This window comes from Kribbella sp. NPDC004138, from assembly GCF_053603655.1.
Map to the genome: position 1 here is coordinate 112120 of NZ_JBSGFZ010000001.1, position 226313 is coordinate 338432.

Annotated in this window: 204 protein-coding genes, 1 tRNA gene, 1 pseudogene and 2 riboswitches (2 of these 208 only partly in view); of the genes and pseudogenes, 98 read left to right on the top strand and 108 right to left on the bottom strand. The window is 69.0% G+C overall.

Features of this window, described 5'->3' with window-relative positions:
- From ACWEOO_RS00560 to ACWEOO_RS00570, 3 genes are all read right to left on the bottom strand, one after another.
- Positions 1–586: the 5' portion of an SDR family oxidoreductase gene (locus ACWEOO_RS00560; RefSeq protein WP_452141112.1), read on the bottom strand. It extends 161 nt beyond the left edge of the window; only the first 586 of its 747 coding nucleotides appear in the window; its start codon is at positions 584–586; the stop codon falls past the left edge of the window.
- Between the two features lie 43 nt (positions 587–629).
- On the bottom strand, positions 630–1631 hold the full coding sequence (locus ACWEOO_RS00565) for a hypothetical protein (RefSeq protein WP_452141113.1): 1002 nt from the start codon (positions 1629–1631) through the stop codon (positions 630–632).
- 80 nt (positions 1632–1711) lie between these two features.
- Complete coding sequence (locus ACWEOO_RS00570) at positions 1712–2455, bottom strand: SDR family oxidoreductase (RefSeq protein WP_452141114.1); 744 nt, start codon at positions 2453–2455, stop codon at positions 1712–1714.
- Between the two features lie 103 nt (positions 2456–2558).
- Here ACWEOO_RS00570 and ACWEOO_RS00575 point away from each other — a divergent pair, with 103 nt between their 5' ends.
- The 4 genes from ACWEOO_RS00575 to ACWEOO_RS00590 are packed head-to-tail and all read left to right on the top strand — an operon-like array spanning position 2559 to position 5975.
- Positions 2559–3437, top strand: coding sequence for a helix-turn-helix transcriptional regulator (locus tag ACWEOO_RS00575; RefSeq protein WP_452141115.1), 879 nt, complete (start codon positions 2559–2561; stop codon positions 3435–3437).
- A gap of 46 nt (positions 3438–3483) precedes the next feature.
- Complete coding sequence (mshA, locus tag ACWEOO_RS00580; protein ID WP_452141349.1) at positions 3484–4734, top strand: D-inositol-3-phosphate glycosyltransferase; 1251 nt, start codon at positions 3484–3486, stop codon at positions 4732–4734.
- Complete coding sequence (locus ACWEOO_RS00585; RefSeq protein WP_452141116.1) at positions 4731–5219, top strand: YbjN domain-containing protein; 489 nt, start codon at positions 4731–4733, stop codon at positions 5217–5219. Before mshA ends, ACWEOO_RS00585 begins: the two co-directional genes overlap by 4 nt.
- Before the next feature lie 9 nt (positions 5220–5228).
- Positions 5229–5975, top strand: coding sequence for a phosphoglyceromutase (locus ACWEOO_RS00590; RefSeq protein ID WP_452141117.1), 747 nt, complete (start codon positions 5229–5231; stop codon positions 5973–5975).
- Between the two features lies 1 nt (position 5976).
- Here ACWEOO_RS00590 and ACWEOO_RS00595 read toward each other — a convergent pair whose 3' ends face one another.
- Together ACWEOO_RS00595 and phoU are read right to left on the bottom strand one after the other, a co-directional pair.
- Positions 5977–6192, bottom strand: coding sequence for a hypothetical protein (locus ACWEOO_RS00595; protein WP_452141118.1), 216 nt, complete (start codon positions 6190–6192; stop codon positions 5977–5979).
- A 103-nt stretch (positions 6193–6295) separates the two neighbouring features.
- Positions 6296–7003, bottom strand: coding sequence for a phosphate signaling complex protein PhoU (phoU, locus tag ACWEOO_RS00600; protein WP_355695800.1), 708 nt, complete (start codon positions 7001–7003; stop codon positions 6296–6298).
- 196 nt (positions 7004–7199) lie between these two features.
- Between phoU and ACWEOO_RS00605 the strand changes: the two genes are divergently transcribed.
- From ACWEOO_RS00605 to ACWEOO_RS00615, 3 genes are all read left to right on the top strand, one after another.
- Positions 7200–8417 carry a sensor histidine kinase gene (locus ACWEOO_RS00605; RefSeq protein ID WP_452141119.1) on the top strand — a complete coding sequence of 406 codons (1218 nt, stop codon included), beginning with the start codon at positions 7200–7202 and terminating at the stop codon, positions 8415–8417.
- Positions 8414–9091 carry a response regulator transcription factor gene (locus ACWEOO_RS00610; RefSeq protein ID WP_133787236.1) on the top strand — a complete coding sequence of 226 codons (678 nt, stop codon included), beginning with the start codon at positions 8414–8416 and terminating at the stop codon, positions 9089–9091. The genes ACWEOO_RS00605 and ACWEOO_RS00610 overlap by 4 nt, the downstream gene beginning before the upstream one ends.
- A gap of 80 nt (positions 9092–9171) precedes the next feature.
- The gene (locus tag ACWEOO_RS00615; RefSeq protein WP_452141120.1) at positions 9172–10191 is read left to right on the top strand and encodes an iron-siderophore ABC transporter substrate-binding protein; all 1020 of its coding nucleotides are present in this window, start codon (positions 9172–9174) and stop codon (positions 10189–10191) included.
- Between the two features lie 64 nt (positions 10192–10255).
- Here ACWEOO_RS00615 and ACWEOO_RS00620 read toward each other — a convergent pair whose 3' ends face one another.
- Positions 10256–10882, bottom strand: coding sequence for a hypothetical protein (locus tag ACWEOO_RS00620; RefSeq protein WP_359934219.1), 627 nt, complete (start codon positions 10880–10882; stop codon positions 10256–10258).
- 309 nt (positions 10883–11191) lie between these two features.
- Between ACWEOO_RS00620 and ACWEOO_RS00625 the strand changes: the two genes are divergently transcribed.
- The 3 genes from ACWEOO_RS00625 to ispF are packed head-to-tail and all read left to right on the top strand — an operon-like array spanning position 11192 to position 12872.
- The gene (locus ACWEOO_RS00625; RefSeq protein WP_130446326.1) at positions 11192–11677 is read left to right on the top strand and encodes a CarD family transcriptional regulator; all 486 of its coding nucleotides are present in this window, start codon (positions 11192–11194) and stop codon (positions 11675–11677) included.
- Between the two features lie 29 nt (positions 11678–11706).
- Positions 11707–12405 carry a 2-C-methyl-D-erythritol 4-phosphate cytidylyltransferase gene (ispD, locus tag ACWEOO_RS00630; RefSeq protein WP_452141121.1) on the top strand — a complete coding sequence of 233 codons (699 nt, stop codon included), beginning with the start codon at positions 11707–11709 and terminating at the stop codon, positions 12403–12405.
- Positions 12402–12872, top strand: a complete 471-nt coding sequence (gene ispF / locus ACWEOO_RS00635) for a 2-C-methyl-D-erythritol 2,4-cyclodiphosphate synthase (RefSeq protein ID WP_452141122.1) — start codon at positions 12402–12404, stop codon at positions 12870–12872. The genes ispD and ispF overlap by 4 nt, the downstream gene beginning before the upstream one ends.
- A gap of 66 nt (positions 12873–12938) precedes the next feature.
- Here the strand turns inward: ispF and ACWEOO_RS00640 are convergent, their stop codons facing one another.
- Positions 12939–13928, bottom strand: coding sequence for a nitrilase family protein (locus ACWEOO_RS00640; protein ID WP_452141123.1), 990 nt, complete (start codon positions 13926–13928; stop codon positions 12939–12941).
- A gap of 70 nt (positions 13929–13998) precedes the next feature.
- On the opposite strand from ACWEOO_RS00640, the gene ACWEOO_RS00645 reads away from it, so the two are divergent.
- The gene (locus ACWEOO_RS00645; RefSeq protein ID WP_452141124.1) at positions 13999–14862 is read left to right on the top strand and encodes a LysR family transcriptional regulator; all 864 of its coding nucleotides are present in this window, start codon (positions 13999–14001) and stop codon (positions 14860–14862) included.
- Positions 14863–14874: 12 nt separating this feature from the next.
- On the opposite strand, the gene ACWEOO_RS00650 is transcribed toward ACWEOO_RS00645, so the two are convergent.
- The 3 genes from ACWEOO_RS00650 to ACWEOO_RS00660 all read right to left on the bottom strand — a co-directional run bounded on the left by ACWEOO_RS00650 (position 14875) and on the right by ACWEOO_RS00660 (position 21374).
- The gene (locus tag ACWEOO_RS00650) at positions 14875–16179 is read right to left on the bottom strand and encodes a M1 family metallopeptidase (protein ID WP_452141125.1); all 1305 of its coding nucleotides are present in this window, start codon (positions 16177–16179) and stop codon (positions 14875–14877) included.
- Positions 16179–20129, bottom strand: a complete 3951-nt coding sequence (locus tag ACWEOO_RS00655) for a Pls/PosA family non-ribosomal peptide synthetase (RefSeq protein ID WP_452141126.1) — start codon at positions 20127–20129, stop codon at positions 16179–16181. The genes ACWEOO_RS00650 and ACWEOO_RS00655 overlap by 1 nt, the downstream gene beginning before the upstream one ends.
- 99 nt (positions 20130–20228) lie before the next feature.
- Positions 20229–21374, bottom strand: coding sequence for a neutral zinc metallopeptidase (locus tag ACWEOO_RS00660; RefSeq protein WP_452141127.1), 1146 nt, complete (start codon positions 21372–21374; stop codon positions 20229–20231).
- A 68-nt stretch (positions 21375–21442) separates the two neighbouring features.
- On the opposite strand from ACWEOO_RS00660, the gene ACWEOO_RS00665 reads away from it, so the two are divergent.
- Entirely contained in the window at positions 21443–23143 is a 1701-nt protein-coding gene (locus ACWEOO_RS00665) for a DUF2207 domain-containing protein (protein ID WP_452141128.1), read from the top strand.
- 25 nt (positions 23144–23168) lie between these two features.
- On the opposite strand, the gene ACWEOO_RS00670 is transcribed toward ACWEOO_RS00665, so the two are convergent.
- From ACWEOO_RS00670 to ACWEOO_RS00680, 3 genes are all read right to left on the bottom strand, one after another.
- Positions 23169–24170, bottom strand: coding sequence for a neutral zinc metallopeptidase (locus ACWEOO_RS00670; protein WP_452141129.1), 1002 nt, complete (start codon positions 24168–24170; stop codon positions 23169–23171).
- Between the two features lie 1244 nt (positions 24171–25414).
- Positions 25415–26731, bottom strand: a complete 1317-nt coding sequence (locus ACWEOO_RS00675; protein WP_452141130.1) for a neutral zinc metallopeptidase — start codon at positions 26729–26731, stop codon at positions 25415–25417.
- A 26-nt stretch (positions 26732–26757) separates the two neighbouring features.
- Positions 26758–27894 carry a neutral zinc metallopeptidase gene (locus tag ACWEOO_RS00680; protein WP_452141131.1) on the bottom strand — a complete coding sequence of 379 codons (1137 nt, stop codon included), beginning with the start codon at positions 27892–27894 and terminating at the stop codon, positions 26758–26760.
- 60 nt (positions 27895–27954) lie between these two features.
- Here ACWEOO_RS00680 and ACWEOO_RS00685 point away from each other — a divergent pair, with 60 nt between their 5' ends.
- On the top strand, positions 27955–29658 hold the full coding sequence (locus tag ACWEOO_RS00685) for a DUF2207 domain-containing protein (RefSeq protein ID WP_452141132.1): 1704 nt from the start codon (positions 27955–27957) through the stop codon (positions 29656–29658).
- Between the two features lie 64 nt (positions 29659–29722).
- On the opposite strand, the gene ACWEOO_RS00690 is transcribed toward ACWEOO_RS00685, so the two are convergent.
- From ACWEOO_RS00690 to ACWEOO_RS00700, 3 genes are all read right to left on the bottom strand, one after another.
- Positions 29723–31015, bottom strand: coding sequence for a peptidase C39 family protein (locus ACWEOO_RS00690; RefSeq protein ID WP_452141133.1), 1293 nt, complete (start codon positions 31013–31015; stop codon positions 29723–29725).
- Positions 31016–31195: 180 nt separating this feature from the next.
- Complete coding sequence (locus ACWEOO_RS00695) at positions 31196–31753, bottom strand: GNAT family N-acetyltransferase (protein ID WP_363710096.1); 558 nt, start codon at positions 31751–31753, stop codon at positions 31196–31198.
- Between the two features lie 31 nt (positions 31754–31784).
- A complete protein-coding gene (locus ACWEOO_RS00700) occupies positions 31785–32618 on the bottom strand; it encodes a lysozyme (protein WP_452141134.1) in 834 nt (277 codons plus the stop codon).
- A 132-nt stretch (positions 32619–32750) separates the two neighbouring features.
- Here ACWEOO_RS00700 and cysS point away from each other — a divergent pair, with 132 nt between their 5' ends.
- On the top strand, positions 32751–34184 hold the full coding sequence (gene cysS, locus ACWEOO_RS00705; RefSeq protein ID WP_359934186.1) for a cysteine--tRNA ligase: 1434 nt from the start codon (positions 32751–32753) through the stop codon (positions 34182–34184).
- A 1-nt stretch (position 34185) separates the two neighbouring features.
- On the top strand, positions 34186–35151 hold the full coding sequence (gene rlmB / locus ACWEOO_RS00710; RefSeq protein WP_359934184.1) for a 23S rRNA (guanosine(2251)-2'-O)-methyltransferase RlmB: 966 nt from the start codon (positions 34186–34188) through the stop codon (positions 35149–35151).
- Between the two features lie 48 nt (positions 35152–35199).
- On the opposite strand, the gene ACWEOO_RS00715 is transcribed toward rlmB, so the two are convergent.
- The 3 genes from ACWEOO_RS00715 to ACWEOO_RS00725 form a co-directional block, all read right to left on the bottom strand.
- A complete protein-coding gene (locus ACWEOO_RS00715) occupies positions 35200–36084 on the bottom strand; it encodes a S1 family peptidase (protein WP_452141135.1) in 885 nt (294 codons plus the stop codon).
- A gap of 124 nt (positions 36085–36208) precedes the next feature.
- Positions 36209–37087, bottom strand: a complete 879-nt coding sequence (locus ACWEOO_RS00720) for a S1 family peptidase (protein WP_452141136.1) — start codon at positions 37085–37087, stop codon at positions 36209–36211.
- A gap of 83 nt (positions 37088–37170) precedes the next feature.
- Positions 37171–37755, bottom strand: coding sequence for a TetR/AcrR family transcriptional regulator (locus ACWEOO_RS00725; RefSeq protein ID WP_131460575.1), 585 nt, complete (start codon positions 37753–37755; stop codon positions 37171–37173).
- An 85-nt stretch (positions 37756–37840) separates the two neighbouring features.
- On the opposite strand from ACWEOO_RS00725, the gene ACWEOO_RS00730 reads away from it, so the two are divergent.
- The 4 genes from ACWEOO_RS00730 to ACWEOO_RS00745 all read left to right on the top strand — a co-directional run bounded on the left by ACWEOO_RS00730 (position 37841) and on the right by ACWEOO_RS00745 (position 40572).
- A complete protein-coding gene (locus ACWEOO_RS00730) occupies positions 37841–38989 on the top strand; it encodes an acyl-CoA dehydrogenase family protein (RefSeq protein ID WP_452141137.1) in 1149 nt (382 codons plus the stop codon).
- Positions 38989–39756 carry a 3-hydroxyacyl-CoA dehydrogenase gene (locus ACWEOO_RS00735; RefSeq protein ID WP_452141138.1) on the top strand — a complete coding sequence of 256 codons (768 nt, stop codon included), beginning with the start codon at positions 38989–38991 and terminating at the stop codon, positions 39754–39756. Before ACWEOO_RS00730 ends, ACWEOO_RS00735 begins: the two co-directional genes overlap by 1 nt.
- Positions 39756–40208, top strand: a complete 453-nt coding sequence (locus ACWEOO_RS00740) for an NUDIX domain-containing protein (RefSeq protein WP_452141139.1) — start codon at positions 39756–39758, stop codon at positions 40206–40208. Before ACWEOO_RS00735 ends, ACWEOO_RS00740 begins: the two co-directional genes overlap by 1 nt.
- A gap of 97 nt (positions 40209–40305) precedes the next feature.
- On the top strand, positions 40306–40572 hold the full coding sequence (locus ACWEOO_RS00745; RefSeq protein ID WP_452141140.1) for a hypothetical protein: 267 nt from the start codon (positions 40306–40308) through the stop codon (positions 40570–40572).
- Positions 40573–40576: 4 nt separating this feature from the next.
- On the opposite strand, the gene ACWEOO_RS00750 is transcribed toward ACWEOO_RS00745, so the two are convergent.
- The 3 genes from ACWEOO_RS00750 to ACWEOO_RS00760 are packed head-to-tail and all read right to left on the bottom strand — an operon-like array spanning position 40577 to position 44207.
- Positions 40577–41824 (bottom strand): alpha-galactosidase, encoded by a 1248-nt coding sequence (locus ACWEOO_RS00750; RefSeq protein WP_452141141.1) that lies wholly within the window; start codon positions 41822–41824, stop codon positions 40577–40579.
- A complete protein-coding gene (gene dgoD / locus ACWEOO_RS00755; RefSeq protein ID WP_452141142.1) occupies positions 41818–42963 on the bottom strand; it encodes a galactonate dehydratase in 1146 nt (381 codons plus the stop codon). Before dgoD ends, ACWEOO_RS00750 begins: the two co-directional genes overlap by 7 nt.
- Positions 42960–44207 (bottom strand): ROK family protein, encoded by a 1248-nt coding sequence (locus ACWEOO_RS00760; RefSeq protein ID WP_452141143.1) that lies wholly within the window; start codon positions 44205–44207, stop codon positions 42960–42962. Before ACWEOO_RS00760 ends, dgoD begins: the two co-directional genes overlap by 4 nt.
- Positions 44208–44351: 144 nt before the next feature.
- Between ACWEOO_RS00760 and ACWEOO_RS00765 the strand changes: the two genes are divergently transcribed.
- The 6 genes from ACWEOO_RS00765 to ACWEOO_RS00790 all read left to right on the top strand — a co-directional run bounded on the left by ACWEOO_RS00765 (position 44352) and on the right by ACWEOO_RS00790 (position 49168).
- Positions 44352–45131 carry an NAD-dependent epimerase/dehydratase family protein gene (locus ACWEOO_RS00765; RefSeq protein WP_359934163.1) on the top strand — a complete coding sequence of 260 codons (780 nt, stop codon included), beginning with the start codon at positions 44352–44354 and terminating at the stop codon, positions 45129–45131.
- A gap of 10 nt (positions 45132–45141) precedes the next feature.
- Positions 45142–46515 (top strand): extracellular solute-binding protein, encoded by a 1374-nt coding sequence (locus tag ACWEOO_RS00770; RefSeq protein ID WP_452141144.1) that lies wholly within the window; start codon positions 45142–45144, stop codon positions 46513–46515.
- Positions 46512–47492, top strand: coding sequence for a carbohydrate ABC transporter permease (locus ACWEOO_RS00775; RefSeq protein WP_363710110.1), 981 nt, complete (start codon positions 46512–46514; stop codon positions 47490–47492). The genes ACWEOO_RS00770 and ACWEOO_RS00775 overlap by 4 nt, the downstream gene beginning before the upstream one ends.
- The gene (locus ACWEOO_RS00780) at positions 47489–48310 is read left to right on the top strand and encodes a carbohydrate ABC transporter permease (protein ID WP_363710111.1); all 822 of its coding nucleotides are present in this window, start codon (positions 47489–47491) and stop codon (positions 48308–48310) included. The genes ACWEOO_RS00775 and ACWEOO_RS00780 overlap by 4 nt, the downstream gene beginning before the upstream one ends.
- 12 nt (positions 48311–48322) lie before the next feature.
- Positions 48323–48967, top strand: a complete 645-nt coding sequence (locus tag ACWEOO_RS00785; protein ID WP_452141145.1) for a glycoside hydrolase family 16 protein — start codon at positions 48323–48325, stop codon at positions 48965–48967.
- Between the two features lie 63 nt (positions 48968–49030).
- The gene (locus ACWEOO_RS00790; protein ID WP_452141146.1) at positions 49031–49168 is read left to right on the top strand and encodes a hypothetical protein; all 138 of its coding nucleotides are present in this window, start codon (positions 49031–49033) and stop codon (positions 49166–49168) included.
- Here the strand turns inward: ACWEOO_RS00790 and ACWEOO_RS00795 are convergent, their stop codons facing one another.
- The gene (locus tag ACWEOO_RS00795; RefSeq protein ID WP_452141350.1) at positions 49169–50416 is read right to left on the bottom strand and encodes a DUF4032 domain-containing protein; all 1248 of its coding nucleotides are present in this window, start codon (positions 50414–50416) and stop codon (positions 49169–49171) included.
- Between the two features lie 79 nt (positions 50417–50495).
- Here ACWEOO_RS00795 and ACWEOO_RS00800 point away from each other — a divergent pair, with 79 nt between their 5' ends.
- From ACWEOO_RS00800 to ACWEOO_RS00820, 5 genes are all read left to right on the top strand, one after another.
- Positions 50496–51488, top strand: a complete 993-nt coding sequence (locus tag ACWEOO_RS00800) for a LacI family DNA-binding transcriptional regulator (protein ID WP_452141147.1) — start codon at positions 50496–50498, stop codon at positions 51486–51488.
- Between the two features lie 172 nt (positions 51489–51660).
- Positions 51661–53028, top strand: coding sequence for an ABC transporter substrate-binding protein (locus ACWEOO_RS00805; RefSeq protein WP_452141148.1), 1368 nt, complete (start codon positions 51661–51663; stop codon positions 53026–53028).
- Positions 53028–53981, top strand: a complete 954-nt coding sequence (locus ACWEOO_RS00810) for a carbohydrate ABC transporter permease (RefSeq protein WP_452141149.1) — start codon at positions 53028–53030, stop codon at positions 53979–53981. The genes ACWEOO_RS00805 and ACWEOO_RS00810 overlap by 1 nt, the downstream gene beginning before the upstream one ends.
- Positions 53978–54847 carry a carbohydrate ABC transporter permease gene (locus ACWEOO_RS00815; protein ID WP_452141150.1) on the top strand — a complete coding sequence of 290 codons (870 nt, stop codon included), beginning with the start codon at positions 53978–53980 and terminating at the stop codon, positions 54845–54847. Before ACWEOO_RS00810 ends, ACWEOO_RS00815 begins: the two co-directional genes overlap by 4 nt.
- An 83-nt stretch (positions 54848–54930) precedes the next feature.
- Positions 54931–56472, top strand: coding sequence for a glycoside hydrolase family 13 protein (locus ACWEOO_RS00820; RefSeq protein ID WP_452141151.1), 1542 nt, complete (start codon positions 54931–54933; stop codon positions 56470–56472).
- Positions 56473–56528: 56 nt separating this feature from the next.
- On the opposite strand, the gene ACWEOO_RS00825 is transcribed toward ACWEOO_RS00820, so the two are convergent.
- From ACWEOO_RS00825 to ACWEOO_RS00840, 4 genes are read right to left on the bottom strand one after another with little or no spacing between them, the layout of a single operon-like run.
- A complete protein-coding gene (locus ACWEOO_RS00825) occupies positions 56529–58757 on the bottom strand; it encodes a heavy metal translocating P-type ATPase (protein ID WP_452141152.1) in 2229 nt (742 codons plus the stop codon).
- A gap of 16 nt (positions 58758–58773) precedes the next feature.
- Positions 58774–59766 carry a hypothetical protein gene (locus ACWEOO_RS00830; protein WP_452141153.1) on the bottom strand — a complete coding sequence of 331 codons (993 nt, stop codon included), beginning with the start codon at positions 59764–59766 and terminating at the stop codon, positions 58774–58776.
- The gene (locus ACWEOO_RS00835) at positions 59763–59984 is read right to left on the bottom strand and encodes a heavy-metal-associated domain-containing protein (protein ID WP_167203226.1); all 222 of its coding nucleotides are present in this window, start codon (positions 59982–59984) and stop codon (positions 59763–59765) included. Before ACWEOO_RS00835 ends, ACWEOO_RS00830 begins: the two co-directional genes overlap by 4 nt.
- Before the next feature lie 40 nt (positions 59985–60024).
- Positions 60025–60327, bottom strand: coding sequence for a metal-sensitive transcriptional regulator (locus ACWEOO_RS00840; protein WP_452141154.1), 303 nt, complete (start codon positions 60325–60327; stop codon positions 60025–60027).
- 1292 nt (positions 60328–61619) lie between these two features.
- On the opposite strand from ACWEOO_RS00840, the gene ACWEOO_RS00845 reads away from it, so the two are divergent.
- Positions 61620–62468, top strand: a complete 849-nt coding sequence (locus ACWEOO_RS00845; RefSeq protein WP_452141155.1) for an ABC transporter ATP-binding protein — start codon at positions 61620–61622, stop codon at positions 62466–62468.
- Positions 62465–63454, top strand: a complete 990-nt coding sequence (locus tag ACWEOO_RS00850; RefSeq protein WP_452141156.1) for an ABC transporter permease subunit — start codon at positions 62465–62467, stop codon at positions 63452–63454. The genes ACWEOO_RS00845 and ACWEOO_RS00850 overlap by 4 nt, the downstream gene beginning before the upstream one ends.
- Here ACWEOO_RS00850 and ACWEOO_RS00855 read toward each other — a convergent pair.
- Entirely contained in the window at positions 63447–65960 is a 2514-nt protein-coding gene (locus ACWEOO_RS00855; RefSeq protein ID WP_452141157.1) for a YfhO family protein, read from the bottom strand. The two genes, ACWEOO_RS00850 and ACWEOO_RS00855, sit on opposite strands and share 8 nt — an antisense overlap.
- A gap of 105 nt (positions 65961–66065) precedes the next feature.
- Between ACWEOO_RS00855 and ACWEOO_RS00860 the strand changes: the two genes are divergently transcribed.
- Positions 66066–67046, top strand: coding sequence for a glycosyltransferase family 2 protein (locus ACWEOO_RS00860; RefSeq protein WP_452141158.1), 981 nt, complete (start codon positions 66066–66068; stop codon positions 67044–67046).
- An 18-nt stretch (positions 67047–67064) separates the two neighbouring features.
- Here ACWEOO_RS00860 and ACWEOO_RS00865 read toward each other — a convergent pair whose 3' ends face one another.
- Positions 67065–68144, bottom strand: a complete 1080-nt coding sequence (locus tag ACWEOO_RS00865; protein ID WP_355695889.1) for an ABC transporter ATP-binding protein — start codon at positions 68142–68144, stop codon at positions 67065–67067.
- A gap of 222 nt (positions 68145–68366) precedes the next feature.
- Between ACWEOO_RS00865 and ACWEOO_RS00870 the strand changes: the two genes are divergently transcribed.
- On the top strand, positions 68367–69395 hold the full coding sequence (locus ACWEOO_RS00870) for a LacI family DNA-binding transcriptional regulator (protein WP_359934117.1): 1029 nt from the start codon (positions 68367–68369) through the stop codon (positions 69393–69395).
- Here ACWEOO_RS00870 and ACWEOO_RS00875 read toward each other — a convergent pair.
- The 4 genes from ACWEOO_RS00875 to ACWEOO_RS00890 all read right to left on the bottom strand — a co-directional run bounded on the left by ACWEOO_RS00875 (position 69379) and on the right by ACWEOO_RS00890 (position 73560).
- The gene (locus tag ACWEOO_RS00875; protein ID WP_452141159.1) at positions 69379–71157 is read right to left on the bottom strand and encodes a LamG-like jellyroll fold domain-containing protein; all 1779 of its coding nucleotides are present in this window, start codon (positions 71155–71157) and stop codon (positions 69379–69381) included. The genes ACWEOO_RS00870 and ACWEOO_RS00875 overlap by 17 nt on opposite strands.
- 76 nt (positions 71158–71233) lie before the next feature.
- On the bottom strand, positions 71234–71731 hold the full coding sequence (locus tag ACWEOO_RS00880; protein WP_452141160.1) for a hypothetical protein: 498 nt from the start codon (positions 71729–71731) through the stop codon (positions 71234–71236).
- Between the two features lie 70 nt (positions 71732–71801).
- Positions 71802–72503: a snapalysin gene (snpA, locus tag ACWEOO_RS00885; protein ID WP_452141161.1), complete on the bottom strand. Its 702-nt coding sequence runs from the start codon at positions 72501–72503 to the stop codon at positions 71802–71804.
- 163 nt (positions 72504–72666) lie between these two features.
- Positions 72667–73560 (bottom strand): alpha/beta fold hydrolase, encoded by an 894-nt coding sequence (locus ACWEOO_RS00890; RefSeq protein ID WP_452141162.1) that lies wholly within the window; start codon positions 73558–73560, stop codon positions 72667–72669.
- Positions 73561–73616: 56 nt separating this feature from the next.
- On the opposite strand from ACWEOO_RS00890, the gene ACWEOO_RS00895 reads away from it, so the two are divergent.
- Positions 73617–74201, top strand: a complete 585-nt coding sequence (locus ACWEOO_RS00895; protein WP_452141163.1) for a TetR/AcrR family transcriptional regulator — start codon at positions 73617–73619, stop codon at positions 74199–74201.
- Here the strand turns inward: ACWEOO_RS00895 and soxR are convergent.
- Complete coding sequence (gene soxR, locus ACWEOO_RS00900; RefSeq protein ID WP_355695902.1) at positions 74198–74674, bottom strand: redox-sensitive transcriptional activator SoxR; 477 nt, start codon at positions 74672–74674, stop codon at positions 74198–74200. The genes ACWEOO_RS00895 and soxR overlap by 4 nt on opposite strands.
- Positions 74675–75045: 371 nt before the next feature.
- Here soxR and ACWEOO_RS00905 point away from each other — a divergent pair, with 371 nt between their 5' ends.
- Positions 75046–77091 (top strand): DEAD/DEAH box helicase, encoded by a 2046-nt coding sequence (locus tag ACWEOO_RS00905; protein WP_452141164.1) that lies wholly within the window; start codon positions 75046–75048, stop codon positions 77089–77091.
- 72 nt (positions 77092–77163) lie between these two features.
- Here the strand turns inward: ACWEOO_RS00905 and ACWEOO_RS00910 are convergent, their stop codons facing one another.
- A complete protein-coding gene (locus ACWEOO_RS00910; protein WP_452141165.1) occupies positions 77164–78276 on the bottom strand; it encodes an aminotransferase class V-fold PLP-dependent enzyme in 1113 nt (370 codons plus the stop codon).
- A 93-nt stretch (positions 78277–78369) separates the two neighbouring features.
- On the opposite strand from ACWEOO_RS00910, the gene ACWEOO_RS00915 reads away from it, so the two are divergent.
- Genes ACWEOO_RS00915 through ACWEOO_RS00930 form a run of 4 tightly spaced genes read left to right on the top strand, consistent with a single transcriptional unit; the run spans position 78370 to position 84789 of the window.
- The gene (locus tag ACWEOO_RS00915; RefSeq protein WP_452141166.1) at positions 78370–81522 is read left to right on the top strand and encodes a penicillin acylase family protein; all 3153 of its coding nucleotides are present in this window, start codon (positions 78370–78372) and stop codon (positions 81520–81522) included.
- Between the two features lie 27 nt (positions 81523–81549).
- The gene (locus ACWEOO_RS00920) at positions 81550–82164 is read left to right on the top strand and encodes a YbjQ family protein (RefSeq protein WP_452141167.1); all 615 of its coding nucleotides are present in this window, start codon (positions 81550–81552) and stop codon (positions 82162–82164) included.
- Positions 82154–83548, top strand: coding sequence for a GH1 family beta-glucosidase (locus ACWEOO_RS00925; protein ID WP_452141168.1), 1395 nt, complete (start codon positions 82154–82156; stop codon positions 83546–83548). Before ACWEOO_RS00920 ends, ACWEOO_RS00925 begins: the two co-directional genes overlap by 11 nt.
- Positions 83545–84789 (top strand): MFS transporter, encoded by a 1245-nt coding sequence (locus ACWEOO_RS00930; protein ID WP_452141169.1) that lies wholly within the window; start codon positions 83545–83547, stop codon positions 84787–84789. Before ACWEOO_RS00925 ends, ACWEOO_RS00930 begins: the two co-directional genes overlap by 4 nt.
- Here ACWEOO_RS00930 and ACWEOO_RS00935 read toward each other — a convergent pair.
- Positions 84720–86051, bottom strand: a complete 1332-nt coding sequence (locus tag ACWEOO_RS00935) for a winged helix-turn-helix domain-containing protein (RefSeq protein ID WP_452141170.1) — start codon at positions 86049–86051, stop codon at positions 84720–84722. The two genes, ACWEOO_RS00930 and ACWEOO_RS00935, sit on opposite strands and share 70 nt — an antisense overlap.
- Before the next feature lie 166 nt (positions 86052–86217).
- Between ACWEOO_RS00935 and ACWEOO_RS00940 the strand changes: the two genes are divergently transcribed.
- Complete coding sequence (locus ACWEOO_RS00940; protein WP_452141171.1) at positions 86218–87228, top strand: phosphotransferase; 1011 nt, start codon at positions 86218–86220, stop codon at positions 87226–87228.
- Here the strand turns inward: ACWEOO_RS00940 and ACWEOO_RS00945 are convergent.
- Genes ACWEOO_RS00945 through ACWEOO_RS00965 form a run of 5 tightly spaced genes read right to left on the bottom strand, consistent with a single transcriptional unit; the run spans position 87197 to position 91980 of the window.
- Positions 87197–88498: an MFS transporter gene (locus tag ACWEOO_RS00945; RefSeq protein ID WP_452141172.1), complete on the bottom strand. Its 1302-nt coding sequence runs from the start codon at positions 88496–88498 to the stop codon at positions 87197–87199. The two genes, ACWEOO_RS00940 and ACWEOO_RS00945, sit on opposite strands and share 32 nt — an antisense overlap.
- A gap of 21 nt (positions 88499–88519) precedes the next feature.
- The gene (locus ACWEOO_RS00950; protein WP_452141173.1) at positions 88520–88954 is read right to left on the bottom strand and encodes an EVE domain-containing protein; all 435 of its coding nucleotides are present in this window, start codon (positions 88952–88954) and stop codon (positions 88520–88522) included.
- Between the two features lie 4 nt (positions 88955–88958).
- Positions 88959–90473, bottom strand: coding sequence for a tripartite tricarboxylate transporter permease (locus ACWEOO_RS00955; protein ID WP_452141174.1), 1515 nt, complete (start codon positions 90471–90473; stop codon positions 88959–88961).
- Positions 90473–90976 (bottom strand): tripartite tricarboxylate transporter TctB family protein, encoded by a 504-nt coding sequence (locus tag ACWEOO_RS00960; protein ID WP_452141175.1) that lies wholly within the window; start codon positions 90974–90976, stop codon positions 90473–90475. Before ACWEOO_RS00960 ends, ACWEOO_RS00955 begins: the two co-directional genes overlap by 1 nt.
- On the bottom strand, positions 90973–91980 hold the full coding sequence (locus ACWEOO_RS00965) for a Bug family tripartite tricarboxylate transporter substrate binding protein (protein ID WP_359934080.1): 1008 nt from the start codon (positions 91978–91980) through the stop codon (positions 90973–90975). The genes ACWEOO_RS00960 and ACWEOO_RS00965 overlap by 4 nt, the downstream gene beginning before the upstream one ends.
- Positions 91981–92166: 186 nt before the next feature.
- Here ACWEOO_RS00965 and ACWEOO_RS00970 point away from each other — a divergent pair, with 186 nt between their 5' ends.
- Positions 92167–93810 (top strand): ATP-binding protein, encoded by a 1644-nt coding sequence (locus ACWEOO_RS00970; RefSeq protein ID WP_452141176.1) that lies wholly within the window; start codon positions 92167–92169, stop codon positions 93808–93810.
- Positions 93807–94472, top strand: a complete 666-nt coding sequence (locus tag ACWEOO_RS00975; protein WP_452141177.1) for a response regulator — start codon at positions 93807–93809, stop codon at positions 94470–94472. Before ACWEOO_RS00970 ends, ACWEOO_RS00975 begins: the two co-directional genes overlap by 4 nt.
- 593 nt (positions 94473–95065) lie before the next feature.
- Here ACWEOO_RS00975 and ACWEOO_RS00980 read toward each other — a convergent pair.
- Positions 95066–95359: a transposase gene (locus tag ACWEOO_RS00980; RefSeq protein WP_452141178.1), complete on the bottom strand. Its 294-nt coding sequence runs from the start codon at positions 95357–95359 to the stop codon at positions 95066–95068.
- Between the two features lie 392 nt (positions 95360–95751).
- Here ACWEOO_RS00980 and ACWEOO_RS00985 point away from each other — a divergent pair, with 392 nt between their 5' ends.
- The gene (locus ACWEOO_RS00985) at positions 95752–97854 is read left to right on the top strand and encodes a hypothetical protein (protein ID WP_452141179.1); all 2103 of its coding nucleotides are present in this window, start codon (positions 95752–95754) and stop codon (positions 97852–97854) included.
- A gap of 321 nt (positions 97855–98175) precedes the next feature.
- Here the strand turns inward: ACWEOO_RS00985 and ACWEOO_RS00990 are convergent, their stop codons facing one another.
- The 3 genes from ACWEOO_RS00990 to ACWEOO_RS01000 form a co-directional block, all read right to left on the bottom strand.
- Positions 98176–98739, bottom strand: a complete 564-nt coding sequence (locus ACWEOO_RS00990; RefSeq protein ID WP_452141180.1) for a DinB family protein — start codon at positions 98737–98739, stop codon at positions 98176–98178.
- A 699-nt stretch (positions 98740–99438) separates the two neighbouring features.
- A complete protein-coding gene (locus ACWEOO_RS00995) occupies positions 99439–99963 on the bottom strand; it encodes a gamma carbonic anhydrase family protein (protein WP_452141181.1) in 525 nt (174 codons plus the stop codon).
- Positions 99964–100025: 62 nt separating this feature from the next.
- Positions 100026–100487, bottom strand: coding sequence for a T6SS immunity protein Tdi1 domain-containing protein (locus ACWEOO_RS01000; protein WP_452141182.1), 462 nt, complete (start codon positions 100485–100487; stop codon positions 100026–100028).
- Between the two features lie 34 nt (positions 100488–100521).
- Here ACWEOO_RS01000 and ACWEOO_RS01005 point away from each other — a divergent pair, with 34 nt between their 5' ends.
- The gene (locus ACWEOO_RS01005; RefSeq protein ID WP_452141183.1) at positions 100522–101685 is read left to right on the top strand and encodes an MFS transporter; all 1164 of its coding nucleotides are present in this window, start codon (positions 100522–100524) and stop codon (positions 101683–101685) included.
- A 23-nt stretch (positions 101686–101708) separates the two neighbouring features.
- Positions 101709–102071: a cupin domain-containing protein gene (locus ACWEOO_RS01010; protein WP_359934064.1), complete on the top strand. Its 363-nt coding sequence runs from the start codon at positions 101709–101711 to the stop codon at positions 102069–102071.
- Here the strand turns inward: ACWEOO_RS01010 and ACWEOO_RS01015 are convergent, their stop codons facing one another.
- Entirely contained in the window at positions 102072–102644 is a 573-nt protein-coding gene (locus tag ACWEOO_RS01015; RefSeq protein ID WP_452141184.1) for a TetR/AcrR family transcriptional regulator, read from the bottom strand.
- 116 nt (positions 102645–102760) lie between these two features.
- On the opposite strand from ACWEOO_RS01015, the gene ACWEOO_RS01020 reads away from it, so the two are divergent.
- Positions 102761–104140, top strand: a complete 1380-nt coding sequence (locus ACWEOO_RS01020; protein WP_452141185.1) for an MFS transporter — start codon at positions 102761–102763, stop codon at positions 104138–104140.
- Positions 104130–104597 (top strand): N-acetyltransferase family protein, encoded by a 468-nt coding sequence (locus ACWEOO_RS01025; protein ID WP_452141186.1) that lies wholly within the window; start codon positions 104130–104132, stop codon positions 104595–104597. The genes ACWEOO_RS01020 and ACWEOO_RS01025 overlap by 11 nt, the downstream gene beginning before the upstream one ends.
- Here ACWEOO_RS01025 and ACWEOO_RS01030 read toward each other — a convergent pair.
- Positions 104582–105199: pseudogene (locus ACWEOO_RS01030) on the bottom strand (endonuclease/exonuclease/phosphatase family protein); the annotation flags it as partial. The gene ACWEOO_RS01025 and the pseudogene ACWEOO_RS01030 overlap by 16 nt on opposite strands.
- Before the next feature lie 148 nt (positions 105200–105347).
- Between ACWEOO_RS01030 and ACWEOO_RS01035 the strand changes: the two are divergent.
- Complete coding sequence (locus ACWEOO_RS01035; protein ID WP_452141187.1) at positions 105348–106187, top strand: EamA family transporter; 840 nt, start codon at positions 105348–105350, stop codon at positions 106185–106187.
- On the opposite strand, the gene ACWEOO_RS01040 is transcribed toward ACWEOO_RS01035, so the two are convergent.
- Entirely contained in the window at positions 106180–107508 is a 1329-nt protein-coding gene (locus ACWEOO_RS01040) for an FAD-binding oxidoreductase (protein WP_452141188.1), read from the bottom strand. The two genes, ACWEOO_RS01035 and ACWEOO_RS01040, sit on opposite strands and share 8 nt — an antisense overlap.
- 174 nt (positions 107509–107682) lie before the next feature.
- On the opposite strand from ACWEOO_RS01040, the gene ACWEOO_RS01045 reads away from it, so the two are divergent.
- Both ACWEOO_RS01045 and ACWEOO_RS01050 read left to right on the top strand, forming a co-directional pair.
- Positions 107683–108330: a DUF998 domain-containing protein gene (locus ACWEOO_RS01045; protein WP_452141189.1), complete on the top strand. Its 648-nt coding sequence runs from the start codon at positions 107683–107685 to the stop codon at positions 108328–108330.
- Positions 108331–108477: 147 nt separating this feature from the next.
- Complete coding sequence (locus ACWEOO_RS01050) at positions 108478–109335, top strand: MBL fold metallo-hydrolase (protein ID WP_452141190.1); 858 nt, start codon at positions 108478–108480, stop codon at positions 109333–109335.
- Here ACWEOO_RS01050 and ACWEOO_RS01055 read toward each other — a convergent pair.
- Complete coding sequence (locus tag ACWEOO_RS01055; protein WP_452141191.1) at positions 109332–110459, bottom strand: serine hydrolase domain-containing protein; 1128 nt, start codon at positions 110457–110459, stop codon at positions 109332–109334. The genes ACWEOO_RS01050 and ACWEOO_RS01055 overlap by 4 nt on opposite strands.
- Before the next feature lie 42 nt (positions 110460–110501).
- Positions 110502–113519, bottom strand: coding sequence for a PQQ-dependent sugar dehydrogenase (locus tag ACWEOO_RS01060; protein ID WP_452141192.1), 3018 nt, complete (start codon positions 113517–113519; stop codon positions 110502–110504).
- 169 nt (positions 113520–113688) lie between these two features.
- On the opposite strand from ACWEOO_RS01060, the gene ACWEOO_RS01065 reads away from it, so the two are divergent.
- The gene (locus tag ACWEOO_RS01065; protein WP_452141193.1) at positions 113689–114582 is read left to right on the top strand and encodes a GIY-YIG nuclease family protein; all 894 of its coding nucleotides are present in this window, start codon (positions 113689–113691) and stop codon (positions 114580–114582) included.
- 121 nt (positions 114583–114703) lie between these two features.
- Positions 114704–115243: a SecDF P1 head subdomain-containing protein gene (locus ACWEOO_RS01070; RefSeq protein WP_452141194.1), complete on the top strand. Its 540-nt coding sequence runs from the start codon at positions 114704–114706 to the stop codon at positions 115241–115243.
- Between the two features lie 70 nt (positions 115244–115313).
- On the opposite strand, the gene ACWEOO_RS01075 is transcribed toward ACWEOO_RS01070, so the two are convergent.
- From ACWEOO_RS01075 to ACWEOO_RS01085, 3 genes are all read right to left on the bottom strand, one after another.
- A complete protein-coding gene (locus tag ACWEOO_RS01075; protein WP_359934039.1) occupies positions 115314–116054 on the bottom strand; it encodes a TrmH family RNA methyltransferase in 741 nt (246 codons plus the stop codon).
- A gap of 4 nt (positions 116055–116058) precedes the next feature.
- Positions 116059–116355: a DUF4287 domain-containing protein gene (locus ACWEOO_RS01080; protein ID WP_452141195.1), complete on the bottom strand. Its 297-nt coding sequence runs from the start codon at positions 116353–116355 to the stop codon at positions 116059–116061.
- An 80-nt stretch (positions 116356–116435) separates the two neighbouring features.
- A complete protein-coding gene (locus ACWEOO_RS01085) occupies positions 116436–117809 on the bottom strand; it encodes a pyridoxal phosphate-dependent decarboxylase family protein (protein ID WP_452141196.1) in 1374 nt (457 codons plus the stop codon).
- 22 nt (positions 117810–117831) lie between these two features.
- Between ACWEOO_RS01085 and ACWEOO_RS01090 the strand changes: the two genes are divergently transcribed.
- Positions 117832–119145 (top strand): MFS transporter, encoded by a 1314-nt coding sequence (locus tag ACWEOO_RS01090; RefSeq protein ID WP_452141197.1) that lies wholly within the window; start codon positions 117832–117834, stop codon positions 119143–119145.
- Here ACWEOO_RS01090 and ACWEOO_RS01095 read toward each other — a convergent pair.
- Complete coding sequence (locus ACWEOO_RS01095; RefSeq protein ID WP_452141198.1) at positions 119075–120280, bottom strand: MFS transporter; 1206 nt, start codon at positions 120278–120280, stop codon at positions 119075–119077. The two genes, ACWEOO_RS01090 and ACWEOO_RS01095, sit on opposite strands and share 71 nt — an antisense overlap.
- A 26-nt stretch (positions 120281–120306) precedes the next feature.
- On the opposite strand from ACWEOO_RS01095, the gene ACWEOO_RS01100 reads away from it, so the two are divergent.
- Positions 120307–120379 (top strand) — tRNA-Thr (locus ACWEOO_RS01100).
- A gap of 444 nt (positions 120380–120823) precedes the next feature.
- Positions 120824–121016, top strand: a riboswitch (cyclic di-AMP (ydaO/yuaA leader).
- A 253-nt stretch (positions 121017–121269) separates the two neighbouring features.
- Complete coding sequence (locus ACWEOO_RS01105; RefSeq protein ID WP_452141199.1) at positions 121270–121983, top strand: hypothetical protein; 714 nt, start codon at positions 121270–121272, stop codon at positions 121981–121983.
- An 89-nt stretch (positions 121984–122072) separates the two neighbouring features.
- Here the strand turns inward: ACWEOO_RS01105 and ACWEOO_RS01110 are convergent, their stop codons facing one another.
- The 3 genes from ACWEOO_RS01110 to ACWEOO_RS01120 all read right to left on the bottom strand — a co-directional run bounded on the left by ACWEOO_RS01110 (position 122073) and on the right by ACWEOO_RS01120 (position 126072).
- Entirely contained in the window at positions 122073–123026 is a 954-nt protein-coding gene (locus ACWEOO_RS01110) for a DUF6011 domain-containing protein (protein WP_452141351.1), read from the bottom strand.
- Positions 123026–123676, bottom strand: coding sequence for a recombinase family protein (locus ACWEOO_RS01115; protein ID WP_452141200.1), 651 nt, complete (start codon positions 123674–123676; stop codon positions 123026–123028). The genes ACWEOO_RS01110 and ACWEOO_RS01115 overlap by 1 nt, the downstream gene beginning before the upstream one ends.
- 431 nt (positions 123677–124107) lie before the next feature.
- Positions 124108–126072 carry a heparinase II/III domain-containing protein gene (locus tag ACWEOO_RS01120; RefSeq protein ID WP_452141201.1) on the bottom strand — a complete coding sequence of 655 codons (1965 nt, stop codon included), beginning with the start codon at positions 126070–126072 and terminating at the stop codon, positions 124108–124110.
- 477 nt (positions 126073–126549) lie between these two features.
- Here ACWEOO_RS01120 and ACWEOO_RS01125 point away from each other — a divergent pair, with 477 nt between their 5' ends.
- Positions 126550–133095, top strand: coding sequence for an RHS repeat-associated core domain-containing protein (locus tag ACWEOO_RS01125; protein WP_452141202.1), 6546 nt, complete (start codon positions 126550–126552; stop codon positions 133093–133095).
- A gap of 837 nt (positions 133096–133932) precedes the next feature.
- On the opposite strand, the gene ACWEOO_RS01130 is transcribed toward ACWEOO_RS01125, so the two are convergent.
- Complete coding sequence (locus ACWEOO_RS01130; protein WP_452141203.1) at positions 133933–134595, bottom strand: Mu transposase C-terminal domain-containing protein; 663 nt, start codon at positions 134593–134595, stop codon at positions 133933–133935.
- Between the two features lie 65 nt (positions 134596–134660).
- A complete protein-coding gene (locus ACWEOO_RS01135; RefSeq protein ID WP_452141204.1) occupies positions 134661–135167 on the bottom strand; it encodes a carbonic anhydrase in 507 nt (168 codons plus the stop codon).
- 355 nt (positions 135168–135522) lie between these two features.
- On the opposite strand from ACWEOO_RS01135, the gene ACWEOO_RS01140 reads away from it, so the two are divergent.
- Entirely contained in the window at positions 135523–135642 is a 120-nt protein-coding gene (locus ACWEOO_RS01140) for a TraR/DksA family transcriptional regulator (protein WP_452141205.1), read from the top strand.
- Here ACWEOO_RS01140 and ACWEOO_RS01145 read toward each other — a convergent pair.
- From ACWEOO_RS01145 to ACWEOO_RS01195, 11 genes are all read right to left on the bottom strand, one after another.
- Positions 135629–136243, bottom strand: coding sequence for an SIMPL domain-containing protein (locus tag ACWEOO_RS01145; protein ID WP_452141206.1), 615 nt, complete (start codon positions 136241–136243; stop codon positions 135629–135631). The genes ACWEOO_RS01140 and ACWEOO_RS01145 overlap by 14 nt on opposite strands.
- A gap of 138 nt (positions 136244–136381) precedes the next feature.
- Positions 136382–136849, bottom strand: a complete 468-nt coding sequence (locus tag ACWEOO_RS01150) for an SRPBCC family protein (protein WP_452141207.1) — start codon at positions 136847–136849, stop codon at positions 136382–136384.
- Entirely contained in the window at positions 136842–137183 is a 342-nt protein-coding gene (locus tag ACWEOO_RS01155) for an ArsR/SmtB family transcription factor (RefSeq protein ID WP_452141208.1), read from the bottom strand. Before ACWEOO_RS01155 ends, ACWEOO_RS01150 begins: the two co-directional genes overlap by 8 nt.
- A 6-nt stretch (positions 137184–137189) precedes the next feature.
- A complete protein-coding gene (locus ACWEOO_RS01160) occupies positions 137190–137543 on the bottom strand; it encodes a VOC family protein (RefSeq protein ID WP_452141209.1) in 354 nt (117 codons plus the stop codon).
- Positions 137544–137715: 172 nt separating this feature from the next.
- On the bottom strand, positions 137716–140589 hold the full coding sequence (locus ACWEOO_RS01165; RefSeq protein ID WP_452141210.1) for an NACHT domain-containing protein: 2874 nt from the start codon (positions 140587–140589) through the stop codon (positions 137716–137718).
- 144 nt (positions 140590–140733) lie between these two features.
- Positions 140734–141480, bottom strand: coding sequence for an SDR family NAD(P)-dependent oxidoreductase (locus ACWEOO_RS01170; protein ID WP_452141211.1), 747 nt, complete (start codon positions 141478–141480; stop codon positions 140734–140736).
- Complete coding sequence (locus ACWEOO_RS01175; protein WP_452141212.1) at positions 141477–142913, bottom strand: ABC transporter substrate-binding protein; 1437 nt, start codon at positions 142911–142913, stop codon at positions 141477–141479. The genes ACWEOO_RS01170 and ACWEOO_RS01175 overlap by 4 nt, the downstream gene beginning before the upstream one ends.
- Before the next feature lie 27 nt (positions 142914–142940).
- Entirely contained in the window at positions 142941–143807 is an 867-nt protein-coding gene (locus ACWEOO_RS01180) for a carbohydrate ABC transporter permease (protein ID WP_452141213.1), read from the bottom strand.
- Entirely contained in the window at positions 143804–144766 is a 963-nt protein-coding gene (locus ACWEOO_RS01185; RefSeq protein ID WP_452141214.1) for a carbohydrate ABC transporter permease, read from the bottom strand. Before ACWEOO_RS01185 ends, ACWEOO_RS01180 begins: the two co-directional genes overlap by 4 nt.
- Positions 144767–144773: 7 nt before the next feature.
- Positions 144774–145598, bottom strand: a complete 825-nt coding sequence (locus ACWEOO_RS01190; protein WP_452141215.1) for an aldo/keto reductase — start codon at positions 145596–145598, stop codon at positions 144774–144776.
- A complete protein-coding gene (locus tag ACWEOO_RS01195) occupies positions 145595–147313 on the bottom strand; it encodes a GH39 family glycosyl hydrolase (protein ID WP_452141216.1) in 1719 nt (572 codons plus the stop codon). Before ACWEOO_RS01195 ends, ACWEOO_RS01190 begins: the two co-directional genes overlap by 4 nt.
- A 196-nt stretch (positions 147314–147509) precedes the next feature.
- Between ACWEOO_RS01195 and ACWEOO_RS01200 the strand changes: the two genes are divergently transcribed.
- The 5 genes from ACWEOO_RS01200 to ACWEOO_RS01220 all read left to right on the top strand — a co-directional run bounded on the left by ACWEOO_RS01200 (position 147510) and on the right by ACWEOO_RS01220 (position 152299).
- Positions 147510–148205 carry a GntR family transcriptional regulator gene (locus ACWEOO_RS01200; protein WP_452141217.1) on the top strand — a complete coding sequence of 232 codons (696 nt, stop codon included), beginning with the start codon at positions 147510–147512 and terminating at the stop codon, positions 148203–148205.
- A 114-nt stretch (positions 148206–148319) separates the two neighbouring features.
- Positions 148320–148670 carry a hypothetical protein gene (locus ACWEOO_RS01205; RefSeq protein ID WP_452141218.1) on the top strand — a complete coding sequence of 117 codons (351 nt, stop codon included), beginning with the start codon at positions 148320–148322 and terminating at the stop codon, positions 148668–148670.
- Positions 148671–148672: 2 nt separating this feature from the next.
- On the top strand, positions 148673–151579 hold the full coding sequence (locus ACWEOO_RS01210) for a tetratricopeptide repeat protein (RefSeq protein ID WP_452141219.1): 2907 nt from the start codon (positions 148673–148675) through the stop codon (positions 151577–151579).
- Between the two features lie 51 nt (positions 151580–151630).
- Positions 151631–151894: a hypothetical protein gene (locus ACWEOO_RS01215; protein WP_359938294.1), complete on the top strand. Its 264-nt coding sequence runs from the start codon at positions 151631–151633 to the stop codon at positions 151892–151894.
- A gap of 75 nt (positions 151895–151969) precedes the next feature.
- Positions 151970–152299 (top strand): cupin domain-containing protein, encoded by a 330-nt coding sequence (locus ACWEOO_RS01220; protein ID WP_355696001.1) that lies wholly within the window; start codon positions 151970–151972, stop codon positions 152297–152299.
- Between the two features lie 5 nt (positions 152300–152304).
- On the opposite strand, the gene ACWEOO_RS01225 is transcribed toward ACWEOO_RS01220, so the two are convergent.
- Positions 152305–152529, bottom strand: coding sequence for an ElyC/SanA/YdcF family protein (locus ACWEOO_RS01225; protein ID WP_452141220.1), 225 nt, complete (start codon positions 152527–152529; stop codon positions 152305–152307).
- 9 nt (positions 152530–152538) lie between these two features.
- Positions 152539–152991: a hypothetical protein gene (locus tag ACWEOO_RS01230; RefSeq protein WP_359938300.1), complete on the bottom strand. Its 453-nt coding sequence runs from the start codon at positions 152989–152991 to the stop codon at positions 152539–152541.
- A 103-nt stretch (positions 152992–153094) separates the two neighbouring features.
- Here ACWEOO_RS01230 and ACWEOO_RS01235 point away from each other — a divergent pair, with 103 nt between their 5' ends.
- From ACWEOO_RS01235 to ACWEOO_RS01245, 3 genes are all read left to right on the top strand, one after another.
- On the top strand, positions 153095–154063 hold the full coding sequence (locus tag ACWEOO_RS01235) for a hypothetical protein (RefSeq protein ID WP_452141221.1): 969 nt from the start codon (positions 153095–153097) through the stop codon (positions 154061–154063).
- 110 nt (positions 154064–154173) lie between these two features.
- Positions 154174–156369, top strand: coding sequence for a carbohydrate-binding protein (locus tag ACWEOO_RS01240; protein WP_452141222.1), 2196 nt, complete (start codon positions 154174–154176; stop codon positions 156367–156369).
- A 127-nt stretch (positions 156370–156496) separates the two neighbouring features.
- On the top strand, positions 156497–157135 hold the full coding sequence (locus ACWEOO_RS01245) for an aspartate/glutamate racemase family protein (RefSeq protein WP_452141223.1): 639 nt from the start codon (positions 156497–156499) through the stop codon (positions 157133–157135).
- On the opposite strand, the gene ACWEOO_RS01250 is transcribed toward ACWEOO_RS01245, so the two are convergent.
- Positions 157136–157345 carry a hypothetical protein gene (locus tag ACWEOO_RS01250; RefSeq protein WP_452141224.1) on the bottom strand — a complete coding sequence of 70 codons (210 nt, stop codon included), beginning with the start codon at positions 157343–157345 and terminating at the stop codon, positions 157136–157138.
- 112 nt (positions 157346–157457) lie between these two features.
- On the opposite strand from ACWEOO_RS01250, the gene ACWEOO_RS01255 reads away from it, so the two are divergent.
- The 14 genes from ACWEOO_RS01255 to ACWEOO_RS01320 all read left to right on the top strand — a co-directional run bounded on the left by ACWEOO_RS01255 (position 157458) and on the right by ACWEOO_RS01320 (position 173847).
- On the top strand, positions 157458–158933 hold the full coding sequence (locus ACWEOO_RS01255) for a sulfatase-like hydrolase/transferase (protein WP_452141225.1): 1476 nt from the start codon (positions 157458–157460) through the stop codon (positions 158931–158933).
- Positions 158920–160179, top strand: a complete 1260-nt coding sequence (locus tag ACWEOO_RS01260; protein WP_452141226.1) for an ABC transporter substrate-binding protein — start codon at positions 158920–158922, stop codon at positions 160177–160179. Before ACWEOO_RS01255 ends, ACWEOO_RS01260 begins: the two co-directional genes overlap by 14 nt.
- Complete coding sequence (locus ACWEOO_RS01265; protein WP_452141227.1) at positions 160176–161072, top strand: carbohydrate ABC transporter permease; 897 nt, start codon at positions 160176–160178, stop codon at positions 161070–161072. The genes ACWEOO_RS01260 and ACWEOO_RS01265 overlap by 4 nt, the downstream gene beginning before the upstream one ends.
- On the top strand, positions 161069–161887 hold the full coding sequence (locus tag ACWEOO_RS01270) for a carbohydrate ABC transporter permease (RefSeq protein ID WP_452141228.1): 819 nt from the start codon (positions 161069–161071) through the stop codon (positions 161885–161887). The genes ACWEOO_RS01265 and ACWEOO_RS01270 overlap by 4 nt, the downstream gene beginning before the upstream one ends.
- Before the next feature lie 13 nt (positions 161888–161900).
- Positions 161901–162899: a LacI family DNA-binding transcriptional regulator gene (locus tag ACWEOO_RS01275; protein WP_452141229.1), complete on the top strand. Its 999-nt coding sequence runs from the start codon at positions 161901–161903 to the stop codon at positions 162897–162899.
- Between the two features lie 38 nt (positions 162900–162937).
- Positions 162938–165478, top strand: coding sequence for an ATP-binding protein (locus ACWEOO_RS01280; protein WP_452141230.1), 2541 nt, complete (start codon positions 162938–162940; stop codon positions 165476–165478).
- Positions 165479–165635: 157 nt separating this feature from the next.
- Positions 165636–166475 carry a hypothetical protein gene (locus tag ACWEOO_RS01285; protein WP_452141231.1) on the top strand — a complete coding sequence of 280 codons (840 nt, stop codon included), beginning with the start codon at positions 165636–165638 and terminating at the stop codon, positions 166473–166475.
- Between the two features lie 168 nt (positions 166476–166643).
- Positions 166644–168266: a sugar ABC transporter substrate-binding protein gene (locus tag ACWEOO_RS01290; protein WP_452141232.1), complete on the top strand. Its 1623-nt coding sequence runs from the start codon at positions 166644–166646 to the stop codon at positions 168264–168266.
- 3 nt (positions 168267–168269) lie between these two features.
- Positions 168270–169229 carry an ABC transporter permease gene (locus tag ACWEOO_RS01295; protein ID WP_359938337.1) on the top strand — a complete coding sequence of 320 codons (960 nt, stop codon included), beginning with the start codon at positions 168270–168272 and terminating at the stop codon, positions 169227–169229.
- Positions 169226–170101 (top strand): carbohydrate ABC transporter permease, encoded by an 876-nt coding sequence (locus ACWEOO_RS01300; protein WP_355474079.1) that lies wholly within the window; start codon positions 169226–169228, stop codon positions 170099–170101. Before ACWEOO_RS01295 ends, ACWEOO_RS01300 begins: the two co-directional genes overlap by 4 nt.
- A gap of 17 nt (positions 170102–170118) precedes the next feature.
- Entirely contained in the window at positions 170119–171111 is a 993-nt protein-coding gene (locus ACWEOO_RS01305; protein WP_452141233.1) for a LacI family DNA-binding transcriptional regulator, read from the top strand.
- Positions 171108–172577 (top strand): arylsulfatase, encoded by a 1470-nt coding sequence (locus ACWEOO_RS01310; RefSeq protein ID WP_452141234.1) that lies wholly within the window; start codon positions 171108–171110, stop codon positions 172575–172577. The genes ACWEOO_RS01305 and ACWEOO_RS01310 overlap by 4 nt, the downstream gene beginning before the upstream one ends.
- Positions 172558–173307 (top strand): phosphotransferase, encoded by a 750-nt coding sequence (locus tag ACWEOO_RS01315; RefSeq protein WP_452141235.1) that lies wholly within the window; start codon positions 172558–172560, stop codon positions 173305–173307. The genes ACWEOO_RS01310 and ACWEOO_RS01315 overlap by 20 nt, the downstream gene beginning before the upstream one ends.
- Before the next feature lie 3 nt (positions 173308–173310).
- Entirely contained in the window at positions 173311–173847 is a 537-nt protein-coding gene (locus tag ACWEOO_RS01320; protein WP_452141236.1) for an MOSC domain-containing protein, read from the top strand.
- 164 nt (positions 173848–174011) lie between these two features.
- On the opposite strand, the gene ACWEOO_RS01325 is transcribed toward ACWEOO_RS01320, so the two are convergent.
- Complete coding sequence (locus tag ACWEOO_RS01325; protein ID WP_452141237.1) at positions 174012–174278, bottom strand: hypothetical protein; 267 nt, start codon at positions 174276–174278, stop codon at positions 174012–174014.
- Between ACWEOO_RS01325 and ACWEOO_RS01330 the strand changes: the two genes are divergently transcribed.
- Complete coding sequence (locus ACWEOO_RS01330; protein ID WP_452141238.1) at positions 174262–174753, top strand: class E sortase; 492 nt, start codon at positions 174262–174264, stop codon at positions 174751–174753. The genes ACWEOO_RS01325 and ACWEOO_RS01330 overlap by 17 nt on opposite strands.
- Positions 174754–174762: 9 nt before the next feature.
- Here ACWEOO_RS01330 and ACWEOO_RS01335 read toward each other — a convergent pair whose 3' ends face one another.
- Positions 174763–175185, bottom strand: a complete 423-nt coding sequence (locus tag ACWEOO_RS01335; protein WP_355696031.1) for a hypothetical protein — start codon at positions 175183–175185, stop codon at positions 174763–174765.
- A 21-nt stretch (positions 175186–175206) separates the two neighbouring features.
- Positions 175207–175935 (bottom strand): SAM-dependent methyltransferase, encoded by a 729-nt coding sequence (locus tag ACWEOO_RS01340; protein WP_452141239.1) that lies wholly within the window; start codon positions 175933–175935, stop codon positions 175207–175209.
- Positions 175936–175998: 63 nt separating this feature from the next.
- Here ACWEOO_RS01340 and ACWEOO_RS01345 point away from each other — a divergent pair, with 63 nt between their 5' ends.
- From ACWEOO_RS01345 to ACWEOO_RS01360, 4 genes are all read left to right on the top strand, one after another.
- Positions 175999–176790, top strand: coding sequence for a class I SAM-dependent methyltransferase (locus ACWEOO_RS01345; protein WP_452141240.1), 792 nt, complete (start codon positions 175999–176001; stop codon positions 176788–176790).
- A gap of 171 nt (positions 176791–176961) precedes the next feature.
- Positions 176962–178149: a neutral zinc metallopeptidase gene (locus ACWEOO_RS01350; RefSeq protein ID WP_452141241.1), complete on the top strand. Its 1188-nt coding sequence runs from the start codon at positions 176962–176964 to the stop codon at positions 178147–178149.
- Between the two features lie 17 nt (positions 178150–178166).
- Positions 178167–179438 (top strand): neutral zinc metallopeptidase, encoded by a 1272-nt coding sequence (locus ACWEOO_RS01355; protein WP_452141242.1) that lies wholly within the window; start codon positions 178167–178169, stop codon positions 179436–179438.
- Positions 179438–180358, top strand: coding sequence for a neutral zinc metallopeptidase (locus ACWEOO_RS01360; protein WP_452141243.1), 921 nt, complete (start codon positions 179438–179440; stop codon positions 180356–180358). The genes ACWEOO_RS01355 and ACWEOO_RS01360 overlap by 1 nt, the downstream gene beginning before the upstream one ends.
- Here ACWEOO_RS01360 and ACWEOO_RS01365 read toward each other — a convergent pair.
- Positions 180351–180806: an N-acetyltransferase family protein gene (locus ACWEOO_RS01365; RefSeq protein WP_452141244.1), complete on the bottom strand. Its 456-nt coding sequence runs from the start codon at positions 180804–180806 to the stop codon at positions 180351–180353. The two genes, ACWEOO_RS01360 and ACWEOO_RS01365, sit on opposite strands and share 8 nt — an antisense overlap.
- Before the next feature lie 233 nt (positions 180807–181039).
- On the opposite strand from ACWEOO_RS01365, the gene ACWEOO_RS01370 reads away from it, so the two are divergent.
- Positions 181040–181930 carry a membrane protein gene (locus tag ACWEOO_RS01370; RefSeq protein WP_452141245.1) on the top strand — a complete coding sequence of 297 codons (891 nt, stop codon included), beginning with the start codon at positions 181040–181042 and terminating at the stop codon, positions 181928–181930.
- Between the two features lie 86 nt (positions 181931–182016).
- On the opposite strand, the gene ACWEOO_RS01375 is transcribed toward ACWEOO_RS01370, so the two are convergent.
- From ACWEOO_RS01375 to ACWEOO_RS01450, 16 genes are all read right to left on the bottom strand, one after another.
- On the bottom strand, positions 182017–182541 hold the full coding sequence (locus ACWEOO_RS01375) for a hypothetical protein (RefSeq protein WP_452141246.1): 525 nt from the start codon (positions 182539–182541) through the stop codon (positions 182017–182019).
- Between the two features lie 39 nt (positions 182542–182580).
- Positions 182581–183285, bottom strand: a complete 705-nt coding sequence (locus ACWEOO_RS01380; protein WP_452141247.1) for a hypothetical protein — start codon at positions 183283–183285, stop codon at positions 182581–182583.
- A 90-nt stretch (positions 183286–183375) separates the two neighbouring features.
- Positions 183376–184380 carry an N-acetylglucosamine kinase gene (locus ACWEOO_RS01385; protein ID WP_452141248.1) on the bottom strand — a complete coding sequence of 335 codons (1005 nt, stop codon included), beginning with the start codon at positions 184378–184380 and terminating at the stop codon, positions 183376–183378.
- Positions 184368–185624, bottom strand: coding sequence for a 6-phospho-beta-glucosidase (locus ACWEOO_RS01390; protein ID WP_452141249.1), 1257 nt, complete (start codon positions 185622–185624; stop codon positions 184368–184370). The genes ACWEOO_RS01385 and ACWEOO_RS01390 overlap by 13 nt, the downstream gene beginning before the upstream one ends.
- Positions 185621–186505 (bottom strand): carbohydrate ABC transporter permease, encoded by an 885-nt coding sequence (locus ACWEOO_RS01395; protein WP_359938392.1) that lies wholly within the window; start codon positions 186503–186505, stop codon positions 185621–185623. The genes ACWEOO_RS01390 and ACWEOO_RS01395 overlap by 4 nt, the downstream gene beginning before the upstream one ends.
- Positions 186502–187431 carry a carbohydrate ABC transporter permease gene (locus ACWEOO_RS01400; RefSeq protein WP_452141250.1) on the bottom strand — a complete coding sequence of 310 codons (930 nt, stop codon included), beginning with the start codon at positions 187429–187431 and terminating at the stop codon, positions 186502–186504. Before ACWEOO_RS01400 ends, ACWEOO_RS01395 begins: the two co-directional genes overlap by 4 nt.
- Positions 187428–188750: an ABC transporter substrate-binding protein gene (locus tag ACWEOO_RS01405; RefSeq protein ID WP_452141251.1), complete on the bottom strand. Its 1323-nt coding sequence runs from the start codon at positions 188748–188750 to the stop codon at positions 187428–187430. Before ACWEOO_RS01405 ends, ACWEOO_RS01400 begins: the two co-directional genes overlap by 4 nt.
- 11 nt (positions 188751–188761) lie before the next feature.
- Positions 188762–189949, bottom strand: a complete 1188-nt coding sequence (locus tag ACWEOO_RS01410) for an ROK family protein (RefSeq protein ID WP_452141252.1) — start codon at positions 189947–189949, stop codon at positions 188762–188764.
- 173 nt (positions 189950–190122) lie between these two features.
- Positions 190123–191088: a DUF2891 family protein gene (locus ACWEOO_RS01415; RefSeq protein WP_452141253.1), complete on the bottom strand. Its 966-nt coding sequence runs from the start codon at positions 191086–191088 to the stop codon at positions 190123–190125.
- 9 nt (positions 191089–191097) lie between these two features.
- Positions 191098–192105: a DUF979 domain-containing protein gene (locus ACWEOO_RS01420; RefSeq protein ID WP_452141254.1), complete on the bottom strand. Its 1008-nt coding sequence runs from the start codon at positions 192103–192105 to the stop codon at positions 191098–191100.
- Entirely contained in the window at positions 192102–192806 is a 705-nt protein-coding gene (locus ACWEOO_RS01425; protein ID WP_452141255.1) for a DUF969 domain-containing protein, read from the bottom strand. The genes ACWEOO_RS01420 and ACWEOO_RS01425 overlap by 4 nt, the downstream gene beginning before the upstream one ends.
- Before the next feature lie 150 nt (positions 192807–192956).
- Positions 192957–193634 carry a uracil-DNA glycosylase gene (locus ACWEOO_RS01430; protein ID WP_359938413.1) on the bottom strand — a complete coding sequence of 226 codons (678 nt, stop codon included), beginning with the start codon at positions 193632–193634 and terminating at the stop codon, positions 192957–192959.
- A 140-nt stretch (positions 193635–193774) separates the two neighbouring features.
- Positions 193775–194326 (bottom strand): DUF1990 family protein, encoded by a 552-nt coding sequence (locus tag ACWEOO_RS01435; RefSeq protein WP_452141256.1) that lies wholly within the window; start codon positions 194324–194326, stop codon positions 193775–193777.
- Positions 194323–195102 carry a YndJ family protein gene (locus ACWEOO_RS01440; protein ID WP_452141257.1) on the bottom strand — a complete coding sequence of 260 codons (780 nt, stop codon included), beginning with the start codon at positions 195100–195102 and terminating at the stop codon, positions 194323–194325. The genes ACWEOO_RS01435 and ACWEOO_RS01440 overlap by 4 nt, the downstream gene beginning before the upstream one ends.
- Complete coding sequence (locus ACWEOO_RS01445) at positions 195099–196115, bottom strand: LCP family protein (protein WP_359938419.1); 1017 nt, start codon at positions 196113–196115, stop codon at positions 195099–195101. The genes ACWEOO_RS01440 and ACWEOO_RS01445 overlap by 4 nt, the downstream gene beginning before the upstream one ends.
- 84 nt (positions 196116–196199) lie before the next feature.
- Positions 196200–197003: a helix-turn-helix domain-containing protein gene (locus ACWEOO_RS01450; protein WP_452141258.1), complete on the bottom strand. Its 804-nt coding sequence runs from the start codon at positions 197001–197003 to the stop codon at positions 196200–196202.
- Between the two features lie 111 nt (positions 197004–197114).
- On the opposite strand from ACWEOO_RS01450, the gene ACWEOO_RS01455 reads away from it, so the two are divergent.
- Positions 197115–197861, top strand: a complete 747-nt coding sequence (locus ACWEOO_RS01455) for a phytanoyl-CoA dioxygenase family protein (protein ID WP_452141259.1) — start codon at positions 197115–197117, stop codon at positions 197859–197861.
- A gap of 38 nt (positions 197862–197899) precedes the next feature.
- Here the strand turns inward: ACWEOO_RS01455 and ACWEOO_RS01460 are convergent, their stop codons facing one another.
- Positions 197900–198928, bottom strand: a complete 1029-nt coding sequence (locus ACWEOO_RS01460) for an SMP-30/gluconolactonase/LRE family protein (RefSeq protein ID WP_452141260.1) — start codon at positions 198926–198928, stop codon at positions 197900–197902.
- Between the two features lie 206 nt (positions 198929–199134).
- Between ACWEOO_RS01460 and ACWEOO_RS01465 the strand changes: the two genes are divergently transcribed.
- Positions 199135–201069, top strand: coding sequence for a M13 family metallopeptidase (locus ACWEOO_RS01465; protein ID WP_452141261.1), 1935 nt, complete (start codon positions 199135–199137; stop codon positions 201067–201069).
- Positions 201070–201138: 69 nt separating this feature from the next.
- Here ACWEOO_RS01465 and ACWEOO_RS01470 read toward each other — a convergent pair whose 3' ends face one another.
- From ACWEOO_RS01470 to ACWEOO_RS01515, 10 genes are all read right to left on the bottom strand, one after another.
- Positions 201139–201561 (bottom strand): GNAT family N-acetyltransferase, encoded by a 423-nt coding sequence (locus ACWEOO_RS01470; RefSeq protein WP_452141262.1) that lies wholly within the window; start codon positions 201559–201561, stop codon positions 201139–201141.
- 23 nt (positions 201562–201584) lie between these two features.
- Entirely contained in the window at positions 201585–203024 is a 1440-nt protein-coding gene (locus ACWEOO_RS01475) for an aminopeptidase P family protein (protein ID WP_452141263.1), read from the bottom strand.
- Positions 203025–203058: 34 nt separating this feature from the next.
- Complete coding sequence (gene panD, locus ACWEOO_RS01480; RefSeq protein ID WP_363710231.1) at positions 203059–203475, bottom strand: aspartate 1-decarboxylase; 417 nt, start codon at positions 203473–203475, stop codon at positions 203059–203061.
- Between the two features lie 58 nt (positions 203476–203533).
- Complete coding sequence (locus tag ACWEOO_RS01485; protein ID WP_452141264.1) at positions 203534–205717, bottom strand: MMPL family transporter; 2184 nt, start codon at positions 205715–205717, stop codon at positions 203534–203536.
- 81 nt (positions 205718–205798) lie between these two features.
- A complete protein-coding gene (locus ACWEOO_RS01490) occupies positions 205799–206479 on the bottom strand; it encodes a response regulator transcription factor (RefSeq protein WP_363710233.1) in 681 nt (226 codons plus the stop codon).
- Positions 206382–207659, bottom strand: a complete 1278-nt coding sequence (locus ACWEOO_RS01495) for a sensor histidine kinase (RefSeq protein ID WP_452141265.1) — start codon at positions 207657–207659, stop codon at positions 206382–206384. Before ACWEOO_RS01495 ends, ACWEOO_RS01490 begins: the two co-directional genes overlap by 98 nt.
- Before the next feature lie 181 nt (positions 207660–207840).
- Positions 207841–209262 (bottom strand): FGGY family carbohydrate kinase, encoded by a 1422-nt coding sequence (locus ACWEOO_RS01500; RefSeq protein WP_452141266.1) that lies wholly within the window; start codon positions 209260–209262, stop codon positions 207841–207843.
- Positions 209249–210646 (bottom strand): alpha,alpha-trehalose-phosphate synthase (UDP-forming), encoded by a 1398-nt coding sequence (locus ACWEOO_RS01505; protein ID WP_359938745.1) that lies wholly within the window; start codon positions 210644–210646, stop codon positions 209249–209251. The genes ACWEOO_RS01500 and ACWEOO_RS01505 overlap by 14 nt, the downstream gene beginning before the upstream one ends.
- 8 nt (positions 210647–210654) lie before the next feature.
- The gene (locus tag ACWEOO_RS01510) at positions 210655–211656 is read right to left on the bottom strand and encodes a Gfo/Idh/MocA family protein (protein ID WP_452141267.1); all 1002 of its coding nucleotides are present in this window, start codon (positions 211654–211656) and stop codon (positions 210655–210657) included.
- Positions 211647–213131, bottom strand: coding sequence for an amidase (locus ACWEOO_RS01515; protein ID WP_452141268.1), 1485 nt, complete (start codon positions 213129–213131; stop codon positions 211647–211649). The genes ACWEOO_RS01510 and ACWEOO_RS01515 overlap by 10 nt, the downstream gene beginning before the upstream one ends.
- A gap of 68 nt (positions 213132–213199) precedes the next feature.
- On the opposite strand from ACWEOO_RS01515, the gene ACWEOO_RS01520 reads away from it, so the two are divergent.
- Genes ACWEOO_RS01520 through otsB form a run of 3 tightly spaced genes read left to right on the top strand, consistent with a single transcriptional unit; the run spans position 213200 to position 215018 of the window.
- Entirely contained in the window at positions 213200–213508 is a 309-nt protein-coding gene (locus tag ACWEOO_RS01520; protein WP_452141269.1) for a DUF3263 domain-containing protein, read from the top strand.
- A 2-nt stretch (positions 213509–213510) separates the two neighbouring features.
- Entirely contained in the window at positions 213511–214188 is a 678-nt protein-coding gene (locus ACWEOO_RS01525) for a LytR C-terminal domain-containing protein (RefSeq protein ID WP_452141270.1), read from the top strand.
- Positions 214185–215018 (top strand): trehalose-phosphatase, encoded by an 834-nt coding sequence (gene otsB, locus ACWEOO_RS01530; RefSeq protein WP_452141271.1) that lies wholly within the window; start codon positions 214185–214187, stop codon positions 215016–215018. The genes ACWEOO_RS01525 and otsB overlap by 4 nt, the downstream gene beginning before the upstream one ends.
- Here otsB and ACWEOO_RS01535 read toward each other — a convergent pair.
- Positions 214984–215451, bottom strand: a complete 468-nt coding sequence (locus ACWEOO_RS01535) for a hypothetical protein (protein ID WP_452141272.1) — start codon at positions 215449–215451, stop codon at positions 214984–214986. The two genes, otsB and ACWEOO_RS01535, sit on opposite strands and share 35 nt — an antisense overlap.
- Positions 215452–215605: 154 nt before the next feature.
- Here ACWEOO_RS01535 and ACWEOO_RS01540 point away from each other — a divergent pair, with 154 nt between their 5' ends.
- The 5 genes from ACWEOO_RS01540 (at position 215606) to ACWEOO_RS01560 (ending at position 220687) form a co-directional block, all read left to right on the top strand.
- On the top strand, positions 215606–216550 hold the full coding sequence (locus tag ACWEOO_RS01540) for a DNA-3-methyladenine glycosylase family protein (RefSeq protein ID WP_452141273.1): 945 nt from the start codon (positions 215606–215608) through the stop codon (positions 216548–216550).
- Positions 216551–216572: 22 nt separating this feature from the next.
- Entirely contained in the window at positions 216573–217799 is a 1227-nt protein-coding gene (locus tag ACWEOO_RS01545) for a cation:proton antiporter (RefSeq protein ID WP_452141274.1), read from the top strand.
- 65 nt (positions 217800–217864) lie between these two features.
- A riboswitch (SAM riboswitch) is annotated at positions 217865–218005 on the top strand.
- A 13-nt stretch (positions 218006–218018) separates the two neighbouring features.
- A complete protein-coding gene (gene thrC, locus ACWEOO_RS01550; RefSeq protein WP_363710243.1) occupies positions 218019–219278 on the top strand; it encodes a threonine synthase in 1260 nt (419 codons plus the stop codon).
- Positions 219275–219550 (top strand): ubiquitin-like small modifier protein 1, encoded by a 276-nt coding sequence (locus ACWEOO_RS01555; RefSeq protein WP_355473980.1) that lies wholly within the window; start codon positions 219275–219277, stop codon positions 219548–219550. The genes thrC and ACWEOO_RS01555 overlap by 4 nt, the downstream gene beginning before the upstream one ends.
- A gap of 120 nt (positions 219551–219670) precedes the next feature.
- Positions 219671–220687 carry a zinc-dependent alcohol dehydrogenase family protein gene (locus ACWEOO_RS01560; RefSeq protein WP_452141275.1) on the top strand — a complete coding sequence of 339 codons (1017 nt, stop codon included), beginning with the start codon at positions 219671–219673 and terminating at the stop codon, positions 220685–220687.
- On the opposite strand, the gene ACWEOO_RS01565 is transcribed toward ACWEOO_RS01560, so the two are convergent.
- The 3 genes from ACWEOO_RS01565 to ACWEOO_RS01575 form a co-directional block, all read right to left on the bottom strand.
- On the bottom strand, positions 220688–221911 hold the full coding sequence (locus ACWEOO_RS01565) for a hypothetical protein (protein WP_452141276.1): 1224 nt from the start codon (positions 221909–221911) through the stop codon (positions 220688–220690).
- A 225-nt stretch (positions 221912–222136) separates the two neighbouring features.
- A complete protein-coding gene (locus ACWEOO_RS01570; protein WP_452141277.1) occupies positions 222137–223084 on the bottom strand; it encodes a dihydrodipicolinate synthase family protein in 948 nt (315 codons plus the stop codon).
- Positions 223085–223093: 9 nt separating this feature from the next.
- Positions 223094–224206 (bottom strand): mandelate racemase/muconate lactonizing enzyme family protein, encoded by a 1113-nt coding sequence (locus ACWEOO_RS01575; protein ID WP_452141278.1) that lies wholly within the window; start codon positions 224204–224206, stop codon positions 223094–223096.
- Positions 224207–224301: 95 nt separating this feature from the next.
- On the opposite strand from ACWEOO_RS01575, the gene ACWEOO_RS01580 reads away from it, so the two are divergent.
- Together ACWEOO_RS01580 and ACWEOO_RS01585 are read left to right on the top strand one after the other, a co-directional pair.
- On the top strand, positions 224302–225276 hold the full coding sequence (locus tag ACWEOO_RS01580; protein WP_452141279.1) for an LLM class flavin-dependent oxidoreductase: 975 nt from the start codon (positions 224302–224304) through the stop codon (positions 225274–225276).
- A 97-nt stretch (positions 225277–225373) separates the two neighbouring features.
- Positions 225374–226313 carry the 5' portion of a hypothetical protein gene (locus ACWEOO_RS01585; protein WP_359938491.1) on the top strand. 143 nt of this gene lie beyond the right edge of the window, so the window shows 940 of its 1083 coding nt (coding positions 1–940); the start codon lies at positions 225374–225376; its stop codon lies beyond the right edge, outside the window.

The window sequence follows — 226313 nt, forward strand, 5'->3', positions numbered from 1 at the left end:
CCCTGGACTGGTCGCCGTCGAAGCGGGTCAGTGCGAAGCCCTCGCTGCGGACCATGCCGGGCGCGATCTCGCTGACCCGGACCGGCTGGTCGTACAGCTCGAGGCGGAGCGTGTCGACGACGGCCTTCGCGCCGTGTTTCGCGGCGACGTACCCGCCGCCGCCCTCGTAGGCGACCTGGCCGGCCGTCGAGCCCATCACGATGATCGTGCCGCGCCCGGCGATCAGTGCCGGGAGCAACGACTTGGTGACGGCCGCGACCGCGATCACGTTCACCTCGTACATCCGCCGCCAGGCATCCAGGTCGGCCTCGGCCACCGGCTCGAAGCCGAACGCGCCGCCGGCGTTGTTCACCAGCACCTGCAGCTCGTCACCGACAGCCGCGGTCAGCGCGGCGACGTCGTCGGCCGACGTCACATCGCACTGCACCGCACGGCCGTCGATCTCCTTGGCCAGCGCCTCGATCCGATCCAGCCGCCGCGCGGCGCAGATCACCTCGAAACCTTCGCGGGCGAGGTAGCGCGCCGACGCCGCCCCGATCCCACTGCTAGCACCGGTCACCACGGCCAGAGGACGCTCGGAAGTCATAGCCCGAGTCTCTCAAACCCGCTGGCCGCGGAAGCCGGGTGTCTCAGGACCGGCCGGCTCCGACAGGCTGCCGCGACGCCGCGTGCGCGGGTACGGCGGGACGCCGGCGGGCGGATGCGATGACACCCGCGAGTGCCACGGCACTGACGGCCAGGAATCCGCCCAGCATGGCCAGCGTCTGCCCGTCCGGGTGGATGAGCGCCTGCCCCCGGAAGGCCTGGACGGTCACGGTGAGCATCACGCCGGTGTAGCCGAAGGCCGCGACGCCGATGAGCCGGTTGCGGACCCGCTCCGGCCGCAGCCACTCGATGCGGGCGGCGAGCAGGCTCAGCGCCAGGACCGCGAGCAGCAGGAAGTGGATCGCGTGCAGTCCGACGAAGTGCGGGATCCGCAGGTCGCCGCCGACCGTGCTCCAATTCGTCAACGGCATCCCCGGACCGCCCGCCTCGACGCCGATGCCGTGGCTGCCGGCCAGCGTGACCGGGTGCCCGTACGCGTCCGTGACCTCCTGCCGCTGACCCTGCGAACCGACCAGGTAGAACGCGAGCGCCATCCCGGCCACAGCCAGCCCCAGGCCGACCCGGATCGCCCGATTCAGTGGCCGGTCACCGATCCGCTGGAACAGCAGCATGATCGCGACCACGAGGCTCGCGCCGAACAGACCCAGGACACCGGACATGAAGACCTTCTGGCCGACCTGGTTGAACGTGTCGGAGTTGTCGTTGAAGTGGCTGAACGTGCCGCGCGCGGCCTGGACGGCGATGAACCCGACATCGACGATCCCGGTCACCGCGAACACCGTCCCGGTCCACCAGCCGAAGCGTTTCGCCTTGCGCAGCTTGGAAAGCAGCCAGGCGAGCGTCCCGCCGTACAGCACGAACGACAGGCCGAACTTGAACGGCTTCAGCCACACGGACTCGTTGAGGATCTCGCGGCCGTCGACCAGCAGACCGATCCCGGACACCGCGACGAGACCGGACATGACGAGCACCATCAGCACCAACGGACGATGCCAGGACCTGACTTCTTCGAGGACTGTACGCATGTCCTCAATGCTTTCGGCGCGGCGCCCGGGAAGCAGTGGTGCGAGTCCGCCAGTGGGGGTGGACGTAGCCCCACCAAAGGTCAGGCCTGGCGGGTCGGCAGCGCGATGATCTGGCGCAGGTTCAGCTCCCGGCGCCGGCTCACCGCGAACGTCACCACGTCGGCGATGTCGTCGGCGTGCAGCGGGCCGATCTGCTCGTTCATCGACGCGATCAGGTCCTGGCCCGGGGCGTCGAGGTGCGTCGCCAGTTCGGTGTCGGTCAGCCCGGGCTCGATGTTCGTCACACGGACGTCGTACGGCGCGAGGTCGGCGCGCAGCGAAGCGGACAGATGGGTCAGCGCCGCCTTGGTCGCGCCGTACACGGCGTACCCCGGGAACACCACGTGCGCCCCGATCGACGAGATGTTCACCAGGTCCGCGGTCCGGCCCGCGCCGGCTGCCGCGATCAGGTCCGGCGTGAAGGCCCGCACCAGGCGCAGTACGCCGGTCAGGTTCGTGTCGATCATCCGGGTCCAGTCGTCGAGCCGCCCGTCGGCGACCGGCGCGGCCAGCATCACGCCGGCCGCGTTCACCACCAGGTCGACGGTCTCCAGCCGCTCGTGGATCCGCGCCAAACCGCCGTCCACGGACTCCTGCGACGTGACGTCCAGCCCGACGCCGAACGTCCGCGGTCCCAGCTTGCCGGCCAGGTCGTCGAGGCGGTCCTGCCGCCGCGCGACGAGCGCGACCGACGCGCCGGCATCGGCCAGTTGGGTGGCGATCGCGGCGCCGATTCCGCTGGCGGCACCGGTCACTACAGCGTTGCGAATGCTCAAGTTGGTCATGGCACCGATCCTGGAGCGGCCGCCGAGGCTTACCCAGGTGTCTGCTGAGCCTGGTTCTGGCAGGACCAGGTTGGGGGCCCGGGGGATCTGGATACTGGAAGGCATGGATCGCCGTGCGGAGCTGACCGAATTCCTGAAGTCGCGCCGGGCACGCGTGCAACCGGAGGAGCTCGGCATCAAGGTGTACGGCGGGCGGCGCCGCGTACCCGGTCTGCGCCGCGAGGAACTCGCCCAGGCCGCCGGAGTCAGCGCCGACTATTACGTCCGCCTCGAACAGGGCCGCACCGACAATGTCTCGCAGGAGATCCTGGACGCGGTCGCCGACGTCCTGAAGCTGACCGAGGACGAGCGCAAGCACCTCGCACTGCTCGCGAAACCGGTCCGCCGCCCTCCGCGGCGCCGCCCGCAGCAGCGCCTGCGCGCGGGAATGCAGCGGCTGCTCGACTCGATGCCGGACGTGCCCGCGTTCGTCCTCGGCCGCCGCATGGACGTCCTGGGCTGGAACCGGCTGGCCGCGGCGCTGATCGCCGACTTCGGCAGCCTGGACCGCAAGGACCGCAACATTCCGCGGCTGGTCTTCCTCGATCCGGCGTCGCGCGACTTCTATCCGGACTGGGACGCGGTCGCGGAGGAGACCGTCGGCTACCTGCGGATGTACGCGGGCCGCTACCCGGACGATCCGGAGCTGACCGAGCTGATCGGCGAACTCTCGATCCGCAGCCCGGAGTTCCGGGAGCACTGGGCCCGGCACGACGTGAAGGACAAGACGTTCGGCACGAAGACGCAGCACCACGCGCTGGTCGGCGACATCACCGTCCAGTACGAGACGCTCCAGCCGCCGGGTGAACCGGACCAGCTGCTGGTGACGTACACCGTCGAGCCGGGCTCCACCTCCGAGCAGAACCTCCGGCTGCTCGCGAGCTGGACCGCCGCGGATAGGGAGAAGTCCCGATACCCCGCCGAGACCCCGGAGTTACCCTGACCAGGTGACCGACTTCTCCGCCGACCGTCCACTCCGGCGGGTCGCGATGATCAGCCTCCACACGTCACCGCTCGACCAGCCCGGAACCGGCGACGCCGGCGGCATGAACGTGTACGTCGTCGAGCTGTCCAAACAGCTGGCCGGACTGGGCATCGAGGTCGACGTGTTCACCCGGGCGACCGCGTCCGCGCTGCCGGCCCGCGTCGAGCTGCTGCCCGGCGTGGTGGTCCGCAACGTTGCCGCCGGCCCGTACGAGGGCCTGACGAAGAACGAGCTCCCGGCGCAGCTGTGCACGTTCGCCCGGGCCGTCCTGCGCGCCGAAGCGATCCACGAGCCCGGCTGGTACGACGTCATCCACTCGCACTACTGGCTGTCCGGGCAGGTCGGCTTGCTCGCCCGCGATCGTTGGGCGGTCCCACTGGTCCACACCATGCACACGATGGCCAAGGTGAAGAACGCCAGCCTCGCGGACGACGACGTACCCGAACCGCCCGCGCGGCTGCTCGGTGAGGAGCAGGTCGTCGAGGCCGCGGACCGGCTGCTCGCCAACACCGACGACGAGGCCCGCGAGCTGATCGACCTGTACGGCGCCGCGCCGGCGAAGGTCGGCGTGGTGAATCCCGGTGTGGACCTGGAGCTGTTCAGTCCGGGCTCGCAGGAGGCCGCGCGGCAGGAAGTGGGCTTGCCGGCCGATGCCGTCGTCCTCGCGTTCGTCGGCCGGATCCAGCCGTTGAAGGCGCCCGACCTGCTGATCCGGGCCGCGGCGCGGATGCTCGAGCGGGACCCGTCGCTGCGGTCCCGGCTGGTGGTCGCGATCATCGGCGGGCCGTCGGGCAACGGGATGGAGCACCCCGAGTCGCACGCCGAGCTGGCCAGGGCGCTGGGGATCTCCGACGTCACGCGCTTCGTGAAGCCGATGGAGCGGGCGCGGCTGGCCTCGTGGTACCGCGCGGCGTCGGTCGTGTGCGTCCCGTCGTACTCGGAGTCGTTCGGGCTGGTCGCGCTGGAGGCGCAGGCCTGCGGTACGCCGGTGGTCGCGGCGGCCGTCGGCGGCCTGAGTACGGCGGTGCTGCACGGGCGGACCGGGTTCCTCGTCCGTGGGCACGGCGTGGACGACTTCGCCGACGCGCTGTCGAGGATCGCGACGGATCCGGCGACCCGCGAGAGCATGAGCCACGCGGCGGTCGAGCACGCCCGGGGATTCGGCTGGGAGCTGACCGCCCGCAAGACGCTGGCGGCGTACCGGACCGCCACGCAGACGATGGCGGCGGAGATCGCGGCGGAGGTAGCTGGGTGAGAGTTTCGGCGGCGGACGTGATCCGCCAGGTGCTGACCGAGAACGAGCTCGACTTCACCGAGAGTGAACCGGGCGCGTTCGTCGTGGACCTGCCGGGGGAGCGGAAGCTGAAGACCACGGTCTCGCTGACCGTCGGCCCGCAGGCGGTTCAGGTGCACGCGTTCGTCGCGCGGCACCCGGACGAGAACCACGCGGCCGTGTACCGCTGGCTGCTGGAGCGGAACCTGAAGATGTACGGCGTCGCGTTCGCCGTCGACCACCTGGGCGACATCCACCTCGACGGCCGGGTCCCGCTGCACGCGATCACCCCGACCGAGGTGGACCGGCTGCTCGGCGCGGTGCTCGAGTACGCCGACTCGTCGTTCAACACGATCCTCGAGATGGGGTTCGCGTCATCGATCCGGCGCGAATACGAGTGGCGGGTGGCGCGTGGCGAGTCGACTCGAAACCTGGACGCGTTCAAGGGCTGGCTGGAGCCTCGATAACATGCAGGTATGACCTATCGCCTGATCCTGCTCCGCCACGGCCACAGCGACTGGAACGCCAAGAATCTGTTCACCGGCTGGGTCGACGTCGACCTGAATGCGCAGGGCGTCGAGGAGGCGCACCGCGGCGGTCAGCTGCTGCTCGAGCGCGGGCTGCTGCCCGACGTGCTGCACACGTCCGTGCTCCGGCGCGCCATCCGGACCGCGAACATCGCGCTCGAAGAGGCCGGGCGCCAGTGGATCGACGTACGGCGGTCCTGGCGGCTGAACGAGCGGCACTACGGTGGCCTGCAGGGCAAGGACAAGAAGCAGACGCTGGAGGAGCTCGGCGAGGAGCAGTTCATGCTGTTCCGCCGGTCGTACGACACCCCGCCGCCGGCGATCGAGCGCGGCTCCGAGTACGACCAGGCCGGCGACCCGCGGTACGCCGGACTCCCGCCGGAGATCCTGCCCGCGACCGAATGCCTGAAGGACGTCGTCGAGCGGATGCTCCCGTACTGGTACGACGCGATCGTGCCCGACCTGAACGCCGGCAAGACCGTCCTGGTCACCGCCCACGGCAACTCACTCCGCGCCCTCGTCAAGCACCTCGACAACCTCGACGAGAAGACCGTGGTCGGCCTGAACATCCCGACCGGAATCCCGCTCTACTACGAACTCGACGACAACTTCAAGCCCGTCACCCCCGGCGGCGAATACCTGGACCCGGCCGCAGCCCAAGCCGCCATCGAAGCGGTGAAGAACCAGGGCCGCTGACCTACCGGAGCTCCGCCGCGCGGAGATAGTCGAGCCGCGCCTGGAGTTCGGGGCGGTCGGCGACGATCTCGGGACTGCCTTCCAGGAGCTCGAGCTCGGTCTTCATAAGCTCCCTCATCCGCTGCTCGACCGCGTCGAGATGCTCCAGCATCTCGGCGCCGGTCAGCGCGGACAGATCGGTGTTGATCAAGCGGTCGGTCTCGGACGCGTCAGACATACCGACGAATCTATCCGCGCCCGCCTCCGTCATCCAACGGGCGGGGGGCGTGCACGCAAAGGCACCCCCGGCAACTTGCCGGGGGCGCCTGTTGGGGGTTGGGTCAGTTGCCGTTGGGGTTGGGAGTGGAGGCGCCGGCGCCGGAGCCGGCGGCGGTGCCGCCGACGGCGACGGGGAGTTCGCCGGTGACGAGGTAGACGACGCGGCGGGCCATCGCGACCGCGTGGTCGGAGATGCGCTCGTAGTAGCGGCTGAGCAGGGCCATGTCGACGGCGACCTCGACGCCGTGCGGCCAGTGGTCGTCCATCATCAGCCGGAACTGGTTGGAGCGGAGCTTGTCCATCTCGTCGTCGCTGGCCTCGAGCCGGCCGGCGGCCTCGACGTCGCGGGAGGCGATCACGTCGCCGGCGGCGTCGACCATCTTGCCGGCGACCGAGCCCATCGACTCGATCACGTCGTGCAGCTCGGCCGGGATCGCGGGCGCCGGGTAGCGCAGCCGGGCGATCTTGGACACGTGCGCGGCCAGGTCGCCCATCCGCTCGAGGTCGGCGACCATCCGCAGCGCGGCGACGAGCATCCGCAGCTCGTTGGCGACCGGGGACTGGCGGGCCATCAGCTCGAAGACCTTCTCCTCGACGCCTTCACCGGCGGCGTCGAGCTGGATGTCGGCCGCGATGACTTCCTCGGCCTTGCGGATGTCCGCCTCGAGCAGGGCCGACGTCGACCGGCGGACGGCGGTGGACACTGTCCGCGTCATCCGCTCCAGCTCGGCGAGGATGTCGTCGAGCTGCTCGTGGTACGTGTCACGCATGGTGTTCGAATCCGATCTGTGGTGTCCGGTGCCGCGGCGGGACCGGGTACGCTGCCCCGCCCAACGGTGACCGTACGGCGTCGAGGTTGCCGGACGGCGACTGGTGGTGAACGCCTGATGAACAGTTGAGTCGTGTCCCGGTCATCCGGTGCTCATTCGGTCTTTCCCTGCTGGTCGCCCGCGTAGCATCGTTGCCGTGGACCCCACGCTGGCGGCGGTGCTGGGCGGCGTCATCGGCGCGGCCCTGGCTCTGCTTTCGCTCGGCGCGATGATGCTGTCGGAACGCGCGCAGCGCAAGATCCCGGAGTCCCCGGAGCCGGCTGTGCCCTCGGGTGTCGCCACGGTGCTGTCGGTGCTGCGGTCCTCGGCGGTCGTGATGGGGCCCGAGGACCAGGTGCTCCAGGCCAGCGCCCCGGCCCACGTGCTCGGCATCGTCCGTGGCGAGCGGCTCGTGGTCGACGACATCCTGACGATGGTCCGCCAGGTCCGCCGCGACGGCGAGATCCGCCAGCAGGACCTGGAGATCGTCCGGGGCCGGCTCGGCGCCACGCAGTACGTCAGCGCCCGGGTGGCGCCGCTGGGCAGCCAGCTGGTGCTGGTGCTGGTCGAGGACCGCACCCGGGAGCGCCGCCTGGACGCGATCCGGCGGGACTTCACCGTCAACGTCAGCCATGAGCTGAAGACCCCGGTCGGCGCGCTGATCCTGCTGGCCGACGCGGTCTCGGAGGCCTCGGACGACCCGGAAGCGGTGCAGCGGTTCTCGGACCGGATGCGGGTCGAGGCGTCCCGGCTGAGCCGGCTGGTCAAGGAGATCATCGAGCTGTCCCGGCTGCAGGGCGACGACCCGCTGGAGAATCCCGGTCCGGTCGACGTCAACGCGGTCATCGAGGCGGCGGTGGACCGCTGCCGGATCGACGCCGAGGGCCGCGACATCAAGATCGTGGTGAAGACCGAGCCGGAGCTCGAGGTGCTGGGCAGCGAGGACCAGCTGGCGATGGCGATCGGCAACCTGGTCGAGAACGCCGTCAACTACAGCCCGGACGGCACCCGGGTCGCGGTCACCGCGCACCCGATCGGCGACCTGGTCGAGGTGACCGTGTCCGACCAGGGCGTGGGCATCCCGAGCGGCGACCTGGAGCGGATCTTCGAGCGGTTCTACCGCGTCGACCGGGCCCGCAGCCGGGAGACCGGCGGCACCGGCCTGGGCCTCTCGATCGTCAAGCACATCGCGTCGATCCACGGCGGTGACGTGCGGGTCTGGAGTGTCGAGGGCCAGGGCTCCACTTTCACCGTGAGACTTCCGTTGCGGCTCGACCCCGCTTCGGGACAAGCCGACTCCGCCGGCCAGGAGGAGGCGGCAACACACCTGACGCCTACCCCGTCAGGTCAGATCGCAAAGGAGACAGCTTCGTGACCCGAGTGCTGGTCGTCGAAGACGAAGAGAGCTACAGCGACGCGCTGTCGTACGTGCTGCGCAAGGAAGGGTTCGAGGTCGCCGTCGCGGAGACCGGACCGGACGCGCTGGACGAGTACGACCGCGCCGGTGCGGACATCGTCCTGCTCGACCTGATGCTGCCGGGTCTGTCCGGCACGGAGGTCTGCCGGGCGCTCCGCAGCCGGGGCAACGTCCCGGTGATCATCGTCAGTGCCAAGGACACCGAGGTCGACAAGGTCGTCGGGCTCGAGCTGGGCGCGGACGACTACGTGACCAAGCCGTACAGCCCGCGCGAGCTGCTCGCCCGCGTCCGCGCCGTACTGCGGCGTGGGCAGGACGTCGAACTGCTGCCGGACACGCTCGAGGCGGGCCCGGTCCGGATGGACGTCGAGCGGCACGTGGTGACGGTGTCCGGGACCGAGATCCGGCTCCCGCTGAAGGAGTTCGAGCTGCTCGAGATGCTGCTGCGGAACACCGGGCGCGTGCTCACCCGGGGGCAGCTGATCGACCGGATCTGGGGCGCCGACTACGTGGGCGACACCAAGACCCTCGACGTGCACGTCAAGCGGCTGCGCTCGAAGCTCGAGAAGGACCCGTCGAACCCGCAGCACCTGGTCACGGTGCGTGGTCTGGGCTACAAGTTCGAGTCCTGAGTCACACGCCCGCGGGTCGCGACGGCCCGCCGGGTTAGCTTAGGCTCTCCTTAGTTGAGGCAAGCTAAGGAGAGTCATCCATGTCCTGGTCCCGTAGCAAGGTCGTCAGTGCGGTCAGTGCCGTACTGCTCGCCACGACCACGCTGGCCGCCTGCGGCAACGACGGCGACAAGCAGGCCGAGTCGTCGGCCGGCGCGGCACAGTCCGGGTTCCCGGTCACGCTGAAGAACACGTTCGGCGAGACGACCATCACCACGAAGCCGGAGCGGATCGTCACGCTCGGCTGGAACGCCCAGGATGTGGTCTACGCGCTCGGCGAGACCCCGGTCGGGATGCCGAAGGTCACCTACGGCCCGACCCACGAGGGCGTCACGGCCTGGGACGCCGGCACGTTCGACAAGTCGAAGACGACACTGCTGGACACCGGCGACAAGTACCCGTTCGAGCAGATCGCGGCGCTGAAGCCGGACGTCATCCTGGCCCCGTACGAGGGCTTCGACGAGGCGACGTACAAGACCCTGAGCGGGATCGCGCCGACCGTCGCGTACCCGGGGGCGCCGTGGCAGACCACCTGGCAGGACCAGACGCTGCTGGTGGGTGAGGCGCTCGGCCGGAAGGCCGACGCGGAGAAGCTGATCACCGGGATCCAGGACAAGATCAAGCAGGTCGCGGCCGAGCACCCCGAGTTCAAGGACAAGACCATCACGGTCGGCTCGTTCGGCCCCGAGAACTACATCTACATGCCGGGCGACCCGCGCGTGCAGATCCTGAACGAGATGGGCTTCAAGAACGCGCCGGGCGTCGAGGCGCTGGAGAAGACCAATGCGAAGAAGGAGTTCTCGCTGGCGGTCAGCAAGGAGAAGGTCGCCGATGTCGACGCGGACGTGCTGATCGCGTACGTCGACGGGATCGGGACCCAGAAGTTCCTGGCCGACCCGGTCTACTCGTCGCTCGAGGCGGTCAAGACCGGTGGCGCGTACCCGCTGCAGGACCAGCAGGTGATCTCCGGGATGAGCGCGGTCAGCGTGCTGAGCGTCCCGTGGGTCCTCGACAAGGTCCTGCCGGGCCTCTCGAAGGCAGCCTCGGCCGGCAAGGGCTGAGCAGGAAACGGGCCGTCCCGCGCTGGGGCGGCCCGTTCTGCTGTTTCGTTCGGGGCGGGGAGAGTTACTCGGCCGGGGACGCGGACGGCGAGTAGTGGTCGTCGGTGAGGACCGGGATGTAGGTGGAGATCGGCGCCGCGGTGCCGAAGGTGATGGTCACGTTGACCATCTGGCCGGGCTTCGCGCCGGTCACGACGACCGTCGGCCCGCCGTCCTCGGCGCCCGGGGTCGGGGCCGACGGCGTCTCGGTCGGGGTGTCCGTCGGAGTGGCGGACGGGGTCGCGCTCGGGGTCTCGGCGCCGGTGCCCGGCAGCAGCAGCGCGGAGTGCGGCGCGAGGTCGACCGGCTCCTTGATGCCCTCGAACGTGACCTCGGTCGGCTGGTCGCCGCCGGCCTGGCCGTCGGAGGTCCCGGGCGGGGCCTGCTTGATGCTGACCAGGGTGTCCGCGGTGTCGCCGTCGTTGACGATCACGCTGTGCAACTCGCCCTTGCCCTCGGCATCGGCCAGCACCAGCATGTTGCGGATCTTCAGCTGGCCGGAGTCGACGTTGGTGCCCTCGGCGGCCTGGTACGGCTGCAGGGTCGGCGCGGAGAAGCTCGCGCTGCACGCCGCCAGCGCGATACTGAGAGTGGCGGCGGCACCCGCCAGCGCGGTACGCCGGGCGAACCGCGAGGACAACGTGATCGGCACTGGAATCCCTCTCGTGCAAGCTGTTTCGGGTCTGTCGCGGCACGGTGTGCGGCGACTGCGGACCGTCTGTGGATGCCGTCAGGCAGCGGCCTCCGGCGCACCACAGCGTAGCCCTCGGGGTCGGCGAGCCGGACGCCGGGATACCTCCGGAGGGGGTCCGCGGCGGTGTCCGGAGCAGCTGTGCGCGCGCGCACGAGGCATGCGACCGATCGTTTGTCAAGGCGAGATGTGGGCCCTGACCAGCGCAAACGCCCCAACCGGACCACCGACCGCGTGGTAGGATAGATCTTGGAAAGGGGCACTTCACACATGACTTTCACAGTCGGCGAGACGGTTGTTTACCCCAATCACGGAGCGGCCGTCATCGAGGACATCGAGACCCGTCAGATCAAAGGTGAGGACAAGACCTATCTGGTCTTGAGGATCGTCGCTCAGAACGACCTGGTCGTCCGGGTCCCCGCGTGCAACCTCGATCTCGTCGGCGTGCGTGACGTCGTGGATCAGGCCGGGCTGGAGCGCGTCTTCGACGTGCTGCGCGCACCGCACACGGAGGAGCCGACCAACTGGTCGCGACGTTACAAGGCGAACCTGGAGAAGCTGCACTCCGGTGACGTGCTGAAGGTGGCAGAGGTCGTTCGCGACCTGTGGCGCCGTGAGCGTGACCGCGGCCTGTCCGCCGGTGAGAAGCGGATGCTGGCGAAGGCTCGCCAGATCCTCGTCTCCGAGCTGGCCCTGGCCGAGCACACCAACGAGGACAAGGCCGAGGCCATCCTCGACGAGGTCCTCGCCTCCTAACAGCCGAACGCAGTCCGAAGCAGCTTTGTATGAGTAGCGCGGTCGTGATTCCCGCGGCCGGGCTGGGGCTGCGACTCGGTGGTGAGACCCCGAAAGCGTTTCGAGAGGTCGGTGGCGACTCGCTGCTGGTCCACGCGGTGCGTGGGCTGAAGGCAGCGGCCGCCGCCGACCTTGTCTGTTTCGTGGTCGCGGTGCCGGCCGGCTCCGAGGAGACGGTCGCCAAGGAGCTCACGCCGTACGTCGGGGACGCCCAGCTGCTCGTGGTGGCCGGCGGCGGTGAACGGGCCGACTCCGTGCGGGCGGCGCTGGACGTGGTGCCGGTCGACGGGATCGACTGCATCCTGGTCCACGACGCGGCGCGGGCCTTCGTACCGGTCGAGGCGATCGAGCGGGTGGTCGCGGCGGTGCGAGGCGGCGCCGAGGCCGTCGTACCGGTGGTGCCCGTCACGGACACGATCAAGCGGGTCGGTCCGGCGGGTGAGGTGGTCGACACGCCCGACAGGTCGAGCCTGGTCGCGGTGCAGACGCCGCAGGGCTTCGCACCCGACGTGCTGCGACGTGCGCATGCCGCCGGTGCGGACGCAGGCGTGACCGACGACGCGATGATGTGCGAGAGGCTCGGGGTGACGGTGCGGACGGTCGAGGGCTCGCCGGATGCGTTCAAGGTGACCCGGCCGCAGGACCTGCTGCTGGCCGAGGCGCTGCTGACGGAGAGGCGGCTCGGGTGAAACTCCCGCGGGTCGGCAACGGGATCGACGTCCATCCGTTGGAGGAAGGCCGTCCGATGTGGCTGGCCGGCCTGCACTGGCCGGAGGAGACGTCCGGCCCGGCGGGTCATTCCGACGGTGACGTCGCGGCGCACGCGATCTGCGACGCGCTGCTCAGCGCGGCACGGCTGGGCGATCTCGGCTCCAACTTCGGGACTGCCGAGCCCGAGTGGGCCGGAGCGTCCGGCGCGGCGCTGCTGGCGGAGGCGGCCCGGCGGGTCCGCGCGGCCGGCTTCGAGATCGGCAACGTCACGGTCCAGGTGATCGCCAACCGCCCCCGCTTCGCTGCCCGCCGCGAGGAGGCCGAGAAGGCCCTGAGCGCCGCCTGCGACGCCGAGGTGTCGGTCAGCGCCACCACCACCGACGGCCTGGGCCTCACCGGCCGAGGCGAAGGCGTCGCCGCCCTCGCCACCGCCCTCATCTACTGACCCTCGCCTCCACCCCGCACCGCGCGTCTCGTCTTTGGGCGCGCACCAACCATTTCTCGGTCCGGTTCATGGTTGGTGCGGACCCAAGGACGGCAAGTCGACGGGGTCGGGGGAGAAGCGGGCGGCGCGGGGGGCGAGTTCGTTGCCGAACCGCTGGGTGAGTGGCGTGTAGAGCTCGGGGCGGCGGCCGCGGAGCCAGCGGCGGCCGGTTGCCAGCGGCACCAGATCGAGGTCGAGGTCGGCGGTGACGACGGCCTCGTCGGGAACCGGCGTCTCGGCGACGATCCGGCCGTACGGGTCGAGAATCATGCTGTTGCCGGTGCGGACCTCGTCGTCGTCCCGGCCGACGCCGTTGCTGAACAGCACGAACAAGCCGTTGTCGTGGGCCCGCGCCGGCAACCACCGCATCAGCCAGCCGCGCCCGCTCGGCCCGTCGAACGCTTCCGCCACAGCCGCAGGATCCGCAGCCCGGTTCTCCCACACGGACAACGGGATCGGCTTCATCCCGTACGGACTGCGGGAGTCGGTCCCGCCGGTCTGATGCGGCGCGAGCAGAACGGTTGCACCGAGCAACGCGGTGATCCGGACGTTCTCGACCAGGTTGTTGTCCCAGCAGATCAGCACGCCGGCCCGGAACCCCCACGGCGTGTCGAACACCGTGTACGTCGACCCGCTCGCGATCTCTTCGTGCTCGAACGCGTGCAGCTTGCGATGCACCTCGACCCGCCCGTCCGGCAGGCACACGGCGTACGCGTTGAACAACGTGCCGTCGGCATCTTCCAGGAACCCGACGCCGATCCCGGCCCCGAGTTCCTTGGCCAGAGCAAGCACCCGGCCGACCAGCGGCCCGTCGGCGGGCTCCGCGAGTTCCCGTAGCCGTGACGGCGAATGGCGCCGGAGATGCCAGTAGCCGAGCAGGCACATCTCCGGGAACACGACCAGCCGGGCGCCGTCGCCGACCGCATCGCGGGTCAGTCGCTCGACGGTGGCGAGATTGGCGGCGGGATCGTCGGGGGTCGGCTCGAACTGGACAACGGCTGCGCGGAAGGACGTCATGTCCCTATCGAAACGCGCAGGCATCTATGACGTCCAATAGTCGTTCGGACCGATTCCATATCCTGAGGTTATGGATCTTCGTCTGCTCCGGGCGTTCGTCACGGTGGCCAGGCTGCGGAACTTCGGCGCCGCGGCCGCGGAACTGTCGACCAGCCAGCCGGCGCTGACCAAGCAGATCCAGGTGCTGGAGCGCCGGGTCGGCGCGGTCCTGTTCGACCGTGGCCGTCACGGTGCCCGGCTGACCCCGGCGGGTGAGCTGCTGCTTGCTGACGCTCTGGAGTTGCTGGACCGCTCGGAGGCCTTCGAACGACGGGCCGCGCAGGTCGCCTCCGGCGCCGAGGGATCGTTGGCGATCGGGTTCGGGCTGTCCGGGATCGAGCTGGCCCCGCGGGCAGTGGCACTGTTCCGGAGCCGGTGGCCGGGAGTGACGATCTCGCTCGAGGACATGTCGTCGGCGAGGCAGTGCGAGCGGTTGCTCGCGGGCAGCCTGCACATCGGGTTCGTCCGGCTGCCGGTGCCCGCGGGGCTCGAGCACCTTCGGTTGCGACGGGACCGGCTCGCCCTCGCCGTACCCGCCGATCAGGAGTTGCCGCGCGATCTCGTCGGCTGGATCGACGCGCGGCCGCTCGTCCGCCTGACGCCGAGCCGCGGGCCGGGGCTGACGGCGCAGATCAACACGCTGTACGCCGAGCTTGGTTGCCACCCGCAAATACTTCAGGAAGCCGGTGACCTGCAGACCGTCCTGGCTCTGACCGCGGCCGGCGTCGGGCCTGCCGTCGTACCGCAGACCGCGGAGCGGATCGCCCCGCCCGAGATCCGCCTGGTCCCACTTCCCGGCCGTGCCGCGACCTGGTGGACAGGCGCCGCCTGGGCAACCAGGACCCCGCTGACGGAACGCTTCGTGAAAGCCGCCGCCGAGGTCGCACGAACTTAGCCCAGACGAGACCTAGCGCCGACGCGGCAACGGCGGCAGCTCGTACGAGTCCAGCCAGGCGGCGAAGAGGTGCCGCAGGGCCTCCTCGTCCGGGCTGAACGTCGAGGCGAGCGCGATGAACTCCGCCGTGGTGACCGACCCGTGCCGGTGCGTCTTGGTCCAGGTGCGGAGCAGGTCGAAGAACGGGGCGTCACCGAGGTGGTTGCGCAGCACGTGCAGCGTGATCGCGCCGCGCTTGTACAGGCGGTCGTCGAACATCAGGTCCGGCCCCGGATCCGACAGCATCAGGTCCTGCGGCAGACCCTTCAACCGCGAGTACGCCTTGGCCACCTGCTGATCCGCGGTCAGCCCGCGCGACTCCTCCGACCACAGCCACTCGGCGTAGCAGGCGAAGCCCTCGTTCAGCCAGATGTGCTGCCAGTTCGCCGGCGTCAGGCTGTTGCCGAACCACTGGTGTGCCAACTCGTGCGCGACCAGCCGCTCCGAGCCGTTCCGCCCGTCGACGTGGTTGCTGCCGAACACCGAGATGCCCTGCGCCTCGAGCGGGATCTCCAGCGGGTCGTCGGTCACCACGACCGTGTACCCGCCGAACGGGTACGGCCCGAACTGCCGGCAGAACAGCTTCATCATGTCCTGCTGCCGCCCGAAGTCGTGCCGGAACTCGCGGATCCGGCCGGCCGGCAGCACGCCGCGGATCGTCACCGGCGACACCGCCAGGTCCACCTCGTCGTACCGGCCGATCTGCACGGTCGCGAGGTACGTCGCCATCGGCGCGGCCTGGTCGAACACCCACGTCGTACGGCTCGCCTTCACCCGGCGGGACACCAGCCGCCCGTTCGCGACCACCTGGTACGGCGAGTCGGTGGTGATCGAGATGCGGTAGTGCGCCTTGTCGCCGGGGTGGTCGTTGCACGGGAACCAGGTGGCCGCGCCGCTCGGCTGGCTGGCGACGATCACGCCCTCGGTGAGCTCCTCCCAGCCGAGCTCGCCCCACGGGCTGTCCTCGGGCCTCGGGTTGCCGCCGTACTGGACGTCGACCGAGAACTCGGCGCCGTCCGGGATCGGCGTCGCCGGGGTGATGTGCAGCTTGCCGCCGCGATGGGCGTACCGCTGCGGCCGGCGGCCGTTCACCGACACCTTCGAGACGCGGAGACCGGACAGGTCGAGGCTGAAGCGGGACAGCGACTGGGTGGCGTAGGCGGTGATCGTCGCCTTGCCGGTCAGGCGGTTGCTGTTGACCCGGTAGTCGAGCTCGAGCTCGTACGACTCCACCTTGTAGTCGGTACTTCCATGGCTCGGTACATAGCGGTCAACCATCAGCCCTGCCAGGGAGCGCTGTGCTGCCATGGCGCAATGGGGTTCCCGGCCCAGCGCGTACCCGCCGGCACACCTTCACCACGCATCACGAGCGACACCGGGCCGATGGTAGCGCCTGCTCCTACCGCGGCGGCCGGGAGGACGATGCCGTGCGGGCCGAGGGTCGCCCCGGGGCCGAAGGTGACTGTGTTCATGGAGAGAACTCGATCATGAAAAAGGTGCGTCTGCAGCACGCAACCGCGATTCACCGTGGCGCCGTCGCCCAGGGTGACCAGATCCGCCTCCGGCAACCAGTACGTCTCGCACCAGACGCCCTTGCCGATCTTCGCTCCGAGTGACCGCAGCCAGAGGTTGAGTACCGGTGTACCGGCGGCGGCGTTCGCGAACCAGGGCGCGGAGACGAGCTCGACGAAGCTGTCGACCACCTCGTTGCGCCAGACGAACGAGCTCCACAGCGGATACTCGACGGCTCGGGTCCGGCCCACGATCAGCCACTTGGCGACCGTCGCCATCCCGCCCGCGACGGCGCCGGCGGTGAGGATCACCGCGCCGGACAGCAGCATCGTCCACCACGGCCCGAGCCAGAGGTCCAGCGCCTGCAGCGCGAACAGCACGCCGAGCGCGATCAGCACCGTGCACATCATCGGGACGAACCGGCACAGCTCGACCAGGGCGCGCGCGACCTTGAGCTTGTACGGCGGGTTGAACGTCCGGCTCTGGTCACCCGCGACGGCCTGGCGGCGCAGCTTCACGGGCGGCGAGCCGAGCCACGACGTACCGGCCTTGGACTTCTTCGGCGCCGCGGACAGCACCGCGACCAGGCCGTTCTTCGGCACGCTGCGGCCGGGCGCGGTCATCCCGGAGTTTCCCAGGAAGGCGCGCTTGCCGACCTTCGCGCCGGCCACGTGCAGCCAGCCGCCGCCGAGCTCGTACGACGCGATCATCGTGTCGTCGGCGAGGAACGCGCCCTCGCCGACAGTCGTCATCTTCGGCAGCAGCAGGACAGTCGACGCCTCGACGTCGCGGCCGATCTTCGCGCCCAGCGTCCGCAGCCACCACGGCGTCAGCAGGCTCGCGTACAGCGGGAAGAGCAGCGTCCGCGCCGAGTCGAGCAGGCGCTCGGTCGCCCAGACCTGCCACCCGATCCGGCTACGGACCGGGTAGTGACCGGGCTTGATCCCGATACCGAGCAGCCGGACGCCGGCCAGCGTCAGAACCGCGATGGTGGCGAAACCGACCAGCGTCATCAGCGGCACCGCACCGAGGGCCTGCAGCGCCGCATCCTGCAGATCCTGAGTGCCGCGCACCGCGTTCCCCAGGACTGCGAACGCTGCGGCCGCACCCGCGACCGGGATCAACGACATCGCGGCCGACTGGGCACCGTACGCCGCCACCCACCACGGAGCGCGGGCGGGACGGTGGTCGGGCCACGGGTGCCGTGCGCGGCCGATCCGGGCCGCGGGGGAGCCGGACCAGCGTTCGTTCTCGGGGACCTTTCCGGACACGGCCGAGCCGGCCATGATCTCGGCGTTGCGGCCGATCTCCACGCCCGGGAGCAGCGTGCTGCGGGAGCCGACGACCGCCTCCGCGCCGACGGTGACCTGGCCGATGTGCAGCTGGTCGCCGTCGATCCAGTAGCCGGCCAGGTCGACCTCGGGCTCGATCGAGGCGCCGCGCCCCATGGTGAGCATGCCGGTCACCGGCGGCAGCGTGTGCAGGTCGACGCCGCGGCCGATCTTCGCGCCGAGCGCGCGGGCGTAGTACGCGATCCAGGGAGCGCCCGCGAGGTTGGCGGCGCCGGCGGCGTCGGCGAGGTTCTCCGCGGCCCAGAGCCGGACGTGGACGGTGCCGCCGCGCGGGTACGTCCCGGGTTTCACTCCCCGCAGCAGGATCCGGGCGCCGACGACCGCGATACCCATCCGGCCCGCGGGGCTGATCAGGATCAGCCAGCCGGCCAGGATCCACCACCAGGACACGGTCCGCGCCCACGGGAGCGGGTCGATCAGTGCGGCGAGGAGGTTGTTCAGCGTGAACAGGTAGACCAGCCAGCGGAGGCCGACCACGGTCTGCAGGATCAGCGTCAGCCCGGTCTGCAGGACCTGCGTGCCCTTCGGGGTCGGCCGGATCTCGCGGACCTCGACCGGCTCGAGCGCGACCGGCTGGACGTCGTCGAGCCGTTCGGCCAGGGCGCCGAGGCGCGGGTACTCGTAGATGTCGCCGACGGTGACTTCCGGGTACCGCTCACGCAGGGCGGACACGAGCTGCGCCGCGGCGAGGCTGCCGCCGCCGTGCAGGAAGAAGTCGTTGTCGGCACCGGTGACCGTGGCGCCGAGGACCTTCGTCCAGCGCTCGGCCAGCCAGCCCGCCGTACCGTCGAGATCCGCGGCCGGGCCTTCGCTGTCCATCCCGGCCAGCGGCCAGGGCAGCGCGTTGCGGTCGACCTTGCCGGAGGTCCTGGTCGGCAGGGTGTCGACGACGGCCAGCAACGGTACGAGCGCGGCAGGCAGCGCCTCGCGCAGCCGCTCGGTGGCCTTGGCGGTCTCGAACGCGTCCGGCTCGTCCGGTACGACGTACCCGACGAGGAGCTGATTGCCGGCGGCGCTGTTGCGTACGGCGGCTGCCGCGCCGGAGACGCCCGGGAGCGACTGCAGGGCCGCGTCGACCTCGCCGAGCTCGATCCGCCGGCCGCCGAGCTTGACCTGCTCGTCGGCCCGGCCCTGGAACAGCAGGCCCAGTGGGTCGGACCGGACCAGGTCGCCGCTGCGATAGGCGCGCTCCCAGCCGAGCGTCGGCATCGGGGCGAACTTCTCGGCGTCCTTGACCGGGTCCAGGTACCGGGCCAGGCCGACGCCGCCGATGATCAGCTCGCCGATCTCACCGTCCGCGACTTCGTTGCCTGCAGCATCTACTACGGCCAGATCCCAGCCATCCAGCGGCAGGCCGATCCGCACGGGTCCTTCGCCGGTGAGCTGGGCCGCGCACGCGACGACGGTGGCCTCGGTCGGGCCGTAGGTGTTCCAGACCTCGCGGCCGTCGACGGCGAGCCGCTCGGCCAGCTCCGGCGGACACGCCTCGCCGCCGAAGATCAGCAGCCGGACCTGGTCGAGGGCGTCCGGCGGCCAGAGCGCGGCGAGCGTCGGCACGGTCGAGACGATGGTGATGCCTTGGGCAACCAGCCAGGGACCGAGGTCCATACCGGTACGGACCAGTGAGCGGGGTGCGGGCACCAGGCAGGCGCCGTGCCGCCAGGCCAGCCACATCTCCTCGCAGGACGCGTCGAACGCGACGGACAGGCCGGCCAGGACCCGGTCGTCGGGCCCGAGCGGCTCGCTCTGCAGGAACAGCCGGGCCTCGGCGTCGATGAACGCGGCCGCCGAGCGGTGCGTGACCGCCACACCTTTCGGTACGCCGGTCGAGCCGGAGGTGAAGATGATCCAGGCGTCGTCGCTCGGCTCGGGGCCGGCTGTGCCGCGCGGGGCGTCGGTCGTGCTCGTGGCGTCCATGCGGGCGGAGTACGGGTAGTCGAAGGCGCCGTTGGCCGCGTCGTTGTCGGCGAGCGGCGGCTGGTACGGGCGGGTGAGGGTGAGCTCGAGCTCGTCACCGACAGTGGCCGCGACGGCTGCCTCCCCGAAGACCAGCTCGGCGCGCTCGTCCGGGTCGTCCGCGTCGACCGGGACGTACGCGGCGCCGGCCTGCAGGGTGCCGAGAATCGCGACGTACAGGTCGTTGTGCCCGGACGAGATCCGGATGCCGACCCGGTCTCCCGGTCCGATCCCCGCCGCGGTCAGCCGGGCGGCGAACTTGGTGGTCTGGGCCAGCAGTTCGCGATAGCTGAGGCTGACGCTGCCGTCGTCCAGCGCCGGCTCGTCGGCGTACTGGCCGGCCGTCTCCTCGAGCACCTCGACCAACGTCCGCGCCGCCGCTGCCAGCCTCCCGCGTCGCAACGTCACGGCCGAATATTACGCCGCTCGGTTACCACCCCGATAACCCGAAGCGAACAGTGGGTGCGTCCATCAACCGCTTGTTCACGACGCGGTGGAGCGGATCGGTTACTTCACCAGGTCCGCCGGTACCGCGAACGTGTCACACGCCTTGTTCTCGCCGATGTTGAAACCGTTCTGGATCCAGAAGCCCTGGCTGGTCGCCAGACCGTGCGTCCGCTCGTCCTCGGGTGTGCTCGGAGACTCGCCGAAGCTGTTGCTGGACTGCTCCTTGAACTCGTCCAGCCGGTCCGTCAGCGGGTACGACTTCGCGACCGCCTTGCTGAAGACGCCGCCGAAGCACGACGCCTGCAACTCGTTGCGCCGCGAGCTCTCCAGCTTCTCGTCCGGGTGGTCCTGCAGATAGGCCATGCGGGCGTAGAACAGCCCGGTGACGCCTTGGACGTGGTGACCGTACTCGTGCGCGATCGTCATCAGATAGGCCAGGTCCTGCTGCGGCCCGAACGCCTTGTTCATCTGCTTCACGTCGACGTACATCACCTGGTTGCCGTAGCAGTAGAACGCCAGCACCCGCCCGGACAGCGGCTGGAAGTTACCGCATGCGGTGGTCACCGGCTGGTCGAAGACGACCAGGCCCGGGTCCGGCTTGTCCTGGCCGAGTTCGTGGAAGGCCGGGCGCCACGCGTCGTTCAGGCACTTGAAGAGGCGCTGGTAGTAGACCTTCTGCGCCGCCAGGCCGGCGCTGCCGAGGTTGGCCGCGGGGCAGTTCTGCTCCGGCAGCGGACCGGTGCGGTAGACGTCGGCGTTCAGCAGGAAGTCCTCGGCGGTGCCCTTCTCCGGGGTCGTCGTGGGCGTCGGCACGATCGACGGGCCACCGCTCACCGTGGGCTCCGCCGTCGTGTCGGTGCCGCTGGAGCCCAGCAGTGCGGCCAGCACCGCCACGGACACGCCGATGAAGGTGAGGAGCACGAAGCCGAGCAGAACCAGGCGCAGCGGTCCGCCCCGCTTCCGCGGCGGCTGGAACCCGTTGAACTGACCCGGGCCCCCGTAGTACGGCTGCCACTGGGGCGGATACTGCTGGCCCGGGTACGGCATACCTTGCGGAGAGCCCTGCATCGGCCCAGGTGCGTACTGGCCCTGCTGCGGCGGCCACGGTGCGGACTGCGGTGGGGGCAGGACACCGGGCGGCGGGCCGACCGGCCTGCCTTGCGGTGCGCCCTGCGGCGGTCCGCCGTAGCCGTACGGGCTGCTCACGCTCTGGCCTCCATGTGGTCGGTCGGTCGAGTTCGCTGCGCGAACCGGCACGAGACTACTCTCGACCCATGTCACCGAAGCGCCGCCTCCTCACGGCTGCCCTGCTGATGCCTCTGACCGCCCCACTGGTCGTTGCCCTCGGCATGCTGCCTGCCCAGGCCGGGATCCTGGCCGACGACCAGATCACGGCGTACTCCGCGGAGGCGACGCTGACCAAGGACGGTGAGCTGCAGGTCAAGGAGACCGTCGACCTGACCGCCGGCGGTACGACGTTCAGCCGCACGCTGGCCGACCGGGTCCGGTCCGACGCCGAGCGCGACCGGACGTACGAGCTGAAGGACGTCTCCGCGACCGTGAACGGGCAGCCCGCCCAGGGCTTCCAGAACGAGAGCACCGACGACGGCCGCAAGCTGACGCTGAACGTGTCCGGCGAGTCGAAGATCGTCTACAGCTACACCGTCGGCAACGTGGTCGCCGACTCGATCGACGGCCGCCAGGTGAGCTGGCCGATCGTGCAGGGCTTCGGTACCTCGATCCCGAAGGCCGAGCTGAGCGTCGGCGTCCCGTTCGCGACCTGGGTGACCTGTTTCGCCGGCCGCGCCGGGTCGAGCATGCCGTGTACGTCGTCGCAGCTGGGCGAGTCGGCGGCGCTGGAGATCGAGCAGAACGGCGTACCCGCCGGTGGCCGGGTGACGTTCCTGACCGGGCTGAGCGACCAGGCGAGCGTGCAGCCCAACGCGCAGTACTCCACCCGCTGGTCGCTCGGGCGGGCGTTCACCGTGGACACGACCACCGGCGGCCTCGCGGTGCTGGTGTTCGGGCTCGGGCTCCTCGGTGCGGTCGGCCTGTGGTTCTTCCGCGGCCGGGACGCAGCGAAGGTCGGTGACGGCGCGCCGGAGCGTCCGGTGCTCGACGGCGCCAACGGCCCGCAGTTCGCCGCGCCGGACGGCATCCGGCCGGGCCAGGTCGGCACCGTGGTGGACGAGACGGCCGACGTCGTCGACATCACCGCGACCCTGCTGGACCTTGCTGTGCGCAACTACCTGACGATCGTCGAGCAGCCGCGCGAGTCGCACTTCGGCAAGCTGGACTGGGAGCTGCAGCGGCTGCACCCAGGCGGCCCCGAGCTGCTGGCGTACGAGAAGGCCCTGCTGGATGCGGTGTTCGCCGACGGCGACTCGGTCCTCGTCTCCGCACTCGGCCCGTCGCTGCGGCCGCGCCTCAACCTGGTCCGCGAGCAGCTGTACGCCGATGTCGTCACGCAGGGCTGGTTCAACAACCGTCCGGACGCGGTCCGGAACCGGTGGACCACCGCCGGCGTGGTGCTGCTCGGTGCGGGCGTCGTGCTGACCATCGTGCTCGCGATCGTCAGCAAGTTCGCGTTGGTCGGCCTTGCGGTCATGGCGGCCGGTCTGGTGCTCGCGCTCGTCGGACAGGCCGCACCGGCCCGCACCGCGCGCGGTGCCGCCGTACTGGGCCGGGTGGCCGGTCTGCAGCACTACCTGGCCAACGAGTCGTCGGCCGACCTCCCGGACAGCCACCGGCTCGAGTTCGCGTCCCGCTGCCTGCCGTACGCCGCGGTCCTCGGGCTGACCGAGAAGTGGGCGCTGGAGATCGCCGCGACCGATGACGACGACGACCCCGACGCGGGCATCGGCTGGTACTCCGGTCCGGAGAACTGGCACCTGTCCGACATCGGGGAATCGCTCAGCAACTTCGTGACGTCGTTCGGCGGCTCGCTGACCACCGCCCGCCGGCTGTTCGGCTGACGGGCGGCGGTCGCCGTACCGCGGTCTAGTTCACCCGGACGTCGGCCGCGGTGAAGGTGTTGCAGGAGTCCGGCTTCTTGGTGTTGTAGCCGGCGAGCGACCACTGGTAGTTGCTGACCCGGTTGCCGTGGTCGTGCACCCGCGGCCGGGCGTAGTCGTCACCCGAGTGCGAGATCAGGAACTTCCAGTTGTTCAGCAGCACGCCGTTCATCGGGACGTACGCCGCGTTCGCGCCGAGGTAGACCGCGCCGAGACAGGTCGCCTGCAGCTCGCGCCGGCGGCTCTCGGTCAGCTTCTGGTTCGGCGTCATGCTCTGCTGCCGCGACATCGACGCGGCGAGGATCCCGCTCAGCTTCTGGACGTGATGGCCGTACTCGTGGACGAAGTTGTTCAGCATGATCGCCCGGGTGTAGGCCGGGTTGCTCTTGTAGTACGCGTTGTCGCGGCTGAACGGCAGGTAGATGGTCTCGTTCGCGGTGCAGTACGCCGCCCGCGCGCTGCGCTGGATGCCGCACGGCGAGGGGACCTTGCCGACGTACACGACGGCCTTCGGGTTGCGGAACGGCAGGTTCGCCTTCTTCATCGCGAGCCACCAGGTGCGGTTCAGGCAGGGCAGCAGACGGTTGTAGTACTGCTGTGCCGCCGCGACGGTGACCGGTGCGAACGGCGGCTCCGCGCACTTCGACGCGGCGACCGGGCCGATCGAGTACAGCCGGCTGCCCTTGACGACCTCGTCGACCGTCGGGCCGCGCGGCGTCGACGGGGACGGGCTCTCCGAGGGCGTCTGGGACGGGGTCTCCGAGGACGGGGCCGTCGTCGGAGTCTGCTTCGCCTCGGGTTCGCCGCCGCTGAGGCCGCGGACGAGGAGCGTGACGCCGCCGCCGACGACCAGGACCGCGAGTACGACCAGGCCGATCAGCAGCACGCGGGACATCTTCTTCTTACGCCGCCGCCGGCCGCCCGGCGGCTGCGGGATCGGGATCGGCGGGTACTGCCAGTTCGGGGACTGCTGGACCGGCTGGCCCATCGGACCGAGCTGGTTGCCTCCCTGCGGGGCGGCGTGGCGCGGGCCGGACTGCTGCTGCGGCGGGAGGGCGTTGCTCCACGGGGAGGCCGGCTGCTGGCTCTGTCCACCTTGCGGGCCCCAGAGATAGGAGCCCTCTGAGTGCGGCCCGCTCTGCTGCGGCCGTGCCGGCTGCTGCGAAGGCGAAGCCTGCCAAGCACTCGACTCCGACTGCCCCGTAGCCGACCACCCCGGCCCACCCGGCCCGCCGGACTGTGGCGAGTCGCCTTGGGTGCTGCCGGTCTGCAGCGTCCACGACTGGGTTCCCCAGGAAGCTCCCGCGGCCTGCGAGGCCTGGTTCGGTGCGGGCTGGCCGGGCCGGCCCTGGTTCGGCTGGGAGAGACCGGACTGCGAGGGACCGGACTGCGAGGGACCGGGCTGGGCAGCCGACTGCTGCGGGCTCGACTGCCACGGGCTGGTTGCAGGCGGCCCCGACGGGCTCGCCCCGGACTGCCAAGAACCAGACTGCCCAGGACCGGGCTGCGGTACCCCCGGCCGCCCAGACCCCGACCCACCAGAGCCACCCTGCGCCGAACCGGCCTGCCCAGACTGCCCGGGACCGCTCTGAGTCGGACTACCCCAGGACGGGCCCGCGCCGGACTGCGGCTGGCTGCCCCACGAAGGGCCGGGCTGACCCGGACCCGATTGACCTGAGGCGGACTGGCCCGGTCCGCCCTGCCTCGGGCCGCCGTGCGTCGGGCCGGGTTGGGATGGGCCGGCCCACGGGGAACCGGACTGCGGACGGGCGGACTGGCCTGGGGCGGGCTGGTCTGGGTGTTCTCGGCGGGTGGGGTCCCAGCCGCCGTCGAACCAGTTGTTGGCGGGTTGTTCGGACTGGCCCGGGTTGCCGAACTCCCGCTTGGCGTCGGTGTCGCCGGTCCACCAGGTGGCCGGCTGACCTTCCCCACGGCCCTGCTCACCGGGAACGTCCCCACGAGGTCCGCCCTCGTTGTCCCGGGAGCCGAACCACCCACGACCTTGGTCCTGACCGGGAACGGGCTCCTGCGGGCGGTCCGGCTGATCGTCAGCCGGGTCGCTCCCCGGGGGCTGGTTCCTGTTGTCCGACATCGATGCTCCTCACGACCTTGCTTCCGACAGCTCGTTGGTGGGGCGCCGAAGCCGCCTCCCCCCGGACATACTTTGCGCGATCCGGATCCACCAGGCTAGCTATCTCGGCCGGTCGCCCCGAACTGGACCGCTCCAGCCCCTCACTGCACCTTGGCGGCAGGTGCGACGAAGGTGTTGCAGGCGCTCGGGTTGCGGGCGTTCCACCCGCGGGTCGCCCAGTACTGGTGGTTGTTCGCGTCGCCGTGGTCGTTCGCGTCGTCGGTCACGTGCCCGATCAGCCAGCGCCACTGGAACAGCGACTGCCCGGTGATCGGGTAGCTGCGCCGGTTCGCGCCGATGAAGATGTCGGAGAAGCAGGACGCCTGGAGTTCGAGCCGCCGGCTGTCCTGCAGTTCCATCGCGTACGTCGGCCGCTCGTACCGGATCCGCGCGTACGCCTGCAGGATCCCCATGTTGTTCTGGACGTGGTGCCCGTACTCGTGGGCGAACTGGTGCAGCATCCACATCCGCGCCCACACCTTCTGGTAGCTCTGCGGGTAGCGGTTGTAGTTGCCGATGTCCTCGGTGAGGTTCATGTAGATGGTGTCGGTGGTGCCGCAGAAGAACGGCGGCCCGGAGTCGCTGTGGGTCCCGCACGGCGTCGTGATCGTACCGCTGAAGATCTGCACGGCCGGCGCCCGGAACCGCCCGCCGGCCTTGGTCACCAGCGGCGCCCATGCCTTGTTCAGACAGCCCACCAGGTTCTTGTAGTTGGCCCGCGCACCGGCGACCGTGCTCTGCCGTGCCCTGGACTCCTTGCAGCCCACCGAGGCCATCGCGCCGGCCTTGTACAGCCTGTTCCGCAGCACCAGATCGCTGTCGGTCGGCCCCGGGTTCGTCGTCGGCTTGCTGGTCGCGGTCGTGGTCGACCGGGACGTGGTCGGCCGCGGCGCCTGCGTGGTCGGCCGGGTGGTGGTCGGCTCGGCGCTGGTCGGGCTGGCGGACGGCTTCTGCGTCGGCTCGTTCGTCGGGCTGTACGACGTCGTGGTGGTCGGTTCCGCGTACGACGGGTCGCCGTTGTGCTTGAGCACCGACGACACGATCCTGAGCCCGATCACACCGACCACGAGCACACCGAGCAGCACGAACACGGCGATCAGCCCGCCGCGTCCCTTCTTCGGCGGCTTCGGTCCGCCAGGCGGAGCGCCCCAGCCGAACTGCGGCTGCCCAGGCCCCGGGAGCGGCTGCCCCTGGTACGACTGTCCGTGGAACGGCTGCCCGGGAAACGGCGGCCCCTGGTAGGGCGGGCCTTGCGGCGGCCCCTGGTACGGCGGGCCCTGGGGTGGTCCTTGTGGTGGGCCAGGCGGTCGACCAGGAGGCGGTGTACCGCCGTACCCCGGCCCTTGCTGCCAGGGCGGAGGCGGCTGCTGCGGCGGGTACTGCTGCCCGGGCGGTGGGCCCCATTGGTTGCCTGACACACCCGGGACGCTACCGGAGCCAGGGCTCAACTTACTCGGGCAGGCGACGCGGACCAGGTGTTGCAGCTGGCCGGGTTACGGCTCTGGAAGGCCGCTCGGCTCCAGGCTCCGTGGTTGGTCGTGCTGCCGTGGTCCCGCGGGTACGGCGGCCGGTCGCCGCTGTTGTTCACGTCGTACAGCCACATCTGGTACGCGTACCCGGTGATCCCGTAGCTGCCGCGGTTGGCGCCCAGGAATACGTTGCCGAGACAGGAGGCCTGCAGTTCGAGCCGTCGGCTCAGCTGCAACGTTCCGGCGGCGGACGCGTCGTACCGGAGCTTCTCGTAGGCCACGCCGAGCCCGGTCATCCACTGCACCGCGTGCGCGTACTCGTGCGCCATGGTGAAGGTGCCGACCATCCGGCCGAACGTCGGGTTCTGTTTGTAGAAGGTGACGATCGACGGCGACTCCATATAAATGGTGTGTGTGGTCGGGCAGTAGAACGAGCGGCCGACGCCACTGCCGCACGGTGTAGTAACAGAGCCGCCCCAGACGATCAGTCCGGGTGACCGGTAGCGGCCGCCGGACGCGGCGACCTGCTTGGGCCAGGCACGGTCGAGGCAGGTCTTGATCGCTTTGAAGTAGGCCAGCGACTGTGAGCCGTTGCCGAGCCCGGTCCGGGCCTGCTTGCAGTTCACCGTCCGCATCGCACCGGTCTTGTACAGCCGGTGCGTCGCGTTGAACGTCGCCGGGCTGACGGTCTGCACCGGCTTCGGCGGGGTGACCTTCGTCGTCGTGGTGGTCGTTGCCCGAGGCGGAGGTGCGACGGTCTTCGACGGCACGGTGGTGGCCGGGACAGATGTTGTTGCCGGCTCAGGCGTTGCGGACTCCGTGGCGACTGGCACGGTCGCGGCCGGTCCGTCGCCGCCCTGTGTGAGTTTCACAACCAGGAACACGCCGCCGGCCGCGACCACCGCGAGGAGTGCGACGACGAGCAGCGCGGTACCCCCAGACTTCTTCCGGGGCGGCGGCAACGGTCCCCATCCGTACTGCGGGCCGGGCGGCGGCGGAGGCGCGTAGTACTGCGGGGGCACGGAGTACTGCGGCGGAGGACCACCCTGGTAGCCCTGCTGCGGCGGCGGGCCGAATTGGCCGGGTCCCGGTCCCCATTGGTTGCCTGACACTCCCCAGACGCTATCGTGCCCGGTGTCAACCTGACCCTCTCTCTACGGTGTGATTGGGCGATGCGTCTACGTCTCCTCGGGCTATCCCTGTGTGCCCTCGGCCTGCTCGGCCTGTCCACTGTCCCAGCCGGTGCGAGCAGCGCCGCAGCCGCGGACGCAACCAGCGCCGCCGCCGATCCGGTGGTGACCAACTACGACGGCCAGGTCCGGGTCGAGCGCGACGGCCTGCTCCGGGTCTCCGAGACCTGGAAGCTCAGCAATGTGAACGGGACCTTCACCCGGTTCATCGTCACGCGGGACCACCTGCCCGACGACATCGACCACGTCCAGGAGATCGGCGACCTGACGGTCAAGGCCGGCGGCCAGGACAAGAAGGCCGAGCTGAAGACCGAGGGCGACGTCACGTCGATCGCCGTCCCGGACGTCAGCAGCGGTACGACGCAGCTCGACTTCACGTACACCGTGAAGGGCGCGGTGGCGAAGACCCTGGACGGCACCGAGGTGCGGTTCGCGCCGCTGACCGGGATCAGCCTCCCGATCCAGACCGCGAACGTGGTCTTCAGCGTCCCCGAGGTCTCGCACGTCTCCTGCTTCGCGGGCCCGATCGACAGCAACATCCCGTGCTCGCTGGCGCAGATCGGCGAGACGTCCGGCCCGACCTTCCAGCAGACCGCGCTGCCGCCGGGCAACACGGTCCGGATGGCCGTCGGCTTCCCGAAGGGCCAGATCGCCGACAACTCGATCATCGAGTACCGGCACACCTTCAAGCGCGCCTTCTCCACCGACACAGCCCAGCTGATCACCGCGCTGGTGGTGCTGCTGCTCGGCGCGATCGCGCTGTTCGCGCTGTACCGGCTGCGCGGCCGGGACCAGGTCGACCCGCGGCGCGTCGTCCCGGCGTCGCTGTTCAGCCTCGGCACCGACGCGCGGATCGACTTCACGCCGCCGTCCGACCTGCGCCCCGGTGAGGTCGGCACGCTGATCGACGAGCGGATCGACCCGGTCGACGTGACCGCGACGATCATCGACCTGGCCGTCCGCGGTCACCTGACGATCACCGAGCTCGAGCACAGCACCGAGTTCGCGCGGCCGGACTGGGAGCTGCGCCGGGTGTCGAGCGCGCCCGCCGAGGAGCTGCAGCGGTACGAGAACGTCCTGATCCGCGCGATCTTCGGCGACGCCGACTCGGTGCTCGTGTCGGAGCTGGGCAAGCAGGTCCGCGCGAACCTGGCGCAGGTCCAGGACGCCCTGTACGACGGTGTGGTCAAGCGCGGCTGGTTCACCGAGCGCCCGGACCGCACTCGGTCGCTGTGGGCAACGATCGGTATCGCGACCACGGTCGTCGGTGTCGTCGCCACCGTCCTGCTGGCCCTGCTGACGACCTGGGGCCTGCTCGGCCTGGCCATCACGCTGGTCGGTGTCGGCCTGCTCGTGGTCGGCCGCTACATGCCGGCCAAGGCCCCGGCCGCCGGTCGCGTCCTCGGCCAGGTCGCGGCGATCCGCGGCGAGCTGCTGGAGATGGACGTCAGCGAGCTGCCGACCGATCAGCACGCAGAGCTCTGCTCACGCGCCCTGCCGTACGCCGTCGTGCTCGGCGGCTCGGAGCGCTGGATCGACGCACTCGTCGCGACCGACACCACGCCGGACGAAGCGGACGAGGGCTTCACCTGGTACCGCGGTCCGAGCGGCTGGCACCTGCACTACCTGCCGGACTCGCTGCGCAACCTCACCACGAACCTGACGGGCGCACTCTTCGCCCGCTGAGGTCTTCATGAACAGTGCCCGCCACGCCGCCCCGGCGTGGCGGGCACTGTCGTTTCTGGTGGCCCTACCAGTTGTGCTGCGGATCTGTTGGCGCCGGCAACGGTGTGCCCTCGGGGTGGAGCACGTAGACCAGCCCGCCCGAGTGCGGAACCCAGGCGTTCTCGAACGCCTCCCGGTCGTACGTCGTCCGCACCTGGTCGTTGCTGGCGATCAGATGCGACGCCGGATCGTTGACGACCACGTGGCCGGCCTGGTCGAAGCCGACGATGACCATCAGGTGCCCGTTGGTCCCGTAGCCCGCGCCGGGCAGGTCGCCCTTCTTGAACGACAGCGACGCGATCAGCGGGATCCCCGCCTTGATGAACTGCTCCGCCTCGGTCAGCGAACGCAGCCGGGTGACGAAGGCGTCCACGCCGCGCGAGCCGGCGTACGCCGTGTTGAACGGCCAGTTGCCCGCACCGTCGTACGCGTAGTCGAAGACGGACCGTGCCGAATGGTCCACCTGTGGATCGGGATCGGTTGGATCGACCCATGCTGTTTCGGCCGCGGTCGGACCGGCGCCCCAGTAGTCGAGGACCATCGCCGTCGAGGTCGCCGAGCACCAGGCCTCGCCACCGCCGTCCCACTGCGGGTAGTGGCCGATGTGCGTCTCCTGCGAGTACGTCGGTACGTCGAGAACGATGCCCTCCGCGCCGCCGAGGGGGCTGACGGCAACTTTTTTGTCCGACGGCAGCCGGGATGCCATCGCCCCGACGGAGCGGACCACCGGGGACTGCGTCGTACCGCTCAGCCGGTACAGGGTGACCTTCAGCTGCCAGCGGTCCAGCCACTTGCCGGTCGCGGCCTGGAAGGTGTCGACGGCAACGGAACCGTCGGCGTCGCCCTGGCTCGGCACCGACGTCCGGTGGATGTCGCCGGCCACGGTGTCGTCGCCGCCGGACCAGCGGCCGAGCACGTACCACTTCGTGGTGGTGCCGAGATTCGTCGTACCGGCCAACGAGACCTCGACCCAGGTCCCGGGCGGCGTGGTCGCGTTCCAGGAGGCGACCAGCTCGGTCAGCCCGAAGCCGGTGCTGACCTGCGGCGAGACCCAGCTGGTCCGGTCGTAGGATTTGGCGGTGCCGTCGCCGAACGGGTCGACGTACGACGTGGTGCCGGTCGACGTACCGAAGGCGAGGGCCCCGTCGGCGACCGTGGTGCCGAACTGCTGGCCGGACTGGAAGTCGGCGCTCGAGGTCCAGGTCCGATAGGCGACCTGCCGGGCCGGTGCGACCTTGACGGCTTCGCTCGGCAAGGTGCCGGCGCTGAGCACGACCACCCCGAGCATCAGGGCGGTGACGGAACGGGCGCTGGTCATGGGGCCTCCCGGCCTGGACTGAGGAGCGGAGGGAGCGCAGCGACCGGAGCGACGAGGGAAGGCCGGGAGTTACAGCCCCATGACCCGCCGCGCCGGAGGCGTGGCATCAGCACAGTCATGTTCCGACGGTAGACCGGTCGGCAGTTGCTGTCATCAAGACGGCGCGCCGTCGGCAGAAACTTACGAACGCTTGTCCCACTCGCTGTAGAGCATCGCGAACACCAGCTCGTCGGTCCACTCGCCCTTGAGGTACTCGTTCTGCACGAAATGCGCCTCCTGCCGCAGGCCGAGCCGCTCGAGCAGCTTGACCGACCCGGTGTTGCGCGCGTCCAGGCGGGCGATGATCCGGTGCAGGCCGAGCTCCTCGAAGCCGAGCCGCAGCAGCTCGGCCGACGCTTCCGCGGCGTACCCATGGCCGTGCGACTCCGGGTGGAAGACGTACCCGATCTCGCCGGTGCGCTGCTCGACGTTGTTCATGAACAGCGTGACCTCACCCAGGTGCCGGCCGGTGTCCCGCAGGACGACCGCGACGGTGAGCGCTTGACCGTCGGTGTCCATCGGGACATCGGCCAACCGGCCCGTGAGGGCCTCCTTGACCTGCTCCGGCGTCCGTACGTCGTACAGCAGATAACGGGTGACGTCGGGGTTGGACTGCAGCTTCAGCAGGTCGTCGTAGTCGTTCTCGACGTAGCGTCGAAGGGTCAGGCGGTCAGTCTCGATCGGCAGCGAGTAGCTCACCGATCGAGACTATGCGACCCCCGCAACCCGTTTAGCCGTTGGCGAGTGCCTGCAGCCGGTCGTACGCGCCGTTGAAGTGGCTCTGGTCGATCGGCGACGAGGTGAACTGCCAGAACGTGTAGAAGGGCCAGCCGCCCGGCAGCGTCCCCACCGTGGAGGAGTAGCGCGCCACCCACAGCGGGTTGGTCGAGTTGAAGGCGGTGGTGTTACCGGTGCACCGGCTCCACCAGTCGTAGTTCGTGTAGATCACCGCGTCGCGTCCGGTGCGGGACTTGTAGGTGTTGAGGAAGTCGCGGATCCAGCTGACCATCGCCGACGCGCTCAGCCCGTAGCAGGTCGCGCCGTACGGGTTGTACTCGATGTCGAGCGCACCCGGCAGCGTCTTGCCGTCACGGGACCAGCCGCCGCCGCTGCTGGCGAAGTAGTTGGCCTGCGTCGCGCCGCTGGAGCTGTTCGGCAGGGCGAAGTGGTACGCGCCGCGGATCATGCCGACGTTGTAGGACCCGTTGTACTGCTGGGCGAAGTACGGGTTCTTGTACGACGTGCCTTCGGTCGCCTTCACGTACGCGAACCGCTTGCCTTGACCCCACCAGTAGGCCCAGTCGACGTTGCCCTGGTGACTGGACACGTCGATGCCTTCGACGGTGGCCGCGGTACCCATGTCCGCGGGCGCGGCAGCACTGCTGCTGGTGGTGGTGTTCTGCGTCCAGCCCATGTAGGCGTCGCCGGCCTTGCTGATGCCGTGCTGGCGGGCCTGAGCGGTGGGCTGCGGGGTGGGGCTTGCTGTGCTGGCTTGGGCGGAGCCGGTCGAGGCCAGGATCAGGCCAAGAGCGACGGCGGCACCCGTGAAAAGGGCGGACTTCACGGTTTCCTCCAGAGCGATGAGGGGCGGACAGAGCGCTCGGCGATGGTCTTACCCGCATTCGGCAACAACCAACCCTGGAGACGGTTTGTTCGGTGATTATTTACCGGCGTCACCTCCCGTTACCCTTGACCGGTGACACTTCGCTTGTACGACACCGCAACAGCAGCAGTGCGAGATTTCGAGCCGGTCCACCCGGGCAAGGTCGGGATCTACCACTGTGGGCTGACGGTGCAGGGTGCCCCGCATGTCGGGCACATCTACAAGGAAGTGGTCTTCGACGTCCTGCGGCGCTGGCTGGAGCGGTCCGGCTACGAGGTCACCGTGATCGCCAACGTGACCGACATCGAGGACAAGATCCTCGCCAAGTCCGCCGAGCGCGGCATCCCGTGGTGGGCGCACGCCTACGAGTTCGAGCGCGAGCTGCACTGGGCGTACGACGTGCTCGGCTGCCGCCCGCCGACGTACGAGCCGCGCGCCACCGGGCACATCCCGGAGATGCTCGAGATGATCGAGCAGCTGATCGACCGCGGGCACGCGTACGTCGCGCCCGACGGATCGGGTGACGTCTACTTCGACGTCCGCTCCTGGCCGCAGTACGGCGCGCTGTCGCACCAGCGGATCGACGACATGGAGGCCGCCGAGGACGCGGACCCGCGCGGCAAGCGGGACCCGCGCGACTTCGCGCTCTGGAAGGGGTACGTCGAGGGGACGCCGCGGACCGCCTCGTGGCCGACGCCGTGGGGCCGCGGCCGCCCGGGGTGGCACCTGGAGTGCTCGGCGATGGCCGGCAAGTACCTCGGCGACGAGTTCGACATCCACGGCGGCGGGCTGGACCTGCGGTTCCCGCACCACGAGAACGAGTTGGCCCAGTCGACCGCGGTCGGGCAGAAGTTCGCCCGGTTCTGGATGCACAACGCGCTCGTCACGACGGCCGGCGAGAAGATGTCGAAGTCGATGGGCAACAGCGCGATCGTGCGGAACGTGGTCGAGCGGGTCCGCCCGATCGAGCTGCGGTACTACCTGGTCCAGTCGCACTACCGCTCGGTCGTCGAGTTCTCGTTCGAGGCGCTCGACGAGGCGGCGAAGAGCTTCCAGCGGCTCGAGGGCTTCGTGCACCGGGCCGCCGAGGTGACCGGCGGGGCCGAGCCTGCGGCCGAGCTGCCCGGCGACTTCGTGGCCGCGATGGACGACGACCTGGGGACGCCGGCGGCGATGGCCGTGCTGCACAACACCGTTCGCGACGGGAACAAGCTGGTCGCCGACGGCGACTCGGAGGCGCTGCGCGAGGTGCTGGCGGCGGTGCGCGGGATGCTCGGCGTGCTCGGCCTGGACCCGCTGGCCGAGCCGTGGGTGTCGCGCGCCGGCGGCAGCGACGCGCTCACCGAGGTCGTCGACGGGCTGGTGAAGGCTCTGCTCGAGCAGCGGCAGGCGGCCCGGGCACGCAAGGACTACGCCGCCGCGGACGACGTCCGCGACCGGTTGAAGGCGCTCGGCGTCGTCGTCGAGGACACACCGCAGGGACCGCGTTGGTCTCTCGCGACAACTACCACCGACGAAGGAAACTGACGTGCCAGGCAGCAGCCAGCGCAAGGGTGCCATCCGGAAGAAGCCGCGGGGCAACCCGACAGCCGGTTCCGGTGGCCGGGTCCGCCGCGGACTCGAGGGCAAGGGTCCGACGCCGAAGGCGGTGGACCGGGTCAAGCACCCGGCCCACAAGCGGGCGAAGGCGGCCGAGCGGGCCAAGGAGCGGGAGCAGCGTTCCCGGCGCCCGTCACGCAAGGACGGCGACTCCACGGTCGAGTGGGTGTACGGGCGGAACCCGGTGGTCGAGGCGCTGCGGGCCGGCGTACCGGCCGCGGCGCTGCACGTTGCCGAAGGCACCGAACGCGATGCCCGGCTGCGCGAGGCGCTGCTGGTCGCGGTCGAGACCGGTGTGTCGGTGCTCGAGGTGCCGCGCACGGAGCTCGACCGGGTCACCGCGGGCGGCGCCCACCAGGGCGTCGCGCTGCAGATCCCGCCGTACGAGTACGCGCATCCCGACGACCTGCTGGACCGGGCGTACGAGGCGCAGGAGGTGCCGCTGATCGTGGCGCTCGACGGTGTCACGGACCCGCGCAACCTCGGCGCGATCACCCGCTCCGCGGCCGCGTTCGGCGCGCACGGCGTCGTCGTACCGGAGCGCCGGACGGCGTCGATGTCGGCCTCGGCCTGGAAGACCTCGGCAGGCGCCGCGGCCCGCATCCCGGTCGCCCGCGCCGGCAACCTGAACCGGGCCCTCAAGTCCTACAAAGAAGCCGGCCTGCTGGTCATCGGCCTGGACATGAACGGCGCCGTCGACCTCCCGTCCTTCGAGGCCGCGACCGAGCCGCTCGTCCTCGTCATCGGCTCCGAAGGCAAGGGCCTGGCCCGCCTGGTCCGGGAGAACTGCGACCTGATCGTCTCGATCCCGATGACGTCCGCCACCGAGTCGCTGAACGCCGGTATCGCGGCCGGCGTCACCCTCTACGAGATCTCCCGCCGCCGCGCGAGCTGACCACGACTGCGCCCCGGACCAGGATGGTCCGGGGCGCAGCTGTGTGGATCAGTAGACGCTCACGCCGTAGCGGGAGAGTACTTCGGTGACGGGCTGGAAGTAGGTGGTGCCGCCGGAGGAGCAGTTGCCGGAGCCGCCGGAGGTGAGGCCGAGGGCCACCGAGCCGGCGAACAGCGCGCCGCCGGAGTCGCCGCCTTCCGCGCACACCGTGGTGCGGATCAGGCCGGTGACGGTGCCTTCGGCGTAGTTCACCGTGGCGTTGGTCGCGGTGACCGAGCCGCTGTGCACACCGGTCGTGCTACCACTGCGCTTGACCGCCTGCCCCACCGAGGCGTTGCCGGCGGACGTGATGTCCTGGGACGAGCCGTTGTAGAGGTCCACCGTTCCGGGGTGGTTCGTGTACGACGTGCTGTACTTCACGATCGCGTAGTCGTTGCCCGGGAAGCTCGACCCGTACGTGGTGCCGAGCAGGGTGGTCTTGCTGGAGTTGGCGTACCAGCTGGACGCGATGTTGCCGCAGTGACCAGCGGTCAGGAAGTAGTACGTGCTGCCGCTGCGGACGTTGAAGCCGAGTGAGCAGCGGTACTGCCCGCCGTAGATGGCGTCGCCGCCGGCGATGTACTTCGTCAGCTTGCCGGACATCTTCTCGAGCTTGATCCGGTCGCCGAACTGCTTGGTCACACCGGTCAGCTGCGAGAACTTCGCGCCGGTGACGGTCTCGTCGTACGACACGATGATGCGGCCGTTCGGGTCGGTCTGCCACGCCGTACCGGGGATCGTCGCGTTCTCGCTCAGGGCGGACGTGATCGCGGCGGCCGACAGGCTGGACGGGTTGACCGGTGCGGCCGAGGCCTGCGTTGCCAGAAGTCCGGTGGCAGCAAGCCCGGCCGCGGCCAGAACAGCGAGGGTACGGCGGAAGGGGGACATGTTCATGGTTGATGCCTCCTCACGATGAGGACGCCTTCGGGGCGGGGCGTCCTTGACTCAACCGTGACGAGTCCTACCCACTATCTCCCTGAGTATTCAGACAATCTCGGAGAGTAGGGGAAACCTGCGCTCAGTAGATGTAGACCCCGTACGCGTTCAGCGCCTGCACGACCGGCTGGAAGTACGTCACGCCGCCCGAGGTGCAGTCGCCGGAGCCGCCCGAGGTGAGGCCGAAGGCGTACTGCCGGTAGAACAGCGGTCCGCCCGAGTCGCCGGGCTCGGCGCAGACGTTGGTCCGGATCAGGCCCACCACGCGCCCGTCGCCGTAGTTGACCGTCGAGTTCAGCCCGGTCACCCGCCCGCTGTGCAGACCACTGGTCGCGCCCGAGCGGTACACCAGCTGGTTGAGGCCGGGGTTCATCGCCCGGGTGATGTCCTGCGAGCGTCCGTTGTAGAGGTACACGCTGCCGCCCGGCACCTTCAGCGGGATGTCGGTCCGATACACGACCAGCGAGTAGTCGTGGTACGGGTACGCGGCGTGGTGGACCGCGCCGGTGAAGACCTTGTGGGCCGGATCCTGGTACCAGCGGGCCGCGTCGACACCGCAGTGACCGGCCGTGAGGAAGTAGTACTTACCGCGCCGCTGCACGTTGAAGCCGACGCTGCACTTGTACTCGCCGCCGTACGTCGCCATGCCGCCGCTGATGTACTTCTGCAGCTTGCCGGGCAGCTTCTCGAGCTTGACGTTCGCGCCGAGCTGCTTGGTCAGGCCAGTCAGCTTGTTCAGCTTCGTGCCCGTGACCGTCGGGTCGTACGACACCAGGACGGTCCCGTCCGGCCGCGTCATCCACGCCGTACCGGGAGTGTGGATCTGGTCGTTCAGCGTCGCGGTGATCGCCTTGGCGGACAGGCGGGGCGGTTTCACCGGGTCAGCCCCCGCCGGCGCGGCGGCGGTCAGGGCCAGGGCGGTGGCCGCCACCAGGGCCGCTGTTCGTCGGAGAGTTCTCATATCGTCAGCCTTCCGGGGCGTACGGCTCTGATGCGCGGTATGGCAGCAAGAGGACGGTCCCCAACCCTAATGGGGCCGACGGTTCAGTCGAGCCGCAGAGAGTGCAGCACGAACGAGGCCAGCTCGCGGTACGCCTCGGCGTCGTTCAGGCCGGTCCGCCGGGCGATGTCGCCGCGCTGGATCGCCTGCATGGTGTGCGCGATCATCTCGGCCGCGAACGCGATGTCGACCTGCCGGAAGGTCTTGTGGTTGATGCCGTCCTCGATCAGCTGCCGGACCCGCTCGGCGGCGATCCGGGTGTTCCGCTCGTACACCGAGCGGGCCGGCGCGAAGGTGGCCACGTCGTCCAGGAAGGTCCTGCTCGCCGGCCGCAGGGCGTCGGCGACCGCGTTCAGGTACGCCGCGATCCGCCGGTCGTGCCGGGTCTGCCGCGCGACCGCGGACTCCACCTGCGCGGTGGCGTTCTTGAAGTAGTGCTTCACCACCTCGACGGCCAGCTGCTCCTTGCTCGGCGCCAGCGCGTAGAGCGTCGTCTTGCTGCAGCGCAGCTCGGCGGCCAGGTCGTCCAGGGTGAACCGGCTGAACCCCTGCTCGAGGAACAGGGACAGGAGCCGGTCGAGCAGCTCGGACTGCCGGCGGGTGCGCCGCCCCGGAACGACTGTTGTCATATCGAGACAGCATAGAACGATACTGGACTAGGTGCTCCAGTATCGTTCCGAGTATCATTCCGGGAGTTGTTGAGAGGGGGCTCTGATGGCTGTCGACCGACTCCTGCCCACTGACGAATCCATCGATCTGCTCGCCCTGGTGCGAGACCTGTGCGAGCACGAGCTCGCTCCGCACGCCGCGCACGCGGAGGAGAGCGAGACCTTCCCGCGGTCCGCGTTCCGGACGCTGGGGAAGGCGGGCCTGCTCGGCCTGCCCTATCCGGAGCAGTACGGCGGCGCCGAGCAGCCGTACGAGGTGTATCTGCAGATGCTCGAGGAGATCGCGTCCGCCTGGATGTCGGTCGGCGTCGGCGTCTCGGTGCACACGATGACCAGCTACGGACTGGCGCACTTCGGCTCCGACGAGCAGCGCGAGCGGCTGCTGCCGGACATGATCGGCGGCGAACTGCTCGGCGCGTACGCGCTGTCCGAGCCGCAGGCCGGCTCCGACATCACCGGGATGACGACGCGGGCCGTGCGGGACGGGGACTCGTACGTCCTGAACGGGACCAAGGCGTGGATCAGCCACGGTTCGCACGCGGACTTCTACACCACGTTCGCGCGCACCTCCGACGACCGCACGCGCGGGATCTCGGCCTTCCACGTGCCGGCCGGCACCGACGGCCTCAGCTTCGGGGCCCCGGAGCGCAAGATGGGCCTGACCGGATCCACGACCACGCTGGTCAACTACGACGACGTCCGGGTCCCGGTCGGCAACCTGATCGGCGCGGAGGGCGACGGGATGCGGATCGCACTGTCCGCGCTCGATTCCGGCCGGCTCGGGATCGCGGCCTGCGCGGTCGGTCTGGCCCAAGCGGCGCTCGACGTCGCCACGTCGTACGCGAAACAGCGGCAGCAGTTCGGGCAGTCGATCGCGGACTTCCAGGGTGTGCAGTTCCTGCTCGCCGACATGGCCGCGGCGGTCGAGTCCGGGCGGGCGACGTACCTGCACGCCGCGCGGCGCCGCGACCTAGGCCGGACGTTCACCCGGGAGGCCGCGATCGCCAAGCTGGTCTGCACGGACGCGGCGATGAAGGTCACGACCGATGCTGTCCAGGTGCTCGGTGGGTACGGTTACACCCGGGAGTTCCCGGCCGAGCGGTACATGCGCGAGGCCAAGGTGACCCAGATCTTCGAAGGTACGAACCAGATCCAGCGGCTGGTGATCAGCCGCGACCTGTTGAGGAGCATGTGATGGAGTTCAGCCCGTCCGACGTCGCCCTGGTCACCGGTGGTGGTTCCGGGCTCGGAGAGGCGACGGTACGACGCCTGGCGGCGGACTGGCTCGGGGTGGTGATCGTCGACCTGCCCTCGTCCGCGGGCAAGGCCGTCGCCGACGAGCTGGGTGACCGGGTGGTGTTCGCGCCGACCGATGTCACCGACGAGACCGCGGTGAGCGCGGCGCTCGACGCGGCCGAGGCGCTCGGCACGCTGCGCGTGGTCGTGAACTGCGCCGGCGTCGCGACGCCCGGCCGGGTCGTCGGCCGCAAGGGTCCGTTGCCGCTCGCAACGTTCCGGCAGGTGATCGAGATCAACCTGATCGGCACCTTCAACGTGCTCCGGCTGGCCGCCGAGCGGATGATCGCCTCCGAGCCCGGCGCCGACGGTGACCGCGGCGTCGTGGTGATGACGGCGTCGATCGCGGCGTACGACGGGCAGGTCGGGCAGGCGGCGTACGCGTCGAGCAAGGGCGGGATCGTCGCGCTCACGCTGACCGCCGCACGGGACCTCGCCGACAAGGGCATCCGGGTCGTCACGATCGCGCCGGGCACGATGGAGACGCCGATGCTCGCCGGGCTTCCCGAGGAGACCCGCACGGTACTCGAGCAGCAGGTCCCGCACCCGTCCCGCCTGGGCAAGCCGTCGGAGTACGCCGCGCTGGTCCGGCACATCCTCGACAACCAGCTCCTGAACGGCGAGGTCATCCGCCTCGACGGCGCCCTCCGCATGCCACCACGCTGATGCGCGTCCGCGCGGCCCTGCTGCGCGCAGGCTCGCCCTTCCTCCAACTCTGGTGGCGAATCCGCCGCCCGACCACCTTCGGCGTCAAAGCCCTGCTACGCCTGGAGGACGGCCGCTTCCTCGTGGTCCGCCACTCCTACACCGACACCCGCCGCTGGGCCATCCCCGGCGGCGGCTACAACCCCGACCGCGAAACCCCCGCGCAGGCAGCGGCTCGGGAGGTGTACGAGGAACTGGGCCTGACCGTACCCGCCTCCGCCTTCAGACTCGTGGACACCGCCGTCACCACACTCCAGGGCAAACACGATACTCTCACGATCCTCACCGCGTTCACCTCCGACGACGCGCTGCACCTGTCCGCGGAGATCGCCGAGGCCCGATGGGTGAAGAACCTTCAGGAACTAGGGGATGCGCCGCTGTCGAAGTGGTTGCTCAGGGCACTCGTCGAGTAGTTGCGCACCCCTTTCGGCAGCACCCGAAACGGGGTGCGTCGCCGTGGTTCGACCGGCACTCTCGAAGTGTCAGACCCAACCACGAAAGGCACGGATCATGAACATTCGCAGGGTTTTCTACGGTGTCCTGGCCGGTGGAGCGATCGCGGCGGGCAGCCTCGCCGTACCGGCCGCCCAGGCGGCCGACGCGCCGGCGTCCCCGAGTGTTGTTGCTGCCGACAACTGGGAGTACGTCGGTGACTTCTTCTGGCAGTCCGACTGCCACGCCGCCGGTGCGGCCGGCACCAAGTGGACGAAGTACAAGTGCGTCAACGGCTCGGCGTTCCCCGGCGACGACTACGAGCTCTGGGTCGTCTACAAGTAGCTCCTCACAGCGCCGAGCTGAGCCGAAGCCAGCAGACGCCATGCGCCGGAACGGCGTACGTGCGCTCGGTCGTCGGCGCGCCGGTCCACAGGTCGTGGGTCGGCGTAGGCAGCTCGGCAGGAAGCGACATCTCCCGGGGTGAGGCACCGGTCCAGAACAACGCCGCGTAAGAGCAGTCGTCGCCCTGCGCGGTCCAGACGATCAGCTCGCCGTCATCCATCGGCTCGCGGACGATCTCGCGGCCGTCGAACGACGATCGGAGCAGCTCGGCGAGCGCCGGATTCGCCAGCAACGCAAGGGTTTCCGGGGAGCTGGTGGGCAGGTCGCCGCCCATCATCAGGGGTGAGCGGCCCATGACCCACAGGGTGAGCAGCGTCTTCTGCTCGTCGACGGTGAGGCGGCTGTCCCGGTCGGCGCCGCGCTCGGCGCGGATGCCGATGTGGCCGAGCGGCAGCATGTCTGCGTCCGCCCAACCGCCGGCCTGCTGGAACGGCGCCCAGCGCGCGAGCCGCGCGAACTGCGCGTGCACGTCCTCCCACCGATCCCACAGGTCGTCGGAGATCCGCCACAGCTGCGCGTTGGCCCGCAGATGCTCAACGTGGTGCGTCGACAGCTGGGTGCCGGGCGACAACGACAGCACGATGTCCCGCCCGCTCCGCTCGATCGCCCGCGCATACGCAGCGATCTCCCGATCGTGGTACGGCGCGAGCATGTCGTCCGCCTTCACGAAGTCCACGCCCCAGGCGGCGAACTGCGCGACCTGCGCGTCGTAGTACGCCTGCGCGCCGGGGTGGTCGTGGTTCAGCCCGAGGTTGTCCGGGTTCCACGGGCACACGTGATCGGGATCCGCGATCTGCCGCGCCGTCCACTCCGTCCCGCACACCGGGAGGTCGAGCTCGACCGCCCGCCGCGGAATGCCGCGCATGATGTGCAGGCCGAACCTCAGCCCGAGCGCGTGCACCTTCGCGGCGAGCGGCGCGAAGCCGGCGCCGCCCGCGGCTGAGGGGAACCGCAGCGGCGCCGGCAGCTGGCGGCCGTGGTCGTCCAGGACGACCGGCGCATTCTCGTTGTAGCCGTGCGAGCGGGCGGTCGGGTCGTACCAGGCGATGTCGACGACGACCGTGTCCCACCCGAACGGCAGCAACCGGTCGTGCATGACCTGTGCGTTCGCGAGGACTTCGGCCTCGGTGACCGTCGTCCCGAAACAGTCCCAGCTGTTCCACCCCATCGGCGGGGTCGGCGCGCTCACCATTCGGCGAACGAACCGTCGTCGTGGCGCAGCACGGGCGACCGCCAGCGGTGCGGCTCCGCGGCCGCGGCCCGGACGGCGTCCTCGTCGACCTCGATGCCCAGACCGGGACCGGCGGGGCGTTGCACATGCCCGTCGGTGAAGGCGAAGACGCCCGGGTCCACCAGGTAGTCGAGCAGCGCGTTGCCGCCGCCGTACTCGATGCCGAGGCTCTGCTCCTGGATCAGGAAGTTCGGGACGGCGAAGTCGAGCTGCAGGCTCGCGGCCAGGGTGATCGGCCCGAGCGGGCAGTGCGGCGCGACGCTTACGTCGTACGCCTCCGCCATCGCGGCGATCCGGCGCACCTCGGAGATGCCGCCGGCGTGCGAGATGTCCGGCTGGGCGACCGCGATCCCGGTGGGCAGCACGTCGCGGAAGTCCCAGCGGGAGAACAACCGCTCGCCGGTGGCGATCGGGATGCTGGTCGACTCGGTGATCCGGCGCAGGTCGCGGGCGAACTCGGGCAGCACCGGCTCCTCGACGAACATCGGCAGCAGCGGCTCGAGCAGCGGCAGGATCTGCCGCGTGGCGGCCGTGCTGAACCGGCCGTGGAAGTCGAGCGCGATGTCGATGCCGTCGCCGAGCGCGTCGCGGAGCGCCTCGACCCGGCTCACCGAGGCCCGGAGCTGGGCGGCCGACGGGATCGGGGGCAGCGCCTCGGACAGGTTGAGCTTGACGGCCGTGAAGCCCTTCTCCACCTTGGCTTTCGCCTCGTCGACGAGCTGTGCGTTGTCGCGGCCGTGGACCCAGGTGTAGACGCGCACCCGGTCCCGGACCGGCCCGCCGAGCAGCTCGTGCACAGGGACGTCGTGGAAGCGCCCCTTGATGTCCCACAACGCCTGGTCGATCCCCGCCAGCGCGCTCGACAGCACCGGGCCGCCGCGGTAGAAGCCGCCCTTGGCCATCACCTGCCAGTGCTCTTCGATCCGCAGCGGATCGGTGCCGACCAGGTACTCCATCAGGGCCGCGACCGCGCCCTGGACCGCCTCGGCACGTCCCTCGACAATGGGCTCACCCCAGCCGCTGATCCCCTCGTCGGTGTCGATCCGCAGGAACTGCCACCGCGGCGCCACCAGGAACGTTTCGTATCCGACGATCTTCACGAGGCCTCATTCGGTTGCCGGTCGGGAGCGGAGAGCAGGGCGGCGACCAGCTGGTCGGTCTGGCGGAGCACCAGGGCGGCGGCGCCGGACCCACCGGCGCGGGCGCCGAGGTCGAGCTCGGCAGCGACGACGTCGGCGTCGCGGGTCAGCGTCATCGCCGTCCGGCGCAGGGTGGCGCGGATCGGGTCCAGGATCAGGTCGCCCGCGCGGGCAAGCTCACCGCCGACGATGATCCGCTCCGGGTTGAGCAGGTTGCAGATGTTCGCGAGCACCCGGCCGGTCAGCTCACCGGCTTCACGGAGCACCCGTAAGGTTTCCGGCTGTCCGTCTGCCGCGGACGCGAGCAGCTCGTCGAGGCCGGCATCCTCGCCGAGCACCGGCGCCAGCGCCGCGAGCACGGCCTGCACCGACGCATACTGCACCAGGCAGCCGCGATTCCCGCACGGGCACGGCGCGCCGGACGAGTCGGCCGACAGGTGGCCGATCTCGCCGCCGCCACCGCGGGCGCCGCCGTGGTGAAGGTTGCCGTCGACCAGCAGTCCGGAACCGATCCCGGTGGACAGCCCGAGATAGAGCACGTCGCGGACATCCCGGCCCGCGCCCCAGGTGAACTCGGCCACCGCTTCCAGCCGGGTGTTGTTCTCCACCAGCACGGGCACCGCGAGATGCCGGCCGAACTCCGCCGCCACGTTCACCCCGGCCCAGGCCTGTCCCGGGAGCGACGGACCGACGACACCCGTCTGCAGGTCGAGCGGTCCGGGCACGCCGATCGCGACTCCGACCAGGTTGTCGCGCTGGCGCCCGGTGCTCTCGAGCAGCTCGTCGAGCAGCGCGATGCCGGCCGTGAGTCGCTCCTGCCATGGCGTGTCCCGCGCCGTGCGAACCCCGTCGCTGGCCAGCGTCTCGCCGGACAGGTCGGTGAGGTGGCACCAGACGCGCTCGAGGGTGAAGTCGAGGCCGGCGGCGGCACCGGCGGCCGGGTTCGCCCTGAGGAAGCCGCGGGCCCGGCCGTCGACCTCGGACGCGTCGATCCCGGCCCGGGCGACCTGGTCGCCGACCACCTCGACGACGACCCCGCCGGTGATCAGGTCGGCCACGATCGTCGACACCGTCGTCCGCGAGACGCCGCAGATCCGCGCGAGCTCCGCGCGGTGCAGCGCGCCGTGCTCCATCAGCGCGGACAGCATGCGCTCGGAGTTGGTGCGTCGCAACGCTCGCAGGGATCCGGTGTCCTTCGCAGTCACGACGACGAGTATCGGCGAACCAGCGGTGTGGAGTCAATTTCCCTGACAGTCTGTGTACGAAGACTTGACACAAACGCCGAAGTACTCGAACAATTTCGGCCACAGTCCCGGGGATCACCCGGGCCCGGCGACCGGACGACCGACATGGACGCTGAGCTGAGCAAGGCACCGCTGGTGGTGGTGACCGGCGGACTGGGGCGTGTCGCCACGGTGGTTCTGCCGTGGCTGCGCAAGCACTTCCGGGTCCGGCTGGTCGACAGCGCCGCGGCGGCGCGACGGGTCGAAGGGCTGGTGCAGGCCGACATCGGTGATCCCGACGAGGCCCGCCAGGTCCTGGCCGGCGCGGACGCTGTGCTCCACCTTGCTGGCAACAGCAGCCCATGGCAGACCTGGGACAGCGTGTACGCCGCCAACGTGTGGACGACCCAGGTCACCCTCGAGGCCGCCGCGGCCAACGGCGTGCCGAAGGTGGTGCTGGCCAGTTCCCTCCACGCCGCGGGGGAGTACAACCGCCCGCAGTACCGGCCTGTTGATCCACGGCTCGACCCGCGCCCCTGCTGTCCGTACGGGTTGGGCAAGGTCGTGCTGGAGGCGCTCGGCCGGATGCACGCCGAGCGCACTGGCGCGTCGGTTACCTGTCTGCGTCTCGGCCTCACCGGCTGGCCACCCGCAGAGCGCCGCTACCTCGGGCAGTGGCTGTCCGACGACGACGCAGGGCGGCTGATGCTCGCCGCCCTGGGAGCGCGGGAGCGGTTCGGCGTGCACTTCGGCGTCTCCGCGAACACCCGCAACCACTGGGACATCACCTCCGCCCGGCACGAGCTGGGCTACCGCCCCGAAGACGACAGCGAAGCCCTCGCGGACCGGGCCGGGCCCTCCTCCGGCCCGGTCTGCCGGCTCTTCGACCCAGAGACATCCGAATGAGAGGTTGGCCATGACCACAACGAACCCGGGGTTCTCCCGCCGCAGGTTCCTCGCGCTCGGCGGCGCCGTCGCCGGCAGTGCGGCGAGCGGAGCGCTCGCGGTGGGCTGCTCGCCCGCCTCGTCCACGAACACCCCGGCCGCCGCCGGCACCGGATCGTCCGCCAAGGGCGTGGTGACGGTGATGTCGCAGTCGGGCGAGTTCGGTCCGAAGGAGGCCAAGGCCGCGTCACAGGCCCTCGGCCTGACCGTGAAGACGGTCGAGTACGACCTCACCAAGCTGACCGCGATGCTTGCCAGCGGCAACCCGCCGGACGTGGTCCGCGGCATGGGCGCCACCGAGACGCCGTACCTGGTCGCCCGGCAGGTCGCGGAGAACCTCGATCCCTACTTCGCGAAGAGCACGCTGATCAAGGCCGACGACATCGACCCGGTCAACGACGTCTGGCGGTACGACGGTGAGAAGCAGGGCAGCGGGCCGCGCTACGGGTTCGCGAAGGACTACTCGCAGGACTGCACCATCTGGTACAACGGTGCGCTCTTCGATGCGGCGAAGGTGACCAGGCCGAGCGCGACGACGCCTCTGCTGCTGGACGAGCTGCTCGACGAGGGCAGGCGCCTGGTGAAGCGGCAGGGCGCGAAGGTCAGCGTCTACGGCCTCAACCCGAACGGGCTCGGCCTGTTCGGGCAGCTGACCTGGATGACCGACCTGGCGGGCGGGAAGCTGACCGCCGACGATCTCGCCTCGGTCGACTTCAGCACCCCGGAGGCGCAGCGGGCGCTCACCTGGTACCTGGAGTATGCGAAGGCCGGCATCGGCCCGACGGTCCTGAATCCGGATCCGAACGGCTGGGACGGTCCGACGTTCCAGGCCGGCCGGATGGCGACCACGCTGAGCGGCTACTGGCTGGGCGGGATGTTCGCCGGTGATCCCAAGTCGGCGAAGGTCGCCGGCTTCGCGCCCGCACCCCAGTTCGACACCGGCCGCCGGGTCAGCCCGTGCTTCGGCGCCACCGGCTTGTGGATGCCCAAGGCCGGCAAGAACAAGGACGCGGCCTGGGCGGTGATGGAGTGGTATCTGGCCGGCGATCCTGCCAAGGCACGGGCGAGCGGCGGCTGGGGTATCCCGCCGCTCAAGTCGCTGCAGAAGCTGATGCCGCAGAAGCTGCCGTACCAGAAGCAGGCCTACGACGTGCAGATGGCGGAGAAGGAGCACTTCTCGGTCACGTCCTACACCCCGTACGTGCGGCAGGACGCGATCAACGCGGTGATCACCCGCGAGCTGCCGAAGGCGATCAAGGGCAGCACTTCGGTCGGCCAGTTCGCCGACACGCTGACCACCCAGATCAACGCGCAACTCGCCGACGGAAAGAAGCGGTTGCGGTGACATCGGCGCTGACCGAGGTACGCCGTCGCGCGGCGCCCGCCGAGGCGCCGGCCGCGGACCGGAGGAAGAAGCCGCCGAGCCTGCGCAAGGCGCGCACGTTCTACCTGTTCGTCGCGCCATGGATCATCGGCTTCGTCGCGCTGACCGTGTTCCCGCTGGGGTACGCGTTCTGGCTGAGCCTGACCGACTCCGACGGGCTGTCGCCGCGGACACACTTCGTCGGCTTCGACAACTACGTGGAGATCTTCAAGGACCCGCTGACGCTGAGCTCACTCGGCAAGACCGGGCTGTTCGCGCTCGTCACCGTCCCGCTGTCGATCCTCGCCGGCCTCTTGCTGGCGGTGATGCTCAATCAGCCGATCAAGGGACGTGGTCTGCTCCGCGGCCTGATCTATCTGCCGGCGGTCGTCCCGCCGGTGGGGGCCGCGCTCACGTTCCGGCTGATCTTCGACCGCGACGCCGGCGCCGCGAACGGCGTCCTGAGTGGTCTCGGGGCGAATCCGATCACCTGGCTGGTCGATCCGAACGTGCGCTACGTGCTGTATGCGTTGGTGCTGTGGGGCTGCGGCGGATCGATGATCATCTCGCTGGCCGGGTTGCAGGACATTCCTCGTGAGCTGCTCGAGGCGGCGCAGGTCGACGGCGCGTCGTACTGGCAGTCGTTCACGCGGATCACCGTGCCGCTGCTGTCGCCGGTGATCCTGTTCCAGGTCATCACGGGGGTGATCGGGTCGCTGCAGTCGTTCGCGCCGCTGCTGCTCTCGTCGGGCTCGCTGAGCGGAGCAGGCACAGTGCCGCAGGGCAACTACCTCTACATGATCCACGTGTTCGCGCAGTACTTCAGCGCCTCGCGCTTCGGGTACGCGTCGGCGATGTTGTGGATGCTGTTCGCGGTGATCCTCCTGGTGACGCTGGTGATCATCAAGGTCAGCGCCCGGACCGTGTTCTACACCGTCGAGCCGGGAGGCCAGAAATGACCCGGACCTCCAAGTGGGCGCTCTCCATCGTGCTGCTGGCCGTCGTACTGGTGATGCTGAGTCCGATCCTCTGGCTGGTGTCGACGTCGCTGAAGTCACCCGCCGAGATGGCGTCGTTCCCGCCGAGTTGGTGGCCGTCGGCGCCGCGGTTCGCGAACTACACCGACGCGATCCGGCAGGTGAACTTCGTCGGCGCGACGCAGAACTCGCTGACCATCGCGTTCATCAGCACCACGCTGACGACGCTGAGCTCGGCCTGGGTCGGCTTCGGGTTCGCCCGGTTGACGGCACCGGGCAAGAAACAGCTGTTCGTCGTGCTGCTCGCGACCATGATGCTGCCGGGGATCGTCACGCTCGTTCCGACGTACCTGATCTTCGCGAAGGTGCACATGGTCAACACGTACTGGCCGTGGGTGGCGTGGGGGCTCGGCGGCAGTGCGTTCCTGATTTTCCTGTTCCGGCAGTTCTTCGCCGGGATCCCGCGGGAGATGGAGGAGGCCGCGATCATCGACGGCTGCGGGTACGTCGGGATCTTCTGGCGGATCTTCCTGCCGCAGTCCTGGCCGGTGATCGCGGCCAGCGTGATCCTGTCGTTCACGCACGCGTGGGGCGACTTCGTCGGGCCCGCGATGTTCCTCAGTCAGGACAGCACGACCCTCGCCGTCGCGATGGCCACCGGCTACGTGAACGACAAGGGCCTGCCGATGAACAACCTGGTCGCCGCGGGCGCCGTCATGTACGTGTTGCCCGTCCTGGTCCTCTTCCTGTTCATGCAACGCCGCTTCGTCAGCGGCTTCTCCACCTCAGGAATCAAGTGAAGGAGGTCTCGGATGACTGCACGACGCCGCGCACTGGCGCTGGGTGCGGCCGGGCTGGCTCTGCTCGCCGCATCCCTCACCAGCACCGCCCAGGCGGCAAATTTGCCTCAGGCAACTGAGCGGACCTGCACCGGCGGCGCGCCGCCGTCGGGGATGCGGCTCAGCTGGTCCGACGAGTTCGCCGGGCGCGCCCTCGACCGCCGCCGGTGGAACACGGTGATGGACTTCCCCGGCCGCGCGGGCGGGCACTACCACAACACGTCGTACGGCAGCTATGCCGTCGACGAGAACGTCGTGCTGTCCGGCGGGACGTTGCGGCTGGTGACCGACGACAAACCCGTGGTCGGCACGGATCCGGCTGGGACATACCAGTACACGGAAGGCTTCATCTCCTCGCACGACAAGTTCTCCCAGACCTACGGTTACTGGGAGATCTGCGCGAAGTTCCCGGCCGGCAAAGGCCTGTGGCCGGCGTTCTGGCTGATCCCGCAGGACCGCAGCTGGCCGCCGGAGATCGACGTCGCCGAGTGGTTCGGCAGCATCGAGAGCATGCACAGCGGTCTGGCGTCGGGCACCTGGCCGGACGTCCGCTGGGACAGCCACTGGGCAACCGGCCTCGCACCGACCAGGGGCTGGCACCGCTACGGCGTCGTCTAGACCGCCGACCGCATCACGTTCACGGTCGACGACGTACCCACTTCAACAATCACCGGCGACCAAGTGCCCGACAAACCGATGTACGTCGTCCTCAACAGCGGCACCTGGGCCAACGCCGACCGCGGCGGCCCGCCGGACGCGACAACGCCGTTCCCCAACTCGTTCGACGTCGACTACGTCCGGGTGTATTCGTCGCGGTGATCAGTCGGATTCGGGCAGCGCCGGTGTCGGGAGCGACAGTTTCTCGTCCGGCTTGGCGGCCAGTACGTCGTTCACGTACGAGCGGGCCGCCTCCATCGTGTCGACCTCGTGGCCGGCCTGCTCGGACAGGAACCAGCGGTGCTCGAGCACCTCGTGGAAGACCTCGGCCGGCTCGAGCTTGCGGCGCAGGTTGCGCGGGACCGACTGCACGACCGGCTCGAACACGTCGGTCAGCCACTGGTGGGCGACGATCTCCTCGTCCTCGTTCTGCTGGTCGGTGGCGGCCGCGAACGAGTCGAGGTCGTTGAGCAGCCGCCGGGCCTGGTTCTCCTCGACGTCCAGACCGGTGAGCCGGAGCAGCCGCCGGGAGTGGTGGCCGGCGTCCACGACCTTCGGCTGGATCCGGACCTGGCTGCCGTCCCAGTCGGTGATGATGTCGATCTCGGCGACGTCGAAGCCGAGTTCGTTCAGCCGCCGGATCCGCGAGTCGAGCCGGTGCATCTCGTCGGTGGCGAACTCCTCCGGCGCGGTCAGCTCGGCCCAGAGCGCCTCGTACCGCTTCTGGATCGACTCGACGGTCTCCTGCGGGTCGATCGACTCGTCGAGCAGACCCCCCTCCTGCAGGTCGAGGAACTCGCCGAAGAGGTTGATCTCCGCGGTGTAGAGGTCGTGCGCGCGCTGCCCGTCGGAGATGTCCTGGTGCAGCTCGCCGGTCTCGGCATCCACCAGGTACGCCGCGAACGCGCCGGCGTCCCGGCGGAACAGGGTGTTCGACAGCGAGCAGTCGCCCCAGAAGAAGCCGAGCAGGTGCAGCCGAACGATCAACGCCACCAAAGCGTCGATCAGGCGGTTGACCGTGTCGGGACGCAGCGTGCTGGAGAACAGGGCCCGGTACGGCAGGGAGAACTGCAGGTGCCGGGTGATCAGGATCGAGTCGATCGGCTCGCCGTTGCGGTCCACGCGATCGGTGATGACGCCGACCGGCTCGACCGACGGGGCCTCCAGGCGCTCGAGGTCGCGGAGCAGGCGGTACTCGTGCATCGCCAGGTGCTCGAGGACCTCCTTGATCGCGTACACGCTGCCGTTGACCCGGACGAAGCGGACCACGTGCCGCGAGATACCGCGGGGCAGCGCGACCAGTTGGTCTTCGGGCCAGTCCTCCAGCGGGACGTCCCACGGGAGCGACAGCAGACCGGTGTCCGGGCGGGTGGCGACGAATCGAGGCACGGCCACCAGTGTGTCAGGAATCCCGGGAGAGTGTCTGAGTGTTCAGCGACGTACGCAAGTGGTTGCAAGTTCTTGCGTGATGAGGCGTAGAGTTTGCGTCATGACACGACGACTTGCAGAGGTGGCCAAGAAGGTCGGCGTCAGTGAAGCCACCGTCAGCCGCGTGCTGAACGGGAAGCCCGGCGTGTCCGAGGCGACCCGCGAAGCCGTGCTCACCGCACTGGACGTGCTCGGGTACGAGCGGCCGACTCAGCTCAGAGGCGATCGGGCCCGGCTGGTCGGGCTCGTGCTGCCGGAGCTGCAGAACCCGATCTTCCCCGCGTTCGCCGAGGTCGTCGGTGGGGCGCTCGCGCAGCAGGGCTTCACGTCCCTGCTCTGCACCCGGACGGTCGGCGGCGTGTCCGAGGCCGACTACGTGGACCTGCTCCTCCAGCAGCAGGTGTCCGGGGTCGTCTTCGCCGGCGGGTTCTACGCCCAGGCGGACGCGCCGCACCAGCACTACGAGCTCATCCAGGAGCGCAAGCTGCCGACCGTGCTGGTCAACGCGGCCGTCGACCACCTCGGGTTCCCGCAGGTCTCGTCGGACGACTATGTCGCCGCCGAGATGGCGATCGGGCACCTGCGCGCGCTCGGACACCGCCGGATCGGGATGGTCCTCGGCCCGCGTGACCACATCCCGTCGCGGCGGAAGCTGGAAGCGTTCCTGGCTGCGGAGGAGACGGATCCGGACCTGGTCGAGCACACCATGTTCTCGCTCGAGGGCGGTCACGCGGCCGCGTCCAAACTGGTCACCAACGGCGTGACCGGCATCGTCTGTGCCAGCGACATTCTCGCGCTCGGAGCCATCCGCGCCGTCCGCCGGGCGGGCCTGAGTGTCCCCGACGAGGTCTCGGTGATCGGGTACGACGACTCGGCGATGATGAACTGCACCGACCCGCCGCTGACCACCGTCCGGCAGCCGATCGACGCGATGGGCCGCGCCGCCGTCGACATGCTGGTCGCGCTGATCGAGCGCGCCGCCGTACCTGCCGACGAGCTCCTGTTCGAACCCGAGCTCGTCGTCCGCGCCTCCACCGCCCGGGCCCGGATCTAGCACCGCACACCACCAGGCAGCCGCTGACCCATCGGGTCGGCGGCTGCTGTCGTTTGCCCTGCGCCAGGCAATCTCCCATGGAAAGTCACGTTTTTGCAATCTCAAATCGAAGTATTGCGCTCATGCGTCCAGTTCCCTACGGTTGCCCCACGATCCGAGGGAGAGGGTGGACATGACGACAACGCGCCGCGGGCTCAGCCTGCTGCTGGTTGCGGGACTCGGGCTGGTGGCCGCGTCCTGCGGCTCGGGGGAAGACAAGACGCCGGCCGCCGACGGCCCGGTCACGATCACGGTCGGCTGTGAGCCGCCGAAGAGCAACCCGAAGGAGCGTGCGGCCTGGGAGGAGGACGTCGCCGCGTTCCAGAAGGCGCACCCGAACATCACGGTCGAGGGCAAGGACGCGTTCCCCTGCATCAACCCCGACACGTTCCAGGCGAAGCTGGCCGGCGGGACCCAGGAGGACCTCTTCTACGTCTACTACACCGACGTCCGGAAGATCATCGACAAGAAGCAGGCCGCGGACATCAGCCAGTACGTCGGCAGTGTCGGCAAGCTCAAGGACCTGCGCCAGGACGTGATGAGCGTCTTCAAGGCCAATGACAATACGGACAAGACGTACGGCCTGCCGCGCAACAACTACAACATGGGCCTGGTCTACAACCGCAAGCTCTTCGCCCAGGCCGGTCTCGACCCGGCCAACCCGCCGAAGACCTGGGACGAGGTCCGGGAGGCCGCGAAGAAGATCGCCGCGCTCGGTCCGGGGTACGTCGGGTTCGGTGAGTACTCGGCCGGCAACACCGGCGGCTGGCACTTCGCCGCGTCGCTGTACGCGCGCGGCGGCTCGATGGTCAGCGACGACGGCAAGACCGCGGCGTTCAACAACGACGAGGGCAAGGCGGTCCTGGAGAACCTGAAGAGGATGCGCTGGGACGACAACTCCATGGGCAGCAAGCAGTTGCTGCAGTGGGAGGACCTGATGCGCATGATGGGCGGCGGCAAGCTCGGCATGATGATCGGCGCGCCGGACGTCGTGCAGTCGGTGAACAACGACTTCAAGGGCAAGTTCGAGGACTACGGCGTGACGGCCGTGCCGGAGTCGGACGGAAAGTTCTCGCTCAGCGGCGGCGACGGGTACATGTTCAACCCGAAGGCGTCGCCGGAGAAGATCAAGGCCGGCCTGCTGTGGCTGGAGTTCCACGAGCTGACGCCGGGACAGGGCCAGTTCAACTACGCGCGGTCGAAGGAGCAGGGCCGTCCGGTCGGGCTGCCGATCCCCGACCTGTACGGGAACAGTGCCCCGGGCAACGAGATCAACACGCTGCGGAAGCAGTACGCCACCGTCCCGGTCGACAACTTCACGCCGTACGTCAGTGCCCAGGGCAACATCACCAACAAGCTCGAGCCGCCGAAGGCGCAGGAGCTGTACGCCGTGCTCGACGTCGCGATGTCCGCCGTCCTGACCCGCAAGGACGCCGACATCGACAAGCTGCTGAGTGACGCCGAGGGCAAGGCCAACAAGATCCTCGCGAAGAACACGTAATGACCGTGACACAAGAGCGTGTCCGTCGTCCCCAGGCGCTGGGGGCGGCGGACCCGCGATCACCCGACGACCACGGCGCGCTGCGGCGGGCGGTGGGGCGGAACCTCACGGCGTACGGGTTCTTGTGCGCCGCCCTGATCTGTTTCGCGTTGTTCTCCTGGTATCCGATGATCCGGGAGATCGTGCTGAGCTTCCAGCAGAACAACTTCGTCGATCCGGGAGAGTGGGTCGGATTCGACAACTTCCGGACCGTGGTGGCGGACCCGGCGTTCCGGTCCGCGTGGCTGAACACCGCGGCGTTCAGTGGTCTCGCCCTGGTGATCGGGTACGCCGTACCGTTCGTGCTGGCCGTCGTGCTGAACGAGCTGAAGCACGCGAAGGCGTACCTGCGCTTCGTGGTCTACCTGCCGGTGATGCTCCCGCCGGCGGTTGCGGTCCTGCTGTTCAAGTGGTTCTACGACCCCGGATCCGGTCTCTTCAACCAGGCGCTCGACGCGGTGCACCTCCCGCCGCTCAGCTGGCTGGACTCCACGAGTACGGCACTCATCAGCCTGGTCATCGTGTCGACCTGGATGAATCTCGGCACCGGCACGCTGATCTACCTCGCCGCGCTGCAGAGCATCCCGGGTGACCTGTACGAATCGGCGGAGCTGGACGGTGCGGGCCTCCTGAAGCGGGTGTGGCACGTGACGATCCCGCAGACCAAGCTGATCCTGCTGGTGATGCTGCTGCTGCAGGTCGTCGCGACCATGCAGGTCTTCATCGAGCCGTACCTGCTCACCGGCGGCGGCCCGGAGAACGCGACTGTCACCGTCGCGTACCTGATGTACCAGTACGCCTTCAACTTCGGCGACTTCGGCGGCGGCTCCGCGCTCGGCCTGATGCTGATGGTCGTCCTGCTGGTGTTCTCCACGATCTATCTGCGGGTGTCGCGTGAGGAGGCGGAGCGATGAGAACCCTCGTGTCACCTTTGGCGCTGCGGACGCCGCGCGGCCGGATCATCTACTGGACGGTCCTCACCGTCACGGTCGTCGGCTTCACCGGGGCGTTCGTGTTCCCGTTCTACTGGATGGTCAGCGGCGCCCTCAAGTCGCCCGACGAGCTGGCGCAGATCCCACCCAGCTTCTTCCCGAAGTCGGCCGATTTCAGCGTCTACAAAGAGGCGTGGGACCAGCTTCAGCTGGGCGTCTTCCTCAAGAACACCGCGCTGTACGCCGGTGGCGCCTGGCTGTTCACGCTGGCGGTCGACGTCACCGCGGCGTACGCGTTGTCCAAATTGCGGCCGGTGCTCGGGAAGCTCGTGCTCGGCGCGATGCTGGCGACGTTGATGATCCCGCCGATGGTCCTGCTGCTGCCGACGTACCTGGTGGCGAAGGATCTGCCGGTCCTGCACCTGGACCTGCTGAACACACCGTGGGCGATCTGGTTGCCGGCGGCGGCGAACGGGTTCTTCGTGTTCCTGCTCAAGCGGTTCTTCGACTCGATCCCTCGCGAGCTGCTGGAGGCCGCGGAAATCGACGGCGCGTCGCCCGGCAGGATCCTCTGGTCGATCGTGCTGCCGGTGTCGCGGCCGATCATCGGCGTGGTGTCGATCCTGTCCGTGGTGACGGTCTGGAAGGACTTCGTCTGGCCGCTGCTGGTGCTGCCGGAGACGGACAAGATGTCGATCAGCGTCGGCATCGCGTCGCTGTCGGCGCAGATGCCGCAGAACGTCCTGATCGCCTCCCTGGTCATCGCCAGCCTGCCGACCATCCTCGTGTTCTTCATTTTCCAAAGAAGCATCATGGCCGGCCTGACGGCTGGAAGTCTCAAGGGATGAAATGCACCCGCCCTCGCTGCGCTCGGACGGGGATGGAGAGCGGCCGGTCTGACGGCCGGAAGCCTGAAAGGTTAGGAGATTCGATGGCCGACGAATGGTGGCGCGGCGCTGCGATCTACCAGGTCTACCTGCGGAGTTTCGCGGACGGCAACGACGACGGGATCGGCGATCTCGCCGGCCTGCGGCAGAAGCTGCCGTACCTGGCCGAGCTCGGGATCGACGCGATCTGGCTGAACCCGTGGTACCCGTCGCCGATGGCCGACGGCGGGTACGACGTCGCCGACTACCGCGCGATCGACCCGGCGTTCGGCACCCTCGCGGAGGCAGAGGCGTACATCGCCGAGGCGCACGCGCTGAACATCCGCACGATCATCGACATCGTCCCGAACCACGGCTCGGACCAGCAGGACTGGTTCGTCGAGGCGCTCCGGGCCGGCCCGGGCTCACCCGAACGCGAACGCTTCCTGTTCCGCCCGGGCCGCGGCGACGGACCACCCAACGACTGGCAGTCGATCTTCAACGGGCCCGCCTGGACCCAGGTCGCGGACGGCGAGTGGTACCTGCACCTGTTCGCGCCGGAGCAGCCCGACTTCAACTGGCGCAACCCCGAGGTCGTCGAGGAGTTCCACGACATCCTCCGGTTCTGGCTGGACCGCGGCGTCGACGGCATCCGGATCGACAGCGCCGCCGTCCTGTTCAAGGACCTGGACAGCGTCGAGGAGTCGTACACCGACCACGACGAGGTGCACGAGGTGTACCGCGGCTGGCGGCGGGTCTCCGACGCCTACGCCGACCGGTTCTTCGTCGGCGAGATGTGGATGCCCGACCAGGAGCGGTTCGCGCTGTACCTGCGGCCGGACGAGATGCAGACCGCGTTCAACTTCGACTTCCTGTCCCGCCCGTGGGAGGCCGGCGAGCTGCGCGCGTCGATCGACCTGACGCTGTCGACGCACGTCCCGATCGGCGCACCGCCGACGTGGGTGCTGTCGAACCACGACGTGACGCGGCCGGTGACGAAGTACGGCCGTGCCGACACGTCGTTCTCGCATCAGGACCGCAAGCACGGGATGCGTACCGACCTGGTCCTGGGTGAGCGTCGCGCCCGCGCGGCCGCTCTGCTCGCGATGGCGCTGCCGGGTGGACTGTACGTCTACCAAGGCGAGGAGCTGGGGTTGCCGGAGGTCGAGGACCTGCCCGACGACGTACTGCAGGACCCGATCTTCGCGCGGTCGGGAGGTACGGACCGCGGCCGTGACGGTTGCCGGGTGCCCCTGCCGTGGTCGGGCAAGGAGCCGCCGTTCGGCTTCGGGTCCGGTACGCCGTGGTTGCCGCAGCCGGCGGACTGGAAGAACCTGACGGTCGAGTCCCAGCTCCACGACCAGAACTCGATGCTTTCTCTGTACCGCAGCGGTTTGAAGCTCCGCCGCGCACTGCTCGGCGACGGGGCGCTGACGTGGCTGGACTCGCCCGCCGACGTACTCACGTTCCGCCGGGAGAACCTGACCTGCATCGTCAACCTGAGCGCCGACCCGATCGACCTGCCGCCGTACGACGAGCTGCTGATCTCCAGTGTCCCGCTGGACGCCGGCCGCCTCCCGTCCGACGCCACCGCCTGGGTTCGCTGAACACCTGCCGGGGTCAGGGAACAAGGTATTGCTTGTCCACTGACCCCGGCGCTTGTTCAGGCCAGCGGACGGAACCGCCTGAGCCGCAGGCTGTTCGAGACCACGAAGACCGAGCTGAAGGCCATCGCGGCGCCGGCCAGCATCGGGTTGAGCAGGCCCGCCGCGGCCAGGGGGAGGGCGGCTACGTTGTAGGCGAAGGCCCAGAACAGGTTGCCCTTGATCGTGCGCAGTGTGCTGCGGGACAGCCGGATGGCGTCCGCGGCCGCGCGCAGGTCGCCCCGCACCAGCGTCAGGTCGCTCGCCTCGATCGCCACGTCCGTACCGGTCCCCATGCTCAGGCCGAGGTCGGCCTGGGCGAGGGCGGCCGCGTCGTTGACGCCGTCGCCGACCATCGCGACCACGCGACCCTCGTCCTGCAGCTTCTTCACCGCGTCGACCTTGCCGGCCGGCAGCACCTCGGCGATTACCTCGTCGATGCCGACTTCGCCGGCCACCTTCGTCGCCACCGCTTCGTTGTCGCCGGTCAGCAACACCGGGCGCAGCCCGAGCGCCTTCAGGTCCCGGATCGCCTGGACAGACGTGGGCTTCACGGTGTCCGCGACGACCAGCACAGCTCGTGCCTGCCCGTCCCAGCCGACCGCCACCGCCGTACTGCCTTCGGCCTCGGCGTGCTCCTTGGCGTGCGCGAGCTCCTCCGGCAGGTGCTGGCTCCACTCCTCCAACAACCGCGTGCGTCCGACGAGGACCGCGTGTCCGTCGACAATCCCCTGCACACCGAGGCCCTCGACATTGCCGAAGTCCTCGACGTCCGGGAGCTTGCCCTCGGCGGCCGCGGCCCGCGCGACGGCCTGCGCGATCGGGTGCTCACTCGAGTGCTCGAGCGCCCCCGCCAACCGCAGTACCTCGGCGCGGTCCTGCTCCGGAGCCAGCAGTACGTCGACCAGCTCCATGCGGCCCGTGGTGACGGTGCCTGTCTTGTCCAGTACGACGGTGTCGACCCGCCGCGTGGACTCCAGGACCTCCGGCCCCTTGATCAGGATGCCCAGCTGGGCGCCCCGGCCGGTCCCGACCATCAGCGCGGTCGGTGTGGCCAGGCCCAGCGCACACGGGCAGGCGATGATCAGTACGGCGACCGCGGCGGTGAACGCGACCTCCAGCGGCGAACCGTTGCCGAGCCAGAAGCCAAGCGTCGCGAGCGCCAGCCCGATCACGATCGGTACGAAGATCCCGGACACCCTGTCGGCCAGCCGCTGGACCGCGGCCTTCCCGTTCTGGGCGTCCTCGACCAGCCGGGCCATCTGCGCCAGCTGCGTGTCCGCACCGACCCGGGTCGCCCGCACCACCAGCCGGCCGCCTGCGTTGACGGTCGCACCGACCACAGCATCGCCTTCGCCGACCTCGACCGGCACGGACTCACCGGTCAGCATCGACGCGTCGACCGCGCTGCTGCCGGTCACGACCACACCGTCGGTCGCGATCTTCTCGCCCGGCCGGACGACGAACTCGTCACCCACGACGAGCTGGTCGGCCGGGATCCGGGTCTCGGTCCCGTTCCGCAGGACGGCGACGTCCTTCGCGCCGAGCTCGAGCAGGGCCCGCAGCGCGGCGCCCGAGCGGCGCTTGGCCCGCGCCTCGAAGTACCGGCCGGCCAGGATGAACGTGGTCACCCCGGCCGCGACCTCGAGGTAGATCTCTTCGGCGCCGCTGCCCCGCGAGGGGATCAGCGTGAACGGCATCTTCATGCCGGGCTCGCCGGCGGAGCCGAAGAACAACGCGTACAGCGACCAGAGGAACGCGCTCACCACGCCCAGCGAGATCAGCGTGTCCATCGTGGCGGCGCCGTGCCGCAGGTTGGTCCAGGCCGCCTTGTGGAACGGCCAGGCCGCCCACGTCACCACCGGGAACGCCAGCGTCAGCGACGCCCACTGCCACGAGTCGAACTGCAGCGCCGGGATCATCCCGAACGCGATCACCGGGACGGCGAGCACGATGCTCGCGATCAGCCGCTCCCGCAGCGGTTTCAGCTCGTCCGGCTCGTCGTCCGTCGGCTCGACCGCCGGTGTCGGGAGGCTCGCGGTGTAGCCGGTCTTCTCGACGGTGGCGACCAGGTCGTCGGTCGAGATGCCGTCCGCGTACGTCACCTTCGCCTTCTCGGTGGCGTAGTTGACGGTCGCGGTGACGCCCTCCATCCGGTTCAGTTTCTTCTCCACCCGGGCGGCGCACGAGGCGCACGTCATACCACCGATGATGAGTTCGACGGACTGACCGGGCTCGGTGCTGGTCATGATGAAGTGCCTCCTCTCAGTGGCCGTGCGGCGTCTCGGCGTGCGCCGGGGTCTTGGATGCTGCGCTGGGTACTGCCTTCGGCGGGACGATCGTCGTACCCGTGGCGCCCACCTTCACCGTGAACTCCGCGGTGTGCACCTTGCCCCCGTGCTGGAAGTCCAGGAACAGGCTGTACGTCGCCGCGGTCGGGAACGTCGTACCGAAGGTGATCGACGGTCCGCCCTTCATCCCCGGCTCGGCGTGCTCCGCCGGGTGGTTGTGCAGGTAGGCCAGGTCGCCGCCGCGCAGCGAGACCAGGTGCCCGAAGGCGCCCAGGTACGGCTGCAGGTCGGTGACGGGCTTTCCGCCACGGCTCACCGTGAACGTCAGCTCCGACTCCTTGCCGGCGACCGGAGTGCCCTGCAGCGTCACGTCGTACCCGTCGAAGCTGTAGATGCTCGCCGGTTCGGCGACCGGTACCGGGACATACATGCCGACGACGTTCACGTCCGTGCCGAGGGTGATCGTGCTGTCGTGGCCGGCCGGCTGGAAGTCGGCGTACAGCCGCCAGGTGCCGCCGGCGGTGAACGTGAACGGGATGCTCCACGTCCCGTCCGCCGCCATCGTCGGGTGCACGTGGTGGAACCCGGACAGGTCCCGCCGCACCACGATCAGGTGCAGGTCCTTCTCGTGCGTCTTGGTGTACTGCGTGACCGGTTTGCCGTCCGGTCCTTGGATCGTGAAGCGCAGCTCGGACTTCTCGCCGGACGTGAAGGACGTCTTCGCCGGCGCGAACGTGTAGCCGGCGTCGGACACCGCCAGCCCGGGCAACTGCCCGCCGCCGTCGTGTCCACCGTGTCCCGAGGTCTGCTCCATACCACCCATCTCCTCTCCGTGGGCCGGTGCCGCGGAGGTGTCGTCGGCCGCCGCGATCGGGTCGATCGCGGAACCGATGCCGAACGCCGCCCCGAAGGCGAGCGCCACCGCACCGGCGAACGCGCCGAGCCGGAGCGCGGCGGCCCGGCTCACGACGCCGCCAGTTCGTAGCCCGCCTCGTCGACGGCGTCGCGCACGGCGGCCTCGTCGAGAGCGGACTCACTCGTCACGTGCACCGCGGAGGTGCCGCCCGCGACGAGGTCGATCTTCACGTCCTGGACACCGACGAGCTTGCTGATCTCCTCGGTGACGGCCGAAGTGCAGTGGCCGCAGGTCATGCCGGTGACGGAGTAGGTCGTCGTGGTGCTCATATCGATGCTCCTTGCTCGAAACGGGTGTGATGGGAGATCGTCAGCTGCGGACCAGACGGGCGATCGCGTCGGAGGCTTCCCGAACCTTCTCGTCGGCCTCCGGGCCGCCCCGCTGCGCGGCCTCGACCACGCAGTGCGACAGGTGCTCGTCGAGCAACTCCAGCGAGAAGGACTGCAACGCCTTCGTGGCCGCCGACACCTGGGTCAGGATGTCGATGCAGTACTTGTCCTCCTCGACCATCCGCTGCAGACCACGAACCTGCCCCTCGATCCGCCGCAGCCGCTTCAGATGACTGCTCTTCTCGGCGGTGTATCCGTGCACATGCGTCTGCTCGGTGCTCATCTCGCAACCCTCTTCCTGGCCCTCAGCTACCCCTCCGGGGTATCTCCACGCCCAAGAAGTTACCCCCTCCGGGTATCGAATGCAACCCCTGCGGCAATACCGGTTGGGGGTATGTGTCGCACGCGGGTCCGGGGTGGGGAATCTGGTGAGGGAGTTGAGGTGGCGAGGAGATGCGATGAGGACTGGGGGTGGGAATGTGGTGGCGGACGGTGGTCAGCCCCACGCGTGCTCCACCGGCGCTTACCTCGTCGCTACGCTCCTCACCGCACCCGCTCCGCGCGCTTCCACCCACCCACCGGCTCCCGCCGGGAGTGGTCGGCTGCCTCCGGGGGTGCCCGGCTGGCGCCGGGGTGGCGAGCTGGCGCTCGCGATGACTACTGGCGGGTCGGCCGCGTGGAGCCGGTTGTGGGGAGCGGCGCCCGCGCCACCGTTCACAAGCTCCGCTGCGACGTCGGTACGACGGCGGCCGCGCTTCGCTGCCAGAGGTGAGGCTGTAGCCCGAAAGTGGAGTCTGCACAGAGGACTTCGGACATAGACACGAGCGTCGGCCGGCGCGGCAGATGGTTGCCCCGGCCTCCAACCTGTCGTGTTTGGCGGACGGCGAGACCGCTGCCTCGTTGAGCACCAGCGCGAGACCGCGGAAGAGATCGCTTCGCGCGTGTCAACCACCTGCACCACCCACAACGCCCAGCGCCACCCACGACGCCGAGCGGCACCCCCACGCCGAGCGCCACCCCACGACGCCGAGCGGTACCCCACGACGCCCTGCGGCACCCCACGACGCCCTGCGCCATCCCCCACGCCGAGCGGCACCCCCACGCCGAGCGGCACCCCCACGCCGAGCGGCACCCCCACGCCGAGCGGCACCCCCCACGCCCAGCGCCAGGTAGTACTTCCACCTAGTAGTCGGTGCGAGCGCCAGGCAGTACGTCCAGCTAGTAGTCGTCGCGAGCGCTAGCTCGCCACCCCGGCGGCAGCCGGGCGCTGCCGGCGGTAGCCGGCGGGTGGGTGGGAGCGCGCGGAGCAGGTGCGGTGAGGAGCGCAGCGACGAAGCAAGCGCCTGCGTAGCACGCGTGGGACTGACTATCCACCTCCGCCTTCACCACTCCGCCTCACCACTCCGCCTCACCACTCCGCCTCCGGCTCCCCACCCCCAACCACGTCTGCTGAACAAACCTGGGACGCTGTGCGTCTGCTGAACGACGAGAGGGGTGTGGATGTCCGACGTGGCCGTCAGTACGCGTGGGTTGCGTAAGACGTATCGGACCCGGCGGGGGCGCAGGGTGGTGGCGGTGCAGGGGCTGGATCTTGAGGTGCCGGCTGGGGGTGTGCACGGGTTTCTCGGGCCTAACGGGTCGGGGAAGACGACCTCGATCCGGATGTTGCTGGGGCTGGTGCGGGCCGATGCGGGGACGATGACGGTGTTCGGCGAGCCGGTGCCGGCGCGGTTGCCGGAGGTGGTCGGGCGGGTGGGGGCGATTGTCGAGTCGCCGAAGTTCTTCCCGGCGTTCACGGGGGAGAAGAACCTGGAGCTGCTCGCGGAGGCGATCGGCGCGCCGCGCGCGAGGGTCGGTGAGGTGCTCGAGCAGACGTCGCTCGGTGAGCGGGGCGGGGATCGCTTCCGGTCGTACTCGCTGGGGATGAAGCAGCGCCTGGCGATCGCGGCCACGTTGCTCAAGGAGCCGGACCTGCTGATCTTCGACGAGCCGACGAACGGTCTGGATCCGGCCGGCATCCGGGAGATCCGCGAGACCATGCGCGGTCTCGGTGAGCAGGGGAAGACGGTGCTGGTCAGCAGCCACATTCTGGCCGAGGTGGAGCAGGTCGCCGACACCGTGTCGATCATCGGCCACGGCCGGCTGCTCGCGTCCGGCACGGTCGCCGACGTGATCGGCGGCGGTACGGCGGCGGCCGTGAAGGTTGCTGTGGACAACCACGAGGCCGCGAGCCGGATCCTGACCGCGTCCGGTATGACGGTGCGCGCCGACGGCAGGTACCTGCTCGTCGAGGGCGCGCCCGACCCGGCCGACGTGACGCGGCGCCTGGCCCATCAGGAGTTGTACGTGTCCGAGCTGGTCCCGGTCCGCGCCGATCTCGAGTCGGTGTTCCTGGAGCTGACCGAAGGTGAGGGGCTGCGATGATCCGCCTGACCAAGGTCGAGCTCCGGCGGCTGACCGCGCGGCGGTTGATGGTGATCGGTCTCGCCGGCCTGTTCCTGATCACGATCCTGCTGCTGGTGGCCACCTGGTTCGACGCGCGGCCGCTGTCGGCCGCCGAGCAGCAGCGGGCCCAACAGCAGTTCGAGATCGCGCACCACGAGTGGGTCGAGCACGCCGACGAGACGCGCAAGCAGTGCGAGGCGGACTGGAAGACGCAGCCCGACCCGAAGCCGAAGCTCGACGACATGTGCGCGTATCCGGAGCCCAGGCTGGAGGATTTCGGCAAGCCGAAGACCGTGTTCAGCCAGATCACGCCGGAGCTGCTGCAGGGCTCGTCGTACTTCCTCGCCTTCGCGGCATTCCTGATCGGGGCCAGTTTCCTCGGCGCGGAGTTCAGCTCCGGTGCCATCGGCAACTGGTTGACGTTCGAGCCGCGCCGGCTGCGGGTGTACGGCAGCAAGCTGCTCGCCGCCGCGACCGGGTTCGTACCGGTGGCCGCGGTCGTTCTGGGGGTCGTGCTGTTCGGAACGTTCCTGATCGTCGACAAGCTGGGCGACACGGCGGGTACGACGGGGAAGGTCTGGGGTGACCTGGCCGCGATCGGGGGCCGTGCCGTGGTGACCACCGCGCTGGCGGCTGCGCTCGGCTGTGTGGTCGGCCTGCTGCTCCGGCACACCGCCGCCGCGATCGGTGTCGTGATGGCGTACCTGGTGCTCGCCGAGGGCGTGTTCGCCGCGTTCCTGGAGAAGGCCCAGCCGTGGCTGGTGAAGCTCAACTTCGACGCCTTCGTGCGGCATGACACGCGGTACTACGTGACGGAATGCAAAGCCGGCGGCGACGGCAGCTACGCCTGCGACTACGTGCAGAAAACGCTGTCCTTCGAGCATGGCGCGTGGTACCTCGCGGCCCTCACCGCGGTCGTGGTCCTGCTCGGCGCCTGGGTCTTCAACCGCCGCGACGTCAACTAGCCGTCCGCCGCCGCCGTCGTCGTACCGCGCCGATCAGCACGATCCCGAGCGTGGCCACGGCGGCGGCCGCGCCGATCGCGAGCCCGCGGCGGAGCCCTGGCGGCACGAACGTGCAGTCGACCCGGTCCGCCGCACCGGTCAACGGAACGGCCATCAGGCCGCCGAAGTTCCGCGGGGTTTGCGGCTTGCCGCCGGCGACCCGGCAGGTCCAGCCGCTGATCTTCGGTACGCCGATGACGGCCCAGCCCTTGCTGTCCGCGGGCAAGGTCGCGTGCAGCGAGTGGCCGCTCGCCTTCACGTCGGTCGCCCCGGTCGCCCGCAACGACTTCACTGCTTTGCGGAGCGCCGCCGGGCTGAGGCAACCGATCGCGTTGCGCGGCGGGATGCCCTGCGGGGCGTCGCCGAAGTTGACCTCGATGAGCACGATGCCGTTGGCCGGCACGGTGCCGAGTCCGACCATCGCGCTGCTGGTGTTGATGCCTGGCCGGCGCGTCGAGCTCAGCTCCCACCAGCGGCCTTCGGCGAGCCGGGCGCGGCCGCCGACCCGCGGCATGAACAGGTACGCCGAACTGCCCGGCGCGCATTTCGCGACCAGCTTGACGTCACCGCTGGCGAACCGCGTGCCCTTGTACTCCGGGACCTCGTACACCTTGCTGCCGAGCAACCGCTCCTGCGCGGCGTACGCGTTCGGGGCGTTGTTGTCGAGCGGCACCGCGGCGTCGAGCCGGCGCCGTACGGTGACCAGCGGCGGCACCGTCGCCCGGCCGATCTCCGGGGCGCCGTCGCCGATCAACCGCATCCGCGCGCCGACCGAGAAGATCGCGTCCGTCGCCGGGTTGTCGAGCGTGTGGGCCGCGCGGCCGTACCCGGACCAGCCGAAGCCGAGCTCGGTCATCATCTGGTTGACCGAGTGCGGCAGCAGGCTGCTGTACAGCCCGGCGCCCTGCCCGCCGAGCAGGATCGGATCGTTCGGCGTGATCGACGTCCCCGGCTCGGTCCGGTACGCCGGCCACCCGCCGGCGTCGCGCAGCGCGTCGTACCGCGCGGTCTGCTTCTCGTCCCACGGCGCGGCCGACGTGCTGAGCACCTTCGAGCGCTGCACGTCGGTGATCACCGCGGTCCAGGTGGTCTCCACCGCGACGACCGCCAGCAGTACGCCGAACGCTGCCGCGACGGGCCACTTGGTACGGCGGGTTCCCGGGATCCGGCGCAACGTCCAGATGATGCCGAACGCAACCACGGTCAGCGCTGCGGAGGCGATCAGCACGATCAGCCAGTGCTCGGTCAGCAGCGGGCTCCCCTCGGACAGGACGGCGATCAGCGCCAGCAGCGCCGCCCCGCCCAGCAGGGCGATCGGCCCAGGTAGCTTGTGCGCGACCGAGATCCACGCGACCGCGACGAGCAGGCCGCAGAGCACGAACGCCTCGCGGTACTGGCTGCCGTTCGGGGTGTCGAACGCGTGCCAGAACTCCTGCGTCGGCGCCCAGCGGAACGACCAGCCGACAGCGACGATCGTGACGACCCAGACCGCCTTTTCCCGCCACGGGACGAACTTGTTGAACGGCATCGTCAGCGCGAGCAGCAGCGCGATCGTGCCGACGTACAGGCTGGCGGTGCGGCCGACGCCCTCGGACAGCGGCAGCAGCCGGGACAAGAACAGGTCGATCGCCGACGCGTGGAAGATCCCGGACGGGGACGGCGTCGCGGCCCGGTTCGTGGTGACGATCGGGAGCAGGACGGGCGCGACCAGCGCCATGCCGAGCGCGAACGAGACGCCGTGCCGCACGACCGACCGGAGGCGCAGCGACCAGCTCAGGTCGCTGCTGAGCAGCCGGGCGAGCAGGTAGATCCCACCCGCGATTGTTGCCATGTAGGCGGTGTAGAAGTTGGACAGCCAGAAGACGGCCACCACCAGCACACTCAGCAGCCGGTTGGTACGGCGCAGTGACCACTCGGCGACCAGGAAGAACATCGGCAGGGCAATCAGGCCGTCGAGCCACATCGGCACGTAGGATCCGTCGTCGAGTGCCCAGCCGCACGCGCCGTACGAAACACCCAGGATCGCCGCAACCCAGCGGGGTCCTGGGCGCATCGAGAGAAGTACAGCGGCCATCGCGGCCGCGGCGAGACTCAGCTTGAGGGTGGTGACGACGTAGACGGCGAGATCGATCTGGTCCCGGGGGAACAGACCCACGAGCAGTGACAATGGGCTGCCGAGATCGACTCCGACGTCCGCGAGGAAGCCGACGCCGAAGGCGCTCTGCCAGTTGAACAGCAGATCGCCCTGGGCCCGGCCGTGCAGGACGTCCCAGAGGTGGGCGAAGAAAGGGATGTACTGCGTGCCAAGATCGTTGGTACTGCGGGACAGCGAACCGAAGGGAAAGGTACCGCGGATGATTCCGGAGGCGGCGAACACCGCCGCCACCACGACAGCTGCGACGGCGGCCGGCAGGAACGCCGATCGCCGCCGGACAGTCCCTCCCTCAGCACTGTCCTCGGAAACCATTGGCCGCCCCTTCGTTCCGCTCGCTCGGTCGCCAAAGCTAGCGGGTAGTTCCGGTATGGACAAGAATCGCATCACGGTCGGCGTGCGGGGCGGATGGAGACAACGATGCGGTTGAGTCTGGTGGTGCCGTGTTACAACGAGGTCGAGGTGATCTCGCGGTTCCATCAGGCGCTCAGCCACGAGCTCGCGGGGACCGGGCGGCCGTACGAGATCGTGTATGTCGACGACGGTAGTTCTGATGGGACGCTCGACGCACTCGTCGGGTTGGCAGCGAGCGACGAATCGGTGCGGTACCTGTCGTTCAGCAGGAACTTCGGCAAGGAGGCCGCGATGCTGGCCGGCCTGCGGTACGCGACCGGCGACGCCGTGGTGATCATGGATGCCGACCTGCAGCACCCGCCGGAGCTGATCGGCCGGATGCTGGAGGAGTACGAGCGCGGCTTCGACCAGGTGATCGCGCGCCGCAACCGGACCGGCGACCCGGCGAGCCGGACGCTGTTCGCGCGCGCGTACTACTGGCTGATCAACAAATGGGCCGACGTCGAGCTTGTCGACGGCGTCGGCGACTTCCGGCTGCTGTCCCGGCGCGCGGTCGACGGACTGCTCGAGCTGAACGAGTACAACCGGTTCTCGAAGGGGCTGTTCGCCTGGATCGGGTTCGAGTCGATCCTGTTCGAGTACGACAACGTGAAGGCACCGCCGGACCGCAAGAGCCGGTGGACCTTCCGGCGCCTACTGGAGTACGGGTTCGACGGGCTGCTGTCGTTCAACAGCAAGCCGCTGCGGATGGCGATCTACGTCGGCCTGCTGCTGACCGCGGTCGCCGCCGTGTACGCCGTCTGGGTGCTCGTGGCCGCGATCGTGCGCGGCGTGGACATGCCGGGCTACGTCACGCTGATCGCCGCGATCGTCGGCCTCGGCGGCCTGCAGATGGTGATGCTCGGCGTGATCGGCGAGTACATCGGCCGGATCTACTACGAAACCAAGAAGCGCCCGCACTACCTGCTCAAGCAGACCAACATGAACCCCGCGGACCGGCTGGATAAGCCGCCGGCCCCGGGCGGTGGAACCACCCGGGGCCGGTAGGACAGCTACTGCTGAGGATCAGGCGGTGAGCCGCTCCTCGGTGGAGGTCGAGAACAGGTGCAGCTTGTCCGGCACCGCCGCCAGGCGGACCGTCGAGCCCTTCTCGACCGGCATCCGGGCGTCGATCCGCGCCACGATCTGCTGGTGCTCGTTGTTGTGCTCCGCGGTGCCGTAGAGGTACGCGTCGGCGCCGAGCTCCTCGACGACGGCGACCTTCACCGGCAGGCCCTCGTCGGCGACCTTGAAGGCCTCCGGGCGAACGCCGACGGTCAGGGTCTTGTCGCTGCCGGCCTTGGCCAGGATGTCGCGGCCGATCGGGATGATGTAGTCCCCGACCTTGGCGCCACCGTCGGCGATGTCGGCGGTGATCAGGTTCATCGCCGGCGAACCGATGAAGCCCGCGACGAACTTGTTCTTCGGGTTGTCGTACAGGTTCAGCGGGGTGTCGACCTGCTGGAGCAGACCGTCCTTGAGCACCGCGACCCGGTCGCCCATCGTCATGGCCTCGACCTGGTCGTGGGTGACGTAGACGGTGGTGACGCCGAGACGCTGCTGCAGCTCGGCGATCTGGGTACGGGTCTGGACACGCAGCTTGGCGTCGAGGTTCGACAGCGGCTCGTCCATCAGGAAGACCTGCGGGTTACGGACGATCGCGCGACCCATCGCGACACGCTGGCGCTGACCACCGGACAGGGCCTTCGGCTTGCGGTCGAGGTACTCCTCCAAGCCGAGCAGCTTGGCGGCCTCGCCGACCCGCTTCGCCCGGTCCTCCTTGGAGACACCCTGCATCTTCAGCGCGAAGCCCATGTTGTCCGCGACCGACATGTGCGGGTAGAGCGCGTAGTTCTGGAACACCATCGCGATGTCCCGCTCCTTCGGCGGACGGTGCGTGACGTCGCGGTCGCCGATGTAGATGGAACCCTCGTTGACCTCTTCGAGGCCGGCGAGCATCCGGAGCGAGGTGGACTTGCCGCAACCCGACGGGCCGACGAGCACCATGAACTCGCCGTCCTCGATCTCGAGGTTGAGCTTGTCGACGGCGGGGGTGTCACCACCGGGGTAGATCCGGGTTGCCGCCTTGAACGACACAGTAGCCATGACTGTTCTTTCCCTTCACCGGCAGGAACGTGCCGGACGATCCGAGTAAAGGTTCCCCCGGGCGGGGGAGTCCGCCTATCCTCGCCCGGCCCGGCTCGTCCTGACAAGGTGTACGGCGTGTGACGTGTCCGTTCTGTTCACCCTGTGGACACTCGTGTGCAGCCTGCAAGTTCTTGCAGGATCTTGCTGAAAAGTCAGAGGCGGCTGGGTACAGTGCCGGGCGTGAGCAGCAGAGCACGGCTGGCGGACATCGCGGCCAAGGCGGGGGTCAGTGAGGCGACGGTCTCGCGAGTGCTGAACGGGAAGCCGGGGGTGGCCGACGACACCAAGCAGTCGGTCCTGACCGCGCTCGACGTCCTCGGGTTCGAGCGGCCGTCGCGGTTGCGGCGCCGCTCGGCGGGGCTGATCGGGCTGGTGATGCCGGAGTTGATCAACCCGATCTTCCCGGCGTTCGCGCAGGTCATCGAGTCGGCGTTGTCGCAGCGCGGGTACACCCCGGTGCTGTGCACGCAGTCGCCGTCCGGGGCGACCGAGGAGGAGTACGTCGAGATGCTGCTCGAGCGCGGCGTCTCCGGGATCATCTTCGTGTCCGGCCTGCACGCGGACACCGGCGCGGACCACGAGCGGTACCAGTTGCTGGTCGAGCGCCACTTGCCGGTGGTGTTCGTGAACGGCTGGCTGCCGTCGGTCGAGGCGCCGTTCGTGTCCTCGGACGAGTACGCCGCGATGGAGCTGGCGGTCTCGCACCTGGTGGCCCTCGGGCACCGTCGGATCGGGTTCGCGTCCGGTCCGGAGCGATTCATCGTCGTCCAGCGGAAGCTGGCCGGGTACCGGACGTCGATGAAGGCCCAGCTGGGCCTGCCGGACGAGGACCTGGATCCGATGGTCGCGCTGAGCATGTTCGGTGTCGAGGGCGGCGAGGCGGCCGGCCGGCAGCTGCTGGACGCCGGGGTGACCGCGGTCGTGTGCGGCTCGGACATGATGGCGCTCGGCGTCATCCGCGCCGCCCGGCAGCGCGGTCTGACCGTGCCCGGGGACGTCTCGGTGGTCGGGTACGACGACGCGCCGATGATGGAGTTCACCGACCCGCCGATGACCACGATCCGCCAGCCTGTGCATGCGATGGGCCTGGCCGCGGTCCAGTCCCTGCTGGAAGAGGTCCGCGGCCACACCACACCCCATACAGAGTTCCTGTTCCGCCCGGAACTCGTCGTCCGTGGTTCGACCGGCCCGGTCAGAACGGGTATCTGAGCCGTAAGCCAGGGGCTGTCGTCGCGTTGCTGGTGTAGATCCCGGAGATCTCTGTCGGCGTCAACGCGCGTGTGTAGAGCCGGAAGTCGTCGAGCGCGCCCTGGAGGTTCTGCAGGCCGTCAAGGCGCTGCCCCAGGTGGATCTGGAACGGACGCTTAGGGCTGACCGATCCGATGCTGCCCGTAGCGCTGGCTGCTGCCACGCCGTCGACGTACAGGGTGAAGGCGCTGCCTTGGCGGCTCAGCGCGAAGTGGTGCCAGGCCTGGTCGTTGTAGGGCTTGCTGGTTTGCAGGGTGATTGCGGTCTCGCCACTCTGGGCGAGAGCTCGCAGCCGGTTCTTGGACGGTTCCGCGCGGAGCCAGAGCTGGGAGTAGACGTCGCCCTGGTTGTAGGCCCAGAGCAGCGGCTGGTCGGCGGTGCTGGCGCCGTACTTGAACCAGCCGGTCCAGGTGAAGTCGCCGCTGCTCACTGCGAGCTGCTCCGCGAACGGGAGCTGCACGTAGTCGTCGGCGCCGTCGAGCGAGACCGCCGTACCGAACTTGCCGGCCACCGGCGCCGGTCCGCGCAGGTAGCCGTCGAGGTTGTTGCCGGAGGCATCAGGTGTGGTGGGTACGCCGGCGGTGTTGCCGTCGGGCAGACCGAGGTCGGACTCGGTGAAGGTCGTGAACCAGATGTACCCGTGCGACCAGTTGGCGGCGCGTTCGTAGACGAGACCGACGGTGCTGTCGCTGATCCGGGTCATGTCGGTGTACGCCGCCATGCCGCTGTAGATGACCGTGCCGCCGCCGGGGTCGACCCACTCCGTGCCGCCCTTGAAGGTGGAGCGGATCGTGAGGTTTTCCCGGGTCGTCCCTTGACGGGTCTCCGTGGCGAGCAGCACGCGGTTGTAGCGGTCGCCGCGATCGGTCGCCCTGAGCTCGAGCGTCGACGCCTGCACGGTCGGTACGGCGAGGCTCTGCTCGGCGGCGTCGGCGTGGAAGCCGGTGGAGAAGGTCTGTCCGGCGTCGCTCGAGACGGCCGACGCGACCGTGGACGGGTTGGTGCCGCCCTCGTCGCGGGCGAGGGCGAACAGGGAGCCGTCGGGGCGCTCGAAGACGGACAACTCCTGGACGCGGAGGGCCGGATCCGCGGAGTTGTCGTGGGCTCCGAGGTGCCACGTCGTACCGCTGTCGTCGCTGTAGACGAGGGCGCCGCCTTTGTGGTCGCCGTCAGTGGTGGAGTAGTGCGTGCCGACGACCAACCGGCCGGCGTGCGGTCCGCGTCGCAGTTGGATGCCGTGCGATGGGCCGGTCGCGTAGCTAGTCCACTCCGGCAGCTTCACGCTGCTGGTGATCTCGCGCGGTGCGGTCCAGGTTGCCCAGTTGTCGTCGCTGTACTGCGCCCACACCGTGTTGTAGTCGCGCGTGGTGAGCAACGTGATCCGGCCGGTGTCGGCGTCGACGATCGGGGCCGGGTTGTGCGCGGTCGAGTTCACGCCCGCATGCACGGCCTGCGGCGCGCTCCAGGTCGCGCCACCGTCCGTCGATCGCACCATCACGACGTCGTGCGTGCCGAGGTCACCGCAGGTCGGCTTCCGGCCCTCGGCGAACAACACGAGCGTGCCGTCGTTCCCGCGCACCAGGGCCGGGATCCGGAAACAGTTGTACCCCGCGGTTCCGGGCGACAGGATCGCCTTTCCCTCCAGACCTGCGCCGTACGCCGGAGACGTCAGACAGGCCGTAACCATCACGAGAAGCGCAAGCACCGCTCGGCGGAATCTCATGCGCACCAGTCTTCGCGAGAACCGGCGCTAATCGACGGGTTCCCGGCGTGTCGTAGTACGTCCTATGTCCTCACCGTCAGTGCTCGCAGGTCTTCGTCCGGAAGTCGGTCAGCGACTCGATGTGCCGCTCGTTGTCGGTGCCGACCCACACCGTGCCGGGTTCGAGCCGCGCGAGGTCCTGCTCGGCGAACTCCACGTGGCTCGCCGACCAGCTGTTGTCATGCGTCCACCCGTAGATCGTGTACCGCGTTGCCGGATCACGGCGCTCGAGAGTTCCGATGAGGCGCCACCCGTTCTCGCCGGCGGTCAGCGTGAACTGCGAGAACCCGGCTACGGCCGGCGTGACCTCCCAGCGGCCCATGGCCTTGTCCTGGGGCGTCTCCGGCTCGGGACGTGGATCCCGCAGATACATGCTCGCTCCGTCGATGTGGCCCTCGCACATCTGGACGACGATCAACGGCTGACCTTGGGCGTCGACTGCCACACCGACGATCCCGCCCGGAGGCACGCCGCAGCCGGTCAGTGCCGACGTACCGATGACTGCCGCGGCCGCGGCCCCAGCCCATCTCCGCATGGTTCAGAGTAAAAGCTCCGGCCCGGTGCCGTCCCCTGCCGGGCGGCTCCGGGCCGGAGGCTTCGGGGGACTACTTGGCGGTGTGGAAGGCCGAGGTGCCGGCGGCGGCGAAGCCGTTGGCCCAGAGCTGGTTCACCTTCGAGCGCTCGGTCGAGTCCGGGTAGGGGTTGGTGCAGGACGGGCCGGGCCCGCCGCCCGACATCAGCTCGGAGCACGGGCCGGAGTAGTGGTCCGGCAGGCCGAGCACGTGGCCGGTCTCGTGGGCGACGATGCGGGTCTTGTCGTACTGCTGGGACTGCGCGTAGTCGATGAAGATGTATCCGCCGCCGTGGCCGTCGGTGGACGCGTACGAACCGCGGGGGTCGTTGCCCTCGGTGTAGTAGAAGTCGTAGTTGCTGCCCTCGACGAGCTTCACGTTGCTCACCGACGAGTTCCAGATCTGCGTGCTGGAGGAGATCTGCGACGCGAACGTCGGCGCGTCGACGGCGTACGTGACGGTCACCGCGGTGACCTTGCGGCCTGACTTCGCCTGCTGTGCCATCTTGGCCCGCGCGGACTTCATGACGGCGTCGTAGAACGCCTTGGTGGCGGCTTCGTCCTGCGGCGAGCCGACGTAGGCCGCCCGGGTGGCAGCGGTGGAGACAGTGGAGACGGTGGCGACGGTGTGGTCGGTGGCCGGCGCGGCAGTCGAGGGGGACGCTGCCAACGCGGGCACGGCCAGCGCGGCGGCGGCGAGCCCCGCGAAGCTGGTCAGGATACGGCGATGCGACATGGAGGGCCTCACTCCGAATCGGTGGCGGATAGCGACGGGCGGATCACCGATCGCTACCAACGGATGCTGCCAAGACTCACCGGATTTCGCATCGGATCGCGGAAAACCCTCGGGTTAACCCGCGAACCGGGCCGATCGTTCTATGCCGCCCATAGTTTTGTGGTTATGGGGTGTCGTGCGTGTCCAGGAGGCTCCGCAGGTCGCCCGCGATCCGGTCCGGGTACTCGCCGTTGACCGCGTGCGACGCGTCCGGATAGAACGCGACGGTCTTCGTACGCAATGCGCGCTCGGCGGTACTGCGGGCCTTCGCCGGGTCATGCATCACCGAACGCCCGGCGATGATCGCGAGCACCGGCATCGGCAGGTCCGCCAACTGCTCCTCGGTGATCCGGTGCGGCTGCGGCTGGCGGATCGTGTAGTTCTTCATGCCGGACTCGATCATGTCGGCCACCGGCACGTGCTCGACCGGCTTGCCGCCGGCCGTGTAGGAGTTGAAGCTGTCCCGCCACGAGCGCGGCAACCACTTCACCGTGGCCGGCAGTGAGCGGATCACGACCTCGAGCGGCAGTCCGTCGTACACGAAGACAGCGTCCAGGGTGGTGACCGTCGCGATCCGCTCCGGGTGCCGGACGGCGAGGTTCATCGCGGTCCAGCCGCCGATGGACAGGCCGAGGAGGTTGAAGCGCTTCTCCGGCAGGGCCGCCAGCGTCTGGTCCAGCCAGGCGGCTTTGTCGGCGTCGGAGGTGATCGGCTTGCTCTGGATGCTCATCCCGGGCTCGCCGAGCAGGTCGATCGCGTAGACGTCGGTGATCGCGAGCAGCGATTTCAGGTTGTCGGCCCACACGGGCGTGCCCGACGAGGTGCCCGGCAGCAGGACCAGCGGATGGCGGTTTCCCTTGGCGCCTGCGAACCCATACACGCGGACCAGGCCGAACTCGGTGCGAATGTCGTGCACCGCCGCCGGCGCCGGGACGTCGCGCATCGCCGCGTCGTACTTCGAGCGGTAGTCGTCGTACCCGGAAGCGCTGTTCCAGTGACCGACCGGATTCTTGGGCATCGAAGGTCTCTCCTAACCACTTGGTAAGTAATCTCGCCATACGGTAAGTTGAGGCCATGCCTTCAGCGCGCGGCCGGAACCTGACGTTCACCGAGGAAGCCCGCCGCGCGCAGCTGGTCGACGTCACGATCGAGCTGGTCGCGGATCGCGGGTACGCCGCGGCGTCGCTCGGGCGGATCGCGGAGAGCGCCGGGATCACGAAGGCCGGCGTGCTGTACCACTTCCCGTCCAGACAGGCCCTCGTCGAGGCCGCCTATCAGCACGTGCTGGCGGCGGTGGTGGCGACCGTCGGCGCGGCAGTCGGGGCCGTGGGTCCGGCGGACGGCGTGTCGGCGTACGTCCGGTCGATGGTCGGACATCTGCGGGAGCGGCCGCGGCATGTGCGGATGCTCATCGAGGCGATGACGTCGGTGGCCCCGTTGACCGACTCGAAGGCGCGCTGGTCCGCGGTCGCGGACCTGCTGGCCGCGGCCCGTGCTGCCCGCGGGGTGACGGAGTCGGTCGATCTGCGGTCCGCCGCGCTGCTGATCGGCGGCGGAATCGACGCGATCGTGGCCGAGTCGCTCGCCGATCCGGCGTACGACGCTGCGGCCGCCGCCGAACTGCTGGTCGACGTGGTGGAGCGTGGGTTCCTGAGTTAGGCCTCGCCGGGGATGCCGACGTTGAGCAGGCGGGCGCCGGGACCGCGGGTGGAGAGGCGGTCCTCCTTGTTGTAGAGGTTGCAGCGCTGGAGGCTGAGGCAGCCGCACCCGATGCAGGAGTCGAGGTCGTCACGGAGCCGTTCGAGCTCGGAGATCCGCTCGTCCAGGCGGCTGCGCCACGACTTCGAGAGCTTGCTCCAGTCGGCGCGGGTCGGTGTCCGGTCCTCGGGGAGCGAATCCAGCGCCTGTTTGATCTCGGCGAGCGCGAGACCGACCCGCTGCGCCGCCTGCACGAACGCGATCCGCCGCAGCGTGCTGCGCTGGTACTGCCGCTGGTTGCCGGCCGTCCGCCGGGACGCGATCAGTCCCTGATCCTCGTAGAACCGTAACGCCGACGCCGCCACCCCGGACCGCTGCGCGATCTCCCCGATCGAGAGCCAATGCTCCTTGCTGGGGACGTTCTCCTCTCCCATACCGCCACCCTAGGACGGCATTCCAAAAACTCAACAACGCTTGAACTGTGTGGCGACGGGTACCGAGAGCACCAGTTGGCCGGGTGGTCTGGTCCGCGGCGGGTGGTCGGGGCGGTCGTCACGATCGGTTATACTTTTCTGGTGTCGGTGCGCGCGTCGCGTCACCAGAGATGTTCCCAGGCGCTCCGACCCGTCGGTTTCAGCATCCGGCTGAAGATCCCGGCGACATGGGTGCAACGCGATAGCACCCGCAGGTCGATGCCCGTCTCCTGCTGAAGTACGTAGCTTTGTCCGGTCATGTTTTCGTGACCGGCGCTCACGTGCGGCTGCGATCCGGCGCCAATCGTCCGTGAATCCGAGAGAGAGTTTGCGTGACCCAGCACCACCAGCACGACCCCGAGTCCGCCGACGGGCGGACCAAGAAGCCCCGGCACAAGAAGCACCAGAACCAGTCGTACGGCGAGCGGATGGCCGCGGACGCGACGTACGACGCACCGCGCGCGGACCGTGCGCCGGTGAAGGGCTACCGCTCCGAACAGCCCCGCCCCGACCGCGGCCAGCGCAACCGCGACGACCGCCCGTACAACCGGGACGACCGTCCGCAGTACAACCGCGACGACCGTTCGTCGTACAACCGTGACGAGCGGCCGCGCTTCAACCGTGACGACCGTCCGCAGTACAACCGCGATGAGCGGCCGCGCTTCAACCGTGACGACCGTCCGCAGTACAACCGTGACGAGCGGCCGCGCTTCAACCGCGATGACCGTCCGCAGTACAACCGTGACGAGCGGCCGCGCTTCAACCGCGACGACCGTCCGCAGTACAACCGCGACGACCGTTCGTCGTACCGGCGGGACGACCGTTCGCAGGGTGAGCGGACCGACCGGCCGCGGTTCAACCGGGATGAGCGTCCGCGCTTCAACCGCGACGACCGTCCGCAGTACAACCGGGACAACCGGTCGCAGTACAGCCGGGAGGACCGGCCCCGTTTCGAGCGGGACGACAAGAGCTATCGGAGGGACGAGCGAGTGCAGCGGGACGACCGGCGGAACGAGCAGGCGGAGCAGCCGGTGGACCTCGGTACTGTTGCTGAGGACAACCAGTTTGCCGCGCTCGGCCTCGCGCCGCGGCTCGTGCAGCGGCTGGCCCGGGACGGGATCACCACGCCGTTCCCGATCCAGGCCGCGACCATCCCGGACGCGCTGGCCGGCAAGGACGTGCTCGGCCGCGGCCAGACCGGCTCCGGCAAGACGCTCGGCTTCGGTCTCCCGACGCTGATGCGGCTGGCCGGCGGCCGGACCGAGTCGCGCCGTCCGCGCGGCATGATCCTGGTGCCGACCCGTGAGCTCGCGATGCAGGTGCACGACGCGCTCGAGCCGCTCGCGCACGTGATGAACGTGTCGCTGAAGCTGATCGCCGGCGGCCTGCCGTACCCGAAGCAGATCGAGTCGCTGCGCCGCGGCGTCGACCTGCTGATCGCCACCCCGGGCCGCCTGATCGACCTGTGCGAGCAGGGCGCGGCGGATCTGGGCGCGGTGGAGATCTCGGTCCTCGACGAGGCCGACCACATGTGCGACATGGGCTTCATGCCGGCCGTCACCACGCTGCTCGACATGACGCCCGCCGAGGGTCAGCGGCTGCTGTTCTCCGCGACCCTCGACAACGACGTCGACAAGATCGTGCGGACCTACCTGAAGGACCCGGTGCAGCACTCGACCGAGTCCGGGCAGGCGACGGTGAGCACGATGGAGCATCACCTGCTGGTGATCGAGCCGGCGCACAAGCAGTCCCTGACCGCGGAGCTGGCCAGTCGTGACGGCCGGACCATCGTCTTCGTCCGTACCAAGCTGGGCGCCGACCGGATCGCGACACAGCTGCGCGACCGCGGCGTGATGGCCGCGGCCCTGCACGGCGGCCTGGCCCAGGGCGCACGGAACCGGACGCTGGAGCAGTTCAAGGACGGTTCCGTTCCGGTGCTCGTGGCAACGGATGTCGCGGCCCGGGGCATCCATGTCGACGACGTCGGGCTGGTCGTCCAGGCCGACCCGCCGGCCGAGCACAAGGACTACCTGCACCGCGCCGGCCGTACGGCGCGTGCGGGCGGCAAGGGCGCCGTCGTCACGCTCGTTCTGCCGCACCAGCGGCGCGGGATGATGCGGATGGCCGAGTCGGCCGGCGTGAAGGCCGAGCCGGTCCGGGCGCGTCCGGGCGACGAGCTCGTGACGGAGCTGACCGGCGGCAACAAGCCGTCCGGGTACCCGGTGAAGCTGCCGGCCCCGAAGCCGCGCGGCAACAGGGGCGGTCGCCGCTTCGGCAGCACCCGCCCGGGAGGCGGCCAGTACAGCCGCGGTGGCAATGGCCCGCGCCGCAGCGGCAACGGCCCCCGCCGTACCGACGGGAAGTCGTACCAGCACTGAGCCGCGAAGGCTTGAACAACGAACGGTGGGCTTGGACAGGGCATTTCCTGGTCAAGCCCACCGTTTCTTGTGTCAGGTCAGGACGGCCCAGAGGCGGGCGAGGACGGTGGCGATCTCGTCCGCGTCGAGTGGGACGAGCTCCAGCATGAGTTCGTCCTCGGCCGTGCGGTCGGTCATCACGTAGATCGGTGGTGTGCCGGCCTCCAGTTCGGTGGCGACGCGTTTCGCGTCCGGGACCGTCAGCCGGACCCGGGACACCTGCAGGCCGGTGGGATCCTGTACCGCCACGGCAGTGATGCCGGGGATCCGCGAGGCCGCGTCGACGAACGCGTCCACCTTGGCGAGCTCGTCGGCCTCCCACTTCACCCGGTCGAACGCCTGCCACTCCTCGAGGGCCGCGAGAACGCCGACGATCGCTTCCTTCGTCGGCTTCATCACCCGCCCGATGCCCTTCTCCTGGGCCCGCAGCGCCTGCACCAGGCTCCAGCTCCCGGCCGCCAGTCCGGCGGTCGGCGAGCCGAGGTACTTCTGCCCGCTCACCAGCACCAGGTCCGCACCCGTCGCGAGCAGGTCCGCGATCCGCGGGAACTGCGCGGCGCCGTCGATGATCGCCGGTACGCCGCGGCGGTGCGCGGCCCGGATCGCGGCGACCAGGTCGATCGGCTCGCCGCGCGCCAACCGCGACGACACCAGCATCAGGCAGGCGACGTCCGGGCCGTCGAGCTCGGCCTCCAGATCGTCGATCGTGCAACCGTCCTCGTCGCCGGCCAGGTCGACCTGCGCGCCGGCCAGCCTGATGCCCTGCAGGTTGGAGTGCCCGTAGTCGATGACGTGGCAGGCCGGCAGCACGACGCGGTTGTGCATCTCCGTTGCGTCCGGCAACGCCGCCGTACGCCGGGGGTCGCCGCCGGTCATCGTGGCCGCGGCGGCGAGCGTGATACCGGCGGCGGTGCAGTGCACGACGGCGCCGGCCTGGGCGCCGGTCACCTGCGCGATGGCCTCACTGGCCCGGTCGCCGAGCTCGTCCATGTCGAAGAACTCGGGCAACGCCTGTGCGACCGCCGCCGCCACCCCGTCGGAGCTCCTCGACACCCCCAGCGGGGTGTACGTCCCCTTGGCGTTGATCACCACACTCAACCGATAACGATCGTGGATGCTCATGGTGTTGCCGAGCGTAGTGGTCACGGACAGCAATTGGCGAGAGTCCGAGAGCAGTCAAGATCTTGACCCGAAGCTACTCGTGAGTCATTCTCACTTTTACCGACCTGAGGAGGGACCGTGCCCCGCCCCGCACTCCGAACCCGCCTTCGTACGACGATCGCCGTGGCCGCCGTCACCGCTGTCCTGGCGGCTCTGCCGGCGCCGACCCAGGCAGCGCCCCAGGCTGTTGCCGCGAGTCCCACCGACTATTGCCTGGAGCAATGTCGTGACATCCTGCCGCCCGGGCAGAACGGCAACGCAACCTTCACGGATCTCCTTGCTTTCAAGGCGTTGGGAGTCCGTCCGGCGCACTTCAGCGACACGGTGAAGCCGTACCAGGACCTGGTCTGGAACTCGCAGGGCATCACGGACGCGGGTCTCGCGCCGTACTTCGACGACTCGTCGTTCGGAGTCAAACCGGACGACGTGGCAAGCACCGTCCAGCCGCGCAGCGACGTGACGATCGTCCGCGACAAGTCGCGCGGCATCCCGCACATCACCGGGACCACGCGGCTGGGCACGATGTTCGGTGCGGGGTACGCCGGCGCGCAGGACCGGCTGTTCGTGATGGACGTGTTCCGGCACCTCGGCCGCGGCCAGCTGACGCCGTTCGCGGGCGGCGCGGCGGCGAACCGGGAGTTCGAGCAGGAGTTCTGGCGGACCGCGCCGTACACCGAGGCCGATCTGCAGCGGCAGTTCGACGACGCGGACGAGTTGTACGGCGCCGACGGCGTGAAGATGCAGCAGGACATCCAGGCCTGGGTGGACGGCGTCAACCACTACATCGACACGGTCGGCATCGCGTACCCCGGCGAGTACGTCGCCCTCGGCCTGCAGTGGCCGACGCCGCACTGGAAGGTGACCGACGTGGTCGCCACCGCGGCCGTGGTCGCGGGCATCTTCGGCACCGGCGGCGGGTCCGAGGTGACGTCGGCGCTGGCGCTGCTCGAGGCACAGGCGAAGTACGGCGTTGCCCAGGGCACCAAGGTCTGGGAGTCGTTCCGTTCCCAGAACGACCCGGAAGCCAGTACGACGGTGCACAACGGCGCGACCTTCCCGTACGGGACGACCGAGCCGAATCCGGCCGGCCGCGCGCTGCCGGATCGCGGCTCGGTCACGCCGGAGCCCGAGGTGATCGACCAGACGGCCGGCAAGACGGCCGCCGCCGTACCGGCCCCGGACAACGCGGAAAGCCTGCGCGGAATCTTCGACAGCGGACTCTTTCCGGAAGGTTTCGGAAAGAAGGGCCTGTCGAACGCCCTCCTGGTTTCCGGCGCGCACACCCAGTCGGGCCACCCGATCGCGGTCTACGGCCCGCAGACCGGCTACTTCGCCCCGCAACTGCTGCTCCGCCAGGAACTGCAGGGGCCCGGCGTCAGCTCGCGCGGTATCGCGTTCGCCGGCCTGAACTTCTACACGCTGATCGGCCGTGGCCCCGACTACTCGTGGAGCGCCACGTCCGCGGGCCAGGACATCACCGACACGTTCGCCGTGCCGCTGTGCGAGCCGAACGGCGGAACGCCGACGAAAACGTCGCAGTACTACGTTTTCCGCGGCCAGTGCGTGCCGATCGAGCGGCTCGAGCGGCACAACGCGTGGTACTCCAGCCTCGGCTCGTCGGAGCCCGCCGGGTCGTACACACTGGTTGCCCTGCGCACCAAGTACGGCATCGTCACGCATCGCGGCACGGTCGGCGGAACGCCGGTGCTGTTCGCCAGGAACCGCTCGACGTACGGCAACGAGGCGGGGTCGGCGCTCGGGTTCATGCAGTTCAACGACCCGGACAAGGTCAAGTCCGCCGCCGACTTCCAGAAGGCGGCCGCGAACATCGGGTACACCTTCAACTGGTTCTACACCGACAAGGACTCGATCGCGTACTTCAACTCCGGTGACAACCCGGTCCGCGCGGCCGGCGCCGACCCGAACCTGCCGACCTGGAGCTCGTACGAGTGGCAGGGCTGGAACCCGGTCACGAACCGCGCGACGTACACGCCGGCGGCGCAGCACCCGCAGGTGGTGAACCAGGACTACCTGACCAGCTGGAACAACAAGCAGGCGCCCGGGTACTCGGCGTCGGACGGTCAGTGGGGCTACAACGCGGTCTACCGGAGCCAGCCGCTCGACGACCGGATCAAGGCGGTCATCGGCAGCGGCCAGAAGTTCACCCGCGGCAAGCTGGTCGAGGCGATGGAGGACGCGGCCACGGTCGACCTCCGCGGCGATCAGGTCCTGCCCTACCTCCTGAGAGTGCTCAAGTCCGCACCGATCACGGACCCCGCGGTCGCCGACGCGGTCGCGAAACTGACCGCCTGGCAACAGGCCGGCGCCCATCGAAAGACCCCCAGCGCAGCATCCCGCACGTACGACAACGCCGATGCCATCCGCATCCTCGACGCATGGTGGCCCCTGCTCGTCCCTGCACAGTTCAAGGCCCTGGGACCCGACCTCTACGGCGCACTGACCGCCAACTTGAAGATCGACGAGCGCCCGAGTGCCCAGGGATCCGCCTTCCAGAGCGGTTGGTGGGGCTTCGTCCAGCGCGACCTCCGAAAGGTCCTCGGCGACCCGGTACAGGCGGACCAGCCAGTCACCTTCTGCGGCAGCGGGTCACTGGCCGCCTGCCGCACCACCCTCACCGAGACATTGCTGGCGGCGACCGAGGTCCCGGCGTCGACGACCTACCCGGCGACCGCGGACTGCGCGGCAGGCGACCAGTTCTGTGCCGACCAGATCGCGCACAACCCGATGGGCGGCATCACCCAGGACAGGATCGCGTGGGTCAACCGGCCGACGTACCAGCAGGTGGTCGAGTTCCCGGCGAAGCGCGGCGACGACGTCAGCAACCTGGCGGCCGGGAAGACGGCGACCGCGAGCAGCTACGAGAAGGGGTGGTACAACTCGCCGCCGGCCCAGGCAGTGGACGGGAAACTGAACACCCGGTGGGCCAGCGATTGGTCCGATCCGCAGTGGCTGAAGGTTGACCTCGGCAACGAGCAGCCGGTCAGCCGGGTGGTGCTGCACTGGGAGGCCGCGTATGCGCGGGCGTACAAGGTTGAGGTGTCCCGCGACGGGTCCACCTGGCAGCAGGTGTACGCGACGACAGCCGGTGACGGTGGCCAGGACGTGGTCCGCTTCGGCGCCGTACCGGCCCGGTTCGTGCGGGTGACGGGGACCCAGCGCGCGACGTCGTACGGGTATTCACTCTACGAGCTGCAAGTCTTCAGGTGGTGATACCCCGGCGCCTGTCACCATGGGCGCATGAACCAGAACTTTCCCCCGAACCAGCCGTATCCGCCGCAGCAGCCCGGTTACCAGCAGGGCCCGCCGCCCGGGTACCAAGGTCCGGCGCAGCAGGGGTACCAGCAGGGTCCTCAGCAGCAGGGGTATCAGCAGCAGGGGTATCAGCAGCAGGGGTATCAGCAGCAGAGCTACAGCCAGCCGGCCCAGCCCGCTCAGCCCGCAGCACCGCACGTCGCCCCTCAGGGGTCGCCGTACCCGGTGCTCGTCTCGACCATGAACGACCTGCCCGGCTACACCGCGGAGCAGGTGTTCGGGGAGGTCTTCGGGCTGACGGTGCGCAGCCGCAACATCGGGTCGAACTTCACCGCGAGCTTCCGGTCGCTCGGCGGTGGCGAGGTGCCGGAGTACACCCAGATGCTGGCCGAGTCGCGGCACGTCGCCGTGATGCGGATGTGCCAGATGGCGCAGCAGATGGGCGCGAACGCGATCCTCGCGATGCGGTTCGACTGCAACGAGATCGCGCAGACCATGAGCGAGGTGGCCGCCTACGGCACGGCGGTGGTCGTCCGGAAGATCGAGCCGCCGCGCGCCCAGGACACGACACCCGACGAGGACGATGCGAATGAGAGCTGAGCTGACCACGTCGAGCGCAGCGAGCGAGGAACTGATACTGCCGGCCGGTTTCCGGTGGGGGGTCTCGACGTCGGCGTACCAGATCGAGGGTGCCGTGGCCGAGGACGGCCGCGGTCCCTCCACCTGGGACACGTTCTGCGCCGAGCCCGGCCGGATCCTGAACGGCGACACCGGTGCGGTGGCGTGCGACCACTACCACCGGTACGCCGAGGACATCGCGCTGATGCGTGAGCTCGGCGTGGACACCTACCGGTTCTCGTTCGCCTGGCCGCGGATCCAGCCGTCGGGGAGCGGTCCGGGGAACGCGGCCGGCCTGGACTTCTACGACCGGCTGATCGACACGCTGCTCGGTGCCGGGATCCAGCCGGCGCCGACGCTGTACCACTGGGACACCCCGCAACCGCTCGAGGACGCCGGGGGCTGGCTGTCCCGCGACATCACCGGCCGGTTCGCGGAGTACGCCGCGATCCTGGGCGCGCGCTTCGCGGACCGGGTGCCGCTGTGGATCACGATCAACGAGCCGGTGGTGCTGACGTTGATGGGGTACTCGCTCGGCGCGCACGCGCCCGGCAAGGAGCTGCTGTTCGACGCGCTCCCGGTCGCGCACCACCAGCTGCTCGCCCACGGCCGCGCGGTGCAGGCGTTGCGGGCCGCCGGGGCCCGGACGATCGGCATCGCGTCGAACCACGCGCCGACCTGGCCCGCGACCGACAGCGCGGAGGACAAGGAGGCGGCGGCGCTCTACGACAACCTGGTCAACTGGTTGTTCGCCGATCCGATCCTGCTCGGCGAGTATCCGGCGGGCATGGGCGACGCGATGCCGGGGCCGGTCGCGGACGACCTCGCGGTGATCTCGACCCCGCTCGACTTCTTCGGTATCAACCACTACGCGCCGGTCTCCGTCGGCGTCGCCACCGGTCAGCCGGACACCGCGGCGACCGACGGCATTCAGCTGCCGCCCGGCTTGCCGTTCGAGCCCCGCCGGCTCGAGGGATACCCGACCACGGACTTCGGGTGGCCGGTCGTGCCGGAGGCGTTCGGCGAGATCCTGCGGACCTTCAAGGAGCGGTACGGCGACAAGCTGCCGCCGATCTACATCACCGAGAACGGGTGCGCGATCAACGACGGTCCTGTCGACGGGGTGGTGACCGATCAGCGCCGGATCGACTACCTGGACGGCTACCTGCGGTCGTTGAAAGGCGCGATCGACGCCGGGATCGATGTCCGCGGGTACTTTCAGTGGTCGCTGCTCGACAACTTCGAGTGGGCGGCCGGGTATTCGCAGCGGTTCGGTCTGGTGCACGTCGACTTCGAGACCCTCGAGCGCACGCCGAAAGCGTCGTACTTCTGGCTCCAGGCCCTGATCGCCCAGAACCGGCGATGATTCCCGAGCCCGGCGTGGTGCCGTCCGCCTTGGCAGAGCCGACCGTCCGGGTGCGGGGCGGGTGGACGGCGGCCGTGGTGCTGGCGAACGTCGGGGTGTTCGCCGCCTGGCTCGGGCCGATCCAGGTGCTGCTGGCGAAGCAGTCGGAGGCTGTTGCGCCGGGCAACAAGGAATACGTTTTCGGCCTCGTCACCGGCGTCGGTGCGGCAGTGTCCGTGGTGGCGAATCCGGCCTTCGGCGCGCTCTCGGACCGGACCACGTCCCGGCACGGCCGCCGCGTTCCGTGGGTGATGGCCGGCGCCGTTGGTGGCGCCATCGGTCTCGGGATCCTGTCCGGCGCACACCTGATCGCGCTGATGCTCGTCGGCTGGTGCCTGATGCAGCTGTTCGGCAACGCGCTGCTCGCCGCGGCCACTGCCGTCGTACCGGACCGCGTCCCGGTCGCCCAACGTGGAGTGGTCGGCGGCTGGGTCGCCATCTCCCAGGTCCTCGGCGCGCTGGTCGGGACGGCGCTCGCGGCCGCGTTCGAGAGCTTCACGCTCGGGTACCTCGCCTGCGCCGCGTTCCTGCTGCTGTCGGTTGTTCCGTACCTGTTCCGCAGCGACGACGTCCCGCTGACGGAGCGCCCGCCGTTCGTGCTCGGCGAGTTCCTGAAGGGCTTCTGGATCAGCCCGCGCCGCTACCCGGACTTCGGCTGGGCGTGGCTGACGCGGTTCCTGTTCAACGTGGGCAACGCGTTGGGCACGCTGTACCTCTTCTACTACCTGCAGGACGAGGTCGGCGTCGACGACCCGGACACCGGCGTCCTGATCCTGACCGCGATCTACAGCGTGTGCGTGCTGGTGACCGCGATCGGCTTCGGGCGATGGTCGGACCGGTCGGGCAGGCGGAAGGTGTTCGTCACCGCGTCCGGCTGGGTGATGGCGGCGGCCGGGGTCGTCCTCGCGGTGTGGCCGACCTGGCCGGGCGCGATTCTCGGGGCGATCATCCTCGGTGCCGGCTTCGGCGTGTACCTGTCGGTGGACTTCGCGCTGCTGACCGAGGTCCTGCCGAGCGCACGCGACCGCGGCAAGGATCTCGGCGTCATCAACATCGCGAACTCGTTGCCGCAGGTGCTGGCGCCGGTCATCGCCGCGCCGATCGTCAAACACCTGGGCGGCTACCCGGTGCTCTACTTCTCGGCGTCCGCGGTCACGCTTCTGGCCGGCGTCCTCGTGACCCGGATCCGCTCGGTCAGCTGAGCCGCCGTACGCCCATCGGCGGGGACGGCGATGTGCTCGAGGTCGAGCCAGTCCGCCATCAGGTGGAGCTCGGCCGCCAACTGCTCGACGAAATCGGGGGCGCCCGGCTCGGCGGTGAGGGTCGGCACGACCAGAGTCGAGTTCTGGCGGTCGGCCTTGAGGTCGACGCGGGCGACCAGCCGGTCGCCGAGGAGGAACGGAAGCACGTAGTACCCGTGGACGCGTTGCGGTGCGGGCGTGTAGATGCTGATCCGGTAGAAGAAGTCGAACAGGTGGTGCGTGCGGTCGCGGTTCCAGATCAGCGGATCGAACGGCGACAGCAGCGCCTGCGCCTCGACCGGTCGGTCCTCCGCTTCGTGCCACCGGTACGACTGCTGCTTGACGCCCTCGACCCGCACGGGCACCAGGTCGCCGGCGTCGACCAGATCGGCGATCACCTCGCGTCCGGTTGCAGCCGGCAACGGAAAGTGCGCCTGACCGCTGCCGCCGCAGAGCTCCTTCAGCGTCGCGATCCCCAGACCACGCGCCGCGATCCGGACCAGCTCACGCCGTGCCTCGTCGGCGGTTGGCACCGGGGCGTCGAGGACGCCGGCGGGTAGCACGCGCTCGGTCAGGTCGTAGATCCGCTCGAAATGCCGACGGCCCGCGATCGTCACCTGGCCCGTGCAGAACAGGTACTCGATCGCGATCTTCGCGTCCTGCCAGTTCCACATCGTGCCGGTGGACGGATCCGGGTGCGGATCGGTGCGCTTGCGGCGTACGCCGTCCGGGCTCGCCTCGCCCGCGGTCAGCGGCCCCTGTTCCGTCACGAGCCGGAGGACCTGGTCGACGTACCCGGGCCGCTCCGCCGTCAGCCGGCGCATCCCCGCGACGACCGACCACGGCGCGGTCACGTCCGGGCTCAGCTCGTCGTCCCACACCTGCCGCTCGGCGGCCAGCATCCGCCACCGCATCAACGGGAAAACGTCCAACGGGAGCAGAGCCGCCTTGTGGCCCCAGAAATACTCGAACAGCTCCCGATCCGCGCCCCAGCTCATCCGGTCCAGGCTCGCCCGCGAGTAGTTCCCCACCCGCGCAAACGCCGGCAGGTAGTGCGACCGGCACACCACGTTGACCGAGTCCAGCTGCAGTACGCCGGCCCGCCGGATCGCTTTCCGCACCCGTCGTACGTCCACCCGCCCGCGCGGACCGCCGAACCCCTGCGCCCGCAGGGCAATCCGCCGCGCGCTCTCCACCGAGACGTCATCACCAACGACCACCATGAACCGAACCTATAGCGCAACACTTGGCTCATGCAGTCCATCACGATCGGACCGGAACGCCCTGGCACCCCGTCGGCGGGCCGCATTTGAGAGGTTCACCTGCCAACTCGCCCCTTCCCCCACGGTGTGCAGGGGGTGAACGGACACTTTGAGAGGTGAACCTCTGATGATCTCTCGCCCCTCGACGTCGTCAGCGAACCTATGCTGCCGGGGGGACAGGAACCTGGGAGGAAAGCTGCTCACGTTCGGTGCGGAGGAGGTTGCGCGCGCGTTCGAGCTGGGTGTGCCGGTCGGCGGTCTCGTCCTGGTCAGGCGCGGTGACGCGGAGGCCTGGCGGCTCGACACCAGCACCGGAAGCTACTTCGTGAAGGGGTACTTCGAGGACCTGACCGGTCAGCTGGCGGCGGCGATGGAGTTCGAGCGGTTGGCGCTCGAGGCCGGGGTGGACATGCCGGAGCCGGTCGCGCCTGCCGATCCACTGCTGGGCTGGGTGACCCGGATCGATGAGCGGCTCTTCCGCGTCTACCGATGGGTCGAGCACCGCGACCCTGGGCTGGACGTCTCCAGCTGGTTCGGCCGCACGATGGCGGGGGTTCATCAGCTGCAGCCCCTCGGCTCGGGCGGCTTGCCTCAGTGGTGGCGGCAAGCGGTTCATTTGCCCGCGACGTGGGAGGACTGGTTGGCCGACGCACAGCAGCGCCAGGCGCCGTGGGTCGACAGTTTCGCGGAGACTCTTCCACGCATCCTCACAGCCGGCGCACGCATCGCGGAGCTCTGCGATGGCGTACCGGATCTCGTGACAACCCACGGCGACTTCAAGCCCCACAACATCGTCAACTCTCCCTCCGGGCCTGTCCTGGTGGACTGGGACGCCGTCCGCACCGACAGCGCAGCCCTCGAAGCAGGTCGGGCCGCCTATATCTTCGGAGCCGGCGATCCCCAGCGGATCAGGAGGATCCTGACCGCGTACACCGCTGCCGGCGGCGAACTCGGTTGGACCGGACCGGACCTCTTTCTCAGCGTGACCAGAAACCACCTCCAGGTGCTGAGCGAGCTCATCCAGGTATGGCTCGGGCAAGCCGACGCAGCCCGCTGGATGGGCGACCGCGCGACGATCGAGAGCGCGATCGCCGACAGCCTGCTCGCTATGCGGGCAGCGGCTCCGCCTGGTAGCTGAGGTTCAGCCGGCGGTAGGCCGCGCTCAGGAAGGCCAGGAGGACGACGATCAGCATCAACAGGCTCGCGGCGACGAACGCGAGGGCGATGCCGCGCGCCTGCCCGGCGCCGAGCAACCAGCCGAACGTACTGCGGCCGGACGCCGAGTCCATGTACGGGATGAGCAGGAACTGCGCCGCCGGGCCGACCGCGAACGCGGCGATCGGGGTCGACGCAGTCTCGATGCTCTGGGCGAACCCGAACACCCGGCCCTGCTTCTCGAACGGGACCATCCGCTGCAGGATCGTCTGCTCGGCCGCCTCGGCGATCGGGACCACCAGCATGAACCCGAACATCCCGAGCACCAGCAGCGACTGCCACTCGCGCACCGCCGTACCCATGCCGACGACCGCGATGCCGACGTTCGCCAGCAGCAGCAACCGCAGCGGCGAGCGGCCGAGCCCGAAGCGGGCCACCAGCGCACCGCCGGCGATGAAACCGATGCTGGTGATGCCGAGGACCACACCCCACGACTGGACCGAGAACAGGTTCAGCCCGTACGGGTCCATCAGCGCCATGAACACACCCATGATCAGGTTGTTGAACGTGCTGAACAGCACCAGCGGAAGCAGCCCCGGGACGGCGCGCATCGTCCGCCACGCGCCCCGGACGTCGATCCGGGCCCGCTCGTGGTGCTCCGGCCGCGGTTCGTCGAGGTGGATCGCGAGCAGTAGGTGGACGAGGACAGCGACGGTGAACACGACGGCGATCGCGACCGTGCCACCCATGCCGACGAACCCGACGGACAGGCCGCTCAGGACGCTGGTGATCAGGTGGGCAACGCCGTTGACCGTGCCGACCAGGCCGTTCGCCCTGTCGCGGCGGTCGGCCGGGACGAGCAGGGTCACGGCGGTGGACAGCGCGATGCTGCGGAGCTGACCGGCCGTGCTGCCGACCAGAACGAGCAGTGTGAACACCCAGAACCACGGCCCGTTGCAGTCGGTGAGGCGGCGGCCGGCCACGGCGTACAGGACGCCGGCGAGTGCGAAGGCGACGCCGGTGATCGAGGACGACAACGCCATCGCGGTCTTCTTGCGGTGCGCGTCGACGACCGCCCCGAAGATCGTCCCGGAGGCGGCCCCGATGAGCATCGAAACGCCGGAGACGAGCGACGCCGCGAGCACCGAGTGCGTCACCAGGTACACCCAGAACGCGAAGCCGAAGCTCAGGAACGTGGTCGTCACGTTCGCGACCAACGTGTTGATCAGCAAGCGCCGGAATGTCGTGTTCATACTCCTACGTCGAACGCGACCTCACGGAATTGACATGGCCTCCCGAAGGACCGCGAAATCGTCCGGATCGAGCGGGACGAGACCGCGGCGGAGCTGGTAACCCCAGTTCGCCTGGCGGGTGAGCTTCAGCTCGAAGTCACGCAGCGCGGCCCGGCGTACCGGCAGGAACTCGATCCGCCGCCGCCACGGCTCGATCGTCCCGCGTGCGCCCATACTCATCGGTTCGGCCTGGTACGGCGCGTCGTCGGCGACCACTCCGAGCGCGGTGAACGCGCGCAGCGGAGTTTTCTCGCCGTACCGCTCGGTCGGGGAGTAGATCGCGAAACCGTCGCCCTTGCGGAGCCGGGCGACGCCGTACCGCTTGCCGTGGTTGAGCTGGATGAAACCGCCGTCGACCGCCCGCTGGGTGTGGTCCGCGGAGACCACACCCAGCCAGGCCCTGTTCAGATCGTTCATGCACCTACTGTGAGGCCGAATATGCGACATCTTTCGTCATAATTCGGCGGCGGAGCTTGGCGAGCAGCGGCGCGGCGATCAGCACCACGATGACGGCGTAGATGACGTACGCGACGGGACCGCCCACCAGCCCTGAGACGTCGCCGTTCGACAGTTGCAGCGCCATCCGGGCCTGGCGCTCCGCGATCGGGCCGAGGATCACGCCGATGATGAGCGGCAGCACCGGCAGCCCGAACCGGCGCATCCCGAACCCGAGCAGGCCGAGCAGCAGGAGCAGCAGCAGGTCGAGCGGCTGCGCGTTCACGGCGTACGCGCCCATCGAGGCGAAGAAGATGATCCCGGCGTACAGGTACGGGCGGGGGATCTGCAGCAGCTTCGCCCAGGCCGGCGCGAGCGGCAGGTTGAGCAGCAGCAGGAACAGGTTGCCGATGAACAGGCTCGCGATCAGCGCCCACACCAGCTTCGGCTCGCGCTGGAACAGCAACGGTCCCGGCTGGATGCCGTACGACGTGAACGCGGCCAGCATCACGGCCGCGGTAGCGTTCGTGGGCAGGCCGAGCGCGAGCATCGGCACCAGCGTTCCGGCGGCCGACGCGTTGTTCGCGGCCTCCGGTCCCGCCACCCCCTCGATCGCGCCGTGCCCGAACTCCTCCGGGTGCTTGGACAGCTTCTTCTCGGTGGCGTACGACAGGAACGTCGGGATTTCCGCGCCGCCGGCCGGCAGCGCTCCGATCGGGAATCCGTACGCCGTCCCGCGCAGCCACGGCTTCCATGAGCGGCGCCAGTCGGACTTGCCCATCCACGGCCGGCCGACCGGGATCACCGTGCCAGGGTTCCGCCGCAGGTGCGCCGCGACCCAGAGCGCCTCGCCGACCGCGAAGATGCCGACGGCAACCACCACGACGTCGATACCGTCGGCGAGCTGCGGGATCCCGAGGGTCAGCCGCTGCTGGCCGGTCACCTTGTCGATCCCGACCAGCCCGATCACCAGGCCGAGCAGCAGCGCCGCGAACCCGCGGATCCGCGACGACCCGAGCACCGAGGTGGCGCCGGCGAACGCGAGCAGCATGATCGCCAGGTAGTCCGGCGCGCCCAGGCTGATCGCGAACTTCACCACCTGCGGCGCGACCAGCACCAGCAGGAGGGTGCCGATCGTCCCGGCCACGAACGACCCGATCGCGGCCGTCGCGAGCGCCTGCGCGGCCCGCCCGGCGCGGGCCATCTTGTTGCCCTCGATCGCCGTCACCACCGATGACGACTCGCCCGGTGTGTTGAGCAGGATCGACGTCGTCGAGCCGCCGTACATGCCGCCGTAGAAGATGCCGGCGAACATGATGAACGCCTGCACCGGCTCCAGCCCGTACGTGATCGGCAGCAGCAGCGCGACCGTCATCGCCGGCCCGATCCCGGGCAGCACGCCGACCGCTGTACCGACGGTGACTCCGAGCAGCGCCAGCAGCAGGTTCAGCGGCGTCAGCACGTCGCCGAACCCGTTCAGCAGGTTCATCAGGTTGTCCATCACAGAATCCCTTGCAGTACGCCGGCCGGCAGGTTGACGCCGAGCCCGATCGCGAACGCGTAGAACGTGATCAGCGCCAGCGCGACGGCGATCACCAGGTTGCGGATGTGGTGCCGGCTGCCGAGCGCGAACGCCGAGCCCCAGAACAGCACGGTCCCGCTGATCACCCAGCCCAGCGGTTCGATCAGCACCAGATTCACCACGAACGCGGCGATCAGCAGCAGCACGGTGCGCCAGTCGACGGGCGACGTGACGTCGACGTCCTCGCCCTCCTCGGCCGCGCCGGTGCCGCCGCGGGCGACGTCGACGGCGTACAGCGCGGCGACCACCAGGAGCAGGACGCCGAGCACGATCGGGACCGGCTTCGGGCCGATCGGATCGTTGCTGTTGGCAATGTGCTGGAGCCGGGCGGCGTCGACGATCACCAGGGCGCCGACGACCGCCAGGAACCCGCACACTCCGTACTGCGCACGATCCGGCCGCCGGGCAGCGGCCTCGCTCATGCCGCCAGACCCAGTTTCGTCAGGATGTCGGCGACCGCCTTGTCCTGGTCGGTGAGGAACTTCCCGAACGCGTCGCCGGTCACGAACGCGTCGGTCCAGCCGTGCTTGGTCAGCTCGGCCTTCCACTCCGCCGAATCGTGCATCTTGGTCAGCGCGTCGATCCAGACCTTCTTGTCCGCGTCGCTGATCTCCGGCGGCGCCACGATGCCGCGCCAGTTCGTGAACACCAGGTCGATCCCGGAGTCCTTCAGCGTCGGCACGTCCTTGAGCGCGTCGATCGGCTTCTCGCTGGTCACCGCGAGGACGCGGACCTGGCCGCTCTCGACCTGGTCGAGGAACTCGCCGAAACCGCTGGCCCCGAAGGCGATCTTGCTGCCGAGCAGCGCGGGCAGCAGCTCGCCGCCGCCGTCGTACGAGACGAAGTTGACGTCCTTCGGGTTGATCCCGACCGCCTGCGCGAGCTGCATCGGCAGCAGGTGGTCCGGGCCGCCCGGCGACGAGCCGCCGCCGACCGCCAGCCCCTTCGGGTTCGCCTTCCACGCGGTGACCAGGTCCTGGATGGTCTTGTACGGCGAGTTCTTCGGCACCACGATGGCGCCGGCCTCCTCGATCATCTTCGCGATCGGGGTGGTCTGGGTGAGCGTGGCCTTCGACTTCGACGTGTACGTCGCGCCGACCACGCCGAGCCCCATCTGCATGGCGAGCTTGCCGTTGCCCTTCTCGTTCACGATCCGCTGCAGGCCGACCGTGCCGCCGGCGCCCGGCAGGTTGAACACCTGCGTGCCGGTCGCGATCTTCGCGTCCTCCATCACCTTCGCGGCGGTCCGGGCGGTGGTGTCGTACCCGCCGCCGGCGGTGTTCGGCACCATCAGCCGCAGTCCGGTGGCCGGCTTCCCGCTGTCGTCGTTCGCGTCGCCGGACTTGTTCGCGGTCGCACCGCACGCGGTCGCGCTGACCAGGGCGAGCAGCGCCGTGGTGACCCAGAGCATCGGCCTAGACCTCATCGGCTGAGTCCTTTCCTAGAGGGGATCAGGTGGCGACGATCGTGGACCTCCGGTGGTACGGGCGTCTGCGTTGTGGCCGCAGCGGTGGTTGAGTTCATTGTGGTCACGGGCGGAACCTGGGTGAAGTGTGGCACTCGGGCTCCGGACCGGTGATCATGCGGTTCGGAAAGGGCGAGGAGGTGGACGATGGCGAGGCTGGGACGGCGGACGACGCTGGCCGGGCAGCTGCTCGTGTTGCAGCTGGCGATCGTGCTGGTAGTGCTCGTCGCCGTGGCTGCGGTCTCGCTCGCCCAGTCTGCCGCCACGTTCAACCGGGTGGAGGGCCGCCGGGTGACCCTGCTCGCGGAGCAGCTGTCGGCGAGTCCCGCGCTGCGCTTCAGCATCCGCAACCCGGCGCCCGCGGAGATGCTCGCTCCGACCCTGCAGACCAGCATCGCCCAGTCCGGCGTCACCTCGATCACGGTCGCCGACGCCAAGGGAAAGGTGATCGCGGCAACCAACGTGACGCTGATCGGCACCAAGCTCACGCTGGGTGATCCGGATGTCCGGAAGGGCTGGTCGGGGCAGCTGCGGGGCGACGACGGAATGGAGCTGGTCGCGCAGGTCCCGGTGCTGAGCGAGGGCAAGGACAAGCTCGGCAATCCGGACGGGACGCTCGGTGACCACATCGGCACCGTGATGGTCGGCGAGCGCTCTCCTTCGGTACTGCAGCGGTTGCGCGGCGCTTCGTCGTACCTGGCGATCTATCTCGGGATCGCCTGCGTGCTCGGGCTGCTCGGGTCGTGGCTGCTCGCGCGCCGGATCAAGCGACAGACGCTCGGGCTCGAACCGCGGGAGATCGCCGGTCTGGCCGAGCACCGCGAAGCCATGCTGTACGGGCTGGCCGAAGGAGTCGTTGCCCTGGACCCCCAGCTGCGCGTGACGCTGGTGAACGACGTCGGCCGACGGCTGCTGGACCTGCCCGCCGACGCGGTCGGGAAATCACTGCGGGACCTGGGGATCGAAGGGCGGCTGCGCGAGGTGCTCGCCGGCGACGACGAGGCGCGCGACGCGGTCGTCGTACGGCGGGGGCGGGTGCTCGTGATGAACCGGATGGAGGTGCTGAAGGACGGGCGGTCGCTCGGATCCGTGACCACGCTGCGCGACCGGACCGAGCTCGCGCAGCTCGAGCGCGAGCTGGGCTCGTTCCGCTCGTCCGCCGAGCTGCTGCGGGCGCAGACGCACGAGTTCGCGAACCAGTTGCACACGATCTCGGGGCTGATCCAGATCGGGGAGTACGACGAGGTGGTCACGTACGTCGGTGCGCTCAACCGGTACCGTGAATCGCTCGATCTGACCGTGACGCGGCGGGTCCACGACACCACGGTCGCGGCCCTGCTGATGGCGAAGTCGTCGCTCGCGGCCGAGCGCCGCGTCGAGCTTCGGGTGTCCGAGCGGACCACCCTGCTGCGCCTCGATCCGGCGCTTTCCGCCGACATCGCGACCGTCCTCGGGAACCTGGTCGACAACGCCGTCGACGCCGCGGCGCAGTCCGGCACACCGCTGTCACCCGCGTGGGTCGAGGTCGAGCTGCGGCAGGACGCGACCAGCGTCGAGATCGTGGTTCGCGACTCCGGACCCGGTGTCGCGCCCGAGCTGGCGCAGGAGGTGTTCGCGCACGGCTTCACCACCAAGGCCGCGGCCGAGGGTGAGCGGGGGATAGGCCTGGCGATGACGCGCCTGATCTGCCGGCGCCGCGGCGGCGAGGTGGCGGTCACCAACCTGTCCGAGGGCGGCGCCGCGTTCGTGGCGCGGATGTCCACCCAGCGGACCCCGGAAGGAGCCCGATGATCACCGTCCTGGTCGTCGACGACGACTTCATGGTCGCCCGCATCCACCGCGGGTTCGTCGACCGCGTCGACGGCTTCGAGGTCGTCGGCACCGCGAACTCGGGCGACCAGGCGGTGGCCGCGCTCGCCGACCTCGCTCCCGACCTGATCCTGCTCGACCTCTACCTGCCCGACGTGTTCGGTCTCGACCTGATCGCCCGGCTGCGCGCCGTCCGGCCCGATGTCGACATCCTCGTCATCACCGCCGCCCGCGAGGCCGACGCCGTACGCGGCGCTGTCCGGCAAGGGGTCGTGAACTACCTGCTGAAACCCTTCGGTTTCGAGGATCTGCGGACCCGGCTCCAGGAGTACGCCCGCCGCCGCGCCAGCGTCCCCGACCAAGTCACCTCCCAGGCCGACGTCGACCGCGTCCTCGCCCCCACCCGCCAACTCGTCAACCGGCTCCCGAAAGGCCTCAGCCAGGAAACCGCCGACCTCGTCGCCGCCGCTCTGCGAGCCACTCCCGACAGCCTCTCCGCCGCCGAATGCGCCGAGAAGATCGGCATCTCCCGCGTCAGCGCCCGCCGCTACCTCGAGTTCTACGCCGCCCAAGGCCGAACCGACGTAACCCTCCGCTACGGCACCACCGGCCGCCCCGAACGCCGCTACACCTGGCGAACCTAGAACTTCCAACCCACACGAGCTCCTCAGGCGCTCACCTAGTCGCTTCGATGTACCGGCGACGGCGGTTCTGGCGGCGGTGTGGGTGGGCCAGGGTGGCGGTGGTAGAGGCGCGGCAGTACCGGACGTCCTGACTCGAGGTGTACTGGCAGCCGCGGAGTGGAAGGTCGCGCCTGCAGCTGTCCAGCGCCATCTGGAGCGAGTCGACGACCAGACTGGTGCGGGTTACGGTCGGCCAGTTGACAGCCGACGACCATCCGGGTGGCCAGGTCGATCACGGTGGCCAGATACAGCCAGCCCTGACCGGTGCGCAGCTGTCCGGGCGAAGGCACGCTCCAGCAGGTCGGGTGAGTCGACCGGGCGGTCACCGGGCAGTGTGGTCCGCCGGTAGCCGCGTGACTGCACGGCCCGCAAACCAAGCTCACGCATCAAACCCTCGACCAGTCCCAACCTGCACGCACACCCCTCGCGGTTCAGCTGGGCCGGCACCCGTAGGTCTGCCGGGGCCGGTCGAACACCTGCCGGATCCGCGTACCCAAGACCCGCCGCCTGACACCGGCCGCAGCCTCGGCTCGGTGGCGCCAGGCAGCGGCTTTTCAAGAACTCGTTCTCCATCCGCAACCGGCGGATCTCGGCCTCCATCTCCTGCACCCGAACCTGATCCACCGGCTCCTGCGCACCGGCCTGCGAAACTCACTCACCCACTTTTTCAGCGTCTTCCGCTCCACACCGAGATCACCCGCCACCTCGGTGATCGTCCGCCCCGACCGCATCACCATCCGCACAGCCTCAGCCCGAAACTGCGCACTGAACCGCCAACGCCTCCCGGCTCGCTCCAGAGCACCTGTCCAACACCCTTGGCACACCTCACCCCGCTTAGCGCGGTGCATTGGTTGCGGCTACCAGGACCTGGGCGATGCTGGCGCGGCTGGTGTCCACGGCCGCGGCATGCCGAACGCCGGCCCGGGGTAGGGCGGCGGAAGCTGCGGGTTGCAGCCCGCGGAGCGACAGCGCCGGAGACTGTCCTGGTCTCGACCGACTGCGCTCGGCGGGCCGTGCGCACCGTCATCAGCCGCCCGCCCCTCTCGACGCATTCTGCGCCGCGGCCCTCGATCCGCCGCCACCGGACAGAACCCACGCACTCCAGCACGATCTTGCTGCAAAGCGCTCTCCCAAGACGTGCCGATTGCCCGGCCGCGAGACCGGTAATTCCCTTGCCTGCAAGGGATTCCGGCGTCTTGCCGATTTGGCTGTAATCAGATCGTGATCTACAATAGAACACATGTTCGACACTGATCTGGATGATCTCGACACCGCGGACCTGCTCGCCGCGGCCGCCGAGTGCGCCCAGATCGAGAACCGCGCCGCCACCCGCATCCTGGAAACCGCGCTCGCCTACGCCGACCGCAACGCCGTCGCCGAAGGCTACGAACCGCTCCCCGGCTACGAACGCGTCCTCGTCTACGGCGGCGACGGCTGCCCCGGCGTCGCCGAATTCGCCCCGATCGAGTTCGGCGCCGTCCTCGGCATCTCCAGCGGCGCCGCCAGCTCCCTCATCGGCGAGGCCCTCGCCCTGCGCCACCGCCTCCCCATCGTTTGGGCCGCCGTCCTGTCTGGCACCGCGATCGCCTGGCGCGCCCGCAAGATCGCCCACGCCTGCCTGACCCTGTCCCAAGAAGCCGCCGCGATCGTCGACCGCCGCGTCGCCGCGATCATCAACACCGTCACCCCCAGAAAGCTGGCCGCAATCACCACCGCCGCGATCTGGGAAGCCGACCCCGCCCAAGCCCAGGCCAACGCCGAAGCCACCGCCAAGACCCGGGGCGTGTTCGTCTCCCAATCCGACGACCACGGCACCAAGAGGATCTGGGTGCGTGCAGCGGCCGGCGACGTGATCCGCTTCGACGCCAAGATCGACGACCTTGCGCAAGCCCTCAAAGCCCTCGGCGACACGGACACCCTCGACCAACGCCGCGCCAAGGCCGTCGGCTGGATCTCCGACCCCGAATCCGCCCACCACCTCATCGAAGTAGCTCGCCACCTCGCCCGCATGCAACCCACCAACACCTGGACCGCGCGTACCGGCGACACCACCGCCGACACCACCGCCGACACCACCGGCGAGGCGACCGGCGAGGCGACCGGCGAGGCGACCGGCGAGGCGACCGGCGAGGCGACCGGCGAGGCGACCGGCGAGGCGACCGGCGAGGCGACCGGCGACACGACCGGCGAGACCACCGGCGACACGACCGGCGACACGACCGGCGAGACCACCGGCGAGACCACCGGCGACACGACCGGCGAGACCACCGGCGACGCGGCCGGCGGTGACGGTTGTCCGGTGACCTCGAACCTCAGCGACTTCGAGCAATCCCCGCCGGTCGATAAGCCCGCCGACGTCGACCACATGGCGAGCAAGGCTGCTGGTGCTGTGGCCGGTGAGCCGACTGGTGCTGAGGTGACCGACGGCATCATGACCGACTCGGTGGCTTACAGCACGGAGGCCGGTGGCGTGTCCGAGGGTGCGGACGGGTTCAGTCGCCAAGCGCTGGCCGGCACGCTGGCGGCCCGGTTCGCCGCGATCAAGCGCGACGCCTACAGCACAGGCCTCGGCGCGGTCGCCGGGCGGCGTAACCGCCACATCCTGTACGTGCACCTCACCGACAAGACCCTGGCGACCGGCGCCGGGGTGCTGCGGGTTGAGGAGCTCGGTCCGCTCTTCGCCAGCCAACTGACCGAACTGCTTGGCCACGACCAGGTGGTCGTCAAGCCAGTGATCGACCTGCACGACCAGGTCAGCGTCCACAGCTACGAGATCCCGGATCGAATCCGCGAACGCGTTCGTCTGCGTCACCCGGTCGACATGTTCCCGTACGGCGGCGGAGAGGCCACCACCCGGATGGACCAAGACCACATCAGGCCGTACAGCCACGCCGCGCGACCATCGCAGCATTCAGCACCGGCCAAGCCGTCAGCACCGGCCAAGCCGTCAGCACCGGCCAAGCCGCCGGGGCGATCGAGCGCGCCGGACCGTACCGCCCCGCCAGGCCGAGCCGCCTCAGCGGATCGCGCGTTTCCGCGCAGCCGAACCAGCTCAGCGGATCGCACCGGTCCGCCCGGTCAGACACGCCCGCCTGGCCGCACACGCCCGCCGGAACGCACCGGGCCGCCGGGGCAAACCAGCGTCGACAACCTCATACCGCAGAGCCGACTCCACCACCGCGCCAAAACCTTCGGCGGCTGGAGAAACCGACGTCTGCCTACCGGCGCCATTGAATGGACCAGCCCCCACGGCTTCCGCTTCCTCGTCGACCACAACGGCACCCACCAACTCCCACGACGACAAACCCGCAACCGCAAACCCGGGCCGCGCCCGGGCCCATGAGCACACCAACCGGCTCGGTAGCCCGTACCTGCCGTACGGAGCGGTCGGAAGCGGAGCGGCGCTGCAACAATGGCCCTCGGAGCCGGCGAGCCGAGAGTGTCGCCGACAGCTCGCGGAGACGATGCCGGGCGGCGTACGGCAACGCCCTGATCATCGCCTGAAGACAGGTCCGCACCCACCAGATTCCGGACCTGGGCGCTCGCCAACCCGCCCCCGGTGCTTCGTGCCTCGCGAATCAGCGTTTACCCGTGGTGTCGGCGGCCCACCGCGCGGAGCGCGTTGGCCTCGCAAACGCGCCGGTCCGGATCCGGCGGTAGCGGTTCAGCGGGACGGGTCTGCGGCTCGGGCGGCTTGTTCGATTCGGGTTCGGTGGGCGGTCCAGTCGACGTCGGGGTCGGTATTGGCGGTGTTGTCGAGTTGTTCGCGGAGGATGTCGGCGTGGCCGGCGTGGCGGTTCGATTCGGTGAGGACGTGGACCATCACGTTGAAGAGCATGACGTCGGGGCGCGGCCACCAGGGGACGGTGGCGCGGGCGTCGATCGGGAGTGCGGTGATGGTGGCGTCGGCGTGCTCGCAGGCGCGGCGGTAGTTGGTGAGGATCTGCGCGCGGGTTTCGTGTTCTCTGACCCAGAGGTGGTCGTGGTTCGCGTAGCCGGGATCGGTGAAGCTCGGGAGCGGGTCGGCGTACGGCCGATCGAAGATCTCGCCGAGGTAGCGCGCCTCGGTGATCGTCAGGTGCTTGATCAGGCCGAGCAGATTCGTGCCGGTGTGGGTGAGCGGCCGGCGTACGTCGTACTCGGACAACCCGTCGACTTTCGCCACGAGCCCTGCACGTACCCAACGGAGAGCGTCGTGCAGATAGGCCTTCGCGAAGTCGTCGATCACACCGCCAATACTCACCCGACGCGGGGTCGCGCCGGTCGGCATTCGCTCATCCACCCGCGCTGCACGCGGCGATCTCTACACCAGGGGGCCGTGATCAGCCCGGCGCTCCTCCGTGTGGCCGCCAAGGTCACCGACTCGGCAGGCGGGCCGCCGTGCCCGGTTCATGCCGGTCGCGTTCAGCCCGGCGGCGCAGGCAGCCTGCCGGGGCAGTTCCTGTGGGCGCCCGGCAGTTGCCTACACCCGGCGAGGCCGGGTGCGGGTCGCCGGTCTGGTGGTTGGGGGCGGGTGCCGGTTCGCAGCTTGTCGGTGGCGGCTGGCTGGGCCGGGTGGTAGCTGGCACTTGGGGCGTTGGCTGGAAGCCAGCGTGGCCCTGAGTGGGGTGGGTCGCCGGTCTGGTGGTTGGGGGCGGGTGCTGGTTCGCAGCTTGTCGGGGCGGCTGGCTGCGCCGGGCGGCAATTGGCAGCTCGGGCGTCGGCCGGGAGCAACCGTCCGGCGCTTAGTGGGGTGTGTGCGGGGCGCCGGCCTGCTGGTTGGAGGCGAGCGCCAGCTCGCAGCTGGTGGGCGGCAGCTGGCGACAGCCGGCGCGGGATCTCCCACGTCGGCAGGGACAAGTGTGCCGCGCTGAGCCATGGAGCTCAGGAGAGTGGGGAGATCGAGGAGCGGGGCGACGAGGAAGGGGCCTTCGGTTTGGGTTGGGGCTTAGTCCTCGACCAGTTCGATCGTGGCGGCGTGGCGTTCGGCCAGGGCGTGGTAGACGGTGGCGTTGTGGTCTACGAAGAGTTTGGCGGTGCCGTCGAGCGGGACGATTTTCTTGGCGGGGCTGCCCATGGCGACTGACTCGGGTGGGATGACGGCGCCGGGGGTGACAGTGGAGCCGGCGGCGATGAGGGAGCGGGGGCCGACTACGGCTCCGTCGAGGACGATGGCGCCGTTGCCGACCAAGGCTTGTTCGCCGATGGTGCAGTCGTGGACGAGGCACTGGTGTCCGACGGTTGCGTTCGGGCCGATCTCGCAGCCGTTGTGGCCGACGTGGATGACGGTGTTGTCCTGGATGTTCGCGCCGGCGCGGATCGTGATGGTGCCCAGGTCGGCCCGGATCACCGCGCCGTACCAGATCGACACCCCGGCCTCGACGACCACGTCGCCGACGAGAGTGGCGGTCGGCGCGATCCACGCGTCGGGGTGAACGGTCGGGCGCTTACCTTCGAACGAGTACAGCGGCATGCGCCACACCCTAGGCCCTGTCTGGCAATCCATCGCCTGCTGCGGGGCACTCGGCACAGGACCTAATCAGTGATCGTGATCCCGGAAATCGGCGTACCGGGCGGCAGGTCGCGGATCTGGCTGTGGATCTGGCCGAGAATGTTGAGCGACACCACGAAGTCCATCGCCTCGACGTTGTCGAGCGCGATCTCGCCGCCGAGCTGTGGCGGATGCGCGAACGAGTAGACCTGATCAGGCCCCGGTACGACGCCTTGGTCCGCGGCGCCAAACGCGAGACCGGCCAACAGGTACTGATCCTGACCGTCCTCCGTGTTCAACGAGTCCCGCAGCTCGTCCGCGCTCGCCCAGGGCCGCTCCAGCGTCCCCTCAAGCGTGTCCAGCCACCAGAACCCGTCCGCCGCCTGGAAGAACACATCCCCGAACGGCGACGTGAACACCGGCACCATCCCGTCGAGCTCGAGAAAGGTCCAGGATTCGAGGCCGCGCGCGTACTGCTCGTCCGTGAACGTCCGGGTCAGCTCCATGCCCGCGAGCCTAGCCTCCAACTAGGGTGAGCGGATGCTCAAACCAGTCGCCGGGTTCGCAGCGTTCGGTCTGTTCTGGGGTGCGTGGGGAGCGATCCTGCCCGCGATCCGCACCGGGGCCGGAGTGAGCGACGGCGAGCTCGGTGTGGCGCTGCTGATGATCGGCCTCGGGGCGCTGCTGTCGATGCGGCTGACCGGATACCTCATCGACCGGTACGGCGGCATGGTGCTGCCCGTCGTGATGGTGCTGTTCGCGCTCTGCGGCGTACTGCCGGCGCTGGCCGGTTCCGTGGTCTCGCTGAGCGCCGCACTGTTGTTGCTCGGAGCAACTTCTGGCGCGACGGACGTGGCGATCAACGCGGCCGGATCGCATGCCGAGGCAGGCACGGGACGCCCGGTGATGAACCTTGCCCACGGCATGTTCTCGGTCGCGGTCGTGGTGGCGAGCCTCGGTACGGCGGGACTCCGGGCCGCGGGTGTCGGCGCGCTGCCGGTGCTGGGCGGTGCGGCGGCGCTGATCGTGGTCACGGCCGTCGTCGTCCTAGCGCCCGGAGCAACCCGCACGGTTCGGACGACGCCCAACGAAGAACGCGCCCGGCTCCAGCCCGTATTGCTCGTGCTCGGCGCACTGTGCGCGCTCGCGTACCTGGTCGAGAACGCCTGGCAGAGCTGGAGCGCCGTCCATCTCGACACCTCGCTGGATGCCCCGGCTGGTCTGGCGTCGATCGCTCCGGCGGTCTTCGCCGCGGCGGCTGCCACCGGCCGCTTCGCCGGCAACGCGTTGCTGAAGCGCATCCAACCGGTGCCGCTCCTGGTCGCGGGCGGTGTGGTGGCCGCGATCGGAACGCTCGTCGCGGCCGCGGCGGGCAACCCGTGGACGGCGCTCGCCGGTATCGGAATCGCCGGTCTCGGTACGTCGGTGTGTGCGCCGACGATCATCGGCATGGCCGGGGCCTGGGCCGGGCCGGAGCGTCGCGCGGGAGCGATCGCGGTGGTGACCACGATCGCGTATCTCGGTTTCCTGGTCGGCCCGGCCGCCGTCGGTGCGCTCTCGTCCGCCTGGTCACTGCCGACTGCCCTGGCGAGCGTCGCCGTACTGGCGGTGGTCGTCGCCGCACTGGCCCCAGTGGCGGGACGGCTGGCGGCTTCGCCTCACGGTGAAAGGGATGTGAAAGAGCCCGGGACGAGGCTACGGTGACAGGATCGATCGAGGAGGGTGGCATGACGGAGATCGCGAAGTCGGGGGCCGCGGTGATCAGCCGGGCCGACGGACGGGACGACGGCGAGGAGTGGACCGAGAACTACACCGAACTTCCGGGTGGTGCCGGCGTCTCGCTGATTCTCGAGTCGACCACGCAGGAGGGCGTCGGCCCGCGGCTGCACCTGCATCCGTACGCCGAGACGTTCATCATCCGGCGCGGTTCGGCGACATTCACCGTCGACGGCGAGGAGATCGTCGGCAAGGCCGGCCAGATCCTGGTGGTCCCGGCCGAGACCCCGCACAAGTTCCGGACCGGTCCCGGCGGCTACGAAGCGGTGCACATCCACGCCAACCCGACTTTCGAAACCACCTGGCTGGAGTAGCTACTCAGGCGGAGTGAACGCGGCCAGCAGGGTCGCGGTGATGTACGGCGCTGCCTCGTCGGAGGTGATCCGGCCGGCCTGGATCTCGGTCGCAGCGCCGTGCATCACGTTGTGCATCACGCTCACCAGCCATGACGTCGGCAGGTCGGTCCGGAACACCCCTTCGCTGCGGCCGCGTTCGAGCAGCCGCTCCACGCGCGCCATCGGATCGGCGTGCAAGTCGCGCACGCGGCCGGGCGGCAGTGCGTCCTGAGCCGCGATCAGCAGCGCCCGGTACTGGTCGACCAGGTGCCAGCTCGACGCGATCAACCGGGTCAGCGCCTCCCGCGGGTCTCCGGTCAGGTCGACCTGCCCCAGCGTTTCCTCGCCGGTCGCGATCGCCTGCACGAACACCGCGTCGACCAGCTCGGCCCGGGACGGGAAGTGCCCATACAGGGTCACGCGCGCGACGCCGGCCGCCTTCGCGATCTCCGACGTACTCACCGCCGGATCACGGCTCAGGCACTCGGCCGCGGCGGTCAGGATCGCCGTGATGTTGCGCTGCGCGTCCGCGCGCCTGGTGGTGACAGCCATCCGGGACCTCCCTGATCTTGAACACCACTGTACGAATTCCTCTTGTCGAACACCAGTGTACGAGTTACCGTACCGAACATAACCCGTACATACCTGTTCAACTTAAGGACGAGATCATGACTCAACCCGACCCCCGGCGGTGGCGACTGCTGGGGCTGCTCGCCGTCGCGCAGTTCATGCTGATCCTCGACGTCACCGTGGTGGCGATCGCGCTGCCGAACATCGAGACCGACCTCCATCTCCAGCGCGAGACCCTGACCTGGGTGGTCAGTGCCTACACGCTGATGTTCGGCGGTCTGATGCTGCTCGGCGGTCGCGCCGCCGACCTGTTCGGCTCCCGCCGCGTCGTCCTGAGCGGTCTGCTGGTGTTCACGCTCGCGTCGCTCGTCACGGGACTGGCCAACGGGCCGGAGGTCCTGCTGGGCGGCCGGGTCGCGCAGGGGATCGGCGCCGCGATGCTCTCCCCGGCGGCGCTGGCCGTCGTCACGAAGACGTTCGACGCTGAGGAGCGCAACAAGGCGCTCGGCATCTGGTCGGCGATGGGCGGTGGCGGCGCCGCGATCGGCGTACTGCTCGGTGGTCTGCTCACCGCGGGCCCCGGCTGGCAGTGGGTGTTCTACATCAACCTGCCGATCGGCCTGGTCGTGTTCGCCCTGCTGGTCCGGATGCTGCCGGCCGACCGTCCGAGCGAGCAGCCGGGACGTCTCGACGTACCGGGTGCGCTGCTCGTCACCGCCGGCACGGGTACGGCGATCTACGCGCTGATCAACGCCGGCGATCACGGCTGGCTGTCGGCCGCGACGCTCGGCACACTTGCCGGAGCCCTTGTGCTGTACGGCGTGTTCGCCTGGGTCCAGCGCACCGTGCGGTCACCGCTGATGGACCTGCGGATCTTCAGCCGCCGTCCCGTCACCGCCGGTACGTTCATGATCCTGGTCGCGACGGCGCTGATGATCTCGATGTTCTTCCTCGGCTCGTTCTACCTGCAGCACTTCCAGGGGTACGGCGCCTTGCGCACCGGCCTGCTGTTCCTCCCGGTGGCGGTCGCCGCGATCGTCGGCGCTCAGCTGGCCGGGCACCTTGTCGGCCGGACCGGTGCTCGGCCGATCGCGATCACCGGGTTCCTGATCACCGCGGCCGGCGTGGCTGTCCCCGCGATCTGGGAGGGTACGGCCGTGATCGTGATCGGGATGACCGTCGCGACGATCGGGCTCGGCGCCGCGTTCGTGGCGGCGTCGACGACGACCTTCGCGCAGATCGACCACCGCGAGGCCGGGCTGGCGTCCGGGATCCTGAGCACGTTCCACGAGTTCGGCGCGTCGCTCGGCGTCGCCGTCGTGTCGAGTGTCGCGGCGGCAAGTCTCGCCGGGACGGTCTCGACCGGTTTCACCCGTGGGTTCACGTTCGCCGCTGTCACCGCCGCGGTCGCGGCAGTCCTCGCGCTGGTCGTCGTACCGTCGTTCAAGCCTGCGACCGGAGGGGTTCATGTCCATTGAGATTCGTCGTGCTGTCGTCGCGGATGCGGCAGCAGTGCACACGATGCTGGGGGAGCTGGCCGACTACCAGGATCAGGGCGCGTACCTGACCGCGAGTGTCGCGGACTGGCAAGGATTCCTTGGGCGCGAAGAGGTGGTCGTACTGATCGCGGAGGTCGGCGGCGCCGTCGCCGGGTACGTTTCGGCGCTGCGCCGGCCGTACCTGTGGGTCGGTGGTGATCAGTTGGCGTTGGACGATCTCTACGTCCGCGAGCAGTTCCGCGACGCCGGTGTGGGACGGCAGCTCATGCTGGCGCTGGCCCGGTTCGCGTTGCCGGACCGGCTGCCGATCAGTTGGGGGCTGCGTCTGGAGAACACCGCCGGATACCGCTTCTACGAACGCCTCGGTGCCAAGCTGGTCACGAAGACCGTGGCCGGCTGGAGCCCGGAGGCGTACGAGCGTCAGCTGAGCGAGTAGGTCGCCGCGACCGGAAGGTGGTCGGACGCGAAGCTCACCGGGACCGACACGGCGGTCGTCACCAGCTGCGAATTGTGCAGCTGGTAGTCGATCCGCTTGGTCGGCAACGGCGCGGGGCTGGTGAGTCCGAGCCCGAAGCCCTTCTCCGGCCAGGTGTCGGTCCAGTGCGTCGTCAGCGTCCGGACCTCGGTCGACGTCGGTACGGCGTTGAGGTCGCCGACCAGCAGCGTCGCCTCCGGGGCGTCCTTCAGCAGCGCGACGATCGCGTTCACCTGCTCCAGGCGCTCGCCGTCGTTGATCGTCGTCAGGTGCGTGTCGGCGAAGCGCAGCGGCGTACCGTTCACGTCGATCATGGCCTCGAGCAGACCGCGCTGCTCACTGCCCGCATGCAGCGGCAGCAGGGTGTTGCGGGAGTCGACGATCGGGTACTTCGACAGCACGAGCGTCCCGTACTGACGCCGCGGCTTGCCCGGCTCCGCGGGATCCCAGTCCAGGTTGGCGGCGAAGACGTAGTTCATCTGCAACCGCGCCGCCAGCCAGGCCGGCTGGTCCACCCAGTTGCTGCGCGCGTCGAAGAACTTGTCGACCTCCTGCAGACCGACGACCGCGGCCCCGACGCCTCGTCCCCGATCGACGCATGACGCACAGTATTTCCGGGCGCCGGGTCATTTCCGGTATGGAAAGCTCAGCGCCTTCCGGCTTACCGGAACGGCATGGCCGACCGGCGGGCCGCTTCCTAGCGTGAGTTCGGTGCGCAGAACCGTTCCGCCGCAGACCTACTTCGTCGTCAGCGCCGTGTTCCACTACCTCGGCCCCGCGCTGGCGGTGCTGCTGTTCGTCCGCATCGAACCGCTCGGCGTCGCGTGGCTGCGGATCGCCTCGGCCGGCCTGATCTTCGCTGTCTGGCGTCGTCCGTGGCGGGCGTGGCGAGTGCTGTCCGGCCCAGCCCGGCGGCTGGTCTTCGGGTGGGGCTTTGTCCTTGCGCTGATGAACTCCTGCTTCTATTTGGCGATCGAGCGCATCCCGCTCGGTACGGTCGCCGCGGCCGAGTTCGCGCCGGTGATTGTGCTCGCGGCGATCGCGGTGCGCAGCCTTCGGAACGTGCTCGCAGTGTTGCTTGCCGTGGCCGGCGTCTATCTGCTGACCGACATCCGCCTGTCCGGCGACTGGCTCGGGCTGGTCTTCACGGCGTCGAACGCGCTGCTGTTCGCGGCGTACGTCGTCCTCGGGCATCGCGTATCGAGGACGGACGGCCTGCGAAGGATCGACGGGCTCGCGCTGGCGATGGGTGCGGCGACCGTAGCCGCGCTACCTGTCGGCGTCTGGGCGGCGCTCCCGGCGTTCACCGACGTCAGGTTGCTGGCCGCTGCCGTCGGCGTCGGGGTGTGCTCGTCGGTGATCCCGTACGTCGCGGACCAGTTGGCGATGGCGCGGCTGAAGCGGTCGACGTTCGCGCTGATGCTGGCGTTGCTGCCCGCCACGGCGACGGTGATCGGTGCCGTCGTCCTGCGACAGATCCCGCAGGCCGCCGAACTCGTGGCGGTCGCGATCGTCGTCGCCGCGGTCGGGCTGCATCGCGAACCTAGCTAGGCCGCACGTTGTGGTTGCCGGCGAACACGTTTTCCGGATCGTACTCGCGCTTCACCGTCGCCAGCCGTTCGTACGTAGCGGCCGGGTAGACCGCGGCGACGTCGGCGTCCCCGGCGTCGGACAGGAAGTTGGCGTACGCACCGTTGACGTGCGGGCTCAGGCGATCCCACAGCTGCTGCCGGGCTGGACGCGTCGCCTCGATCACCGGCGGCGGGCCGATCGTGGTGGTGATGAACATCAGGTCAGCCTGGCGGTGCGCGTACGCCGTCGCGTCGTCAGCGACCTGCGCCACCGCGCCGCCCAGGCTGCGAACGGCGATGACCGGCGCGCCCTGTGCCGTGCCGGCCTCGGCGAGGATCCGCAGCACGTCCGGCACGGAATCCTTGTCGACAAAGGCATTCCGCGTAACGAGCCGGATCCCGGGTGGCGGCACCATGCCGTCCACCAGCACCTCGGCGTACGGCGTCAGCGCGACCTCGTCGGCGATCACCGTACCGAGCGCGCGGATCGGGTCGATCGCCTGCGCGGCGAGGTCCGCGTCGTCACCGTCGTACGCGACCTGGATCTCCAGCGGCGCTTCGGGGCCGCCGAGGAACGGGTTCGCGAACGACGCGATCGAGGTCAGTTCCGCGGGCGCGCTGCGCAGGTACTCCGCCCAGCGGGGCAGCACATCCGCGATCTCGGCGGCCGGGAAACTCACCTTGCCGAAGAAGATGTCCGTCGTCGGGTGCGCCGCGAAGTCGAACGCGGTCACGATCCCGAGGTTTCCGCCGCCGCCGCGAACCGCCCAGAACAGCTCGGGGTTCTCGTCCGCGGACGCCCGGACGACGTCGCCGCCGGCGGTCACGATCTCCACCGCGACGAGCGAGTCCAGGGCGAGCCCGTACTTGCGGACCTTCCACCCGATACCGCCGCTCAGCGTCAGCCCGCCGACACCGACGCTCTTGGTGTCACCCGACGAGATCGCCAGCCCGTGCGGCGCCAGCGCGGCCGCGACCTGACCCCAGGTGGCGCCGCCGCCGATCCGGACGACGTGCCGCTCCTTGTCGACGAGCTCGACGCCGGCCAGCACGCCGAGGTCGATCACCACCCCGCCGTCGTTCGTCCCGAATCCTGAGAACGCGTGTCCACCGCCGCGCACCGCGAGCGGCAGCCCGCTGTCCGCGGCGTACCTGACGGCCTTCCGGACGTCCTCGATGTTCGCGGGCCTGAGGACGTACGCCGGGGTGCCCCCGACCAGCACGGTCCGGCTCGCGGCGTCGTACCCCTCGTCCTGCGGTCCGACAATCTCTCCAGCGAATCCTTCGACTACAGCGCTCATGACGTTCCTTCGTGTTTGCCCTCATCGAACAAACACCTGACGCCCGCCGGGGCCCGGATGTGACGTGACCAACCAGACATCACAAAACCCGGCCCTATTTCGTCTGCGCTGTCGATTCCCGGGCGGTCCGGTCGACGCAGAGGTAACAGTCAGCCCCTGTGAAAGGACTTCGACATGAGTACTGCGACGCTCCCGGCCACCCGGATCTCCACCCGCGCCCTGCTCACCGGCGGTGCTGTCGCCGGTCCGCTGTACGTCGCGACCTGGCTGATCCAGGCGTTCACCCGGGAAGCCTTCGACATCACCCGGCACCCGGCCAGCCTGCTCGCGAACGGCGGTCCAGGGTGGATCCAGACGACGAACTTCATCGTCAGCGGTCTGCTCACGATCGCCGCGGCGGTGGGCCTCCGCCGCGCGATGCCGCCCGCGTCCCCCGGGCGTGTGTGGGGTCCGCGGCTGGTGGCGACGTACGGGGTCGGGCTGCTGCTGGCCGCCGCGTTCCCGGCCGATCCGGGCGCCGGCTTCCCGGTCGGTACCCCGGCCGACTACGCCGAGATCAGCACCCGCGGCATGGGTCACTTCGTCGCCGGCACGATCGGCTTCTCCGGCCTGATCGCCGCCTGCCTGGTGTTCGCCGCCCACTACCGCGCCCTCGGCCGCCGCACCTTCGCCCGCTTCTCCACCATCACCGGCATCCTCTTCTTCGCCGCCTTCGCAGGCCTCAACGCCGGCGCCGGCAGCCGCCCCACCATCATCGCCTTCGACCTCGCGGTGATCCTCGGCTGGACCTGGCTCACCACAATCACCCTCGACAAGCGCTAGGGGGAGCGGTGCCGGCAAGCTCGACAGGTAGTGCACCCGCGAGACGGCGTACACGCAATCGGATTCACGCTCAGGTGCACTACCCGAGCCGCTGATACATCCTGTCGAGCTGCAGGTTCTGACCGGTGCCGCTGCAACGATGGTGTGGTGATTTATCAGCTGTCGGTCGGGCGGTTGGAGTGCGTGGTGGTGAGCGATGGCCAGCCGGGGCCACCGTTCGAGCCGGCGCTGGGTGACTTCTTCACGCCTGACGCAGGAGTGCCGGCCGACGTACTGCAGGACGCCTGCCGGGACCGCTCGACTCTGACCTGCGGCTACAACTGCCTGTTCGTCAGTACGCCGGACGGAACCGCGGTGATCGACACCGGGCTGGGGGCGAGCTTCCTCGGGTACGGCGAGTACATCGAACCGCTGGTCGGGCAACTCGGGGACGGGATGACCTCCGTCGGCCTGTCCCGCTCGAACCTGGCCGCGGTCGTCTTCACCCACCTGCACCAGGACCACTCCCGCGGTGCGATCTGGTCGGGCGAGTTGACCTTCCCCGACGCGACCGCGTTCGCGCATTCCGCAGAGGTCGCATTCTGGTCAAGGGCGGTCGATCTCGCGTCGGCTCAACCGCATCTCGAAGCCGCCCGCGAAACCATCCGGTTGTTCGGCGAGAAGCTGCGCCCCTTCGAGTACGGCGCTGAGATTCTCCCCGGCGTACAAGCGATCGCTGCGCCGGGCCACACTCCCGGACATGCAGCAATCCTCCTGCAGTCCCAGGGTGAACGCCTGCTGTGCGTGGGGGACACCTTCTACGACCCGCTCCAACTCACCAACCCGACCTGGGCTACCCCGTGGGACCTGGACGCACCAGCCTCCGTCGCGAGCCGCCGCCACCTGCTGGAACGCGCTGCTGACGAGCAGATCCTCGTGCACGCCTACCATCTCCCGTTCCCAGGCCTGGGTCGTGTCCAGCGCGACGGTTCAACCTTTGCGTGGCACCCGCTCCACGACTGCTAAGCAAGGCAGGTGCGGAGGGCGTCGATGAGGCGGGTGGCTCGGGGGTCGCCGTGGCCGAGCATGCGGTTGGCGGTGTAGGCAAAGGCGATGCCGTGGTCGTCGTCGCCGAACGCGAACTGGCCGCCGGCGCCGTCGTTGCCGAAGCTGCGGGGGCCGAGGGTCGGGCGGAAGGGGGAGTCGAGCAGGAAACCCGAGCCCCAGCGCGCGCCGGCGTCGAAGCCGAGGAATCCGGCGCCGGAGGAGAGCTCACGCACCGCGTCGCCGACGGTCTCGGGGGACAGCAGCCGCGCGGAGCCGTCGATGCCGGTGACGGCCGCGGCGTACACGCCGGCGAGACCGCTCGCGGACGCGACCGCACCCGCCCCGGGCAGCTCCATCCCCAGCAGGTCGGGATCGTTCCAACCGTGCGGTACGTCGAGACCGGGGAACTCGAGCGCGCCGTTCATCGTGACGATCCGCATCAGCAGGTGCTCAGGATCGAGCGCAGGCGGACGCCCGGGAGCCTCCTCCAGGCGCGCCAGCGTCGGCAGCTCCGCGGCCGGCAACCCTATCCACGCCCGCAGCCCGAGCGGGTCGCCGATGACGGTCCGGAAGTACGCGCCGGGCAGTTGACCGGTGATCCGCCGGACGACCTCACCGAGCACGAACCCGAACACATGCCCGTGGTACTCGAACGCCGTCCCCGGCTCCCACAGCGGCTTCTGCCCCTCGATCGCCTTGACCACCGGCATCCACGCGGCGATCTCGTCGAACGTCAGCGTCGTGTCCAGTACCGGAATCCCGGCCCGGTGACCGAGCACCATCCGGCACGTGATCGCGTCCTTGCCCTCCGCAACGAACTCCGGCCAGTACGTCCCGATCGGCGCGTCCAGATCGAGCCGCCCCTCCTGCGCCAGCAGGTGGACGACGACGCTCACCGGCCCCTTCGCGCAGGAGAACACCGGTACGACGGTCTCGCGCGTCCACGGCCGCCCCGGCGCGGCATCCCCGTCCCAGAGCTCGACCACCCGGCGCCCGCCGGCGTACACGCTGACCGCGGCACCCAGCTCGGGGAACAGCGAGAAGTTCTCCGTGAAAGCGTCCGCGACCGCGCCGAACCCGTCATCCGCCCAACCCTGACTCATGGGCACGACGATAGATCCGGCACGGCCGCGGCGACGATCGAATTACGGAAGGACCCACTTCTGGTTCAGCGCGCTGTTGCAGGTGTTGAGAATCAGCTTCGTGCCGTTCGCGGTGGACCCGCCGGTTGCGTCGAGACAGAGCCCCGAGGCGGCGTTGACGAAGGCGCCGTTGGTCTGTGGGATCCACCGTTGACCGGCCGAGTTGTCGCAGCTCCACAACACTGCCGGCGTGTTGACGGCGGTCCCGCGCGCGGACAGGCACTTGCCCATCGTGCGGATGGTGCCGTCGTCGGTGGACGGGGTCCACTGCTGGTTCACGGAGCCCTTGCAGGTGTAGAGCGTCGTCGGCGTACCGTCGGCGGTCAGCGCCTGGTAGACGTCGATGCACTTGCCGCCGATGCCGGTCGCGGGGCCGGTGTCCTGGAACACCCCGAACTCCCAGAACGAGTAGTAGCTCCCGGCAACGGCCCGTTTCGTCATGACGAGCCGGACGTACCGCGCGTAGTTCGCCGTGAACTTGATGTTGTCCGTCCCGCCGTCGCCGCCCACGCTCGACGCCACCGTCTTCCAGGTGCGCCCACTCCCGGACACCTGGATCTGGAACGACTTCGCGTACGCCGTCGACAGCCAGTTCGTCATCACCCGGTTGACGACCTGCACCGAGCCGAGATCGACCTGGAACCACTGCGGGTCCGTCCGCGCGCTCGACCATGCGGTGCTCATCGAACCGTCCACGGCCTTGGACGCCTCACGCCCGGCGACATAGACGCTCGAGGCGACAGCCGGCCGGCCGCGGGCGAGGTTCCGCTTGAGGCCGAAGGCGGCCCGGTACGTCGCAGCCGTCGCCGGGGCGATCAGGTTGTGATCGCGCGCCCCGCCGTCGGACCACAGGCCGAACCGGTAGAGCTGGTTCGCGATGTTCTGCACGGGATCCGTCGCGACCGACACACTCGAGCCGATGATCGTCGTGGCACCGAGCGGACTCTTGCCGCTCTTGTCCTGAACCGTCACCGGCAGCCCGGCCGGCGTGGTCGTGAACGTCGTCGTCACGGTCTTCGGATCGAGCCGCACGCTCTTCGAATCGGTCAGCCCCTGAGCGTCCCGCGCGGTCAGCTTCAGTTCGAGGTACGACGGGTACTCGTGGTCCGGTGCCGTGAACGAGCCGCTCGCCCCGCTCAGCGAGGTGATCGTGTGCGTGTGGCAGTCGCTCGGGCAGTGATGCATGATCAGCGACCAGGTCAGCGCGGACGCCGGTAGCGTGCCCTGCTCGGGATCCGTCGCCGAACCCGAGAAGTTGATGGCGTCCCCAACCTTCCAGGTCAACGCCGGGCCGGGGGACGTGATCGTCGCGGTCGGCGCGGTGTTGGCGACGTTGATCTGCGTCGACGTCGTACTGCTCGCCGTCCCGTCGGACACCCGCAGGCGCGCGGTCACGGTGCCGGTCGTCGTGTACGTGTGCTGCACGGTCGCGGCCGTCGAGTCGTCGTACGCCCCGTCGCCGTCGAGATCCCACGCGTAGGTGAGCGCATCGCCGTCGGCGTCGTTCGACGCGGTCCCGTCGAACGTCACCGTCAACGGGGTCGGCCCGCTCGACGGGTCGGCCTGGATCACGGCGGTCGGCGGGTTGTTGGTGCCGTTGTAGACGTAGCGCAGGATCCGGCCGTTGTCGTAGTCGACCGTGAAGAGGTCGCCGCCGGAGCCGGTCTGCAGACGCGTCGCGCCGTACCCGGAGGCGAAGAGCTGGATGTTCGCGGGGTCCGGAAGACCGTTGCTGCCCTTCATCATCGCCCACACGCATTTGCGGCTGTAGTCGGTGAAGAACAGCGCACCGTCGTACGTCGACGGGTAGTTCCCGCCCTTGTAGAAGGACAGCCCGGAGATCGACGAGCTGCCGGCGGTGCAGGTGTTGGCGATCTTGTCGGCGTGCCGGTAGGCGTAGTACGGCGCGGCGACCGCGGACGCGCCGGCCGCGTACAGGTTCTCGCAGATGGAGACGTTCGCGCTGTCGTACCCGGGCTGGCGGGCGGCGCCTTCGTAGCACGGCCAGCCGAAGTTCGTGACGCCCGCGGTCGGTACGACGATGCGGTCGATCTCCTCCCAGGTCGAGTACCCGACGTCGCCGATCCACAGCTCGTTCGTTCCCGGCCGGAACGTGAACCGCATCGGGTTCCGCAGGCCCTCCGCGACGATCCGGCGGGCGTTCAGGTCGGGGCTGGAGATCAGCGGGTTGTTCGGTGCGGCCTGCCCGGTGTCGGGGTCGATGCGGATGATCGAGCCGTCGAGGCCGGCCGGATCGCCCGCGGTCCGCAGGTCCTGTGCGCGCAGCGCGCCGCCCTCGGCGGTCGGCGGCAGGAGTGTCGCGCCGACCGGCGCAGGCCCGTCGCCACACGGGTTGTCGGGTGTCACGTCGGACGTGGTGTAGCCGTCCTGCCCGTAGTCGACGTAGTTGAAGCTCGCGCCGTCACCGCCGCCGGCGTACAGGTAGCCGTCCGGGCCGAACTCGATCGAACCGATCGAGTGGCTCGGGTACTGCTGGCACCAGTCCTCGACGAGCACCTGCTCCGCGCCGTTCGCGTTCAGCACCGAGAGCCGTGCACTGGCCTGGCAGCCGTCGGCGGTCGGACCGGGCGGCGACGGGCACGGGTCGGCGTCGGTGTCCGGCGTACCCCACTTCGGAGTCGGCCCGCCGATCAGGCCGTCGTGCGTGTACAGCACGTAGATCCGCGGATCCGTAGGGAAATTAGGATGCAGCGCGAGACCGAGCAGCCCGCGGTCCCAGTAGTTGTGCACCTCGGTGCGCAGGTCGGCGTACACACTCGGCGTCGGATCGTCGAGCGAGTCGAAGACCTTGATCAGGCCGCTCTTCTCGGCGACGAACACCCGGCCGTCCGGCGAGAACGCGACGTTCGTCGGACTGTCGAGCCCGCTGAACACCACTTGCTCACTGAAACCGGTGGGCGTGACTGCAGCCCGTGCCGGTGTGGTCGCGACGACCGGCAGCAGCAGTACTACGCACAGAGTGGACAGCGCACGGCGCAGCCACTGGGCAGATATCCTCACGAAGCCCCCCAGGCCGAAGTTCCGGCGCCCGTCCCCACAACCCCCTGCGGGCACTCGGATCGCGCCAGGATGACGTCCGGCACAGATGCTGCGCAAGCCCCGGCCCGCATTCGTTTCGAACAATCCACCGCGCGGTCACTCGGCCGGTCGGACCGGGCACACTGGGCTGATGATTCGCAGCGTTCGGGAGTTGCCGACCGGCCCCGGCGTCTACCGTTTCCGGGACGACGCCGGGAGGGTCCTGTACATCGGGCGGGCCCGCAACCTGCGCCGGCGCGTGCAGTCGTACTGGGTGAATCTCGGCGACCGCCCGCATCTGCGCCGGATGGTGCGGCGGATCGCCCGCGTGGAAGGTGTCTGGTGCGACTCCGAACACGAAGCGGCATGGCTCGAACGCAATCTGCTCGAACACTCCAAGCCGCGCTGGAACCGGACCGAGGGCGGCGCGGAGGTGGTCGGCTACATCCGGCTCGGCGACGGAACGAAACCCGGCTTGCGGTTCGAGCACCTGATCAGCGGGAATGCGCTGCATTTCGGTCCGTACCTCGGCGGGTTGCGGATCCGGCAGGCTATCTCCGGTCTGCACCGGGTGCTGCCGCTGCAGTACACCGTCGCGGGTGACGGGTCGGCCGAGGAGTTCGGGCGGCTGTTCGGGATCGGGCCAGGTGATCGGGACGCGCTGACGCGCAGCGCGATTGCTGTCCTGCAACGGGATCCGGCCGCGGTCGGGGCGTTGCGCGACGAGCTGGTCCGGCGCCGTGATCGGGCGGCGGCGGAGTTGCGGTACGAGTTCGCGGCCAAGGTCCAGGGCGAGATCGAGGCGCTCGACTGGATCTGTTCGGAGCAGAAGGTCGCCTGGCTCGAGCCGCGGGACGCGGACGTGTACGGGTGGGCGGACGGCGTACTCGTGCGGTTCGAGCTGCGCGGCGGGAGGATGTGCACCTGGACGCAACGCGCGGCCGGCGAGGCGGCAGCGCGCAAGCGGGTCGCCGAGACGCCGGAATTGTGGCGGTCGTTCGCGCGGCGGAACGCGGAGCTGGCGGCTCGCCTTCTCGGTGAGTGACTTCCCGGCTACCTAGCATGGCGGGCATGACGCAGCCCCCGGTACCGCCGAACCAGCCGCCCGGTCCGCCGTACCCAGGGTTCCCGCCACCTGCTCAACCGCGCCGGACTGGGTGCCGTTGGTGATCGTCGGCGGTCTCCTGCTGGTGCTGGTTGTCGTGATCGCGACGGGGCTCGTGCTGTTCCTGAATCGCGACGACGCGAAGCCCGCAGCCGACAGCTCGACCCCGGCCGCTCGGACCAAGCCGTCCGACCCGACCGCTGTCGAGTTCCGCCGGGTCCTGACGGCGAAGCCCGGCAGCTGCCCGACCCCGGCATCATCGGGGACGGCGTGCGACGACAAGGGCACCCGCTACACGCTCGGCAAGGTCGAACTCAACGGCAGCAACGTGTCCGAGGTGAAGGCTGCGATCCAGGAGAATGGCGCCGGCGGCTGGTACGTCGGTCTGACGCTCGACGCGGAAGGCGCCAAGCGATTCGAGCAGCTGACCGCGGCTGTCGCCCAGCAGCAACCACCCGCGAACCAGTTGGCGATCGTGGTCCACGGCCAGGTCGTCGCCGCGCCGTCGGTCCAATCGCCGATCTCCGGCGGCCAGATCCAGATCTCCGGCTCCTACACCCGCGACACCGCCCAGGAGCTCGCCGCCAAGATCACCGGCTGAGCCGCCGGTCACCGCAGAGCAGGTACGCCGTGCGCCACCTGGCGTCGCGCCGGCGCGGGATTCGGTTGCATCAGCGGTTCGTGACCTCGAAGGCGACGATCGCGGCGGCGACGGCGACGTTCAGCGACTCGACGCCGGAGTGCAGCGGGATCTGCAGGTCGGAGTCGGTGGACACCGTGACGCCGTTGGTCTCGCCGCCGAGCACGTACACCGCGCGCGGCGCGAGCTCGGCCTTGAACAGCGAGTCCTGCGACCGCGCCGACAACCCGTACACGTGGTAACCGGCGGTCCGCAGTACGTCGACCGCGGCCTTCGCCGTCGACGTGTTGACGATCGGCGCCTGGAACGCGACCCCGGCCGACGCCTTGATGACGAGCGGCCCGACGTGCGGCGTACCGGCCCGGGGGAGGATCACCCCGTCGAACCCGGCGCCGGTCGCGGTCCGCAGGATCATGCCGACGTTTCCGGGATTGGTCACGCCGTCGAGCAGGAAAACGTTGGTCGGCCGTTTTCCGCGGGCCCGCACGAACTCCTCCAGCGGCGTCATCCGGGGCGCGTCCACGTCCGCGACCACGCCCTGGTCGTGCTTGCCGTTTCCGGCCAGCCACTTCACCCGGCTGGCGGTCGCCCGCTCGACCGGCGTGCCGTACTTCTCCGCGGCCCGCAGGATCTCCTGCATGGAGTGTCCGGTCGCGTTGTCCGCGAGGACCACCTTCGCGACCGAGAGCTTCGGATCGTGCAACGCTTCCAGGACAGGCTTGCGCCCGTAGACCGTGATCCACCTGTCCCGCGGCGACTTCTTCGCATCCACCCGCCTACCGTAGCGCCGGGTTGGTCGCCTTCCCGTCCAGCCAGAGCATGTTGCTCGGGTCGCCGTGCGGGCCGGACCGGCCGACGTGCTTGTCGCTGATCTCCGGCCCGTTCTTGATCACATGCACCAGCGCCATCCCGTGCCCGCGGCCGAGCTCGTAGTCCGCCTTCAGCCAGTCGAGGATGGTGCCGGTCTTCACCTGCGGCGCGTCGTACCCGTGGCTCTTCGCCTCGTCGACCAGCTCCCGCGGGGTCTTCCCGGTCTTTTCCTCGATCTTGTCCAAGTACGCCTGGAACGACATCGTTCTCCTCCTGAGTGGTCGTCGTACACCAGGGCGTCGAACGGCAACCGCGGAAATCGACACGCGGCCGAACATTTCCGTCAGCGCTGATCGCGCAGGCACCGGACGACCGCGGCGGCGGAGCGGTCGATGTCGGCCGCACCGGTGGTCCAGTTGGTGACCGAGATCCGCATCGCGGCCGTGCCCTGCCACGTGGTGCCGGACATCCAGCAGGTCCCTTCCCGCTGGACCGCGGCCACCACCCGCCGGGTGAGCTCGTCGTCGCCGAACCGCACCAGGATCTGGTTGAGGACGACCTCGTTGAGGACCTCGATACCCTCGGCGCGCAGCGCGTCGGCGAACCGTTGCGCCATCGCGTGACATCGGTCGACGATCTCCGCGATCCCGGAGCGCCCGAGCGCGCGGACCGCGGCGTACACCGGGATCCCGCGGGCGCGCCGCGAGAATTCCGGGTTGTAGTCCATCGGGTCCCGCTCGCCGTTCTCGTCCTGGATCAGGTACGCGGCCCGGATCGACATCGCGGCCCGGTGGGGCTCGGGATGGGCGCAGAGGACCAGGCCGGAGTCGTACGGCACGTTGAGCCACTTGTGCGCGTCGGACGCCCACGAGTCGGCCAGCTCGATCCCGTCGACGAGTGGGCGCAGCTGTTCGCTGACCGCGGCCCAGAGACCGAAGGCTCCGTCGACGTGGACCCAGGCATGGTGCTCATGCGCCCGCTCACAGATGTCGCGGACCGCGTCGATCGCCCCGGTATTCACGTTGCCGACCTGTGCGCACACGATCTGGGGCGCGTCGTCGGTGAGGGCTGCCTCGAGCGCATCGGCGCGCATCCGGCCCTGCTCGTCGACCGCGATCGGCACGATGCAGCTCGTCCCCAGTCCCAGGAACCGGAGCGCGCGGTCGATCGTGTCGTGCCGTTCCGCCCCGGCCAGCACCCGGATCGGCGGTGCGCCGACCAGCCCGTCCCGTTCCACGTCCCATCCGGCTCTGCGCAGTACCTCATGGCGCGCGGCGGCGAGCCCGGTGAAGTTCGCCATCTGCGCCCCGGTCACGAAGCCCACCGACGTACCCGCCGGCAGCCCGAAGAGCTCGACCAGCCAGGCGGCCGCGACCTCCTCGACCACCGCGGCGGCCGGCGAGGCGGCGTACAGACCGGCGTTCTGGTCCCACGTCGTCGTCAGCCAGTCGGCGGCGAGCGACGCCGGCGTGGCGCCGCCGAACACGAACCCGAAGAACCGTCCGCTACCGCTCGGCAACAGTCCGTCCTCGACCCCCTCCGCCAGGCGCGCGATCACCTTCCGCGGATCCGTCGGCCCGGCCGGCAGCGGCCCGCCGAGCGCTTCGCGGAGCTCGCCGGCAGTCGCGCGCGGGCCCACCCGCCGCTCCGGTAGCTCTTCCAGGTACGCTGTCGCCCGCTCATAGGCCTCCGTGAGCGGTCCCTCCCAATCGACCATGTCTCCTTTGTACGCTTCGCCCATGCACAACAGGAGCCGGTGGTCCGCGATCGTCGGCTACTCCCTGGTCGGCGCGGCCACCCAGCTCGTCTGGCTCAACTTCGCGGGCGTCACCACTGTGGCGGCCGCGCGGTACGGCGTGTCCGAGAGCGCGATCGGCTGGCTCGCCCAGGTCTTCCCGCTGCTGTACGTCGTCCTCGCGATCCCGTGCGGCCTCGCCCTCGACCGCTGGTTCCGGTCCGCGCTGATCGCGGGCGCCGTACTGACCGCGGTCGGTGCGGCGGTGCGACTGATCGGCGACGACTTCGGCTGGCTGCTCGCCGGCCAGATCCTCGCCTCGATCGCCCAGCCCCTGGTCCTGAACGCCGTCACCGGCATCACCGGCCGCTACCTGAACGAAAAAGACCGCCCCACCGGCATCGCGATCGGCACCGCCAGCATCTTCGCCGGCATGGTCATCGCCTTCCTCCTGTCAGCAATCTTCACCACCGCCGCCTCCCTCCCCACGATGCTGGTGCTCACCGCCATCTTCTGCATCGCATCGGCCCTCGCCCTCGCCGCCGCCCTCCGCTCAAAGGCCCCCTTCGACCCCGCCCTCACTGCCTCAACTCACGCTGACCCCACCGCCCTCAGCACACCCTCCACCGCCTCACCTACCGGCCCCGCGGCGGCCGCCGGGCACGCTTTGACCGCTGGCTCGCCGGCCACCCCTTCTCACACCGGCGAGCCGCCGCACCGCCCCGTTCGGGGTGCTCTCGCCACCTCCTGGGGTGACCCGCTGATCCGCCGGCTGTGTGTCCTCGCGCTGTTCCCCTTCGGCGTGTTCGTTGCCATGAGCACCTTCGCCCAGGCGCTCCTCGAACCGGCAGGCGTGAGCGGCGGCACCGCGAGCACGATCCTCCTGGTCCAGGTCGTCGCCGGCGTCCTCGGCAGCGCCACGATCCCGATCCTCGTCGCCCGGCACCGCGCCGAATCCACCCTCCTCGTCGTCAGCCTGGCCGTCACCGCCGCGGCCTGCGTCCTGCTCGCCGTCGCCCCAAGCACCGTCACAGCCTTCGTCGCGATCACGCTGATCGGCCTCCTGCTCCTCCCAGCCCTCCCGATCGTCCTCGAACTCGTCGAGCGCCGCACCGGCGAAGCCGAAGGCACCGCCGCCGGCCTGATCTGGATGGCCGGCAACCTCGGCGGCCTGATCGTCGCTGTGATCGTCGGCCTGCTCGTCGGTCACCCGTCAGCCGCATTCCTGGTGATGGCCGCGATCGCCCTCATCGCCGTACCGGGGGCTCGCTCCCTGCGTCGCCCGATCGCCGCCTTGCGATCGCAGTCACAGCCGTAGCGACCAATCCACCCGCGCCCGCGGCCACGAACGTCGTACGGGCGTCGGTGTGCTGCAGGAGCAGACCACCCCCGACGTACGAGATCCCGGCCGCCAGCCCGATCGCGCCGTACAGGTTCCCGAACACGCGACTCAGCAGATGCGGCGGTACGACGCGCTGCAGGTGGGTGTTGACCCCGACGTCGATGCCCGCGATCCCGAGCCCGCGAATCACCTGCAACGCGAGCGCCGCCCAGATCGCCCACGCGAGCCCGGTGAGCAGATTGCCGACGCTGCTCACCGCGAACCCGAGCAGCATCAGGACGGGCATCTTGAAGCGAACGGCGTACCGCGCCAGGATCGCGAACCCGAGGATCAGCCCGATCCCCACCCCGGCGTACAACGTCGCCGCCGCCGAATCACTCCCGCGCAACTCGTCCTTCGCGAGGAACACCATCGCGACGTCGTCCACGCCGTTGAACGCGACCACCGCGAAGAACCCGATCCCGATCACGCGGATGGCGCGGGTCCGGACGATGTACCCCAGCCCGTCCCGCGCATCCTTCAACAGACTGTGCCCCGACCGCTCCACCTGGATCCTCGGCAACCGGCTCAGCAGCGCCGCCGACACGAAGAACGTCGCCGCGTCGATGTACAGAATCCCCCGTACGTCGGTCACCAGGAACAGCCCAGCCGCGATCAGCGGCCCGACGGCCTCCAACCCGTTCGTCCCCGCCCCCAACGCCGAGTTCGCCGCCTCCAACTGATCGTCCCGCACCAGCCGCGGCATCGCGCTCCGCGATCCGGCCAGAAACACCTGCGCGGTAACCCCCCGCACCGCCACCAGCACAAGCAACACCGGCAACGGCGGCAAACTGACCGCCATGACGACCGTCAGCACCCCCTGGACGACGTCACAAACCACCATCACCCGCTTGAGATCGAACCGATCCCCAACCGCCCCCGCCACCGCCCCGAACAACCCCGGCACAAAGTCCCCCGCCAGCAACAACAACGCCACCGCCAGCGCCGCCCCCGTCGCCCGCTGCACGTACAACAGCAACGCCACGAGCCCCAACGAGTCCCCGAGCACCGACACCACCCGAGCACCCCAAAGCCCCCGGAACCCACCCGACCCCCGCAGCACACTCCACACAATCCACTACTATGTACCGACACCACGCCGGTGTGGCGCAATTGGCAGCGCACCGCTCTTGTAAAGCGGTGGTTGGGGGTTCGAGTCCCCCCGCCGGCTCTCTGACCTGGGCATATAACCCGGAGTGATGGACTTCCGGCGCCAACTCACGCTTTACTCACTACTTTGCCCCGGATCGCCACAACTTCTCGTGACCTGCCGACGGTTCGCGATCCTGCTCGCTGACACCCCCGGCCGGGTCGCCGGACGAGCAGAGCGCACGCCAGCCGCCCGGCATGCCATGGTCGCTCGGCTCGTCGGGTGCCGGACGAGCTACAACCCCACCTGCGCCGCCGATTCGGCGCCTGCGAGACCATCCGCCAGTCCCGGCCACCAGCGCAGTTGGCGGTCGAACAGCAGCTAGTGGTCGAGCAGTGCGGAGTGCGATTTCGCCTGTTTCTGTTGGGATTTGAGCCCGACGCGCGCGGGCTGTGAATCAGGTTTCATCTTGTCGGAGCGTGGTTCTACTCTGATGGATGGCCCGGCGAGTGTCGGTGGGCTGCACACGAGTCAACGCCGAGCTCCGCCAGGTTCGTGTGCTCCCCTCGAACAACCAAGGCGGAGGTGGGGGACGCAGGAGGTTGGGTCTCGACCGTGAGTGGTCGGAACCCTGGGGTGAAGTCCGCGGGAGCGGACCGGGCTATGAATCCCAGCCCGAACCCGACAGCTAACTTCACAGGCGTCTGAGGATTCGTCATGCCCAGAACCGGGCTCACGGGGCGCTTCGGCATACCCGGAACCTTGTCGGCGGCTGTCGCCGCTCCGACGTGGCCGGTGCCACGTCCACCGTGCCTCGGCACGTCCACGCCCTCCGGTACGACCTGGTCGAGCCCGGCCGATCGAAGGCTCCGGAAAAAAGTTGGTCCGGAGTCGGGGGTAATCCAGAGAAGTGCATATACGAGGGGGTGACCCGACGGAGTCGTGGTCTCTCCCGACGAAAGAGGCAGGTCATGAAATCCGGTGAGGCGGACGAGGTGGCGAAGCAGCCAGCGGCCGCCGCGCCGTTACAACCGGACGTAGGTGTCGGCCTCGTACCTCACTGGGCGACGGCGGCGTCGACGTTCAAGAACGCGGATCACCTCGATCGGCTGCAAGCCGACTACGAGCTGGTTCTCGAGCTGGGCTGGCGGAACTTCCAGGGCCCGGACTACGACTACGACTACTTCCAGGGTGAGCTGGTGAAGTACGCCATGGCGGTGCTGACGTCCTGGATCCGGAAGCGGACGATCCTCCACTACCGCCGGCAGCGTGGGTACGGCGGTCTGCCTGCGGCGCCGGCCGACGCGTTCGACGATCGGGGCCTCGTCGAGGACCGGGTCTTGGAAACGGTCGGCAAGGCGCTAGTGAAGTTCCACGACTACGTACTGGTCGGTGGCCGGTGGGATTACCGGCGGGGTGCGTCGCTGCGGACGTACTTCATCGGGCAGTGCCTGATCCAGTTCGCCAACGTGTACAACTCCTGGCGCCGTCACGACGCGGACCGGGTCCAGGCGTTGCCGGTGGAGGAGCCTCGGGAGTTCTTCCAACGGCACGATCCAGGCCCGGAAGAACTCGTGATGCAGCAGGAGTACGCCGCCACGACCACACTCCTGGACGGCTTGAAGCCGCGGGACCGGCAGTCCTTCACCATGATCAGCCAGGGCAGGCGACAGTCGACCTCGTAACGATCACGACCGGCGCGCTACGCCCCGTCTACCAGCTGCCGTGCCTCATCGCCCGAGGAAGCAAGGTCGGAGATTGTGCGGCCCGGTAGCTAGTAGTCGGTCGACAACCACTCCCGAATCGCCTTGGCCCAGCTCGTCGGCTTCTGTGCTGACATCTTGGGTAGGACCTTGCTCCGGGCCTTGACGGCTCGCAAGACCTCGGTTGAGTAGTACTTGCGGCACTCTGGCCCGATACCAAGCGCCACGCTGGACGGATCCGTCAAGGGCTGGCCGCATCGCTCACAGGTTTTGACCGTTGGTCCGCGTGGCGTCGCGCGTGCGACGAGCCGACGAACGGTGTGCTCTCCGAGAACTCGGCGCTCTAGTTCCGCCGGCGAACATGTGACCTTCTCCAACCGGGCGGTGTCGCTCTGGACGTCCCACAGTTCCGCGACAACGGCCTGCACCCGCTGGGCAGCATCAGCCGCGGAGGCCTCGCGGTACACAAGCACCATCGGAGCTCCTCCGGGAACCTCGGCGGCCTTCACCAGAGGAAGTTTCCAGCCCGGGCGGAGCGACCAGGCGCCAGCGCGTGAAGCGGCGATCCAATCCTCCGGGTTCGTCACGGCCGTTGCGATCCAGACCTCCTCGCCGCGGTCGCCGCGGACGAAGTCGCATCGAAGTGTCCTTGTCGTTCCGCTAGCCGACGCCATCACAAGGACGCGGTCGGTGTCGGTTTCGGTCAGTGCGAACCGCACCTCGTCCAGTAAGGACGGCTTCGCCGTCGCCTGGCTTCGGGACGTCGAAGCCCTCCGATCACTCCAGCCGCGGAGAACGATCGCATTCCCTGAGACCTCGAAGCGCGGGTCGCCTCCGAGGGCGACCTTCACTTGATCGGGGGTGGTCGTGTGCGCGCGAGCGAGGACGCGGCTGAGGTCTTCAAGGTCGACCTTGCGGTATCGGATCAACAGTGACTGGGCGTCATCTGCAAGGACTTTGTGCAAGAGCTTGGTCCGCGCAGCCTGGTTCGCGATCCGCCTGGTCTTTGGCTTCCTCTGCGACATCACGCCGCCGACGCTGGCTTGCGTAGACCAACCGGGGTGCTCATGGACATGACGCGCACCTTTCGACCGACAGCAAGCATTGACGCTGCGGATTCGGCGTCGTGCACGAGCGGGAGGATCCGGTGGTCGTTGAACTTCCGGGCATCCGTGGTCATCGAGCGATGTCCCCGTAGTCTCGGCACAGCGCGTGCGGCGTCGAGGCCTTCGCGGGTGCCCTGGACGATCATCTCGCGGATGAACTCGCCGAGCGCGGCCAAGACGTGGAAGATCATCCGCCCGCCGGGCGTGGTGGTGTCGAGTGCCTCGTGCAATGACTTGAACCCGATCTCTTGCCGGCGCAGCCCGCTGACGATCTGGATCAAGTCCTGGAAGTTGCGGCCGAGCCGCGACAGCTCGGTCACGACGACGTCGTTGGGCAGCGCGAACGCCAGGCACTCCTGCAGTTCGGGCCGGTCGGCGTTCTTGCCGCTGAGCTTCTCCTGCCAGATCCGGCCGCATCCAGCCGCAGTGAGTGCGTCGATCTGACGGTGCAGGTTCTGCTCCCGGGTGGACACCCGGGCGTACCCGAGCTGCATGCCGCCGCCGATGACGCCGAGCGGGTCGGGATCGAGCGACAGGGCGGGCCGACGATCGAGCTCGGTGGTCGTCATACCCCGACTGTATGAAAAACGGTCTTGCCGGAGTTGTTTGACACTCCAAGTTTTGCCACGGCGGGGCAGCCTCTTGGTACACAGTGGCGCGGATTGGCTGAGCCACAGCCAACCCGCCGGACGTCGCCCTGCCAGGACGTCTCCGTCCTGGGATCCCAAGCCAAGCTGGACAGCGGCGAAGTTGTTGAGACATCCCGTGGACAGTCTTCACATTGCAGTGCTGAAGGCTGTCCGCGGGATCTGCTGCCCCTCGGTCGGCGTACCGCCGACCGTGTTCAGGCCTGTGGAGCCGTTGGTCAGCGAAGGCACTCCTGGGACTCGGCGTCGCGGCTGGCGAGGGCCGCGTCGCTGCCGGGCACGGAGCCACTGCGAGGGCAGGAGGACGCTTCGCGTGCCTGGCAGCCTCACGGGGTGCAAGTTGCGGGATGGGGTTAGGAGATGCGGTAGAGGGAGCCGCCGGCGGAGATGCCGATGGAGGTGCGGAGGCTGCCGAGGGTCAGGTCGATGATGGTTGTGGTGCCGGAGGTGCGGACGGCGTAGGTGACGCCTTGGGTTGCTCTGGCGGGGACGATGAAGGAGAGGATCGAGGCGGTGTAGCCGGAGCGGGCGAACATCAGGGTGGGGGCGGGGTTGCGGGTGGTGGCGTTGGGGTAGTGCCAGCCCTGGATGGGGCTGGTCTGGCCTTGCTTGATGAGGATCGCGCCGGCTGGGAGGGCCTGCTTGTAGGGCACTTGGAACAGGATCGTGCGGGTCGTGTCGCCGGGCTTCATCGCGAGCGCGGTGGTGCGGGAGTAGACGGTGGCGTTCTGGTCCGACGGCAGATGCCACAGCGTCTGGAACTGCTGGGCGGTGGTCGAACTCGCGCGGTCCAGCGACACGATCAGGTCGGGGTCTTTCAGGACCAGCACGGCCCGGGTGCGGTTGATCCCCGCGCCTGGGACGTCGGTGAACTCGTAGAACTCCGAGGTCGCACCAATGGCGGAGCGGGTCAGCTTCGTGGCCGGGTACTTCTCCGCCGACAGCGGTGTGGTCATCGTGCTGGCCGAGAACTGGCCTTTGGCCCACGTCCGCCACACGTCGTTCTGGTAACCGGCGTGGCCGCCGGTGATGAGGATGTCGCGGCCACGGGCGGTGTAGGTGATTCCGGTGTGGTCGCTGTGGCCGTGTAGCGCACGTGCCGGCCCGAAACGGATGCTGTAGGTCGACTCTTGCGAGAACGGCCGGGTCTGTCCCCAGCCGGTCCGCCCGAAAACGTAGCCCGCGGAGTAGACGCCGACGCGCTGCTGCGGCGCGGTTCCTTTGGTGCCGAGGGAGCCGGCGTATTCGGCGGACGTACCGGCGTACTGGCCGGTGGCGATCACCTCAGAGTCGCCGATCTGGTGCAGCTTGCCGAGCGAGTTCGTGGCGAGTGCGAGCCAGTCAGCGAGCTTCGCCCGCCTGTCGGTGATGGTCGTGCCGGGATCGACTCCGCAGTTCTGAAGAACCGTGACAGCCCGTCCCCACAGCGCGTAGTTGAACTGCGCGTACCCCGTCGACTGCTCGTTGGTCGCTCCCTCGGCGTCGATCGAGGTAGTGATGCCGGCGGCGAGGCGGTCCTGCGCGGTCTGCTTGTAGTCGGCGCGGTCCAGCGTGCAGCCGACACCGAACAGCGCGATGCTCTCGTCGGTGCCGTGATTCCAGGCGCCGGACCAGTTCGCAGTCAGGAACGCGGCGTGGTCGTTCAGCGCCTGGTCCAGCCAGGCGTAGTCCGGCGGCAGTGTGGTTTGCGCGAGCCCGGACAAGACGGCCTGGCGCAGACAGACCAGCACGTTGGTCCGGTGCATCGTGGACTCCCACGCCCCGATGTCGGCCTTCCACGAGTACGGGTTGTCGGTGACCCAGTCCTTCGCGATCGCGGTGACACGATCCATCGCGATGGTGTCGCCGGTGCCGGCGGCGGTGATGCCCTGGCCGAGCCAGCGCAGCGAGTGGAACCACATGTACCAGCTGGGGTTGCTGTAGGGGTTCAGCCGCCAGTTGACGTTGCCGTTGCCGTCGCCGACCTGGTACGGCGCGAACGTGCTCCAGGTGAAGGTGTCCTTGAGGAGGTTCGCGACCGGGTTCGGGCTGTCGATCCCGCTATACCCAGGACACGTGTACGAACCGGCAGCCTGCGCCGCGGCGCTGGAGGTGCTCAAGGTCTTGATATCGGTCGCCGGTGCGGCGGTCGGCTTGATCACGGGGCTGCGGCCCTCCGCGAACTGCGCACCCTTCGGCTCCGGCAGATCCGGCCTGACGGCGATCCCCGCCGGGCGATCAGCCGATGAAGCGGCCGACGGCCCACCGGTGATCGCCAGCGTGGCCACAACGGCGGCAGCCGAGGCCACACCGATCAAGCCGACCAACTTCGCAGACATCACAGCTTTCCTCACTCTGTTAAAACCTTGCTAATGCCGCTCCCGCGGCCTGACCACGCCCCGGCGTCCCCAGCACGCCGACCGCTGCGCCGCAGCACCGGCAGCGGTACCGATGCGAAGTCGACCAGCTGGCCCAAGAACTGTCGCCGCACTGGTGTGCGATCAACCTGTAATTGACGACCATCGGGCGCGCGCGCGGCCGACTCCCGCGTAATCGTTGGAAGCACGTCCCGCGTTACAACACCGCCAGCAGATCCCTGCTGCACGACCTGACCGCCGGCCACTCCGCTACGTGCCGTGGTGTCAAGGGCACGCCGCGAAGCTGCAGCTTGCTGCAATTTCGGTAACGCCCGGAACCGCCGACGCGATGTAGCCGACGCTGGCCCGGCTCGGTGACCCGCCCGTCACCGCTGCTCACCCGCCCCGTGGGCCAGCGTGAGGCGGAGGTTCGTTATGCCTGGTTCTCGTCGTGCCCGCATGCGGTGGTTCGCACGGTCGGTCCGGTCGGTCGCCGTTGTGGTGTCGTTCTCGTTGCTGGCGACAGGTCTGCAGACCCAGGAGGCGGCAGTCGCTGCCCAGGTGGCCGATCCGAACCCGTCGACGGCGAAGGTCGTGTCGCGGCCGGATGTGGTGTCGGCGGTCGTGTCGGCCCGGTCGCAAGGCTCGAAGGTCGAGGTCGAGTCCCTGCGCACGCAGACCTCCACCACGTGGGCGAACCCGGACGGCACAATGACGACGGAGGCGCACAGTGCGCCGATCCGTTTCAAGGATGCCAAGGGTGCGTGGCAGTCGATCGACCTGACACTGGCCGAGGGCACGGACGGGACGGTCGCTCCGCGTGGCCACGCCTTCGGCCTACAGCTGGGCAAGCGGAGCACTGCGGCCGGCGGCGTGTTCGCGTCCGCGGCCGCGGGGATGGGTCGTCAGGTGGACTGGCTGGCGCCGTGGAAGCTGCCCGAGCCGAGGCTGGAGGGGACGAAGGCGACGTACGCCGAGGTCCAGCCGGGTGTGGATCTGCGGCTGGATGCGCGTCGGTCGGGGTTCGAGAGCGACTTCGTGGTAAAGCAGCGGCCGGCCGATGGGGTGGCGCCGGTGTGGCGGATCCCGTTGCGCACCAAGGGCCTGACCGCGCGGCAGGCCGTGGACGGGTCGATCGAGTTCGTGGACGCGAAGAACGTGGTGCGGTCGCGGATCCCGGTGGGGCGGATGTGGGACGCGGTCACCGACGAACACACAGGCCTGCCGGTGCAGACCGCACCGGTAGCGATGTCGCTCGAGGCGGTGTCAGCGGGAAAGGCGACGCTGGTCATCGCGCCGGACGCCAAGTGGTTCCTGGACACGGCGCGGGTGTTCCCGGTCACGGTCGATCCGACCTACAGCAACACGCCCGTGTACTCGACCTTCGACACGTTCGTGCAGACCAGCGTGACGACGGATCTGTCGACCTGGGTGGAGCTGCGGGCGGGCAAGAACGGGACGCATATCGAGCGGTCGTTCCTGAACTTCCCTACCTCCACGTTCACCGGTAAGGACGTGGTGGACGCGACGCTGCAGCTGTACCAGTACGGCGCGACGACCTGTACCCCGACCCAGGTGAACCTGTACTCCGCAGACCCGGCCTCGACGGCCACGACCTACACCAACCAGCCCGCCACCAGTACGACGATCTCGGGATCGGCGACCGTCGCGAAGGGGTTCTCGAGCTCGTGTGCGGCGGGCCGGATCGGAATCCCCATGACCAGCCTCGCCCAAGCCTGGGCGGACGGCACGATCGGCTCGTCCGGAACCGCAGGTCTGGCGTTGAAGGCCGCGAACGAAACGGACACGGCCTACTGGAAACGGTTCGTGTCCAGCGAAGGCGACGCCGACCCCTACATCTCGTTCACCTGGAACCGGACCCCGAACGCCCCGGCGACCGTGGAGACAACAGACGCGGCCGCGTTCGCCGCACCTGGTGAGACCACGTCGTACATGTACTCGAAGACTCTCCGCCCGTGGGTGCAGACGAAGGCAACGGATCCGGACGGCAACACGGTGAAGTACGTGTTCGAGTTCATGACAGGCTCGAACACCGTCGTGGGCACCTGCACGTCATCGGTCTATGCCTCCGGTACGACCGCCGGTTGCAGCCCCTCCTCGGATCTGCCGGACAACACGCAGTTGTACATCCGTGCCAAGGCGAACGACGGCCGCAAGGACGGTCCGTGGACGAGCTACCAGACCCGGCTACGCACCGGTGCTGCGCCGGTGACACAGCCGGTTGTGACGTGCCCGCCGCCGTACAACGTGAACAACGCTTGGAGCGACACGACCCCAGCCACGGACGTGACGTGCACGGTCACCGCGACCGGTACCGGATACAGCGCGCCGGGCTATCTGTGGATGTTCATCGACGGCAAACGCCCGACGGCCAATGACCCCAGTGGCGCGGTCAAGATCACGCCGTCGAACGACCCGGCCGTGGCCAAATATCAGGTGACGTTCAAGGCCACCGAGCCCGGCCTGCACACCATTGTCGCTGAGGCTCAGACACCGGGCGGCAACTACTCCACGACCGCGACATACGGGCTTGGCTGGGGTAGCGCGTCGCTGTCGTCGCCGACCGCCGACCCGCGGATCACAACCGCGGACACAATCCCGATCATCGCGGCCGGACCGCCGAAGGGCACCGCGCCGAGCGTCACCGCGCGGGTGCGCTGGCGCGTGTCCGGGTACGGCAGTGCCGATGACCTGGTCGGCTGGAACGAGGACGCAACCGATCTGCCAGTGGTCGACAAGGGGGCCGGCGGGGTGTCGGTGAACACAACCTGGGACACCAAGAAGGCCACGACCGACGCGTTCCTTGATTCCGACCCCGACACGGCCGGGATCCAGCCCACCACCCTGAACGAGCGGGTGCCGGTGAAGCTCGACATCCAGGTCTGCTTCACCTACAACGCGACCGTCCAGTGCACCTGGTCCGAAGCCCCGGACACCACCATCCAGCGGCTGCCACACGCGTTCGGCGACGGGTACCCCACCGTCGCCGCCGGTCCTGGCCAGGTGGCGCTGTCCACGGGCGAGCTGAATGTGTCCGCCACGGACATTTCGGTGCCGGGCTACACCGGTGATCTGTCGATCTCGCGGTCGCACATGACGTACGAGACGCCGCGGACCCCGGTCTACAACGTGTTCGGTGACGGCTGGAGCACCCAGTTCGACGGTGCCGAGTCCGGTGCCGCCGGGATGCAGGTGATCGACTCGACCCGGTTGGACGGCACGATCGTGTTGATGGACGGCGACGGCACCACGCTGATCTACGAGTCGCCCACCGGTCAGCGGCGCACCTCGGCAGCGTTCGAGATCGGTGACTGGGTGCCGGTCGATGACGACACCACACAAGACGGCTCGCGGCTGACCATCACCGGATCCGGCGCGGCAACGGCGCTGTCCTTCACTGAGGACGACGGCACCGTGACGACATGGACGCTTCCCAATGCACCGGCCGCAGACAGGGATGCGGACTTCCGGCCCGCTGCGATCTCTCAACCCGCGGTCGCGGGCGATACCACCTTCGCCTACGACAGCACCGGCCGAGTCACGCGGATCATCGCGCCCGCACCGCCCGGCGTGACGTGCGGTGCGTTCAATCCGGCAACTCCGCTGGACGGAATGAACCCGGGCTGCCGTGCGCTGCGCTTCACCTATACCACGATCGGTTCCACGAAGGTGCGGATCAGCCAGGCATGGCTGGACATCTACAACCCAGACAAGGCCGGCGGGGCGGGGATGGATTCGATCCAGGTCGCCGCCTACACCTACGACCAGATCACCGCCACGCTGAGCAAGGTCACCGACCCCCGGTCGGGGTTGTCGACGGAGTACACCTACGACGCCGCGAACCACCTCACCTCGATCAAGCCGGCCGGACGGGTGCCATACCAGTTCAACTACGTCACCGCCAACAGCCGCCAAAAACTCGACACGGTTACCCGCGCTCGTCCGGCCGGCGACCCGGCGGGCGGCACCGCGACGCTGGGCAAGTACGTCTACGACAACGTGCCACTGTCCGGGCCCGGTGCGCCGGACCTGTCCGCGGCCACGGCCGCGAAGTGGAACCAGAAGACCGTGCCCACCCACGGCTACGCGGTCTTCGGCCCCGACCACGTCCTGACCGGCGCCCCGACCACCGACGACTGGCAGTACGCCGACCTCCAATACACCGACACCGCCAACTACACCGTCAACACCGCCAAGTACGGCGCCGGGAACTGGCAACTCACCGCCACCGACTACAACGACCAAGGCAACCCCGTGCGTCAACTCGACGAACGCGCCCTGCGCGCCGTCATCGACAACAACGCGCCCGCCGACCAACTCGCCACCATCACCGTCTACAACGCCGACATCAAGAACGCCGCCGGCGACACGGTGGTGACCCCGGCCGGCACCCTGGTGACCGACACCTATGGCCCGGCCCGCTGGGCCACGCTCAAGGACGGGACCCTCGCCTGGGTCCGGCCTCACACTCATACGGCGTTCGACAACGGCGCCCCGAACAGCGGCATCAATCCGGACACGTCGCTTCCGTACCGACTCGCCACGACCGAGACGTCGTGGGCCAATGACCCCGGCACCGGCGATCTGGAGATGACCGGTCAGACCCTGACCGACTACAGCGCCCCCGTCACCGGTGACGCTGACGGCTGGGGCCGCAGCCTGCCCGGCAAAACCGTCACCGACGTCGACCTCAACGGTTCTGCCGGCGTAAGTGACATCGTCAAGGTCACCCGCTACGACATCGAAGGCCGCGTGATCGAGACCCGGCAACCTGCCTCCAACGGCGCCGACGCCGGGACCACCAAGACCGTCTACTACACCACGGCCGCGAACACCAGCGGCTCCCCGGAGTGTGGCAGCACGCCGCAGTGGGCTGGGCTGGTCTGCAAGACCTCCCCTGCCGCCGCACCCAGTTCAGGTCCGAGCCTGCCGTCGACGACAACCTCGGCGTTCACCTACCTGCTGTCACCGAAGACCGTCACCGAAACCTCAGGCGCCGTCACCCGCACCACCACCACGACCTACAAGCCCGACGGCCGCATCGAATCCACCGCGACCACCGTCGCGGGCCTTTCAGACTCGATGCCAAACACCAAGAAGACCACCACCTACGACACCGCCACCGGCCAACCGACCGTCGTGACCGCAACCAACGCCGACACCACCGTCGCCGGCACGGTCACCACCGGCTACGACACCTGGGGCCGCCAGACCTCCTACCAGCCCTCCGGCGACACAGCCACCACCACCGTCTACAACGCAGCAGGGGATGTCGCGACTGTGACCGACCCGAACGGCACCACTGCCTACACCTATGACGGCACTGACGCCAACGGCAAGATTGAACGCCGCGGCCAGGTGACCAAGGTTGCCGTCACTACCGCCGGCACCACGTGGAACTCCACCGGCGCTTACGACTCATCCGGGTCCCTGGTCACTAAGAAGCTGCCCGGCGGCGTGACGCAAACCAGCGCCATCGACAACAGCGGCGAGCCTATCGGACTCAGCTACGCCGGTCAGGTGACCACCACCAACCCCGATGGCTCGACCACCATCGACCCGAACGGCGCCTGGCTGTCCTGGTCGCTCCAGAACGACGTCGCCGGCCGGGTGACCCACGAATGGACCCCGGGCGGGTCCGCCTTTACGACACCGACCGGCGGAGCCGTTCCCTACGACCGTCGCTACACCTACGACAACGCCAGCCGCCTGACCCAGGTCAACGATCGCACCGCACCGGCCCCAGGTGCCGACATCAACAATCCAGCCGCCACGGCCTGCATCACTCGCACCTACACCTTCGACACCAACCACAACCGACTCGCCAAGGCCAACGCACCCGCAGCCGTCGACGGCAGCTGCACTGCCAGCGGAGCCACTACAGTATCCAGAGCCTTCGACACCGCCGACCGACCAGTCACCGGCGCCGGAGGGATCGGGAGCTACACCTACGACGCGCTGGGCCGCACAACGCTCCTGCCTGCCACAGACGCACCGCAACCGGTCAATGGCAACGTGACGCTGTCGTACTACGACAACGACCTCGCCCGCACAATCACACAAGCCGGCACCACGACAACCTTCGGCGTCGACGCCCTCGACAGGCGCTCCACCGAAACAGTGTCGAATACCTCCGGTTCAACCCAAACCATCCGCCACTACACCGACACCAGCGACAACCCCACCTGGGTCACCCAAGGCGCCACGATTCAGCGCTACGCCGAGCTGATCGGCAGCGGCCTGGCCGTTACCATCGATCAAACCGGCAGTGGCGATCTCACCGTCGCCAATCCTCACGGCGACATCGTCACCACCGTCGCGCTACCTGCCGGCGGAACACCGGCAGTCGCCATCGAGGGGTGGGCCAACTCTGACGAATACGGCAATGCCTCCGATCCGACGGTTAGCACCGGCCCTCTCAGCTACCAATGGCTAGGAACAACGCAACGCGCCATCTCGGAAGCTGGCCTCACCCTCATGGGCGTCAGGCTCTACAACACAGCCACCGGACTGTTCACCTCCACAGACCCCGTCCCAGGCGGCAACGCGAACGCGTACACCTATCCGACCGATCCGCTGAACCGCTTCGACATATCTGGGCGCCGCGAGGCACCTGACCCCAGTGGCGGCTCGAACTGCGTCAGGTGCAACCGGAAGAACAAGCACTGGCACAAGTACACGAGTTGGGGCACCGACTACAGCGGTTGGAAGCCCTCGACCTACAGCAGGATGCCGAAACACATCAAGGCGGTCATGAGGGACTTGATGGCTCTCTTCACGTCCTACGGCGCGGTCACGATCGAGGACGTCTACTATCAGTACCGGACCAAGCACTGGGGTGACCGGCGCTGCAAGAACGGCCGCTGGCAGTACAGGTTCAAATCCGAGCGACAGATGCGAGCCCGGTGGACGCTAGGCATCCCATGGTGGCCTGACCAAGACTTCAAAACGAGATGGGGCGACACGAGTGACTTGTACGGATAGCGCCGCTTCGCCCCGGCTCAGGTCAATGTGGCTTGAGCTAGGAGTGATCTTCGGTGCAATGCTGGGTATCGGCTGGGTGGCCGGTACCCAGCACGGAGCGCTGAGCCTCGGGCTGCGAGTGATAGCTCTGCTGTTGCTGATCGCGTTCATTCTGCGCACGGCTGTGTGGGCTGAACGAGTGGCACGTAGGAAAGGGATCTACCATCCGCAGTACTTCGCCCTGGGGCCGGTAGGTTTGCTCATGGCGCTCATCGCGAGTAACAAGACTCGGTCGAGGCCGAGGTGAACTAGGAAGTCGGTCGGAACTGACGTCAGGGGTCGTCGAGGTCGATCTTGTCGCCGTGGATCCGCGAACTGACCCTCGTCGCACCAGCGGCACCCGTACGCCGGCGCCTTGGCGCCTTCACCAGCCTCCGGGCCGCGGGCCTCGTTCCAGATCCCGCCGGGCCGGCTGCCGAGCACCCCCGACCCGGTCGCATTCGGACACCGTATGTACACCGGGGGCGGTACGTTGTCTCGTAGTAGGTCAGGTCGTTGAACGCCCTGGTCACGCGATCGGCCGCTACCTGGATCGCTCTCGTCGCGCACTGCCGGCGGTGTCTGCGGCCGCAGGTTGAGGCGAGGGCTGGCAGCAGACCCACCCGCTGCCGTGAGGCGTGTCGGACCAGTGCCACCCGGCGCGGATGAGCTCGCTGCTGACGATGTCTGGCAGTTGCTGGGGGTCGCCGTCGCGGGTCAGCTCGGCGAGTCGGCCGGTCAGCAGGGGTCCGTCGCTGCATACGAGGCAGGCCGCGGCGCAGACGGTGTGTGGCTGGCACTGGCCGCAGTGCCGGGTGACTACGACCCGGCCCGGGGCTTGATCGTTGGTCGACCACCACTCGGTCTGTAGTTCTTCGCGGAGCCGCGCGGCGGCGATCTTGCCGTTCGCAATGGCGCCGCAGCCTGGGCAGCTAGGACCGTGTCCGGCCTTGGGCCGTCTAGCGGGCCGTGGGCCGAGCTTGCCGGTGGTCGTGCCTTGCTCGGCACGTTCGCAGTCGCCGGCGGCATCAGCGCGGCAACCGGCGGCTCGGCGCCGACGGGCACGGCGGTAAGACGCTCACGGTCCCGGCGCGCGCTACGGGTGGTTGCCGCCGCGGTGTCGGTGATCTCGCGCATCTGCTCGACCGTCGCGAACAGCGCCTGCTCGTCGACGTCGGCGCGGCCCTGCTCGCGCAGCCGGGCGATCGCCGCCTGCTGCTCCCAGATGCTGATGGGCGGCCGCGACTGCACCCGGTACGGTACCGCGACGTACGTCATACCGTCCGGATCCAGAACCCAGACACGGCTGATGTCACGCGGATCCCGGCGCAGCACGAACTTGCCCAACTGCTCGCGCCGGGCGACGCAGGTCTTCAGGGCGTCGCTGAAGTACTGCACGTGGTCGACCACGAACCCGCTGCGGGTCGGCTGCGGCGGATCACCGGCAGGAAGTCGATCAGGAACGCCGCTGGCGGCGGGCAATAGAGCTGGGTCGTTCGTTTCGTTTTGCGGGTCCTGGCGTACACGCTGTCCCGGCGGATGCTGCTTTACACGGCGTTGAGTCGTCCGGTGATCACGTCATACACGAACCCGGAGACCTGGGCGCCCGCCAATTTGGGCTCGGAGAGCAGTACGGCGACGTCATGGGCAACTGCTTCCCGGGGGTCGCCAACTGTCTGCTCGGCCAAGTGATTCTCCTCGAGTTCGAAGTAGTCGGACAGCAGGTTCGGCTGGTCCTCCAGCAAAGTGATCCCACAGTTCGTGTGCTGAAGGACGATCAGGTTCCAGCCGGGACCGAGATCGGAACCAGCGGCCTGGGTCACTTTGCGGAGCATGACCAGCTCCATGAGCGTCCGCTTGGTGACGCGACCGCCGACATTACGGATGGCCGCGAGTTCGCCCGGTTGAGCCCCGAGTACGGCTGTTGGGTCGACCCGTGGGTCGACGCAGCCGATGACGATGGTCTTCAGTGAGGGCATCATGCGCAGGCCAGAGGTGAACTGGTGCGCTGCGAAGTCCTCGTTTCGCGTGGTCACGGTCTCGATGACGTCCATTTTGTGCTCCTTGGAATCTTGTCTTTGACTTGCTCTGTGTGCCGATTGAGGTCTCACAGCGAGATCCCGATGGCAGCATGAATCGATCTGACCGCGCTGGCTCCTTCACCCACTGCAGCGGCGACCCTCTTCATGGAGCCGACACGGACGTCGCCGGCTGCGAAAACGCATGGTGTGCTGGTCTCGAAGGGAAGGGGTGCACGTCCGAGAACCTTCCAGACCTGACCGAGTCCATGCGGGTCCAACTGCGAGTCGGTTTGTATGAATCCGTCGGTATCCATGGCAATCCCACGCAGCCAGGCCGTAGCCGGGTCCGCACCGATGAAACAGAACAGGCCGCGGCAGGGTTGATCGATTGTCAGCCGGCACCTACGGCACTTGCGAACAGTGCGGCCAACCCATCGCCCCAGCCCGCCTGCAAGCCAGACCCGCAGCCCGCACCTGCATCACCTGCGCCCAGCTCAGGACCACGTGAAGTGAACCTCGAGGGATACCTCGAGCTTGGTGTCCCCGGGGGTGATGTGGATTTCGGACTCGAACCCGGCTTGGGCTCCCAGGGCCTGTTCATGGAAGCCGTGGTGGTTGTAGGTCTCCGATATCCCGGTGGCCGCGCCGAGGTTACGTCCGGCCAGCTCGGCCAACTCCTCGGCCTTGTCCCGCGCCTGCCGAAAGGCCAGCGCCCGAGCCTTCGTCAGCAGTGCGGTCTTGTCACCGACGTCGAAGCGGACGGCGTGCAGGTCGAGACTGTCTCCGGCCGCCTCCACAGCCACGTTGAGCAACCGCCCGAAGCCGAGCAGGTCCCGGCTCGTCACGGTCAGCAGATGCGCCGCGCCGTAGGTCTGCGGCCGCCCCGGCTCCCGGTAGTGCTGGGAGACCTCGACTTCGGTGGTCCTGATCGCGGACGTGTCCACACCTTCGGCCCGCAGAGCTGCCATGACGGCGTCGGTACGCTCGGCTACCTCGGCGACGGCGGTCGCCACGTCGTCGGCGATGTATCCAACCGCCAACGACATCCGCAACACGTCGGGCGGCGCACTGGCCTGCCCCGATCCCACAACTGTTATCCCTGCGTCCATCTCGGCAGTGTGCCACTGGCGAGAGGGAACCCAATGCTGCTGAGGCGCAGGTCTCCGACGAGCGGGTCGCCAGGGGCAAGGTGCAGGCGCTCTTCTGCCCAACGCTTCCCTGGAAGACATCGTCACCGAGGCCCTCGCCTAACCCAGATACCCCTCTTCGGGCCGAAGCTGTCGGAGCAGGTCGTCGAGGCGGCGTAGTACGTGGCTGCGCCAGCCGCCGTTCATGAGGCGGCGGGCGAGTTGTTGGGTGGGGTCGTCGGGCTCGAAGCCGGAGTGTTCGAGGAACAGGCGGGTTCCGCTGCCTTCGGGTTGGAGGGTCCAGGCGACCTCGGTCGCTTTGCTGTGGGGGTTGTCGGCATCGGCCCAGCTGATCCGCAAGTGCTTCGGTGGCGTCAGTTCCAGCACCTGGCACGCGATCCGGCCGGAGAAGCCGGTCTGTGCGACGGGGCGGCCGTGGAAGGTGAAGTGGTGGCCGACGATCGGCTGGAAGTCGTTCGGCATCAACCATTGCGCCATCAGGTCTGGCACCGTCAATGCTCGCCAGAGCTTCGCCGGTGGGTGGGGAAAGTACTGGTCGACCTGGATGGTGGCGAGATCGTCAGTCATCGTCACCCAGTCGGTCGAGGACATCGCCGAGCGCGGACATCCGGTTCCGCCAGAAGCGCTCGTACGGGCTGAGCCAGTCGATCAGTTCCGCCATCGGTTCTCCGGTGACACGGTAGAAGCGGTGCCGGCCTTCTTGCCGCTCCTCGACGAGTCCGCTCTCCCGTAGAGCGCGAAGGTGTTCGGAGACGCTGGGCCGGGCCATGTCGAACTTTCCCGCGAGCTCCCCGGCGGTGTGCTCACCGTCGAGGAGCGCGTCAAGGATGTCGCGGCGGGTGGGGTTGGCCAGCGCGCTGAACACCTCGTCCAGCGGTCCGCCCTTGAGACGTCTGGGCAACGAAGATCAGCCCTGCAGGGCGTAGCTGTTGCCGTCAGGGTCGGAGAAGGTCGCTTGCTTGCCCCACGGCATCTCGTTCGGGCCGTCCACGACCACGCCGCCCGCCCGCAGTCGAGCGATGTCGGCGTCAAGGTCACTGCTTGCGAGCAGAGTCCCCCGCCCGCCGCCGGAGCTCATGCCGGGGAAGGGCTTGTGCAGCACGAGCGTGGTCCCCTCCGCGGCACCGACTTCCAGCCAGCGGTTGTCACCGAAGGTCTGGTCGGTCTTCACCTCCAGGCCGAGTGTGTCGACGTAGAAGTCGCGGGCACGATCCTGGTCGGAAACGAACACGGTCACGGTCTTCACGGTGTTGATAGCCATGCCCACACGATAGGTAGGAATATTCCTACGCGTCAAGGTGTGCAAACCCGGACGCAGGATGCTCACGAATCTGCGCTGGCCGCAGCCTGAGGCGGCCCGAGCGTCGGCGAGCTCTGCATCGACGACCTCAACGTATGGCGTGCCAGCAACAGCTCGTGTCCGTCGGTCCAGTTCAGGTCAAGATGTTCTGCACAGGAAGCCTCGCAAGACGCGAACGGATGGCGACCTGGAGCACTGCGCTGACAGGCCAGTGTTCGGGCTCGATCGATGCCAGCGCCATCTCGAGCGCACTGGCCGTCTCCACGTCCGTCATCACCATCTGGCCGACAGAGCCCGAACGCGGTTCTGCGTAGAACTTGCCCTTGCGAACCTTGATCGGCAATTTGCTGAGATCTGGCAGGATCAGGGCGCTCTCCAACGTCTCAGGCTCCAGGCCGGCCTTTTCCAACGCCGGTCGTAGGAACTCTCTGAGCACTGACGGCTGCTTCGGTGCGCCGTCGTCTACCGCGTCCTCTGCCCGATGGACGTTGTGCCGCGTTCCCCATTGCGCGACGGCGGCTCGCTGCGCATCGGTGAGCCTTATACCGCTGCGCATCAGCTCAGCCTTGACGGCTACCTCGGTACTTTCCGCACTCATCTGGGTCAAGGCGTCCAGGAGCAGTGCCGCGCTGGCGCGGTCGCGATCGTTCCCCATCGCGGCGGCCTTCAGTCGGGAGAAGATAGCGTCGTACTGCGCTACCTCACGCGCGGCAGCCATCAACGCCCGCGCATAGGGATAACTATCTGACGGTGGCGGGCACGCGAGGACCTCGAGTACTTTGAAGAGGATTCGCCTACGCAACGCCGGCCGATTTTCGGCCAACCGGTCGCTCAACATATCGGCGGCTACTTCTGGCGCAGTCGGAAATACCTTCCCTAAGCGCCGAGGATCCGCGTCGATGCTGTCGAGCAGGCCGACCACCTTCTCGCTCAGGTGCTCCCGTTCCGCGAAAATCCTTCCTGTCGCGAGCAACCATGTATTTCGCCAGTGCGGGCTGTACGTGGTCGCGCCCAATCGCCGCAAGACGTCTTCATCGGCACCGCTCGTTAGTGCGCGAGCTGCCATCAGTTCCTGCAGCGTACGGATCTCGAACCCGATCTGATCACCCTGCGGTACCAGGAGTACGAGCCTGTGCGTCGCGGCCTTGATCAGTTCCGCAGATATCTTTTCAACCTCGGACTCCGAATATCCAACCGAACTGAGCCGCGTTCTGGTGATCTCGAGCAGATCGCGCGTGGACATGGTTGCCACCCCGAGGGCGGGCAGCTCCTCCGCGGTCTGCAGATATAAGCCGACACGCTCGTGGATGTACTCGACATGCACCCTGTAATCGACGAGGAGTTTGGCGAGTTGTGTCCTCTTGGAGGATTCACGCGCATACATCGTGTCGTAGTACCGACTGAACAGGCTGTATCGGTCTGGTGGGAGTAGCGGAAAGCGCTCAAGGATGAAGGACATGACGGTGACCTGCAGCGGCGTCTCCATCAGCAGCCGCCGGGCGCTGTCGCTTGCCGCCTCGATCATTCGTGCCATCACCTGGTCGCGGAGCTCAGGGTCCTCCCGATGGCGAACTGCGGCGACCATCCTTGCGTAGTCGATGGCAGTGTCAACGGGCAGCCGAGCGAGTCTGAGCTCGGTGAACCGATGGTCGAACTCACCCTCGTAGCCCAACGGCCGGGAGGTTGCGACGATCATCAGGTCGGCGTCCACGCTGCCGGCTTCGACGCGAAAGTCCTCGATGCAGTCCATCAGGCGTTGCCGCACCGATGCGGCTGTGACTTCATCCAGGCCGTCGAGCAGGAGGATCCACGGCCAGGCCCGCAACCAACTCAGCAACTGCGTAGCTGTGACATCCCCTGAGAGACGTGCGCTGATCTTCATGGCCAACCACTTCAAGATGCCCAGCTCGGCGCCGCTGGAGATGGCCTCGCCGTACTCGGCAAGATCGATGCGCATCGGCCATCGTCGATTGCCCGGCATCTTCAACCCAAGTTCGGCAAGTCGAGATTGAGTCTCAGCCAGCAGGCTCGCGGTCTCAGGGCCCGGATCCGACTCTCTGAGGATGGCGAGACGGTATGCCTGCGCGATCAGATAGCTGAGGGTGGTTTTGCCCTGGCCTGCTCCACCAAGGATCACGAAATGGCGCGGTTCAATGGCATGCAACAGCGTGGGGCGCAGTACGCGATCGCCTTCTTCTATGATGTGTTGCGCTGTCTGGACGAGCTCAACCGTGTTCCTACTGTCAGGTCCGTCCAACGTCCGCTGCGCCGGCAGGTCGATCGCGACCTGTTCAAGCGACGCCTTTTCCCCAGTCGCGCTGCCCGACTCCGACAGCCGTATCCACCGCTCGTTGTGCAACGCCTGTGTCACGTGGGTTCGCATCGTCGCGCCGAGACTCTCGACGCCATCCGTACTTTGACCGAGGTTCGCGAGTACGTCGCCTGGGGTCAGGAAGGCTGGGAACGCGTGGCGGAGCTCTGGATACGCGTTCAGGTAGTTGCCGATCTGGTCGCTGTGCCAGACCTTCCAGCCCTTCACGCCCTCCAGCCGATCGATCGCCTCCCGGTGATCGTCCGCAGGGCGTCCTTCGATGTGCTCCTTGAGATTTCGTGAGATGGTGTCGATGCCACCGAGTTCAGCAACCGCTGATAGCCGGACATTCGTGGCGAAGAGCAAATACTGCGGGACTGGCTGGGTGGCCGCTCGACGGCGCCAGCTGTCGATCTCCTTCTTCAGCTCTCCCCAAAGCCAGGCCGCATTCTCGCTCGGCTTCGAGCTTGGTTCCTCGCGAAACTTGGCCTGCAAGACTGTGTAGCCGACCCACTCGTCGGTGCCGCGGTCAGCCGTCGCCGACCACCTGATGGTGCCGTTGAAGGTCGCCTCGCGGCCGCCGTCGGCGCCCCGCCCGAAGAACTCGACACTCGCGCCGAAGGATCGGAGGCAGATGGCAGCCGTCAACTGCTCGAAGCCGGCGTGCCCCAGGCGGTTGAGGTCGTAGTCAGCCATCCGTCAATGATGCCGTATCTCGTGAACTCGATGCCCACCTTCGTGAGACGGATGGCGTCGCAGGGATCGAGTCGGTCTCCCTGGCCGGTCGGCTTCCTGTTCTGGGAGCGAGCCGCGTCGCATGCGGCGATGACCCTTCTGGTTTCAGTGCATGTATAGGCCGCCGTCGACGTTGAGGGTGTGGCCGGAGATGTAGCCGGCGTCCTCTGACATCAGGAAGGCGATGGCGGAGGCTACGTCGTGAGGGTCGCCTATGCGGTTGACCAGGAGGTCGGCGGCCATGGTTGTGCGGCGGTCGGGGGTTAGGGGGCCGCCCATGATGTCGGTGTCTATGGGGCCGGGGGCGACCGCGTTGACGGTGATGCCGTGCGGGCCTAGTTCTCGGGCCAGGGCTCGAGTTAGGCCTATGACGCCGGCCTTGGCTACTGAGTAGGGGGTTTTGCTGTAGGTGCCGCCGCCTCGTTGGGCTGAGGTGGAGGAGATGCTGACGATGCGGCCGTAGCCGTGGGTGACCATGCTTTCGGCGACGCGGCGGGTGACGTAGTGGACGCCGTTGAGGTTGATGTTGATGACTCGGTGCCACTCGGCGGAGGGGAGTTCGAGGTAGGGGACGGGGGAGCTGACGCCGGCGATGTTGGCGAGGGCTGCCAGGGGTGGGAGGGTGGATTCGAGGTCGTCGATCGCGGTGCCTACGGCGGTCTCGTCGGAGACGTCGGCGGTGGCGGCGAAGGCCTTGACGTTGTGGGTGGCAACGATCTCGGCGGCCAGGTCGTCACAGGGGCCGATGTCGAGGAGGCCGATGTTCCAGCCCTGGGAGGCGAGCAGCAGGGCGGTGGTGCGGCCGATGCCGCGGGGTGAGGCTGCGCCGGTGACGATCGCGGTGCGGTTCACTTGGCGGCTCCGTAGTCCTGGCCGGGCTTCCAGTCGCTGAAGACATAGTCGGATTCGGAGACCTTGGCTCCGGCCGCCTTGGCCTTCTGCAGGGCTTGGGCCCGGTCGGCGGTGGTGGCGTCGCTGAGCTTCTTCAGTTCGGCCTTGAGGTCCTTGATCGATCCGCCCAGGTAGCCCTGGACGATGTTGCCGACGTGCGGCGTCACAGGCTTGCGCAGCGCGTCGACACGAGCGATGGCGGGGTTCTTCACGATCGCCTGCGGCATCAAGAACACGTTTTCCTTGCAGAACTCGACGCCCTTCTTGTAGGCGTCGACGGCCTTCGAGGAGGCGACGAGGTCGAGGTTCAGCGGCGGCTGGTCCATCGCCTCGATCATGCCGGTCTGGTACTCGTCGGACATGAAGGACGCGATCAGCTTCCCGGCCGCGTCGGGGTTCTTGCTGTCCGCGGAGACGAAGTACGTCGAGGACGGCCGGCCCCGGTAGCACCAGGGGTTCATGCCGGAGGTCGGCGTCAAAATGCGCCCGGAAGCAAGCTTGTCGACGATCGTCGGCGCCAGCGCCTTCGACCCGCCGGCGCACCAGATCCCGTCGATGAACGTCCCGACCGCGCCGGACGCGTACCGGGTGCGGGCGTCGACGACGCCGAAGTTGTTCGAGCCCGGCATGATCAGTTTGTCGTCGTTCAGCTGCTTCAGGAACTCGATCACGCTCACATAGGTGTCGTGGTGGTACGCGTACTCGCCGGTGTCGAACCGCAGGCCCTGGTACCCGGGGAAGCCGGCGGCCTGTGCCATGTCGTCCACCTGGTCACGGATGCGGCCGCCGTCCGCGCCGATCGCCAGCGTGAGCGGCTGGATCCCGGCCGACTTCAACTTGCCCAGGGCATCTTTGAACGCCATGTAGTCCGACGGCACGTTGTCCGGGTCGAGCCCGGCCTTGGACCAGTGGTCCTTGTTCGCCCAGACCAGCGTGGAGCTCTGCCGGAAACTGAGCATCGGGAATCCGTACAGCTTGCCGTCCAGCTGGGTGATGCCCTCGGTGAAGGCGTCCTTCGGGAGCTTGGCCTTGATGTCGGCCGGGATCACCATCTCGTGCACCCACTTGCCGGTGACCAGCGCGGGCAACGGCAACCCGATCACGTTGGAGTAGACGTCCGGCATCTTGTTCGCCTGATGTGCCAGCTGGAACGCCTGGGTCGCCTTGGACGCGTCGTAGTACGTGTGCGCGACGTTGGTCTTCAACGGCGAGGACTGAGACTTGGCCCAGCCGTCGTTGAGATGCTTGAACGAGCTGAAGTGGTCCCACCAGTCCAGGGTTCCGGTGGCGCCGGCGTTCGCGCTTCCGCTCTGGGAGCTCGAGTTGCTGCTGCATCCGGTCGCGGCGCCGGCGACGGCCAGTACCGAGGCGCCGAGCAGGCTGCGACGTGTCATACCAGGCATGTTTCCGCTCCTTACAAGTTACGACTTGACTGCTCCGGAGATTCCCTCGACGAAGTAGCGCTGCAGGAAGATGAAGAGGACCACCACCGGGACGATCGAGATCACGCCGGCCGCGGCCATACCGGACCAGTCGGTGGCGGTCTCGCCGACGAACGCCTGCATGCCGACGCTCACGGTCCGCAGGTCGGGCCGGCTGAACGTGAACACCAGCGGCAGGAAGAAGGCGTTCCAGGTGGTGATGAAGGTGAGTACGGCGACCGTCGCCGTGACCGGCATCGCCAGCGGCAGCATGACCGAGAAGAACGTCCGGACGAAGCCGGCGCCGTCGACGACAGCGGCCTCCTCGAGCTCTCGCGGAATCTGCCGGAAATAGCCGTAGTAGATGAGGATCGCCGACACGTAAGCCCCGCCGCTGAGGGCCAGGATCATCCCGCCCAGGGAGTCGATCAGGCCGAGCTGCATAGAGATCTTGACCACCGGGATGATCGTGTAGCCGGTCGGTACGAACAGTGTCGCGACCAGGACGCCGAGGAAGATCTTGGACCCGCGGAACTTGTAGCGGGCCAGGACGTACCCGGCCGTCGCGCAGCGGATCGTGACGAGGACGACGGTGATCAGCGTGACCACGACGGTGTTGATCAGGTACCGGCCGAAGTGCGCGTCGTTCCAGGCCCGCGCGTAGTTGTCCCAGACGAACTTCGAGGGCCACAGCTTCAGGCCGCCGGTGAACATCTCCATGTTGTCCTTGAGCGACGCCGACAGCATCCACAGGAACGGGAAGATCCACAGCACCGCAATGCCCACCAGGCAGATCGCGGCGGTCCACCACGGCAGCCGGCGCAGTATCCGCCGTTGCCGGTCCGTGCGTTCGACGACAGCGGTCATCGCTGCTCTCCTCTCAGCCGGCGGCCGGCGTACACGCCCCACAGCTGGAGCGCGCCGACGACCGCGACCAGCAGCCCGAAGAACACCGCGGCCGCGGACGCCTGCCCGAGCTGCGGGATCGACGCGCCGAAGGCCCAGCGGTAGATGTAGATCTCGATGATCTCGGTGTGGAAGTACGGCCCGCCGCCGGTCAGCGTGTACATCAGGTCGAAGTTGTGGAACGTCTCCTCGACCGTCAGCACGGTGATGATGATCAGGAACGGCCGCAGCATCGGTACGGTGATGTGCCGGAAGACCTGGCCCGGGCCGGCCCCGTCGATCCGGGCCGCCTCGTACAACTCGTACGGGATGGTCTGCAGCGCGGCCAGCCAGTAGATCATCGTGACGCCGAAGAACTTCCAGATGTACAGGACCGCGGCCGTCGGCAGCGCCAGGTGCTGATTGCCGAGGAAGTCGATGCCGCCCGCGCCCAGCTTGGTCAGGATGGAGTTCACCGGTCCGCTGGCCGGATCCAGGACGAAGCGCATCACCACGCCGATGATCGCCGTCGTGGTCACCACCGGGATGAAGAACGCGGACCGCAGTACGCCGATCAGCGGCAGCTTGGGCGAGTTGAGGACGATCGCGAGCAGCAGCGTCAGCAGCACCCGGGCCGGCACCACGAGCAGCATGAACAACAACGTGACCTTGAACGAGTTCCAGAACAGCGGGTCCGCGAAGACCGTCCGGTAGTTGCTCAGGCCGACGAACTTCTGGTCGGCGTCGAACCCGTTCCACTCGACCAGCGAGTACCAGTAGCTCGCGATGATCGGGTAGATGGTGTAGATCCCGTACAGCACTGTGGTCGGCAGCAGGAAGATCCAGATCCAGGTGGTCTTCTTCCAGCCGAACCGCGGTCGGTCGAGGGCTGCGACGCGGCGGGTCTGCCGCCGGGTGAGTTGGACGGATCTGATCGACATGATCGGCCTACCTGATCTGGCTGATCGCGAACGTGCGCGGGTCGCTGCCGAGCCGGTTCCCGTTCTCCAGCGCCGTGACGGACGCGACCTCGTCGTCGCTCAGCTCGAAGCCGTCGAGCGCGAAGTTGGCCCGGATCCGCTCGGGGTTCACCGACTTGGGAATGACGATGTGTCCGCGCTGCAGGTGCCAGCGGAGGATCGCCTGGGCCGGCGTCACCCCGTGAGCGTCGGCGATCGCCGCCAGCACGGGATGATCGAGGTCACCGCCCTGGCCGAGCGGCGAGTACGCCGTGACCGCGATCGATCGCTCGGCGCACAGCTCGGTCAGCTCGCGCTGCTGGTACGTCGGATGCAGCTCGATCTGGTTGACCGCCGGGACGATCTCGGACTCCTTGGCCAACCGGTCCAGGTGCTCGGGAAGGAAGTTGGACACCCCAATGGCTCGCACCCGTCCATCGGCGTAGATCCGCTCCAGAGCACGCCAACTGTCGACATAGCGATCCACGGTCGGGTTGGGCCAGTGCACGAGATACAGGTCGGCGTAGTCCAGGCCGAGACGCTGCAGGGTTTCGTCGTACGCCGTCAGCGCCGACTCGTACCCGTGCTCGCCGTTGCGGAGCTTCGTCGTGACGAACAGCTCGTCGCGGGGCAGGCCGCTCGCCCGTACGGCGGCGCCCACCCCGGCCTCGTTGTTGTACGCCGCGGCCGTGTCGATGTGCCGGTAGCCGATCTCGAGCGCCTGCTCGACGGCCGCCTGGGTGTCGCCCGGCGGCACCTGGAAGACGCCGAAGCCGCGCTGCGGAATCCGTACGCCGTTGTTGAGCGTGATCACGTCGTCGGCTCCAGGATCAGCAACGATGCCGACGGCAACGGCAGCGCGACCTCCAGGGAGACGTCGCCATCGACGGTGAGCGTCCGCTCGCCTTCGAACTCCTCCAGCCCCTGCCGGTTGGTGATCGCGGCCAGCTGGTCGGCGGTCGGGTCCTGAGGGGAGCCGAGCTTTTGCCAGACGGTGAACGCATTGCTGTGATCGGCGTCGATCCGCAGATGCCGCAACCGGTACGACCCGGCCGGCAGATTCCGTACAGTGACGGTCGCGGAGGTCAAGGCGTCGCTGGTCTGCCACTGGTCGTCGATGTGACGCCAGATCAGTACAGCGACGCTTCCGTCGTCCGACCGCGAGGCGAGCGCGTCGACCTCCTCGCGCATACTGCTGCCGTCGGTGCTCTCGAGTTCGCCGACCTGCCAGGCCGCGTCGGACGTCGCGCGCAGGCGGTCCCGGCCGAGCAGCGACAGCATTCGGTACGCGTTGAGGAACGGCTTCTCGACGCCGCCCGCGGTGAGGAACGAGCGGGTGCCTTCGAAGTAGCGTTCGGCCTCGAAGTAGAAGCTCCACGACGTGGCGTAGGCGACCTGTGCCGTCTCCGTGGCGTTCAGGTCGAGGATCTTCTTCATCAGCTTCGCCTGGAAGACCGGGTAGTACTCGGTGTTCTGGAAGCTGTAGTTCCGGTTGTCGTAGCGCCCGAAGTGCGCCGGTACGGCGGCGTCGCACTCGTCGACGATCACCGGCAGGCCGGCGTACGCGTCGTACGAGCCGATCAGCCGGTTGAACTCGCGCAGGTCGTACAGCATCTTCGTCGAGGACGGGCTGAGCAGCTCGGTCGGCGCCTCGTCGAACGGCTTGTAGTCGCGGGTCGGGAAGTGGCAGCCCTTGGTGTGGTACGAGATGAAGTCCAGCGGCTCGCCCCGCCGTGACGTGTAGTCCAGGAAGCCGCGCAGGAAGTTGAGTCCGCCGCTGGTCACCGCGGGGCCGCCGACCTTGGCGTCGGGCAGCACGGTCCGGATCGCCTCGACGGTCGCGGTGTACAGCTGGTTGTACTGATCGAGCGTGCCGCGCCAGTAGAAGATGTCCGGCTCGTTCCACAGCTCCCAGAGCCAGGTCTTCACCTCCGCCTCGCCGTACCGGTCGATGCAGTGCCGAACGGTGGCACTGATCAGCCCGCCCCACTTCGCGTAGTCGCTCGGCGGGTATCCCCACGCGCCGGCCTCGTAGCTGGTGTACGCCGTCGGACTCGGTACGACGGTCAGCTCGGCGGCCTCGGGCGGCAGCAGGTCCCGCGGCGTGAAGCCGAGCTCCACCAGCAGGTGATGCCCGGCGCCGACGATCGCGTCGTACGCCTGGTCGAGCAGCGTGAAGTCGTAGTACGGATTGCCGTCGGCGTCCTCGTGGTAGACGTTGCCCGAGCTCCAGTGCGGGATGCCGAAACCGCTGCCGGAGCAGTACATGTAGTGCGGCCGGACGAAGTACCCGCCGCCGGAGAAGTCGGTGAAGGTCTGCAACAGCCGTTTGCCAGTGGGCGTGTAGGTCCAGTTGAACTCGTCGTAGCCGAAGCTCTCCCAGACGCGGGCCAGCGGGCCCTGGACCTCGCCGGCGTCGACGTCGATCGCGGCTGCGGTGACGCGCGGCGCCGCGGGATCGTGGGGAGCGGCCGGCGGGAACGGGCCGAGTGCGGTGCGTCCGGTGTGAACCACAGTTTCGGTGGTCATCGTCGTCGTGACCTCTCTCTGCCCGGGGGGATCGGGCTGCCTCACGGTCGGCCGACATCGGCGTCGGCGCGGTGCCGCTCTGCCTGGCTGGGAGGTTCCGAGTCTGCTCTTGCCCTTGATTTACTGTCAATGACTTACTGTTTACAATCTACAGAGAGACCTCGGTTGGGGTTAAGGTTCGATCCGTGGAAACTGCGTGGAGGAGGTGGTCGGCATGATGCCCGACGACGTCGTGTCGCTGCCGTCGCAGCGCGCGCTCGGTGACCTGGTGACCGACGTGCTCCGGGAGATGATCACCGGCGGCAAGTTCCAGCCCGGTCAGCACCTCAAGGAGACCGAGCTGGCCGAGGCGCTGAAGGTCAGCCGCGGGCCGATCCGGCAGGCGCTGGCCCGGCTCGAGGAAGAGGGCCACGTCGAGCTCCGGCGACACCGCGGCGCATTCGTCAGCACGCTGACCAAAACCGACGTCGAGGAGGTGCACACGCTGCGCGGCGCGATCGAGAGACTGGCCGCCGGCCGCGCCTGCACGCGGATGCAGGGCGCCGGGTTCGCCGAGATGGACGCCGTGCTGGAGCAGATGAAGAGCGTCGACACGAGGATCGCTCCGGAAGACGCCGTCCGGCTGGACCTCGAGTTCCACGACATCATCTACGCGTACTGCGATCACGGCCGGGTGCAGCGCGTGTGGGAGTCCATCCGCGGGCAGGTCACGGTCTTCCTGCGCGCCCGGAACGCGAGTTTCCCGGATTTCCTCGAGGTCGGCTACAGCGAGCACAAGGAGCTCCGCGACGCCTTGGCCCTCGGTGATCCGCAGGCCGCCCAGGACGGCATCGACAAACACATCCTCGGTGCCTACGAGCGCCTGAAGCGCCTCAACCTGCCGGATCGCTGACCCGTGCACCCCAGGACGTGCTGAGCTAGGGGTGGCGATTCGGGCCGGCGAGAGGGGTCGATGGTGGGATTGGTCGAGTTGGCAGCCGCTGGCGGGGCCGCGGTGGTGGGCGCAATGGCGACCGATGCCTGGCGTGTCACGCGCGACGGCATCGCCAAGCTGTTCGGCCGGCGCGGCGAGCGGGGTGCCGTCCTTGCGGAGCTCGAGGCGGATGCCAAGCAGCTCGAGGAGGCCGATGAGGACGATCGCGAGCAGGTGCAGCAAGAGCTGATCGAGCGGTGGCGGCTCAGGCTCGACGAGTTGCTCGGCGCGGATCCGTCAGCCGCCGACGAGCTGCAGCGTGTCCTCGACGAGCCGAAGTACGTGCAGAGCGTCGTTGCGCGGGACGGCGGGCGCGCGTTCGGCGTCCAGGGCGGGGATCTGCACTACCACGAGCACCGGCCGGCGACCGACGACGAGAGCTGATCGTGGATCGCCAAGTCGTCCGCGTCGAGAGTGGCGTCGGGTACGGCGTTGTCGGCGCGGATCTGCACGTGTTCGGCGACGGCGTACCGCTGTATCTCCTGCTCAGCTGGGCGCCGGGCCCGGCGCCGGATCCGGACTGGCTGCGTGAGATGCCGAGCCGGATGCTCAACGCCCGCTTCGCGGTGTCGGAGTTCACCGGCCGAGTCGACGAGCTGGCCGAGCTGCATCGGTGGCGGCAGAGCAACCCTCGGATGGCGGTGCGCTGGTTGCACGGTCCGGCCGGGCAGGGGAAGTCCCGTCTGGCGGCGCGGTTCGCGGACGAGTCGCGTGCGGCAGGCTGGCAGGTTGTCGTCGCCGTACACGGTCCCGGTGCCGTGCTGCCGTCGGGCCGGCAGGAAGACCTGCGGCTCGACGGCGCTGCCGGGCTACTGCTGGTGGTCGATTACGCCGACCGCTGGCCGCTGACCCATCTGACCTGGCTCTTCAGCAACGCCTTGCTGCACAGGCCTGGCGTGCCGGTGCGGGTGCTGCTGCTCGGGCGCACGTTGGACGGCTGGCCGCCGGTGCGGGCGGCGCTGGTCGACTATCAGGCGGATACGTCCGCGCAGCTCCTACCGCCGCTGAACGACGGGTCCCGGTCGGAGATGTTCCGGTCCGCGCGTGACGGGTACGCGACCGTCTACGAGATCGACGAGCCCGACTCCGTTGTCCTTCCACCCTTGGGGCACGACGATTTCGGCCTGCCGCTCGCACTGCACATGGCGGCGCTCGTGGCCGTGGACGCGCATGCGGGCGGACAGCGCGCGCCGACCGATGTCGCCGGCCTGACGTGTTACCTGCTGGATCGTGAGCAGCTGCACTGGACGCGGCGGTACGGCGACCAGGCGCACCGCCTCGGACCGGCCGCATCGAACTACCGAACGCCGCCGGACGTCATGAATCGCACGGTGTTCACGGCCGCGCTCACCGGTTCCGTGCCGCCCGCGACCGGGACCGCGGTGCTGGACAAGCTGGACCTTTCGTTGCCGACGGCACAGATACTTGGCGACCACGCGGTCTGCTATCCGCCGGCGCCGGGAACCGTGCTGGAGCCGTTGTCCCCGGACCGGCTGGCCGAGGACTTCCTGGCCTTGAGCATGGCCGGTCATCAGGCCGACTATCCCGCGCAGGACTGGTCAGGCGACACCGCGATCGCCGTACTGGACAACACCTCGGACCCGTCGCGGGCGGTCATCTTCCTCGCGGCGGCCGCCGCGCGCTGGGCGCATGTGGGGCCCGATCACCTCTTCCCGATGCTGCTCGAGCGACCTCGTACGGCGGTGCTCGCCGGGAGTGCCGCGCTGTCCGCGATCGCGGCGGTTCCCCAGCTCGGCCTGGAGGTCCTGGAGGCGATCGAACCGCATCTGCCCGCGGAGTCTCAGCCTGATCTCGACGTCGGGATCGCCGACATCGCCGTACGGCTGACGGAATTGCGGCTTGCCGACGCGGCGACTGACGCCGATCGGGTCCTGTTGTTGCTGAGGCTCGGCGCCAGGCTCGACAGCGCGGGGCGGCACAGTGAAGCGCTGGATGCGGGCGAGCAAGCTGCTTCGCTGTGCGAACGTGTGGCTGCCGACGACCCGGCGAGCTACGAGTTGTTGCTGGCCGGTGCGCTCGGGAGTCTCACGCGGCCGTTGACGCGGTTGGGGCGTCGTCGCGAGGCGCTGTCGGCGAGCGAGCGTACGGCAGGGTTGTTCCGTCGGCTGGCCGGCACGAGCCCGCACTTCGGTCCGCTGCTCGCCGAAGCGCTGACCAATCTGAGTATGAATCTCGCCGCCGCGGGTGAACGGGAGCCAGCACTCGCGACGGCGCAGGAGGCGGTCGCGCTGCACGAGTCCGTTCCGGAGGATCTTGCGTTCGCGGTGGACAACCTGGGCAGCCGGTTGGCTGATGTCGGCCGGGCCGACGACGCGCTGGCTGCCGCACGCCGCGCTGTCGACCTGAGCGATCCGGCGACGCATCGGCCTGACCTGGCCAGGCGCTTGGGCAATCTGCATCTTCGTCTGATCGGCGTCGGCCGCTGGGACGAGGCTGCGACGGTCGCCGCGGAGGTGGTCACACTGTGGCGAGAGCTCGCCGACGTGAACCCGCTGGCGTTCGAACCGGAGCTGGCGAAGAGTCTCAACCATCTCGGCGTCTGCCACCGCCAGCTCGGCGAGCCGGACGAAGCGGTGGTCGTCACGACCGAATGCGTGGCGATCCTGCGGCGTCTCTCCGCGGGCAATCTGTCAGCCCACCAGATCGAGCTGGCCGCGGCACTCGACCACCTCGGCGATCAGCTCGCCCTGGTGGAACGCCCAGACGAAGCTCTCGCCGCCGGGCGGGAGGCCGTCGAAGTGTTCCGGCGGCTCGCCGCGGACAATCCGGCGCGGCACGACGTGGATCTGGCCAAGGCGCTCGACAACCTCGGCATCCGGCTGGCCGCGGTCGACCGGCCGTCGGAGGCACTCGGTGCGTGCGAGTCGGCCGTGGAGATCTTCGAGCAACTGGCCGCGAACGATCCGGAGGTTTTCCGCGCAGATCTGGCGAGAGCCCTCTTCAACCTGGCCTTCCGGTACGCCGCTGTCGAGCGGGCGGACGGGGCGCTCGACACGATCGGCCGGTCGGTGGAGCTGCGGCGGTGTTCTGGGCACGATGCCGATCTCGCGCGCTCGTTGTTCGGGTTCGCGGCGTTGTGTGTGCGGCTCGGTGCGGTGGATCGGTGGAAGGAGGCTCGGCGTGCTGTCGACGAGTCGGTCGTGCGTTACCGCGGTTTGGCCGCGCGGCAGCCGCGGGCGTTCAGCGGTCCGTTGATGGATGCGACGGACCTCAGTCAGGTGATCCGCGCGCTGTCCGGACGGCGGTCGTTGTTCGAGCGCCGGCGCCGTTGAGGGCGGCAGCGTGTCCCTGCGCGGTCGGCGCGGACCAGGAAGAATTGGCGGATGGGAATGTTCCGCGCAGTGGTACTGACCATCGACCGATCGACCGCCCTTCCGTTGATGTACGAGTACGACGCGACCGGAGCGTGTTTCCGCAGCGTCGGGTTCGTCCGCGTCGGGGGCCGGATGGTGCCGGAGATCAGTCATCCGGCGCCGGACACGCCCGACGGCCGTGATGCTTTCCTGCTCACCGTGCTGATGACCCTGCTCATTCCGGAACGCCAGGCGCGCAAGATCGTCCGGAAGGCCCAGCACGAGCCGACCTGAGCCGTTTCCGACCAGGGTCGGACGCCGGGGTGGGGAGGGCTGGAGTCTTCGTCGGGCCGGTGGGACGATCGGGTGATGGAGGTCTTGCGGGTCGAGGAGTTGGCGGCGGTACACCTGGGGCTGGCGGGCGAGAACGGCAGCGGGCGGAGTGCGACGACGTTGTACGGCCGGGCCGGGGCTCGCTTGCGGCAGACGCTGATCGCGTTGGACGCCGGCCAGACGCTGGGCGAGCATCAGAGTCCGGGCGACGCGTCGTTGATGTGTTTGGAGGGCGACGTGGTGCTTCGGGCGGGTGATGCCGAGGCCGAGTTGCGGACGGGCGATCTGGTGGCGGTCCCGCCGCAGCGTCACGACGTACACGCCCGGACCGCGTCGGTTCTGTTGCTGTCAGTCGCCTTGCACTGAAGCGATTATGGGATCACGTTGGTGACGTTCTCCCAGGTGGTCGCGCTCTTCTCCTCCAGCAGCACGGTGCCGCCGAACGCGGAAAGCGTGTGCGCATAGTCGGCCATCAGTTGAGCCTCCGACGCGCCACGAGTTGTCGCGCCTCCGCTGAAGATCACGCAGGTGTCGTGCTCACGGCCGGCGGCGACGGAGCGCATTGCGGCGATCGCCAGTCCCGTCCTCCGCCGCATGCGCCGACTTTAGGCCACCGAGTCGACGCGGTGCTCCGTCCCCGCGAACGTGAAGGTGCCGCCCGCGTGCAGGTCCTTGATCGCGGCGTAGAGCGGCGCGCCGGTGGTCATGCCTTCGTACGTGACGCCGTCACAGTCGAACGGGGAGCTGACCACGCCGACGACGTAGTGATCGCCGTCGAGGACGACGATCGCGCCCGGCCGGATCTCGCTGGTGGGCGCGAAGTCGATGGTTTCCGCGTTGGTCACGGTGCTGTGCTGGCGCTCCTCGACCTGCTCGTACAGGACGCCGAGATCGCCGGCCGCGGCCGCCTGTGACTGGTCGTCGACCGAGAACGACGAGTCGGGGTCGAGCCGCGCGGCCGAGTCCTCGCGCCCCACCGCCGTCCCCGTCGCCCGCTGCTGCGCCTCGAGATGCGCCAGCAGAGCGTCCTTGACCCTCAACTTCGCGTCGGCGTCCATCACACGTCCTCTCGTCGAGTACTGCTCAAGTGTCGCGCGGAACGCCGGTTTCCGGCCCTGCTGACAGAATGCGCTCGAAAGATTGCTGGCACGAGGGGAGCCGATGGCCGAGGACGAGTTGTACGCCGGGGCCGAGCCGTTGACCGGTCAGGTCAGAGTCGGAGAGCGTCGGAACTGGCTCGAGGCCGGCCTCGAGGACGCCGCCGTTCTCGAAGCCGATCTCGCGACGCTCGAATTGTCGACCTCGCAGATCAAGGCCATTTTGCGCGAACGTCAGCAGACCCAGGCGCAGTTGGCCGAGATCACCTACGTGCTGGAGCAGGAGCTCTGGGACGACGATGACAACTACGACGAGCCGGCCGACGCCTGGGAATCGCCGTGCGGCAAACGGCGGACGGTGAAGCAGCGGTTCTTCGATCGCCTGGCCGGGCGTCGGTTCGGCTACAGCGACGTGACCGAACACGAGGTCCGGGTTCCGCTCTTCGTGCTCGCGGCTCCGGAGCCGGCCGGGTGCAGTGCCACCTTCTCGCAGGACGTGATGGCCGGCCGCGCACTCGCCTGGAACGTCACCCTGTTCGGCAGCGGGCTGGGCGGCTCGTCGAGTTTCCGGGTCACGTCGACGTGGAAGTTCCAGGCGTCGGCGGGGGACAGCAAGCAGGTGTTCCTGCCGGTGACCGTGACAGTCGCGACCGTGCGCGTCATGGTCGGCGAACGCGTCGTCACGACGACCCGCCAGGTGGTCGCGTCCGACGCGACGCCTGCCAAGCAACCTGGGCTGACCTTGCTGAGGCCGGGCGTCCAGGAGCCCGCGGGCGAGGTGATCTGTGAGTATCCGCTGGCCGGTGACACGACCGGGGCGATCGCGACCTACGGGGCGACGTACGCGAGGACCTCGTCCGGCCGGGTGGAACTCGGCGCCGAAGCCTTCGGCGTCGGTGCCACGCTGTCGGCCGATGTCTCGTTCGACCAGGCCATCGCACTGGACCTGGAGTTGCGCGGCGGGCATGACTACAGCCTGCATCGCCTGCGGTCAGGGCAGGGGATGGCCTGGTCTGTCGCGCCGGAACGCTGACGGAAAGTTCCGGAACTAGTTCCGGAACCGGCAGGGGGTGTTGGCGGGGGCGTTTCCGAACCTAGAGTCGGCCTGCTTGAAAGGGCTTTCCGGTCGACGTTGGAGGGTTTGTGAGGCGGACTCTTGGGCTCGCGGTGTCGGTAGCGGTGGTGGCGGCGGGGATCGCGGGCGGCGGCGGTTCGGCCGTGGCGCAGCGCGGGCCGGTGGTCAGCGGGACGTACTCGAGCGGCCCGGAGCACGCGTGGCAGGCGCTGCCTCCGGCGTACGTCGGGAACGACACCGGGGCAGCGGATGCCACGGTGGTCGTCGATCCGAGCATCAGCCGGCAGAAGTACACCGGCGTCGGGTTCTCGCTCGACGAGACGAGCGTGTCGAACCTGTGGAAGCTGACGCCGCAGGAGCGTGAGCGGGCGGTCCGGCTGCTGGTGGATCCGCGGACCGGCGCCGGGTTCGACCGGTTCCGGTTGACGATCGGGAGCCCGGACCTGATCGAGCACCTGCCGTTCTGGTCGTACGACGAACTGCCGGCCGGCGTCACCGAGGACCCGGACCTGAAGTACTTCTCGATCAAGCGGGACGTCGACGCGCACATCGTCGACACCGTGAAGCTGATCCAGAAGTACAACCCGCGCGCCACGTTCTTCGCGTCCGCGTGGAGCGCGCCGGCCTGGATGAAGACCAACAACCGGTTCACCGGCGAGGTCGCGCTCAAGCCCGGCAGTACGACGTCGTACTACCAGGTCGGCAAGCTCCGCGACGACCGCATCGACGTGTTCGCCAGGTACTACGTGAAGTACCTGCAGGCGTATGCGAAGTACGGCATCACCGTCGACGCGCTGACGCTGCTCAACGAACCGGGGATCGACGTGGTCTACCCGGCGATGGACATCAGCGTCGAGCAGCAGCAGAAACTCGCCGTCGCGATCAAGCGTGAGGTACGGCGGGCCGGGCTGCGGACCGAGCTGTACGTGCACGACTTCAACTTCTGGGACTGGCGCGACCCGAACAGCACGGAAACGAAGAACTACTACCGGATCTTCAACGACCCGGCCACCAGGAAAGCGGCGGACGCGATTGCGTTCCACCCGTACTGGGGCGACCCGGCGGTGCTGCGGGACGCCTACGAGGAGTTCGGAAAACCCGTGCACATGACGGAAACCAGCGACCTCAACCCGGCCACGATCCTGAACTATTTCCGGCTCGACGCGTCGTCGTACGTCCTGTGGGCGCAGACCACCGACCAGGACGGCGGCACCCTGCACTGGACGCCGGCCCGGGACAACGACATCGACTGGGACGAGGTCGGCCGGACGACGAAGTGGCCGAACCGGCTCGTGAAGGTCGACACGACGACGAAAACGTTTTCGGTGCGGTCCGAGCTCTTCGCGATGGGACAGTTCGCGAAGTACCTCGGGCCGGAGCACACCCGCGTCGAGTCGAGCGCTCCGGCGAACGGGATCAGCAACGTGGTGTTCAAGGACCGCGGTGACAACTTCGTCGCGATCGTTGGAAACGCCAACGCCACGCCGAGCAAGGTCCGCGTCTCACTCGCTGACAAGTCGTTCGTCGTGACGGTTCCGGCCAACGCCTACGCGACGTACCGCTGGCACGGCGACGTGCCGTCGGCACGGCACAACCACGCGCCGCAATTCGGCGCGGTTCCGGACGTAGTTGCCGACCAGTTCCAGACCACCCAGTTCCAGTTGCGGGCGACCGACGGCGACCAGGACCGCCTCGCGTACTACGCGACGGAGCTGCCGGCCGGCGTAACCCTCGATGCGAGCACCGGGACGGTCAGCCTGCAACCGACCGTCGCCGGGGAGCAGGACCTCAAGTTCCGCGTCACCGACGGCGCGGCGCACGACGAGGTCACGGTGCACGTGACGATCCGGCCGCACGGCGCGCCGGTCGGGGCGAAGGTCGAGGCGGAGTCGTACGTCGCCCAGCACGGCTGGACGGACGGCGGCGCGAACTTCATCGAGAGCAACCCGGCGGCGAGCGGCGGCAAGAACGTCGGCTGGACCGCGGCGGGGAACTGGCTCGAGTACCGCGTCGACGTGGCCCAAGGCACCTACAACCTCGAACTCCGGGTCGCGAACGGCACCGGCGCGCCGGCCCAGGACGCGATCTCGATCCGCGACGCCAACGGCACCGTGCTCGCCAAGGTCACCGTCCCCGACACAGGAGGTTGGGGCAACTACCAGTCGATCGGCACACAGATCGCTCTCCCCGCCGGAGACCAACAGATCACGGTGTACTGCGAGACCGGCGGCTTCAACCTCGACTACCTCCGCCTGACCTCCTGAAACCACGCCTGTGCGACACGCCTGCGCGGTTGCCGCATACCTTGAAACGTGTCAATCTGATCACCGCGGCGCTGCGACAACTGCCGTCCGGACAGCGTGATCAGGCAGTGAAACGTGAGGAGCAGTCGTGGCGCGCATCGCCTTCCTGCACACCGGGGCTGTCGTCATCCCGACGTTCGCGACGCTTGCCGCCGAGCACCTGCCGGGGGTCGAGGTGCAGAACCTGCTCGACGACAAGATCGTGGCCGACCTGGGCCGCGGTGTTGCCTCCGAGCAGGTGGCGCAGCGCCTGGCGGACTTGGGTGACGCCGCCGTCGCGGCCGGAGCCGAAGCGGTGATGTTCACGTGTTCGTCGATCTCGCAGTACGCGGCGCCGCTCGCCGAGCGTCTCGGCGTACCGGTGTATCGCGTCGACGAGGCGATGGCCGACGAGGCGGTGCGCGCGGGTGATCGCGTCAGCGTCATCGCGACGCTGCCCACCACGGTGCAGCCGACGGCCGCGCTGCTCCGGGAGCGCGCCGAGGTTCAGGGGCGCGAGGTGCAGATCGACGAGGTCGTCGTGGTCGGCGCGTTCGAGGCTGCTGTCGCGGGTGATCGGGCCCGGCACGACGAGTTGGTGTCAGAAGCGATCAAGGCGGCGAACGGCGATGTGGTCGTCCTCGCGCAAGCGTCGATGGCGTCGGCGGCCGAAGGCCTCGAGCTCGCCGTGCCGATCCTCACCAGCCCGGAGCGCGGCGTTCGCCGGCTCGCCGAGAACCTCAACTAGTCAGGCGGCCCGGCGCGACCGCTTGCGACCGTCGATCAGCCGGTCGAGCACGCCGTAGCCCGCGAGGCCGAGGACGGCGACGGACGCCAGGAAGAGCACGACAGCGACCGTGATGTTCGCCGGCCGGGCGACAAGTCCGGCGACGGCCAGTGCGACGCCGATCGACGCGAAGACAATGACCATGCGGCGGCTCATCGGCTCGTAGATCACGACCGCGAGGCTACCGGGTTCCGAGGTCACCTCTTGACGTGATGTGGCTGTCTGCTGCATGGTTTACAGCGCTGTACTACAGCGCTGTAAATCGTCGAGAGAAAGCAGGCCGATGCGTCCCGACATCGTCATCGTGATGACCGACCAGCAGCGGGTGGGGCTGACGCGGCGCAGCGGGTATCCGGTGGAAACGATGCCGTTCGTCGACGGCCTGGCGGAGCGCGGAACGGATTTCCGGAACGCGTACACGGCCGCGCCGGCCTGTGTTCCGGCGCGGACCAGCCTGCTCACCGGGCGGTTCCCGAGCGTCCACCAGGTGCGGCAGAACAGCAACGCGCAGTACGCCCGCTACGACCAGGACCTGCTCGACGTCCTGCGGGCCGCGGACTACCAGCTGCACTTCGCGGGCAAACCGCACATGCCCCGCGGCGCGCAGGACTTCGACACCTTCGCCGGACCGTACTTCCACACCCAAGGACCGGAACGGAACGCGGCGGAACACGCTTTCGACGACTGGCTCGAGCGCCTCGACCACGGGGTCGCCGACGAGCCGACACCGCACGCCCTGGAAACGCAGCTGCCGTACCGGATCACCACCGACGCGCTGCAAGCGGTGCACGACGCGGACCCGGACCGGCCGGGCCTGTTCTGGGTCTCCTACCCCGAGCCCCACAACCCGTACCAGGTCCCGCGACCGTACTTCGACCTGGTGAAACCCGAGGACGTCCCGGACCGCACGACGGGGCCGGAGGCAACCGAGATCAAGGGCGGCAGCTACGCCTGGCTGCGCAGACTCCAGGAAGACAAACGACCCGGGTACGACGACAACTGGCGTCGCTACACCGCGAACTACCTCGGCATGCTCCGCCTGCTCGACGACCAGATCCGCCGCCTGCACGAAGGGCTCGCCCGACGGAACCGGCCGCGCCTGACGATCGTGCTCGCCGACCACGGCGACTACGTCGGCGAGTACGGACTGCAGCGCAAGGGCGCCGGCCTGTCGGAGTTCCTGATGCGGATCCCGCTGATCGTCACCGGCGACGGCGTCGAGGTACAGCGACGCGACGAACCGGTGTCGATCGTCGACGTCCTCCCCACCGTCTGCGAGGCCGTCGGCCAACCCATCCCCGACGGCGTCCAGGGCCGCAGCCTGCTCCCGCTCGCGCACGGCGAGGCGGCGCCGGAAACGGAATTCCGGAGCATCGTCGCCGAGCAGGGCTTCGGCGGCCGCGCGTACGACGTGACTGCCCGCCCGCCGCTGCACTTCTCCTACGACGGCCCGACGTTCGACGAACTCAACACCGTCACCCAGTCCGGTGCCGCCCGGATGATCCGCAGCGGCCACTGGAAGCTCATCGTGCACGCCGATCTCGAGGGTGAGCTCTACGACCTGGACACCGACCCGGCCGAGCTCACCAACCTCTTCGACGACGACGCACACCTGGCCGTCCGCGCCGGCCTCCTGCACCAGCTCGCCCGCTGGCAGGCACGGCTGACCGACGACCTCCCGAACGGCAACTACACCTCGCTCCGCCTGCCCCACAACTGGCGCTGGGCGCCCAAGGAGATCCACGATGAACACGTTTAGCCGCCGCACCCTGCTGAGCCTCGGCGCCGCCACCGCCGCCGCGATCACGCTCCCCGGCTGCTCGGGGAAATCCGGCCCGATGCGCGTGTCCTGGTACGGCCCCGACCCGGTCACCAAGGCCCTGAACAAGGCCCTCGAGGCCTGGAAGTCGAGCGGCGGTGCGGAGTACGCCGCGGAGAGCGCTCCGTTCGACGACTACTGGGACAAGCTCGCCACGCAGACGTCCGGCAACAACGCACCCGACGTCCTGCGGATGTCGATGAGCTACTTCAGCGACTACGCGGGCCGCAGCGCGCTGAAGGACCTCGGGTCGCTGGGGATCGACACGACGGCGCTCGACAAGGACGTCGCGAGCAGCGGTGTCGTCGACGGCAAGAACTTCGGTATCGGGCAGAGCTCGATCAGTTACGCGATGTATGTCGACGAGGCCGCGGTCAAGCGCGCCGGCGGCACGGTCCCGGCCCAGGGCTGGACCTGGGACGCCTTCGCCGAGTTCGCCCGTGACTACAGCGGATCGGTCCAGGGCTCCTACGGCTCCACTGACCAGGCCGGAAACTTCCAGCTGTTCGAGGTGTACGCGCGCCAGCACGGCACGGAACTGTTTTCCGACACCGGCGGAAAGCTTGCCACCAGCAAGGACACGGTCCAGGAGTGGTTCCAGTACTGGGCCGGGCTGCGGGACGCGAAGGCGGCCCCGCCGCAGAACATCAGCGCGGAGACGACAGCGATCGAGAAGTCGCTGGTGGCCAAGGGCAAGGCACCGCTGCAGTTCGGCTGGGTCCAGCAGGTCACCTTCTACCAGCCGCTGGTGAAGGGCCCGCTGAGCGTGCTCCCGGTCCCGCAGGGCAAGGCCGGCGACCTGTCCGGCCAGTTCGTCAAGGGCCTCGACCTGTGGTGCGTCTCGGCCGCGAGCAAGCACCCCGAGGACGCCGCGAAACTGATCGGGTTCCTGCTCAACGACGAGAAGGCGATCAAGGCGATCGGCATCCTGCTCGGCGTCCCGCCGTCGAAGAAGGCGCGTGACCTGGTGTCCGCGGACGCCGGATCGGCCGGTGCCCGGGCGATCACGTACGTCGAGGGGCTGGAGAGCAAGGTCGGCCCGTCGCCGAAGCCGTGGCCCAAGGGGTACGGCGAACTGCTGACCGGGTTCGGGCGGATCGCGGAAAACATCGGTTTCGGAAAGACCACGCCGGCGGCCGGCGCGCAGGAGTTCGTCGACCTGGCCGGAAAGACCCTCGGGCAGTGATCGCCCGGCTCCGGCAGAGCGTTCCGGCGTACCTGTTCCTGCTGCCCTGGCTGATCGGGCTGCTCGGCCTGACGATCGGCCCGATGCTGCTGTCGCTCTACTACTCGTTCACCGACTACGCGCTGCTCAACACCCCCGAGTGGACCGGGCTGCACAACTACACGACCCTGTTCCAGGACTCGCGGTACCTGCAGTCGCTCAAGGTCACCTTCATCTACGTCGGCGTCTCGGTCCCGCTCGAGATGGCGTTCGCGCTCGCGGTCGCCGTGCTCCTCAACCGAGGGCTCAAGGGCCTGGCCGTCTACCGAGCGCTGTACTACGTGCCGAGCCTGCTCGGGGGCAGCGTCGCGATCGCTCTGCTGTGGCAGCAGATCTTCGGCAGCGACGGCCTGCTCAACGACGTCCTCGGCGTCTTCGGGATCCACGGCCGCGGCTGGATCTCCGAGCCCGGTACGGCGTTGTGGACCCTGATCGTGCTACGGGTCTGGCAGTTCGGCGCCCCGATGGTGATCTTCCTCGCGGGTCTGCGGCAGATCCCCGACGAGGTGCTCGAGGCCGCCGAGGTCGACGGTGCGGGCCGATGGCAACGATTCTGGCGGGTGACGCTGCCGCTGCTGTCGCCGGTGGTGTTCTTCAACCTGGTGCTGCAGATCATCGGCGCGTTCCAGGCGTTCACGCCTGCGTTCGTGATCAGCGGCGGCAAGGGCGGCCCGTCGGACTCGACGCTGTTCTACACGCTGTACCTCTACCAGCAGGCGTTCGGAAACTTCCGGATGGGGTACGCCGCCGCGATGGCCTGGGTGCTGCTGCTGATCATCGCGGTCTTCACCGGACTGAACTTCGTCCTGGGCCGCACCTGGGTGTTCTACGGAGACGAAGGGGTACGCCGATGAAACGCGTCCTGGCCCACACCGGGCTGGCGGCTGGGGCGCTGGTGATGCTCTACCCGCTGCTCTGGATGATCAGCGCCTCGCTGCGGCCGAACACCGAGATCTTCGACCACCCCGGGCTGATTCCCGAGCGCCCGACGCTGGGGAACTACGCGCTCGGCTGGTCGTCGACCGGTTCCAGTTTCGGCATCTACCTGATGAACTCGCTGATCATCTGCGCGGCGGTCGTGATCGGCAACGTGCTGACCTGCTCGCTGACCGCGTACGCGTTCGCGCGGCTCCGGTTCGTGGGCCGGAAATCGTTGTTCGGGTTGATGCTGGCGACGATCATGCTGCCCGGTCACGTCACGCTGATCGCGCAGTACTCGATTTTCCGGAACCTGAACTGGATCGACACGTTCTGGCCGATGATCGTGCCGAGTTTCCTGGCCACCGACGCGTTCTTCGTGTTCCTGATGGTGCAGTTCATCCGCTCGATCCCGGTCGAGCTGGACGACGCCGCGCGGATCGACGGCTGCGGTGCGTGGGGGATCTACCGGCGGATCATCCTGCCGCTGCTGTCGCCGGCGCTGGTGACGACGGCGATCTTCTCCTTCATCTGGACCTGGAACAACTTCTTCAGCCAGTTGATCTACCTGTCGACCAGGACCCGGCTGACGGTGCCGGTCGCGTTGCGCGGGTTCCTGGACGCCACCGGCAGCTCGGAATGGGGAGCGCTGTTCGCGATGAGCGTCGTCACGCTGGTGCCGGTGGTCGTGGTGTTCGTGATCTTCCAGCGGCGGATCCTGGCCGGAATGGCCCACACCGGCCTCAAATGAGATCCTGCCAGCTATGAGGCCGCGCCTGACCGACGTCGCCGAGGCGGCCGGTGTGTCGATGAAGACGGTGTCGAACGTCGTCAACGGCGCCGAGCACGTCCGCGAGGAGACCCGGCAACGGGTGCTGGCGGCGATCGACAAGCTCGGGTACCGGCCGAACATCGCGGCCCGCAACCTGGCCCAGGGCCGCAGCGGCGTGATCGCGCTCGCCGTACCGCAGCTCGACCGTCCGTACTTCGCCTCGCTCGCGGCCCGGATGCTCGACGAGGCGGAGTCGTTCGGCTGGATCGTCCAGTTCCACCAGACCGGCGGCCGCCGCGAGGCCGAGCTCGCCCTGCTCACCGAGCGGCACCCGGCTCGCCTCGACGGGATCGTGATGAGCCCGCTCGGGCTGACCGCGGAGGACGTGCAGGGCCGCGATCCGGCGTTGCCGCTGGTGCTGCTGGGCGAGAAGGCCGGCGTCGGGCACCACGCGGATCACGTCGGCATCGACAACCGCGAGGCCGGCAAGGTGGCGACCGAGCATCTGCTCGAGCTCGGCCGCCGGCAGGTGATGGCACTCGCCCCGGGGCCGCGCATGGACGACGAGCGGATCAACGGCTACCGCGACGGGCTGACCGCCGCCGGCCTGCCGGTCGACGAGGACATCGTGCTGCCGACCGGAGGCCTGCGCGGCCAGGATGCCGAGCGCACCCTCGGCGAGTGGCTCGACGCGGGACACGCGCCGCCGGACGCGGTCTTCGCGGCCACCGACTGGCTGGCGATGGGCGCGATCCGGGCCCTCGTCCTCCGCGGTCTGCGGGTGCCGCAGGACGTCGCCGTGGTCGGATTCGACGACATCCCGTACGACCTCGCGACCCTCCCGACTCTGACCACCGTCGCGCCCGACCGGGTCGCGATCGCGCGGCTGGCGTTGCAGGCGCTGAAGGACCAGCGCCCCGGTGCCGACCCCGTCCGCCTGCAGGCGCCCTTCAGTCTCGTCGTCCGCGAGAGCACCACCGGCATCGGTTGACCCTGGCGCATCGCCCGTGCGCACCCGAGACTGGCGGCATGGGTGGGGGCATGGTGGCCATGCTGTTCTCGGACATCGAAGGGTCGACGCTGCTGCTGCGCCGGCTGGGCGACCGGTACCTGGACGCGCTGGAGGATCACCGGCGGATCCTCCGCGCCGTGTGGACGGCGTACGGCGGAACCGAGATCGGGACCGAGGGCGACAGCTTCTTCGTCGTGTTCGGAACCGCCGGGGACGCGGTCCGGGCCGCGGCCGACGGGCAGCGACAGCTCGCCGGGCATGTGTGGCCGGGCAACGAGAGCCTGCGGGTGCGGATGGGCATCCACACCGGTACGCCGGGCGTGTACGACGGTGACTACTGGGGGATGGACGTCCATCTCGCCGCGCGGATCGGGGCGGCCGCCCACGGCGGGCAGATCGTGGTGTCGGCGGTCACCGGTCAGCTGACCCAACTGCCCGACGGTGTCACGCTGCGCGATCTCGGCACCCATCACCTGAAGGACATCCCGGAGCCCGAGCACCTGTTCCAGGTCACGGTCGACGGTCTGCAGCCCGAGTTCCCGCCGCCGCGCACCCTCGGTACGTCGACGAGCCTGCCGTCGCCGGCGACCCCGCTGCTCGGGCGCGCACCGGATCTCGAACGCATCGGCGAGCTGCTCGGTCGGCCCGACGTACGGCTCGTCACGCTGACCGGACCGGGCGGAGCGGGCAAGACCCGGCTGGCGATCGGCGCGGCCGCGGAGCTGACCACCAGGTTCCCGGGGGGTGTGTACTTCGTCCCGCTCGCGGCCGTCACGTCCGCACCCGTGCTGTGGACGACGATCGCCGAGGTCCTCGACATCCCGCCGCGCGACCGCGGCCGGGTCGTTGCGTACCTGGCCCAGCGAACCCTGTTGCTCGTCCTCGACAACCTCGAGCAGTTGCCGGACGCCGGCAAGGTCGTCGCCGAGATCATCGAGGGCGCGCCGCACGTGCAACTGATCGCCACCTCACGACGAGCGCTCGGACTCACCGGCGAGCACCAGCATCCGGTGCTGCCGCTGCCGATCGCGGACGGCGCGGACTCGGCCGCCGTGCAGCTGTTCGTGCAACGCGCGCAGGCCGTTCGGCCCGCGTTCACGCTGACCGCCGGGAACACCGCCGACGTGGTCGCGATCTGCCGCCGGCTCGACGGCCTGCCGCTGGCGATCGAGCTCTGCGCACCGCGGATCCGGCTGCTCAGCGTCAAGGAGCTGCTCGCACGGGTCGACCAGTTGCTCGACCTGGCGTCCACGAGTGCGGCGACGCCGCAACGGCAGCGGACGTTGCGCGAGACGATCGCCTGGTCGTACCAGCTGCTCGGGCCGGAGCACCGCCGGACGTTCCGTCGGCTGGCCGTGTTCTCCGGCGGCGCCGACCTGACCGCGGTCGAGAAAGTTGCTACCGGCATCGATTTGCTCGACGCCGTCGCCGAGCTGCACGACGCCAACCTGATCACGGTGTACGACGGACCGGACGGGACCCGGGTGCGGATGCTGGAGACCGTCCGCCAGTACGCCGCCGACGAGCTGCAAGCCACGGACGAGGATGCCGGCGTCCGCGGTCTGCACGCCGGCTACTACGCCGACCTTGCCGAGATCATCGAGAACACCAAGAAGACCACCTCCGACCTGCCGCTCGATCGTGCCGAGATCGACCTCGACAACTTCCGTACCGCCCTCAGCTGGGCGACCGGCCACGACGTACGGACCGCTCTCCGGCTCTGTTCGGCCCTGGCCTGGGTCTGGATCGTTGGCGGCTACCTGGCCGAGAGCCGCGCCTGGCACGAGCAGGTCGTCACCGCCGCCGGTACGACGTCCTCGCCGGAGCTGGCCGCCTGTCTGCGCGGATTGAGCAACGTCTTGCTCATCCAGGGGGAGGCGGAGCACGCCGAAGAGGTGGCAGCCCGCAGCGTCGAGATGGCCCGAAGTCTCGGCGATCCGGCCGGTATCGCGTACGGAATGACCGTGCTCGGCTCGATGCAAGGCCAGCGAGGGGACACCCGCGCGGCGCGGGCGACGCTGACCGAGGCCGTAGCCCGGCTCCGCTCCTTGGACGACGAGTGGCGGTTGGCCCGGGTGCTCAATCACCTGGGCGGGATCGAGGAGGACCTCGGCAACTTCGAGCAGGCGGAGGAGCTGCTCCGCGAGTCGCTGAGGATCACCGAGTCGCAGGGGGATGTGCACGAGCTCGCCGTGGTGGGGCAGAACCTGGCCTACCTGCTGACCCTCGCCGGCCGTCTCGACGAGGCCGGCGAGCTGGCCCGTGGCCTGGTTCCTACTGTGGTGGCGCTCGGCAGCCCGACTCTCACAATGGCGTTCTCGAACACCGTGATGAACCTTCTGATCCGCCGCGGCGATCCGGTCCGCGCCGCGGAACTGTTCGGCGCCGAGGAGGCGATGGGCGAGCGGCTGGAGATCCCGAATCCGTACCGGGAGGAGGAGCTCGCGGAGGCCCTCGAACTCGTCGGCGACACGCTGACCCGCGAGGACTGGGAGCGGCACCGCCGCACCGGCCGGACCGAACGCGTCGAGGAACTCCTGGGCCGCGTGTCGCTCTAGGACCTTGCCGGCCGCAACGAACCGCGACGAACCCGCCACGGTCGCCGAACGGTTGACCACGGACAGTGCCGACTACATACTGCTTGCACCGCCGTCGGCGGGCTGTGGGGGCAGCTGGGGTGATCATGGGGAACAAGGGGGGCAAGTTGTGCATGCCTTGAAGTTGATTCGTGCTGCGCTGATCGTGGGGATTCTCGGAGCGTCGCTGACCGCGCCGCTCGCGGCCTCGGCCGAGGATCCGCCGACCAGCGCGGTGGAGGTCAGTGCGACCACATTGAGTCCGGGGGACACGTTCACGGTCACGCAAACCGTGTACAACAAGGGCGATTTCACGCTCGAAGGGGCCAAGGCGGCGCTGTACGCCAAGGACCAGACCTTTACCGACTGGATCGAGCTGGTGAGCTGCACCGGCGCGAACTGTTTCACCGCCGAGGGGACGCACGTCCGGGCGTCGTTCGGTGACGTCGGCGCGCACGAGACCCGGACCGTGGTGTGGACGCTGCGGGTGCGCGAGGACACGAAGCTGGACCCGTTCATCCTGCGGAACCAGCTCTTCGCGGACAACTACGCGTACGAGATCCTGTCCGGCCCGACGATCACGATCGTGCCGAAGGCGGCCGACATCTCGGTCGCGCTGAGTGCCTCGGTGCGGATGGTGACGACGGCGCGGATCACGTACACGATCACGGTGAAGAACAACGGGCCGAACCCGGCGACCGGGGCTCGGGTGGTCGCCACGGCTCCGGCCGCGACGGCGTATTACGCGAGCACCTGCACGCGGGTCGGGACCACCCGGTCGGCGAACTGCGACTTCGCCACGCTGGCGAGCGGTGAGACCGTGACCCGGACGCTGACCGCGAACACCGGGATGCTCACGGCCGGCACGCTGACCGCGACGGCGCAACGGACGGCGAGTTCGCCGAACGACCCGGTGGCGACGAACGACAAGGCCACGAAGAGCTGCAGCGCGCTCACCGGGCTGGTCGTGCGCTGCTGACGACACGCTGAGGTTTCTGCGACGGCCGGCGGCCGCGGGTTCTCGAGTCCCCGCGGCCGCCGGCTCTTTTGCTGCCCACGTCTTGCATCCAGGGGCGGGTGAGGTTTACGGTCCGGGTTAACGTTTAAGTGAGTGTTAGTGAGCACTTCTTCGAAACTTGGAGCAACTATGATCAGTCGGCGGCGGTTCCTGCAGGTGACCGGTGCGGCGATTGCCACCTCTTCGCTCGCGGCCTGTGGTGACGGCGGTGCGTCGAACGGTGGTGCGAAGGCGTCGGGCGAGCTCAAGCTGCCGACGTACAAGCCGTTCGAGGGGCTGCACCCGGAGCTCCCGGGCGCCGAGTCCGGCCTCGAGCCCGGGTTCCTGAAGTTCCCGGCGGACGCGGTCGCCAGCGTGAAGGCGCCGCCGCTGAAGGGCCCGGTCACCGCGCTGACCGAGACGTTCGCGACGCCTCCGCCGCCGATGGGCAGCAACCCGATGTGGCAGGCGCTGAACTCCGCACTCGGCGGTGAGCTCCGGCTGACCATCGGCACCGACCCGGGCTACCCGGAGAAGTTCGCGACGCTGCTGGCCAGCGACTCGCTGCCGGACTTGATGTGGCTGCCCCCGAACCAGGGCATCCCGAACATCGGCCCGATGCTCGAGGCGAAGTTCCAGGACCTGACCAAGTACCTGTCCGGGGACGCCGTGCTGGAGTACCCGAACCTGGCCGCGCTGAAGCCGGCCTCCTGGCGGACCGCGGTGGTGAACGGGAAGATCTGGGGCGCCCCGATCCCGTCGACGCCGTTCGGCCAGGTGATGATGGGCAATCCGAAGACCTGGGCGAAGGTCGGCGGCCTGCAGTGCGCGACCGCGGACGAGTTCTTCGCCAAGTGCAAGGAGCTGACCAACGGCACGAACTACGCGCTCGAGCCGGCGATCATCAACATGCTGCACATGTTCGGCGAGTGGTTCGGCGCCCCGAACGGCTGGCGGGTCAACCAGGACCGCTCGCTGACCCACTTGTACGAGACCGACAACTACAAGGCCGCCGTCGAGTACGCCGCCAAGCTCTGGGCCGCGAAGGTGTTCTACCCGGACCTGAACCTGGCCGACGCCACGCCGAAGACCGTGAACGGCCAGATCGCCGCGCAGGTCGTGGTCGGTCCGCGGGCCACCGCCGACTTCCGGGCGCTGGACCCGTCGCTGTTCGTCGACACGATGATCCCGTTCGGCCACGACGGCAAGGCGAAGCCGGTCTACGACATGGGCTACGGCACGGTCGGGTTCACGCCGTTCAAGAAGACCGACGAGGGCCGCATCCGCGAGCTGCTCGCGCTGATGGACTACCTGTCCGCGCCGTTCGGCACCAAGGAGTACCTGGTCAAGAACTTCGGCGTCGAGGGCCAGCAGTACCAGCTCGACGCGCAGCAGAACCCGGTGCTGACGAAGGCCGGCCAGCAGCAGGCGCCCGGTCTGGTCAGTGCGCTGCAGATCATGAACTCGCCGGAGAGCGTGATCTTCAACCCGGCGTACCCCGACGACACCAAGAAGATCTACGCGACCGAGCAGCAGCTGCTGAAGTTCGCGATGCGGAACCCGACCGCGGGCACGTACTCCGACACCAGCAGCAAGGTCGGTCCGAAGCTGACCGCGGCGTTCCGGGACACGATCGTGGACATCGTCACCGGCCGGCAGAAGATCGACGCGTACGACGCGGCGCTGAAGCGCTGGAAGTCCGGCGGCGGTGACAAGATGCGCGACGAGTTCGCGGCCGTGCTGCCGTCGAGCGTCCCGGTCACCGGGTCCTGATCGATGCTGAAGCCGAACTCCTCGAAGCGGCAGGTCGCCAACGGCCTGCCGCTGAAGGCGAAATGGCGCCGGGACTGGCAGATGGTGCTGCTGATGATCCCCGGCGTGCTGTTCCTGCTGGTGTTCTTCTACCTGCCGGTGCTCGGAAACGTGGTCGCTTTCCAGGATTTCCAGCCGTACCTCGGCATCATGCACAGCGAGTGGAACGGCCTGCAGAACTTCCTCAACCTGTACGACAACCCGGACTTCTGGGACGCGCTGCGGAACACGCTGGTGCTGGCCGGCGTCCAGCTGCTGCTGTTCTTCCCGGTGCCGATCGGGCTGGCGCTGATCGTCGACTCGCTGGTCAGCAACCGTTTTCGGCGCTGGTTCCAGACCATCGCGTACCTGCCGCACTTCCTGTCCTGGGTGCTGGTCGTGACCCTGTTCCAGCAGTCGCTCGGCGGCGCCGGATTCGTCAACAACCTGCTCCGGCAGGCCGGCCTGGACCCGATCCCGTTCATGACCAACCCGGACACCTTCCCGCTGCTCGTCGTCGCGCAGCTGATCTGGAAGGACGCCGGCTGGGCGATGATCATCTTCCTCGCGGCGCTGACCACGGTCGACGTGTCGCTGTACGAGGCCGCCGCGGCGGACGGCGCCGGGCGCTGGCGGCGGCTGTGGCACATCACGCTGCCGTCGCTGCGCACCGTCATCGTGCTGCTGCTCATCCTGCGGATCGGCGACATCCTCAGCGTCGGCTTCGAGCAGTTCATCCTGCAACGCGACTCGGTCGGACCGGGCGCCGCCGAAGTACTGGACACGTTCACGTACTACGCCGGTGTGGTCGGCGGTGACTGGAGCAGCGGCGCCGCGGCCGGGTTGGCCAAGGGCGTCGTCGGAGCCCTTCTCCTGTGGGGCGCCAACGCGCTGGCCCACCGCCTGGGTGAGCCCGGCATCTTCCAGAAACGAGGCGCTTCATGAGACCGGTGTGGAAGGAAAACCCTTCTCCGGCGTACCAGGCGATCAAGGCCGTCGTCCTGGGCGGCTTCGCGCTCGTCATCGTGATCCCGATCCTGGTCGTGATCTCGACGTCGCTGGCCAGCGACAAGGACATCATCGACGCGGGCGGGTACGTGCTGTGGCCGTCGCATCCGACGTTCAAGGCGTACCAGACGCTGTTCTCCGGCGGCCTGATGGGACGGGCGATCCTGGTCAGCGTCTTCGTGACGCTGGTCGGTACGGCGATCGCGCTCGCCGTCACCATCGCGCTCGCGTACGCCACGTCACGGCCGGTGCTGTTCGGGCGGCCGGTGCTGCTGATGGTGCTGTTCACGTTGCTGTTCGCGCCCGGCATCATCCCGATGTTCCTGGTGGTGAAGCAGCTCGGACTGCTCGACAGCCTGTGGTCGCTGATCCTGCCGGGCGCGCTCGGCGCCTTCAACTTCGTTGTCCTGCGCACCTTCTTCATGAATGTTCCGGGCGAGCTGCTGGAGAGCGCGCGGATCGACGGCGCGAGCGACTTCACCATCCTGCGCCGCATCGTCATGCCGCTGTCGAAGGCGGTGATCGCAGTCGTCGGCCTGTTCTACGCGGTCGGGTTCTGGAACGCGTTCTTCAACGCCCTGCTGTACCTCAACGACACCTCGAAGTGGCCGGTCCAGGTGATCCTGCGGACCTACGTCCTGCAGGGCAAGTCCCTGTCCGCGGACCAGCTTGGCGTCCATCCGCCGCCGCAGCCCCAGTCGCTGCAGATGGCCGTGGTGGTGGTCGCACTGGTCCCGATCGCGATGGTGTATCCGTTCCTCCAACGGCACTTCACCAAGGGCGTCATCACCGGTGCGGTCAAGGGCTGATCTGCAAGAATCGACATATGTCCTCACCTTTGGCTGAGCGGCCGACGCTGCGGATGGTCGCGAAGGAGGCCGGTGTCTCGGTCGCGACCGTGTCCTACGTGCTGTCCGGACGGCACCGCAGCCACACGATCAAGGACTCGACAGCGGACCGGGTCCGCGAGGCCGCGTCGCGCCTGGGCTACCGGCGCAACGACGCGGCCCGCGCGATCCGTACCGGCAAGTCGGACCTGGTCCTGCTGTCGCTGAACGTGCTCGCGGACCCGTGGTCGCAGGCGGTCGCGGCCACCGTCAGTACGGCGGTGACCCCGCTCGGCAAGACCGCGCTGATCGTCGCCGACGGGGACTGGCGCACCGTGCTGGCGAACCGGACGCCCGACGTGATCTTCATCGACAGCATCGCGCCGGCCCCGGAGCAGATCGCGGAGCTGGCCGCGTTCGCGGCGCAGGGCGTGCAGATCGTCGTGTTCAGCGAAACCCTGGAGCCGCAGGGCTTCGACGTGATTCGGTCCGGCGCCGAGCCGCGCTGCCATCTCGCGGTCGAGCACCTGCTGGAGCATCACGACCGGGTCGGCGCGCTCACCTCACGGACCACCGGGTTCGCCCGCTTCGACGCGTATCTGAACACCCTGCGCGCGGCGGACAAGCCGATCCGCGACCAGGACATCGAGATCTTCGAGCAGCACCCCGAGGGCGCGTACCGGGCCGCGATGGCGCTGCTCACCAAGCCGGACCGGCCGACGGCGATCTACTGCACGACCGACTTCGCCGCGATCGCCGCCGTCCGGGCGGCGCACCGGCTGCGGATCGACGTACCGCGGGAGCTGGCGATCGTCGGCGTCGGCAACACGCCCGAGGGCGAGCATCTCGACCCGTCGCTGTCGACGGTCGGACCGGTCGACTTCAACGAGGCGCTGGCCAAGATCATCGTCGGGCGGCTGACCGACCGCGAGGGCGCGCCCGGCGAAGTGTTCGATTTCCCCTGGCAGCTGATCGTTCGGGAGTCTTCTTGAGTCAACCCAACGTCGTACTGATCTGTGTCGACGAGTGGCGTGGGGACGCGATGTCGTGCGCCGGCCACCCGTACGTCGAGACGCCGCACCTGGACGAACTGGCGCGCACCGGGGTGCGGTTCAGCCGCGGCTACTCCGCGACGCCGACGTGCGTGCCGGCCCGGGTGGCGTTGTTCACCGGGCAGTCGCAGGAGCGGCACGGGCGGGTCGGGTACACCGACGGCGTACCGTTCGACGCCGCGCATCCGGCGACGGTGCAGGGCGAGTTCCGCCGGGCGGGGTACCACACGCAGGCGATCGGGAAGATGCACGTCTGGCCGGAGCGGGCGCGGCTCGGGTTCGACGACGTGGTCCTGCACGACGGGTTCCTGCACCACGCCCGGCGTACGCATCGGCAGCAGTTCGGGTTCTTCGACGACTACGTGCCCTGGCTGCGGCGGCAGCCCGGGGTGTCGCCGGACGCGGAGTACTTCGACCACGGGGTGAACTGCAACTCGGTGGTCGCACGGCCGTGGGACAAGGCGGAGGAGCTGCACCCGACGCATTGGATCGGCACGCAGACGATCGAGTGGCTCTACCGGCGCGACCCGTCGCGGCCGTTCTTCCTGTATCTGTCGTTCCATCGGCCGCACCCGCCGTACGACCCGCCGGCGTGGGCGTTCGACCAGTACAACGCGCTCCCGCCGTACGAGCGGGAGCTGGGGGACTGGGAGGGCGACTGGGACGAGTTCCGTACGGACGGGGACTACCAGGCGTCGATCGGGGACTTGCCGGACCGGGTCGTGCACCGCGCGCGGGCCGGGTACTACGGCCTGATGGCGCAGATCGACCTGCAGATCAACCGGATTCGGGAGGCGCTGGTCGACTTCGGAGTGTACGACGACACGATCTTCGCGTTCACGTCCGACCACGGCGAGATGATGGGCGACCACCGGATGTTCCGGAAGTCGGTGCCGTACGAGGGGTCGGCGCGGGTGCCGTTCATCGTCGCGGATCGCGCCTCGGCTGGTTCTGTGCGCGGTGGGGTGGTGGATCAGGTGGTCGAGTTGCGCGACGTGATGCCGACGTTGCTGGACCTGGCCGGCGTGCCGATCCCGGCGTCGGTCGACGGGGTGTCGCTGGCGCCGTTCCTGCGCGGGGAGTCGGTGCCGGTGCGGGAGTGGTTGCACGGCGAGCACCTGCACTTCGGGCAGTCGATCCAGTGGGTGACGGACGGGAAGACCAAGTACGTCTGGGGATCCGAGCGCGGCGTGGAGCAGCTGTTCGACCTGGTCGACGATCCCGGTGAGCTACGGAACCTGGCGAAAACGCAACCCGAGCTGCGGGACCTGTGGCGCGAGCGGTTGATCCAGGACCTGACCGGTCGCGAGGAAGGTTTCGTTGCCGACGGCAAGCTGGTGACCGGGCGGCCGGTGACCGCGATCCTCCAGCACACGAGGGAGAGACTTGCTCACGCCATCGTCTGACGACTGGGCCCCGGTCGACATCGGCGAGTCCGGTCTGTCCGTCTACCGGCGCGGCGACGTGTTCGCCAAGTGCTGCGGACCCGAGGGGATCGCGGATCTGACAGCCGAGCGCGACCGCGTCGAGTGGCTCGCGGGGACAGGCTTCCCAGGGGCGACGGTCGTCGATTGGACGGACTCGCCCGACGGTGCGTGCCTGACGACGTCGGCCGTTCCCGGTGTGCCTGCCGACACTCTGCCGCCCGGAACCCACGAGCGCGCGATGCGGAGTCTGGGTGCAGCGCTGCGCGACCTGCATGCACTGAAGGACTGCCCGTTCGAGCGTCTACTGGAGCAGGTGATCGCGACCGCGGCCGATGTCGTACGGCGGGGTGCGGTGAATCCGCAGTTCCTCACCGACGAGTGGCGCCGGCTGGATCCTGCCGATCTGCTGGCGCAGGTAGTTGCCGAGCGCCCTTATGTCGAGAGTGTCCTGGAGCCGGTCGTCTGCCACGGCGACGCCTGCCTGCCGAACGTGTTCTTCGACCCTGACACCCTGGCGGTCACCGGGCTGATCGATCTCGGCCGGCTCGGCGTCTCCGACCGGTACACCGACCTCGCGCTCACCACGATCCAGCTCCACGACGAGTGGTCGGCCGACCCGGCGCCGTTCCTCGAGGCGTACGGCGTCCCGGATCCGGACCAGCGCCGCCTGCACTTCTTCCGTCTCCTCGACCCGCTCACCTGGGGCTGAACCATGAGAGTCGACGTCATCGCACTGGTGGTCTCCAGCCGGCACGCCTACGAAGGGCGCCCGCAGGACGGGCCGCGCCCCGACCCCGAGCCGACCGACCGCGCGTCGATCGAGCTCCGCGCCGGCCTGGGGATCGTTGGCGACCGGTACTACGCGCAGTCGATCCACAAGAACGCCGCCGTCACGCTGATCGACGCGGCTGCGCTGGATGAAGTGCAGGACAAGCTCGGCCTGCCCGCGCCGCTCGACCCGCGGCTCACGCGGCGCAACATCGTCCTGCGCGGCTTCCCGATCGACGAACTCGCGGCGCACCGCTCCGCCGACGGTACCCGGGTCGCCGGCCGGCAGTTCGTGCTGGACTCGGGCGACGGGCCGGTCACCTTCCAGGCCAACCGGCCGGCCAATCCGTGCGCGTGGATGGACGAGGTCCTGGCACCTGGCGCGATGAAGGCGCTGCGCGGGCGTGGCGGTATCCGTGCGACGCCGCTCACGTCCGGCGTTCTGCGGCTCGGACCGGCCGAGCTGACCTTGCTGGACTGAGAGCCCGCTCGACAGGAGGTGTCGGCGGGGCGGGTAGTGCACCTGAGCGTGATCGGGTCCGCGCGTACGGCGTCTCGCGGGTGCACTACCTGTCGAGCCTGCCGGGCTGAGGCCTGTCGAGCGGCCGAGCGGTTGCCCTTTCGGGCAGTTTTCGGCCCTTGTGTCTACCGTCGAGGGGTGAGGCTGGTAGGCGCTCTGGTCGTGGTGCTGGCGCTGGTCGGATGCAGCGACGTCGCTCCGTCCGGCGAGTCGCCCCTGCCGTCCACCAGTTCCGCCCCGCCAACCACCGCTGACCCGCCAACCAGCGGGACTCCGTCGAACCCCACGCCGTCCAGCTCCGCGCCGCCGTCCCCGGCCCGCTCGCCGAGCCGTACCCCGACGCCCGCGAGGCCGACGGCGGCGGGGCCGGTGACGATGTCGATTCCTGCCATCGGCGTGCGTAACCTGCGCGTGGTCGCCTACACCGGCACCGCGGACGACCGCCCCGGCACCCGGATCCAGGACCGCGGTTTCGCCGCCAGCCCGCGCGGCCGGGCCGGCGGTGTCGGCCCCGGCGAGATCGGGAACTTCATCGTCACCGGCCACCGCGTCAGCCACAACCGGCCCCTCGAACACGCGCCGGACCTGCGTGAGGGCGACCACATCCTGGTGACCGCCGGCGGAATCGAGTACGACTACCTGGTCACCCGGACGATGACGATCTCGTTCCGCAAGCCCGCCGAGAAGGCACAGCAGAACGCCGCCGTACCGGGCAACCCCGGCGCCACGCCGACGAGCGCCATGATCACGATCTCCACCTGCGCCACCCCTGAGGATCACGCGGCCGGCAACTACTGGCACGACGAACTCGGCAACCCCGAACACCGGATCAACAAGATCGGCACCCTGGTCGCCACCAGGTCCTGAATACCGGACCTACTTACGGCCGAACTTCCACCACTTCGGCTTGTTCATCTTGATCTCGTCCGGCGTCATCGGCGGCGGGACCGGCGGCCGGGACTCCTCGGTGAGGAAATCGCCGGACTCGGTGTCGTACGGCGTGACGCCGAGCCGCCGGCTGATCTCCATCACGATCGGGATCGAGCGCGGGCCGTCGTTGAGGTAGAAGGTGATGTCCCGGACCTCGACGCCCTTGCCGATCGTCATCTCGACGTCGTACTCCGGACTTCGCAGCGCCAGCCAGGACGGCTTGCTCGTGTCCACGTCCGGCACCACTTCCCGGACGGTGGCCACCACGTCGGTGACGAGACCCACCGCCGGCGGCTCGTAGTCGACCGGTAGATCGTCGAGGCGCCGTACGCCTCCTGGTCCGCGCATCGCATAGACAGCCCAGCTCATGCCCCCAGCATGCCAGGCGGGTCAGCGCTTGCGGGCGGCGAGGACGGCGAAGGTCAGGTATTGACCGTTGTCGGCCTCGAGCATCTCGAGGGTGCTCTTGTCCTCGCCGCGGAACTCCGAAACCGCGCGCGACCAGCGGATCCAGTCCGCCCAGCCGTTGTCCTGCAGTCGCGCCGCGGTGACGTCGACGAGCTCCGTGATCTCCCACTGGAACCGCCACCAGTCGGCCGTGTGCCAGGCGAGCGCCTCCCACCCGACCGCCTTCTTGATGTGCTCCGGGATGTGGCCGAGCTCGCGGACCTCCTGCCGCATCGCGGGCGTCGCGACGCCGAACTGGCCGCCGGGTTTGAGGAAGCTCGTGATGTAGGGCAGGTAGTTGTCCGCGGTGCCGAAGTACTCGTACGCGTCGATGCAGACGATGGCGTCGAAGAACCCCTGCGCGAACGGCAGCGCATGGGCCTCGGCCTTCAGCGTCACGACGTCGTCGCGGTCGATGTGCGCGGCGGCGTCCGTCGGGTCGATCCACAGGTCGGCGGCCCAGACCTGGACGCCGTACTCCTTGGCGAGGAAGACCGCGGTGGCGCCCTTCCCGGAGCCGAGGTCGAGCACACGCTGGCCGGGGCGCAGGTCGAGGTCGCGGGCGAGATCCTCCAGCAGCCACAGGGGATTCGGGCCCATGTCGCGGGCCAGCAGCCACTCGGCGTCGTACGTGCTGGAGCGTGGGTAGGCGTCGTGCTTCAGGTCCGTCACCGGCACAGGGTAGCGGCGGCAAAACCTGGTGTGCCCGGCATTTTCGTCCCGCACAGTGGGTGGATGACTGAACTTGATCCGGCAATTCGTTCCTTCTATCGGGACCGGTACCTCGAGAACGACCGGCTGGTCGTCCCCGGGCACGGCCGGCTCGAGTACCTGCGCACCCAGGAGTTGCTGCGCCGCTGGCTGCCGCCCGCGGCCGTCGTACTGGACGTCGGTGGCGCGACCGGCGTCCACGCGCGCTGGCTCGCAGCGGACGGGCATCAGGTGACGCTCGTGGATCCGGTGGACGAGCACGTGGAGCAGGCGGCGGCGATCGGCACCTTCGCTGCCGAGGTCGGCGATGCGCGGGCGCTGCGGCAGGCGGACGCGAGCGTGGACGTGACGCTGCTGCTCGGGCCGCTCTACCACCTGGTCGACGCTGCCGACCGTGCTCAGGCGCTGGCCGAGGCGGTCCGGGTGACGAGGCCGGGCGGGGTAGTGGTCGCGGCGGCGATCAACCGGTTCGGCGGTCTGCTGGAGGCCGGCAGCAACGGAACGCTCACCGACGAGAGCCTGCCGCTCTTCGTGGACGCTTTCCATTCCGGCAGCATCGACGGCTCTTCCGGCTTCACGGTCGCCTATTTCCACCACGCCGACGAACTCTCCACCGAACTCGCCGCAGCCGGCCTCGCCGGCGTCGAGGTCCTGGGTGTGGAAGGCCCCGCGGCCAACATCCTCCAGAACGCCGCGCCGGACACCGTCGACGGCCTGCTTCCCGCCGCCGTCCTCCTGGCCCGGCAGGTCGAATCCGACCCCAGACTCCAGGCCGGCAGCCCACACTTCCTGGCCCACGGCAGCGTAGTCAGCTGACCACGGTGTGTGGATACGGTCGCGGAACGGTGTCAATAGCTGCAATCCGGTTCTCCGCATCGCGGTCCAGGCCGTAATATCAGCCGGCGGCCGGCACCGGGGGTGTTCCGGCCCGTTCGACGGATCGGGTGGGACCGGGCAAAGTCCGGTTACTGGGGAGAAGCGGAAACTATGGCGGACAAGCCGGCACCCAAGCCTGGGCATTTCCTGCCGGGTGGCGATGGTGAGCAGGGCACGGCCGATGATCGTACGGCGGGCGGGGCTGCGCCGTTGGCGGCACCCACACCGCGCCTCGGCGGCGACGCGCCGCCGGCCCCGCCGCAACTGACCGGGTCCCGGATCGACTCCCGCCGTACGACGTTGTCCGGCAGCCGGCTCGGACCGCCGCCGGCCGGTGACCGGGCGGCCGCGGCGTACCGGGAGGTGTTCCACCCCGAACCGGTGCCGTTCGTCCCGAAGAAGCGGTCGAAGGCCCTGATCGCGTTGATGGTCGTCGCGGTGCTGCTGTTCCTCGCCGGCGGCGCGACGTTCGCGGTCAAGGTGCTCTCCTCGGACGGCTTCGTCAGCACCCCGATGCCGTCCACGAAGCCGAGCGGCGGGACGACCGCCACCCAGGAACCGGTCGGCAAGGGGACGCCGGACGCCGACATCGTCGGCAAGAACGCGATCTACTCCGTGGGCCGGCTGGCGGTGGCGAACTGCCCGGAGCCGGCGTTCCGCCCCACGTCGAAGGAGAACGTCCGCTCGTACTACCAGGCGCTCACCGCGTGCCTGGACAAGGCGTGGCAGCCGGTCGTCGCGAAGGCCGGATTCGAGTTCCGGTCGCCGAACCTGATCATCTTCGACGACGGTGACGAGACCGCGTGCGGCGTCCAGCACGATCTCGCGCTGTACTGCCAGGACGAGCACGGCGGCAGCGTGACCATGCCGTGGCAGACCGTCGTCGAGGACTACCCGAAGAACAAGGCCGAGGTGCGCGCGGAAATGGCGCAGTCCTTCGGCTTCGTGTACGGCGTCCACGTGCAGAGCCTGACCGGGATGGCCGACGCCGCCGACAACCTCGCCGACACCGCGGCGAACAAGAACGCCCAGCTCGAGGTGCAGCGGCGCTCCGCACTGCAGGCGTACTGCTTCGGCGCCGTGTTCTTCGGGGCGGCCAAGGCGAGCTTCCCGCTGCGCGGCGAACTGCTGCGCCAGTGGACCGGCCTGATCCAGCGGCGCGGCGACGAGCACACCAAGGACAAGGTCCGCGACCACGGCTCCAGCAAGAGCCTCGCGCTGTGGATGAACCAGGGCTTCGCGACAACCAGCCCGGGAGCCTGCAACACTTTCGTCGCAGCATCCGCCAAGGTCAGCTGAACGTAAGGGAGCGAACGATGCCTGAGTCCGAGGAGGGTACGCCGGAACCCGGACACTTCCTGTCCGGCGGCGATCCCGCACCCGGTTCGCGTCCGCTGACCCTGCAGACCGCACAACCTGCCCGTCTGGGCAGGGCGCGCTCGACATCGTTCGACGAGTCGTCGATGCGCCGCAAGGCCCGTCCGCTGCCCACCGAGCCCGGCACCACGAGCGAGTACAGCGGCCCGCCGGCCGCGCCGCTCACCGGAGGCCCGCTCCCGCCGCTGACCGGCACCCGCCGCGTCGGCGGTTCCCGTCCGTCCGGCTGGCACTCGAACCCGTCCCGCTCCGGCGCCCAGTTCACCACGGAGCCCGCCCCGGCCGCGCCGCCGCGCCAGTACTCCCGCCCCGTCGTCGCGGGCCTGTCGATCCTGGTCGTCGTGATGCTGACCGCGGCCACCATCGGCGGCTTCAAGCTGGTCAACTCGTACGGCGTCCAACGCCCCCTCTCCCAGCCGTCGGTCAAGAAGTCCGAGGCCCCACTCCCCGTCCCCCCGGACCCCACCGTCACCGTCACGGCTCCCGTGGTCCCGGACGTGATCCGCCTCCGCTTCAACGAGATCTACAGCGCGGGCAAGGTGGCGACTGTCACCTGCAAGGAGCCGGCGATCAAACCGAACTCGCAGTCGGCGATCCTCAGGTACTACCGGGCTCTGCTCCCCTGCCTGAACAACGCGTGGGCTCCGGTGCTGAAGAAGTCCGGATATCCGTTCCGGGCGCCGAAGGTCGTCCTGCAGACGAACCAGACCACCTCCGCGAGCTGCACCGGTCAGGAGAACGTCGCGTTCTACTGTCCGGCCGACGAGAGCATCTACGTCAGCTGGAAGAAGGACCTGAAGTACTACAAGGACGAGCCGCTCGCGGCGCGGGTGTGGATGATCGACACGATGGCGCACGAGTACGGCCACCACGTGCAGAACCTCACCGAGATGCTGACCGCCGCCTGGTCTCGCGAGGGCTGGGAGAAGGCGCCGGCGGAGAAGCTCGAGTGGCGCCGGCGTACGGAGTTACAGGCCAGCTGCTTCGGGGCGGCCTTCCTCGGTGCGAACAAGCAGGCGCTCGGCCTCACCGGCCGCAAGCTGGAGCTGTGGGAGTGGGAGACCCAGCACAGCGGCGACGAGTACAACCCGAAAAAGATCCGCGACCACGGCTCCCGCAAGAACCACTGGCTCTGGTCCGAACCCGCCTTCAAGGCCGCCGACCCCAAACTCTGCAACACCTTCACCGCCCCACCCGCCAAGGTGAGTTGATGCTCCGTCGGCTGAAGGCGGTGATCGCGATCGGCGCCTTGTTCGGCTTGGTCGGCTGTGCGCGCACCGAGCCCGTTGCGGTGGTGTCGCCGACGAGCATCCCGGCGGCGACGCCCACACCTACACCCACGCGAACACCGATACCCACGCCGACGCGGCGGTCCACACCTGGCCGGCCGGCTCCGACCGACTGGTCGAATCTGACCGACCCGGTGCTGCACCACAAGCTCTACTCAGCAGGCAAGGTGCCCGCTGTGCGGTGCGCGCTGCCGCAGCCGAACCTGACCTCCAAGGCGGCGATGGTCGCGTATGCCAAGGTGCTTGTCGGGTGTATGGACGAAGCGTGGGCACCCGTAGTGGAGAAGTCCGACGCGGTTCTGACTCCGCCTGAGGTGTTCGCCTACTCCTCGAAGCGTCCGGCGGCGACGCCGGAGTGCTCGGACCCACCTACGACCTCCGGCGCGTTCTACCATTGGAGCGGCCTCACCGGGAAGATCTGTTTCGCGGTGGAGAGGTACCTAGGTGCGGACGACCCGGTGGCGAACACGATCGACTTCCAACGGATGATCGCGCACGAGTACGGCCACCACGTGCAACGGTCGGTCGGCATTCTGACGCTGTACACCGAGTTGATGCACGGGAAGTCCGAGACGGGTCAGCTCGAGGTGCGGCGTCGCAAGGAGTTGCAGGCGAGCTGCCTCGGTGCGGCCTTCCTGGGCGCCAACAAGGCGGCCTTCCGGCTGTCCGGGGAGCGCCTGGAGATCTGGCGCTACATCGTCCAGCACGTCGGCGACGAGTACGGCGAGGTCCGCGACCACGGCTCTCGCAAGAATCACGGCTACTGGTCGATCCGGGCCTTCGGCAGCGCGAACCCGGCGTCGTGCAACACCTTCACCGCTCCGGCGAAGCGGGTCAGCTGAGCTTTAGTTTGAAGCCCTCGTGGGAATTGGTGAAGCCGAGGGTGGTGTAGAAGCGGTGGGCGTCGGTGCGGGTTTTGTCCGAGGTGAGTTGGACGAGGGCGCAGCCGCGGGTGCGGGACTCCTCGACGGCCCAGCGGATCAGGGTGCTGCCGAGGCCGGAGCCGCGGGCGGGGGCGGCGACGCGGACGGCCTCGATCAGGCCGCGGGTGGAGCCGCGGCGGGACAGGCCGGGGATGATCGTGAGCTGCAGCGTGCCGATCACCTCGTCGTTGCGATCGGCAACCATCAGCAGCTGGTTGGGGTCGGCGTCGATCTGCTCGAAGGCCGCCAGGTACGGCGTCAGGTCGTCGAGCGACTCGCGGGTGGCGCCGAGTTGGTCGTCGGCGATCATCGCGACGATCGCGGCGACGTCGGCGGCGGTGGCCCGGCGGATCAGCACATCGTTCATACCCACAGGATCGCAAACGCCTGAAGCGGTTCAGCCGCCAGGGTAAGGACCGAAGCGTGAAGACAGTGATTGCCTTATGCAAACACCCTTCGTTGCTCGCCGCGCCCGGAGAACTGTTTGCCTTCGGCACCTGAGGGTACGAGTCATACTGGACACCACTGCATCCGCCCGTGCCGGGGTTGGTGCAGTCCTGTGCCGACAGCGGATGCGGGCCAGTCGGAAGGGTTCATCCGATGTCAGCATTAGCAATCGACTTCACCCAGCCGTTCGAAGATGCCTTCAGCAAACTGCTGTCGTTCATCCCGAACCTGCTGGGCGGTTTGGTCATCCTGGTCGTCGGCTACTTCGTGGCCAAGATCCTCGGCAATCTCGTCGGCCGGTTGCTCGGCCGGGTCGGGTTCGACGGCTGGATGGAACGGGCCGGCGTCTCCGGCGTGCTGCAACGGTCGGGCACGGGGCTGACCGCTTCGGCGATGCTCGGCAAGGTCGTGTTCTGGTTCGTGTTCCTGATCAGCTTCACGATGTTCGCCTCGGCGCTCGGCGTGCCGGAGATCTCGAACTTCATGAGCGACATGCTCGGCTACATCCCGCGGATCTTCGCTGCGATCGTGATCGTCTGCCTGGCGGCGCTGTTCGCCAACTTCCTGGCCGCGATCATCCGCGGCGCGACCGGGAACGAGACCCTCGCCAAGGTGGCCCGGTACGCGGTCCTGGTGTACGCCGCGTTCGCCGCCCTGACCCAGCTCGGCGTCGCCGTCCAGCTCACCGGCAACACGCTGCTGATCGTGCTCGCGGGCGGCGCGCTCGCTCTCGGTCTCGCTTTCGGCCTCGGGGGTCGCGAGATGGCCGGTCGCGCACTGGGCAACCTGTTCGACAAGGACAAGATGGTCAAGCCCGCCGACCAGAACGGCATGGACAACGGCACGGCCGCGTACCCGGCCCAGGGCAACTACCAGGGCAGCTACCAAGGCCAAGCCGAGTACCAAGGCGAGTACCAGGGCGACTACCCGCAGCCCACGCAGCAGATGCCGCAGGCGCAGCCTGAGCAGCACCCAGCCGCGCACAGTGCCGGCAACTGGTCCAACGGAACCCCGCCGAACGGCAACTGGCCGCAGGGGCAGTAATCGAGCGGATTCTCCTCGAGAACGGGCGGCAACCCCACCGGGTTGCCGCCCGTTGCTCAGCAACAGCAGACAGGTGCGGGGGCCTGTCAGTTGTTGTCGGGGCCTGCCTTGCGGACCTCTTCGACCTTTGTCATCGCCTCGCGGAGGTCGGCCAGCCAGGTCTCGCTGTGCTGGGCCACGAGTTTGACGCACCAGCTGAGGGCGTCGCTGCGGGAGCGGGCCACGCCGGCGTCGACGAGGGTGTCGAGGACCTGGCGTTCGGGCTGGCGGAGTCTGGTCATCACCGGCGCGGACAGCGAGGTGAAGACGGTCCTGGTCTCACCGCAGCGCACGCCCCACGCGACCTTGCGCCGGGTGGCGTGCTCCAACTCGCGGGCGATCTCGATCCGGCGGTCGCGGGTGTCCTCACGGAACTGCTTGATCCGCCCGCTCTCGGCGGCGGAGCGCTCGGCGGCGCTCACGTCCTTGGTCTGCTCGGGTGCGGGGATCCGGCCGACGATCAGGATCTCGTCCCGGTCGATCTCCAGCTCGGTCTCGCCCTCGAACCAGTCGCCGGGCAACCGCCCGGTCAGCCAGCCCCGCACCTTCTCCTGCTCTGTCTGCGTACTCATGTAATCATGATTACACCGAAGCAGGTCGAGCTCAAGGAACTAGTGGTACTGCACGGTGTACGCCGCGTGCGCGTCGCCCTGTGACAGCCCGACATTCGACACGCCGATCGCCAGCGTGTGCCGGGTGACGTCGTTGCGATACGTCACGTACGTCGTGCCGGCTGCGCCCTCGGTGGCGATCCGCGTCCAGTGCGGGCCGCCCGTCGCCGCGACCGCGTGCAGCTGCTGCGCCGCGCGAGGCGTCGCGTAGTACGCCGTCCACTTCGTGTCACCGCGGCCCCAGGCGCGGACGAGGTTGTCGGCCCATTGGACCGCGTTCCACGCCTTCGGTTCGCCGGTGAACTTGGCGGTGTACGCCGCGTGCCAGCCGTTCGCCGCGCGCAGGCCGACGTTCTGGACGCCGATCGTCAGGTTCCCGCCGCGCGCATCGTCGTGGTACGTCACATAGATCGTCCCCGCGGCGCCCTCGGTGGAGACGCGCCGCCAGTGGATGCCGCCGGGCGACGCCTGTCCGAAGAGCGTGCGTGAGGTGGCCGTCGAGGCGTAGCAACCGGCGGTCGCGGTGTCTCCGCTACCCCATGCGCGGACGAGCCGGTCGGCGTACGTCACTGCGGAGACACTCGCCGCGGAACCGCGGCAGGTGGTGGTTGTCGCATCGGCCGGCGCGGCACCGGTGAGGAGCAGCGGTGCGGTCACCGCGAGTGCGGTGGTGGCGCCGAGACCCATGATCCTTCGAATCATCATCGACCTCCCGAGTGGATGTGGTCCTACTCGTGGGACGCCACACCGCACTCGGGAGTTTGCATCGGTCTCGAATGAAACACGGCTGCAATATCAGGCCGCCGGCGGTGGCGCGAACGCCGCACGCAGCCGTTCCTGAGCGCTCGCTCCGGCGGCGGTGTGGTCAAGGCCGAGCAGCGCCGCGCCAACCACCGGCGGTACGTCGACGACGCGCGGCACCGCTTTCGGGGCGATCTCGGCGAGCAACCGCGTGACCTGGTCGAGGAGGATCGGGTGCCCCGCGGTAAGGACGCCGCCGCCGAGCACCACCGTGACCGGTTCGCTGAGCAGGTCGAGCCGCCGCAACGCGCTCGAGGCCATCGCGACGATCTCCTCGGCCTGCTGCTGAACGATGCCCAGGGCAACAAGATCACCGGCGGCCGCGACCTGGAACAGTACCGGCCCGGCTTCCAGCTGCCGCTCGGCCGGCAGGTCGCCGAGGTGGAAGGCCTCGATCACCGCGGTCAGTGTCGGCAGCCCGTAGTGCGTCGGCAACGCGGTCCGCAGCACGGTCGCCGGACCGCGTCCGTCCTCTGCCCGTGACGCCGACCAGAACGCCTCCTCGGCCAACTGTGCGCCGCCGCCCCAGTCGCCGGTCAGTTTGCCCAGCGCCGTGAAGCGCGCGGTCCGCCCGTCCGGCAGCATGCCCGAGCAGTTGATGCCCGCTCCGCACACCACTGCGACCCCGCGCGGCTCGTCGACTCCGGACCGGAGCAGGGCGAACGTGTCGTTGGCGACGTACACCGACTCGGCCCAGCGGCGGTGCTCGAAGGCAGCGGTCAGTTGCTCGACCTCGACCGGCAGATCGGCGTTGGCCAGGCACGCCGAGATGTGTTGCACCAGCGGTACGTCGCCAACGCGCAGACCGGCCTCCGCTGCGGCAGCCCGCACCAGTGGCTCCAGTCCGTCGACGGCTGCGGCCGGACCGATCCGTTGCGGTTCGAAACCGGCGCCACGCGCCGTACCGAGTACTGTGCCGTCGGCGGCGACCAGTGCGACGTCCGTCTTGCTGTTGCCGGCGTCGAAGGCGAGGACGCCGCCCGGAACTAGCGCGCCCACGGCAGGTAGTCCTTGTTGTGCGCCAGCAGCTTGTCCGTCAGCTCTTGCGCGACAGCGATCTGGCCGACCAGCGGATGCGACAGCAGCGCCTGGAACACGCGCTCGGCTCCACCCTTCACAGCGGCCTCGAGCGCCAAGTCCTCGTACGCCGTCACATGCGCGACCAGTCCGGCGTACAAAGGTTCCAGTGGAGACACCGGCAGCGGCTTTGCGCCCTGTGCGTTCACCGTGGCTGGCACCTCGATGACCGCGTCGCCGGCCAGGAACGGGAGCGTGCCGTTGTTGAGCGTGTTGACCACTTGGACGTCACCGGTGTTGTTGAGCAGTGACGAGGCGAGTGCGACGGCGGCCTCCGAGTAGTACGCACCGCCGCGCTTCTCGAGCAGGGCGGGCTTCTCGTCGAGCTGCGGGTCGGCGTACATGTCCAGCAGCTCTTTCTCGAGTGCAGCGACCTCAGCCGCCCGGGACGGCTTGGTGCGCAGCTCCTGCACCACCTCGTCGTGCGCGTAGTAGTAGCGCAGGTAGTACGACGGTACGACGCCCAGCTGCTGTACGACGTGGGACGGGAGATGCAGGTCGTCGGAGATCTCGCCGAGGTGGTCGGCGAGCAGCTTCGGCAGCATGTCTTCGCCGTTGACGCGGACCGCTCGCTCCCAGGTGAGGTGGTTCAGCCCGACGTGGTCGAGCGCCACCTCCTCGGGCGTGACACCCAGCATCGCGGCGAACCGGCGCTGGAACCCGATCGCCACGTTGCACAGTCCGACGGCCTTGTGCCCATGCGACAGCAGGGCCCGCGTGACGATGCCGACCGGGTTGGTGAAGTCGATGATCCACGCGTCCGGGTTGGTACGCCGTACCCGCTCGGCGATGTCCAGCACGACGGGCACGGTTCGCAGCGCCTTGGCGAGACCGCCTGCACCCGTCGTCTCCTGACCGACGCAGCCGCACTCCAGCGGCCAGGTCTCGTCCTCGTTGCGCGCCGCCTGCCCGCCGACGCGCAGCTGCAGCAGGACGGCGTCCGCACCGTCGATGCCCGCGTCCAGGTCGGAGGTCGTGATGACCCGGCCGGCATGGCCTTGTTTCGCGAAGATGCGCCGCGCCAGCCCACCGACCAGCTCCAGCCGGTCGGCCACCGGATCGACCAGCACCAGCTCCGACACCGGCAATGTGTCCCGCAGCCGGGCGAATCCGTCGACGAGTTCAGGCGTATAGGTGGACCCGCCACCGACGACTGTCAGTTTCATCCCTTGACCCCTGTCAGTGTGACGCCCTCGATGAAGGCTTTTTGGGCGAAGAAGAACAAGATGATGACCGGGGCCATCACCAGGAGCGTGGCTGCCATCGTGAGGTTCCAGTTCGTGTGGTGTGCGCCCTTGAAGGACTCCAGGCCGTAGCTGAGGGTCCAAGCGGCCGGGTTCTCGCTGGCGTAGATCTGTGGGCCGAAGTAGTCGTTCCAGCAGTAGAAGAACTGGAACAGCGCCACGGCCGCGATCGCGGGCTTCGCCATCGGCAGTACGATCCGGACCAGCGCCTTGAACTCGCCGCAACCGTCGACCTTGGCGGCGTCCACGTAGTCCTTCGGGATCGTCAGCAGGAACTGCCGCAGCAGGAACACCGAGAACGCGTCGGTGAACGCCATCGGGATGATCAGCGGCCAGAGCGTCCCGGACAGGTGCAGCTGCTTGGCCCAGAACAGGTACATCGGCACGATCACCACCTGCGGCGGCAGCATCATCGTGGCGATCACCAGCATCAGTACGACGTTACGGCCGCGGAACGTGAAGCGGGCCAGGGCATAAGCGACCGGGATGCTCGACAGCAACGTGAGCGCCGTGCCGAGTCCGGCGTACAGCAAGGTGTTCTTCCACCAGGTCAGGAAGCCGGGTGTCTCCCAGACGGTCCGCAGGTTCTCCCAATGCCAGCTGTCCGGCCACAGGTCGCGGGTGAGCGCCTGCTGGTCGCTCATCAGTGCGGTGAGGAAGATGAACACGAACGGCAGCACGAAGAACAGTGCGGCCGCGATGGCCAGTGAATGGACACCGATCCAGTGCAGGAATCGGGTACGGCGTGCCGTGCGCGCGGCCGGCGTCAGCGTGACCGGAGACGAGATCGCGGTGGCGGTCATGCCGCGCTCCTCTCACTCATCGACCGCATCAGGAAGGCGGTGAACACCATCGCGAGCGCGAACAGCACGAGGGCGATGACCGAGGCCCCGCCGGTGTCAAAACGCTGGAAGCCCAGGTGGTACACGAGTTGCGGCAAGGTCAGCGTGGACTTGTCCGGGTATCCGGGCTCGAACTGCTGGCCCGCCCCGCCGATCACGCCACTCGCCACCTTTCCGGCGACGAGCGGCTGCGTGTAGTACTGCATCGTCTGGATGACGCCGGTGACGACGGCGAACAGCACGATCGGCGAGATGTTCGGCAGTGTCACGTACCGGAACCGCTGCCACGCGTCCGCTCCGTCCAGCGACGCCGCCTCGTACTGCTCCTGCGGTACGTCGAGCAGGGACGCCATGAAGATGACCATCAGGTCGCCGATGCCCCACAACGCCAGCATGGTCAGGGCCGGCTTCGACCAGGCGGGTTCGTTGAACCAGCCCGGCTGCGGCAGTCCGATGCTGCCGAGGATGCTGTTGACCGGCCCGGTGCCGGGGTTGAGCAGGAACGCGAACGCCATGGTCGCGGCGACGGGAGGGGCCAGGTACGGCAGGTAGAACGCCGTCCGGAAGAAGCCGGCGCCGGTCTTGACCTTGGTGATCAGCAGGCCGATGCCGAGCCCGAAGACCACCCGCAGCGTGACCATGACGACGACCAGCCACAGGGTGTTGCGCAGTGCGGGCCAGAAGAACGGGTAGTCGGTGAAGACGTACTGCCAGTTCCTCCAGCCGGTCCAGGTCGGCGGCGTGAACCCGTCGTACTTCATGAAGCTGAAGTAGACCGTCGAGACCAGCGGGTAGAGGAAGAAGACGCTGACCCCGATCAGCCAGGGGGACAGGAAGGCGAGGTTGCGGAGCGTCTCGGTGCGGTGTTTCTGCCTCAGCGACGTCATTTCGCCTGGGCCAGGTCTTTGTCGATCTGCTCGTCGGTCTTCGCCAGGCCGGCGGCCAGGTCAGGCACCTTGCCCGCTTCGTGGGCGTAGCCGAAGTCCTGCAGTGTGAGCTGGTAGGCGCCGCCGTTCGGGCTGGCCGGGGTGGTGTTGCTCTTCGCGTGCTGGGCGATTCCGATGAAGGGCTTGAGGTCCGCGGTCAGCGCCGGGGACTTGAGTGCATCCAACGTCGACGGCACGTTGTGGATCGCGTTGGCGAAGCTGACCACGGCGTCGGTGTCGGTGGTCATGAACTTCACCAGCTCCCAGGCCGCGTTCTGCTTCTGGCTGGTGCCGGCGATCCCGATCACCGTGCCGGACAGGTAGCCCTTGCCGTAGCTGTCGGCCTGTGCGTCGGGCACCGGGAACGGCGCGACGCCGATGTCGAACGTCACCCCGGCCTCGCGGGCCATCCCGAGCCGCCACTCGCCGTCCATCGTCATCGCGACCTGGCCGGTGTGGAACGGGTTCTTCGCGCCGAACTCGTCGCCGAACGTGGCGCGGTACTTCTCCAGCTTCGCGAAGCCGCCGAGCTGCTCGACCAGACTCTTCTGCCAGGTCAGCATCGCGGCGAACGCCGGATCCTTGGCCAGATTGGATTTCCCGTCCGGCGTGAAGTACGTCGGGTTCCAGAGCGCGGCGAAATGGGTAGCGGTCGATTCGTAGCCGTGGAAGTTCGGCATGAAACCGAGCCGGCTGTAGCTGTCGCCCTTGACCTTGGTGAGCTTCTTCGCGACCGCGTCGAACTCGGACAACGTTTTCGGCGGCGCTGTGATGCCGGCGGCCTTGAAGGCGGTCTTGTTGTAGTACAGGCCGTAGGCGTCGTTCAGGAGCGGCAGAGTGCAGCGTTTTCCCTGGAACTGCGTGTAGTCCTGCAGCGGTTTCGGAAACGTCGTGTCCAGCTCGATTCCCGACCTGTCCAGGAACGGCTTCAGGTCGGCGAAAACGTTTGACGCGCAGAACGTGCCGACGTTGTCGGTGGTGAACGACGACACCACGTCGGGTGCGTTGGCGCCGCCGGCCCGCAGCGCCTGCTTGATCTTGTCGTCGTTGATGTTGCCAACGACCTTCACGTGGATGTTCGGATGCTTCGCCTCGAACGCCTTGACGTCGGCCGCGATCGCGGCCGCCTCGCCGGGGGCGCTCCATCCGTGCCAGAAGGTGATGCTGACGTCCTTCGTGGCATCGTCGTCGGCCTGCGGTGCGCTCGATGTCCCTGTGCAGGCGGTCGCGAGAAGCGCGACGGCGGCGGTGCCGATGACGGCACGGGTGAAGCTCTGCATCCGGTCTCCTACTAGGTGATGGGTGGCCCCGCGGTGTCGAAGACCTCGTCGCGGGTGGTGCTCAGTGCGGACTGGAGTGCTCCGGAGAGCACGGGGTCGGTGCTGATCGCGGTCATCAACAGCTGCGGCCGCGGTACGGCGAGATCGGCGAGCTCGTCCTGGACCAGGCTCCGCAGCCGCTCGCCGCCCGCGGTGATGACACCTCCGGCCAGCACGATCAGCTCCGGGTCGACGACCGCGACGATCGCGGCCAGGCCGACCGCGAGCCGGTGGGCGAACTCGGTCAGTACGTCGTCGCCCGCGCCCTCGGTCTGCAGGGCGAGGGCGATCGCGGCCTCCGGCGTCCGGGCCTTCAGGCCGTGCGAGCGGGCGAGCTCCAGGACCGGCTCGCCGCCGGCGAGTTCCTGGAAGCCGCCGGCGTTGTTGCGGCCGACGTTGCGGACCAGCGGCGTCCCCGGCAGCGGCAGGAACGCGACCTCGCCGGCGCCGCCGGTCGCCCCACGGTGCAGGCGGCCGTTGATGACGATCGCGGCGCCGATGCCTTCCTCGCCCCAGAGCAGCACGAAGTTGCCGTGCTGCCGGGCGTGGCCGATCCGCTGCTCGGCGATCGCGGCCAGGTTGACGTCGTTCTCGACCTCCAGCGGTACGGCGATCGCGGCGGCCAGCTCGTCCAGTAGGTGCGGGGCGTGCCAGCCGGGCAGGTGGGTCGCGTACCGCAGCCGGCCGGTGGTCGGGTCGAAACCGCCCGGGGTGCCGATCGAGACCCGGTGCAGCCGCTCACGGCTCAGACCCGCCTCGCCGGCCGCGCCCTCGATCGCCTTGACCACGCGGTCGACCGTGCCCTTGGCGCTGCGGCCCGGGGTGGCCAGCTCGTAGTGGCCGACCACGTTGCCGGTCAGGTCGGCGACGGCGGCCCGGATCCGGGTCGGGGTCACGTCCAGACCGCCGACGTACGCGATGTCGCCGTTGATCTCGTACAGCTGCGCGTTCGGGCCGGGACGGCCGGCGGTGGTGCCGCTCGGACGGACCAGCCGGGCCGCCTCCAGCCGCGCGAGCAGCTGGGACGCGGTCGGCTTGGACAGCCCGGTCAGGTTGCCGAGCGTGGTGCGGGAGAGCGGGCCCTGGCTGAGCAGCAGGTCCAGGGCGGCGCGGTCGTTCATCGCGCGCAGCAGGCGCGGCGTTCCGGGTGTTGTTGCCATGAGCCAACCCTGCCTCCCTTCGCCGCCCGCGGGTACTCGCCGCGCTGAGAATCCGAACTGTTAGGAAAGTTTCCTATTAGCCGGAGACCGTACGGCGGGACGACGGCAGGTGTCAATCGCCGCGCGGAATCTGGTCCGCGCGGCGGTGAACGGCAGAGTTGGAAAGGGCGGATCTACGCCTGGTCGGCCAGGAGGGCGAACGACACCAGCCAGTGCGTCGACATGAAGTCTCCGTCGGTGACCGTCGGCAGCACTGCCTCGACCGGACGCTCCGCACCGGCCCGCAGCAGGTCGGCCACGTCGGGGAGAGCCGGTGCGATCGTCCGCAACTGCCACGCCCGTGACAACGCCAGCCCGGACAGGTGCGCCAACTGCCCGTCACCCGAGTCGTCGGTGATCGGCACCTCGAGCAGATGCCCATGGGCGCTCGTTCCCAGCCCGGGCAGAAACGCGGACAGCCAGCTCGTGAACTCGGCATCCGGCAGCACCCGGCGCATCAGCTCGGCCTCCGACAACGCCGGCGACAGGAAGTCGGTTCCCGACGGCTCGAATCGCGTGTCGTACACCGTGTCGTCCCCGAACCACTCCAGCGCGCGGGCCCGGATCGCATCCACCACGTCGGCGCGACCCAGCTCGTCGTACGCCTCCAGCAACAAGGCGAGCGCGAACGCCGAGTTCAGGTGGACGCCGTGGCGCACCGGATAGGCCTGCTTCGGCAACCAGGCGAGCACCAGATCCGCGATCACCTCACCCAGCGGAGCGACCGCGTCCGCCCATTGCGTCTTGCGGCAGGCGGCGACCAGCATCGCCGCCCAGGCCCAGCCGTACGGGCGTTCGTACGACGGGCGCTCGCGCAGGTACGCGGCCTCGACGGCGATCGCGTCGGGCGTCAGTCGCCGGCCGAGCACCTCGATCGGGCGGCTGCCGACCTGGTCCGGCGCCAGCGTCAGCAACCGGACCAGGGACCACTGCATGTGTGCGCTGGAGTGCCAGTCGTAGGACCCGTGGAAGGCCGGGTGCAGGCGATCCGGGGTCACGTCGACGTCGTCCGGGCCGTACGACGCGTGGGCCGTGCCGTACGGGTACGGAGTCTCGAGCACCTCGCAGGCGATGTTCGCCCAGGCGGCGGCGTACTTCATGGGACTCCTCTAGAAGGCGAAGACGTACATGACCAGGATGTTGCAGGCCAGCAGCGGGACCGCGGTCGGGATCTGCGCCTTGATCGGCCCGTACTGGTCTTTCATCTCGAGCAAGGCCGCTGGGACCAGGTTGAAGTTCGCGGCCATCGGCGTGCAGAGCGTGCCGCAGAAGCCGGCCAGCATGCCGACCGCGAACACGACCGCGGGCGTGCCGTCGAACTGCTGCACCAGCAGCGGCCAGCCGACCGCGGCCGTCATCACCGGGAACGCGGCGAACGCGTTGCCCATGATGATCGTGAAGACCGCCATTCCGATGCAGTACAGCGCGACCGCGGCAATCAGCGAGCCCTTCGGGATCAGGTGATCGGTGACCCGGCCGACGGCCTTCCCGACACCGGAGGCGTTGAACAGCAGGCCGAGCGTGGCCAGCATCTGCGGCAGGATCGCCGCCCAGCCGATGTGCTCCAGCAGTCGCCGGCCTTCGTGCAGCGGGACGCCCGGGTTCTGTATTGCATTCCTTCCCCGCCCCACCGCCCCGGTCTGGGGCCTGAGCAGCACCATGCCGACGATCAGCGCGAGGATCGACGCGACCCCGAGGCCGATGATGGTGGCGGACCCGGTCTGCAGCAGCGGCGTGCCGTCGCCGAGTTTCACCTTGGCCAGCCAGGCCCCGAAGATCGCCGCGACCACCGGGATCACCAGCGCCGGAAGGAAGAGCTTGTTGCCGAACCGGTCGGCGAGGTGCACCCGCTCGGCCGGTGTCGTCGTCCGCTCCTCGCCCTTGCCCGGGAAGCCGGAGCCGGCCAGCATCGCCAGGCCGATCACCGCGATGCCCAGCAGCCAGGCCGGTGCCTGCTTGTTCACCACGAACGTGCCGTAGCCGAACGACAGGCCGAGGATGCCCCAGAACGCCGCGCTGCCGACCCGCTTCGGGTTGGTGCGGTCGTTGAGGACCTGGAGCGCGATCAGGACGAAGAAGATCCCGCAGAGCCAGTAGAACCACTCGACCTTGATCATCGGGCCGCCTCCTTCTCCGCAGCCTTGATCTCGGCCGCGAGCCTGTCCAGCTTGCGGTCGAGCAGCAGCAGCCGGGCGCCGTGGATGAGCAACGCGCAGATGCCGGTCGGGATCGCCCAGAGCGCGATGTCGATCGCCTCCAGGTGCAGGCCGTACGTCGCGTCGACGAAGCCGGTGATCAGCAGGATCGAGCCGATCGCGACGAAGATGTCCTCCCCGAAGAACAGCCCGACCGTGTCGGCGCTGGCCGCGAAACCCTTGATCTTCTCCTGGAGCTTGTCCGGGAGTTTGCCGCCGTACCGGCGTTCCGCGGCGCCGGCGGCCATCGGGTGGATGAGCGGCCGGACCGCCTGCGCGGGACCGCCGATGCTGGTCAGGCCGAGGGCCGCGGTGCCCTGCCGGATCAGCAGGTAGACGGCCAGCAGGCGCCCGGTGGTGACGACCTTGAGCCTGCCGATCAGCTTGCGGGCCTGCTGCTGCAGGCCGTAGCGCTCGATCAGCCCGATGACGGGCAGCGTGACGATGAAGACGGTGACGGACCGGCTGCCGGCGAAGCCGTCGCCGAAGGCGTTCAGGATCTTGACCGGCGACAGGCCGCCGATCAGGCCGGCGACGATACCGGCCGCCGTGACGACGAGCATCGAGTTGATCCGGAGGGCAAACCCGACGACCACCACCGCGATGGCGAGCAGAACCCACATGGTTCCTCCCGGGAGGGACAGGGCGATTCCGCTCACCTTAGGAGATTGTTGAACGATCCTGCAATGGATCATTCGAACAAATCTTTCGCCACATAACAACGCGCCGTGACCCGATGGGTCCGGCGCGTCGTCGGTACGGCGTGAGAGCTGTTAGGGGAGGCGCCAGTCGACCGGCTCCGCTCCTTGCTCCACCAGGAGGGCGTTGACGCGGCTGAACGGGCGCGAGCCGAAGAAGCCGCGGTCCGCGGACATGGGGCTCGGGTGCGCGCTCTCGACGTACGGCGTACTGCCCAGCATCGGCTTCAGGGTCTGCGCGTCGCGGCCCCACAGGATCGCGACCAGCGGGCCGCCGCGGTCTACCAGCGCGTGAATGGCCTGCTCGGTGACGCTCTCCCAGCCCTTGCCGCGGTGGGCGCCGGACTTACCGGGCTGCACGGTCAGCACTCTGTTCAGCATCAGCACGCCCTGGTCCGCCCACGGCGTCAGGTCACCGTTGGACGGCGCCGGTACGTCGACGTCCGCCATCAGTTCGCGGTAGATGTTCGCGAGGCTTCGCGGGATCGGCCGTACGTCGGGGGCCACCGAGAAGCTGAGCCCCACCGGGTGTCCGGGCGTCGGGTACGGGTCCTGCCCGACCACGAGCACCTTCACCTCGGCCAGCGGTCGGTGGAACGCGCGGAGCACGTTCTCCCCGGCCGGCAGATAGGCCCTGCCCGCGGTGATCTCTCCGCGCAGGAACTCACCCATCTGCGCCACAGTGCCTTCGACCGGGGCCAACGCCTCGGCCCAGTCCGGCGCTACCAGATCCGACAACGTCTTGGGACTCACCCGCCACAGTCTCGCAGTACTACGGCTCGCAATGCACCCCGGGTTGTCGCCTGCCGTTCGCGTGTCGCTCGAGCGCCGGTCTTGCCCGCCAAGGTACAAAGGTCGCGGCCCCGCAAAGGTATGAGCTTGCGGGGCCTTTGCTATGCGGCCAGGTGGCGTAGGGCTGCCGCGTAGCGGGTGGCGGCGTAGTGCTGGGCCGTGCGGGCGAGAGGGCCGGCGACGCGGGTGTACCAGGTGGCTCCGCGGCTGTACGCGCGGATGGTGACGTGGATGCCGTCGGAGTCACGGGTGACGAGGAAGGACTCCTCACCGGCCTCGGGGTGGCCCTGCAAGGTGCCGTACGCGAAGCCGATGCGGTCCGGCTCGTCGACGACCCGGACGACGCGGCACGGGATCGGCAGGCCGAGCTGGGTGCGCGTCCGGAGGGGTGGGACGAGCAGCCCGGGGCCGAGGCGTCCGAGCGAGTCGGTGCCGACCTCGGGTGGTGTGGACGTCGCCGTCACCGGGATACCGGCCGCGCGGTGCATACGCCACGCCAGCAACGCATCAGCAGCCCGCCGGAACACCTCGTCCCCGGCGCCGATCCGCTCCCGGTACTCCAGTCGGTGATAACCCTCGGGCGTCTCGTCGTACTCCGTGCAGCCCACCTCGTCGTACGTGAACGGCAACCTCGCCAGATCCTCCAGCCTCATCGGGCTCCTTCCCGTCGCATCGCCAGCACACCGCACAACCCGAAGCCAACCGCATTCGCCACACCGTGCGTGGCAACCATCCACTCCAGTGGCAGGTACGGCGTGTCCACCACATGTCCCAGTGCCCAACTGACGGCCAGCAGCATCGTCAGCACAAGCACCGAGCCGGACACGACCAGCAGCACGCCTGTTGTCCGGTCCGTCCGCCGCGACCGCCGCCACAGGTTCCAGCCGACCAGCCACATGCCGGCGGTCAGTACGACGGCTCCCGCAAGCTCCACCGGGTCGCCGAGGAAGAACCCGAGCAGAACGATCGCAGTACCCAGCGGAACGCTCACAGCCGCCAGACCGTCAGCCGCCAGGTACGCCATCAGCGCGGCCGCGAAGCCCGCGAAGTGGAAGTGGGCGACTGTCAGCGACAGGACGGTCAGGCTGAAGCCGAACAGCTCGTACGACGCACGCTCCGCGAGCAGTGCGAGCGCTGCGATCGACGGAGTGGCCAGTGCGGTGTACAGAGCCACTTGTCGCGGTCTGAGTGTTCTCTGCTCGAGGAAATGCCGCGCGGCCAGTCCGATCAGGACGAGTGTCCCGGTGAGGTAGATGGACGCCAGGGTGATCGACACCGCGCCGCGCGGCAGCCACAGCGCGACTGCTCCGGGAACGGCGAACGCGAACCACCAGCGCGTGCTGGTGGTTCGCGTCGGGAGGAGGGTGAGGCCGAGGGGTACGACGATGAGCATCCCCAGGCTCACCACCGCGTGGACGAGGAGGGTCAACTGCTCTTCAGGCCGGTGGTGTTGTCGTTCTTGATGGCGTCGAAGAGAGCCTTCGCCTTGGCCGTGTCCCATTTCACCGCGGAACCCCGGTTGCAGCACAGGCCGTAGTTGTCGTCGCTCGTCGGCACGCTCAGCGCGACACCGCCGCTGCCGGAGATCGCCTGCATGCCGCGCGCGAACCGGACGAAGTCGAACAGGCTCATGTCCTGGTCCACGGTCAGGGCGTCGACGCCCTTGGTCGCGACGTTGAAGTACCGGACCGGGTTCAGGAACGTCGACGGCGAGGCGGCCTTCTTCGCGACCGCGCCGACCATCTGCCGCTGCCGCTCGGTGCGGCCGAAGTCGTTCTTGCCGTCGGCCTTGCGGGACCGCACGTAGCCGAGCGCGTTCACGCCGTCGAGCTCCTGGCAACCAGCCGGCAGGTCGATGTGCGCGTCCTTGTCCTTCATTGCCTTCGGCAAACACATGTTGATGCCGCCGACGCTGTCGATCACCGACGCGAAGCCGCCGAAGCCGACCTCGACGTAGTGGTCGATCCGCAGCCCGGTGTTGTTCTCGATGGTCTGGATCAGCAACGCCGGGCCCTTGTTGAAGGCGGCGTTGATCTTCTGCCTGCCGTCGACGCCGGGGATGTTGACCGCGCTGTCGCGCGGGATGCTGATCAGCACCGTCGGCCCGGACTTCGGGACGTGCATCAGCATGATCGAGTCGGTCCGCGGCGGTCCCGCGTCACCGCCGGTGTGCAGCCGTGCGCGCTCGGCCCGGCTGAGGTCCTCGCGGGCGTCCGACCCGACCATCAGGTACGTCGTGCCGGGCGTCTCGGCCGGCCGCTGACCGGTCGGCATCGCCTCGATCTTGTCGATCCGGCTCCACGCGTAGAGCGGTACCGCGATCAGCATGAGGACGAACAGCAGGACGATCAGTCCGACGGTCCGGAGGAACCAGTTGCGGCGCTTCTTCGGGCGTCGCGACGGGTTCGCGTATCGCGGGTCGATGGGCTGCGTTTCACTCATGGCCACGACCGTATCGGTGCCCGGCGCCGAAACACGTCACCCCAGTGAATGGTTTTACACGTCGGAAAGTCGACGGCGCCTCCGTCAAAGGGAGGAAATCCGCCCCGAGATCGAACCGGACCGGCGGAACGCGACCGGCGACATCCCCACCCTGGCGGTGAAGAGGCGACTGAAGTACGCCGGATCGTCGTACCCGACCCGCCGCGCGACCGCGGCCACGGACAGGTCCTCTTCGGCGAGCAAAACCTTTGCAGAGCTCAGTCTGGTGTTCAGGACGAGTTCATGCGGGGTTGAGCCCGTCGTACGACGTACTGCGTCGCGCAGCTCGCTGACCGTGAGTCCGAGCTCACTGGCGTAGTCCTGAATGCTCATCGGTGTACACGCCAGCTCCGCGAGTCGCGCGGCGACACCGTCACCCGCGGTCGTGCCGGCGTGGCCGATCAGGTCGTAGAGCGCTCCGGTGAGCTGTACGGCGTTGTGCTGCGTGCTGACGCGGAGCAGGCGCCTGAACACGCGGTCGATCGGACGCGGATCGCCGTACCGGCGGACCGGTCGGCTGGGATCGAGATGCCCGAGTGAGGTGAGCGCTTCGGTCGCGAGTCCACTGAACAGCGTCCACGCCTGGCGCCAGCGTGTGCTGGGGCGGTAGCCGTGCAGTACGCCGGGAAACAACGTCAGCAGGGCGGGTGCGCGCACCTCGTACAGCTCGCGGTCAGGGCCGTGCAGCAGCTCGCCCCGGCCCTCCTTGAGCCAGACGAGCGCGTGGCAGCCGAGAGCGCGCTCCGCAGCGGCGCCCGGGCCGTGTGTCTGCTCCCCGACGCCGAGACAGAAGAGTCCAAGCTGATGCTCGACAGCCCCTGGGGTCAGGTAGGTCGACCAGTTCTGCACGACTACAAGAGTCCAAGAAGCCGGTACCGGGTGTCCATTCCGCTGAGCGCGGTACGCCGGTGGAATGGAGGCGTGCTGACGTCAAACGGATACGTGCTCGATGAGCGGCGGTTGGGTGAACTGGTTGCGGTGCCCGAGGCAGAGCGGGGGGATCGGACCGCGTTGCGCTCCAGGCTGCAGCGCGACGGATACCTGTTTCTGACCGGACTGCTCGACCCTGCGGCGGTGTGGGCGTTCCGGGAGTACTACTTCGGGTTGACGGGTGCCGCCGCGGACAGGGCGTCGTACCGGAAGGTGCTGTTCGAGGAGATCGTGCCGGGAGCGGAGTATGCGGCGTTCTGTGCGCAGCCGGCGTTGAAGGGCTGGTTCGAGTGGTTCCTCGGTGGTCAGCCGTTCCTGCACCGGCGGAAGATCATCCGCCAGACGGCGCCGGGTGAGAACGGCATCGGTACAGCGACGCAAGCGCACTACGACCTGGTGTACCTGCGCGGCGGAAGCGACCAGGTGTTGTCCGCCTGGATCCCACTGGGTGAGTGCCCGGTCAGCCGCGGTGGCCTGACCTATCTGGAAGGCAGCCACCACAGAGTGCTCGAGGAAGAGGCGGCTGGTCGGCTGAAACGGCCGGCCGTGTCCATCACCGCGGACCTGCCCGCACTGGCGACGCAGTACGACGCCAACTGGCTGGTCACCGACTACGCGGCCGGAGATGTCGTCGTCCACACCGCGCACACCGTCCACGCGGCTCTCGACAACGTGTCGACGGACATGCGCCTGTCGACCGACATCCGCTACCAGCGCGCCGACGACGCCGTCGACGCCCGCTGGCAGCACCACTGGCACGACCAGGACGGATTGTGAACGTGTCGCTGACCGTCAGCTGTCCATTCAGCTGACCGTCAGCGCCGGACCGCCGTGGCCCAGTAGAGCGTGGTCGGCGTCGGCGGGGTGCTGAACCGGGCGTTCGCCAGGTAGAGCCGGTGACCGAACGCGGCCGCGGTCGTCGGGACGTCGAAGCCCGGATCGGTGATGGTCCGGACCTGCCGGCCCGCCGTTCCGGCCTTGTTCAGCTGCACGACGGCGACCTGGTTGGAGAAGTTCTGCACGACGTACAGCGTGCGGCGGAGCAGCAGCATGCCGTCGCCGTTCGTCATCAGCGTGCCGCCGAGGTCGACGCGCTTCGTGACACCCGTCCGCGGATCGACCCGGAACAGGAACCCGGTCGACGACTGCACGATGATCAACGCCCGGCCGTCCGGGGTCAGCGTCAGGCCGTTGCCGTTGAACCCGGTCGGGTCGTGCACGTAGTCGCCGCTCAGCGGGACGGTCCGCACCCGGTTCAGCAGCTGACCGTGGCGGCCGATCGGCACCTGGTAGACGACCGGACGGCTGGAGTCGGTGAACCAGGCGCTGGTCCGGCTCAGGACGACGTCGTTCACGAACGTCGCCGTCTCGGTGGTCAGCGTGTAGCTCTTCAGGATCTTGCCGGTCCGGATGTCGACGACGCGGGCCGTCCCGCTCGGACCGCCGGCGATCCACAGCCGACCGCGGTTGTCCGCCTTCAGACCGACCGACGGAGTACCGGGTCCCTGGCTGATCACCTTCCCGCGTCCGGTCCGCAGCGAGGCGGCGTAGATGTCACCGTCGACCAGCGAGCCGAAGTACGCCGTGGCCCGGCTGATCGCGATGCCTTCGGGCTGGAAGCCGTTCGGCAGGTCGATCCGGGTCGGGAACACCTTGGACTGCCGGGACGTCTGCGCGGTCCCGAAGCGGACCTTGTCGCACGGTGAGTCGTAGACCGATTGCTTGACGACGGCCGGCCCCGGCGCTGGTTCACCGGAGGCGGCCGCCGACGTGGAGACGAGGCCCATCAGCAGGACGGGCAGGCCGAGAGCGGCCATCACATGACGGACATGCCGGTTGTTCATGATTCCTCCCCTTCGGCCCACCGTAGGACGGTCGGCGGCGGTGCGGAAGTCGTCGGGATCGACTCGGCCTTCCGCCGGAGAGCTTGTAGAAGACCGGCTGCTGTGAGTCGGTGAAGTACGCCGCGTCTTGTGGATAGTTCTGACCGGCGGATTCGCGAACCGGGTATGTTCGCTGACAGCAACTCGACTTGGGACAAGGGGTCAGGATGACAGCAGGAATCGACGACTCGGCGGCGGTTCGCCCGCAGGACGATCTGTACCGCTTCGTGAACGGGACGTGGCTCGCGGAGCACGAGATTCCCGCGGACAAGGCGATCCACGGCGCGTTCCACGCGCTCTGGGACAGCGCCGAGCAGGACGTCCGCGCGATCGTCGAGAAGACCGTCGCCGCCGGGCATCCGGAAGGCAGCGAGCCGCGCAAGATCGCCGACCTCTACAGCAGCTTCATGGACACCGAGACGGTCGAGCGCCTCGGCGCCGAGCCGATCGCGGGCCAGCTCGCCCTCGTCGAGGGCGTGACCGACGTGGCCGGACTGGTGTCGGTCCTCGGGCAGCTCGAGCTGCAGGGCGTGCCGGGTGTCTTCCACTACTGGGTCGACGCCGACGCGAAGAAGTCCGACGAGAACATCATCCACCTGACCCAGGGCGGCCTCAGCCTGCCCGACGAGTCGTACTACCGCGAGGACACCTTCGCCGAGATCCGGACGGCGTACGTCGCGCACGTGGCGACCATGCTGGAGCTCGCCGGGCTGTCCGACGCGACCGCCGCGGCCGAGCGGATCCTGGAGCTGGAGACCCGGCTGGCCGGCTCGCACTGGGACCGGGTCAAGGACCGGGACGTGCAGCTGACGTACAACAAGCTCGACCGGGCCGGGCTCGACGAGCTGACACCCGGCTTCGACTGGGCGACCTGGCTGGCCGGCGCCGGCGTGCCGGAGAGCGCGTTCGCCGAGGTCGTGGTCCGCGAGCCGGACTACCTGACCGCGGCCGCGACCGCGCTGCAGGAGGTCGGGATCGACCGGTGGAAGGAGTGGCTCGCCTGGCGGATCGTGCACAGTGCCGCGCCGCTGCTGAGCCAGGCCTTCGTCAACGAGAACTTCGCCTTTTACGGCAGGACCCTGACCGGTGCACCCGAGCTGCGGGAGCGCTGGAAGCGCGGCGTCGGCGCGGTCGAGTCGGCGCTCGGCGAGGCGCTCGGCAAGCTGTATGTCGCGGAGCACTTCCCGCCGGACGCCAAGGCCCGCATGGTCGACCTCGTGCAGAACCTGGTCGCCGCCTACCGGCAGCGGATCGAGGCGCTGGACTGGATGGGTCCGGACACCAAGCAGCACGCGCTCGAGAAGCTCGGCACCTTCGTGCCGAAGATCGGGTACCCGGACGAGTGGAAGGACTACTCGGCCCTCGAGATCGACCCGGCCGACCTGTTCGGCAACGTCCGCCGGTCGGTCGCGGTGGAGACCGCGCGTGACCTGGCCAAGCTCGGCAAGCCGGTCGACCGGAACGAGTGGCGGATGACGCCGCAGACGGTCAACGCCTACTACAACCCGCGGATGAACGAGATCGTCTTCCCGGCCGGCATCCTGCAGCCGCCGTTCTTCGACCTGGTCGCCGACGACGCGACGAACTACGGCGCGATCGGTGCGGTGATCGGCCACGAGATCGGCCACGGCTTCGACGACCAGGGCTCGCGGTACGACGCGGACGGCAACCTGAACGACTGGTGGACCGACGAGGACCGCAAGGCCTTCGAGCAGCGCACCGACAAGCTCGTCGCGCAGTACGACGCGCTCGAGCCGGCCGAGACCCCCGGCCAGAAGGTGAACGGCAAGCTCACCCTCGGCGAGAACATCGGCGACCTCGGCGGCCTGTCGATCGCGTACGTCGCCTACCAGTTGTCCCTGGACGGCGGCGAGGCCGATGAGGCCGGCAGCGGACGGTTCTTCGCCGCGTGGGCGCATGCCTGGGCCACCAAGACCCGTCCCGAGGAAGCCGCCCGCCGCCTCACGATCGACCCGCACTCCCCGCCGGAGTTCCGCTGCAACGCGGTGGTGAAGAACATCGACGCGTTCCACACCACCTACCGGACGACCGACTCCGACGGCATGTGGCTCGCCCCGGAGGACCGCGTCCGCATCTGGTAGGACGACCCGCCACCTGATCCGGCGCCCGACGCCGGGCGCTGGATCAGGCGGTTGGATCAGGTGGTGGGATCAGCGCACCCGTCGCCACATGGTCCGGTGCGGGATGCCGTCCTCGACGAACTCGGGGCCCTCGGCAACGTAACCGAACTTCTCGTAGAAGCCCTGGGCGTACGTCTGCGCGTCGAGGACGCTGCCGGTGTCGCCGACGATCTCCAGGGCGTCCTTCATGAGCTGCGCCGCCAGCCCCCGGCCGCGGGCCTGCGCGGCGGTCGCCACCCGGCCGATCCGCATCCGGCCGGGCTCGGTCAGCAACCGCAGGTACGACTGGATCGCGCCCTGCTCCTCGATCCACAGGTGATGCGTACCGGCGAGCAGGTCACGCCCGTCCAGCTCCGGGTACGCACACTCCTGCTCGACGACGAACACGTCGACGCGCAACCGGAGCACGTCGTACAACTGCGCTGCCGTCAGCTCGCTCCCGATGATGTGCACCGGCTCTTCCTACCAGACTCGGGCTAGGAGGCCATCCAGTTCTGGATGCCGTCGACGGTGCGGGGCATGGCCTCGGAGAGGTTCTCCGGGCCGTTGTCGGTGATCAGGATGTCGTCCTCGATGCGGATGCCGATACCGCGCAGGTCCTCGGGGACGGTCAGGTCGTCGGACTGGAAGTACAGGCCGGGCTCGACGGTGAGGACGTAGCCGGGCTGGACGTTGCCCTTGCGGTAGTTCTCGTCGCGGGCCGCGGCGCAGTCGTGCACGTCGAGGCCGAGCATGTGGCTGACGCCGTGCAGCGTGTAGCGCTGGTACAGCCGGCTCTCCGGGTCGAGCGCCTCCTCCGCCGACACCGGCAGCAGCTCCATCGCGTCGAGACCGCGGACGATGACCTCCATCGCGGCCTCGTGCCCGGCGCGGAACGCGGCCCCCGGCGTGAGCGCTGCGATCCCGGCGTTCTGCGCGTCCAGGACGAGCTGGTACAGGTCCCGCTGGCGCGGCGTGAACTCGCCGTTCACCGGCAGCGTCCGGGTGATGTCGGCGGTGTACAGCTGCCGGTTCTCCACACCCATGTCGAGCAGCATCAGCGTGCCGTCGTTCACCGGGCCGTCGTTCTCGATCCAGTGCAGCGTGGTCGCGTGCGGACCGGCCGCGGCGATCGACGTGTAGCCGACGTCGTTGCCCTCGGCCCGGGCCCGGCGCCAGAATGTGCCCTCGATCCAGCGTTCGCCGTACTGCCGGACCTTGTCCATCTCGGCGAGGACGTCGGAGAAGCCGCGGTGGGTGATCGCGACCGCGTCCCGCAGCTGCTCGAGCTCGTACGCGTCCTTGACCAGCCGCAGCTCCGACAGCGTCGCCGCCAGCTCGTTGTCCTTGAGGTCGTCGGTGCGGGCGCCGGTCAGCAGCGCGGCGATCGACTGGTCCTCGTCGCGCCGCACCCGCGTCGGTACGTCGCTCTTCAGCGCGTCGGCCAGCTGGTCGACGTGCCGCGTCTCGATCCCGAACTCCTTCGCGGTCTCGGTCAGCGACGGCCGCCGCCCGGCCCACAGCTCGCCGTACATCCGGTCGCGCCAGAACTCCTCGCCCTGCGAGCGGTCGGCGCGCGGGCGGAAGTACAGCACGGCGTCGTGGCCGGTGGTGCCGTTCGGCTCCAGGACGAGCACCGCGTCGGAGGTCTGGCTGCCGGTCAGCCAGACGTAGTCGGTGTGCGGGCGGAAAACGTAGTCGGTGTCGTTCGAGCGGACCTTGTAGGTGCCGGCCGGGATCACCAGACGCTCGCCCGGGAACGCCTGGGACAGCGCGTCCCGGCGCTTCGCCGCCCACACCCCGGCATCGCTCAGTGACAGATCGTGCCGCTCGGAGTCGGCCCAGCCGGAATTCATGAACGCGCGCAGCTTCGGGCTCGGCTCGTTGTCGTGCGACGCGGTCTTCGGCGCGGCGTTCTCGGCAGCGTTCTCGGTCATCGTCGACCAGTCCTCATCTCAGCGGTTCGTGGCGCTACGGGTGCAGTTCGTCCCCGCGCAGCGTGCCGCTGTCGGGCAGCGCCTCGGCGGGGTCGGAGCCGATGCGGGTGATCGCATTGTGCTCGTCCACGAAGACTACGCTCGGTTCGAAGACCTTGGCCTCGGCGGTGTCGAACATCCCGTACGCGATCAGAATCACCAGGTCGCCCGGATGGATCAGGTGCGCCGCCGCGCCGTTGATGCCGACGATCCCGGACCCGCGCGGTCCCTCGATCAGGTACGTCGACAGCCGCGCGCCGTTGGTGATGTCGACGATGTCCACCTTCTCACCCGGCAGCAGGTCGGCCGCCGCCATCAGGTCGGCGTCCAGCGTGCACGACCCGACATAGTCCAGGTCCGCCTGCGTCACGGTCGCCCGGTGCACCTTCGACTTCATCATTTCCCGCCACATGGCGGCCATGATCCGGCCCATCCGGGCTTCTGTCAGTGGCCGCCATCACCCAACCGGTTCAGTGGGCCGGTTCGGGTTCCTTCGGCGCGGGGACGGGCGGGAGGTTCCTGCGCAGGGTTTCGCCTTCGACGTCGACGTTGGGGAGGAGGCGATCGAGCCAGCGGGGGAGGTACCAGGCTCGCCGGCCGAGCAGCGCCATCACGGCCGGTACGACGGTCATCCGGACCACGAACGCGTCGAGCGCGACCGCGAGGGCCAGGCCGAAGCCCATCTCGCGGATCAGCGTCTCGCCGGACAGGATGAACCCGGAGAAGACCGCCGTCATGATCACTGCCGCCGCCGTAACCACCCGGGCTCCGTGCGAGAACCCGTCGACGACGGCCGTCCGCGGCGCCGCGCCGTGCACGTGTTCCTCGCGCATCCGGGTCACCAGGAAGATCTGGTAGTCCATCGCGAGCCCGAACACGACACCGATCAGGAAGATCGGCAGCATGCTGATCACCGGCCCGGTCTGCCCCTCGATCCCGAACAGCCCGGCCAGCCAGCCCCACTGGAACACCGCGACCAGGGCGCCGAACGTCGCCACCACGGTCAGCAGGAACCCGAGCGTCGCCTTCAGCGGCACCAGGATCGAGCGGAACACCAGCATCAGCAGCAGGAACGCGAGCCCGACGATCAGCGACAGGTACGGCAGCAACGCGCCGCCGAGCTTGTCCGAGATGTCGATGCTGACCGCGGTCGCCCCGGTGACCGCCACCTCGGCGCGGCCGCTGTCGGGCATCGACCGGATCGCCGTGACCAGGTCCTTGGTCGCCTGCGTACTCGGTCCGCTCGACGGGATCACCGTCAGCAGCGCGGTGTTCCCGGCCGGGTTGAAGACCGGGGGCGTGACCATCGTGACGTCCGGCAGCCCACGTACGGCGGACGCGGTAGCCGTTGCCGCGGCGCGCGGATCGGGAGACGCTCCGGCGTCCACCACGACCATCAGCGGGCCGTTGAACCCGGGCCCGAAGCCCTCCGAGAGCAGCTCGTACGCCTTGCGCTGCGTGGAATCGGGTGCCGCCGTACTGTCGTCGGGCAGCCCGAGTTCGAGGTCGGTCGCCGGGATCGCCAGCGTGCCGAGACCGATGACTGTCACCAGCAGCACGGCCAGCGGTCGCCGGGTGACGAACCCTGCCCACCGGCGTCCGGCCGTCGACCGTCCGGCCGCTTCCGGATCGCCGCCGCGCAGACCGGGGATCCGGCCGCCGAGCACGCGCCGCCCGGCGAACCCGAGCAGCGCCGGCAACAGCGTGAGCGCGATCGCGACCGCGATGACCACGGTGAACGCGGCCGCGAGGCCCATCTGAGTGAGGAACGGGATGTCGACCACGAACAAGCCGGCCAGTGCGATCACCACGGTCAGGCCCGCGAAGACCACGGCCGATCCGGCGGTACCGACCGCGCGGCCGACCGCCTCCTCCGGCTCCAGCCCGCTGCTGAGCTCGTGCCGGTAGCGCGACATGATGAACAGCGCGTAGTCGATCGACACCGCGAGCCCGATCATCAGCGCGAGGATCGGCGTTCCGGAACCGATGTCGACGAAACCGCTGATCGCCGAGATCGCGGTGACGCCGATGCCCACGCCGATGATTGCCGACAGCAACGGTAGGCCGGCGGCGATCAGCGAGCCGAACGTGATCAGCAGGACGACCGCGGCGACACCGATGCCGATCACCTCGGTGAGCTGTTGCTCGCCCTGCGCCTGCATCGCGTCCCCGCCGTACTCGACGGTGAAGCCGGCCGCGCGGGCCGGTTCGACCGCCGCGGCGACGGCCTCTTGGGCCTCGGGGGTGACCTCCTGGGCGGTGACCTTGTAGGTGACCTGCGCGTAGCCGGTGCGTCCGTCGGGGGAGATCGCCTTGGCGGTGAAGGGGTCCACGACGCGCGCGACCTGCGGCGCGGTGGCGAGCCGGTCCAGGGTCTGCCGGACCGGGGGCGTGTCGGTGAGTTTCTGGCCGGCCGGTGCCTGGAACACGATCCGGGCGGTCGCGGCGTCGGCGCCTGCCTGCGGGAAGCGCTCGTTGAGCAGGTCCGCGGCGCGCTGCGACTCGGTACCGGGGATCGAGAAACCGTTGGCGGTCGGGCCGGACAGCGTCGCCGCACCCGCGATCCCCGCGGCGAGCAGCCCGAGCCAGATCAGCACGACGAACCGTCGCCGGCGGAAGGCGAAGCGGCCGAGGCGATAGAGATACGTAGCCATGCCGCCGATGCTTCCGGCGGCACGTCGTCGCCCGCGTCTGCCCGTGGCGGGCTTCTCGGCGTACCGCGTTCGCCGTACCGGCTACCGCGGCTGCGGTACGCCGGGACGCACGAGGCCCGTCTGGTACGCCAGGACGACGAGCTGCGCGCGGTCGCGGCAGTCGAGTTTCACCATCGCGCGGTTCACGTGGGTCTTCGCCGTCGACGGGGAGAGCACCAGGCGGTCGGCGATCTCGTCGTTGGACAGGCCGAGGGCGACCAGGCCGACGATCTCGCGCTCGCGGTCGGTGAGCGCGTCGAGGATGCCGGCGCCGATCGCGTGCCCGGCGGTGGGTTCGGCCAGGAAGCGGTTCATCAGGCCCCGGACCGCCTTCGGGGACAGCAGGGCGTCGCCGCGGGCGACCACCCGGATGGCGTCGATCAGCTCGGCCGGTTCGACGCTCTTGCCGAGAAAGCCGCTGGCGCCGGCGCGGATCGCGTCGAACACGTACTCGTCGACCTCGAACGTGGTCAGGATCAGCACTTTCACGCCCGCGAGCGCCTCGTCCGCGGTGATCATCCGGGTCGCCGCGAGCCCGTCGACCTCGGGCATCCGGATGTCCATCAGCACCACGTCGGCCCGCTCGGAGCGCGCGAGCTCCACCGCGTCCCGCCCGTTCGAGGCCTCAGCAACGACCTCCAGATCTGGCGCTGAACTCACCAGCACCCGGAACCCGCTCCGGATCAGCGTCTGGTCGTCGGCCAGCAACACCCTGATCGTCACCTTCAACTCCAGTCTCCAGAGGAAGCACAGCACGTACGACGAACCCGCCTGATGCCCGTGGCGCGGTGTGTAGGGTGCCGCCGACGGCGGCGACACGCTCACGCATCCCGATCAGACCGTGGCCCGCACCCAGGTGGGTGACGACGGGGCCGGCGGGGTGAGGGCCGGTGTCTGTTACCTCTACCGTCAGGCTGGTCGGGGTGCGGGTGATGCGGACGTCGGCGCTGGCGCCGGGGGCGTGTTTGAGGACGTTGGTCAGGGATTCCTGGACGACTCGGTAGGCCGTGAGTTCTATGACTTCCGGGAGTTTGCCCAGTGCCGGCGGTGGGGTCCAGTTGACCTCGACGCCTGCGGCGGTGAAGGAGTGGATGAGGGCGTCCAGCTCGTTCAGCGAAGGGGCCGGTGCGGTCGGGAGCGGAGAGCCGGAACGGCGGAGTACGCCGAGGAGAACGGTCAGTTCCTGCAGCACGGTGCGGCCGCCGGAGCGGACCAGGGCCAGGGCGCGTTCGGCCTCGTCGGGCTGGGTCCGGAGGACGTGGGCCGCGACGCCGGACTGCACGTTCATCAGCGCGATGTGGTGGGCGATGACGTCGTGCAGCTCGTGCGCGATCCGCAACCGTTCCTCGATCACCCGCCGCTGGGCCTCCTCGTCGCGGGACCGCTCGGCCCGCAGCGCCCGCTCCTCGAGCTCCATCAGCCAGGCGCGCCGGTTCCGCACCGCCTCGCCGATCGCGCCTGAGAACAGCACGAAGAAGACCAGACCGAGGTTGTCCAGCACGTCCCCGCTGACGAACAAGGCCTCGGCGACCAGCGTCGCCAGGGCCGTGCCGATGACCACCACGCAGCGGGTCAGACGGTCGTCCTTCGCCAGGACGACCGTGAAGACCGCGACGCCCATGAAGAGCACGATCGGGCTCTTGGCCTGCTCGGCGATGACGAAGGCGATCGCAACACCCGTCGTGACCACCAGCACGGTGATCGGCGCCCGTCGCCGGAACGTGAGCGCAACGGCACCCACGACGGCCAGGACGACGACCGTCGCGTTCAGCTCGATCCGCTCGCCGACGTGCTTGCCGCCGGGCACCAGCAGGTTGATCAGCAGGATCGTCAGGGCGAGCGCAAGGTCCAGCACCAGCGGATGCCGCGCCGAGGCACGGCAGAACCGGATGAGCCGTTCCATGCCTTCACAGTACGTGGCCGCCCGCCCGACCGCCTCGTCCTGCGGCAGTATCCCGGCCGTACCGCAACCGCAGTAGAGCGGCAGCTCGACAGGATGTATACGTCCACTAGGCGGGATCGGCCGTCCCGCTGAGCGTGAGCGTGGCCGGACGGACCGGACACATCCTGTCGAGCTTGCCGATTCAGAGGGCCGAAGCCTGGACAGCCAGCTCGCGCAGGGGCTCGTAGCGCGCCCGCAGGGCGGCCAGGCGGGCCACCTCGTCGGCGACCGGGGTGAGGTGCTCGCCGCCCGGCTCGGGGGAGAGGCCGAGCGCCACGGCGGCCGCGCCCCGCGCGCCGACCTCCGGCTCGGCACAGACCGTGGTGGGGCGGGCGAAGGTCGCGGTCAGGCAGCGGCGCCACCACTGCGAGGCGTCGATCCCGCCGCCGCCGAGGACGACGTCGAGCTGCTGCCCGAACAGCGTGTCGAGGGTCCGCAGCCCGCGGTCGATCTCCAGCGAGGCGCCTTGCAGGGCCGCGGCGAGCAGGGCGGCCGGGGTGTCGTCGAACGACAGGCCGAAGTACACCCCGGACCCGCCGGGTACGACGGCGGGCGGCCTGGTGCCGGCCATGAACGGGATCGCGATCGCGTTCGTCGTCCCGATCTCGACGCCGGCCGGTTCGTCGGACTCCAGCCGTAGGACGCCGGTCAGCCAGGCGTGCAGGTTCCCGGCCGCGGAGAACGCCATACCGGTCACGGCGCGCTTGTCGTCGACCCGGTACCGCCAGAGCTCCCAGGGCAGCTCCGGCGCGTTCTCGATCGGGTGCACGACCCGTACGGCGGCCGAGGTCCCCACGGTCACCGCGGCGGTGCCCGCGTCGTACCCGCCGGTGCCGACGTTCGACGCGGCTCCGTCACCGGTCGGCGGATGCACGGGTACGCCGACCAGCCCGGGCCAGCGGCGTGCGTACTCGGCCGACAACGTGCCAGTCCACCCGGTCGGCACGATCGGCGGCAGCTGGTCGGCCGTCACACCGGCGATCTCCAGCGCCTCGTCGTCGTACGCACCGGTGGCGAGGTCGAGTGTGCCGGTCCCGGAGGCGACCGAGACCGACGTGACGCGCTCACCCGTCAACCGCTCCAGCACCAGGTCCGGCAGGCCGGCGAACTGATCGGCGGAGGCGGTGGACAGCAGCCAGGGGATCCGGCGGGTCCAGTACAGGCGGTGCAGCCACGCGCCGGTGCGGGCGTGGAAGGCGTGCTCGTCGAACGACGTCCAGAGACCGAGGTCGACCGAGCGGGTGTCGGCCCACGTGATCACCGGGGTGCGCGCCGCGCCTTTGGCGTCGAGGGCAACGATCGAGTGCCACTGCGAGGACAGCACGATCGCGCCGATGCCGTCCAGGTGGCCGTTCTGCTCGAGCTCGTCGAGACAGCCGAGCAGGCCCTCGACGTACTCGTGCAGGTCGAGCGTCGCCGAGCCGTCGTGGCCGTAGGCCGGGGAGATCTTGTGCCGTGCGAGCGCGCCCGGGATCGGTGTGGCGTCGTCCGCCGCCAGGACGAGTGCCCGCGCCGAGGACGTACCCAGGTCCAGCGCGAGGACCTTCCCGTCAGTCCTCGTCATGCAGAGCCTTCAGGAAGGTCTGCGCCCAGACGTTCACGTCGTGCGCGGCCAGGTGCTTGCGCATCGCCTTCATCCGGCGGCCGAGCTGCCGGTCGTCGGTGTTCATCGCGTCGACGATCGTGTCCTTCATGCCGTTGATGTCGTGCGGGTTGACCAGGAACGCCTGCCGGAACTCGTCCGCCGCCCCGGCGAACTCGCTCAGCACCAGCGCTCCGGTGTCGTCGTACCGCGTCGACACGTACTCCTTGGCGACCAGGTTCATGCCGTCCCGCAGCGGGGTCACGACCGCGACGTCCGCGGCCCGGAGCAGCGCGGCCATCTCGGTCCGCGAGTACGTCGTGTGCAGGTAGTTGATCGCCGGCGTACCGATCCGGCCGTGCTCGCCGTTGATCCGCCCGACCAGCAGCTCGATCTCGTCGCGGAGCACGCGGTACTGCTCGACCCGCTCCCGGGACGGCGTCGCGACCTGGATGAACACCGCGTCGTCGACCGAGATCCGCTTCTCGTCCAGCAGCTCGCCGAACGCCCGCAGCCGCTGCCGGATGCCCTTGGTGTAGTCGAGCCGGTCGACGCCGAGCAGGATGTGCGTCGGGTTGCCGACCTCCTCGCGCATCTCGGCCGCCCGCGCGGTGGTCTCCGGCTGCCGGGCGAGCTTCTCCAGCTCGTTGACGTCGATCGAGATCGGGAACGCCTTCGCCCGGACGATCCGGTCGTCCGGCAGGTGGATACGGTCGCCGCGGGTCCGCAGGCCCATCCGGTTGCGGGCCAGCCGGGCGAAGTTCGACGCCGCGCCGGGCCGCTGGAAGCCGACCAGGTCGGCGCCCATCAGGCCGTCCAGGATCTGCCGCCGCCACGGCATCTGCGCGAACAGCTCGGTCGGCGGGAACGGGATGTGCAGGAAGAACCCGATCCGTACGTCGGGACGCAGCCGGCGCAGCATCGCCGGGACCAGTTGCAGCTGGTAGTCGTGCACCCAGACGTCGGCGTTGTCGTCGGCGGCCTCCGCGGCGGCCTCCGCGAACCGCCGGTTGACCGCGACGTACGACTCCCACCACTCGCGGTGGAACTCCGGCGCCACGATCACGTCGTGGTACAGCGGCCAGAGCGTCGCGTTCGAGAAACCCTCGTAGTACAGCTGCACGTCCTCGGCGGACAGCATCACCGGCACCAGGTGCATGCCGTCGTTGTCGAACGGGTCCAGCTTCTCGTCGGGGCTGCCGGTCCAGCCGATCCAGGCGCCGTGGTGGCCCTGCATCACCGGCGCCAGCGCGGTCACCAGGCCTCCGGGACTTCGGCGCCACGCGGTGCTGCCGTCGGGCATCTCGGTCCGGTCGACCGGCAGCCGGTTGGCCACCACAACGAAGGAACTCCTACCGTTCGGCATCTTCAGCGTCATCCACTCAGGTCGTCGTCGTCACCGGGGTAGCGAACCCCGATCTGGCTCCGGGTCTCGTCGAGCAGTTCGAGGATCTCGAGCGTGCCGGCGTGGGGGAGAGCCGGAACCTCGATCAGTCCCTGGCGCAGCGCGCGGATCACTTCTGCCGCCTCGTAGTGGTACCCACGGCCATGCGTCGGGACGTCGATCCGCTCCGCTCCGGAAGCGGTCGTGCGCACGTAGTACTCGGGGTGGTGGAAGCGGTGCGGGAGCTGCAGGTTGCCGTCCGGGCCGCTGATCGACGCGACCCACGGGTTCTGCGAGCGCAGGCCGCAGGTCAGCGCGGCGACCGCGCCCGAATCGTACCGCCAGGCCATCGCGACGTTCAGGTCGATCCCGTCCTGGTTGAGCGAACCGACCGCCTTCACCTCCGCTGGCCGGCCGAGCGCCAGGTAGGCGAACGTCATCGGGTAGATGCCGCCGTCCATCAGCGAGCCTCCCCCGAGCGCCGGGTCGAGCAGGCGCGCCGGCAGTGCGGGTTTGTGGAAGGCGAAGTCCGCGACCACCTGCTGCGGCTCGCCGATCACGCCGCGCTCCAGGTCCGCGAAGACCGCCTGGATCACCGGGTTGGTGCGCATCCACATCGCCTCGGCGAACAACGTCCGGTGCTCGGCGGCGAGTGCGATCAGGTCCTTGGCCTGCGCCGCGGTCAGCGTGACGGGCTTCTCGCACAGCACGGCGACGCCGGCCTGCAGCGCCGTCCGGGCGATCGCGTAGTGCTGCGGGTGCGGGGTCCCGACGTAGATCACGTCGACCTCGCCGGAGTCGATCAGTCGCCGGTAGTCGTCGTACGCGTGCGGGATACCGAACTCGGCGGCGAACTTCCGCGCGCTCTCCTCGGAGCGGGACGCGACCGCGGCCACGACCGCATCGTCCGGGAGCAGCGCCAGATCGTGCGTGAACTGGGTCGAAATGTTGCCGGTTGCAACGATTCCCCACCTGACGCGATCTATACCCACTGTGTGAACTCCGGGGTCGGGAACGGTCCGTCTGCAACGATTCTCGCGGTTTCGAAGGCGTGAGCCAAGCGAATGAGCGTGACCTCACTTCGCGCCGTACCGCTGATCGTGATCCCGACCGGCAGTCCGGCGACCGTCCCGGACGGCACCGAAAGCAGCGGATAGCCCGCCAGAGCGGCGTGTGACGACGAACTTCCGAGAACGTGGTCGCCGTTCACCAGGTCGATCGCCCAGGCCGGCGAGTACGACGGGCTGACCAGCGCGTCGAGCTGGTTGTCACGCAGCAGGTTGTCGATGCCGTCCCGCCCGGCGCGGAGCGCGGTGAGGCGGGCAGCGACGTACACCGGGGCGTCGAGACCCTCGGTGGCCGCGGCGCGCTCGAACAGCTCCTGGCCGAACCACTGCAGCTCCTGGTCCGCATGCTGGTTGTTGAACGCGATCAGGTCGTCGAGCGTTCGCGGACCGCCGTGCGCACGGGTGGCGAGGTACGCCGCCATGTCGACCTTCAGCTCGTGGGAGAGCACCTGCAGTTGGTCCTCGTCGCCGCCCGGTGTCGGCAACGACAAGTGGTCGACCAGCGTCGCTCCGCACTGACTGAGGAGCTCCAGCGCACGCTCGGTCACCTGGTCCAGGCCGGTCGAGTAGCCCCAGAGCGGACCGCGCGGTACGCCGATGCGCACGTTGCTGAGGTCCGCGCCGCGGCAGTACTCGGTGTAGTCGGTGTGACCGCCGGTGAGGACCGAGAGCAGCGCAGCCGTCTGAGTAACCGTCTTCGTCATCGGTCCGGCGGTGTCCTGCGAGTGCGAGATCGGGACGATGCCCTGCTGCGAGATGAGCCCGACGGTGGGCTTCAGGCCGACCACGCCGTTCAGCGCGGCCGGGCAGACGATCGAGCCGTTGGTCTCGGTGCCGATCGCGTAGTCGGCGAGCCCGGCCGCGACGGCCGCGCCGGACCCGGAGGAGGAGCCGCCCGCCGACCGGTTCAACGCGTACGGGTTGCGGGTCAGGCCGCCGTACGCGCTCCAGCCGGACGAGGAGGCCGAGCCGCGGAAGTTCGCCCACTCGCTCAGGTTCGTCTTGCCCAGGATCACGCAGCCCGCCGCGCGCAACCGGCGGACCAGCGGCGCGTCCTCCGGCGGCGGTGGCTGGTCGGCCAGCGCCAGCGAGCCGGCTGTGGTCGGCAGGCCGGCGGTGTCGATGTTGTCCTTGACCAGCACGGGTACGCCGTGCAGCGGGCTACGGACCCGCCCTTCGTCACGCTCGGTGTCGAGACGGGCGGCATCGGTGAGCGCCGCGGGATTCGGAGTGCAGACGGCGTTGACCAGCTGGTCGACCTCACGAATCCGCCCCTGCAACTCCTCCACGAGCGCCACGCTGGAAGAAGTTGAGCTCACTGGAACGATCCTGCCAGAGTTGGCTGCGTCCGGTTGCCTTGTCAGCGACACGCTTCGTGTCGGTCCGGCGGTGAATGACATGGCTGTCGTTCTGCACGTAGAGTGGCTGGCGGACGGACGATCACCGACCGCACAGGAGTCAGCAGCAGATGGACAGCGCCAACGCCAGCTCTCCCGGCCCCGCCGAAGCTGCGCTGCCGGTCGTCGCCGGGCTCTCTGAGAGGGACGGCCAGATCCTCGCCTTCGAGCGGCACTGGTGGAAGTACGCCGGTGCGAAGGAGCAGGCGATCCGGGACCAGTTCCAGATGTCGGCGACCCGCTACTACCAGGTCCTGAACGCACTGATCGACCGCCCCGAGGCCCTCGCGCACGACCCGCTGCTGGTCAAGCGCCTGCGCCGCCTCCGCGCCGCCCGCCAGCGCGCCCGCTCCGCTCGCCGCCTGGGCATCGAGGTCTGACCATGTCCCGCCGCCTCAGGGCGTGCCTTGCTGCTCCGCGCCCGCGGGGCGAGCAGGGGCAGGTGCTGTCCTCCTTCGTTGCCGTGGCTGCTGTGGTCGCGATCGTGGCCGGACTGCTCGTGCTGTTCGGGACCCGTGGGCACGACAGCAAGGCCGACGAGAAGCCGGCCGGCGCGAGCACGCCGAAGGCGTCGGAGAAGCCGTCCACCGGGCCTTCGACGGTCGGGGCCAGCGTGCCGAAGCCGTCCACCAAGCCGTCCGCTGAGCCGACTCCCGCGCCGACGACCGCACCCAGCAGCGAGCCGCCGTCCACCGAGCCCACCACCCAGCCGAGCCAGCCGTCAGAGACGACACAGGCCACGCAGCCGCCGAAGCCGACGCAGCCGGTCACGATCCCGGCCGAGGAGCGCCCGGCGATCGAGGTGTACAACAACACCTCGCAAAAGGGCTTGGCCGACTCGGTCGCGAGCCGCGCGCGGCAAGCCGGCTGGACCGTGGCCGGCTCCCCGGACAACTGGCACGGCAAGATCGCCGAGAGCACGGTGTACTACCCGCCGGGCATGCTCGACGCCGCCAACCAACTCGCCCGCGACATCGGTGTCGGCCGGACCAAGGGTGCGCTGGACAACATGAAGAAGGATCGCCTGACCGTGATCCTGACCTCGGACTACTCAGGATGAGTACTCCGGTCATTCAGACCGAGGCGGGACGGGAAGGCTGGGAAGCCATCGTCTCGGACCCGGCGAGTGCCGTGATCTCGTCGGACTTCGACGGCGTCCTCTCGCCGCTGGTCGAGGACCCGGCGTTGTCCCGCCCGGTCGAGGGCGCTCTGGACGCGCTGGCCCGGCTCGCCCGGAGCGTGAACCAGGTCGCGATCGTCACCGGCCGGCCCGCGCTGGTCGCCACCGAACTGTCCGGGGTGAGCGGTCACCCGGGGCTCGGGAATCTCGTCGTCCTCGGGCACTACGGGCTGGAGCGCTGGGACGCCGCCACCGGCATGGTGACGAGTGAGCCGGTGCCGCCCGGTGTCACGACGGCTCGGGACCGGCTGCCGGGACTGTTGCGCGAGGCCGGCGTACCGGACGCGTTCGTGGAGGACAAGGACAGCTCGCTGGCCGTGCACACCCGCCGGCTGGACGATCCGGTCGGGGCCTTCGAACTGCTCCGGGCGCCGTTGACCGCGCTCGCCGAGGAGACTTCGTTGCGGCTCGAGCCGGGCAACCTCGTGCTCGAGCTGCGGCCGCCCGGGATCGACAAGGGCGTCGCGCTCCGCGGCCTGATCGAGTCGACCGGCGCGCGATCGATCCTGTACGCCGGTGACGACCTCGGCGACCTGGCGGCGTACCGGGCGATCCAGGCCGAGCGGGAGGCCGGGCTGCGCGCCGTACTGCTGGCCACGCGGTCCTCGAACGCCGCCGAGCTGATCGAGGCCGCGGATGTCGTCGTCGACGACCCGAGCGGTGTGGTGACCGTCCTCACGGCGCTTTCGGACGCGATCTCAGCACGCTGAGGGTCTGCGTCACGGTCTTGCCGATCGGCTGGATCGGCCGCTCGACGTAGCCGCCGTCCTTCAGGTTCGCGAGCCGCTCGAACGGGTTCCGCGACGCCGGGTCGCCGGTGAGCAGGAACGAGACGACCACGCCCACGACGTACAGCGGGAGCATCAGCAGGCCGATCAGGCAGAAGTACTGCCACGAGTGCCGCTCCTCGTGCCGGACCAGGGCCGCGTTGTCGAAGTAGGTGCGGTCGTGCTTGCTGAGTACGACGTTGCCGATCGTGAACGCGCCGGCGATCGGAAAGCCGAGCTTGTACTCGTTCGCGAAGTACAAGCCCCGCGGTCCCCGGGAGAACGTCGCCCGTCCGAGCACGCCGACCAGCCCACCCGCGAGCGTCGACAGGTTGAGAAAGTTCCCCACCAACTTCACCCACTGCCAGGCGGTCATACCGCTCAGTATCGATCCGATCGGTGCCGAAGGACAGGAGGTGTCTGCCTTCCCGCGCCGCTGCCTGGGTTCGGCATGCGTGCGGACCCATGTACGTACCTGTGTACGTCCTGTCGTTAGGGACCCTGTCGGTGGGGTAGGTCAGACTTGGCGGGTGAGTTCGGTGCGGATGTGGCGTCCTGGGCGGGTGGTGGATCCGCAGTCGGTGATCGGCGGGTTGCGCAAGGGGCCCGGCGATCCGGCGTACGTGTTCGACGCGGCGCGGCGGACGGTGTGGCGGGCGACGCGGACTCCGGAGGGGCCGGTGCTGTTGCGGCTGACGCCGCATGCCGGATCCGTCGAGGCCGAGGCGTGGGGGCCGGGGGCCGAGTGGGCGCTCGACGGGGTGCCGGAGCTGCTCGGCGACCGGGACAGCTGGGAAGGGTTCGAGCCGCTGCCCGAGCACCGGGTGCTGGTGGACGCGGCGCGGCGCTTCCCGCATCTGCGGGTGCCGCGGACCCGGGCGGTGTTCGAGGCGATGGCGGCCGCCGGGATCGAGCAGGTGGTGACCGGCAAGGAGGCCTTCCGGGCGTGGCGACTGCTGCTGCGGGAGTACGGCGAGCCGGCGCCAGGGCCTCATCAGCAGGGCAACCGGGTGATGATGGTGCCGCCGGCGCCGGAGGAGTGGCGGCAGATCCCGTCCTGGCAGTGGTTGCGCGCCGGGGTCGAGGGCCGGCGATCGCGGGTCGTCATCACGGCCGCGACCCGGGCGAAGGCGCTGGAGCGGACGCTCGAGCTGAGTGACTCCGCGGAGATCGAGCGGCGGCTGCGGTCGCTGCCGGGAGTCGGCGTGTGGACGGCGGCCGAGGTGCGCCAGCGGGCTCACGGCGACGCGGACGCCTTCTCGTTCGCGGACTACCACGTGTCGCGGAACGTGTCGTACGCGCTGATCGGCGAGGAGCTCGACGACGACGGCTGCGCCGAACTGATCGAGCCGTACCGCGGTCACCGCTTCCGGGTGCAGCGCCTGATCGAGCTGGCAGGCATCGGCCATCCTCGCTTCGGTCCGCGCAAGTCCCTGCCCACCCACACGCCGGGGGCCACGCATCGCCTGAGGTAGCCCTGGGCACAGGTGCCTGACGATGATCATCAACGGGGACGGCCTGTATCTCGTGGCAGGCCTGGCCCTGCTGCTCGGTGCCGTACTGCCCCGGTTACTGGCGCGGTACGCCGTTTCCGCGCCGATCGCCTTCCTCGGTGCGGGCCTGGTCCTCGGCCTCGCCGTCGACCGCGCTCACCTGAGTCCGATCGCGCAACCGGCGCTGACGAAGCACCTGGCGGCGCTGACCGTGATCGTCGCGCTGATGGGCGTCGGCCTGGCCATTGACCGGCCGATCAGCCTGCTCACCTGGGCAGTCACCTGGCGGTTGCTGTTCGTCGCGATGCCGGCCGGGATCGCGGCGCTGGCCGGGGCGGGTTGGCTGCTCGGGCTCGCTCCGGCGACCGCACTCCTGATCGCGGCGGTGCTGGCGCCGACGGATCCGGTGCTCGCGTCCGACGTCCAGGTGGAGGGGCCGACGACCGGCGAGGACGCCGAGCTCGACGAGGACGACGAGGTGCGGTTCGCGCTCACGTCCGAGGCGGGCCTGAACGACGGGATGGCGGCGCCGTTCGTGTACCTGGCGGTCTTCGTCGCGACCAAGACCCTGTCGCCGTGGCAGTGGGTCGCCTGGGACGTGGTCGGGAAGTCGCTGATCGGGGTCGCGATCGGCTTCGGGGCGGGCTGGTTGCTCGGGCGGATGACGTTCTCGGCGCCGTCCCGGAGCCTGCGGCTGTCGGAGGCCCGGGAGCCGGTGCTCGCGCTTGCTCTGACGGTCGGGGTGTACGGGCTCACCCAGGTGCTCCACGGGTACGGGTTCGTCGCTGTGTTCGTCGCGGCGCTCACGCTGCGCTCGGTGGAGAGCAAGCACGCGTTCCACGGCGAGCTGCACGACTTCATCGGTGAGCTCGAACACATCCTCACCTGGGGCGTCCTGCTCCTGCTCGGCGCCGCGGTCACCGCCGGGCTGCTGAAGCCGCTCACGGTCGCCGGCGCCGCTGTCGGCGTACTGCTGGTCTTCGTGGTTCGTCCGCTGTTCGGGTGGCTGTCGCTCGCGCGCTCGGGACTCCGGCGGTCCGAACGCTGGGCGACGGCGGCGTTCGGCGTCCGCGGCGTGTCGTCGGTGTACTACCTCGCCGCGGTCGGAGCGCATTTCCGGGACGACCTGCCGTGGCTCTGGGCGACTCTGGGGTTCACGGTGATCCTGAGCGTCGTTGTGCACGGGGTCGCGGCGACGCCGGTGATGCGCTTCCTGGAGCGCCGGGGCTGAGATCCCGCGTCTCGAATACTGGGAACGCGGGACACAATATGGACCCGATTGGGTAATCTCGGGGGAGCTCATCCAGAGGGACTGAGGGAAACGGCCCGTTGACGTCCCGGCAACCCTCCCCGTCGAGACCCCGTCCGGGGCTCTCCGCGAGGGAACGGTGCCAAATCCGTCCCGCGCCGAGATCCGGCGACCGGGGAAGATGAGGAGGGAACCTCACTCATGAGCCTGACCGCCACCCACACGATCCGTGAAGGTGCCTTCGGCAACGGTACGCACCTGAGCTGTCGCGCCTGTGGGGCGAAGTCGCCGCTCGGCCCGTTCTACGCCTGTATGGAGTGCTTCGGCCCGCTCGAGGTCGGATACGAGTACCCGAACATCACCCGCGAGCAGATCGAGGCCGGCCCGAAGAACATCTGGCGGTACCAGCCGCTGCTGCCCGTCCCCGTGGACGTGGCCAGCTTCCCGAACACCGAGCCCGGCTACACCCGGCTCGTCGACGCGCAGAACCTGGCCCGCGAGCTCGGGCTGCGCAAGCTGTGGGTGAAGGACGACTCGGGCAACCCGACGCACTCCTTCAAGGACCGCGTCGTCGCCTCCGCTCTGAGCGCCACCCGCGAGCTCGGCATGAAGGTCTTCGCCTGCCCGTCGACCGGCAACCTGGCGAACGCGGTCGCCGCGGCCGCCGCCCGGGCCGGCATCCGCTCGGTCGTGTTCATCCCGCACGACCTCGAGCGCCCGAAGGTGATCACGACCGCTGTGTACGGCGGGACGCTGGTCGCGGTCGAGGGCAACTACGACGACGTGAACAAGCTCGCCTCCGAGATCGCCGGCGAGGAGGAGGGCTGGGCGTTCGTGAACGTGAACGTCCGCCCGTACTACTCCGAAGGCTCCAAGACGCTCGCCTTCGAGATCGCCGAGCAGCTCGGCTGGCGGCTGCCGCAGCAGATCGTGATCCCGGTCGCGTCCGGGTCGCAGCTGACCAAGATCGACAAGGGCTTCACCGAGCTCGGCAAACTGGGCCTCGTCGACGCCACCGACTACAAGGTGTACGGCGCGCAGGCGACCGGCTGTTCGCCCGTCGCGCAGGCGTTCCGCGACGGGCACGACGTGGTCAAGCCGGTGCGCCCGGACACGATCGCGAAGTCGCTGGCGATCGGCAATCCGGCCGACGGGCCGTACGTGCTGGACGTCGCCCGCCGGACCGGCGGCGCGATCGAGGACGTCAGCGACGACGAGGTCGTCGAGGGCATCCAGCTGCTGGCCCGCACCGAGGGCATCTTCGCCGAGACCGCGGGCGGGGTGACCGTCGCGACGCTGAAGAAGCTGATCGCGACCGGCCAGCTCGACCCCGAGGCCGAGACGGTGATCATCAACTCCGGCGACGGGCTCAAGACGCTCGACGCCGTGGCCGACCGGGTCGGCCCCAAGGTGACCATCCCCGCGTCGTACGACGCCTTCGTGAAGGCAGGCCTGCAGTGAGTGTGAGCGTTCGCGTCCCGACCATCCTGCGGCCCTACACCCAGGGCGTGTCCGAGGTGTCCGCCGAGGGCACGACGCTGACCGAGGTGCTCGACTCGCTCGACGCGTCGTACCCCGGCATCAAGGGCCGCGTCCTGGACGACGCGGGCGAACTCCGCCGCTTCGTCAACGTGTACGTCGACGACGACGACGTCCGCTTCGCCGAAGGCCTGCAGACCACCATCAAGGACGGCGGCCAGGTCTCCATCATCCCCGCGGTCGCCGGCGGCTGACGCCTCCCCGCCCCGGTTGTCGAGTCGTGGATTTCGGCTGGCGCTCGGCGCCGATTTCCACGACTCGGTGGATGGGGTGGGAGCCGATCGCCACGAGTCGGCGCGGCTTAGGATTCTGGGATGCGAGCGGTCGTAGTTGCGGAGTACGGCGTACTGCCTGAGGTTCGGGACGTGCCTGAGCCCTCGCCGGCTGCCGGGGCGGTCGTACTGCGGGTTGAGGCGACGGGGCTGTGCCGCAGCGATTGGCACGGGTGGATGGGGCATGACTCCGACATCGTGCTGCCGCATGTGCCGGGGCATGAGCTGGCCGGGACGATTGCCGCGGTCGGCGCCGGTGTGACCGGGTGGGCGGTCGGGGATCGGGTCACGACGCCGTTCATCTGTGCATGCGGCTCGTGTGAGCAGTGCCTTGCCGGTGACCAGCAGGTGTGCCCGAATCAGCTGCAGCCCGGGTTCAACTACTGGGGATCATTCGCCGAATACGTCGCCGTACCGTATGCCGCGGTGAACCTGGTCCGGCTGCCCGACGACATGGACTTCGCCACCGCCGCTGGCCTGGGGTGCCGCTTCGCCACGTCGTTCCGCGCCGTCCACCAGGTCGGCAAGGTCGTCGCCGGCGAACGCGTCGCAATCTTCGGCTGCGGCGGCGTCGGTCTCTCCGCCGTCATGATCGCCGCCGCTCTGGGTGCTGAGGTGATCGCCATCGACACCAATCCGGCGGCGCTCGAGCTGGCCCGCACCTACGGCGCTTCTCAGATCCTCGAAGCCTCCGCCGACACGGTCAGCCAACTGCGCGATCTCGGCGGTGCACATGTGACCATCGACGCACTCGGGTCCAGCGACATCGTCCAGCAAGCATTGACAGCTCTCCGCCCCCGCGGCCGCCACGTCCAGGTCGGCCTCCTCCCCAACGGCGTCCAGTTGGACGTAGGCCGCCTCATCGGCCAGGAACTCTCCTGGCTGGGCAGCCACGGCATGCCGGCCCATGCTTACCCCGAGATGCTGGATCTGGTTGCCCAAGGCAAGCTCAACCCAACCCAGCTGATCACCCGTACCATCACCCTGACCGAAACCCCTGCCGCCCTCGCCGCCCTCTCCAACGGCACTCCACCAGGCGTCACCGTCATCACCCCGTAGTTACAGGCGGATCAGGTACACGGTGGGTGGGCGGCCGGTGCGGCCGTGTTGTTGGGTGCCGGTGGGGGCGGCGAGGCCGGCTCGTTCGAGGCGTTTGAGGACTCGGCGGGCGGTGCGGAGTTGGACGGCGAGGTGGTCGGCTACGTCTTGGGTGGTGAGGCCGTTGGGGAGGGTGGCGGTGAGTTCTCGCATGCGGGCGAGGGTTTGGGTGTTGAGGCCGACCCGGCGGGCCAGGAGCGGGAGGCTTTCGGTGCCGCGGGCGCCGGCCGGCTGTTCGCCGGAGGGTTCGATGACGATCTCGACGTCGTCGGACATCGAGACCACCCCGGCAACAGTGCCGATCGAGGCGGCGCGGCCGACTGCGCGGCGGGCGAGCGCCTCGGCTTCGGCTGCCGTCCGGCCGACGCCGAAACCGACGTACGCCGTGGTGTGCCGGGCCGCGAGGTGGTCGAGCAGCGGCATCCGGGAGAACTGTTCGGTGGCCTGTTCGAGCAGCCCGCGGGTGGTGACGACGAGGTGCCGGCCGTCGGGCAGCGCCGCGAGGCTGCCGCCGAGGGTGATGAGGTCGGCGGCCAGCGCGTCGTCGGGCTCGGGGAGGTCGATGACGCCGAGCGCGACCTGGGCGTCGCCGACGTGCTGGCCGGTGGTGGTCAGGATCAGCGCCTGCAGGGTGGAGCGGATCGAGTACCGCGACGGCGCGAGCCGCACGGACGGCATCTCGTTCTCGATCAGGTGGAACGCCGAGCCCAAGCAGCTGATCGCGACCTTCGTGTCGTGCTTGTCCCGCGCGGTGCGGTGGAACGCGACGATGTCGTCCGACGTCAGGCCCGGCCGGTACGGCAGCACCTGGATCTGGTCCGTCGGCAGCTTCGCCTCGATCAGGGTCTCCAGGACCTCGGCCCGCCGCAGCGTGTCGATCGAGAACCGGGTGACGTTGTGCCCGAGCCGCAGCAGCTCGACCAGTGCGCGCAGCAGGGTCGCCCCGTCGTACGAGACGTACATCGCGGGCCGGTCGATCACCCCGGCCTCGGTGGCGATCGTGTACGGGACGACGCCGGTGAACAGGAACGCGTCGACGGCGCTGTGCGCCTGCTCGACGAGCTCGACGGCCTCGGTCTCGTGCCGGTACGGCAGCGGCAGCAGTGTGGTCCCGCTGGGGGCGCCGACCACGGTCACCCGCTGGACCAGGTCCTCAGGCCCGACCACCCCCACCGCAAGCGCCATCAGCCACACCCTGGAGCTGAGCAGATCCTCACGGCGGTCCTCCGACGACTTCTGGTCTGGCCCTCAAGTCGCAGAATAGCGCAGCGGGCTCCGAGATCTTGACGTTCAGGCCTTGCTCTCCTAGTTTCGGTCAATACCACAATTGCCGCCACCCCTTGCGGTGGGCCCGGGGAGCGTCGGTGTGGTGGAGCGAAGGAGGGAGCGCGCCACCTCACTGCTCCCTGGCTAGTGCAGCTCCTCGAGGCAGCGGATCACCAGATCGCGCTCGCCCGGCGGCAGCTCCGGTCCGTACGGGTCGTGGGCGGCCGCGGCCGGCACCAGTCCCTCCCACTCGGCCGCCCACAGCATCCGCTGCACGTAGCCCTCGATCGGCGCGTAGAACGTCGCCGCCGCGAACCGGTCCAGCCGCTCCGACGCGGTCAGGAACCCCGAGTGGTCGCCGGCCGTCCAGGCCCGCAGTACGGCGGCCGACAGCTCGACCTGCGCCGACGCGATCCCGACGAGCGCCGTGTCCGCGCCCCACATGAACGACGGCCCGTACATCCGGTCCTCGCCGGTGATCAGGAGCTTGCCGGTGCCGCGCCCGGCCCAGATCGCGTCCTGGCAGCCGATCGCGCGGTCGAGCGTCGCCGTCTTCACGCCGAGCATCGCGTCCAGCGACAGCAGATCGCGGATCAGCTCGGGCGGATACGGATACCCGCCCGCCTCGCCGTGCAGGTAGAACCCGACGAGCGGCAGCCCGCTCTCGGCCGCGACGCGCTCGTGCAGCGCGACCGCCTGCGCGTGACCGTCCGGCCGCTCGCCCAGCGCTGCCAGCGGATAGACCATCACCGCGTCGGCCCCGCCAGCCGCAGCGGCCCGTGCCATCTCCACCGTCGCGTCCGCGGCGTCCTCCAGCGACTGCGCCGCAGTCGCCTTCGGTACGCCGACACCGGCGACGATCGGCACGTCGGTGGCGGACCGCCATGTCTCGAGCACCTTCGCGCGGTCGCCCGGTGACAGGTACAGCCCGCGCCCGGTGTGCGCCCATACGGCGACGCCGCCGATCGTGTGCCTGGTCAGCGTCACGGCGTACGCCGACAGGGCGTCGTACGCGACGACGCCGTCGGAATCCATCGGGGTGACGACCGCGGGAAGCAGTGTCCCGCGAAGCCTCTCGACGAGTGGATGCATGATGTCCTCTCAGACGTCGTGCCCGAGACCGGGGCGTTTCGGTACGTCGATCCAGCCGTCGCAGTCGGCGAACACGCTCGGGGCCAACGGGTCCTCGTCGACCATCAACGGCCCCACCAGATCCGCCGCGACGGTCGCTCCGGGTACGGCGGCGGCCAGGTGTACGGCGGCCAGTGTGGCCACGCCCAGCTCCGGCATCGAGCCTACCTTCACCGCCAGCCCGGCGGCCTCGGCCACCGCGGCGATCTGCAGCGCCCGGTGTAGCCCGCCGACCTTGAGGATCTTGATGTTCAGTACGTCGGCCGCACCGCGGCGGGCGATCTCCAGCGCGTCGTGCAGTGAGTGCATGCTCTCGTCGACCATGACGCGCACGTCGAGGCGGTCCCGCAGCCGCACCAGGCCGGCCAGGTCCCATCGTGGCAGCGGCTGCTCGAGCAAGGTCAGCCCGGCCGCGCTCATCTTGGCGAGGTACGGCAGCGCGGTCGTCGCGTCGTACCCCTCGTTGGCGTCCAGGCACAGCTCGGCGTCGGCGGGGATCGCGGCGCGGACGGCGCGGATCAACTCGAGGTCCTTCGCCGGGTCGTGGCCGCCCTTGACCTTCAGGTGCCGGAACCCGCGGTCGGCGTACTCGGCTGCCTCGGCGGCCATCTCGTCGAGCGTGCCGAGACCGACCACCCAGGTCGTCTGCACCCGGTCGCGGACGCTGCCGCCGAGGAGGGCGTGCACCGGCCAGCCGCTCATCCGGCCGGCGAGGTCGAACAGGGCGATGTCCAGGCCGGACTTGGCGACCTGCTGGCCGCGCAGTACGCCGTCCATGGCGATGTGGGCACCCGCACGGTCGAGCGGGTCGTGGCCGATCAGCGCCGGTGCGAGGTGCTCCTCGATCGCGGCCTGGACGCCGGCCAGCGTCTCGCCGGTGTACGCCGTCATCGGGGAGGTCTCGCCGATCCCGACGTCGCCGTCGGCCGTGTGCACCTCGACGACCAGGCTGATCAGCTCGTTGCTGACCCCGCTGCTGATCTGGAACGGCCGGCGGTACGGCGCGCTGACCACGCGGGTTTTGACCGCGCTGATCGGCGCCGCCCCGGCCGGCAACCCCGCCGGTAGTGCTGCAAGACTCATTTCCGGCTCCTAGGGTCGCAATCTGCGCGGAAAGCATTTACGGTCAAGACCGTAAATACCGTGAGCGCTCCCTGTCAACGGAAGGTGGCACCCCGATGCGGCTGGGTCTGTATCTGAACCTGTACGGCACCCCGGACGAGCGGCCGCAACTGGCCGACGCCGTCGAGCAGGCGCGACTGGCCGAGGAGGCCGGGTTCGAGTGGATCGTGCTCGGCGAGCGGCACCTGCATCGGCCCGGGTACCACGAGATCCTGACGTCGATGACCTGGCTGGCCGCGCACACGTCGCGGATCGGGATCGCGACGGCCGGCGTCGTGGCGCCGCTGTACGACCCCGTCGTCCTGGCCGAGACGCTGGCGCACCTGGACGTCCTGTCGGGCGGGCGGCTGACGGCCGGCTTCGTGCTCGGGTACCGGCCGGAGGAGTTCGCGCTGTACGGCGTCACGCAGGCCGAGCGGGTCGCGCGGTTCGAGGAGTGCCTGGACATCGTCACCAGGCTGTGGACCGAGGACGAGGTCAGCTACGACGGCAAGTTCACGAGCATCAGCGAGGCCTACCTGTCGCCGCGCCCGGTGCAGAACCCGCGGCCGCGGCTGTGGAACGGCGGCCGGGTGTCCGCGGTGCTGGAACGGACCGCCCGGATGTGCGACGGCTGGACGACGTCCTTCAACGAGCTGGACGCGGACCTGCCCGGCAAGATCGCCGAATACCGGTCGTACCCGCGCGGCGAGGACACGCTCGGCGCCGAGGTGATCCTCTGCCGGGAGGGATTCTGCGGGTCGACCTCGCAGGACGCCCGGCGGACGCTCGAGGAGCCGCTGCGCGACCTGTACGACGCCTACACGGGCTGGAAGCGCACCTCCACCGACGCGAGCCGCTACACCCAGGGCTGGGACGAGATCGCCGACCGCAGCGTGATCGGCTCGCCGGCCGAGTGCGCCGAGCGGCTGGCGCACTACGAGCAGATGGGGGCCGACGGCATCGTCCTGCGGATCCAGCCGCCGGGGATGCCGCAGCGGGACGTGCTGCGCTCGATCGAGGCGTTCGGAAATCTCATCGGTTCCAGGTGAGGCGTTACGCAGGGTGTACGTCGTAACCTCTTGGTGACGGAGGTTGTCCCGCCACTGCCGGCGGGACACGGCTGACCGTCGACGGGAGGCGAGCGGGATGGCCGAGGTGGTCTTCTGGATTGTCGTCTTCCTGCGCTTCGCCGTACCGCTGCTGATCCCGCGCTGGCCGCTGCCCGCGGTGCTGGCCTCGCTGGTGCTGGACGCCGCGGACCAGACGATCTTCCAGGCGTTCGGGTACGACCCGCCGTTCTACCAGAGCTACGACAAGGCGATGGACGTGTTCTACCTGTCCATCGCCTACCTGGCGAGCCTGCGCAACTGGTCGAACCTGCACGCGGTCAAGGTCAGCCGCTTCCTGTTCTTCTATCGCCAGATCGGTGTGCTGCTGTTCGAGCTCACCGGCGTCCGGACGCTGCTGCTGATCTTCCCGAACACGTTCGAGTACTTCTTCATCGCCTACGAGGGGATCCGCGCCCGCCGGAACCCGCTGCGCTACAGCCTGCGGTTCTGGGTGCTGGTGGCCGCCGGGATCTGGATCTTCGTCAAGCTGCCGCAGGAGTACTGGATCCACGTCGCCGAACTCGACTTCACCGACACGGTCCGCGACGTCGCCTGGTTCGGGCCGGCCGTGGTGATCGGGCTGCTCGCCCTCGCCGCCGTGGTCTGGTTCGTGGTGCGGCCGCGGCTGCGGCCGCCGGACTGGCGGTTGCGGCTGACGGCCGATCCGCTGCCGGCCGCGATCGACGAGGCCGGCGAGCGGGCTGCGTTCCGGGCCGAGCACGGCAGGGTCTTCGGCTGGTCGGCGGTGGAGAAGATCTTCCTGATCGGCATCATCAGCGTGATCTACGGCCGGGTGCTGCCGGGCGTCGACGTCAGCGACTTCCAGCTCTTCCTCGGGATCGCGTTCTTCGTCGTGATCAACTCCGCGATCGGCCTGTGGGCCGCCCGGCGCGGCTACGGGTGGGACTCGGCCGCGATCTCGTTCGCCGTGGTCTTCGGGCTGAACGTGCTGATCGTGTTCGTCGAGGACCTGCTGC

What these genes read in the sequence shown, in the direction of transcription:
- ACWEOO_RS00565 (WP_452141113.1), bottom strand. Translation starts at nt 1,631, where the DNA reads ATGCGTACAGTCCTCGAAGAAGTCAGGTCCTGGCATCGTCCGTTGGTG.
- ACWEOO_RS00570 (WP_452141114.1), bottom strand. Translation starts at nt 2,455, where the DNA reads ATGACCAACTTGAGCATTCGCAACGCTGTAGTGACCGGTGCCGCCAGC.
- ACWEOO_RS00575 (WP_452141115.1), top strand. Translation starts at nt 2,559, where the DNA reads ATGGATCGCCGTGCGGAGCTGACCGAATTCCTGAAGTCGCGCCGGGCA.
- mshA (WP_452141349.1), top strand. Translation starts at nt 3,484, where the DNA reads ATGATCAGCCTCCACACGTCACCGCTCGACCAGCCCGGAACCGGCGAC.
- ACWEOO_RS00590 (WP_452141117.1), top strand. Translation starts at nt 5,229, where the DNA reads ATGACCTATCGCCTGATCCTGCTCCGCCACGGCCACAGCGACTGGAAC.
- ACWEOO_RS00595 (WP_452141118.1), bottom strand. Translation starts at nt 6,192, where the DNA reads ATGTCTGACGCGTCCGAGACCGACCGCTTGATCAACACCGATCTGTCC.
- phoU (WP_355695800.1), bottom strand. Translation starts at nt 7,003, where the DNA reads ATGCGTGACACGTACCACGAGCAGCTCGACGACATCCTCGCCGAGCTG.
- ACWEOO_RS00615 (WP_452141120.1), top strand. Translation starts at nt 9,172, where the DNA reads ATGTCCTGGTCCCGTAGCAAGGTCGTCAGTGCGGTCAGTGCCGTACTG.
- ACWEOO_RS00625 (WP_130446326.1), top strand. Translation starts at nt 11,192, where the DNA reads ATGACTTTCACAGTCGGCGAGACGGTTGTTTACCCCAATCACGGAGCG.
- ispD (WP_452141121.1), top strand. Translation starts at nt 11,707, where the DNA reads ATGAGTAGCGCGGTCGTGATTCCCGCGGCCGGGCTGGGGCTGCGACTC.
- ACWEOO_RS00640 (WP_452141123.1), bottom strand. Translation starts at nt 13,928, where the DNA reads ATGACGTCCTTCCGCGCAGCCGTTGTCCAGTTCGAGCCGACCCCCGAC.
- ACWEOO_RS00645 (WP_452141124.1), top strand. Translation starts at nt 13,999, where the DNA reads ATGGATCTTCGTCTGCTCCGGGCGTTCGTCACGGTGGCCAGGCTGCGG.
- ACWEOO_RS00650 (WP_452141125.1), bottom strand. Translation starts at nt 16,179, where the DNA reads ATGGTTGACCGCTATGTACCGAGCCATGGAAGTACCGACTACAAGGTG.
- ACWEOO_RS00665 (WP_452141128.1), top strand. Translation starts at nt 21,443, where the DNA reads ATGTCACCGAAGCGCCGCCTCCTCACGGCTGCCCTGCTGATGCCTCTG.
- ACWEOO_RS00670 (WP_452141129.1), bottom strand. Translation starts at nt 24,170, where the DNA reads ATGGGCCAGCCGGTCCAGCAGTCCCCGAACTGGCAGTACCCGCCGATC.
- ACWEOO_RS00685 (WP_452141132.1), top strand. Translation starts at nt 27,955, where the DNA reads ATGCGTCTACGTCTCCTCGGGCTATCCCTGTGTGCCCTCGGCCTGCTC.
- ACWEOO_RS00690 (WP_452141133.1), bottom strand. Translation starts at nt 31,015, where the DNA reads ATGACCAGCGCCCGTTCCGTCACCGCCCTGATGCTCGGGGTGGTCGTG.
- ACWEOO_RS00715 (WP_452141135.1), bottom strand. Translation starts at nt 36,084, where the DNA reads ATGAACATGTCCCCCTTCCGCCGTACCCTCGCTGTTCTGGCCGCGGCC.
- ACWEOO_RS00720 (WP_452141136.1), bottom strand. Translation starts at nt 37,087, where the DNA reads ATGAGAACTCTCCGACGAACAGCGGCCCTGGTGGCGGCCACCGCCCTG.
- ACWEOO_RS00725 (WP_131460575.1), bottom strand. Translation starts at nt 37,755, where the DNA reads ATGACAACAGTCGTTCCGGGGCGGCGCACCCGCCGGCAGTCCGAGCTG.
- ACWEOO_RS00730 (WP_452141137.1), top strand. Translation starts at nt 37,841, where the DNA reads ATGGCTGTCGACCGACTCCTGCCCACTGACGAATCCATCGATCTGCTC.
- ACWEOO_RS00735 (WP_452141138.1), top strand. Translation starts at nt 38,989, where the DNA reads ATGGAGTTCAGCCCGTCCGACGTCGCCCTGGTCACCGGTGGTGGTTCC.
- ACWEOO_RS00740 (WP_452141139.1), top strand. Translation starts at nt 39,756, where the DNA reads ATGCGCGTCCGCGCGGCCCTGCTGCGCGCAGGCTCGCCCTTCCTCCAA.
- ACWEOO_RS00745 (WP_452141140.1), top strand. Translation starts at nt 40,306, where the DNA reads ATGAACATTCGCAGGGTTTTCTACGGTGTCCTGGCCGGTGGAGCGATC.
- ACWEOO_RS00750 (WP_452141141.1), bottom strand. Translation starts at nt 41,824, where the DNA reads ATGGTGAGCGCGCCGACCCCGCCGATGGGGTGGAACAGCTGGGACTGT.
- ACWEOO_RS00765 (WP_359934163.1), top strand. Translation starts at nt 44,352, where the DNA reads ATGGACGCTGAGCTGAGCAAGGCACCGCTGGTGGTGGTGACCGGCGGA.
- ACWEOO_RS00770 (WP_452141144.1), top strand. Translation starts at nt 45,142, where the DNA reads ATGACCACAACGAACCCGGGGTTCTCCCGCCGCAGGTTCCTCGCGCTC.
- ACWEOO_RS00780 (WP_363710111.1), top strand. Translation starts at nt 47,489, where the DNA reads ATGACCCGGACCTCCAAGTGGGCGCTCTCCATCGTGCTGCTGGCCGTC.
- ACWEOO_RS00785 (WP_452141145.1), top strand. Translation starts at nt 48,323, where the DNA reads ATGACTGCACGACGCCGCGCACTGGCGCTGGGTGCGGCCGGGCTGGCT.
- ACWEOO_RS00800 (WP_452141147.1), top strand. Translation starts at nt 50,496, where the DNA reads ATGACACGACGACTTGCAGAGGTGGCCAAGAAGGTCGGCGTCAGTGAA.
- ACWEOO_RS00805 (WP_452141148.1), top strand. Translation starts at nt 51,661, where the DNA reads ATGACGACAACGCGCCGCGGGCTCAGCCTGCTGCTGGTTGCGGGACTC.
- ACWEOO_RS00810 (WP_452141149.1), top strand. Translation starts at nt 53,028, where the DNA reads ATGACCGTGACACAAGAGCGTGTCCGTCGTCCCCAGGCGCTGGGGGCG.
- ACWEOO_RS00815 (WP_452141150.1), top strand. Translation starts at nt 53,978, where the DNA reads ATGAGAACCCTCGTGTCACCTTTGGCGCTGCGGACGCCGCGCGGCCGG.
- ACWEOO_RS00820 (WP_452141151.1), top strand. Translation starts at nt 54,931, where the DNA reads ATGGCCGACGAATGGTGGCGCGGCGCTGCGATCTACCAGGTCTACCTG.
- ACWEOO_RS00825 (WP_452141152.1), bottom strand. Translation starts at nt 58,757, where the DNA reads ATGACCAGCACCGAGCCCGGTCAGTCCGTCGAACTCATCATCGGTGGT.
- ACWEOO_RS00835 (WP_167203226.1), bottom strand. Translation starts at nt 59,984, where the DNA reads ATGAGCACCACGACGACCTACTCCGTCACCGGCATGACCTGCGGCCAC.
- ACWEOO_RS00840 (WP_452141154.1), bottom strand. Translation starts at nt 60,327, where the DNA reads ATGAGCACCGAGCAGACGCATGTGCACGGATACACCGCCGAGAAGAGC.
- ACWEOO_RS00850 (WP_452141156.1), top strand. Translation starts at nt 62,465, where the DNA reads ATGATCCGCCTGACCAAGGTCGAGCTCCGGCGGCTGACCGCGCGGCGG.
- ACWEOO_RS00855 (WP_452141157.1), bottom strand. Translation starts at nt 65,960, where the DNA reads ATGGTTTCCGAGGACAGTGCTGAGGGAGGGACTGTCCGGCGGCGATCG.
- ACWEOO_RS00860 (WP_452141158.1), top strand. Translation starts at nt 66,066, where the DNA reads ATGCGGTTGAGTCTGGTGGTGCCGTGTTACAACGAGGTCGAGGTGATC.
- ACWEOO_RS00865 (WP_355695889.1), bottom strand. Translation starts at nt 68,144, where the DNA reads ATGGCTACTGTGTCGTTCAAGGCGGCAACCCGGATCTACCCCGGTGGT.
- ACWEOO_RS00875 (WP_452141159.1), bottom strand. Translation starts at nt 71,157, where the DNA reads ATGAGATTCCGCCGAGCGGTGCTTGCGCTTCTCGTGATGGTTACGGCC.
- ACWEOO_RS00880 (WP_452141160.1), bottom strand. Translation starts at nt 71,731, where the DNA reads ATGCGGAGATGGGCTGGGGCCGCGGCCGCGGCAGTCATCGGTACGTCG.
- snpA (WP_452141161.1), bottom strand. Translation starts at nt 72,503, where the DNA reads ATGTCGCATCGCCGTATCCTGACCAGCTTCGCGGGGCTCGCCGCCGCC.
- ACWEOO_RS00890 (WP_452141162.1), bottom strand. Translation starts at nt 73,560, where the DNA reads ATGCCCAAGAATCCGGTCGGTCACTGGAACAGCGCTTCCGGGTACGAC.
- ACWEOO_RS00895 (WP_452141163.1), top strand. Translation starts at nt 73,617, where the DNA reads ATGCCTTCAGCGCGCGGCCGGAACCTGACGTTCACCGAGGAAGCCCGC.
- soxR (WP_355695902.1), bottom strand. Translation starts at nt 74,674, where the DNA reads ATGGGAGAGGAGAACGTCCCCAGCAAGGAGCATTGGCTCTCGATCGGG.
- ACWEOO_RS00920 (WP_452141167.1), top strand. Translation starts at nt 81,550, where the DNA reads ATGAACCAGAACTTTCCCCCGAACCAGCCGTATCCGCCGCAGCAGCCC.
- ACWEOO_RS00925 (WP_452141168.1), top strand. Translation starts at nt 82,154, where the DNA reads ATGAGAGCTGAGCTGACCACGTCGAGCGCAGCGAGCGAGGAACTGATA.
- ACWEOO_RS00930 (WP_452141169.1), top strand. Translation starts at nt 83,545, where the DNA reads ATGATTCCCGAGCCCGGCGTGGTGCCGTCCGCCTTGGCAGAGCCGACC.
- ACWEOO_RS00935 (WP_452141170.1), bottom strand. Translation starts at nt 86,051, where the DNA reads ATGGTGGTCGTTGGTGATGACGTCTCGGTGGAGAGCGCGCGGCGGATT.
- ACWEOO_RS00940 (WP_452141171.1), top strand. Translation starts at nt 86,218, where the DNA reads ATGATCTCTCGCCCCTCGACGTCGTCAGCGAACCTATGCTGCCGGGGG.
- ACWEOO_RS00945 (WP_452141172.1), bottom strand. Translation starts at nt 88,498, where the DNA reads ATGAACACGACATTCCGGCGCTTGCTGATCAACACGTTGGTCGCGAAC.
- ACWEOO_RS00950 (WP_452141173.1), bottom strand. Translation starts at nt 88,954, where the DNA reads ATGAACGATCTGAACAGGGCCTGGCTGGGTGTGGTCTCCGCGGACCAC.
- ACWEOO_RS00955 (WP_452141174.1), bottom strand. Translation starts at nt 90,473, where the DNA reads ATGGACAACCTGATGAACCTGCTGAACGGGTTCGGCGACGTGCTGACG.
- ACWEOO_RS00960 (WP_452141175.1), bottom strand. Translation starts at nt 90,976, where the DNA reads ATGAGCGAGGCCGCTGCCCGGCGGCCGGATCGTGCGCAGTACGGAGTG.
- ACWEOO_RS00965 (WP_359934080.1), bottom strand. Translation starts at nt 91,980, where the DNA reads ATGAGGTCTAGGCCGATGCTCTGGGTCACCACGGCGCTGCTCGCCCTG.
- ACWEOO_RS00970 (WP_452141176.1), top strand. Translation starts at nt 92,167, where the DNA reads ATGGCGAGGCTGGGACGGCGGACGACGCTGGCCGGGCAGCTGCTCGTG.
- ACWEOO_RS00975 (WP_452141177.1), top strand. Translation starts at nt 93,807, where the DNA reads ATGATCACCGTCCTGGTCGTCGACGACGACTTCATGGTCGCCCGCATC.
- ACWEOO_RS00980 (WP_452141178.1), bottom strand. Translation starts at nt 95,359, where the DNA reads ATGCACCGCGCTAAGCGGGGTGAGGTGTGCCAAGGGTGTTGGACAGGT.
- ACWEOO_RS00985 (WP_452141179.1), top strand. Translation starts at nt 95,752, where the DNA reads ATGTTCGACACTGATCTGGATGATCTCGACACCGCGGACCTGCTCGCC.
- ACWEOO_RS00995 (WP_452141181.1), bottom strand. Translation starts at nt 99,963, where the DNA reads ATGCCGCTGTACTCGTTCGAAGGTAAGCGCCCGACCGTTCACCCCGAC.
- ACWEOO_RS01000 (WP_452141182.1), bottom strand. Translation starts at nt 100,487, where the DNA reads ATGGAGCTGACCCGGACGTTCACGGACGAGCAGTACGCGCGCGGCCTC.
- ACWEOO_RS01005 (WP_452141183.1), top strand. Translation starts at nt 100,522, where the DNA reads ATGCTCAAACCAGTCGCCGGGTTCGCAGCGTTCGGTCTGTTCTGGGGT.
- ACWEOO_RS01010 (WP_359934064.1), top strand. Translation starts at nt 101,709, where the DNA reads ATGACGGAGATCGCGAAGTCGGGGGCCGCGGTGATCAGCCGGGCCGAC.
- ACWEOO_RS01015 (WP_452141184.1), bottom strand. Translation starts at nt 102,644, where the DNA reads ATGGCTGTCACCACCAGGCGCGCGGACGCGCAGCGCAACATCACGGCG.
- ACWEOO_RS01020 (WP_452141185.1), top strand. Translation starts at nt 102,761, where the DNA reads ATGACTCAACCCGACCCCCGGCGGTGGCGACTGCTGGGGCTGCTCGCC.
- ACWEOO_RS01025 (WP_452141186.1), top strand. Translation starts at nt 104,130, where the DNA reads ATGTCCATTGAGATTCGTCGTGCTGTCGTCGCGGATGCGGCAGCAGTG.
- ACWEOO_RS01040 (WP_452141188.1), bottom strand. Translation starts at nt 107,508, where the DNA reads ATGAGCGCTGTAGTCGAAGGATTCGCTGGAGAGATTGTCGGACCGCAG.
- ACWEOO_RS01045 (WP_452141189.1), top strand. Translation starts at nt 107,683, where the DNA reads ATGAGTACTGCGACGCTCCCGGCCACCCGGATCTCCACCCGCGCCCTG.
- ACWEOO_RS01055 (WP_452141191.1), bottom strand. Translation starts at nt 110,459, where the DNA reads ATGAGTCAGGGTTGGGCGGATGACGGGTTCGGCGCGGTCGCGGACGCT.
- ACWEOO_RS01065 (WP_452141193.1), top strand. Translation starts at nt 113,689, where the DNA reads ATGATTCGCAGCGTTCGGGAGTTGCCGACCGGCCCCGGCGTCTACCGT.
- ACWEOO_RS01080 (WP_452141195.1), bottom strand. Translation starts at nt 116,355, where the DNA reads ATGTCGTTCCAGGCGTACTTGGACAAGATCGAGGAAAAGACCGGGAAG.
- ACWEOO_RS01085 (WP_452141196.1), bottom strand. Translation starts at nt 117,809, where the DNA reads ATGGTCGATTGGGAGGGACCGCTCACGGAGGCCTATGAGCGGGCGACA.
- ACWEOO_RS01090 (WP_452141197.1), top strand. Translation starts at nt 117,832, where the DNA reads ATGCACAACAGGAGCCGGTGGTCCGCGATCGTCGGCTACTCCCTGGTC.
- ACWEOO_RS01105 (WP_452141199.1), top strand. Translation starts at nt 121,270, where the DNA reads ATGAAATCCGGTGAGGCGGACGAGGTGGCGAAGCAGCCAGCGGCCGCC.
- ACWEOO_RS01110 (WP_452141351.1), bottom strand. Translation starts at nt 123,026, where the DNA reads ATGTCGCAGAGGAAGCCAAAGACCAGGCGGATCGCGAACCAGGCTGCG.
- ACWEOO_RS01115 (WP_452141200.1), bottom strand. Translation starts at nt 123,676, where the DNA reads ATGACGACCACCGAGCTCGATCGTCGGCCCGCCCTGTCGCTCGATCCC.
- ACWEOO_RS01120 (WP_452141201.1), bottom strand. Translation starts at nt 126,072, where the DNA reads ATGTCTGCGAAGTTGGTCGGCTTGATCGGTGTGGCCTCGGCTGCCGCC.
- ACWEOO_RS01125 (WP_452141202.1), top strand. Translation starts at nt 126,550, where the DNA reads ATGCGGTGGTTCGCACGGTCGGTCCGGTCGGTCGCCGTTGTGGTGTCG.
- ACWEOO_RS01135 (WP_452141204.1), bottom strand. Translation starts at nt 135,167, where the DNA reads ATGGACGTCATCGAGACCGTGACCACGCGAAACGAGGACTTCGCAGCG.
- ACWEOO_RS01145 (WP_452141206.1), bottom strand. Translation starts at nt 136,243, where the DNA reads ATGGACGCAGGGATAACAGTTGTGGGATCGGGGCAGGCCAGTGCGCCG.
- ACWEOO_RS01150 (WP_452141207.1), bottom strand. Translation starts at nt 136,849, where the DNA reads ATGACTGACGATCTCGCCACCATCCAGGTCGACCAGTACTTTCCCCAC.
- ACWEOO_RS01160 (WP_452141209.1), bottom strand. Translation starts at nt 137,543, where the DNA reads ATGGCTATCAACACCGTGAAGACCGTGACCGTGTTCGTTTCCGACCAG.
- ACWEOO_RS01165 (WP_452141210.1), bottom strand. Translation starts at nt 140,589, where the DNA reads ATGGCTGACTACGACCTCAACCGCCTGGGGCACGCCGGCTTCGAGCAG.
- ACWEOO_RS01175 (WP_452141212.1), bottom strand. Translation starts at nt 142,913, where the DNA reads ATGACACGTCGCAGCCTGCTCGGCGCCTCGGTACTGGCCGTCGCCGGC.
- ACWEOO_RS01180 (WP_452141213.1), bottom strand. Translation starts at nt 143,807, where the DNA reads ATGACCGCTGTCGTCGAACGCACGGACCGGCAACGGCGGATACTGCGC.
- ACWEOO_RS01185 (WP_452141214.1), bottom strand. Translation starts at nt 144,766, where the DNA reads ATGTCGATCAGATCCGTCCAACTCACCCGGCGGCAGACCCGCCGCGTC.
- ACWEOO_RS01195 (WP_452141216.1), bottom strand. Translation starts at nt 147,313, where the DNA reads ATGACCACCGAAACTGTGGTTCACACCGGACGCACCGCACTCGGCCCG.
- ACWEOO_RS01205 (WP_452141218.1), top strand. Translation starts at nt 148,320, where the DNA reads ATGGCGACCGATGCCTGGCGTGTCACGCGCGACGGCATCGCCAAGCTG.
- ACWEOO_RS01215 (WP_359938294.1), top strand. Translation starts at nt 151,631, where the DNA reads ATGGGAATGTTCCGCGCAGTGGTACTGACCATCGACCGATCGACCGCC.
- ACWEOO_RS01220 (WP_355696001.1), top strand. Translation starts at nt 151,970, where the DNA reads ATGGAGGTCTTGCGGGTCGAGGAGTTGGCGGCGGTACACCTGGGGCTG.
- ACWEOO_RS01225 (WP_452141220.1), bottom strand. Translation starts at nt 152,529, where the DNA reads ATGCGGCGGAGGACGGGACTGGCGATCGCCGCAATGCGCTCCGTCGCC.
- ACWEOO_RS01230 (WP_359938300.1), bottom strand. Translation starts at nt 152,991, where the DNA reads ATGGACGCCGACGCGAAGTTGAGGGTCAAGGACGCTCTGCTGGCGCAT.
- ACWEOO_RS01235 (WP_452141221.1), top strand. Translation starts at nt 153,095, where the DNA reads ATGGCCGAGGACGAGTTGTACGCCGGGGCCGAGCCGTTGACCGGTCAG.
- ACWEOO_RS01255 (WP_452141225.1), top strand. Translation starts at nt 157,458, where the DNA reads ATGCGTCCCGACATCGTCATCGTGATGACCGACCAGCAGCGGGTGGGG.
- ACWEOO_RS01260 (WP_452141226.1), top strand. Translation starts at nt 158,920, where the DNA reads ATGAACACGTTTAGCCGCCGCACCCTGCTGAGCCTCGGCGCCGCCACC.
- ACWEOO_RS01270 (WP_452141228.1), top strand. Translation starts at nt 161,069, where the DNA reads ATGAAACGCGTCCTGGCCCACACCGGGCTGGCGGCTGGGGCGCTGGTG.
- ACWEOO_RS01275 (WP_452141229.1), top strand. Translation starts at nt 161,901, where the DNA reads ATGAGGCCGCGCCTGACCGACGTCGCCGAGGCGGCCGGTGTGTCGATG.
- ACWEOO_RS01280 (WP_452141230.1), top strand. Translation starts at nt 162,938, where the DNA reads ATGGGTGGGGGCATGGTGGCCATGCTGTTCTCGGACATCGAAGGGTCG.
- ACWEOO_RS01290 (WP_452141232.1), top strand. Translation starts at nt 166,644, where the DNA reads ATGATCAGTCGGCGGCGGTTCCTGCAGGTGACCGGTGCGGCGATTGCC.
- ACWEOO_RS01295 (WP_359938337.1), top strand. Translation starts at nt 168,270, where the DNA reads ATGCTGAAGCCGAACTCCTCGAAGCGGCAGGTCGCCAACGGCCTGCCG.
- ACWEOO_RS01300 (WP_355474079.1), top strand. Translation starts at nt 169,226, where the DNA reads ATGAGACCGGTGTGGAAGGAAAACCCTTCTCCGGCGTACCAGGCGATC.
- ACWEOO_RS01305 (WP_452141233.1), top strand. Translation starts at nt 170,119, where the DNA reads ATGTCCTCACCTTTGGCTGAGCGGCCGACGCTGCGGATGGTCGCGAAG.
- ACWEOO_RS01320 (WP_452141236.1), top strand. Translation starts at nt 173,311, where the DNA reads ATGAGAGTCGACGTCATCGCACTGGTGGTCTCCAGCCGGCACGCCTAC.
- ACWEOO_RS01330 (WP_452141238.1), top strand. Translation starts at nt 174,262, where the DNA reads ATGTCGATTCCTGCCATCGGCGTGCGTAACCTGCGCGTGGTCGCCTAC.
- ACWEOO_RS01325 (WP_452141237.1), bottom strand. Translation starts at nt 174,278, where the DNA reads ATGGCAGGAATCGACATCGTCACCGGCCCCGCCGCCGTCGGCCTCGCG.
- ACWEOO_RS01335 (WP_355696031.1), bottom strand. Translation starts at nt 175,185, where the DNA reads ATGAGCTGGGCTGTCTATGCGATGCGCGGACCAGGAGGCGTACGGCGC.
- ACWEOO_RS01345 (WP_452141240.1), top strand. Translation starts at nt 175,999, where the DNA reads ATGACTGAACTTGATCCGGCAATTCGTTCCTTCTATCGGGACCGGTAC.
- ACWEOO_RS01350 (WP_452141241.1), top strand. Translation starts at nt 176,962, where the DNA reads ATGGCGGACAAGCCGGCACCCAAGCCTGGGCATTTCCTGCCGGGTGGC.
- ACWEOO_RS01355 (WP_452141242.1), top strand. Translation starts at nt 178,167, where the DNA reads ATGCCTGAGTCCGAGGAGGGTACGCCGGAACCCGGACACTTCCTGTCC.
- ACWEOO_RS01360 (WP_452141243.1), top strand. Translation starts at nt 179,438, where the DNA reads ATGCTCCGTCGGCTGAAGGCGGTGATCGCGATCGGCGCCTTGTTCGGC.
- ACWEOO_RS01365 (WP_452141244.1), bottom strand. Translation starts at nt 180,806, where the DNA reads ATGAACGATGTGCTGATCCGCCGGGCCACCGCCGCCGACGTCGCCGCG.
- ACWEOO_RS01370 (WP_452141245.1), top strand. Translation starts at nt 181,040, where the DNA reads ATGTCAGCATTAGCAATCGACTTCACCCAGCCGTTCGAAGATGCCTTC.
- ACWEOO_RS01375 (WP_452141246.1), bottom strand. Translation starts at nt 182,541, where the DNA reads ATGAGTACGCAGACAGAGCAGGAGAAGGTGCGGGGCTGGCTGACCGGG.
- ACWEOO_RS01380 (WP_452141247.1), bottom strand. Translation starts at nt 183,285, where the DNA reads ATGATGATTCGAAGGATCATGGGTCTCGGCGCCACCACCGCACTCGCG.
- ACWEOO_RS01390 (WP_452141249.1), bottom strand. Translation starts at nt 185,624, where the DNA reads ATGAAACTGACAGTCGTCGGTGGCGGGTCCACCTATACGCCTGAACTC.
- ACWEOO_RS01395 (WP_359938392.1), bottom strand. Translation starts at nt 186,505, where the DNA reads ATGACCGCCACCGCGATCTCGTCTCCGGTCACGCTGACGCCGGCCGCG.
- ACWEOO_RS01400 (WP_452141250.1), bottom strand. Translation starts at nt 187,431, where the DNA reads ATGACGTCGCTGAGGCAGAAACACCGCACCGAGACGCTCCGCAACCTC.
- ACWEOO_RS01405 (WP_452141251.1), bottom strand. Translation starts at nt 188,750, where the DNA reads ATGCAGAGCTTCACCCGTGCCGTCATCGGCACCGCCGCCGTCGCGCTT.
- ACWEOO_RS01410 (WP_452141252.1), bottom strand. Translation starts at nt 189,949, where the DNA reads ATGGCAACAACACCCGGAACGCCGCGCCTGCTGCGCGCGATGAACGAC.
- ACWEOO_RS01415 (WP_452141253.1), bottom strand. Translation starts at nt 191,088, where the DNA reads ATGAAGTACGCCGCCGCCTGGGCGAACATCGCCTGCGAGGTGCTCGAG.
- ACWEOO_RS01420 (WP_452141254.1), bottom strand. Translation starts at nt 192,105, where the DNA reads ATGATCAAGGTCGAGTGGTTCTACTGGCTCTGCGGGATCTTCTTCGTC.
- ACWEOO_RS01425 (WP_452141255.1), bottom strand. Translation starts at nt 192,806, where the DNA reads ATGTGGGTTCTGCTCGCCATCGCGGTGGTGGTCGTCGGGTTTGCCCTC.
- ACWEOO_RS01435 (WP_452141256.1), bottom strand. Translation starts at nt 194,326, where the DNA reads ATGAGGCTGGAGGATCTGGCGAGGTTGCCGTTCACGTACGACGAGGTG.
- ACWEOO_RS01445 (WP_359938419.1), bottom strand. Translation starts at nt 196,115, where the DNA reads ATGAGTGAAACGCAGCCCATCGACCCGCGATACGCGAACCCGTCGCGA.
- ACWEOO_RS01460 (WP_452141260.1), bottom strand. Translation starts at nt 198,928, where the DNA reads ATGAACAACCGGCATGTCCGTCATGTGATGGCCGCTCTCGGCCTGCCC.
- ACWEOO_RS01465 (WP_452141261.1), top strand. Translation starts at nt 199,135, where the DNA reads ATGACAGCAGGAATCGACGACTCGGCGGCGGTTCGCCCGCAGGACGAT.
- ACWEOO_RS01475 (WP_452141263.1), bottom strand. Translation starts at nt 203,024, where the DNA reads ATGACCGAGAACGCTGCCGAGAACGCCGCGCCGAAGACCGCGTCGCAC.
- panD (WP_363710231.1), bottom strand. Translation starts at nt 203,475, where the DNA reads ATGTGGCGGGAAATGATGAAGTCGAAGGTGCACCGGGCGACCGTGACG.
- ACWEOO_RS01485 (WP_452141264.1), bottom strand. Translation starts at nt 205,717, where the DNA reads ATGGCTACGTATCTCTATCGCCTCGGCCGCTTCGCCTTCCGCCGGCGA.
- ACWEOO_RS01495 (WP_452141265.1), bottom strand. Translation starts at nt 207,659, where the DNA reads ATGGAACGGCTCATCCGGTTCTGCCGTGCCTCGGCGCGGCATCCGCTG.
- ACWEOO_RS01500 (WP_452141266.1), bottom strand. Translation starts at nt 209,262, where the DNA reads ATGACGAGGACTGACGGGAAGGTCCTCGCGCTGGACCTGGGTACGTCC.
- ACWEOO_RS01505 (WP_359938745.1), bottom strand. Translation starts at nt 210,646, where the DNA reads ATGCCGAACGGTAGGAGTTCCTTCGTTGTGGTGGCCAACCGGCTGCCG.
- ACWEOO_RS01515 (WP_452141268.1), bottom strand. Translation starts at nt 213,131, where the DNA reads ATGTCATTCACCGCCGGACCGACACGAAGCGTGTCGCTGACAAGGCAA.
- ACWEOO_RS01520 (WP_452141269.1), top strand. Translation starts at nt 213,200, where the DNA reads ATGGACAGCGCCAACGCCAGCTCTCCCGGCCCCGCCGAAGCTGCGCTG.
- ACWEOO_RS01525 (WP_452141270.1), top strand. Translation starts at nt 213,511, where the DNA reads ATGTCCCGCCGCCTCAGGGCGTGCCTTGCTGCTCCGCGCCCGCGGGGC.
- otsB (WP_452141271.1), top strand. Translation starts at nt 214,185, where the DNA reads ATGAGTACTCCGGTCATTCAGACCGAGGCGGGACGGGAAGGCTGGGAA.
- ACWEOO_RS01535 (WP_452141272.1), bottom strand. Translation starts at nt 215,451, where the DNA reads ATGACCGCCTGGCAGTGGGTGAAGTTGGTGGGGAACTTTCTCAACCTG.
- ACWEOO_RS01545 (WP_452141274.1), top strand. Translation starts at nt 216,573, where the DNA reads ATGATCATCAACGGGGACGGCCTGTATCTCGTGGCAGGCCTGGCCCTG.
- thrC (WP_363710243.1), top strand. Translation starts at nt 218,019, where the DNA reads ATGAGCCTGACCGCCACCCACACGATCCGTGAAGGTGCCTTCGGCAAC.
- ACWEOO_RS01560 (WP_452141275.1), top strand. Translation starts at nt 219,671, where the DNA reads ATGCGAGCGGTCGTAGTTGCGGAGTACGGCGTACTGCCTGAGGTTCGG.
- ACWEOO_RS01565 (WP_452141276.1), bottom strand. Translation starts at nt 221,911, where the DNA reads ATGGCGCTTGCGGTGGGGGTGGTCGGGCCTGAGGACCTGGTCCAGCGG.
- ACWEOO_RS01570 (WP_452141277.1), bottom strand. Translation starts at nt 223,084, where the DNA reads ATGCATCCACTCGTCGAGAGGCTTCGCGGGACACTGCTTCCCGCGGTC.
- ACWEOO_RS01575 (WP_452141278.1), bottom strand. Translation starts at nt 224,206, where the DNA reads ATGAGTCTTGCAGCACTACCGGCGGGGTTGCCGGCCGGGGCGGCGCCG.
- ACWEOO_RS01580 (WP_452141279.1), top strand. Translation starts at nt 224,302, where the DNA reads ATGCGGCTGGGTCTGTATCTGAACCTGTACGGCACCCCGGACGAGCGG.